Source organism: Pseudarthrobacter polychromogenes, assembly GCF_014644495.1.
In the GTDB taxonomy this organism is placed as follows: domain Bacteria; phylum Actinomycetota; class Actinomycetes; order Actinomycetales; family Micrococcaceae; genus Arthrobacter; species Arthrobacter polychromogenes.
This window is the reverse complement of sequence record NZ_BMKU01000003.1, coordinates 232,722-416,006: the sequence shown is the minus strand read 5'-3', so window position 1 is coordinate 416,006 and position 183,285 is coordinate 232,722. Positions and strand designations below refer to the sequence as shown.

182 protein-coding genes, 1 tRNA gene, 1 pseudogene and 1 riboswitch (1 of these 185 cut by a window edge) are annotated in these 183,285 nt (G+C 65.4%); of the genes and pseudogenes, 76 read left to right on the top strand and 108 right to left on the bottom strand.

Annotated elements, in window-relative coordinates:
• Positions 1-498 (top strand): transposase (locus IEX43_RS07575; RefSeq protein WP_188809735.1); only part of this gene is annotated, 498 nt, incomplete at its 5' end.
• A gap of 114 nt (positions 499-612) precedes the next feature.
• Here the strand turns inward: IEX43_RS07575 and moeB are convergent.
• On the bottom strand, positions 613-1,812 hold the full coding sequence (moeB, locus tag IEX43_RS07570; protein WP_188809734.1) for a molybdopterin-synthase adenylyltransferase MoeB: 1,200 nt from the start codon (positions 1,810-1,812) through the stop codon (positions 613-615).
• Between the two features lie 83 nt (positions 1,813-1,895).
• Between moeB and IEX43_RS07565 the strand changes: the two genes are divergently transcribed.
• The 3 genes from IEX43_RS07565 to IEX43_RS07555 are packed head-to-tail and all read left to right on the top strand — an operon-like array spanning position 1,896 to position 3,174.
• On the top strand, positions 1,896-2,561 hold the full coding sequence (locus IEX43_RS07565; protein ID WP_104185043.1) for a TetR/AcrR family transcriptional regulator: 666 nt from the start codon (positions 1,896-1,898) through the stop codon (positions 2,559-2,561).
• Between the two features lie 48 nt (positions 2,562-2,609).
• Positions 2,610-2,834 carry a DUF3107 domain-containing protein gene (locus IEX43_RS07560; RefSeq protein WP_104185044.1) on the top strand — a complete coding sequence of 75 codons (225 nt, stop codon included), beginning with the start codon at positions 2,610-2,612 and terminating at the stop codon, positions 2,832-2,834.
• Between the two features lie 37 nt (positions 2,835-2,871).
• Complete coding sequence (locus IEX43_RS07555; protein WP_188809733.1) at positions 2,872-3,174, top strand: hypothetical protein; 303 nt, start codon at positions 2,872-2,874, stop codon at positions 3,172-3,174.
• 159 nt (positions 3,175-3,333) lie between these two features.
• On the opposite strand, the gene IEX43_RS07550 is transcribed toward IEX43_RS07555, so the two are convergent.
• The 4 genes from IEX43_RS07550 to IEX43_RS07535 all read right to left on the bottom strand — a co-directional run bounded on the left by IEX43_RS07550 (position 3,334) and on the right by IEX43_RS07535 (position 6,128).
• Entirely contained in the window at positions 3,334-3,687 is a 354-nt protein-coding gene (locus IEX43_RS07550) for a 4a-hydroxytetrahydrobiopterin dehydratase (protein WP_188809732.1), read from the bottom strand.
• Positions 3,688-3,721: 34 nt separating this feature from the next.
• Positions 3,722-4,534, bottom strand: coding sequence for a thiazole synthase (locus IEX43_RS07545; RefSeq protein WP_188809731.1), 813 nt, complete (start codon positions 4,532-4,534; stop codon positions 3,722-3,724).
• A gap of 5 nt (positions 4,535-4,539) precedes the next feature.
• On the bottom strand, positions 4,540-4,776 hold the full coding sequence (gene thiS / locus IEX43_RS07540) for a sulfur carrier protein ThiS (RefSeq protein WP_188809730.1): 237 nt from the start codon (positions 4,774-4,776) through the stop codon (positions 4,540-4,542).
• Positions 4,773-6,128: an FAD-dependent oxidoreductase gene (locus IEX43_RS07535; RefSeq protein ID WP_188809729.1), complete on the bottom strand. Its 1,356-nt coding sequence runs from the start codon at positions 6,126-6,128 to the stop codon at positions 4,773-4,775. Before IEX43_RS07535 ends, thiS begins: the two co-directional genes overlap by 4 nt.
• A riboswitch (TPP riboswitch) is annotated at positions 6,124-6,241 on the bottom strand. Its footprint overlaps the gene before it by 5 nt.
• A 27-nt stretch (positions 6,242-6,268) precedes the next feature.
• On the opposite strand from IEX43_RS07535, the gene thiE reads away from it, so the two are divergent.
• From thiE to IEX43_RS07515, 4 genes are all read left to right on the top strand, one after another.
• The gene (gene thiE / locus IEX43_RS07530; protein ID WP_229666352.1) at positions 6,269-7,018 is read left to right on the top strand and encodes a thiamine phosphate synthase; all 750 of its coding nucleotides are present in this window, start codon (positions 6,269-6,271) and stop codon (positions 7,016-7,018) included.
• 76 nt (positions 7,019-7,094) lie between these two features.
• Positions 7,095-8,585, top strand: coding sequence for an RNB domain-containing ribonuclease (locus tag IEX43_RS07525; protein ID WP_188809728.1), 1,491 nt, complete (start codon positions 7,095-7,097; stop codon positions 8,583-8,585).
• A gap of 303 nt (positions 8,586-8,888) precedes the next feature.
• Complete coding sequence (locus IEX43_RS07520; RefSeq protein WP_188809727.1) at positions 8,889-10,589, top strand: DEAD/DEAH box helicase; 1,701 nt, start codon at positions 8,889-8,891, stop codon at positions 10,587-10,589.
• 8 nt (positions 10,590-10,597) lie between these two features.
• Positions 10,598-11,470 carry a DNA-methyltransferase gene (locus IEX43_RS07515; RefSeq protein ID WP_188809726.1) on the top strand — a complete coding sequence of 291 codons (873 nt, stop codon included), beginning with the start codon at positions 10,598-10,600 and terminating at the stop codon, positions 11,468-11,470.
• A gap of 57 nt (positions 11,471-11,527) precedes the next feature.
• Here IEX43_RS07515 and IEX43_RS07510 read toward each other — a convergent pair whose 3' ends face one another.
• The gene (locus tag IEX43_RS07510) at positions 11,528-12,379 is read right to left on the bottom strand and encodes a PHP domain-containing protein (RefSeq protein WP_188809725.1); all 852 of its coding nucleotides are present in this window, start codon (positions 12,377-12,379) and stop codon (positions 11,528-11,530) included.
• 125 nt (positions 12,380-12,504) lie between these two features.
• Here IEX43_RS07510 and IEX43_RS07505 point away from each other — a divergent pair, with 125 nt between their 5' ends.
• The gene (locus tag IEX43_RS07505; RefSeq protein ID WP_188809724.1) at positions 12,505-14,091 is read left to right on the top strand and encodes an aminopeptidase P family protein; all 1,587 of its coding nucleotides are present in this window, start codon (positions 12,505-12,507) and stop codon (positions 14,089-14,091) included.
• Positions 14,092-14,169: 78 nt separating this feature from the next.
• Here IEX43_RS07505 and IEX43_RS07500 read toward each other — a convergent pair whose 3' ends face one another.
• The gene (locus IEX43_RS07500) at positions 14,170-15,078 is read right to left on the bottom strand and encodes a general stress protein (RefSeq protein WP_188809723.1); all 909 of its coding nucleotides are present in this window, start codon (positions 15,076-15,078) and stop codon (positions 14,170-14,172) included.
• Between the two features lie 77 nt (positions 15,079-15,155).
• On the opposite strand from IEX43_RS07500, the gene IEX43_RS07495 reads away from it, so the two are divergent.
• Genes IEX43_RS07495 through IEX43_RS07485 form a run of 3 tightly spaced genes read left to right on the top strand, consistent with a single transcriptional unit; the run spans position 15,156 to position 18,266 of the window.
• A complete protein-coding gene (locus IEX43_RS07495) occupies positions 15,156-16,439 on the top strand; it encodes a magnesium transporter MgtE N-terminal domain-containing protein (protein WP_066277496.1) in 1,284 nt (427 codons plus the stop codon).
• Positions 16,423-17,124 carry a DUF1003 domain-containing protein gene (locus IEX43_RS07490; protein ID WP_174176464.1) on the top strand — a complete coding sequence of 234 codons (702 nt, stop codon included), beginning with the start codon at positions 16,423-16,425 and terminating at the stop codon, positions 17,122-17,124. The genes IEX43_RS07495 and IEX43_RS07490 overlap by 17 nt, the downstream gene beginning before the upstream one ends.
• The gene (locus tag IEX43_RS07485; protein WP_188809722.1) at positions 17,124-18,266 is read left to right on the top strand and encodes an Mrp/NBP35 family ATP-binding protein; all 1,143 of its coding nucleotides are present in this window, start codon (positions 17,124-17,126) and stop codon (positions 18,264-18,266) included. The genes IEX43_RS07490 and IEX43_RS07485 overlap by 1 nt, the downstream gene beginning before the upstream one ends.
• A 67-nt stretch (positions 18,267-18,333) precedes the next feature.
• Here IEX43_RS07485 and IEX43_RS07480 read toward each other — a convergent pair whose 3' ends face one another.
• The 3 genes from IEX43_RS07480 to sigE form a co-directional block, all read right to left on the bottom strand.
• Positions 18,334-18,741, bottom strand: coding sequence for a Sec-independent protein translocase family protein (locus tag IEX43_RS07480; RefSeq protein ID WP_188809721.1), 408 nt, complete (start codon positions 18,739-18,741; stop codon positions 18,334-18,336).
• A 69-nt stretch (positions 18,742-18,810) separates the two neighbouring features.
• Positions 18,811-19,707: an anti-sigma factor gene (locus IEX43_RS07475; protein WP_229666351.1), complete on the bottom strand. Its 897-nt coding sequence runs from the start codon at positions 19,705-19,707 to the stop codon at positions 18,811-18,813.
• 7 nt (positions 19,708-19,714) lie between these two features.
• Entirely contained in the window at positions 19,715-20,329 is a 615-nt protein-coding gene (gene sigE, locus IEX43_RS07470) for an RNA polymerase sigma factor SigE (protein ID WP_104185060.1), read from the bottom strand.
• Positions 20,330-20,554: 225 nt separating this feature from the next.
• Between sigE and IEX43_RS07465 the strand changes: the two genes are divergently transcribed.
• Entirely contained in the window at positions 20,555-21,187 is a 633-nt protein-coding gene (locus tag IEX43_RS07465; RefSeq protein ID WP_104185061.1) for an O-methyltransferase, read from the top strand.
• A 57-nt stretch (positions 21,188-21,244) separates the two neighbouring features.
• On the opposite strand, the gene IEX43_RS07460 is transcribed toward IEX43_RS07465, so the two are convergent.
• The 4 genes from IEX43_RS07460 to IEX43_RS07445 all read right to left on the bottom strand — a co-directional run bounded on the left by IEX43_RS07460 (position 21,245) and on the right by IEX43_RS07445 (position 24,157).
• Complete coding sequence (locus tag IEX43_RS07460) at positions 21,245-21,412, bottom strand: DUF3117 domain-containing protein (RefSeq protein WP_009357720.1); 168 nt, start codon at positions 21,410-21,412, stop codon at positions 21,245-21,247.
• A gap of 233 nt (positions 21,413-21,645) precedes the next feature.
• Positions 21,646-22,941, bottom strand: coding sequence for a hypothetical protein (locus tag IEX43_RS07455; protein ID WP_188809720.1), 1,296 nt, complete (start codon positions 22,939-22,941; stop codon positions 21,646-21,648).
• A complete protein-coding gene (locus IEX43_RS07450) occupies positions 22,938-23,321 on the bottom strand; it encodes a DivIVA domain-containing protein (RefSeq protein WP_192044118.1) in 384 nt (127 codons plus the stop codon). Before IEX43_RS07450 ends, IEX43_RS07455 begins: the two co-directional genes overlap by 4 nt.
• 53 nt (positions 23,322-23,374) lie before the next feature.
• Positions 23,375-24,157 (bottom strand): LOG family protein, encoded by a 783-nt coding sequence (locus IEX43_RS07445; RefSeq protein ID WP_104185063.1) that lies wholly within the window; start codon positions 24,155-24,157, stop codon positions 23,375-23,377.
• Between the two features lie 104 nt (positions 24,158-24,261).
• Here IEX43_RS07445 and IEX43_RS07440 point away from each other — a divergent pair, with 104 nt between their 5' ends.
• The 4 genes from IEX43_RS07440 (at position 24,262) to IEX43_RS07425 (ending at position 27,543) form a co-directional block, all read left to right on the top strand.
• The gene (locus tag IEX43_RS07440) at positions 24,262-25,017 is read left to right on the top strand and encodes an amino acid ABC transporter ATP-binding protein (RefSeq protein ID WP_188727622.1); all 756 of its coding nucleotides are present in this window, start codon (positions 24,262-24,264) and stop codon (positions 25,015-25,017) included.
• A 66-nt stretch (positions 25,018-25,083) separates the two neighbouring features.
• Complete coding sequence (locus IEX43_RS07435) at positions 25,084-25,971, top strand: glutamate ABC transporter substrate-binding protein (protein WP_188809718.1); 888 nt, start codon at positions 25,084-25,086, stop codon at positions 25,969-25,971.
• Positions 25,972-26,056: 85 nt separating this feature from the next.
• Positions 26,057-26,707 (top strand): amino acid ABC transporter permease, encoded by a 651-nt coding sequence (locus IEX43_RS07430; RefSeq protein ID WP_102974984.1) that lies wholly within the window; start codon positions 26,057-26,059, stop codon positions 26,705-26,707.
• The gene (locus tag IEX43_RS07425) at positions 26,704-27,543 is read left to right on the top strand and encodes an amino acid ABC transporter permease (RefSeq protein WP_188809717.1); all 840 of its coding nucleotides are present in this window, start codon (positions 26,704-26,706) and stop codon (positions 27,541-27,543) included. The genes IEX43_RS07430 and IEX43_RS07425 overlap by 4 nt, the downstream gene beginning before the upstream one ends.
• 58 nt (positions 27,544-27,601) lie before the next feature.
• On the opposite strand, the gene dapE is transcribed toward IEX43_RS07425, so the two are convergent.
• The gene (gene dapE, locus IEX43_RS07420) at positions 27,602-28,738 is read right to left on the bottom strand and encodes a succinyl-diaminopimelate desuccinylase (protein WP_188809716.1); all 1,137 of its coding nucleotides are present in this window, start codon (positions 28,736-28,738) and stop codon (positions 27,602-27,604) included.
• 50 nt (positions 28,739-28,788) lie between these two features.
• Here dapE and dapD point away from each other — a divergent pair, with 50 nt between their 5' ends.
• Positions 28,789-29,811, top strand: a complete 1,023-nt coding sequence (gene dapD, locus IEX43_RS07415; RefSeq protein ID WP_188809715.1) for a 2,3,4,5-tetrahydropyridine-2,6-dicarboxylate N-succinyltransferase — start codon at positions 28,789-28,791, stop codon at positions 29,809-29,811.
• A 7-nt stretch (positions 29,812-29,818) separates the two neighbouring features.
• The gene (locus tag IEX43_RS07410; RefSeq protein WP_188809714.1) at positions 29,819-30,676 is read left to right on the top strand and encodes a hypothetical protein; all 858 of its coding nucleotides are present in this window, start codon (positions 29,819-29,821) and stop codon (positions 30,674-30,676) included.
• Between the two features lie 60 nt (positions 30,677-30,736).
• Here IEX43_RS07410 and IEX43_RS07405 read toward each other — a convergent pair whose 3' ends face one another.
• Together IEX43_RS07405 and IEX43_RS07400 are read right to left on the bottom strand one after the other, a co-directional pair.
• Complete coding sequence (locus tag IEX43_RS07405; protein WP_188809713.1) at positions 30,737-31,348, bottom strand: hypothetical protein; 612 nt, start codon at positions 31,346-31,348, stop codon at positions 30,737-30,739.
• Positions 31,349-31,447: 99 nt separating this feature from the next.
• Entirely contained in the window at positions 31,448-32,050 is a 603-nt protein-coding gene (locus IEX43_RS07400; protein WP_188809712.1) for a TetR/AcrR family transcriptional regulator, read from the bottom strand.
• A gap of 153 nt (positions 32,051-32,203) precedes the next feature.
• On the opposite strand from IEX43_RS07400, the gene galE reads away from it, so the two are divergent.
• Positions 32,204-33,217: a UDP-glucose 4-epimerase GalE gene (galE, locus tag IEX43_RS07395; RefSeq protein WP_188809711.1), complete on the top strand. Its 1,014-nt coding sequence runs from the start codon at positions 32,204-32,206 to the stop codon at positions 33,215-33,217.
• Positions 33,218-33,362: 145 nt separating this feature from the next.
• Here galE and IEX43_RS07390 read toward each other — a convergent pair whose 3' ends face one another.
• The 3 genes from IEX43_RS07390 to fdxA form a co-directional block, all read right to left on the bottom strand.
• Positions 33,363-34,649: a citrate synthase gene (locus IEX43_RS07390; protein ID WP_066277559.1), complete on the bottom strand. Its 1,287-nt coding sequence runs from the start codon at positions 34,647-34,649 to the stop codon at positions 33,363-33,365.
• A 227-nt stretch (positions 34,650-34,876) separates the two neighbouring features.
• Complete coding sequence (gene dapC / locus IEX43_RS07385; RefSeq protein WP_188809710.1) at positions 34,877-36,025, bottom strand: succinyldiaminopimelate transaminase; 1,149 nt, start codon at positions 36,023-36,025, stop codon at positions 34,877-34,879.
• Between the two features lie 14 nt (positions 36,026-36,039).
• Positions 36,040-36,366: a ferredoxin gene (gene fdxA, locus IEX43_RS07380; protein WP_026265673.1), complete on the bottom strand. Its 327-nt coding sequence runs from the start codon at positions 36,364-36,366 to the stop codon at positions 36,040-36,042.
• A 136-nt stretch (positions 36,367-36,502) separates the two neighbouring features.
• Here fdxA and IEX43_RS07375 point away from each other — a divergent pair, with 136 nt between their 5' ends.
• Positions 36,503-36,742, top strand: a complete 240-nt coding sequence (locus tag IEX43_RS07375; protein ID WP_229666350.1) for a putative acetyltransferase — start codon at positions 36,503-36,505, stop codon at positions 36,740-36,742.
• A gap of 49 nt (positions 36,743-36,791) precedes the next feature.
• Here IEX43_RS07375 and IEX43_RS07370 read toward each other — a convergent pair whose 3' ends face one another.
• Both IEX43_RS07370 and typA read right to left on the bottom strand, forming a co-directional pair.
• A complete protein-coding gene (locus IEX43_RS07370) occupies positions 36,792-37,124 on the bottom strand; it encodes a hypothetical protein (protein WP_188809709.1) in 333 nt (110 codons plus the stop codon).
• 705 nt (positions 37,125-37,829) lie between these two features.
• Positions 37,830-39,758 (bottom strand): translational GTPase TypA, encoded by a 1,929-nt coding sequence (gene typA, locus IEX43_RS07365; RefSeq protein WP_188809708.1) that lies wholly within the window; start codon positions 39,756-39,758, stop codon positions 37,830-37,832.
• A gap of 270 nt (positions 39,759-40,028) precedes the next feature.
• Here typA and IEX43_RS07360 point away from each other — a divergent pair, with 270 nt between their 5' ends.
• Complete coding sequence (locus IEX43_RS07360) at positions 40,029-40,913, top strand: SGNH/GDSL hydrolase family protein (RefSeq protein WP_188809707.1); 885 nt, start codon at positions 40,029-40,031, stop codon at positions 40,911-40,913.
• A gap of 69 nt (positions 40,914-40,982) precedes the next feature.
• Here the strand turns inward: IEX43_RS07360 and IEX43_RS07355 are convergent, their stop codons facing one another.
• From IEX43_RS07355 to ychF, 8 genes are all read right to left on the bottom strand, one after another.
• Positions 40,983-42,689: a dipeptide ABC transporter ATP-binding protein gene (locus tag IEX43_RS07355; protein ID WP_188809706.1), complete on the bottom strand. Its 1,707-nt coding sequence runs from the start codon at positions 42,687-42,689 to the stop codon at positions 40,983-40,985.
• Between the two features lie 11 nt (positions 42,690-42,700).
• Entirely contained in the window at positions 42,701-43,651 is a 951-nt protein-coding gene (locus IEX43_RS07350) for an ABC transporter permease (protein WP_188809705.1), read from the bottom strand.
• Complete coding sequence (locus IEX43_RS07345) at positions 43,641-44,570, bottom strand: ABC transporter permease (protein ID WP_188809704.1); 930 nt, start codon at positions 44,568-44,570, stop codon at positions 43,641-43,643. Before IEX43_RS07345 ends, IEX43_RS07350 begins: the two co-directional genes overlap by 11 nt.
• 129 nt (positions 44,571-44,699) lie before the next feature.
• Positions 44,700-46,370, bottom strand: coding sequence for a peptide ABC transporter substrate-binding protein (locus IEX43_RS07340; RefSeq protein ID WP_104185080.1), 1,671 nt, complete (start codon positions 46,368-46,370; stop codon positions 44,700-44,702).
• A gap of 262 nt (positions 46,371-46,632) precedes the next feature.
• A complete protein-coding gene (locus tag IEX43_RS07335) occupies positions 46,633-48,411 on the bottom strand; it encodes an ABC transporter family substrate-binding protein (RefSeq protein ID WP_188809703.1) in 1,779 nt (592 codons plus the stop codon).
• A 63-nt stretch (positions 48,412-48,474) separates the two neighbouring features.
• The gene (locus tag IEX43_RS07330; protein ID WP_188809702.1) at positions 48,475-50,112 is read right to left on the bottom strand and encodes a cryptochrome/photolyase family protein; all 1,638 of its coding nucleotides are present in this window, start codon (positions 50,110-50,112) and stop codon (positions 48,475-48,477) included.
• A 101-nt stretch (positions 50,113-50,213) separates the two neighbouring features.
• Positions 50,214-50,867: an SDR family NAD(P)-dependent oxidoreductase gene (locus IEX43_RS07325; RefSeq protein WP_188809701.1), complete on the bottom strand. Its 654-nt coding sequence runs from the start codon at positions 50,865-50,867 to the stop codon at positions 50,214-50,216.
• A gap of 38 nt (positions 50,868-50,905) precedes the next feature.
• Complete coding sequence (ychF, locus tag IEX43_RS07320) at positions 50,906-51,991, bottom strand: redox-regulated ATPase YchF (protein ID WP_188809700.1); 1,086 nt, start codon at positions 51,989-51,991, stop codon at positions 50,906-50,908.
• A gap of 100 nt (positions 51,992-52,091) precedes the next feature.
• On the opposite strand from ychF, the gene IEX43_RS07315 reads away from it, so the two are divergent.
• On the top strand, positions 52,092-53,339 hold the full coding sequence (locus IEX43_RS07315) for a DNA recombination protein RmuC (RefSeq protein ID WP_188809699.1): 1,248 nt from the start codon (positions 52,092-52,094) through the stop codon (positions 53,337-53,339).
• Positions 53,340-53,459: 120 nt separating this feature from the next.
• Here the strand turns inward: IEX43_RS07315 and IEX43_RS07310 are convergent, their stop codons facing one another.
• On the bottom strand, positions 53,460-54,539 hold the full coding sequence (locus IEX43_RS07310; protein ID WP_188809698.1) for a 4-hydroxy-3-methylbut-2-enyl diphosphate reductase: 1,080 nt from the start codon (positions 54,537-54,539) through the stop codon (positions 53,460-53,462).
• Positions 54,540-54,548: 9 nt separating this feature from the next.
• The gene (locus tag IEX43_RS07305) at positions 54,549-55,400 is read right to left on the bottom strand and encodes a hypothetical protein (protein WP_188809697.1); all 852 of its coding nucleotides are present in this window, start codon (positions 55,398-55,400) and stop codon (positions 54,549-54,551) included.
• A gap of 225 nt (positions 55,401-55,625) precedes the next feature.
• Between IEX43_RS07305 and xseA the strand changes: the two genes are divergently transcribed.
• Positions 55,626-56,966, top strand: a complete 1,341-nt coding sequence (gene xseA, locus IEX43_RS07300) for an exodeoxyribonuclease VII large subunit (protein ID WP_188809696.1) — start codon at positions 55,626-55,628, stop codon at positions 56,964-56,966.
• Positions 56,959-57,177 (top strand): exodeoxyribonuclease VII small subunit, encoded by a 219-nt coding sequence (locus tag IEX43_RS07295; protein ID WP_066277590.1) that lies wholly within the window; start codon positions 56,959-56,961, stop codon positions 57,175-57,177. The genes xseA and IEX43_RS07295 overlap by 8 nt, the downstream gene beginning before the upstream one ends.
• Positions 57,178-57,202: 25 nt before the next feature.
• Here the strand turns inward: IEX43_RS07295 and IEX43_RS07290 are convergent, their stop codons facing one another.
• The 6 genes from IEX43_RS07290 to IEX43_RS07265 all read right to left on the bottom strand — a co-directional run bounded on the left by IEX43_RS07290 (position 57,203) and on the right by IEX43_RS07265 (position 62,960).
• On the bottom strand, positions 57,203-58,057 hold the full coding sequence (locus IEX43_RS07290; RefSeq protein WP_188809695.1) for a polyphosphate kinase 2 family protein: 855 nt from the start codon (positions 58,055-58,057) through the stop codon (positions 57,203-57,205).
• A 51-nt stretch (positions 58,058-58,108) separates the two neighbouring features.
• Positions 58,109-59,329 carry a pyridoxal phosphate-dependent aminotransferase gene (locus IEX43_RS07285; protein WP_066277595.1) on the bottom strand — a complete coding sequence of 407 codons (1,221 nt, stop codon included), beginning with the start codon at positions 59,327-59,329 and terminating at the stop codon, positions 58,109-58,111.
• A 148-nt stretch (positions 59,330-59,477) separates the two neighbouring features.
• Entirely contained in the window at positions 59,478-60,440 is a 963-nt protein-coding gene (locus IEX43_RS07280; RefSeq protein WP_188809694.1) for an ABC transporter substrate-binding protein, read from the bottom strand.
• On the bottom strand, positions 60,437-61,183 hold the full coding sequence (locus tag IEX43_RS07275) for an ABC transporter permease (RefSeq protein ID WP_104185091.1): 747 nt from the start codon (positions 61,181-61,183) through the stop codon (positions 60,437-60,439). The genes IEX43_RS07280 and IEX43_RS07275 overlap by 4 nt, the downstream gene beginning before the upstream one ends.
• The gene (locus tag IEX43_RS07270) at positions 61,180-61,860 is read right to left on the bottom strand and encodes an ABC transporter permease (RefSeq protein ID WP_188809693.1); all 681 of its coding nucleotides are present in this window, start codon (positions 61,858-61,860) and stop codon (positions 61,180-61,182) included. Before IEX43_RS07270 ends, IEX43_RS07275 begins: the two co-directional genes overlap by 4 nt.
• Entirely contained in the window at positions 61,860-62,960 is a 1,101-nt protein-coding gene (locus IEX43_RS07265; protein WP_308422210.1) for an ABC transporter ATP-binding protein, read from the bottom strand. The genes IEX43_RS07270 and IEX43_RS07265 overlap by 1 nt, the downstream gene beginning before the upstream one ends.
• A gap of 248 nt (positions 62,961-63,208) precedes the next feature.
• Here IEX43_RS07265 and IEX43_RS07260 point away from each other — a divergent pair, with 248 nt between their 5' ends.
• Positions 63,209-64,222, top strand: coding sequence for a pirin family protein (locus IEX43_RS07260; protein WP_188809691.1), 1,014 nt, complete (start codon positions 63,209-63,211; stop codon positions 64,220-64,222).
• A 15-nt stretch (positions 64,223-64,237) separates the two neighbouring features.
• Here the strand turns inward: IEX43_RS07260 and IEX43_RS07255 are convergent, their stop codons facing one another.
• Together IEX43_RS07255 and IEX43_RS07250 are read right to left on the bottom strand one after the other, a co-directional pair.
• Entirely contained in the window at positions 64,238-65,185 is a 948-nt protein-coding gene (locus IEX43_RS07255; protein WP_229666349.1) for an N-acetylglucosamine kinase, read from the bottom strand.
• Positions 65,186-65,245: 60 nt separating this feature from the next.
• The gene (locus IEX43_RS07250; RefSeq protein ID WP_188809690.1) at positions 65,246-66,220 is read right to left on the bottom strand and encodes a LysR family transcriptional regulator; all 975 of its coding nucleotides are present in this window, start codon (positions 66,218-66,220) and stop codon (positions 65,246-65,248) included.
• Positions 66,221-66,417: 197 nt separating this feature from the next.
• Here IEX43_RS07250 and IEX43_RS07245 point away from each other — a divergent pair, with 197 nt between their 5' ends.
• Both IEX43_RS07245 and IEX43_RS07240 read left to right on the top strand, forming a co-directional pair.
• A complete protein-coding gene (locus IEX43_RS07245; RefSeq protein WP_188809689.1) occupies positions 66,418-67,656 on the top strand; it encodes an MFS transporter in 1,239 nt (412 codons plus the stop codon).
• Between the two features lie 163 nt (positions 67,657-67,819).
• On the top strand, positions 67,820-68,323 hold the full coding sequence (locus tag IEX43_RS07240) for an Lrp/AsnC family transcriptional regulator (RefSeq protein WP_066277621.1): 504 nt from the start codon (positions 67,820-67,822) through the stop codon (positions 68,321-68,323).
• A gap of 43 nt (positions 68,324-68,366) precedes the next feature.
• On the opposite strand, the gene IEX43_RS07235 is transcribed toward IEX43_RS07240, so the two are convergent.
• Positions 68,367-69,614 (bottom strand): MFS transporter, encoded by a 1,248-nt coding sequence (locus IEX43_RS07235; protein ID WP_188809688.1) that lies wholly within the window; start codon positions 69,612-69,614, stop codon positions 68,367-68,369.
• Between the two features lie 171 nt (positions 69,615-69,785).
• On the opposite strand from IEX43_RS07235, the gene IEX43_RS07230 reads away from it, so the two are divergent.
• The 4 genes from IEX43_RS07230 to IEX43_RS07215 are packed head-to-tail and all read left to right on the top strand — an operon-like array spanning position 69,786 to position 72,279.
• Positions 69,786-70,265 (top strand): Lrp/AsnC family transcriptional regulator, encoded by a 480-nt coding sequence (locus IEX43_RS07230; RefSeq protein WP_188809687.1) that lies wholly within the window; start codon positions 69,786-69,788, stop codon positions 70,263-70,265.
• A 30-nt stretch (positions 70,266-70,295) separates the two neighbouring features.
• The gene (locus IEX43_RS07225) at positions 70,296-70,721 is read left to right on the top strand and encodes a DUF1761 domain-containing protein (RefSeq protein ID WP_188809686.1); all 426 of its coding nucleotides are present in this window, start codon (positions 70,296-70,298) and stop codon (positions 70,719-70,721) included.
• A 34-nt stretch (positions 70,722-70,755) separates the two neighbouring features.
• Positions 70,756-71,751 carry a magnesium/cobalt transporter CorA gene (gene corA / locus IEX43_RS07220; protein WP_188809685.1) on the top strand — a complete coding sequence of 332 codons (996 nt, stop codon included), beginning with the start codon at positions 70,756-70,758 and terminating at the stop codon, positions 71,749-71,751.
• A gap of 3 nt (positions 71,752-71,754) precedes the next feature.
• A complete protein-coding gene (locus IEX43_RS07215) occupies positions 71,755-72,279 on the top strand; it encodes a hypothetical protein (RefSeq protein WP_188809684.1) in 525 nt (174 codons plus the stop codon).
• Here IEX43_RS07215 and IEX43_RS07210 read toward each other — a convergent pair.
• Positions 72,276-73,085 (bottom strand): CPBP family intramembrane glutamic endopeptidase, encoded by an 810-nt coding sequence (locus IEX43_RS07210; protein WP_188809683.1) that lies wholly within the window; start codon positions 73,083-73,085, stop codon positions 72,276-72,278. The genes IEX43_RS07215 and IEX43_RS07210 overlap by 4 nt on opposite strands.
• Positions 73,086-73,374: 289 nt before the next feature.
• Here IEX43_RS07210 and IEX43_RS07205 point away from each other — a divergent pair, with 289 nt between their 5' ends.
• Positions 73,375-73,740: a YciI family protein gene (locus IEX43_RS07205; protein WP_188809682.1), complete on the top strand. Its 366-nt coding sequence runs from the start codon at positions 73,375-73,377 to the stop codon at positions 73,738-73,740.
• A 45-nt stretch (positions 73,741-73,785) separates the two neighbouring features.
• On the opposite strand, the gene IEX43_RS07200 is transcribed toward IEX43_RS07205, so the two are convergent.
• The 4 genes from IEX43_RS07200 to galU all read right to left on the bottom strand — a co-directional run bounded on the left by IEX43_RS07200 (position 73,786) and on the right by galU (position 76,553).
• Positions 73,786-73,858: transfer RNA gene (locus IEX43_RS07200), tRNA-Ala, on the bottom strand.
• A gap of 138 nt (positions 73,859-73,996) precedes the next feature.
• Positions 73,997-74,941, bottom strand: coding sequence for a hypothetical protein (locus tag IEX43_RS07195; protein ID WP_229666348.1), 945 nt, complete (start codon positions 74,939-74,941; stop codon positions 73,997-73,999).
• Positions 74,942-75,022: 81 nt separating this feature from the next.
• Positions 75,023-75,643, bottom strand: a complete 621-nt coding sequence (locus tag IEX43_RS07190) for a GNAT family N-acetyltransferase (RefSeq protein WP_188809681.1) — start codon at positions 75,641-75,643, stop codon at positions 75,023-75,025.
• 4 nt (positions 75,644-75,647) lie between these two features.
• Positions 75,648-76,553, bottom strand: coding sequence for a UTP--glucose-1-phosphate uridylyltransferase GalU (gene galU, locus IEX43_RS07185; protein WP_188809680.1), 906 nt, complete (start codon positions 76,551-76,553; stop codon positions 75,648-75,650).
• 121 nt (positions 76,554-76,674) lie between these two features.
• Here galU and IEX43_RS07180 point away from each other — a divergent pair, with 121 nt between their 5' ends.
• The 3 genes from IEX43_RS07180 (at position 76,675) to cpaB (IEX43_RS07170) (ending at position 78,563) form a co-directional block, all read left to right on the top strand.
• Positions 76,675-77,298 carry a 5-formyltetrahydrofolate cyclo-ligase gene (locus tag IEX43_RS07180; RefSeq protein ID WP_188809679.1) on the top strand — a complete coding sequence of 208 codons (624 nt, stop codon included), beginning with the start codon at positions 76,675-76,677 and terminating at the stop codon, positions 77,296-77,298.
• Positions 77,299-77,425: 127 nt separating this feature from the next.
• Entirely contained in the window at positions 77,426-77,695 is a 270-nt protein-coding gene (locus IEX43_RS07175) for an FmdB family zinc ribbon protein (RefSeq protein ID WP_188809678.1), read from the top strand.
• 103 nt (positions 77,696-77,798) lie between these two features.
• The gene (cpaB, locus tag IEX43_RS07170) at positions 77,799-78,563 is read left to right on the top strand and encodes a Flp pilus assembly protein CpaB (protein WP_188809677.1); all 765 of its coding nucleotides are present in this window, start codon (positions 77,799-77,801) and stop codon (positions 78,561-78,563) included.
• Positions 78,564-78,568: 5 nt separating this feature from the next.
• Here cpaB (IEX43_RS07170) and IEX43_RS07165 read toward each other — a convergent pair whose 3' ends face one another.
• From IEX43_RS07165 to IEX43_RS07135, 7 genes are all read right to left on the bottom strand, one after another.
• Positions 78,569-82,777: a DUF4011 domain-containing protein gene (locus IEX43_RS07165; protein WP_188809676.1), complete on the bottom strand. Its 4,209-nt coding sequence runs from the start codon at positions 82,775-82,777 to the stop codon at positions 78,569-78,571.
• Between the two features lie 130 nt (positions 82,778-82,907).
• Positions 82,908-84,497, bottom strand: a complete 1,590-nt coding sequence (gene guaA, locus IEX43_RS07160) for a glutamine-hydrolyzing GMP synthase (protein WP_188809675.1) — start codon at positions 84,495-84,497, stop codon at positions 82,908-82,910.
• 98 nt (positions 84,498-84,595) lie between these two features.
• A complete protein-coding gene (locus IEX43_RS07155) occupies positions 84,596-85,126 on the bottom strand; it encodes a DUF3817 domain-containing protein (RefSeq protein ID WP_188809674.1) in 531 nt (176 codons plus the stop codon).
• Complete coding sequence (locus IEX43_RS07150) at positions 85,123-85,959, bottom strand: SURF1 family protein (RefSeq protein WP_188809673.1); 837 nt, start codon at positions 85,957-85,959, stop codon at positions 85,123-85,125. The genes IEX43_RS07155 and IEX43_RS07150 overlap by 4 nt, the downstream gene beginning before the upstream one ends.
• A 92-nt stretch (positions 85,960-86,051) precedes the next feature.
• Positions 86,052-86,540: a PTS sugar transporter subunit IIA gene (locus IEX43_RS07145; protein ID WP_188727548.1), complete on the bottom strand. Its 489-nt coding sequence runs from the start codon at positions 86,538-86,540 to the stop codon at positions 86,052-86,054.
• Positions 86,541-86,581: 41 nt separating this feature from the next.
• Positions 86,582-88,321, bottom strand: a complete 1,740-nt coding sequence (locus IEX43_RS07140) for a glycerol-3-phosphate dehydrogenase/oxidase (protein WP_188809672.1) — start codon at positions 88,319-88,321, stop codon at positions 86,582-86,584.
• A gap of 123 nt (positions 88,322-88,444) precedes the next feature.
• Entirely contained in the window at positions 88,445-89,581 is a 1,137-nt protein-coding gene (locus IEX43_RS07135; RefSeq protein ID WP_188809671.1) for a GuaB3 family IMP dehydrogenase-related protein, read from the bottom strand.
• Between the two features lie 172 nt (positions 89,582-89,753).
• Here IEX43_RS07135 and IEX43_RS07130 point away from each other — a divergent pair, with 172 nt between their 5' ends.
• The 4 genes from IEX43_RS07130 (at position 89,754) to IEX43_RS07115 (ending at position 92,668) form a co-directional block, all read left to right on the top strand.
• Positions 89,754-90,656: a hypothetical protein gene (locus IEX43_RS07130; RefSeq protein ID WP_188809670.1), complete on the top strand. Its 903-nt coding sequence runs from the start codon at positions 89,754-89,756 to the stop codon at positions 90,654-90,656.
• Between the two features lie 52 nt (positions 90,657-90,708).
• Positions 90,709-91,341 carry a hypothetical protein gene (locus IEX43_RS07125; protein ID WP_188809669.1) on the top strand — a complete coding sequence of 211 codons (633 nt, stop codon included), beginning with the start codon at positions 90,709-90,711 and terminating at the stop codon, positions 91,339-91,341.
• On the top strand, positions 91,338-91,985 hold the full coding sequence (locus IEX43_RS07120) for a hypothetical protein (RefSeq protein ID WP_188809668.1): 648 nt from the start codon (positions 91,338-91,340) through the stop codon (positions 91,983-91,985). Before IEX43_RS07125 ends, IEX43_RS07120 begins: the two co-directional genes overlap by 4 nt.
• A gap of 77 nt (positions 91,986-92,062) precedes the next feature.
• Positions 92,063-92,668, top strand: a complete 606-nt coding sequence (locus IEX43_RS07115; protein ID WP_188809667.1) for a hypothetical protein — start codon at positions 92,063-92,065, stop codon at positions 92,666-92,668.
• Here IEX43_RS07115 and IEX43_RS07110 read toward each other — a convergent pair.
• The 7 genes from IEX43_RS07110 to IEX43_RS07080 form a co-directional block, all read right to left on the bottom strand.
• Entirely contained in the window at positions 92,607-94,508 is a 1,902-nt protein-coding gene (locus IEX43_RS07110) for an ABC transporter ATP-binding protein (RefSeq protein WP_229666347.1), read from the bottom strand. The genes IEX43_RS07115 and IEX43_RS07110 overlap by 62 nt on opposite strands.
• A 17-nt stretch (positions 94,509-94,525) precedes the next feature.
• On the bottom strand, positions 94,526-96,037 hold the full coding sequence (gene guaB, locus IEX43_RS07105) for an IMP dehydrogenase (protein WP_066277678.1): 1,512 nt from the start codon (positions 96,035-96,037) through the stop codon (positions 94,526-94,528).
• A 234-nt stretch (positions 96,038-96,271) separates the two neighbouring features.
• On the bottom strand, positions 96,272-98,350 hold the full coding sequence (locus IEX43_RS07100) for an acyltransferase family protein (protein WP_188809666.1): 2,079 nt from the start codon (positions 98,348-98,350) through the stop codon (positions 96,272-96,274).
• Positions 98,351-98,482: 132 nt separating this feature from the next.
• On the bottom strand, positions 98,483-99,589 hold the full coding sequence (locus IEX43_RS07095; protein WP_188809665.1) for a flavin-containing monooxygenase: 1,107 nt from the start codon (positions 99,587-99,589) through the stop codon (positions 98,483-98,485).
• Positions 99,586-99,966: a hypothetical protein gene (locus tag IEX43_RS07090; protein ID WP_229666346.1), complete on the bottom strand. Its 381-nt coding sequence runs from the start codon at positions 99,964-99,966 to the stop codon at positions 99,586-99,588. The genes IEX43_RS07095 and IEX43_RS07090 overlap by 4 nt, the downstream gene beginning before the upstream one ends.
• Before the next feature lie 92 nt (positions 99,967-100,058).
• Positions 100,059-101,702: a response regulator transcription factor gene (locus IEX43_RS07085; RefSeq protein WP_308422209.1), complete on the bottom strand. Its 1,644-nt coding sequence runs from the start codon at positions 101,700-101,702 to the stop codon at positions 100,059-100,061.
• A gap of 107 nt (positions 101,703-101,809) precedes the next feature.
• Entirely contained in the window at positions 101,810-103,330 is a 1,521-nt protein-coding gene (locus tag IEX43_RS07080) for an ATP-dependent DNA ligase (protein ID WP_188809663.1), read from the bottom strand.
• Between the two features lie 80 nt (positions 103,331-103,410).
• Between IEX43_RS07080 and IEX43_RS07075 the strand changes: the two genes are divergently transcribed.
• Positions 103,411-104,013 (top strand): dihydrofolate reductase family protein, encoded by a 603-nt coding sequence (locus IEX43_RS07075; RefSeq protein ID WP_188809662.1) that lies wholly within the window; start codon positions 103,411-103,413, stop codon positions 104,011-104,013.
• Between the two features lie 120 nt (positions 104,014-104,133).
• Here the strand turns inward: IEX43_RS07075 and groL are convergent, their stop codons facing one another.
• Together groL and groES are read right to left on the bottom strand one after the other, a co-directional pair.
• Positions 104,134-105,744, bottom strand: coding sequence for a chaperonin GroEL (groL, locus tag IEX43_RS07070; protein ID WP_188727530.1), 1,611 nt, complete (start codon positions 105,742-105,744; stop codon positions 104,134-104,136).
• Positions 105,745-105,821: 77 nt separating this feature from the next.
• Positions 105,822-106,115, bottom strand: a complete 294-nt coding sequence (gene groES, locus IEX43_RS07065; RefSeq protein ID WP_003805290.1) for a co-chaperone GroES — start codon at positions 106,113-106,115, stop codon at positions 105,822-105,824.
• A gap of 227 nt (positions 106,116-106,342) precedes the next feature.
• Here groES and IEX43_RS07060 point away from each other — a divergent pair, with 227 nt between their 5' ends.
• On the top strand, positions 106,343-107,275 hold the full coding sequence (locus IEX43_RS07060) for a DMT family transporter (protein WP_188809661.1): 933 nt from the start codon (positions 106,343-106,345) through the stop codon (positions 107,273-107,275).
• On the opposite strand, the gene IEX43_RS07055 is transcribed toward IEX43_RS07060, so the two are convergent.
• A complete protein-coding gene (locus IEX43_RS07055; RefSeq protein ID WP_188809660.1) occupies positions 107,203-107,574 on the bottom strand; it encodes a hypothetical protein in 372 nt (123 codons plus the stop codon). The genes IEX43_RS07060 and IEX43_RS07055 overlap by 73 nt on opposite strands.
• Before the next feature lie 54 nt (positions 107,575-107,628).
• Here IEX43_RS07055 and IEX43_RS07050 point away from each other — a divergent pair, with 54 nt between their 5' ends.
• Positions 107,629-108,900, top strand: coding sequence for a class I SAM-dependent methyltransferase (locus IEX43_RS07050; RefSeq protein ID WP_188809659.1), 1,272 nt, complete (start codon positions 107,629-107,631; stop codon positions 108,898-108,900).
• Here the strand turns inward: IEX43_RS07050 and IEX43_RS07045 are convergent.
• Positions 108,884-109,693, bottom strand: a complete 810-nt coding sequence (locus IEX43_RS07045) for a shikimate 5-dehydrogenase (protein ID WP_188809769.1) — start codon at positions 109,691-109,693, stop codon at positions 108,884-108,886. The genes IEX43_RS07050 and IEX43_RS07045 overlap by 17 nt on opposite strands.
• Positions 109,694-109,800: 107 nt before the next feature.
• Positions 109,801-111,228, bottom strand: coding sequence for a glycoside hydrolase family 3 N-terminal domain-containing protein (locus tag IEX43_RS07040; RefSeq protein ID WP_188809761.1), 1,428 nt, complete (start codon positions 111,226-111,228; stop codon positions 109,801-109,803).
• Between the two features lie 386 nt (positions 111,229-111,614).
• On the opposite strand from IEX43_RS07040, the gene IEX43_RS07035 reads away from it, so the two are divergent.
• Positions 111,615-112,766, top strand: coding sequence for a glutamate--cysteine ligase (locus IEX43_RS07035; RefSeq protein WP_188809658.1), 1,152 nt, complete (start codon positions 111,615-111,617; stop codon positions 112,764-112,766).
• Between the two features lie 138 nt (positions 112,767-112,904).
• Here IEX43_RS07035 and tsaD read toward each other — a convergent pair whose 3' ends face one another.
• From tsaD to IEX43_RS07005, 6 genes are read right to left on the bottom strand one after another with little or no spacing between them, the layout of a single operon-like run.
• Positions 112,905-114,008: a tRNA (adenosine(37)-N6)-threonylcarbamoyltransferase complex transferase subunit TsaD gene (gene tsaD / locus IEX43_RS07030; RefSeq protein ID WP_188809657.1), complete on the bottom strand. Its 1,104-nt coding sequence runs from the start codon at positions 114,006-114,008 to the stop codon at positions 112,905-112,907.
• Positions 114,005-114,475 carry a ribosomal protein S18-alanine N-acetyltransferase gene (gene rimI / locus IEX43_RS07025; RefSeq protein ID WP_188809760.1) on the bottom strand — a complete coding sequence of 157 codons (471 nt, stop codon included), beginning with the start codon at positions 114,473-114,475 and terminating at the stop codon, positions 114,005-114,007. The genes tsaD and rimI overlap by 4 nt, the downstream gene beginning before the upstream one ends.
• Before the next feature lie 44 nt (positions 114,476-114,519).
• Entirely contained in the window at positions 114,520-115,191 is a 672-nt protein-coding gene (tsaB, locus tag IEX43_RS07020) for a tRNA (adenosine(37)-N6)-threonylcarbamoyltransferase complex dimerization subunit type 1 TsaB (protein WP_188809656.1), read from the bottom strand.
• A complete protein-coding gene (tsaE, locus tag IEX43_RS07015) occupies positions 115,191-115,733 on the bottom strand; it encodes a tRNA (adenosine(37)-N6)-threonylcarbamoyltransferase complex ATPase subunit type 1 TsaE (protein ID WP_188809759.1) in 543 nt (180 codons plus the stop codon). The genes tsaB and tsaE overlap by 1 nt, the downstream gene beginning before the upstream one ends.
• Before the next feature lie 35 nt (positions 115,734-115,768).
• Positions 115,769-116,989: an alanine racemase gene (alr, locus tag IEX43_RS07010; protein WP_188809655.1), complete on the bottom strand. Its 1,221-nt coding sequence runs from the start codon at positions 116,987-116,989 to the stop codon at positions 115,769-115,771.
• A 40-nt stretch (positions 116,990-117,029) separates the two neighbouring features.
• The gene (locus tag IEX43_RS07005) at positions 117,030-118,121 is read right to left on the bottom strand and encodes a carbohydrate kinase family protein (protein ID WP_188809654.1); all 1,092 of its coding nucleotides are present in this window, start codon (positions 118,119-118,121) and stop codon (positions 117,030-117,032) included.
• 69 nt (positions 118,122-118,190) lie between these two features.
• Between IEX43_RS07005 and IEX43_RS07000 the strand changes: the two genes are divergently transcribed.
• The 3 genes from IEX43_RS07000 (at position 118,191) to IEX43_RS06990 (ending at position 122,690) form a co-directional block, all read left to right on the top strand.
• Positions 118,191-119,609, top strand: coding sequence for a family 4 glycosyl hydrolase (locus IEX43_RS07000; RefSeq protein WP_188809653.1), 1,419 nt, complete (start codon positions 118,191-118,193; stop codon positions 119,607-119,609).
• 75 nt (positions 119,610-119,684) lie between these two features.
• Complete coding sequence (gene mshA, locus IEX43_RS06995) at positions 119,685-120,950, top strand: D-inositol-3-phosphate glycosyltransferase (protein ID WP_188809652.1); 1,266 nt, start codon at positions 119,685-119,687, stop codon at positions 120,948-120,950.
• A gap of 63 nt (positions 120,951-121,013) precedes the next feature.
• Positions 121,014-122,690, top strand: a complete 1,677-nt coding sequence (locus IEX43_RS06990; protein WP_188809651.1) for a formate--tetrahydrofolate ligase — start codon at positions 121,014-121,016, stop codon at positions 122,688-122,690.
• 80 nt (positions 122,691-122,770) lie between these two features.
• Here the strand turns inward: IEX43_RS06990 and IEX43_RS06985 are convergent, their stop codons facing one another.
• Positions 122,771-123,328: a DUF2306 domain-containing protein gene (locus IEX43_RS06985; protein ID WP_188809650.1), complete on the bottom strand. Its 558-nt coding sequence runs from the start codon at positions 123,326-123,328 to the stop codon at positions 122,771-122,773.
• Positions 123,329-123,421: 93 nt separating this feature from the next.
• On the opposite strand from IEX43_RS06985, the gene IEX43_RS06980 reads away from it, so the two are divergent.
• Complete coding sequence (locus IEX43_RS06980; protein ID WP_188809649.1) at positions 123,422-124,039, top strand: MerR family transcriptional regulator; 618 nt, start codon at positions 123,422-123,424, stop codon at positions 124,037-124,039.
• 128 nt (positions 124,040-124,167) lie between these two features.
• On the opposite strand, the gene IEX43_RS06975 is transcribed toward IEX43_RS06980, so the two are convergent.
• The 8 genes from IEX43_RS06975 to glmS all read right to left on the bottom strand — a co-directional run bounded on the left by IEX43_RS06975 (position 124,168) and on the right by glmS (position 136,942).
• Positions 124,168-125,253, bottom strand: a complete 1,086-nt coding sequence (locus tag IEX43_RS06975; RefSeq protein ID WP_188809648.1) for an inositol-3-phosphate synthase — start codon at positions 125,251-125,253, stop codon at positions 124,168-124,170.
• A 164-nt stretch (positions 125,254-125,417) separates the two neighbouring features.
• Positions 125,418-126,458, bottom strand: coding sequence for an L-glyceraldehyde 3-phosphate reductase (gene mgrA / locus IEX43_RS06970; RefSeq protein WP_188809647.1), 1,041 nt, complete (start codon positions 126,456-126,458; stop codon positions 125,418-125,420).
• 102 nt (positions 126,459-126,560) lie between these two features.
• Positions 126,561-128,330 carry a malto-oligosyltrehalose trehalohydrolase gene (gene treZ / locus IEX43_RS06965; RefSeq protein ID WP_188809646.1) on the bottom strand — a complete coding sequence of 590 codons (1,770 nt, stop codon included), beginning with the start codon at positions 128,328-128,330 and terminating at the stop codon, positions 126,561-126,563.
• Positions 128,327-130,654, bottom strand: coding sequence for a malto-oligosyltrehalose synthase (treY, locus tag IEX43_RS06960; RefSeq protein ID WP_188809645.1), 2,328 nt, complete (start codon positions 130,652-130,654; stop codon positions 128,327-128,329). The genes treZ and treY overlap by 4 nt, the downstream gene beginning before the upstream one ends.
• Positions 130,651-132,891 (bottom strand): glycogen debranching protein GlgX, encoded by a 2,241-nt coding sequence (gene glgX / locus IEX43_RS06955; RefSeq protein ID WP_188809644.1) that lies wholly within the window; start codon positions 132,889-132,891, stop codon positions 130,651-130,653. Before glgX ends, treY begins: the two co-directional genes overlap by 4 nt.
• A 57-nt stretch (positions 132,892-132,948) precedes the next feature.
• Complete coding sequence (locus IEX43_RS06950; RefSeq protein WP_188809643.1) at positions 132,949-134,550, bottom strand: NAD(P)H-hydrate dehydratase; 1,602 nt, start codon at positions 134,548-134,550, stop codon at positions 132,949-132,951.
• Positions 134,551-134,581: 31 nt separating this feature from the next.
• Positions 134,582-134,929, bottom strand: a complete 348-nt coding sequence (locus IEX43_RS06945; RefSeq protein WP_066277757.1) for a holo-ACP synthase — start codon at positions 134,927-134,929, stop codon at positions 134,582-134,584.
• 120 nt (positions 134,930-135,049) lie between these two features.
• Positions 135,050-136,942: a glutamine--fructose-6-phosphate transaminase (isomerizing) gene (glmS, locus tag IEX43_RS06940; protein WP_188809642.1), complete on the bottom strand. Its 1,893-nt coding sequence runs from the start codon at positions 136,940-136,942 to the stop codon at positions 135,050-135,052.
• Positions 136,943-137,048: 106 nt separating this feature from the next.
• Here glmS and coaA point away from each other — a divergent pair, with 106 nt between their 5' ends.
• From coaA to mscL, 3 genes are all read left to right on the top strand, one after another.
• Positions 137,049-138,044 (top strand): type I pantothenate kinase, encoded by a 996-nt coding sequence (coaA, locus tag IEX43_RS06935; RefSeq protein ID WP_188809758.1) that lies wholly within the window; start codon positions 137,049-137,051, stop codon positions 138,042-138,044.
• A 5-nt stretch (positions 138,045-138,049) separates the two neighbouring features.
• Positions 138,050-138,928 (top strand): M15 family metallopeptidase, encoded by an 879-nt coding sequence (locus IEX43_RS06930; RefSeq protein ID WP_188809641.1) that lies wholly within the window; start codon positions 138,050-138,052, stop codon positions 138,926-138,928.
• Between the two features lie 114 nt (positions 138,929-139,042).
• On the top strand, positions 139,043-139,429 hold the full coding sequence (gene mscL / locus IEX43_RS06925) for a large conductance mechanosensitive channel protein MscL (protein WP_188809640.1): 387 nt from the start codon (positions 139,043-139,045) through the stop codon (positions 139,427-139,429).
• 65 nt (positions 139,430-139,494) lie between these two features.
• Here mscL and glmM read toward each other — a convergent pair whose 3' ends face one another.
• Positions 139,495-140,856 (bottom strand): phosphoglucosamine mutase, encoded by a 1,362-nt coding sequence (glmM, locus tag IEX43_RS06920; protein ID WP_188809639.1) that lies wholly within the window; start codon positions 140,854-140,856, stop codon positions 139,495-139,497.
• Positions 140,857-141,040: 184 nt separating this feature from the next.
• Here glmM and IEX43_RS06915 point away from each other — a divergent pair, with 184 nt between their 5' ends.
• Together IEX43_RS06915 and IEX43_RS06910 are read left to right on the top strand one after the other, a co-directional pair.
• Complete coding sequence (locus IEX43_RS06915; protein ID WP_188809638.1) at positions 141,041-142,285, top strand: bifunctional glycosyltransferase family 2/GtrA family protein; 1,245 nt, start codon at positions 141,041-141,043, stop codon at positions 142,283-142,285.
• 160 nt (positions 142,286-142,445) lie between these two features.
• Positions 142,446-144,389, top strand: a complete 1,944-nt coding sequence (locus IEX43_RS06910; protein WP_188809637.1) for an ArnT family glycosyltransferase — start codon at positions 142,446-142,448, stop codon at positions 144,387-144,389.
• Positions 144,390-144,449: 60 nt separating this feature from the next.
• Here the strand turns inward: IEX43_RS06910 and rpsI are convergent, their stop codons facing one another.
• Positions 144,450-144,956 carry a 30S ribosomal protein S9 gene (gene rpsI / locus IEX43_RS06905; protein ID WP_050684362.1) on the bottom strand — a complete coding sequence of 169 codons (507 nt, stop codon included), beginning with the start codon at positions 144,954-144,956 and terminating at the stop codon, positions 144,450-144,452.
• Positions 144,957-144,994: 38 nt separating this feature from the next.
• Positions 144,995-145,438: a 50S ribosomal protein L13 gene (gene rplM / locus IEX43_RS06900; RefSeq protein ID WP_015937805.1), complete on the bottom strand. Its 444-nt coding sequence runs from the start codon at positions 145,436-145,438 to the stop codon at positions 144,995-144,997.
• Positions 145,439-145,733: 295 nt separating this feature from the next.
• Between rplM and IEX43_RS06895 the strand changes: the two genes are divergently transcribed.
• From IEX43_RS06895 to IEX43_RS06800, 19 genes and pseudogenes are all read left to right on the top strand, one after another.
• Positions 145,734-146,399, top strand: coding sequence for a prepilin peptidase (locus IEX43_RS06895; protein WP_188809636.1), 666 nt, complete (start codon positions 145,734-145,736; stop codon positions 146,397-146,399).
• Positions 146,400-146,676: 277 nt separating this feature from the next.
• On the top strand, positions 146,677-146,877 hold the full coding sequence (locus tag IEX43_RS06890; RefSeq protein WP_188809635.1) for a Flp family type IVb pilin: 201 nt from the start codon (positions 146,677-146,679) through the stop codon (positions 146,875-146,877).
• A 168-nt stretch (positions 146,878-147,045) separates the two neighbouring features.
• A complete protein-coding gene (locus IEX43_RS06885) occupies positions 147,046-147,246 on the top strand; it encodes a Flp family type IVb pilin (RefSeq protein WP_188809634.1) in 201 nt (66 codons plus the stop codon).
• An 81-nt stretch (positions 147,247-147,327) separates the two neighbouring features.
• Positions 147,328-147,720 (top strand): TadE/TadG family type IV pilus assembly protein, encoded by a 393-nt coding sequence (locus IEX43_RS06880; protein ID WP_188809633.1) that lies wholly within the window; start codon positions 147,328-147,330, stop codon positions 147,718-147,720.
• On the top strand, positions 147,708-148,727 hold the full coding sequence (locus IEX43_RS06875) for a TadE/TadG family type IV pilus assembly protein (RefSeq protein WP_188809632.1): 1,020 nt from the start codon (positions 147,708-147,710) through the stop codon (positions 148,725-148,727). The genes IEX43_RS06880 and IEX43_RS06875 overlap by 13 nt, the downstream gene beginning before the upstream one ends.
• Positions 148,728-148,748: 21 nt before the next feature.
• Positions 148,749-149,525 (top strand): Flp pilus assembly protein CpaB, encoded by a 777-nt coding sequence (gene cpaB / locus IEX43_RS06870; RefSeq protein WP_229666345.1) that lies wholly within the window; start codon positions 148,749-148,751, stop codon positions 149,523-149,525.
• Entirely contained in the window at positions 149,522-150,727 is a 1,206-nt protein-coding gene (locus IEX43_RS06865) for an AAA family ATPase (RefSeq protein ID WP_188809631.1), read from the top strand. The genes cpaB (IEX43_RS06870) and IEX43_RS06865 overlap by 4 nt, the downstream gene beginning before the upstream one ends.
• Positions 150,724-152,199 (top strand): CpaF family protein, encoded by a 1,476-nt coding sequence (locus tag IEX43_RS06860; RefSeq protein WP_188809630.1) that lies wholly within the window; start codon positions 150,724-150,726, stop codon positions 152,197-152,199. Before IEX43_RS06865 ends, IEX43_RS06860 begins: the two co-directional genes overlap by 4 nt.
• Positions 152,196-153,152: a type II secretion system F family protein gene (locus IEX43_RS06855; protein ID WP_188809629.1), complete on the top strand. Its 957-nt coding sequence runs from the start codon at positions 152,196-152,198 to the stop codon at positions 153,150-153,152. The genes IEX43_RS06860 and IEX43_RS06855 overlap by 4 nt, the downstream gene beginning before the upstream one ends.
• Before the next feature lie 10 nt (positions 153,153-153,162).
• Complete coding sequence (locus IEX43_RS06850; protein WP_188809628.1) at positions 153,163-154,038, top strand: type II secretion system F family protein; 876 nt, start codon at positions 153,163-153,165, stop codon at positions 154,036-154,038.
• 485 nt (positions 154,039-154,523) lie between these two features.
• Positions 154,524-154,733, top strand: a complete 210-nt coding sequence (locus IEX43_RS06840) for a Flp family type IVb pilin (protein ID WP_188809626.1) — start codon at positions 154,524-154,526, stop codon at positions 154,731-154,733.
• A gap of 90 nt (positions 154,734-154,823) precedes the next feature.
• The gene (locus IEX43_RS06835) at positions 154,824-155,198 is read left to right on the top strand and encodes a TadE/TadG family type IV pilus assembly protein (protein ID WP_188809625.1); all 375 of its coding nucleotides are present in this window, start codon (positions 154,824-154,826) and stop codon (positions 155,196-155,198) included.
• Entirely contained in the window at positions 155,186-156,223 is a 1,038-nt protein-coding gene (locus IEX43_RS06830) for a TadE/TadG family type IV pilus assembly protein (protein ID WP_188809624.1), read from the top strand. The genes IEX43_RS06835 and IEX43_RS06830 overlap by 13 nt, the downstream gene beginning before the upstream one ends.
• 26 nt (positions 156,224-156,249) lie before the next feature.
• Positions 156,250-157,005, top strand: a complete 756-nt coding sequence (gene cpaB, locus IEX43_RS06825; RefSeq protein WP_188809623.1) for a Flp pilus assembly protein CpaB — start codon at positions 156,250-156,252, stop codon at positions 157,003-157,005.
• Positions 157,002-158,198, top strand: a complete 1,197-nt coding sequence (locus tag IEX43_RS06820) for an AAA family ATPase (RefSeq protein ID WP_188809622.1) — start codon at positions 157,002-157,004, stop codon at positions 158,196-158,198. Before cpaB (IEX43_RS06825) ends, IEX43_RS06820 begins: the two co-directional genes overlap by 4 nt.
• A pseudogene (locus IEX43_RS06815) lies at positions 158,198-159,734 on the top strand (CpaF family protein). Before IEX43_RS06820 ends, IEX43_RS06815 begins: the two are co-directional and overlap by 1 nt.
• Positions 159,735-159,742: 8 nt before the next feature.
• The gene (locus IEX43_RS06810; protein WP_188809756.1) at positions 159,743-160,675 is read left to right on the top strand and encodes a type II secretion system F family protein; all 933 of its coding nucleotides are present in this window, start codon (positions 159,743-159,745) and stop codon (positions 160,673-160,675) included.
• A 7-nt stretch (positions 160,676-160,682) separates the two neighbouring features.
• Entirely contained in the window at positions 160,683-161,567 is an 885-nt protein-coding gene (locus tag IEX43_RS06805) for a type II secretion system F family protein (RefSeq protein ID WP_188809621.1), read from the top strand.
• Between the two features lie 94 nt (positions 161,568-161,661).
• The gene (locus IEX43_RS06800) at positions 161,662-162,126 is read left to right on the top strand and encodes an Hpt domain-containing protein (protein WP_188809620.1); all 465 of its coding nucleotides are present in this window, start codon (positions 161,662-161,664) and stop codon (positions 162,124-162,126) included.
• A gap of 6 nt (positions 162,127-162,132) precedes the next feature.
• Here the strand turns inward: IEX43_RS06800 and IEX43_RS06795 are convergent, their stop codons facing one another.
• Positions 162,133-162,921 carry a response regulator transcription factor gene (locus tag IEX43_RS06795; protein ID WP_188809619.1) on the bottom strand — a complete coding sequence of 263 codons (789 nt, stop codon included), beginning with the start codon at positions 162,919-162,921 and terminating at the stop codon, positions 162,133-162,135.
• Positions 162,922-163,175: 254 nt separating this feature from the next.
• Between IEX43_RS06795 and IEX43_RS06790 the strand changes: the two genes are divergently transcribed.
• Positions 163,176-164,843, top strand: coding sequence for a PAS domain-containing sensor histidine kinase (locus IEX43_RS06790; RefSeq protein WP_188809618.1), 1,668 nt, complete (start codon positions 163,176-163,178; stop codon positions 164,841-164,843).
• A 68-nt stretch (positions 164,844-164,911) separates the two neighbouring features.
• On the opposite strand, the gene IEX43_RS06785 is transcribed toward IEX43_RS06790, so the two are convergent.
• The 8 genes from IEX43_RS06785 to IEX43_RS06750 form a co-directional block, all read right to left on the bottom strand.
• A complete protein-coding gene (locus IEX43_RS06785; RefSeq protein ID WP_188809617.1) occupies positions 164,912-165,805 on the bottom strand; it encodes a tRNA pseudouridine synthase A in 894 nt (297 codons plus the stop codon).
• 32 nt (positions 165,806-165,837) lie between these two features.
• Positions 165,838-166,434 (bottom strand): 50S ribosomal protein L17, encoded by a 597-nt coding sequence (gene rplQ, locus IEX43_RS06780; protein ID WP_188809616.1) that lies wholly within the window; start codon positions 166,432-166,434, stop codon positions 165,838-165,840.
• Positions 166,435-166,505: 71 nt separating this feature from the next.
• On the bottom strand, positions 166,506-167,516 hold the full coding sequence (locus IEX43_RS06775; protein WP_013601812.1) for a DNA-directed RNA polymerase subunit alpha: 1,011 nt from the start codon (positions 167,514-167,516) through the stop codon (positions 166,506-166,508).
• A 131-nt stretch (positions 167,517-167,647) separates the two neighbouring features.
• Positions 167,648-168,049, bottom strand: coding sequence for a 30S ribosomal protein S11 (rpsK, locus tag IEX43_RS06770; RefSeq protein ID WP_018769149.1), 402 nt, complete (start codon positions 168,047-168,049; stop codon positions 167,648-167,650).
• 54 nt (positions 168,050-168,103) lie between these two features.
• On the bottom strand, positions 168,104-168,478 hold the full coding sequence (gene rpsM, locus IEX43_RS06765; RefSeq protein ID WP_003803743.1) for a 30S ribosomal protein S13: 375 nt from the start codon (positions 168,476-168,478) through the stop codon (positions 168,104-168,106).
• Positions 168,479-168,661: 183 nt separating this feature from the next.
• Complete coding sequence (gene rpmJ, locus IEX43_RS06760) at positions 168,662-168,775, bottom strand: 50S ribosomal protein L36 (protein WP_009358722.1); 114 nt, start codon at positions 168,773-168,775, stop codon at positions 168,662-168,664.
• A 70-nt stretch (positions 168,776-168,845) separates the two neighbouring features.
• Positions 168,846-169,067: a translation initiation factor IF-1 gene (infA, locus tag IEX43_RS06755; RefSeq protein ID WP_009358723.1), complete on the bottom strand. Its 222-nt coding sequence runs from the start codon at positions 169,065-169,067 to the stop codon at positions 168,846-168,848.
• Between the two features lie 171 nt (positions 169,068-169,238).
• Entirely contained in the window at positions 169,239-170,234 is a 996-nt protein-coding gene (locus IEX43_RS06750; RefSeq protein ID WP_188809615.1) for a P1 family peptidase, read from the bottom strand.
• Positions 170,235-170,473: 239 nt separating this feature from the next.
• Here IEX43_RS06750 and IEX43_RS06745 point away from each other — a divergent pair, with 239 nt between their 5' ends.
• The 3 genes from IEX43_RS06745 to IEX43_RS06735 all read left to right on the top strand — a co-directional run bounded on the left by IEX43_RS06745 (position 170,474) and on the right by IEX43_RS06735 (position 173,764).
• Complete coding sequence (locus IEX43_RS06745; protein ID WP_188809614.1) at positions 170,474-171,430, top strand: carbohydrate ABC transporter permease; 957 nt, start codon at positions 170,474-170,476, stop codon at positions 171,428-171,430.
• The gene (locus IEX43_RS06740; protein WP_229666344.1) at positions 171,427-172,347 is read left to right on the top strand and encodes a carbohydrate ABC transporter permease; all 921 of its coding nucleotides are present in this window, start codon (positions 171,427-171,429) and stop codon (positions 172,345-172,347) included. Before IEX43_RS06745 ends, IEX43_RS06740 begins: the two co-directional genes overlap by 4 nt.
• A 73-nt stretch (positions 172,348-172,420) precedes the next feature.
• Entirely contained in the window at positions 172,421-173,764 is a 1,344-nt protein-coding gene (locus IEX43_RS06735; RefSeq protein WP_188809613.1) for an ABC transporter substrate-binding protein, read from the top strand.
• Between the two features lie 122 nt (positions 173,765-173,886).
• Here the strand turns inward: IEX43_RS06735 and map are convergent, their stop codons facing one another.
• From map to rpsC, 16 genes are all read right to left on the bottom strand, one after another.
• The gene (gene map / locus IEX43_RS06730; RefSeq protein ID WP_188809612.1) at positions 173,887-174,714 is read right to left on the bottom strand and encodes a type I methionyl aminopeptidase; all 828 of its coding nucleotides are present in this window, start codon (positions 174,712-174,714) and stop codon (positions 173,887-173,889) included.
• A gap of 72 nt (positions 174,715-174,786) precedes the next feature.
• Positions 174,787-175,356 (bottom strand): adenylate kinase, encoded by a 570-nt coding sequence (locus IEX43_RS06725; RefSeq protein ID WP_174176874.1) that lies wholly within the window; start codon positions 175,354-175,356, stop codon positions 174,787-174,789.
• A 5-nt stretch (positions 175,357-175,361) separates the two neighbouring features.
• Entirely contained in the window at positions 175,362-176,672 is a 1,311-nt protein-coding gene (secY, locus tag IEX43_RS06720) for a preprotein translocase subunit SecY (RefSeq protein WP_188809611.1), read from the bottom strand.
• Positions 176,673-176,885: 213 nt separating this feature from the next.
• A complete protein-coding gene (gene rplO, locus IEX43_RS06715) occupies positions 176,886-177,371 on the bottom strand; it encodes a 50S ribosomal protein L15 (protein ID WP_066277850.1) in 486 nt (161 codons plus the stop codon).
• Positions 177,372-177,578, bottom strand: coding sequence for a 50S ribosomal protein L30 (gene rpmD / locus IEX43_RS06710; protein WP_066277852.1), 207 nt, complete (start codon positions 177,576-177,578; stop codon positions 177,372-177,374).
• Positions 177,579-177,580: 2 nt separating this feature from the next.
• On the bottom strand, positions 177,581-178,303 hold the full coding sequence (gene rpsE, locus IEX43_RS06705; RefSeq protein ID WP_066277854.1) for a 30S ribosomal protein S5: 723 nt from the start codon (positions 178,301-178,303) through the stop codon (positions 177,581-177,583).
• A complete protein-coding gene (gene rplR / locus IEX43_RS06700; protein WP_079596676.1) occupies positions 178,300-178,683 on the bottom strand; it encodes a 50S ribosomal protein L18 in 384 nt (127 codons plus the stop codon). The genes rpsE and rplR overlap by 4 nt, the downstream gene beginning before the upstream one ends.
• A 2-nt stretch (positions 178,684-178,685) precedes the next feature.
• Positions 178,686-179,222 (bottom strand): 50S ribosomal protein L6, encoded by a 537-nt coding sequence (gene rplF, locus IEX43_RS06695; protein ID WP_066277860.1) that lies wholly within the window; start codon positions 179,220-179,222, stop codon positions 178,686-178,688.
• An 18-nt stretch (positions 179,223-179,240) separates the two neighbouring features.
• Positions 179,241-179,639 carry a 30S ribosomal protein S8 gene (gene rpsH, locus IEX43_RS06690; RefSeq protein ID WP_041652213.1) on the bottom strand — a complete coding sequence of 133 codons (399 nt, stop codon included), beginning with the start codon at positions 179,637-179,639 and terminating at the stop codon, positions 179,241-179,243.
• A 94-nt stretch (positions 179,640-179,733) separates the two neighbouring features.
• Positions 179,734-180,315, bottom strand: coding sequence for a 50S ribosomal protein L5 (gene rplE / locus IEX43_RS06685; RefSeq protein WP_102975105.1), 582 nt, complete (start codon positions 180,313-180,315; stop codon positions 179,734-179,736).
• Positions 180,315-180,677 (bottom strand): 50S ribosomal protein L24, encoded by a 363-nt coding sequence (gene rplX, locus IEX43_RS06680; RefSeq protein ID WP_188809610.1) that lies wholly within the window; start codon positions 180,675-180,677, stop codon positions 180,315-180,317. The genes rplE and rplX overlap by 1 nt, the downstream gene beginning before the upstream one ends.
• A gap of 3 nt (positions 180,678-180,680) precedes the next feature.
• A complete protein-coding gene (gene rplN / locus IEX43_RS06675; protein ID WP_009358299.1) occupies positions 180,681-181,049 on the bottom strand; it encodes a 50S ribosomal protein L14 in 369 nt (122 codons plus the stop codon).
• 727 nt (positions 181,050-181,776) lie between these two features.
• Complete coding sequence (gene rpsQ, locus IEX43_RS06670; RefSeq protein WP_013601827.1) at positions 181,777-182,082, bottom strand: 30S ribosomal protein S17; 306 nt, start codon at positions 182,080-182,082, stop codon at positions 181,777-181,779.
• Positions 182,079-182,423: a 50S ribosomal protein L29 gene (rpmC, locus tag IEX43_RS20500; RefSeq protein WP_066277868.1), complete on the bottom strand. Its 345-nt coding sequence runs from the start codon at positions 182,421-182,423 to the stop codon at positions 182,079-182,081. Before rpmC ends, rpsQ begins: the two co-directional genes overlap by 4 nt.
• Positions 182,424-182,425: 2 nt before the next feature.
• Entirely contained in the window at positions 182,426-182,842 is a 417-nt protein-coding gene (rplP, locus tag IEX43_RS06660; protein ID WP_013601829.1) for a 50S ribosomal protein L16, read from the bottom strand.
• A protein-coding gene (gene rpsC / locus IEX43_RS06655; protein WP_104184333.1) for a 30S ribosomal protein S3 crosses the window boundary here: on the bottom strand, positions 182,843-183,285 show its 3' portion. Its footprint extends 394 nt past the window's final position; the window shows 443 of its 837 coding nt (coding positions 395-837); its start codon lies beyond the right edge, outside the window; the stop codon is at positions 182,843-182,845.

Genomic DNA, 183,285 nt, shown 5'->3' with positions numbered 1-183,285 from the left:
ACGAACGCCGCGACCATCGTCCTGCCCGAACTGGCGGGCATGCTCGCCAGGATCCATGAGGGGCGCGCCACCGTCTATGCCCAGGTCGGAGCCCTCGTGGAGGCCCACCCTCTTCACCAGGTCCTGATGTCTTTGCCGGCGGTCGGCATCAGGACCGCAGCACGGATCCTCACCGAAGTCGCCGGCAAAGACTTCCCCACCGCCGGGCACCTGGCCTCCTACGCAGGCCTGACCCCGGTCACCTGGCGCTCCGGATCCTCCATCCGCGGCGACCGCGCCTCCCGAAGAGGCAACAAAGTCCTCAAACGCACCCTTTACCTCTCGGCGTTCGCGGCCCTCAAAGACCCGCTCTCACGCGCCTACTACGATCGGAAACGCGCCGAAGGCAAACACCACAACCAAGCACTCCTCGCCCTCGCCCGACGCCGCTGCGACACCCTCTACGCCATGCTCCGCGACGGCAGCCTCTACCAAGCCCAAACACCAACAGCAGCTTGACGAAAAACATAGGGACACTCTCACCCTCTGCTGGCAGGTGAGAGAGGGTTTCGGGTTTTCCTGCGCTAGGTGAGAGAACGTTTCGATTTAACCCACTTCACATGAGAGAGCGTCCTAGTAGACGGGTTTGTTGGGTTCCACCTCACGCACCCAGGCGAGGATCCCGCCGTCGAGATGGCTGACCCGCTGGTAGCCCGCTTTCCTGGCCGCGGCGAGGACGTTGGCCGACCGCGTGCCGGCCTTGCAGTGGAACACGATGTCCCGGTCCTGCGGGAGCTCCTCCCAGGCCTCCCCCGCGAGGATCCTGCCCTGCGGGATCAGCACAGCGCCGTCGATGCGGACAATATCGTGCTCGCCCGGTTCCCGCACGTCCACCAGGTCAAAGTCCTTGAGTCCTGCCTTCCGCGAGGCCAGCATGGTGGCGAGCTGCGCGGCCGTGACGGAATGTTCCGTGTCCGCCTGTTCGGCCGGCGCAATCCCGCAAAAGGCCTCATAGTCCGTCAGCTCCGTGATCGGTTCCGCGGCCGGGTCCTTGGATACGCGGATCTCCCGCCAGCTTCCGCCCAGCGCATCAAACAGGGCCACCCGCCCCAGCAGGGAACGTCCGACGCCGGTAATCAGCTTGACCGCTTCGGTCACCATCAGCGACCCCACGGCCGCGCACAGCATGCCGAACACGCCGCCCTCACCGCAGGAGGGCACAGAGCCCGCGGGGGGCGCCTCAGGGTAGAGGTCCCGGTAGGTGGGCCCGTGCTTTTCCCAGAACACGCTGACCTGTCCGTCAAAACGGAAGATGGAGCCCCAGACGTAGGGTTTGCCCAGGATGGCCGCTGCGTCATTTACCAGGTAGCGGGTGGCGAAATTGTCAGCGCCGTCGAGGATGAGGTCGTAGCCCGCGAACAGTTCCAGTGCGTTGGTGGCATCAAGGCGGATATTGTGCAGCCGGACGTCCACCAGGGGGTTCAACGCGGCGATGGCATCGCGTGCCGACTCGATCTTGGGGCGGCCAACGTCCGCCACCCCATGAATGACCTGGCGCTGCAGGTTGCTAAGGTCAACGTGGTCGTCGTCGATGATTCCCAGCGTGCCTACGCCGGCGGCGGCAAGGTACAGGAGCGCAGGGGACCCGAGTCCGCCGGCACCGATCACCAGCACCTTTGCGTTCTTGAGCCGCCGCTGCCCGAGGGCGCCGATCTCGGGGATGATGAGATGCCTCGAGTAGCGTTCCACCTCTGCGGCGGTGAGGTCGGCTGCCGGTTCCACCAGCGGATCCAGGGACACAGGTGAAACATTTGCGCTGATTGTCGAAGCCATACTTCAATGTATGCCCCGGGATACCGCCCGGTCATATTACCCCGCAGTAAAGTGGAGGTAACTGCAACGAAAGAAGGACAACCGTGGTCCATGAAGCACGGGCTAACCGCCCGCCGGCCGCCGAACCGCAAGCTCCCTCGCGTCCTGCAGGCCAACGGTCAGCCAGGCTTCCCCGGGACGAGCGGCGCGCCCAGCTCCTCATGGCAGCCCAGGAAGTCTTCGTGGCCAACGGTTACCACGGTGCAGCCATGGATGAAATCGCCGAGACGGCCCACGTCAGCAAGCCGGTGCTCTACCAGCACTTTCCCTCAAAACGGGAGCTGTACCTGGCCCTGCTGGAGAGCCACCTTGCGTCCCTGACGGACCTCATGCTGGGGGCCCTGAACTCCACGACGGACAATGACGAGCGCGTGCAGGCCGTCATGCGGGCCTACTTCCAGTTCATCGCCAACGATGACCAGGCGCACCGGCTGGTGTTTGAGTCGGACCTGGTCAATGATCCGGACGTCAGCGCACGCCTGGAAACCTTCAACAGGACGTTTGCCGACGCCATCGCACGCGTTATCGCCGAGGACACCAAGCTCCCCCATCTCGAGGCGCAGCTCCTGGGCCGGGGGCTCGCCGGAATGGCGCAGGTCAGTGCCCGCTACTGGCTTGAAACGGACGGCAACCTGGACCTCGATGTAGCCAGCGACCTCATCTACCGTTTAGCTTGGCGCGGAATCTCTCGCTTCCCCAAAGAGTCCTAGACTACAAATAAGACATAACCAACGAACGTGAATGGCTGGGAGGCCCCTGTGGAAATTAAGATCGGCGTTCAGAATATCGGCCGCGAAATTGTCCTGGAATCAAACGAGGATGCGGATTCGGTAGCCAAGATTGTTGAGGATGCCATCACCAAGGGCAGCGAACTCCGCCTGAAGGATGACAAGGGACGCCTGATCATTGTTCCCGGAAACGCCCTGGGCTACGTGGAGATCGGAGCCGAAGAGGCACGGCGCGTAGGTTTCGGCCAGTTCTAGGGCCTGCCGACGAACCACCCGTAGCCCAAGGAGGACCATGCTTTCGCTGACCATAGTTGTACTGGCCGCCGCCGCAGCAGGCTTTATTGTCTGGGCAAACGACAAGCGGCATGCCAAGTACGGGGCCGGCGTGCCTGCCGGGGTTTCCGTGGCCGTGGCAGCCTTGGCATGGATCATCCTGATGGCCGCCGGATTCGGATACCTGCCGGGACGCACCTGGATTCCCTGGGTCCTGCCGATCGTGCTCGGAGCCGCGTCCGCAACGGCGGCCGCCATCTACCTCGGCCGTTCACGTGCGCGTCAGGATACCCAACGGCTGACTACAATCCTTCGGGCCTGAGGCCTGCGGAGCACCTCGTGCAGCGCACTCCAAGCCAGCCGGCAGTGGCCGCCACCCCTATGGGTGGCGGCCACTGCCCGTTAAGAACACAGGGGCTGTTGGCGCGGGCGCTCAGCGACCCGCCTGTTCTGCTGGGGGCAACTAACGCTGTGCCGGCAGCTATTGCCCCTGCACATACTTCGCCGGCTCTGCCTTGGCGCCCGCAGCTGCCGCTGCTTCACTTGCTCCTGCGGCTGCCGCGAGGTCCCGGCCGGTCACCTGTCCCCCGGCGTCGTGGGACGTGTAGCGGATAAAGACGCGGTTGTAACGCCAGTCAAGGTCCGGGTGGTGGTTCTGTTCCTCGGCCAGGCGTCCGACGGCGGCAATCAGCTCAAGTGCGGCAGCCGCCGTCGGCATCTTGAAGACGGTGACCAGCCCGCCGTTGCCGGCCCGCCAGTCAGGCAGTTCAGCCAGGGCTTCGTCGATGCGTTCCGGGGAAAGGGCGTCGTTGCCGGCCACTGCTGCTCCTTGCATCAGGGCGCCAGCGCCACCCGGCAGAATGCGGGCCCTACAGGAACTCGGCCCGGCCTTCCATTGCCGACGACGCCAGCGCGTGTTCACGGCGGGGTATGCGACCAGCCGCTTTCGCCAGCCTACCGGCGATGACGGCGTGCTTGAAGGCCTCCCCCATCAGGGCGGGGTTCTGCGCCCGGGTCACCGCCGTGGCCAGGAGCACGGCGTCGCAGCCCAGTTCCATGGCGAGGGCGGCGTCGGAGGCCGTGCCGATGCCCGCGTCCAGCACCACTGGTACCGAGGCCCGGGACACGATGAGCTCGATGTTGTGCGGATTAAGGATGCCCAGGCCCGTCCCGATGGGCGAGCCGAGCGGCATCACAGCGGTAGCTCCGAGGTTTTCGAGCCGCAGGGCCAGGACGGGATCGTCATTGGTGTACGCGAAAACCTTGAATCCCCTGTTGACCAGCTGCTCCGTGGCGTCCACAAGCTCAACGGCGTCCGGCAGGAGGGTGTGTTCATCCGCGATGACCTCGAGCTTCACCCAATCGGTCTCCAGGGCTTCCCGGGCCAGTTCAGCCGTGAGGACCGCGTCCCGCGCCGTAAAACACCCTGCGGTGTTGGGCAGGACCCGGATGCCGTGGTCCACCAGCAGCTGGAAGAGCGAGCCCGCCTCGTTTGGCGAATAGCGGCGCATGGCCACGGTGGTCAGTGAAGTCCCGGACGCCAGGAGTGCGGCGCCCAGGCCGTCCAGGCTGGGCGCGCCGCCGGTGCCCATGATGAGCCGGGATGCCAGTGGGACGCCCTCGATCACCAGGGGGTCCTGGACGCCGGAGAGCTGGCTGTTGGTGATGGTGGTTCCGGTCATGGTGGTCAGCCTCCCTGTACTGCCGTGACAAGTTCGACGTCGTCGCCTTCGGCGAGCGCCGTGGCGGACCACAGACTGCGGGGCACCACCTGGGCGTTGCGGGCTACGGCCACGCCCAGCTTCCGCCCGTCCGTGGCCCGGCCGTCCGCGGCCAGTGGACGGCCCGTGACCTCGCTGACGAGCGCGGTGATGGAAGCGTCGTCGGCCACGCTGCGGCCGGTTCCGTTCAGGGTGATGTTCATGCTGTCTCCTGGGTGTTGGGTGGGGTTGCAGCCGCTTCAACCAGGTGGGAGGGAGCAGCGGAAAACCGGCCGGGGTTGAACGGGGCCCAGCGGGGGTCCTCGATGCCGTCCATGAGTTCGCGGCAGATTGCGGCCGCAGCCGGGGTGAGCAGGATGCCGTGGCGGAAGAATCCGGTGGCAATGATGAGCCCCCGTACGTGGCGGGACCCTTGAGCGCCGGGCCTTCCGGGGGCGGGCTGCCTGCCCGCGGGTTCTTCTAGTAGCGGCACCCTTCCGAGCAGCGGGGCGTTGTCCGGTGTACCGGGCCGGGCGCGGGCCGTGCACTCGAGCAGCTCAAGCTCAGCGACGGCGGGCACCAGCACCTGGGCATCGCGGAGAAGCTGGTACACGCCCCCTGCCGACACCGCACCGGCGCTGGAGACGGCGCCCCTGCCCAGTGCGTCCTCACGCTGGGTTGCCCCGATCACCACGGTTCCGTCCTGCCTCGGAACGATATATACGGGGACCCCGCGCACCAGTCCGCGGACTGTCGAGGTCACCAGGGGCCTGAGATGCACCGGTACCGCGAGCCGCAGGATGTCCCCATGGACCGGCCGCAGCGGCAGGTGAAGGTCCACCGGCAGTCCGGTGAGTTCCGGGGCGTGCAGTCCGTTGGCCATCACGGTCTCCCCGGCCAGTACGGTCCCTCCGCCTTCCAGGGCTACTCCGGCTACGGCACCGTCCCGCCAGAGCAGGCCTGATGCCTTGTCCGGCACGGCGAATCCGTCGGCGGCGCCGGCTACGCCGCTTCCGGCCACGCCGGCATCCCCGGCGAGGGCCCGGCGGAGGCAGGCCACCAGCAGCCGGGGGTCCACTTGGTGGTCCGCCGGCGTATCAAGCGCACAGGCAATGCCCGGGCTCAACAGCGGCTCCCGGCGGCGGGCCTCGCGGATGGTGAGCGGTTCAACCGCGAGCCCGTTGGCCAGCTGGACGGCACGCAGGTCCAGCAGCGACTGCCGGTCCGCGGCGTCGGCACCCACGGCGAGGGTCGGCGTCGTAAGATATCCGGGATCCGAGCCCGCGGCCGCAGCGAGGTCAGCAGCGAAACCGGGCCAGCGTACGGAGGCTTCGAGCATGAGTTCCAGGAGGTCCTCCTCCTGGTAATGCAGTTCGTTCACCGGCGCAAGCATCCCTGCGGCCGCCCGGCTGGCTCCGGAGCCGGGGGCATCGTCGATCACCACCACCGAACGGCCCGAACGCGTCGCCTCCCAGGCGATGCCGTGGCCTATGGCTCCTCCGCCGATCACCGCCACATCGGCTCTGATTGTTGAGCCGAAAGAAGGGGTGCCGGTTACGCCATGCACATCTGGCATCGATTGTCTCCTTCCCTACGCCGGTATTAACCGGATCAGGTCAAGCGGTCGGCTCTGACGCCCTCTCAGCCCGGCGCTTTGTGACAGCTGCCGCGGCTCCCGCAGTACGAGCCCAGTGTAAAGGAATTAGGCTGGCTCCCATGAATGTGTCCCACCCCCCTGCCGCCGCTTCCCGTCCGTCCGGTACCGACGCCTTTATCAACGCGGAAGGGAGTGCCGGGCTGCACGATGCGCGCCTGTACCTCTGCACGGACGCGCGCCGCAGCAGGGGCGACTTCGAGCAGTTCGTGGATGCCGCGTTCGCGGGCGGCGTGGACATCATCCAGCTCCGGGACAAGTCCATAGAGGCAGCCGAGGAGCTGGAACTTCTGGCCATCCTGAAGGAGGCGGCGGTCCGCCACGGCAGGCTGTGGGCAGTAAACGACCGCGCCGACATTGCCGTGCTGTCCGGAGCGCCGGTGTTCCACATCGGGCAGAAAGACCTTCCCCTTGAGGCAGCCCGGACGCTGCTGGACGGGAACGCCGCCATCGGCCTGTCCAGCCACAGCCCTGAACAGGTGGATGCCGCCCTGGCCGCGGCCGCCGGCCCGGCGGCGCTCGACTACTTCTGCGTGGGGCCGCTGTGGGCAACACCCACCAAGCCCGGCCGCGCCGCCGTCGGGCTGGGCCTGGTGAAATATGCGGCCGCGGCAGCAGCGGCGCAAGGGCAGGGACAGTCCGACGGCGGCGTGCCCTGGTTCGCGATCGGCGGGATTGACCACGGCAACGTGGAACAGGTGGTGGAAGCCGGGGCCAGCAGGATCGTGGTGGTCCGGGCCATTACGGAAGCCGATGACCCGGCAGCCGCAGCCGCATCGCTGCTCGACGCGCTGGACGCCGCCCGCCCGTGACGCGGCGCCGGATCTGCGGCGCATCCCGCGGGCGGTTCCCTGCACTATTCGCGGAATTCGGGCTACGCTGATTTTCGTGTCACATCATCGGCTGGCCCCCAGTGTCCACGAGCACACCAACGCCCTCGAGGCTGCCCTCAGCGCCCTGCGGACGGAGCTTGAGCTGCCGGGCAACTACCCGGAAGATGCCGTGGAGGACGCCGAGGCCGCGGTGTCGGCACTGCGGCTGCCGTCCCATGACCTGACGGGCATCGACTTCATCACCATCGATCCGGCGTCGTCCACGGACCTTGACCAGGCGCTCCACATTGAACGGGACGGCAGCAGCTACCGCGTGCTCTACGCCATCGCCGACGTGCCCTCATTCGTGGCTCCCGGCGGTCCGCTGGATGCCGAGACGCGGCGCCGCGGCCAGACCTTCTACACCCCGGACGGCCGCATTCCGCTGCACCCGGAGGTCATCAGCGAGGGCGCCGGAAGCCTCCTGCCGGGGCAGGACTGTTCCGCGTTTGTGTGGGACTTCCGCCTTGATGCCCGCGCCGAGGTCACAACCGTGACGGTCAGGCGGGCCCGGATGCGCAGCCGCGCCAAGCTCAGCTACAAGGGCGCCCAGGCGGAACTGGACGGCGGCAGCCCTTCAGACGTCCTGGTCCTCCTCAAAGAGGTGGGGCTCAAGCGCGTGGAGCTGGAGCGTGCCAGGGAGGGTGCCAGCCTGAACATGCCGGACCAGGAGATTGTCCAGCTTCCTGACGGCGGCTACCGGATTGCCGCGGCCCCGCAGCTTCCGGTGGAGGACTGGAACGCCCAGATCTCGCTCATGACGGGAATGGCGGCGGCGCAGCTCATGCTGGCCGGCAAAGTGGGCATCCTCCGCACCATGCCTTCACCGGACGAGCGTTCCCTGCACCATTTCCGGCTCCAGACGGAGGCACTTGGGAAGCCCTGGGACGGTGAGGTCAGCTACGGCGAATACCTCCGCAGCCTGGATCCCACCGATCCCCGCCAGCTGGCCATTATGCATTCGGCGGGAATGCTCTTCCGGGGTGCGGCGTATACGGCGTTCGACGGCACGGTCCCCGAGGACGCCGTGCAGTCCGCCATCGGGGCCGCCTACGCCCACACCACCGCACCGCTGCGCCGCCTGGTGGACCGCTTTGTCCTGGTGACCTGCGAGGCCCTGTGCAACGGCGGCGAGGTGCCCGGCTGGGTCCGTGAGGCGCTGCCGTCGCTTCCCGAGATCATGGCCGGCTCGGACCAGTTGGCGTCCCGGATGGAACGATTGGCCCTGGACACAGTGGAGGCAGCGCTCCTGGTGAACCACATCGGACAGGAGTTCGACGCGATCGTGATCTCCGGATCCAAGCCCCAGAAGGAAAACGGGAACGGCGGCAACGGAAGGAACGGCAACGGCAACGGCGGCTCCGGCATCATCCAGATTGCCGAACCCGCCGTCACGGCCCGTTGTGCCGGCGAACTGGTGGCCGGAACCAAGGTCCGGGTGCGCCTCGTGTCCTCTGACATTGCCACCCGGGAAGTGCATTTCGAGCTGGTCCCCTCCCTGTCCTGAGAGGGGCGGTTTCTCCTGCGGGTTGGCAGGCACACCGGGCCAAAGCCGGGTTTCCGTTCCCGTGCGGCTAGACTGAAGAGGTAGAAATGGATGCCCGGTCGTTGATTTCCTTGATTTGAAACCAACAAGCCCGCCCCTACGCGATCTTGAGATACACCCGCTGGTCACCAGTGCCAGCATTTTAGATAGCCCGCGATCGGCTTCCACTGGAATTGCTTGCGCGCCTGAGCGTGCTCCGGAACGGCCTTGGGCCGGCCCGTTGAGCAGGCAGCGCCAATGCCCAAATGAATAAGGAAACTCCACGTGAGTGAATTGCATACCCACCAGCTTCTGACGGACGACTCCGGCACCGAAACGATCGAGCCGGAAGAGACCATCATCTCCGACGAGAAGCCGCATGAGATTGAGGAGAAGTCCTTCGCGGACTTCAACGTCCGCGCCGACATCGTGGAATCCCTGGCGGACGCCGGAATCACCCATCCCTTCCCCATCCAGGCCATGACCCTGCCGGTGGCCCTCTCTGGCCACGACATCATCGGCCAGGCGAAGACCGGCACCGGCAAGACCCTGGGCTTCGGCATTCCCGCCCTGCAGCGGGTGGTGGGCCGGGACGACGCCGGCTACGAAAAGCTCGCTGTTCCCGGCGCGCCGCAGGCCCTGGTCATCGTCCCCACCCGTGAACTGGCGGTGCAGGTGGCCAACGACCTGCAGACGGCCTCCCGCAAGAGGAACGCACGCATCGCCACCATCTACGGCGGCCGGGCCTACGAGCCCCAGGTGGAAGCCCTGAAGAATGGCGTGGAGGTTGTGGTGGGAACCCCCGGGCGCCTCATCGACCTCTACAAGCAGAAGCACCTGAGCCTGAAAAACGTCAAGGTCGTCATCCTGGACGAGGCTGACGAAATGCTTGACCTCGGCTTCCTGCCCGACGTCGAAACCCTGATCGCAGCCACGCCGGCGGTCCGCCAGACCCTGCTGTTCTCCGCCACCATGCCGGGCCCCGTCATTGCCATGGCCCGCCGCTACATGACCCAGCCCACCCACATCCGTGCTGCTGATCCGGATGACGAAGGCCTCACCAAGCGGGATATCCGCCAGCTGATCTACCGTGCGCACAGCATGGACAAGATCGAGGTGGTGGCCCGCATCCTCCAGGCCAAGGGCCGCGGCCGGACCATTATCTTCACCAAGACCAAGCGCACCGCGGCCAAGGTCGCGGAGGAACTGGTGGACCGCGGTTTTGCCGCCGCCGCGATCCACGGCGACCTCGGGCAGGGAGCACGCGAGCAGGCGCTCCGGGCCTTCCGCAACAACAAGGTGGATGTCCTGGTGGCAACCGACGTCGCCGCCCGCGGCATCGACGTGGACGACGTCACCCACGTCATCAACTACCAGTGCGTGGAAGACGAAAAGATCTACCTGCACCGGGTGGGCCGCACCGGCCGTGCCGGCAACAAGGGCACCGCCGTGACCTTCGTGGACTGGGACGACATGCCGCGCTGGGGACTGATCAACAAAGCCCTGGGCCTGAGCGTGCCGGAGCCCATTGAAACCTACTCCTCTTCTCCGCATCTTTTTGAGGACCTGGACATTCCCGCAGGCACCAAGGGCCGGCTTCCGCGCGACAAGCGCACCCTCGCCGGTGTTGACGCCGAGGTGCTGGAGGACCTGGGCGAAACAGGCAAGAAGAACGCCCGCGGAGGCCGCGACGCCGGCGGTTCCCGCGACCGCGGGGGCCGCGAAGCCGGCAGTTCCCGCGACAGCCGTGACCGCGGGGCCAAGCGGGAAGGCGGCCGCAGCGGCGACTCCGCTGCCCGCTCCGGCGAGCGCCGCCGTCGCACGCCCGAGGCAGCCGCAGCACCCGTTGCTGCCGGTGACGCTCCGGCAGCAACCGAGGCCGAGCAGCCCTCACGCACCCGGCGCCCCCGCACCCGCACCCGGCGCCGCAACGGTGAAGTGGTGGGCGGCGGGAACGCCGCACAGTCCGGCAGCACCGAGGCCTAACACCCTTCATGACTGACACTGTCTGGGCGCCGGACGGCAGCAGCCTGGTGGTCCACGCGGACAACGCGGACTTCCTCCCCTCGCTGCCGGACGGCGCCTTCACACTTATCTACGTGGACCCCCCGTTCAACACGGGCCGGACCCAGCGGCGGCAGCAGACCACCATGGTGGCCAACGCAGACGGCACCGGCGACCGCGTCGGCTTCAAGGGGCGCTCCTACGACACCATCAAAGGCGCGCTCCACCGCTACGACGATGCCTTCAGCGACTACTGGTCCTTCCTGGAGCCGCGGCTCGTGGAGGCGTGGCGGCTGCTGGCGGAGGACGGCACCCTGTACCTGCACCTCGATTACCGCGAGGTGCACTACGCCAAAGTGATGCTGGATGCGATCTTCGGCCGTGAATGCTTCCTGAACGAGATTATCTGGGCCTACGACTACGGCGCCCGGGCCAAGAACCGCTGGCCCACCAAGCACGACAACATCCTGGTGTACGTCAAGAATCCCGCGAAGTACCACTTCAACAGCGCCGAGGTGGACCGTGAACCGTACATGGCACCGGGCCTTGTCACGCCTGCCAAACGCGAACTTGGCAAACTGCCCACGGACGTCTGGTGGCATACCATCGTCTCGCCCACCGGCAAGGAAAAGACCGGGTACCCGACGCAAAAGCCGGAGGGCCTCATCCGCCGGGTTGTGGCGGCGTCCAGCCGGCCCGGTGACTGGTGCCTGGACTTCTTCGCCGGTTCCGGAACCCTGGGTGCGGTGGCCGCAAAGATGAACCGCAGGTTTGTGTGTGTGGACCAGAACCAGCCGGCCATCGACATCATGGCCCAGCGCCTGGGTGCCCACGCCCAATTCACGTCGTTCCCGCCCAAGTAGGTAGCGCTAAGTGTCGTTTTGAGCCCTGAAAACGACACTTAGCGCTACTTAGTTGGGTCAGAACGGACGGATGACGGAGGTCCCTGACCCCAGTTCCTCGATCCGCGCCAGGACGTCCGGCTCGGTGAGGTTCTCCCCCAGCAGGTTCGGTTTGCCGGTGCCGTGGTAGTCCGATGATCCGGTAACCAGGAGGTCGTGCTTGCCGGCGAGCCGCCGCAGGAACCGGCGCCCTTCTTCCGGATTGTCACGATGGTTGATCTCCAGGCCCGCCAGGCCGGCGTCGATCATCTCCTGGTACACCCGCTCACCTACGATCCTGCCGCGGGAGGACGCCACGGGGTGGGCGAAGACAGGGACCCCGCCAGCGGCACGGACCAGTTCGACGGCGATGGCCGGCGCGGGTGCGTAGTGCTGGATGAAGTAGCGCGAGCGTGAGGTGAGGATAGAGGCAAAGGCCTCGGAGCGGTCCTCCACCACCCCGGCGGCTACGAGGGCGTCCGCGATGTGGGGCCGGCCGAGGGTCGCGCCGGGGGCGACATGGTGGATGACGTCGTCCCAGGTGAGGGGGTAGTCCTCCGCAAGCAGGGTGACCATGCGCTCGGCACGGGTATGCCGCGCGTCCTTGGCCTTGGTGATTTCCTCCAGTAGTCCCGGATGCTTCGGGTCGTGCAGGTAGCTCAGGAGGTGGACGCTGATGCCCTCCTCCGTCCGGCAGGAAACCTCCATCCCGGGGACCAGGGCTACTCCGTGCTCAACGGCCGCAGCAGAGGCCGCATCCCAGCCTGCCGTGGAATCGTGGTCCGTCAGCGCTATGACGTCCAGGCCCGCGCGGGCGGCGGAAGCCATGACGTCTGCGGGATTCTCGGTGCCGTCCGAGACATTGGAGTGGGCATGCAGGTCGATCCTCACCTGTCCAGACTAGTTGACCCGGCGTTCACCCTGCGTATGCCCGGCCGCAACTCCCCGGTACCGGCCGCGCCCACACGGGGCTCCGCCTATTCGCGCAGCCGCGGAGCTGGTGAGACGATGGTGCGGTGAAAGATGCCGAAAACACCCCCACCTCTGCTTCCCAGCCGTTGGAGGAGCGCGTCAACAACCGCTCGCAGCGGCCCAGTTCCGACGCTTTCAGGGCCTTCATGGCCGGCAACTGGGCGCCCGCGAGCCAGGAGCTCCCGGCACGTGACGACGTAGCCGGCTACGCCTCGGCCCGGCGCAGGGCAATCTCCGGACAGTTCAAGGGCGAACGCCTGGTGATCCCCGCCGGCCCGCTGAAAGTCCGCTCCAACGATTGCGACTACCGTTTCCGCCCCCACTCCGGATTCGCGCACCTCACCGGGCTCGGCCTCGACCACGAGCCTGATGCCGTCCTCATCCTTGAACCGGTCGGGGAAGGAAAGGGCGACGACGGCGGCCACCACCGGGCGACGCTCTACTTCCGGCCGCTGGCAGGGCGGGACACGGAACAGTTCTACGCAGACTCCCGGGCCGGCGAGTTCTGGATCGGCGCGCGTCCCACCCTGGCCGAGTTCGAGGCACGCCTTGGCCTGGCAACGGCACACATCGACCAGCTGGAGACAGCCATCACCAAGGACGTGGGCGCCCCGGAAATTGGCGGCATCTCCATCCGCCTGGTCCGCAAGGTGGATGAGAACATCGACGCGCTGGTGGACACCGCCCGCTACAACACGGCCAAGGACCCGGACAACCTGGACCTCGCCGTCCTCGATGCCCTGGACGAAAAGCTGAGCGAAGCCCTCTCCGAACTGCGCCTGCTCAAGGACGACTGGGAGATCGAGCAAATGAAGCTCGCCGTGGCTGCCACCGTTGAAGGCTTCGAGGAGGTGGTGAAAGTCCTGCCGCGCGCCCTCACGCATTCCCGCGGCGAACGCGTGGTGGAAGGCGCCTTCTTCGCCCGGGCACGCGAGGTGGGGAACGAGCTGGGATACGACACCATCGCGGCCTCCGGCAACAACGCCACGGTGCTGCACTGGACCCGCAATACGGGGAAGATCCACGCCGGAGAGCTCCTCCTGCTGGACGCCGGCGTGGAAGCGGATTCCCTCTACACGGCGGACATTACCCGCACCCTTCCCGCCGGCGGCGTGTTCACCGACATCCAGCGCAAAGTGTACGAAGCGGTGCTTGACGCGGCCGACGCCGGGTTCGCCGCCGCGCAGCCCGGGGCGAAGTTCCGCGACATCCACACCGCAGCTACCACCGTCCTGGCCGAGCGGCTTGCGGAGTGGGGGCTCCTCCCGGTGACGGTGGAGGAGGCCATCAGTCCCGAGGGCCAGCAGCACCGCCGGTGGATGCCGCACGGCACCAGCCACCACCTGGGTCTGGACGTCCACGACTGTGCCCAGGCCAAACGGGAACTTTACCTGGACGGCATCCTCACCGAAGGAATGGTCTTCACCATCGAACCCGGCCTGTACTTCAAGGCCGAGGACCTGGCGATCCCGGAGGAATACCGCGGAATCGGCGTCAGGATTGAGGACGACGTCCTGATGACCGCCGACGGCCCGGTCAACCTGAGCGCTGCCCTGCCGCGCAAGGCCGAGGACGTGCAGGACTGGATGGCGGGCATCTACCGCGAAGCCGACGGAGCCCCGGAAGCGTAAGCAAAGACGAAAAAGCGGGGCTGCCGGAACACATGTTCCGGCAGCCCCGCTTTTGTTTGCCCGTCAGGCCGCTGCGGGCTATTGCCGCGGCTCGCCCGGGTGCTGCTCAGGAGCGTGCCCAGGTGCATCCGGCTGGCCGTCAACCCGCTGCCCCTGCGTGGCCTGCTGGCCGGCGTCCGGGTGGCCTGCGTCAGCGGTGGGCTCCTGGGGCAGCCGGACTCCGTACTGCGGCCGGCCGTCCGGCAGGTCCGGGTACCGTACGGCCCGGGCCGGGGCGGGCTGCTCCGGCTGCTGCGCAGCAGCCGGGCCCTGGTCCTCCTGGACAGGATGTGCCTGGGCGGAGGACCCGGAAGACTGCTGGCCGTAAGGATCGTTCCAGCCCGAGGGACGGGCCGGACCCTGGCCGGGCTGGTTCTGCTGGTAGGGCTGGCTCTGGTAGTCGCGCTGGGTGTAGGGACCACCGCCGGCGGCCGCATCCGAGCGGGTCATCGGCAGCTGCTGGAGCAGGCGCCGTGCCTCGTGGGCGGCCTCGGGCGACACCACGACGTCGTAGCTGGTGGCCACCACCTGGTTGGTGGAGGTGAAGTCGCGCTTGCCGCGCTGCATGGCGTAGGTGACGATGCCGAAGAGCATAAAGAACGCTGCGCCCATCAGCACCGAGGTAAGGATGGAGAAGTACCCTGGCGACGGTGCGAAGAAGGACAGCATGACACCCACGAACAGGCCGAACCACATGCCGCTCAGCGCTCCGGAGAGTGCCACCCTGGGGTAGCTCAAACGGCCGGTCACCCGCTCCACCATCTTCAGCTCGTTGCCTACGATGGACACCATGTGGACGGGGAACTGCTGGTCCGCAAGGTAGTCCACGGCCTTCTGGGCATCCAGGTAGGACGTGTAGGAACCCACGGTATCGCCGGTGGGAACGGCCCGGGCTTCATCCATCCCGCCGGGCCCGCCGGCCTTGGGAGCACCAAATATGTTTGCCATACCCCCATTCTTGCCCATGAGCATGTGTGCTGCCTGTAAATTCAGCTAAAAGAGAGCAGACTCGGTAGCCTGTAGGAGTGAGCACAACTCCTACCCGCGTCTTCGTGGCGCGCCTTTTGGGCCTCGACGTCTTCGACCCGCTGGGCGACCGGCTGGGCCGGCTGCGCGATGTTGTTGTGCTGTCCCGGGGAACGCAGGGCGCACCGCACGTGGTGGGTATCGTCGTCGAAGTCCCCGGCAAGAAGCGCGTCTTCGTGCCCATGACGCGCATTACCTCCATCGACCAGACCCAGATCATCTGCACCGGGCTGGTGAACCTGCGCCGCTTCGAGCAGCGCGGCGCCGAAACACTGGTTGTGGCCGAGATGTTCGACCGCCGTGTCACCCTGCGGGACGGCAGCGGCGACGCCACCATCGAGGACATCGCCATGGACCAGCACCGCTCCCGCGACTGGTTCGTCAGCAAGCTCTTTGTCCGGCGCGGCCATTCCCTCTCCCCGCTCAGCCGGCTCCGCCGCAACGAAACCCTGATCATCGACTGGGCCGACGCCCTCCAGGGTCCGCGCACGGAGCCGCAGGCCGCCACCCAGTTCGTGGCCAACCATGAGGACCTCAAACCAGCAGACTTCGCAGAAGCACTGCAGGAGATGAGCGACAAACGCCGTTTCGAGGTGGCCAGCGAGCTGCAGGACGAACGGCTGGCCGACGTCCTCCAGGAGCTCCCGGAGGACGACCAGGTGGAGATCCTCTCCGCCCTTGACGTGCAGCGCGCAGCCGACGTGCTGGAGGAGATGGATCCCGACGACGCCGCCGACCTCCTCGGCGAGCTGCCCTCCGCCCAGGCGGAGGAGCTGCTTCAGCTGATGGAGCCGGAGGGCGCAGAGGATGTCCGGCGCCTGCTGGAGTACGACGAGGACACCGCCGGTGGTCTCATGACCCCGGTGCCGGTGATCCTTCCTCCCGAGGCCACGGTTGCCGAGGCCCTGGCCCACGTGCGCAGGGAGGAACTGTCCCCGGCGCTTGCCTCCTCCATCTTCATCGCCAGGCCGCCGCTGGAAACGCCCACCGGCCGTTTCCTGGGTGTTGTCCACATCCAGCAGCTGCTCCGGTTCCCGCCGTTCGAGCCGCTCGGCAACCTGGTGGACAAGAACCTGGAACCCCTGTCGGACCAGGCACACATCAGCGAAGTGGCGCGGACGCTGGCTACCTACAATTTGAACTCCCTCCCCGTGGTCAATGACGCCGGCCGGCTTGTGGGGGCGGTGACTGTTGATGACGTTTTGGATCATCTGTTGCCGGATGATTGGCGCGCCCATGATGGCGAAGCCCCGATAAGAAGGCTTGGTGGCCGTATTGGCTGAGAGCAGCGCACCAAAAAATCCGAACCAGCGGACTCCCGCCAGGAAGACGGCGGACAAGGGCAGCCTGGACACGCCGCTGAGCGGCCGCCAGCGGATCCTGCCCAAGTTCTCGCCGGATCCCGATGCCTTCGGCCACGCCACGGAGGGCTTTGCGCGGTTCATGGGCACGCCGCAGTTCCTGGTCTACATGACGGTCTTCGTGGTCATCTGGCTGGCGTGGAATACTTGGGCACCGCTCGAGTGGCAGTTCGATTCCCGCGCGCTCGGTTTTACCCTGCTGACGCTGATGCTGTCCCTGCAGGCCTCCTACGCCGCGCCGCTGCTGCTGCTGGCCCAGAACCGGCAGGACGACCGCGACCGCGTGTCGCTCCAGCAGGACCGCCAGCGCGCCGAGCGCAACCTGTCCGACACTGAGTACCTCACGCGGGAACTCGCCTCCCTGCGGATTGCGCTGCGCGAGGTTGCCACACGTGACTACGTCCGTGCCGAGCTCCGTTCGCTGCTTGAGGACATGCTGGAGGCCCAGGAGGAGCTCCGGACCCATGATCCCTCCGGCCAGGGGCAGCATGAATCCCCCCGCGACAAGGTCAAGGAAAAACTCAAGGAACAGCGCGACCGGCAACGGAACCCCCGCACCCAGCAGATCCCCCGGGTCAAGCCCGGCCATTCCACCCAGGACCGTTAATGAGCGAACCCATTGCCAACACTGCGTTGGCTGAGGCAGTCAACGCTGCCCTGGCCACGGTCATCGACCCCGAGCTCCGCCGCCCCATCACCGAACTGGGCATGGTGGAGTCTGTCGCCGTGGACGACGCCGGCCGGGCCAGCCTGGTTGTCCTGCTCACCATCTCCGGCTGCCCCCTGCGGGAGACCATTACGGCAGATGCCACGAACGCGCTGCTGGCAGTTCCGGGAGTGGCCGCCGTCGACGTTGAACTCAAGGTGATGACCCAGGAACAGCGCGATGCCCTCAAGGAGCTGCTCCGCGGCCAAGGAGGCCAGCGCGGCATCCCCTTCAACGAGCCTGGTTCCCTGACCAGGGTCTACGCGGTGGCAAGCGGCAAGGGTGGGGTCGGGAAGTCCTCGGTGACCGTCAACCTGGCCTGTGCCCTTGCAGCGCAGGGCCTGCGCGTCGGCATCGTGGACGCGGACGTCTACGGCTTCTCCGTCCCGGGACTGATGGGCATCACGCAGCAGCCCACGCGGGTGGACGACATGATCCTCCCCCCGGTCGCCTACGGGGTGAAGGTGATCTCCATCGGGATGTTCGTCAGCGGAAACCAGCCTGTGGCCTGGCGCGGACCCATGCTGCACCGCGCCCTTGAACAGTTCCTCACCGACGTCTATTTTGGCGATCTGGATGCCCTGTTCCTCGACCTGCCGCCCGGCACCGGTGACATTGCTATCTCCGTGGCCCAGCTGCTTCCGAAGGCGGAAATCCTGGTGGTCACTACGCCGCAGGCTGCTGCCGCGGACGTCGCCGAGCGCGCGGGAGCCATCGCCACGCAAACGGGCCAGAAGGTGGCGGGCGTCATCGAGAACATGTCTTACCTGGAAATGCCCGACGGCGGCAGGATGGAATTGTTCGGCAGCGGCGGCGGGCAGGTCCTCGCCGAGCGGCTGACGGCAACGGTGGGGGCAGAGGTGCCGCTCCTGGGCCAGATTCCGCTGGACATCCAGCTGCGTGAAGGCGGGGACACCGGCGTGCCAATCGTCCTCGGCCAGGCCGGCACACCGGCCGCGGCGGCGCTGTCAGGTATCGCCGGACAACTGGCGGCAAAACCCCGTGGACTGGCCGGGATGAAACTGGGCCTTCAGCCGCGCTGAGCCGGCGGCAGCCGGGAAGGGTGCAGAAAGAGCAACTGTCGGGGAGCTGCTGTGCGCGCAGCCGCTGCTAGGTGGCTTCGGTGTCGAAAGGTGCAGCCTCGCCCGGCGGCAGTGACTGGAGCACCCGTTCCGGCCGCCTCGGCGCGGCATCCGCTGCCACGGCGGCGGCCCCGGATACTGCCGCCACAGCGGCCGGCGCGCCGGCGCTGACGGGTTTGGAGTCGTCGTCGAGGAGCGCCTCTTTGATGATGCGGCGGGGGTCGTACTGCCGGGGGTCGTATTTCTTCCAGTCGACATCATCGATGTCGATGCCGACTTCTTCCTTGATCTGCTCGCGGGCACCGGACGCCATGCGCCGGACTTCCTTGACCAGGTTCGCAAGCTTCTGGGTGTATTCGGGCAGCCGCTGGGGGCCGATCACCAGAACGCCAATGATCAGCAGAAGAAAGAACTCCGGGCCGTTGATTCCAAACACTTTAGGAAGATTACCCTCTCCGGGCTGCCAGTGACGATTTCAACCCGGGGCCCGGGAGAACTGCCTGCGCTAGGGGACGAAAAAGGCCACGATCCGGTTGGCCCCGCGCTGCAGCCGCGTCGTGAGCGGTTCCCCGCCCGCTTCGGCAGAAGGCGGGATTCCGGCGGCAACGCCTTCTTCAGCCCTGGTGCCCATGCGCTGCAGGATGGGAACGGCGTCATCGGCCCGTTCCGCCGGCAGGTCGGACTCGTAAGTAAAGCTGTGCCCTGGCGTCAGGTAGGTTGCAGACCACGGCGAAGACTGCCACACGCGCAGGTTGTTCCCGGCCGCACCGGCTTCCCCGTCCGCAGCACCCTTCTGTCCGCCGGTATCCTGACCGTCACCGACCTGTTTGGGGAGCCGCTGTTCAGTCACAGTGGCGTAGTGGGCCCCGTCGGTCAGCCTCAGCTCAACCGCCGGATGCCCGTTGAGCACCGTGGCCTTTGCCGATTCAAGGTGGAAGCCCATCGCTTCAAGTTCCGGGCAGGCCCAGCCTTCGGAACGCAGCCGGGTGAGCTGTTCAGCGTTCAGCAGCCTGCCGTCCGCCGGCGTCTGGGATGACACCTGCGAGAAGGCGGCGGGGTTTCCGGTGGCATCCCCGGGCAGGGGGTCCCCTGCAGCCGCAAAGGCACCTGCAGCCAGGACCGCCGCAGCGGCCGTGCTGCCCCCGGCGGCCAGCGCCAGGACCCGGACAGCCGTGCGCGGCGATGCAGGCCGCTGGGCGGGACGGTGCGGGACGGCAGCCAGTTCCTGCGTCCGTGCCAGCAGACGGGCCGTCAGGTCATCGCTGGCGGGAGGGATGGGGGCATCGCGGAGCCGCTCCAAATACTGGCGTTCCCGCCGCAACGCTGCAGAGCATTCGTGGCAGGACTGGAGATGGCTGCGCGTGCGCTGGTGCCTGCGTCCGAATGGAGTCCGGGACCTCATGCGCCGTTCAGAGGATACCGGCGATACGCGGCATGGACAGTTTGCGGCGCGACTGCTGGGGACGCGGATCCCGGTGTGCCAGCTTCTCCCGAAGCATGGTCCGTCCGCGGTGGATCCGGGAGCGGACAGTGCCCAGCTTGACGCCGAGCGCTTCCGCCACTTCGTCGTAGGACAGGCCTTCGAGGTCGCAGAGGACGACGGCGGCGCGGAAGTCCGGCGGTAGTTCCTCCAGCGCAGCCTGGACATCCACGTCGAGGTTGTTGAGCTCGAAGCTCTGTTCCGGACCCGGTTCACGTCCGGGAAGCCGGGATTCGGCATCCTCGGCGAGGGCATCGAACCTGATCCGGGTTTTCCGCCGTGCCTGGTCCAGGAAGAGGTTGGTGGTGATCCGGTGCAGCCAGCCGTCCAGCGTGCCCGGCTTGAAGTTCTCCAGCGAGCGGAAGACGCGGACAAACACCTCCTGGGTGAGGTCCTCGGCGTCGTACTTGTTGCCCGTCAGGCGGTAGGCCAGCCGGTAAACCTTCGCCGAGTGGTTGGTGACCACTTCTTCCCAGGTGGGACGCACCCACTCGGCCTCAGGATGGTTTGTTGCAGGGACAGGTGCCACAACTGAAGATGACATCGTCCACTCCCCTCGTGGAATACTAACGCCCGGATACTGTTGACATCTCTGATTCGGCGCCGGTCACCTTTTGGATGAGCGGATATTAATCATTTCAAACTTGTCTGGGAATTTCCTGATTGTGGAAAAGTTCAGCCATAGGCGCAACCGCCTGCCTCCCCTGCCGTTGCCATCGGACACAGTAGGCTGTAGAGGACATTCCCTGCCGCCCAGAAAGCGAAACCCATGAGCGCCGACAAGTCCACCAGCTGGTCCTATGCAGAAGATCTTCCTGCTGAGGATGAGGTCATGCTTCGGGCCAGGGAGCGCTCCTTCGAGCTCGGTGTGACGCCCATTGGCCCGGGAGTGGGAGCAGTCCTCACCGTGCTGGCTGCCGCGTCCAAGGCCCAGACCGCCGTCGAGATCGGGACCGGGGCTGGAGTGTCAGGTGTGTGCCTGCTCCGCGGCCTTGGCCCACAGTCCGTGCTCACCACCATTGACGTGGACGTAGAACACCTTCGGGCGGCGCGGGAGGCATTCTCCGAGGCGGGCAGCCCGGCCAACCGCACCAGGACCATTTCCGGGCGGGCGGGCGACGTCCTCCCCCGGCTGACGGACCGCGCCTACGACCTCGTCTTCATTGACGCCGACAAGCCCGGACTTCCCGGATATGTGGAACAGGCAATCCGGCTCCTGAAGCCCGCAGGGCTGCTGATCGTGAATGACGCGCTGGACAAGGACAAGGTGGCCAACCCGGCAAGCCGCGAAGCCACCACCGTGGTCCTGCGCCAGGTGGGCAAGGCCATACGCGACGACGACAGGCTTGCTTCAGCCATGCTTCCCACCGGCGATGGCCTGCTGGTGGCCGTGAAGAAGTAGCGATTCGAAAAAGGCAGGGCCCGCAGCCTGGTGGCTGCGGGCCCTGCCTTGTCACGATTATTCGGTAACGCCGACCAGGCATTCCTTGAGGTTGGCTGCCTCAGCAGCGTTCAGCTCGACCACCAGTCGCCCGCCGCCTTCGAGCGGGACGCGCATGATCAGGCTGCGGCCCTCCTTGGTGACTTCCATTGGGCCGTCGCCGGTGCGTGGTTTCATAGCCGCCATGAGGAATTCCCCTCCATTTAGTCCCAGGACTGATCAGCCCGGGCGGGCTGTGTCCGCATGTAGATCAAGCTGCCACGGCGGAGTGGTTGGTCACCGCCCGGGCTGCGCGTATTCTGAATGCTTTTTGTCCTTGCTTACTTACTATTATCGCGGAATTACCCGCACGTAGCTAATCGATGGACATTTCCGGCGTCGTGGTATTTCAGCCCTGACCTGCGCGAAAGCCCCAAAGGCTAGGGTGGATAATCCCCACCGCCGGGCAATTGCGCCCATGCCCACAGCCACACGATCCAGACGATCTGCAGCAGCAGGAACATGAGGACCACCGTCCCCCGGTAAGCCCGCGACCTGGAAACCAGGGCAGCTCCCAGTGCCAGCGGAAACAGCGGCAGCAGCATGCGGAAAGTACTGGTCTGCGGGTGCAGGAACACCACCAGGTACCCCATGTAGCAGGCACACCACAGGCGGAGTTCGACGCCGATCTGCCGTACGGGGGGAAGGAAAAGCATGGCGGCGAAGAGTGCCACGAAAATGAAGGGCGCCAGCACCCCCAGTACCGGTCCGAAAAGGTTGATGCCCGTGTCGAACCAGGGCTTGAACGGCACCAGGTCGTGGCCGCGCCAGGCTGTTTCGGTTCTTGTGTAGGCCTGGATGTCTCCGGTGGCCGCCCACGCCGCCGCGGGCCAGGCGAGCGCCATCGCGCCTCCGACGCAGGTCAGGACAGCAAGGGCCGCGAGGTCACGGGCTGAATGGGCTCCTTCCCGCGTCCCGGCATCCGATATGGCGGCACCGAATGCGGCATTACCGAACCGACCTTTGCCGAAGCGCACCCAGAGACGGTGCAGGAGAAGCAGCCCCAGCATGGCCGCAAAGGGAACGCCTACTGGACGGGACAGGCACAGGAGCACCACCACCGGAACGGCCCAGAGGTACTGTCTCCGGACCACCAGCAGCAACGCTGCCGCGAGGAGCAGCAAGGACAGCGGTTCAGCATACGGCACCTGCAGGACGGCAGCGACAGGGAAGGTAGCGAAGAAAACCACGCCCCAAAGCGCCGGTGCGTGGGAAGCCTCGTGCCGGAACAGGACGTAGACAACCAGCGCCGCTCCCCAGCCCGCAAGCATGGCGATGAGGGTCAGGGCCGCCGTGGGGGCCATGCCGGTGAGGCCGCTGAGTCCTCCGGCCAACGCTGGAAACAAGGGATAGAAGGCCCACGTGTTTTCCTGGACATTGCCTGCCGCATCAGTCGGCAGCACGGAGGGGTAGCCCCCGGCAATCACCTGGGCGTACCAGCGCGCGTCCCAGATGTTGATGAAATTCCAGTAATCAGGCTTTGCCGGAAACCAGGGATTGGGACCCTGGTGGAGGGCAGCGGCCATGAAAATGCAGGCGCTGACAAGGCGGGCAGCCATATAGACGGCGGTGGCCTGTAGCCACCACGGCCAGCCCCGAAGAGCCGTTCCCGCCCGCCCGGCCACCCCTTGAAGCGACGGGAGCAGGCCTGGGCGGCGACGAGCCACTGTGCTCACAGCGTGTTCTTTCCAGCGGACGCGGTCCCGCCGGGTTCAGCAGTGCCGGCTTCCCGCAGGGCCCGCAGCTCAGCCCGCAAGGCGTCAATCTCCTCCTGTTTGGAGGCGAACTGGTCCCGCAGCTCATCCAAAACCTGGTCCACCTGGTCCATCCTGTAGCCACGGAGGCCAAGGGAGAAGCGCACACGGTCCACATCCTCCGGCGCGGCCTGGGCGGGCAGCAGGACAGGGGGAAGGTTGGCAGGCGGCTGCTCGAAGCCGCCGTCCAGCAGGACAGGCAACGGACCATTGCCTGTCCTGCCGGAACGCAGGCCAAGGCCCACCCAGAAAACCGCCCCGACCAGCCCTATGGCCAGGAAAACCAGAAAGAAACTCACCATTCCATCGTGCCAGACCGGGTGGCTGCTGCCAGTCCGGACACCCGCGCGGCCGGTTACTCCGGCCGCTGCTCTCCCTTGAAGGAGGGAGTAACGGCCCCGTGGAGCACGCGGTCCACGGCCTCGGCGGGATCGTCAACCACCTGGATCAGGTCCAGGTCCTTCTCGGAGACCATGCCCTCAGCCACGAGGGTGCCCCTGATCCACTCGATCATGGGACCCCAGAAGTCAACGCCGAGGAGGACAATCGGGAACGATGTCACCTTCCGCGTCTGGACCAGCACCATGGCCTCGAACAGCTCATCGAGTGTTCCCAGCCCGCCGGGCAGGACGATGAACCCCTGGGCGTATTTGACGAACATGGTCTTGCGGGCGAAAAAGTACCGGAAGTTGATGCCCAGGTCCACCCACTGGTTCAGGCCCTGCTCGAACGGCAGCTCGATCCCCAGGCCCACGGACACGCCGTTGCCTTCCACGGTGCCGCGGTTGGCAGCCTCCATGGATCCGGGACCGCCGCCGGTGATGACGGCAACACCGGCCTCCGCCAGTTTCCGCCCCACCTCCACGCCCATCTCGTAGTAGGGGCTGCCGGGCTTGGTGCGTGCTGAACCGAAGACGCTCACGGCCTTGCCGATGTCCGCCAGGGCACCAAACCCTTCCACGAACTCGCTCTGGATGCGCAGGACCCGCCAGGGATCGGTGTGGACGAACTGCCCGGGGCCCTTGGTGTCGAGCAGATGCTGGTCCGACATCTCCACGGCCGCCTGTTTGCGGCGCAGCTCAAGGGGCCCCTTGCGGCGTGGCTGGGAATTTCTTGCCGGATCTGCACTGATGCTCATTCCCCTAGGCTAACCTGCCGGCGGGAGGTATCTCTTGAATCACGATCCGCAGGAACATGGGGTGATTCGCGTCATAAGCCGGTGTTGTTCGCTAGATTCTTCCTATGACTACTCATGTGCCCGGCGATGCCCTCGTCTCCCTGAACGCCGTAAACAAGCATTACGGCCAGCTGCACGTACTGAAAGACATCAACCTCCAGGTCCGCAAGGGCGAGGTTGTTGTGGTCATCGGACCTTCAGGCTCCGGTAAGTCCACCCTTTGCCGCGCCATCAACCGCCTGGAAACCATCGAGGGCGGGACCATCAGCATCGATGGAAAGGTCCTCCCCGAGGAAGGCAAGGAGCTGGCGCAGCTGCGTGCCGACGTCGGAATGGTCTTCCAGTCTTTCAACCTCTTCGCCCACAAAACCATCCTCGAAAACGTGACCCTCGGGCCCATCAAGGTCAAGAACGTCCCGAAGGCAACCGCGGACAAGGACGCAATGGCGCTCCTCGAACGCGTTGGCGTGGGGCACCAGGCCCCAAAGCTTCCGGCACAGCTGTCCGGCGGCCAGCAGCAGCGCGTCGCGATCGCCCGGGCGCTGGCCATGAAGCCCAAGGTCATGCTCTTTGACGAGCCCACCTCGGCGCTCGACCCGGAAATGATCAATGAGGTCCTGGACGTCATGATCCAGCTGGCCAAGGAGGGCATGACCATGATCGTGGTCACCCACGAGATGGGCTTCGCCCGCAAGGCTGCGGACCGCGTCGTCTTCATGGCGGACGGCCAGATCGTTGAGGACGCCACCCCGGAGGAGTTCTTCACCAATCCGAAGAGCGACCGCGCCAAGGACTTCCTGTCCAAGCTCCTCACCCACTGATCCACCCGGACAAACATCCAAGTTCGCACCCAGGCCGTGACCCACGGCCGCAATGAAAGGAATGTCATGAAGGCATTTATGACCCGGCGGAAGTCATTCTTCGTGGCGGCTACCGCCGCCCTCGCCCTGTCCCTGAGCGCCTGCGGCGGAGGCGGCACCGATGCCGGAGGCGATCCCTCGGTTGCTGCAGAGCCCACCTTCGCTGCCGGCACCACCATGGAAAAGCTCGCCTCGGCCGGCACCATCAAGATCGGCACCAAGTACGACCAGCCCCTCTTCGGCCAGGTGGGCCTGGACGGCAAGCCCATCGGCTTCGACGTGGAGATCGGCAAGCTCATCGCGGCCAAGCTGGGCATCCCGGCTGACAAGATCGAATGGTCCGAGACCGTTTCCGCCAACCGCGAGCCGTTCATCGAACAGGGCAAGGTCGACCTGGTCATCGCCACCTACACCATCAACGACAAGCGCAAGCAGGTTGTCAGCTTCGCAGGGCCGTACTACGAGGCCGGCCAGGCGCTGATGGTCAACGCAGACAATGACACCATCAAGACCCCCGAGGACGTCCGCGGCAAGAAGGTCTGCTCAGTAACCGGCTCCACCCCCGCAGCCACCATCGTGGACCAGTACGGAGCGGAACTCGTTCCGGCTGCAACCTACTCCGCCTGCCTTGAGCCGCTGCGCAACAAGCAGGTAGAGGCCGTTACCACGGACAACGTGATCCTGGCCGGCTTCGTGGACAAGGAACCGGAAGCCTTCAAGCTCGCCTCCGATGAGACCTTCACCAAGGAGCCCTACGGCATCGGCCTGAAGAAGGACGACACCGAGTTCCGCAACTGGATCAACGACCAGCTGGAATCCTTCGAAGAGGACGGGTCGTACAAGAAGGCATGGGAAGACACTGCGGGCTCCGTCATCAAGACTGCCCCCGAGCTGCCCGAGATTGACCGTTACTAAGTAACCCCAGTGGTTGCCGGGGCTGCTCCGCGGCCCCGGCAACCGCCGTCTCCGCTTCCGTCCACGCCCACATCCAAAGGATCCTATGGACGTCATTCTTGAGAACCTTCCCCTCTACTGGAACGGTTTTCTTCGCACGCTTTTCCTCTCCGCCGTTTCCGGCGTCATCGCACTGGTACTCGGCACCCTCCTCGCGGCAGCCAGGGTTTCCCCCGTGGCAGCGCTCCGCGGATTCAGCACGGTTTACGTGGAGGTCCTCCGGAACACTCCCCTGACCATTGCCTTCTTCTTCGCGGCGATTGTCCTTCCCCGGCTCGGAGTGAAGTTCGAGCAGTTCGAAATTGCCGCCATCATTGCACTCAGCACCTACACCGCAGCGTTCATCGCCGAAGCTGTCCGCTCCGGTGTCAACAGCGTCCCGGTGGGCCAGGCCGAAGCGGCCCGCAGCATTGGCATGAACTTCGGGCAAGTCCTGAACCTCATCATCCTGCCGCAGGCCCTGCGGACGGTGGTCCCGCCGCTCATCAACATCCTGATCGCCCTGGTCAAGAACTCCTCGGTTGCCGGCGCATTCTTCGTCCTGGAGCTGTTCGGCTACGGCCGGCAGCTGGCAAACGCCAACGGTGACGCCGTCATCCCCGTCCTGCTGGGCGTTGCATTCTTCTATCTGCTCCTCACCGTTCCGCTGGGCATCCTGGCCAGCACGGTGGAACGAAAGGTGGCGATTGCCCGATGAGCTCAGTCCTCTACGACGTGCCAGGCCCCAAAGCCCGGCGCATCTCCCTGATCGGATCCATCGTGGGTTCGCTGCTGATCCTGGGCCTGCTGGCCTGGATCATCATGACGTTCGCGCAGCAGGGCATCTTTGAAGGGCGCCGCTGGCAGATCTTCACCCGGGCCGATGTGTGGATGCTCCTGGGCAATGGCCTGGGCGCAACCCTCAGCGCTGCAGCCCTCGCGGCTGTCATCGCCTTCCCCCTGGGTCTGCTGCTCTGCCTGCTGCGCATCTCGGATGCAGCCTTCATCCGGATCCCCACCCGGGTGGTGCTGGAATTCCTCCGCGGCATGCCGGTTGTCCTGATGATGCTGTTCGTCCTGCTGGGCTTTGGCACGTCGCCCTTCATTGCTGTTGTTACCGGCCTGGTGCTGTACAACTCGGCAGTGTTTGCCGAAATCATCCGTGCCGGTATCCAGTCGCTGCCCAAGGGGCAGCGCGAGGCCGGGCTTGCCATCGGCCTCACCAGCTTCAAGTCACGCATGCTGATCGAGCTTCCGCAGGCGGTCCGGCGCATGATGCCGTCCCTGGTGGCGCAGATGGTGGTGCTCCTCAAGGACACCTCGCTCGGCTACATCGTGGCGTACGGCGAGCTCCTTCGCGCCGTGCAGGTCATGGCAGACTTCCTGGGAACGCAGTTCCTGTTCCCGATCTTCTTCGTGGCGGCAGCCATCTACATCGCCATCAACATCCTCGTTTCGAGGATCGCGGTGTGGATCGAGAGGCGCGGATCCAAGAAGGCAGCCGGCGGTGTGGCCAAGGCCGAACCCGAAGCTGCCGAAGCACCCGTTCCCTGATAGTCCTCCCTAAATGACGATGGCCCGGACCAACTGGTCCGGGCCGTCGTTCTTAAGTTCAGGTTGCCAACCACTTCCGCAGCGCCGCCAGGCACGTGCGGATGGCGTCTGCGTGCACGTGTTCGTTGTCCTTGTGTGCCAGCAAGGGATCACCCGGACCGAAGTTCACCGCCGGGATGCCCAGTTCGCTGAAACGGGCGACGTCGGTCCAGCCGTATTTGGGCTTCGGCTCGGCTCCCACGGCGGAAACGAAGGACGCGGCGGCCGGATGGTGCAGACCGGGCCGGGCGCCGGCGGCAGCATCGGTGCGGACAACGTTGAAATCTGACAGCAGGTCCCGAACGACGGCCTCGGCCTGGTCGGGGGTTTTATCCGGGGCGAACCGGTAGTTGATTTCCACCACGCACCGGTCCGGGATCACGTTCCCGGCCGTCCCGCCATTGATCTTCACGGCATTGAGGCTCTCGCGGTACTCGAGTCCGTCCACGGTGATGGTCTGCGGTTCGTAGCTGGCCAGCCTGGCCAGGATCGGTGCCGCGGCGTGGATGGCGTTGCTGCCCATCCACGCACGGGCGGAGTGGGCTGCCTCCCCCACCGTGGTCACCTCAAACCTGCTGGTGCCGTTGCAGCCGCCCTCCACCGTGCCGTGCGTCGGTTCCAGCAGGATGGCGAAGTCACCGCGGAGCAGGTGGCCGTGGTTGCGGACCAGGCGGCCCAGACCGCTCTTGACGGCTTCCACTTCCTCGTGGTCGTAGAACACAAAGGTGACGTCCCGCTTTGGCGAGGCGCCGTCGTCGAACATTGTGGCCGCCAGGGCAAGCTGCACCGCAACGCCGCCCTTCATGTCGGTAGCGCCACGGCCGTACAGGATGCCCTCCCCCGGAACGCCCGACTCCCAGCTGGAGGGAACGGTCCCTTTCGCATCACCTGCCAGGGGCAGCGGCACGGTGTCGAGGTGTCCTGCCAGGATGACGCGTTCGGGAAGGCCCAGATCGGTGCGGGCGATGATCGAATCGCCGTCCCGGAGAACGCTCAGCTGGGGAACTGCCAACAGGGCCGCTTCAACGGCGTCCGCAAGTTCCTTTTCGTGGCCGGACACGCTGTTGATGTCCATAATGGCGGCGGTGAGGCACGCAACATCCTGGCGGAGGTCGAGCTGCAGGGTGGAAGGCTGGGGTGTGGTTTCGGCAGTCACGAAGCCAGTCTAGTTCGGACCCTGTCCCCGCCCGTCGATAGACTGGGGCCATGACTGAGACTGCTTCTTCTGCCGTGCCCGAAACCTCGCATGCATCCACCGACCACCGCTCCGCCTACGGCTTCGGCGTGGCCACCGTTTCCACCGCTGATGCCAGCGTCCTGGATGTATGGTTTCCCGCTCCGGCGCTTGGTGTCGCCGCCGAAAACCTTCGTTCCGTCGAGAACGCGGATGCATCGCTGACCAGCATCGCCGAGAATGGTGCGGACCAGGACCGCGGCACCGAGCAGAAGGTGGTTTTTGCCCAGATCCACCTCGATGAAGCCCCGGCCGACACCGCCGATGCCTACCTGCGCCTGCACCTCCTCTCGCATCGCCTGGTCCGGCCCAATACCATCAACCTTGACGGCATCTTCGGCAAGCTGCCCAACGTTGTGTGGACAAACTTCGGCCCCGCCGCAGTGGAAGGCTTTGAGCTCACCCGTGCGCGGCTGCGGCGCCGCGGTGCCGTCACCGTCTACGGCATCGACAAGTTCCCGCGCATGGTGGACTACGTTGTGCCTTCCGGAGTGAGGATTGCCGACGCCGACCGGGTGCGGCTGGGTGCGCACCTGGCCGAAGGAACCACCGTGATGCACGAAGGGTTCGTGAACTTCAACGCCGGCACCCTGGGTACGTCGATGGTGGAAGGCCGCATCTCTGCGGGCGTGGTCACCGGCGACGGCAGCGACGTGGGCGGCGGCGCCTCCATCATGGGCACGCTGTCCGGCGGCGGCAAGGAAAAGATCACCATCGGCGAGCGGGTGCTGCTGGGGGCGAACTCCGGCGTGGGCATCAGCATCGGCGACGACTCCGTGGTGGAGGCAGGCCTGTACGTCACGGCCGGAACCCGGGTCCGCGTGCCCGGGCCCAAGGACGAGGTGGGCGAGGACACCACAAAGATCGTTAAGGCTGCCGAACTGTCCGGTGTGCCCAACCTGCTGTTCCGCCGCAATTCCACCACGGGCGCGGTGGAGGTCCTCCCCCGCCAGGGCCAGACCGTGGAGCTGAACGACGCCCTCCACGCCAACTGATCATTCCATGGCACGAAGACGCGGACTGCGCCGCCTCACAGTACTGGTGCTGGCCTTGGCACTGGTGGCAGGCGGCGTTTACTCGGCCGTCTTTTTCCTGCAGCGCTCCGAAACACTCGTTTCGGAGCGCTGCAGGGCCGTTATTGGCGAGCGAACCTCGGAACTCGCCCCGGACCAGGCCGTCAACGCTTCCCTGATCACCGCCGTGGCGGTGCAGCGCGGGCTTCCACCGCGGGCTGCCAGCATCGCCCTCGCCACCGCCATGCAGGAGTCCAAACTCCGGAACATTGATCACGGGGACAAGGCCGGCCCGGACTCCCGCGGGCTGTTCCAGCAGCGCCCCTCCCAGGGATGGGGAACCGAAGCACAGATCATGGATCCCTACTACGCCGCGAACGCCTTCTACGACGCCTTGGTCAAAGTTCCAGGCTACGAGTCACTTGAGATCACGGACGCAGCCCAGCGCGTCCAGCGCTCCGCCTACCCCACCGCCTATGCCCAGCACGAGGAGATGGGGCGAACCTTTGCTTCCGGGCTGACCGGCCAGACGCCCGAAGCCGTCCGGTGCACCCTCCGCGCGCCCGGCACCGGCGGGGATACCGCCGCGTTGTCAGCGGAACTCAGCCAGGCCTACGGGCCGCTGGGGACGGCTGTTGAGGGTGAAACGCTGGTGGTGGACGCTGCCGGCAGCCAGGCCTGGTCCGTGGCGCAATGGGCGGTTGCCAACGCCAAAGGCTTCGAGGTCACGCAGGTGGACGTCGCCGGCCGGAGCTGGAACCGGGAGGCCCGGGACGGGTGGCAGGCCTCTGCGGCCACGGACGGACAGGTTCGGATCACGGTGGCGGCGGACGGGACCGGCAGCTGAACGGCTGCCGCAGGAATACTGCCCCGTGGCTGCCGGCGGCCTGCTGCCGGATGGAGGTCCCTAGACGAGGATCTCAACCACCGGCTGCACGTAACTGCGGAAGAGCTCAGGCTCGGCCATCAGCCGGTTGCTCATAATGATCTTGTCCGGCTCCAGGTACCAGGCCCGCTGCTCGTTCAGCGGAAGCTCGATGATGGTCAGCTTGAAGTCACGGGAATCGCGGCCAACCTCCATCAGCCTGTCGTCCACCAAGTCCTCCAGCAGCTGGTCCGCGCCGCTGGCAGCACGCTCCGCCTCAATTTCCGCGTATTCGCTCCTGCGCTCCCGGGCCCAGGTGAGGGCGGACCCGAAGTGGGCCTGGAGCACGCGCTGCAGGGCAGGAGAATTGCCAAAGGCGTCGAAGTCCGGCGGCGACAGCTCGGGAGACGTCTGGGGATGTGCCTTGAGCAGTTGCTCCCACCATGCCTCCCACTCTGTCTTGAGGGCACTCAGGCCGCCGACGTCCGCGGTCAAGTGTGAATGATCGGCGCTGCGTACCTTGGGCGCTGCGTGGGACAGCGCGGGGTGCCCTGCGCCGTCGAGCCCCGCAGTATCCCGGACGAACAGGGCTATCATCATTGGCCCCGACGTGTCCGCGGTGATTTGCCACCTGGTACCGCTTGTCTGATACATCCGACGTCCTTCCGTCGCGTGCCCTTGCCGGGAGGGGCGATCCGGTAGCGCCCCCGGCTCCCAGTCTATTCCCCCTGACGCCCACGTTAGTGGCAGTCATCACATCCCGTCGAGGTGCTGTTCCAGGACGTCCACGCACATTTCCCGGGTCATCCATCCGGGCTGCAGCAGGGCGTGCATGCACAGCCCGTCCAGGGTCGCGAGCAGCCGCTCGGCTTCCACCACCAGGCTTTCCTTCGGCTCGTACTCGGGCCTCAGGGCGCTGATGACCCTGCCCACGATGACGGCCACCTCCCGGTGGCTACGGTCTGCCTCAGCGGCAAGGAACGGGCGGACCCTCGCGGCATTCCGGAACGCCATCCAGGCGCACACCTCAAGCGCCCGGGGCCCGTCCAGGGGCAGCAGCCCGCACAGGAGGGTTAATATGGCCGCGCGATGCTCAGGGGTACCGGGTTCCGCCGCGTGCACGTCAGGCATGGATGCCTCCAGGCGGCGCACGATGCGGTCCACCACAGAGGCGAAGGCGAATGCCAGCAATTCCTCACTACCCGCGAAATAGTGGCGGACAGAACCCACAGCCAGCCCGGCTTCGTCCGCCGTTTCCCTGAGGGAAGCCCGTTCCAGCCCGTCACCGGCGATGATGCGTAGGACTGCTTCAACAACGTCCTGGCGCCGGGCTTCGGCATCTACGATTTTTGGCACTCCTCCTATTTAGCACGGATGTGCTCCATTGGACGGTCCGGCATGCCGCGCCGCCGCCGTGACCTGCTGCGCCTCACCGTGGTTCAGGTGGGCCCTGCCCGGCATCCGGAACACGGCGGCGGCAGCCGGTGTCCTTGGGATAGCGTTAGAGGCATGAAAATTCTGGTCACCGGGGGCACCGGCTACATTGGTTCCCACACTGTTCTATCCCTGCAGGAAGCCGGCCATGATGTGGTGGTTATCGACAACCTGGTCAACTCCAGCGAGGAATCGCTCCGCCGGGTTGCCGAACTCAGCTGCAAGACCGCGGACTTCCACCACGTGGACCTGGTGGATGAGGCCGCCGTCGAGCGTGTCTTCGCCGCCAGCCCCATTGACGCGGTGATCCACTTTGCCGGGCTGAAAGCCGTTGGCGAATCCGTCCGTGAGCCGCTCAAGTACTACCACAACAACCTGGTGGGGACCCTGAACCTCATCCGGGTCATGGACCGCCACGACGTCCGGTCCATCGTCTTCAGTTCCTCGGCCACCGTCTACGGCGAGCACAACCCCATTCCCTATGTGGAGAAGATGGAGATCGGGGCCAACAACCCGTACGGCCGCACCAAGGAGCAGATCGAGGACATCCTCTCGGACCTGGGTGCCGCTGACACTCGCTGGCACATAGCCCTGCTGCGCTATTTCAACCCGGTCGGCGCCCACCCCTCCGGCCGGATCGGCGAGGACCCCCAGGGCATTCCCAACAACCTGGTTCCCTTCATCGCCCAGGTGGCAGTCGGCCGCCGCGAGAAGCTGATGGTCTTCGGCGGCGACTACGACACCCCGGACGGCACCTGCCTGCGCGACTACATCCACGTTGTGGACCTTGCCGAGGGGCATGTGGCCGCGCTGAACTACGTTGCGGACCGCACCGGCGTCTTCCGCTGGAACCTGGGCTCGGGCAAGGGCTCCTCCGTCCTGGAGGTGCTCCGGTCCTTCGAGAAGGCCGTCGGGCAGCCGATCCCCTACGAGATCACCGGCCGCCGCGCCGGCGACCTACCCGCCTTCTGGGCTGACGCCACCTCCGCGCTGGCGGACCTCAGCTGGTCCACCACCAAAACCGTTGACCAGATGTGCGAGGACCACTGGCGCTGGCAGAAGAACAACCCGCAGGGCTACACCTCCTGATCTCCCCCATCGATTGCTCCGTAGGTGTCGTTTTGACGACCCAAAACGACACCTACGGAGCAATCGATGGTGATTAACGACGTCGGCCGCCCATCTTTGGAAGGTGGGCGGCCGCCGTCGTAATTGCAGGGATTGATCCGGGGAGTTAGCGGACCGGGTAGTCCCGTTCCGGCTCGCCGATGTAGAGCTGGCGCGGGCGGCCGATCTTGGTGTTCGGGTCGCTGATCATTTCGCGCCACTGGGCGATCCAGCCGGGGAGGCGGCCGATGGCGAACAGTACCGTGAACATCTTCTCGGGGAAGCCCATGGCCTTGTAGATCAGGCCGGTGTAGAAGTCCACGTTCGGGTAGAGCTTGCGCTGGATGAAGTAGTCATCGTTGAGCGCCTTCTCTTCCAGGCGCAGGGCGATGTCCAGTAGTTCGTCGTTGCCGCCAAGCTTGCTGAGGATCTCGTGGGCCGTGGCCTTGACGATCTTCGCGCGCGGATCGTAGTTCTTGTAGACGCGGTGCCCGAAGCCCATGAGGCGGACGCCGTCTTCCTTGTTCTTCACCTTCTCCATGTAGTCCTCGGGCTTCGTGCCGTCGGCCTGGATCTGGCGGAGCATCTTGAGCACAGCCTCGTTGGCGCCACCGTGGGCGGGACCGAAGAGCGCGTTAATGCCGGCGGACACCGATGCGAACAGGTTGGCGTTGGACGAGCCCACCAGGCGCACGGTGGACGTTGAACAGTTCTGTTCGTGGTCCGCGTGCAGGATCAGCAGCAGGTCCAGCGCCTTGGCAATGACCGGGTCGACTTCGTACTGCTCGGCCGGCAGGCCGAAGCTCAGGCGCATGAAGTTTTCCACGAGGTTGTGGGAGTTGTCCGGGTACAGCATGGGCTGGCCGATGGACTTCTTGTGCGCGTACGCCGCGATCACCGGCATCTTGGCCATCAGGCGGATCGTGGAAACCTCCACCTGCTCGGCGTTGAACGGGTCCAGCGAGTCCTGGTAGAACGTGGACAGCGCGGACACCGCCGAGGACAGCACGGGCATGGGGTGCGCGTCGCGCGGGAAGCCGCTGAAGAAGCCCTTGAGCTCTTCATGCAGCAGGGTGTGGCGGCGGATCTTCTGGTCGAACTCTTCCAGCTCCGTGGGGCTGGGCAGGTTGCCGTAGATCAAAAGGTAGGACACCTCGAGGAAGCTGGAGTGCTGGGCCAGCTGCTCGATGGGGTACCCGCGGTAGCGCAGGATGCCAGCATCGCCGTCGATGTAGGTGATGGCCGAAGTCGTGGCTGCCGTGTTCATGAAGCCGGGGTCAAAGGTGACTGCGCCCGTCTGCTTCAGCAGTTTGGAAACGTCGTAGCCCTCGTTTCCTTCAACAACCTGGATGCGCGGCAGCTTGAGCTCGCCTCCTGCGTGGTGCAGGGTGGCCGCATTGTTGGTCTCAGTCATGGAGTCCCCTTCATGAGGCTTCTGGGCCTCTGTCGAAAGCTTGATCCAACATCAGGTGAGCCGCGCACGAAGCCTGAGAACACAGGTTCCAACACCCGGGCTGCCTTCTTGTAGAAAGCCACCATTGATAGTCACTTAAAAAGTACCGCCCCTTGGCGGGTGCCACTAATCCGAGACGGTCCGGAAGCCCCTAAAACCGGGCCGTTGTGGCGCGAGTCACAGTATTGTTACGGTGCCGCAACGAGCCGGGACACTGCTGCGTCGACACGCTCGTCCGTTCCGGTCAGCGCCACGCGGATATACCCGTTGCCCGCCTCGCCATAGAAAACCCCGGGGCCCACCACAATCCCGCGGTCCGCCAGCCGGGCCACCGTGTCCCAGGTGCTTTCCCCGGCGGTGGACCACAGGTACAGTCCGGCGTCGGAATCCTTGATCTCGAGGCCGAAGTCCAGCAGCGCCGGAACCAGCCGCTCGCGCCGCCCCCGGTACAGGTCCTTCTGCGCCTCCACGTGGGCGTCGTCGCCGAGCGCCACGCGCATGGCCTCCTGCACCGGATAGGGCACGATCATGCCCGCGTGCTTGCGGCTGTTCACCAGGTTGGGCATGAGGCCGGGGTCGCCCGCCACGAATGCTGCCCGGTAGCCCGCCACGTTGGACTGCTTGCTCAGGGAGTAGACAGCCAGCAGGCCCTGATGGGATCCGCCGGCTACGCGCGGATCGAGGATGCTGGGAACGGCTTGGCCGCCTCGCTGGACATCCCAGTCGCCCCAGCCAAGTTCTGCGTAGCACTCGTCGGAGGCCACCACGGCGCCCAGTTCCCTTGCCTGCTGCACCAGCGCCTTCAGGGATTCGACACCCCGGACGCTGCCGGTCGGGTTCCCCGGGGAATTAACCCAGATCAGCCGGACGCGAGCACGGGTGGCGTCATCCAGTTCGTCCAGATTGTCCGTTGCCACGGACGTCACGCCAGCGAGGGTGGCGCCGATGTCGTACGTGGGGTACGCAACCTTGGGGCGGACGACGACGTCTCCCGGCTTGAGTCCCAAGAGGAGCGGCAGCCAGGCCACCAGTTCCTTGGAGCCCACGGTGGGCATGACGTTGCGGGGATCGAGCCCTGCCACGCCGCGGCGCCTTTCGAACCACCCTGCGATGGCTTCACGCAAGGCCGCTGTGCCGTGCACGGTGGGGTACCCGGGGGCGTCCGCCGCGGCCTTGAGCGCGTCCTGGATCAGGGCCGGCGTAGGATCCACCGGGGTCCCGATGGACAGATTAACGGCCCCGCCCGGGTGCTGCGCCGCCTTGGCGGCATACGGCGCCATGGCTTCCCACGGGTAGTCGGGCAGGTCCAGGCCAAACGTCCTCGCTGCTGCGGTCACGGTATCTTCCCGCGTCAGTGGTCTTGGTTCTGCGGCGGCAGTGCGGCGATCATCGGGTGGTCCTTGCCGGTGTTGCCGACCTTCGCTGCTCCGCCGGGCGAACCGAGGTCGTCGAAGAACTCAACGTTGGCCTTGTAGTAGTCCGCCCATTCCTCCGGGGTGTCATCCTCGTAGTAAATGGCTTCAACAGGGCACACCGGTTCACAGGCACCGCAGTCCACGCACTCGTCCGGATGGATGTACAGCGAACGCTCACCCTCATAGATGCAGTCGACGGGGCATTCCTCGATACATGCCTTGTCCTTGACATCTACACACGGCTGCGCGATTACGTACGTCACGTCCCTGGCCTCTCCACGTTGGTTCCGGCAACCCGCCGGCACTTGCATCCGGCGCTGCGGCCGGACCCTTGACATCTGAGCCTATTATCTCCCAGCCCGTTCCCGCGAACCTAGCCGGACACCCTAGTATGAACTGGTGAGTCAGCCTGTTCCTACCCCCGCCGGGTTCCTCTCCGGCGCAACACCCGGAATGCGGGTGGTGGTGCGCTACCGCATCGAGGGCGGCCTGACGGATGCCTTGGGCCATCTGGTGGAATGCGACGCCGGTGCGTGCACCATCCGGACGCGGAAGGCCGACGTCGTTATCCAGCTGTCAGCGGTAGTGGCCGCCAAGGAAGTCCCGCCGGCACCCGAGCGGCGCCGGCCCGCGCAGTAGGCGCGGCCCACACTGCGCAGGAACTGCCGCAGCGGATCGAACCCGCGGGTCACTGCGCAGACCGGTACGTTGCGAGGGCCTGGCGCACCAGGCGCACGAACTCCTGGGGCTCGCTGAGCAGCATTTCGTAGGTCACGCGAAGGGTGGGAACACCCCGGATAACGGTCACGTTCCATCGCCGCCTGTCCTCCCGGTACGCTTCCCTGCTGGCGTGATGGGCGTACCCATCTGCCTCAACGCCCAGCAGACCGTCAACCAGCAGATCCAGGTGACCCATGCCGGGAATCTGGACCTGCAACTCGACGGTCAGCCCTGCCTCTTCCAGCAGGTACCGGGCCATCGTCTCGATGATGGACCCGGATTGCGGGCGGATTCTGGCCACCAAGCGAACAATCGCCTTTTCCCGTGCCGCCGGAAACCGGTCCCGCAGCGCCGGGAGCTGAACCAGCCCCTTTTTGACTGCAGATTCCGCAATTGTCAGTCCTTCAAGGGGCGGCAGGCAGCGCAGGGCCTGACACACAATGTCCAGATGCGTCGGTGGGACGGGGCCCCGGTGCACCACGCAACCACTGACCGGCCTGCCATGCCGCGCAGTCAGATGCGGTTTACCGGGCGTTCTGATGACCCATAGCCCCGCTGCGGAGGCAGCCGTGACGCAGCCCGGAACCGCATGATGGCGGCCGGCGTGGACCAGCAAGGGATCTGAGTTCGGCAGCGCATACACGCCCCGCGCCACTCTTTGGACAGCGGCGTCAAGCACACCGGCTTCAATACTTCGCCGGGATACTCCGGCCCGCTGCAGTGAAGTGGTGCTGGCAACTCCCCCAAGTGCGGCCAGCGCCGCAGTAACAGTCCGCATGAGAGCATGCTGCCTGCCCTCGGGCTCAGACACAGCGGTGAAGATCGGCTATGTGGAAAAGGCCCGGGCGCGTTGAAGGGGCCGTTCCTTGCGCAGGGAGCGTTCCGGCGCAACGAACCCGGGTATTACTGCGCAGACCGCGCCGCCCCGTAGGACAAAGAAAAAGCCGGTACGACGGCGGGAATTACCCACCGCCGTACCGGCAGTTTCAGTTACGGGCCTGGGTGACTAGACCTTGGCGCGGGCGCGGTTGGCCTTGGCGCGCTCGTTGGTGTCCAGGATGACCTTGCGGATGCGGATGGCTTCCGGGGTCACTTCCACACACTCGTCCTCGCGGGCGAATTCGAGGGACTCTTCGAGGGTCAGATCGCGCGGGGGCGTCAGGTTCTCGAAGGTGTCGGAGGAGGCTGCACGCATGTTGGTGAGCTTCTTTTCCTTGGTGATGTTGACGTCCATGTCGTCGGCGCGGGAGTTCTCGCCCACGATCATGCCTTCGTAGACCTCGGAGGTGGGCTTGACGAAGAACGAGCCGCGCTCCTGCAGGTTGATCATGGCGAACGGCGTGACAACACCGGCGCGGTCAGCGATCATCGAGCCGTTGGTGCGGTACTCGATGGGGCCGGCCCACGGCTCGTAGCCCTCGGAGATGGACGCTGCGATGCCGGCGCCGCGGGTGTCCGTGAGGAACTTGGTGCGGAAGCCGATCAGGCCACGGGCGGGAACGATGAATTCCATCCGGCACCAGCCGGTGCCGTGGTTGGCCATGTTGGTCATGCGGCCCTTGCGGGCTGCCATCAGCTGGGTCACGGCGCCGAGGTACTCCTCGGGGACGTCGATGGTCATGTGCTCCATCGGCTCGTGGATCTTGCCGTCGATGGTCCTGGTGACAACCTGCGGCTTGCCCACGGTCAGTTCGAAGCCTTCACGGCGCATCTGCTCCACCAGGATGGCCAGCGCCAGCTCGCCACGGCCCTGGACTTCCCAGGCGTCGGGACGCTCGGTGGGGAGAACCTTGATGGAGACGTTACCGATCAGTTCCTTGTCCAGGCGATCCTTCACCTGGCGCGCGGTGACCTTGGCGCCCTTGACCTTGCCGGCCAGCGGCGAGGTGTTGATACCGATGGTCATGGAGATCGCGGGATCGTCCACGGTGATCAGCGGCAGCGGCTGCGGGTTCTCGGCGTCGGTCAGGGTCTCACCGATGGTGATGTCCTCGATGCCGGCGACGGCGACAATCTCACCCGGGCCTGCGGACTCTGCGGGAACGCGGTCCAGGGCCTTGGTGGCCAGCAGTTCGGTGATCTTGACGTTCTTGAGCTCACCGTTGGCGCGGGCCCAGGCAACGGTCTGGCCCTTGCGCAGGGTGCCGTTGTAGATGCGCAGCAGGGCGAGACGGCCCAGGAACGGGGATGCGTCCAGGTTGGTGACGTGCGCCTGCAGCACACCCTCCGGGTTGTAAGTGGGTGCCGGGATGTGCTCGATGATGGTCTTGAACAGCGGCTCCAGGTCTTCGTTCTCCGGAGCGGTGCCGTCAGCGGGCTGGTCGAGGGAAGCGCGGCCAACCTTGGCGGCTGCGTAGACAACGGGAACTTCGAGGATCTTGTCCAGGTCCAGGTCCGGAACTTCGTCCGCCAAGTCCGAGGCAAGGCCCAGGAGGAGGTCCATGGACTCGTGGACGACTTCCTCGATGCGGGCGTCGGGACGGTCGGTCTTGTTGACCAGCAGGATGACGGGCAGGTGTGCGGCAAGGGCCTTGCGCAGCACGAAGCGGGTCTGGGGCAGCGGGCCCTCGGAAGCGTCAACGAGGAGAACGACGCCGTCGACCATGGACAGGCCGCGCTCCACCTCGCCGCCGAAGTCGGCGTGGCCGGGGGTGTCGATGACGTTGATGGTGATGGTCTCGCCGTTGGAGGACGGTCCGTTGTAGGCCACGGTGGTGTTCTTGGCCAGGATGGTGATGCCTTTTTCGCGCTCCAGGTCACCGGAGTCCATCACGCGGTCTTCAAGGTGGTTGTGCTCGGCAAAGGAGTTGGTCTGCTTGAGCATGGCGTCGACCAGGGTGGTCTTGCCGTGGTCAACGTGGGCCACAATCGCGACGTTGCGGAGGTCACTGCGTGATGCAGTGGCTACCGCGGTGTTGGTGGTGGTTTCAGACATGCGTAATGGCTCGATTCAGTGGTGAAAGTCAGCTGTTGTATCGCGACATTTCCAACCGGAACGCACGACGGATCAGGCCCTTAGCACAGGGCGCCTTCCTCCATTCTAGCGCCAGTGCCATTTATTGGCCTAAATTCTCCGGCGGCGTGCGGGCACTCCGTGGCCCCGGCCCTGAGACGCGACGGAAAATTGTGGGCAATATCACTGGCCATAAGGATCGGCATGCCACATGATTGCTCTGACAGACCGTGCAAGCCCGAAAGACACCAGATGCGAAAATCCCCGGCCGCCAAGGCCTGGACCCGTTGTGCCGCGTCCGGCGTCGCTGCCGTTATTGCCTTGTTTGCCGGCCTCTCCGGCTGCAGCCTGCCCGCCCCGTCCCCCGAAAAATCCGCCCGTCCAGTTGCGGCGGCGGCAGTGGCGGCGGGATCCCAAGGGGCACCCGGGAATCCTGTTGGAGTAGCTGCCGGTGCCCGCGTCCTGAACCCGGCCAACGGGCGGCTCGAGGCCGTTGTCCCCGAGATCAGCAGGACTGTCCTGCTGATTGGTGATTCACAGTCGGAACCCCTGGACGGCTGGCCACGGCTGGGCCTGGCTGCGGCGGGGTACAAGGTGTACTTCTGCGGCCGGGGCGGGACCGGCTTTGTCTCGTCGAACGGTGCAACGGGCAACTACATCGATGCCCTGCTGCGCGGCGACTGGCTGCTCCCGTCCGGCACGCCGGCGCTCATTGTCATTCAGGGCGGCGGCAATGACGCCGCCGGTGCAGCTAGTGACAGCCAGATAGCCGCCAATGCCGAACGCCTCATCGCCGAGCTCCGGGAGCGCTACCCCGGCACGCGCATGGCGATGATCGGAACGCTTGCCCGTGGGGAAGCCCACGGCGGCGGGCGGCGAACCGAAGTCGATGCCCTGTTGGGGTCGGTGGCAGCGTCCCATGACCTCCCCTTCGTATCCGTGGGTGACTGGTTGACACGGTACGGCCTGGTCAAGGACCTCGCGGACACAGTGCACATGAACCCCGCTGGCCGCCAGAAATTGGGAACCCTCCTCGAGGACCGCCTCCATGACCTGGGCCTGGACCGCAAGCCGACGGCGGACCAGCAGCCGCTGCGGGCCTCAGGCACCATGGACGACGGCCCGGGCCAGGACTGAAATGCAGACGGCTGGAGCCGAGGCCCGAAGGCCCCGGCTCCAGCCGTTCTTGTTGTGCGGGCAGCCCGCTTATGCAACTTCCGGCGGAAGCATTAGCTTGGCCCCCGGGATGGCGTTGAGCAGCGCCTGCGTGTACTCCTGCTGCGGTGCGTCGAAGACGTCGTCTGTGGAACCTGTCTCCACCAGGCGCCCCTTCTCCATCACGCAGACATGGTCGGCGATCTGGCGGACCACCGCAAGGTCGTGGGTGATAAAGAGGTAGGTCAGGCCGAGGTTGGACTGCAGGTCCGCCAGGAGGTTCAGCACCTGGGCCTGGACCAGCACGTCCAGGGCGGACACCGCCTCGTCACAGATGATGACTTCGGGATCCAACGCCAGCGCACGGGCAATGGCAACGCGCTGCCGCTGCCCGCCCGAGAGCTCGTTCGGGTACCGCTGCATGGTGGATTGCGGCAGCGCCACCTGGTCCAGCAGCTCCCGGACCTTCTTCTCGCGGCTGGCCTTGTTCCCGATCTTGTGGACCCGCAAGGGCTCCTCAATGGTCCGGTAGATGTTGTACATCGGGTCCAGGGATCCATAGGGGTCCTGGAAGATGGGCTGCACCCGGCGCCGGAACTTGAACAGTTCCGAGGGCTTCAGCAGTGAGGTGTCCACGCTGTCGAAAAGTATCTTGCCGTCGGTCGGCTTCTCCAGCTGGAGCACCATCTTGGCCACTGTGGACTTGCCGGAACCCGACTCCCCCACGATCGCCGTCGTGGTTCCCCGAAGGACCTCGAAGCTTACGCCGTCCACCGCCGCAAAGTCCGACGATTTCCCCAGGCCCTGCCGAAGCTTGTACACCTTCCTCAGGTCCTGGATCTGCAGGACGTTGTCAGCGGCACGCGCCTCAGCGGCCGGGGCGAGGAGGTCCGCCGCCTCCACGCCCTGTTCCTTGGCAACCTGGATCCTGCGGCTGGCCAGGGACGGCGCCGACTCCACGAGCCGCCTGGTGTAGGGATGCTGCGGGTTCTGCAGCAGCTCAAGCGACGGCCCCGATTCGACCACCTGACCCCGGTACATGACCACCACCTTGTCTGCCCGTTCGGCGGCAAGGCCAAGGTCGTGGGTGATCAGCAGGACAGCCGTGCCGAGCTCGGACGTCATGCCTTCAAGGTGGTCCAGGATCTGCCGCTGCACCGTGACATCCAGCGCTGACGTGGGCTCATCCGCGATCAGCAGCCGGGGCTGGCAGGACAGGCCGATGGCGATCAGGGCCCGCTGGCGCATACCGCCGGAGAACTCGTGCGGGTACTGCTTCGCGCGCCGGTGGGCGTCCGGAAGGCCAGCCTCGGCCAAAACCTTCGCGATGTCGTCCGGTCCGCTGGGCCTGCCGTTGGCGCGCAGGGTCTCCTTGACCTGGTACCCGATCTTCCAGACCGGGTTGAGGTTGGACATGGGGTCCTGGGGCACCATGCCGATGGTGTTGCCGCGCAGCTCGATCATCCGCTTTTCCGGCGCATCCGAGATGTCTTCGCCGTCCAGCAGGATCTGTCCGCCGGAGACCCGGCCGTTTGCCGGCAGCAACCCAATGGCTGCGAGGGCGGTTGTTGATTTGCCCGAGCCGGATTCTCCCACGATCGCCACGGTCTCACCCGGCATGATGGTCAGGTGGGCATTCCGGACAGCGTTCACCTCGCCGTTGCTGGTGTTGAACGTGATGGCGAGGTCCCGGATTTCCAGGAGCGGCCGGTTTGCGGGTGTTCCGGCTTCAGTAATGGTGACATCTGATGCAGTCACGTGTGCCTCCTTCATCGCTGGCGGCTCTTCGGGTCAAGAGCATCGCGCAGGGCGTCGCCCAGCATGATGAAGCTCAGGACGGTGATGGACAGTGCGGCAGCCGGGTAGAGGAGCACGGCGGGGTTGGTGCGGATGGACGACTGCGCCGCGGAAATGTCATTCCCCCAGGACATGATGCTTCCTGGAAGGCCGATGCCAAGGAACGACAACGTCGCCTCCAGCACGATGAACACACCCAGCTCCATCGTGGCCAGCACGATGATGGGGGCGAGGGCGTTGGGCAGCACATGCTTGATGAGGCTCTGGATCCTGGACACCCCCAGCGACCGGGCCGCCGTGATGAAATCGGCGTTGCGGACCTCTATCACCGCGCCGCGGGTCAACCTTGCCATCTGCGGCCACGCAAGCAGCACGATGATCATGATGACCGTCCACACACTCTTGTTCTCGCGGAAGAACGGCAGCTGGGTGACCACCAGCGCACCGAGCACCAGCGGCAGGGCAAAGAAGATGTCGCCGAGGCGGGCGATCACGGCATCGATCCAGCCGCCGTAGAAGCCGGCCAGCGCGCCCAGGGTCACGCCGATGATGAGCACGCCGATGACGGCGAACACGCCAACCATGACGGAGGCCTGTGTGCCGTAAATGACGCGGGCGTACACGTCGCAGCCCTGGAAGGTGAACCCGAACGGATGGCCGGCCGAAGGGGCGCCGTCCGAATTTGCCAGCTGGCAGTTGTCGTTCGGTGGAGTCTGGGTGAACAGGCCCGGGAAGAACGCGACAATCAGGATGACCAGGATCATCACTGCCGAGACGATGAACAGCGGACGACGGCGGAGCTTCCGCCAGGCGTCAGCCCACAGGCTCAGCGGGGCCTGGTCAGTCTTCACCGCATCCGTTGCCAGCAGAGGGGTCTCCTCGATGGGGGCAACGAAGTGCGTGGTGTCTTGGTTACTTTTCATAGCGAATCCTCGGATCAAGCCAGGCGTACAGCAAATCAACCAGCAGGTTGGCGATAACGAAGACCAGCACCAGCACACTCACGATCGCGACGACGGTGGGTCCTTCGCTGCGGAGAATCGCCTGGTAGAGCTTCTGCCCCACACCGGGGACGTTGAAGATGCCTTCAGTGACGATGGCGCCACCCATCAATCCGCCGAGGCTGGCGCCCAGGTAGGTGACAACGGGAATCATCGAGTTGCGGAGGATATGCGCCATGACCACGCGGGGCCGGGACAGTCCCTTCGCAGTGGCGGTACGGACGTAATCGGCCGTTGAGTTTTCAATCACGGACGCGCGGGTGAGGCGAAGCACGTAGGCGAACGAGACCAGCGCAAGCGCGAACGCCGGAAGCAGCAGCGTGCTCCAGCTGACGTCCGTGCCCACGGTGGGTTTGGCCCAGCCCAGGTACACACCGAAAACCAACTGCAGGACGAAGCCGAGGACAAAGATGGGGATGGCGATGACGACGAGCGAGGCGAGCAGGACCGTCGAGTCGAAGATCTTTCCCTTGCGGAGGCCGGCGATGAGTCCGAAACCGATGCCGAACACTGCCTGGATGACGAGCGCTTCGACGGCCAGCATTACGGTGACGGGGAAGACGCGGCCGAGCGTGGCGGCGATGGGCTGGCCGGTGAAATCGACACCCAGGTTGAACGTAAAGAGATTCTTGAGGAACAAGCCGTACTGGACCCAGAACGGCTGGTCCAGGTTGTACTGCTGGCGAAGGGCCGCGATGACGGCTTCGCTGGGCGGACGGTCTCCGAAGAGCGCCCTGATGGGGTCCCCGGGGAGGGCAAACACCATGAAGTAGACCAGCAGGGTGGTGCCCAGGAACACGGGGATGACTTGGAGCAGGCGCCGGAAAATGAACTGGATCACAGCTGACCCTCCGGGGCTTGTGGAGATGGGGGGAATTTCATGTAGGACAGCTTCCTGCCGGTATCAAGGCTATGGGGGCCCGGCTGGTGCCGGACCCCCACTAGCTATTTGAGTTGGACGGTCTCAGGACTACTTTGCGGTGATGTTGTAGTACTGGATGACACCGTTCCAGCCGCTGTCCACGTTGGTGACGTTCTGGCTCCACACGACCTGGCGTGCGGAGTACCACAGCGGGAGGTTGGGCAGGTCCTGGAACAGGATTTCCTGGGCCTCGGTGAACTTCGCGTTGGCGTCGTCGGTGGACTTGGAGCCCAGGCCTTCGTCGAGGAGCTTGTCGAACTCGGGGTTCGAGTAGCCCTCGTAGTTGGCGCTGGCACCGGTCCGCAGCAGCGGGCCGAGGAAGTTGTAGAGCGACGGGTAGTCTGCCTGCCAGCCGGCCCGGGCGAAGCCGGGAAGCGTCTGGGACTTGCGCAGGTCCAGAAGTTCAGCAAACTTGGCGAAGGGCTGGCCTTCAGCCTGGATGCCGAGGTTGTTCTTCAGGTTGTTGGCAACAGCGTCGATCCATTCCTTGTTGCCGCCATCGGTGTTGTAGCCGAGCTGGAGGGTCTTGTCTGCCGGCCACGGGCTGATGGCATTGGCCTTTTCCCAGGTTTCCTTGGCCTTGGCGGCATCGAACTTCAGGACGTCGGATCCCTCGACGTTCTCGTTGTAGCCGTCCACGGCCGGGGAGGTGAAGTCCTTGGCCGGGATGCGGGTGCCGCTGAAGATGACCTTGGTGATCTCGTCACGGTTGATGGCCATGGAGATGGCCTGGCGGCGCAGCTTGCCTGCTTCGCCCTGGAACTCGGGCAGGTAGCCCGGGATGTTCAGGGTGGAGTTGCCTGCGTACGGCTTGTTGAGGTGGTTGTCCGGGAAGTCCATGGTGTAGGTCTTCAGGGCGTTGGTGGGAAGGACATCCGTGACGTCCAGGTTGTTGGCCTGGATGTCGGTGTAGGCGGGAGCCGGGTCCGTGTAGAACTTGAAGGTCACGCCGCCGTTCTTGGCTTCGCGGGTGCCGGCGTAGTCCTCGTTCTTGACGAGTTCAATCTGGCTGTCGTGCTGCCAGGCGCCTTCCTTGGCCATCTTGTACGGGCCGTTGCCCACCGGGTTCTCGCCGTAAGCCTTGGGATCAGCGATGGCCTCGGAGGGAAGCGGCATAAAGGCCGTGTAGCCAAGGCGCAGCGGCCAGTCGGCCTCCGGCTGAGTCAGCTTGACCTCGATGGTGGAGTCATCCTTGAGGACCAGGCCGGAGAGGGTCTCTGCCGTTGGGGCGGGGACTTCCGTTTCGCCTTCCTTCTTGGTGGCGCTGACGGCGTCGTAGCCCTCGATGGATTCGAAGAAGCTGCTGTTCGCCTGGGCGTTGGTGCTCAGCGCGGCGAAGTTCCATGCGTCAACGAAGCTCTTGGCGGTGACTTCCTCGCCGTTGGTGAACTTGGTGCCGCTCTTGACCTTGATGGTGTAGTTCTGGCCATCCGGGGATTCGATGGACTCAGCCAGCGCGTTGACCGACTCACCACTGGGGCTGTAGCTGGTCAAGCCCTCAAAGAGAAGCTCAACAACGCGGCCGCCATAGACCTCGTTGGTGTTTGCCGGCAGCAACGGGTTCTGGGGTTCGTTGCTGTAAGCCGTGATGATCTTGGCCGGATCGCCTGCGGCGTCGCTTGCCCCTTCATTGCTGCCGCCTCCAGCGCCGCAGCCGGTCAGGGCGAGGGCGGCGATTGCCACCATGCCCAGTGCTTTGGAAGTGCGCGTAAAACGCATTCCGCCTCCTATGAGTTGTGGGAGATAACGAGGGGGGAATCTGGTGGTTCCCCGCAGGCGAGACGCAGCTTTCGACTGTGACGCAACCTACATATACGAGTAGCCTAACCGCACGAAGTCCAGATACTGGTACTCCGTTGCCAAACCGTGACCGGCTTCAACTGAACGCCTAGTCGGTCAACGGAAGTTGTGCAAGTCACATGCTACTCGCCGGTAGCCCCTACGGCGAATCGGGCAGGAGGGAAGGTTTTGCCCAGAAATTTCAGGACGACGCCGGCTGCGCCAGGCGCCAGTCCCACACGTTCCACCAGACACCCAAGGGGCCGGCGCTCGTCTTGACCCCGGCCACCCGGGCGCTGAAGGCTGTGGCGCCAATGGTCTGGTACAGCGGTAGGCCATAGGCGTTTTCCCAGATCTGTTTGTCGATCTCGGCCAGGAGCTCATCCTGCTTGCCCAGGTCCGTGGTGCCGGCAAGCTGTTCCATCAGCCTGTCGGCGTCGCCGTCGGAAAAGCCGTTGAAGTTGCTGCCGGCTCCGGTGCGGAAAATCTGGGGGACGCGGCTGACCCCAGCGGCGGTGCCAATCCATCCCAGCAGCGCGGCGTCGTAGCCTCCGCCACCGAGTGCCCGGGCCCAGTCAGCACTCCCCTGCCCTGCATCGACCACGTCGAACCCTGCGAGCGCGGCGGAATCCCGAATCAGGGAAAACGCTATGGCGCGGTTGGGGTTGTCCCGGTTGTAGAGGATCCGGATGGTGGGGGTGTCACCATCCAGGAGCGCCTTTGCCCCGTCGATGTCCACCTCCGCGTAGTCCGACGAGCCGTTGTTCTTGGCGGTGTCGTTATATTTCGGCTGGGCGGGAAGGAAGACGTGCGAATCCAGCGGCGCCGCATCGGGCTGCCTGTCGCCCACCACGGCGTCCATGATGGCCTGGCGGGGTACCGCCTTGAGGAATGCCTGGCGGACGTCCTCGTCGGCGAACGGCCCGGAGAAGTTGAGGTCCAGGTGGTCGTAGCCTGACTGGTTGTACCACTCGACGGTGTTGCCCTGGTCCGCGAGTTCTGCCAGGAGTTCCCCGGTCTCGGCGGAGGGCTGTGGCGAGATGATGTCCGCTTGGCCGTTGCGGAGCGCTTCGACTGCCGTGGGCACGGAACCTGTGAAGCGGACGGTTATTTCATCCAGCCAGGGCTCCTGGCCCCACACGTAGTCGCGGTTCCGGACGAGGGTCATGGAGACTTCGGGGACGATGTCGCGGACGATGTACGGGCCGCTGGAGAGGAACACGGACGGGTCATCGGGCAGGCTTTTGGAGTCAAACCCGGAGTTCCAGAAGTCGCTGACCTGCTTGAGGGGTTCGTTGACTGCAGGCTCCTCCTCATTGCCGCGGGGCGAGTCCCGGATCAGGTCGATCAGGTCCTCTTCGTCGTTCAGGCCGCCTTTCGCTGCCACCACGTGTGCCGGCAGGCCGACGTCGAACGCCACTTCCCAGTCAGCGTAGGGCACAGCGTATTCCAGGGTGATGGAACGGCCGTCTGCCCCGATTTCCGGCAGCACGGTGCCGGCAAGGCCGCTGGTGTCGGAGGCTACCGCAAAGTATTTGCTGCCTGTCCCCGCCAGGGCGTCGGCGTCGTCAAAATACCCTGACCCGGCCGCCCAGCTCAGGAGGAGGTCGCCGGCGTCGACCGCCTCGCCGTCGGACCATTTGACGCCCTCGTTGACGGTGTATCTGACCTTCAGCGGCTGGTCCGAGACCTTCTCATAGCGCCCGAATTTTTCGTTCCGCACCACTTTTGCGGCGTCATCCAGGTAGTAGAAACCCGAGTGGGTGATGTAACCGATCTTGGAGTTGATATCGGTGTTGCCGTCCGCGCTGTACGGGTTGAAGGACGAGAACGCGTTGACCTCCGCGACGCTCACGCTGCCGCCGCGCTCGGCCTCCCCCACCACCACAGGGGTGGTGCCGCCGTTGCCCGAGCACCCCGACAGGACCAGGGCGGAAGCCACCGCCGCGGTGATGTAGCGCACCAGACGCCTGAACGGCATGCCGCCTCCTTGTTTTCCTTCTGCGGGAGGGGCTCCTGGAATCGCCAGGATCACGCCCTGTACTCAGGATAAGGCGTCCGGGCCCTCGATTGGCGGTGCCGTCCGCAGCAGCCGTGTTGCTTCCCGTCCTACGCCGAGCAGGGCTTTAGCACGACGGCGGTGCTCCCGCCGCTTGTCCGGGTCCATGTTGTCCAACAGGGAGACCGCCATCCGCGAGCGGGGATTCCTTTCGAAGACCTCCCGATGGTCATCGACGAAGGTCCAGTACAGCCCGTCCCAGTCAGTCATCCATTCCCCGGCAGGCAGGTCCGACATCCTGCGGAGGTAGTTGCTGCCCGAAACGTACGGTTTCGTGGTGATCTCCTCCCCCGCCGCGAACTGGCTCATGGCGTACACGTTGGGGACCATCACCCAGTCGTACGCGTCGACGAAGAGTTCCATAAACCATTCGTAGACGTCGTCGGGATGGATCCGCAGCAGGGACATGGCGTTGCCCAGGACCATCAACCGCTCAATGTGGTGGGCATACCCCGTAGCAAGTACCCGCGAGATCACCATGTCCACCGGAGCCAGCCCGGTGCCCGCGTCCCACCACCCGTCCCCCAGCCCATTGCTGTGGTTCAACCGGTTGGCAGTGCGCATCTGCCGGCCGCGGGTCCGGTAGGTGGCGCGCACGTATTCACGCCAGCCAATCACCTGCCGGACGAAACCCTCCAGGGAGGCAAGGGGAGTATTTGGGCCTGCATTCTCTAGCACGGCCTCCAGGATCTCCCGCGGGTCCAGCAGCCCGATGTTCAACGCCGGCGTGAGCAGGCCATGGGCGATAAACGGATGCGTGGTGGAAATTGCATCCTCGTAGGGGCCGAAGTCCTCCAGCCGCTCGCGGACGAACTCGTGCAGGTGCCTGCGTGCCTCGTCCGCGCTCGTGGGCCAGGCAAAGAGGGCGGGATCGCCCGGAGCATCCGGAAACTCCTCCGCCACCCAGGCAATCGCCTGGTCGACGTCGTCGGGCGGTTCGTCGTCGGGCGGTTCGTCTCCGGCAGCGGCTTCTTGTCCGGTGAGGGCTTCAAAATCGAAGGTCCCCTCCAGCTGATGGATGGGGTGGCGCGCAAACCTGCCCACCGTGCGGGGTGAGTACCCCCGGGGAAGTTTCTTCCGGTTGTCTGCGTCAAAGGACCATTTCCCGCCGGCCGGCTTCCCGCCGCCGTCGACAAGGACGCCGAGCCGGCGCCGCTGCCACACGTAGAAGTCGTGCATGCGGGCAGCGTTGGCGGCAAACCAAGCGTCAATCTGGCCGCGGTCGGTGAGGAAGTTCGGCGTCTCCAGCACGTCTTCGCCGCGCATCCGGTAGCCGCCGTCGGCCAGGCCGGAATACAGGTCCTGTTCAAGCCAGTCGTCCACCACGTCGAACCACGTCACCTGGGCCGGGCGGCGGTGGCGCAACAGGTCTGCGAGCTGCTGGCGGGAGCTGCGGCCGGCGTCACTGCGGAGGACGACGACCTCGTGGCCCGTCCCGCCGAGGCGGCGGGCGAAACGGTTCATGGACGCCCGGTGCAGGACCAGCTTGTGGGAGTGGAACGAGTACTGGCGAAAGAGCAGGTCATGCTCGATCAGCACAAACACGGTACCGTCTGCCGCATCGAAGTGCTCCCTGAACAACTGATGCGGCAGAACCAGGCGCAGAGGCGGGCCGGACGTCATTCCCCCACCCTAGATGGATTGGACGCCTCCGCCGCCACCAATGAACCCGCTTCGGGGTCCATTAGCTTCTTTGGCGCTCAGTTGCAGGGCCTCGGCCGAACCTAGAAGGCGGTGCTGGGCAGATCCTTCTCGCCATCGACGATCGCAGTGACAATCCGCGATGCAACCAGGTCTGGATCCAGCCCCGCGCCGAATCTCGGCGCTGACCCGGCGATCGGATGTTCGGACAGCGCCGTGCCAGTGTGGCCCGGGCGGGCGTCCACGATTCGGATGCCCGCGCGGCGATATTCGCGCGCCGCTGCGACAACGAAGGCCGCAAGCCCAGCCTTCGACGCCGAGTATGCTGCCAGACCAGCGACAGGCGCCTCGGCGACAACGCCGCTCAGTGTGACAACGAAGGGCTCCCGGCCCTCACGTGCCGAGGCCGCGAGGTAGGGCTGGCTCTGGGTAATGAGCTGGATCGGACTGGTCGTATTCACAGCGAAAAGTTCGTCCACCGTGGCGGGTTCAAGGTCTGATGCGGCGCCGAAGGCGACGACCCCGGACGCAACCACTAGCCCGTCGAGGCGTCCGTACTGCGCATTCGTCTCATCCAAGACCTCCTGGATCACGGAGGGTGCGCGCAGATCGTGCCCAGCAGACTTAGACGACCGGGCGACGATGGCGCCCTTACTTTCCAGCTGGGCGGCGATGCGCGAACCGAGTCCGCCAGTGGCGCCGACTACCAAAACAACCGCACCCTGAAGAGTCGTCATGGGTAGATCCTAGGTCACGTGCCCGAAAATCCTGTGGGCTAGACGTTGAAGCGGAACTCCACCACGTCGCCGTCGGCCATCACGTATTCCTTGCCCTCAATACGGACCTTGCCGCGTGATTTGGCCTCCGCCATGGAACCGGCTTCCACCAGGTCGTTGAAGGACACCACCTCGGCCTTGATGAAGCCGCGCTGGAAGTCGGAGTGGATTACCCCGGCGGCCTGCGGTGCAGTATCACCTTGGCGGATGGTCCAGGCGCGGGTTTCCTTGGGGCCGGCGGTCAGGTAGGTCTGCAGCCCCAGCGTGTGGAAGCCGACGCGCGCCAGCTGGTCCAGCCCGGATTCGTCCTGGCCGTTCATTTCCAGCATCTCGCGGGCTTCTTCCTCGTCCAGTTCCACGAGGTCGGCTTCGAGCTTGGCATCAAGGAAAACGGCGTCCGCCGGGGCAACCATGGCCCGCAGTTCCTCCTGCTTTTCGGGACTGCCCAGGATGCCTTCATCGGCGTTGAAGACGTAGATGAAGGGCTTGGCCGTCAGGAGGCCAAGCTCCTTGAGGTGTTCCATTTCGAGCTTGTCGCTCTTGATGGAAGAGAAGATGGTGTCGCCGCGCTCCAGGACCACCTGGGCTGCCTTGATGGCGGCAAGCTCCGCAGCTTCCCGCTTCTTGATCTTGACTTCCTTTTCGATCCGCGGAATGGCGTTCTCGATAGTCTGCAGGTCGGCCAGGATGAGCTCGGTGTTGATGGTTTCCATGTCGGACTGGGGGTCCACCTTGCCGTCGACGTGGATGACATCGGGGTCATCGAACACCCGCACCACCTGGGCAATGGCTTCGGCTTCGCGGATGTTGGCCAGGAACTTGTTGCCCAGGCCTTCTCCTTCAGAGGCGCCCTTGACGATGCCGGCGATGTCCACGAACGACACCGGCGCGGGCAGGAGGCGCTGCGATCCGAAGATCTCAGCCAGCTTCTGAAGCCGGGGGTCGGGCAGGTTCACGACGCCGACGTTGGGTTCGATGGTGGCGAACGGGTAGTTCGCGGCCAGGACCTGGTTGCGGGTGAGTGCGTTGAAGAGAGTTGATTTGCCGACGTTGGGCAGTCCGACGATGCCAATAGTAAGAGCCACGAGGATTTATTCTACCCGCAGCCGGCGGCCCGGGGTCCGGCGCCGGTCCGGGAAAATGTCGCTTCGGCAAAATGTCACAGCCCCATGCGACAGTGAGGGCATGGATGGTTTCGCGTTGATTCTTGCTTTGTTCATGCTGCTGCTGGGTGCCTTTGCGGGTGCTGCCGCCGTGTTCTTCGTGCTGCGGAAAAACACCCGCGGCCTGGAAGAGGACTTCGACGCCGTGTCGTCACGGCTTTCAGAGGTCAGCGCGCAGTTTGCCGCGGCCGACGCCGAGCGAAGGCTTTTGGCGGCACAGAACCGCGAGCTGGGTGAGGCCAGGACGCAGGACGGCAGCGTGCTGCGCGCACTTGCCCCGGTGGCGGAAAAACTGACGGCTGTCCAGCAGCAGGTGGCGCTGCTGGAACGGGACCGGGTGGAGCAGTACGGCCAGCTCGCCCAGCAACTGCAGGAAGCTCGGCTCTCCGATGAACAGCTCATCCGTTCCACCCACGCCCTGGAGTCTGCCCTGAGGTCCAACAGTGCCCGGGGCCAGTGGGGCGAAGTCCAGCTCCGCCGGGTGGTGGAAGCATCGGGCATGCTGCGGCACGTCGATTTCGTGGAGCAGGTCCACAGCGCCGGTCATGATACGGGCATAAGGCCGGACCTGGTGGTACAGCTGCCGGGCGAAAAGCAGCTGGTGGTGGACGCAAAAGTACCGCTTTCCTCCTACTTGGAAGCCCAGGAACTGGGTGCGTCGCAGGACCTCCGCCCGGCCGAGGATTCCAGCGCCCGGCACACCGGACCGCTGTCCGGGAGCGACCGCCGAAACCAGCAGGCGCTGCTGGCCGCCCATGCCAAGGCACTGAGGGCACACGTTGATTCCCTGAGCAGCAAGAAGTACTGGGACATTCCGGGCAACTCCCCCGAACTCGTGATCTGCTTCATTCCTGCCGAGTCCATCCTGGCCGCCGCGCTCATGGCCGACGCCGGGCTCCTCGACCACGCACTGTCGAAGAACGTGGTCCTGGCGTCACCCAGCACGCTGCTGGCCGTTCTGAAGTCTGTGGCCTTCACCTGGCGGCAGGACGTCCTCACGGACAGCGCCAGGGAGTTGTTCGAACTGGCGCGGCAGCTGTACGACCGGATGGGGACCCTGGGCGAGAACGTCACCAAGCTGGGCTCGTCCCTGAAATCGTCAGTGGACCGCTACAACGCCATGGTGGGGACCCTGGAAGCCCGCGTCCTTCCCACGGCGCGGAAGCTGAACTCGCTTGAGGAGTCCGGACTTGCTGCCCCTCCGGTCGTCGAGGTCACGCCGCGGGCCCTGGCGGCACCTGAGCTGCAAAGCGACCACGAAGCAGCCTGACAGAAACGCCAAGAGGCAAAAAAGTGGGCCCGGCAGTTGCCGGGCCCACTTCCACAAAGATCAGATGCGTGGTCACTGGCTGCGCGCACTGCGGGCTGCGCAGTCCCGGCCGTGCGCTGGTCAGTCCCGCGAGCGGCGTCCGCCCAGGGCACGGCTGACGTCGCCGGCCTGCTTGAGTGTTGCCCGGAGTTCCTTGGGCAGTGAGAAGAGCAGGTCTTCCTCTGCCGTAACAACTTCCTCCACGGTGCCGTAGCCGTAATCGGCCAGCAGGCGCAGGACGTCCTGGACCAGGACTTCCGGGACTGATGCCCCGGAAGTCACGCCGACAGTGGCGACGCCTTCAAACCAGGCTTCATCAACCTCGTTCGCGAAATCTACGCGGTAGGACGCCTTCGCCCCGTACTCCAGAGCCACTTCCACCAGGCGGACAGAGTTGGAGGAGTTCGCTGAGCCCACCACGATCACCAGGTCTGCCTGCGGCGAGATCTTCTTGATGGCCACCTGGCGGTTGGTGGTGGCGTAGCAGATGTCGTCGCTGGGCGGATCCTGCAGGGTGGGGAACCGCTGCTTGAGCAGGCGGACCGTTTCCATGGTTTCGTCGACGCTGAGGGTGGTCTGGGAAAGCCAGATCACCTTCTCCGGGTCCCGGACGGTTACCTTGTCCACCTCGTGCGGGCCGTTGATGATCTGGATGTGTTCCGGCGCTTCCCCCGCCGTGCCCTCGACTTCCTCATGGCCGTCGTGGCCGATCAGCAGGATGTCGAAATCGTCCTTGGCAAACCGGACGGCCTCCTTGTGGACCTTGGTCACCAGGGGGCAGGTGGCATCGATGGTGCGCAGGCCGCGGTCCTCGGCGGACTGGACCACTGCAGGCGATACGCCGTGGGCCGAGAAGATGACCAGGGCACCTTCGGGCACTTCGTCCGTTTCGTCGACGAAGATGGCACCCTGTTCCTCCAGGGAGCTGACCACGTGCACGTTGTGGACGATCTGCTTCCGCACGTACACCGGAGGACCGTAGTGTTCCAGGGCCTTCTCGACGGCGATGACCGCACGGTCAACGCCGGCACAGTAACCGCGGGGAGCAGCGAGCAGCACCTTCTTGGTTCCGGAGACGGGGGCTGCGGCAGCTACTTCCTCAGGTGAGCGGCGCCTACGCGGGATGGTGGGCATCGAAAGGGAAACAGCTGAGGGGGTCATTACTCCATGCTACCGGCTTGCCCGGGCCCGCTTTCGCGTGGCGAACCCGGCCACCAGGCCCATCAGCAACAGCACACCGCCTCCAGCGGCCGCTGCCATGGTCCAGCCCTGGAAATCTGCTGCAGCGGCAGGCACGAATTCATCCCTGAACATGTTGGCAACCTCATTTCCGCTGTCCGCGGACACAGCAGCAGCGGAGGCAATCCCGGCACCGACGGTCCACGCAGCCGCCAGCAGAAGCGCGCCTGCTCCTGCTCCGGCAACCACTGTCCAGCGCCGGTTCGCAGCCACCAGGGCCAGGAGCAGTGCAATGGCTGCACCTCCGGCCAGCAGGTAGCCGGCGGGGGCATACGTGGTGAGCCTCTCAGTCCATTCCTTGTGCTCAGGCTGGCCCACGTTGATGAGGGTCTGGTCCGGCGGGTCCAGGGGCAACCCGGTGGTGCGTGAAATTTCCCCGGCACCCAGCGACACCAAGGGAGCGACGTCCAGGGTGAGGGACGACGCAGGGGCTGATCCGCCGTCGTCCGTTGCCGGGCCGGCAAAGCTGAGACGGTGGCTCTTGCGCAGCGTTTCCTCCCACGCGGCCGGATACTCCGGCAGGGCGGTCAGTGCGGACGCGGCGTCCTCCAGCACCGGTTGGACCAGATCCGAGAGGAAACCTGGAACGGCGCTGGTGTCGATGGTTGCCACCGCTGCCACGGCCAGCTGCTGCTGGAACCCGGGGTTCCTTCCGAGCGGAGCGGCCAGCTCAACGAAGCCCTGCTCCTGGACGATGTTGCGGTCAAGCCAGATGGCGGGGATTGCGACGGCGGCCAGCAGCACAGCCAGTACGGCGGCGGCAGCGGAAACAAAACTTCGCACGGAGGATCCTTCATGTTGGCAGGGGTCACCCCATCCTAGGCGGGCCCCGGGCGGCACCCTTGTCAGTCCGTGGTGGTAGAGCTTATGGATAAGGTTGAATGACCGCCGGACACCGCCAGCTTTTATTTCAACCAGCTTTTATTGCAACGAGCGCTCCGAAACAACCAGCCGACCAACGGACGAAGGACCCCATGCCCGCAGCTCCAGCCCGCCACGAGCGTCCGCATGTCTGAACAGGCGTCGCTTCCGGTCCCCGGCCAGCAGCTCGAGCCGCCCACCACCCTGCCTGCCACTGCTGCCGAGACCAGCCCGGACAATCCGTGGCCGCTCCAGCTGCTGTCACAGAAGCTCAAAGCCCATATCGACCGTACGCCGTCTGCTTGGGTTGAAGGGCAGGTTATTGAGCTGAACCGCCGGGGCACCAACGCCTACCTCACCCTGCGGGATGTCGACGCCGAGGTGTCGCTGCCTGCGTCCGTGTGGACCAAGGTGCTGGAGCGCCAGAACCTGCCGCTGGAGCGGGGCTCCCGCGTGGTTGCCTTGCTGAAGCCGGAATTCTGGCTCAAGACCGGCCGGCTGAACATGTTGGTCAGGGACATCAGGCCGGTGGGCCTGGGCGATCTCCTGGCCCGGATCGAGCGGCTGCGCCAGGCGCTCTCCGCCGAAGGGCTCTTCGCGGACTCCCGCAAGAAGCCCCTGCCCCTGCTGCCGCACCGCATCGGCCTCATTACCGGCCGCGATTCCGACGCCAAGAAGGACATCCTGCGCAACGCAGCCCTGCGCTGGCCGGCAGTCGAGTTCGAAATCCGGGAGGTGGCAGTGCAGGGGAACACCGCGGTGGCCCAGGTGGTCCGCGCCCTCCGCGACCTGGACGCCCTGCCCGAAGTGGATGTCATCGTGATCGCCCGCGGCGGCGGAGCCCTGGAAGACCTCCTGCCCTTCAACAGCGAAGAACTGATCCGTGCCGTGGCCGCCGCCGCCACCCCGGTGGTCAGCGCCATCGGCCACGAGGCGGACCGTCCGCTGCTGGACGACGTCGCTGACCTAAGGGCTTCCACGCCCACGGACGCCGCCAAGCGGATAGTCCCGGAAGTATCCGAGGAACTGGCAGGGGTCCGCCAGGCAAGGGTGCAGCTGCGCCGGTGCATGGAACGCCTGGTGGACAGGGAATCGGACCGCCTGGCGTCCCTCCACTCACGGCCCGTGCTGGCAGCGCCGGAAGGACTCGTGACCATCCGGTCCGAGGAAATTGAGCGGCTGCTCCGGAGGTCCTCCGCCGCCGTCAGCTCCTCCGTGGTCCGCGCGGCCGACCAGCTGGAGCACCTGAAAGCCCAGGTGCGGGCGCTGTCGCCGCAGAAGACGCTGGACCGGGGGTACGCCGTCGTCGAACTCGCCGGAAAGCGGGCGGAAGAAGCCGGCACCGCCGGCCATGCCGTGGTGCGCCGCCCGGCCGAAGCTCCGCCCGGCTCGCCCCTGTCCATCCGCGTGGCTGAAGGCCGATTCGGCGCAACCTCCACCGGGACACTTGAACAGCCCATTACCGAAACCGGAGAACTGAATGACTGAGCAGAAACCAGCGGCCGACATCCAGGCACTGAGCTATGAGGAGGCCCGTGAGCAGCTCATCGCTGTGGTGGGAAAACTTGAGGCCGGCGGCGCCAGTCTTGAAGAATCCCTGGCCCTGTGGGAACGCGGCGAGGCCCTGGCCGCACGGTGCGAGGAATGGCTGGAAGGCGCCCGGAAGCGGCTGGCAGCTGCCCGCGACCAGCCGCTCTAGGCCCGCCGCGGGCTGAAAGGAAGCGTCAGGACCGCACTACCAGCTCGCGTTCCAGGGCGACGTCGAACTCGGCCTTGGGCCATTGAAGGTCCATGCCGTTGAGGGCACCGAGCAGCAGCTGCTGCACGGCGATCCGGGCGAACCACTTCTTGTTGGCAGGGACCACGTGCCAGGGCGCATTCGGGGTGTTGGTTTCATCGATGGCAGCCTGGTAGGCGCTCATGTAGTCCTCCCAGAAAGCCCGCTCGTCAAGGTCGCCGCGGCTGTACTTCCAGTGCTTGGCCGGGTTGTCCAGCCGGGCCAGCAGCCGCTCCTTCTGCTCGTCTCCACTGATGTGGAGCATCACCTTGACCACCGTGGTTCCGGAACTGCTGAGCCTGGCCTCGAACTCGTTGATGGCCACGTACCGGCGCTTGATCTCCTCCGGGCTGGCCCAGCGGTGGACGCGGTGGATCAGGACGTCCTCGTAGTGGGAACGGTCGAACACCCCCACCATCCCGGCGGCGGGTACTTCCTTTTCGATCCGCCACAGGAAATCGTAGGATTTTTCTTCATCCGTGGGAGCCTTGAAGGCCTTGAACTGCACACCTTGGGGATCCATAGCGGCCATCACATGGTTGACGATGCCGCCCTTGCCCGCGGTGTCCATGGCCTGGAGGATCAGCAGGAGACGCTTGCGGCCGCCGAACCGGGACTCGGCGAACAGCTTTTCCTGCAGTTCCGCCAGCCCGTCGTCGAGTTCCGCCAGCAGGGCCTGGCCGTCCTCCTTGGTGCCCTTGAAGCCCGGCGTGGAATCAGGGTCCACGCCGGCCAGCGAAAAACCCTTTCCTGCCCGCAGGGTCTCAGAGGGGTGCTGATCAAAGCCTGTGGCGGCGGACATGGGAAATCCTTTCGCGAAGTTCCACGGGATCGAAGCGCCCGTGAGCACAGGCTAGTTGCCCTGGTACCTGCTGAGGAAGTCCCCCATCCGGCCCACCGCTTCTTCGATGTCCTTGACGTTGGGCAGGGTGACCATGCGGAAGTGGTCCGGGCGGACCCAGTTGAAGGCCCTGCCGTGGGACACCAGGATCTTTTGTTCCCTGAGCAGGTCCAGGACGAACTTCTCGTCGTCGCGGATGTGGTAGACCTCGGGGTCCAGCTTCGGGAAGAGGTAGAGTGCGCCCCGCGCCTGCTGGGTGCTCACGCCGGGGATGGCGTTGAGCATGTCGTAGGCCTTGTTGCGCTGCTCCAGCAGGCGCCCGCCGGGCAGGATCAGGTCGTTGATGCTCTGGTACCCGCCCAGCGCCGTCTGGATGGCATGCTGGGCCGGAACGTTGGCGCACAGGCGCATGTTGGCCAGGAGGCTGATGCCTTCGAGGTAGTCCGCCGCGTCCTTCTTGGGGCCTGAGATGGCCATCCAGCCGGCCCGGTAGCCGCATACCCGGTACGCCTTGGACAGGCCGCTGAACGTCAGGCACAGGACGTCGTCGCCGGTCAGTTTGGCCAGATTGATGTGGACTGCGTCCTCGTACAGGATCTTTTCGTAGATCTCGTCGGCGAAGACCACCAGGCCGTGCTTCTCAGCGAGGGCAACGATCTTCTTCAGCGTCTCTTCCGGGTAGACCGCGCCGGTGGGGTTGTTCGGATTGATGACCACGAGTCCCTTGGTGCGCGGCGTGATCTTGGCTTCCATGTCCTCAAGGTCCGGCTGCCAGCCCGTTTCCTCGTCGCAGAGGTAGTGGACGGGCCTGCCGCCGGCGAGCGCCACGGACGCGGTCCACAGCGGGTAGTCCGGAGTGGGGATCAGGACTTCGTCACCGTCATTGAGCAGGGCCATCAGGGACATGGTGATGAGTTCGCTGACGCCGTTGCCCAGGTAGATGTCATCCACGTGGATGTTCTGGATGTCCCGGGTCTGGTAGTACTGCGAGACGGCGGTCCGTGCGGAGAAGATGCCCCGGGAATCGCTGTAGCCCTGGGCGTGCGGCAGGTGGCGGATCATGTCCACGAGGATGGCGTCCGGCGCTTCAAAGCCAAACGGCGCGGGATTTCCGATGTTCAGCTTGAGGATCCGGTGCCCCTCCGCTTCCATCTGCTGGGCAGCCTGGAGGATCGGCCCACGAATGTCATAAAGGACGTTGTTGAGCTTGGTGGACTGCCTGAATTCTGCCATTCCTCAAATATGCCACAGGAAGGATGGACGGCCGTTGAGACTTAGCCACAGGGTGCGCGCGCCGCCACCCGGAGCGGACGACGGCGGCTGCCGGACTTCTGGAAGTCCGGCAGCCGCCGTCGTACTGCTTGTGGTCAGGAAGGAAGCCCTACTTGATGATGCCCTTTTCCTTGAGCCAGGCGTCCGCCGCTTCCTTGGCACCCTGCTTCTGGCTGCCGCTGACGGCACGGTTCAGGTTAATGAGGTCCTCGGTGGTCAGGATGCGGGACACCGAGTTGAGGGCCTCCCTGGCCGTGTCGGTCATCTTCGCCTCGTTGTACAGCGGAACCACCTGCTGGGCGATGAAGTTGTTCTTGGGGTCTTCAAGGACCACAAGATCGTTGTCGGCGATGGACGGGGTTGTGGTGTAGATGTCCGCCACCTGCACCTGGTCCTCCAGGAGCGCCTTGAGCGTCACGGGACCGCCGCCGTCACTGAAGGGCTCCAGTTTCTTCGGCTCGCAGTTGTAGTTCTCCTTCAGGCCGGGCAGCCCGTAGGCCCGCTCGGCGAAGGTGGCGGGGGCGCCCACCACGATCTCGCTGCACACCTTGGCCAGGTCCTCGAGGGACTTCAGCTGGTACTTCTCGGCCGTGGCCTTGGTGACCACCATGGCATCCTTGTTCTCGGCCTTGGAGGGTTCCAGCACCGCCAGTCCGTCCGGCAGCTTCTCCGGCAGGGCCGCCGCGATGTCCTCCGCCGACTCCTCGGACGCTTCCTTGTCCACGTGCAGCAGGAGGTTGCCCGTGTAGTCCGGAACCACATCCACCGATCCGTCCTGGACGGCCTTGATGTACACCTCGCGGGAGCCGATGTTCGGCTTGGTGGTGGCGGTGATGCCGGCGGCGGTCAGGGCTCCTGCGTAGAGTTCCGCCACGATCTGGCTTTCCGGGAAGTCAGCCGAGCCGACGACGAGGGACGTTGCTTCCCCGGAGGCTGCTCCGGTGGTGGCCGGCGCGTTGCTCAGCGGATCGGAGGACCCTCCGCACGCGGACAATGCCATGGCCAGGCCGAGCCCGGCGGCGAGCCCGCTGAATGCCCGCCTGCCGAGGTGGTGTGGACGGCTTTCCTTCATGATTTACCTCCTTGTACCACAGCCTCCGTGAGGACGGGGTCTGTGAGATCGGCCGCAGCCTGCTGGCTGCGGCGGGACTGGCCGGAGGCGCCTGTTGCCAGGAACAGCCTCTGGAAAAGGGACAGGACGAGGTCGACGGCGATGGCCAGCGCTGCGATGAGCAGGGACCCACCGAGCATCTGGGGGAAGTCGCTGAGGACCAGGCCGTCGAAAAGGTAGCGGCCCAAACCGCCAAGGTTGATGTAGGCCACCACGGAGACCGTGGCGATGACCTGCAGCACGCCGGTCCGGAAGCCGCCAAACATGACGGTGAGGGCGTTGGGCAGTTCAGCCCGGAACAGGACCTGCAGTTCGGTCATGCCCATGGCGCGGGCGGCATCCACCACGTTGCGGTCCACGCTGGAAATACCGGCATAGGTGCCGGCCAGCAGCGGGGGAACCGTGAGGATAACGAGCGCCCAGATGGGCGGCATCAGCCCGATCCCGGCGAGCAGCACGAAGAGTGTCAGCAGGCCCAGGGTGGGCAAGGCGCGCAGCGCACCGGCGAGCGCCACCACGGCAACCCTTCCCCTGCCCGTGTGGCCCACGTACATGCCAACGGGGACGGCAATGGCAACAGCGATCAGCATGACCAGGCCGGTGTACTGGAGGTGCTCTCCCAGCCGGGCGGGTATTCCTGCGGCGCCGGTCCAGTGCAGCGGATCGGCCAGCCAGGCGAAGGTGTCGGTGAAAACGTTGCTCATGCCCGGTCCCCCTCAGCGGCCGGCACCAGTCCCGGGCGGATCTTTCCGGCCCGCTCCCACGGCGTGAGGAGCCGTTCCAGCAGGACAAGCAAAGCGTCCATCAGCAGGGCGAGGACAAGGATGGCAATAATCCCCACCACGATTTCCGTTATGAAGCCCCGCTGCAGTCCTGATGTGAACAGCATGCCCAGGTTTCCGATGCCAAGCAGCGCTGCCACGCTGACCAGGGAGATGTTGCTGACGGACACCACCCGGAGCCCTGCGAACATGACCGGCAGGGACAGCGGCAGGTCCACCCGCAGGAACCGGGCCAGCGGTTTGTATCCCATGGCCACAGCGGCCTGTCCCACGTCCTCGCTCACCGAGTCGAAAGCGTCCAGTGCGGCACGGACCAGGAGCGCAACCGCGTAGATGGTCAGGGCCACCACCACGTTGAGCGGGTCCAGGATCCTGGTGCCCAGGATGGTGGGAAGGATGATGAAGAGTGCGAGTGACGGAATGGTGTACAGAAGCGAGGAGGCGGTCAGCACCACCGAGCGGAGGGCCCGGTTCTGCCGGGCCAGCTGCGCCAGAGGAAGGGAGATGACCAGTCCCAGGACCATGGGGACCAGGGCAAGCACCAGGTGCTGGCCGGACCGTTCCAGGACCATGTCGATGTTGGCCAGGAACCACTCCATCAGAGTGCAGCCTGACGGAGCTGGCGTGCTTCCTCGATGAGGGCCAGTACTTCGCCGCCCCGGATGACACCCTGCACCCGGCCCTCCGTATCCACTGCGACGCCGAGGCCCGACGGCGAGGACAGCGCAGCGTCCAGTGCGCGGCGGAGGCTTTCCCCGGGGCGGAACAACGAACCTCCCGGAATGAGGCCGGTGGAAGTGCCGGGCGTGGACCAGCCCAGCGGGCGCATCCCTTCGTCCACCACCAGCTGCCAGCCGCTTGTTGCGTCCGGATCGGTTCCGGAGCCGCTGCGGCCGCGGACGATTGTCGGCACCGAGTGGAGGGTCACGCCGTCGGAAGCGGTAAAGCCAAGGTGCCGGAACCCCCGGTCCCGTCCCACGAAGGAGGCCACGAAGTCGTTCGCGGGGGCACGGAGGATTTCCTCCGGCGTGGCGTACTGCGCCAGTTTTCCGCCCACCGCGAAGACGGCCACCCTGTCGCCCAGCACGGTGGCTTCATCGATGTCGTGCGTGACGAAGACGATGGTCTTGGCCAGGTCCTTCTGGAGCCGCAGCAGCTCCTGCTGGAGCTCGTCCCGGACCACGGGATCCACGGCGCTGAACGGCTCATCCATGAGCAAAATGGGTGGATCGGCGGCGAGCGCGCGGGCTACCCCTACGCGCTGCTGCTGGCCGCCGGAGAGTTGGGACGGGTAACGCTTGGCGAGCGGCCGGGCCAGGCCCACAACGTCCAGGAGCTCCTCCGCGCGGCGGCGGGCATCCGCCTTGGACACGCCGTTCAGCCGGGGAACGGTGGCAATGTTGTCCAGCACGGAGCGGTGGGGCAGCAGCCCGGCCGACTGCATCACGTACCCCATGGAGCGGCGGAGTTCGGGCGCCGGCACGGAGGTGACATCCTTGCCGTCCACCGTGATGGTCCCGGAGGTAGGTTCCACCATCCGGTTGATCATCCGCAGCGAGGTTGTCTTGCCGCAGCCTGACGGGCCCACGAAGACGGTAATGGAGCCCTTGGCGATGGACATGGAAAGGTTGTCCACGGCCGGCTGCCCGCCCTGGAACTGCTTGGTAACGCTCTGAAACTCGATCATGGCCTGGTCCATGGCGCGGACTCACCTGTTCTCTGGGACGGCCTCTGGAAGCACCGCGACATTGTCATCAGCACGCTGATAGTTACGGTAACCCAAACCGGGGCCGGCAACACCTGCAGCGCCCCGAATCCGGGCAAAGGAATCCCTACTGTAACCATTCGGAGCCGCGGGCGTGCCGGATGGGAACCGTCCTTCCGGCCGGGAACCATCATGGCTCTGGGCGCTGTTCCGCCGCGGGAAGACCGGCCTAAAGTGGTGGGGTGACCAATTTGGAAATAGCACCGCAGCAGGAACTCTGTCCGCCGGCGGCCCCTGAAAGCAGTTCCGGACCCTGCCTGCAGCTGTGGCCGCAACGCGAAGTGCCGCTCGGCGGAGTCCGCGCCATGAACGTCCAGCGGACGCTTCCGCAGCGTGGCCTCCCCACCATCGGGGCATGGTGTTTCCTGGACAGCTTCGGCCCGGACCGGACTGCCATGTCCGTGCTTCCCCACCCCCACACCGGCCTGCAGACAGTGACCTGGCCGCTGGCCGGCCGCATCCGCCACCGGGACAGCGTGGGCAGCGATGTTGTGGTCCGGCCGGGTGAACTGAACATCATGACGGCGGGCCACGGCGTCTCCCATTCCGAGTTCGCCGTGCTTCCGCCAGCCGGGGAAGCCCTGCCGGTGCAGCGCGGGCTGCAGCTCTGGGTTGCCCTGCCCGGCGGTGAACGGCACCGGGAGCCGGCCTTCGAACAGCACCGCGAACTTCCCCAGGTCAGCGGTAAGGGTTTCACCGCCACGGTGATGGTGGGCGAATTTGCCGGCGCAACTTCCGCCGCCACCATGTACTCACCAATCGTGGGTGCGGACATTTTGTGTGAAGGCGCCGCCGTGCTGCCGCTGAACGCGGGGTTTGAGCACGGCATCCTGGTGCTCGACGGCGGCCTCGCGGTGGACGGGCAGGAGGTTCCACCGGGCCCGCTGGGCTACCTGGGCACCGGCCGTGCGGAGCTGCAGGTGCAGGCGCTCCCCGGGACGCGCTTCCTCCTCATCGGCGGCGAGCCCTTCCAGGAAGAGCTGCTGATGTGGTGGAACTTTGTGGGCCGCACCCACGACGAAGTGGAGCAGGCCAGAAGCGACTGGGAGGCGCAGGCCGGCCTCCCGGACACGGAAACGGCGGCGGCACGGTATGGCCTGGTTCCCGGCCACGGTCCGGACGCGGGGCCAGAGGCTGGACGCATTCCCGCCCCTCCCCTGCCCGGCGTGCGGCTGACGCCCCGGAAGCGGCTCTAAAAAGGCCAGCGCGGGTCAGGCCTGCTCTGCCACCAACTGCAGCACACCGAACACGGGTTCCTGGTCCAGCACGCGGATATCGGTCACGCCGGCGTCCGTCAGATGGCGGCGGAACGAGTGCTGCAGCGGTGCCACGTTCATACCCAGGCCGCCGCCCAGGATCACGGGGCCGGTAATACCCAGCTGCTGCAGCACCTGCAGCGCCAGGCCGGCAAGGTCCTTCCCGGCCTGGTCCAGCAGCGCCTGGCTTTCAGGGTGGCCGCCCGCCGCGGCCTCCACCACATACCGGGCCTGCTGGGCCCAGAAGCGCCGGCCGGTCTTCGGTGAATGGAACAGCGCGATGAGGCGGTTGGGGTCGCCCACTCCGCAGGACTGCAGCAGGGCCGTGGTGAGTTCGTCGGCGGGCAGTCCCCGGTTCATCCGGCCCAGGCTGTGCCGGACCGCTTCGCGGCCAAGCCAGTAACCGCTGCCTTCGTCGCCCAGGAGGTAGCCCCAGCCGCCTGCCCTGGCCTCGCCGCCGTCGGCATTCCTGCCCCAGGCGGCCGAGCCGGTGCCCGCAATCACCGCGACTCCCGTGCTCGCGTGCCCGGCGGCCAGCAGCAGGCGTGAATCATGCACCACCGTCACCCGTGCACCGGGCACGTGCGGCTGGATCAGGGACGCCAGGGCTGCGGCGTCGTCTTCGGTGTCGATGCCGCCCGAGCCCGCGTAAACCTGGGACACCTGCCCTCCGCCAATGCGCGAGAAGAGGTGGGCAAGGTTGGCGGCCGCCTCGTCGCGGCTCACGTTCTGCACGTTGGAGCTACCGGCGGACTCATCCGCAACCGGCACCCCGTCCTCGAAGCGGACCCCGTGGGTCTTGGTGCCACCGATGTCCAGCCCGATGATGACACCGCCGGGCGGAGTTGATTCGGGAACCTGGGGGGCGGCGGGGAGCGCGGAGGAATTTTCGGTGTTGGTCACGTCACAAGGGTAATGGTGCGGGGGCGGCGGAAGGCCCATCCCCGCATTTCCCGGCATCAGTCAACGGGACCGCCGCCGCACCAGCCCGGCCAGCAGCCCGGGCCCCTCCGTCACCACCATGTCCCGGAACAGCCGTACCGGCACCGGCTCCGCGCCAGGTTTCCGCCGCCGCCAGGACAGGCCCACCTCGCGGAACGCCAGGCCGGAGTCCAGGGGAACTTCGACCCAGCCCAGGTTCCCGGTTTCGGGGCTGACGGTACGGCCCGGGGCATCACCTCCCGGCGGCAGGATGCTGACGCCCAGGCCCGCGGAGACCAGTCCCCGGACCGTGTGCGAGTCCTGGCTTTCGAACGCGATGCGCGGCCGGTAGCCGGCCTCGCGGAACAACGCATCGGTGAGCGAACGCATGCCGTACCCGGGCCCGAGCGCCACGAAGGGGTCTGCCCTGATGTCGGCGAGCCGGGCGGAGGGCTGTGCGGCGAGGGGATGGCTGTGGTGCACCACCAGGCGGAGCGGCTCACGGTACAGCGGCGCCGAGGACAGGTTCCGGCCGGGCGGCGCCACGGGAGCCGTCAGTGCCAGGTCCGACCCACCCGAGGCCAGTTCGTCAAGGCAGGCGTTCCGGGCGCCCTGGCTCAGTGTGAAGGCAGCGCCGGGATGACGGGTCCGGAAGGCACTGATCAGGAGCGGCAGGACTGCCTCGCCGAACGTGTGCTGGAAAGAGAGGGAAATCCTTCCCCGCACCACGTCCGACTCGTCGCGGACGAGGTCCAATCCCGCCTGGAACGCCGTGAGGGCCTGCTCGATGTACGGCAGCAGGGTGCGGGCGGCGGGTGTCAGCCGGACTCCCCTGCCGTCCCGGACCAGGAGTTCGGTACCGACGACGGCGCTCGCCCGGGCCAAAGCGCGGCTCACCGTGGACTGGGGTACTCCGAGCAGTTCCGCGGTTTCCGTGACGTGCTCGGTGCGCCCCAGCTCAGCGAGCACGGGCAGGAGCGGCAGCAGCTGCACCAGCTGTTTGTGGTCTGGCTCCATGTGCTTGTTCTCCCACTTTCCTGCTCCCCACCGGCCCAACTAGGTAGCGCTAAGTGTCGTTTTGACGGCTCATAATGACACTTAGCGCTACCTAGTTGGGAAAAAGCCGCCGAGTTTGGAGACGCATGCGAAATTGCTATCAGTTTTACACGATGCATGCATTGGATGCATCTATGCGGAAAAGCTACGCTGGCGGCATGGCACACATCGTCCGCCCCACCAGCGCTCCGTTCCCGCGCTGGAACGGACATGCAAAGGGCTCGACGGCGTACGTCAGGATCCTCGCCGGCCTGTCCTTCGCCGGTGTGGCCACCTTCGCCCAGCTTTACTCCACCCAGGCCGTACTGCCGATCCTGGCCTCAGACCTCCAGGTCAGTGCGGCGGAGGCCGCCCTGACCATCTCCCTGGCCACGGTGGGCCTTGCGGTGACTGTGATTCCGTGGTCTTTCCTGGCGGACCGGATCGGCCGGGTCCGGGCCATGGCATGGGGCATTTCGATAGCCACAGTCCTTGGCCTGCTGGTTCCGCTGTCCACCAGCTTTGGCATGCTGCTTACCCTGCGGCTCCTGGAAGGAATGGCGCTGGGCGGCATCCCGGCCATCGCCATTGCCTACCTCAACGAGGAAGTCACCAAAGCCCACGCAGCCCTGGCGGCCGGAAGCTACGTCGCCGGCACCACACTGGGCGGGCTCGCCGGACGGCTGGTGGCCGGTCCGGCCGGCGAACTGTGGGGCTGGCGCGCGGCGGCACTGGCGGTCTCCATCCTGGCCACCCTCGCCGCCGTCGCCTTCCTCATCCTGGTGCCGAAGGCCCAGGGTTTTGTCACCGCCCCTGCCGCCGGGCTGCGCGGGGCTTTCCGGACCCTCGGCGGCCACTTGCGGAATGTCCGGCTGCTGGTCCTTTATGGCCAGGCCTTCCTGATGATGGGCGGGTTCGTGGCGGTGTACAACTACCTGGGATTCCGGCTTTCCGGCGAACCCTTCGGCCTTCCGGGAACACTGATCAGCCTGATCTTCCTGGCCTACCTGTCGGGGACCGTCACGTCGCGTTGGTCGGCGGGGCTGACCCTTCGCTTTGGCCGCCGGGCTGTCCTGCTCGCAGGCCTGGCGTTGTCCACGGCCGGCCTTGCCCTGACGCTGACGCAGTCCCTTGCCCTGATCCTGGCCGGCCTGGTGGTGTTCACCGGCGGTTTCTTCGCCGCCCACAGCATCGGGGCGGGCTGGACCGGTGCCCTTGCCAGCACCGGCCGGGCCCAGGCCGCCTCGCTGTACAACCTGGCCTACTACCTCGGGTCCAGCATCATCGGCTGGGCCGGCGGCCTGGTGTTCCAGTCCCTTGGCTGGAATGCCCTGGCCGCGGCAGTCATGGTCCTTGCCTGCCTCACGGCGGCGGCTGTCGCCGTCGTCCATCCCGGTAAGGAACGCGCCGCGGCCTAGAACCCGGCGGCACTGTGGTTCCGCCAACCAGGGTGCTCCCGTGAAGATCCTGCTCTGCCCGCGGAAAGCGGCAACGCGAAATTCGGCGGCCTGCCCGCAAAGTACCTGGTACCGCAGCCGGGCGCGGCTAGGATGAAACCCAGGACCGTCACGAGGAGCTGCAGTGAGCACGAATGCCAGGAACGCCAGGCCGGGAGCGCATCTGGAACCGTTGGACGCGATTGACGAGCGGCTCCTGGCGGCCCTGGTGGCCGATGCCCGGATCTCCAACAAGCAGCTCGCGGAACTGGTGGGAATCGCCCCTTCCACCGCCCTGATGCGCACCCGCGCCCTGTCAGAGCGGGGAATCGTCCAGGGCTACGAGGCTAAGCTCAACCTGTCCGCGATCGGCCGGTCCGTACAGGCGCTGGTTGCCGTGCGGCTCCGGGCCCATGACCGCGACCAGATTGACCGTTTCACGGGCAGGGTGCCGCACCTGCCTGCCGTGCTGTCCACCTTCCACACCTCGGGCTCGGTGGACTACCTGCTGCATATTGCCGTCGCTACCACCGAGGACCTGCGGGACTGGGTTCTGGACAACCTGGCGACGGACCCCGTGGTGGGGCACACCGAAACAACGCTGGTGTTCGAACACATCCAGGGGAACCACGGTCCGCTGCCGGATTAGCAGGGCTGCTCTAAGCAGCTGCCCAGGAACGTGCCTGGGCAGGCTACCGGCGCTGGCCGATGAGCGCGAGCCGGAGCGTCACGGCCGACAGGATCAGTGCCGCACCGCCGCACAGCCCCACGAACCCGGCCACGGCAGCGGGCAGGCCGAATACGCCGGCGGCCCAGCCGAGGCCGAGGACCGGCACCGCGCTGCCCAGGTAGGTGATGACGTAGACGGTGCTGACAATCTGCGCGTGCCGCGATGCCTCCACCCTGGCCGCAACGTCGTTGAAGACGGTGCGGAACGCGATTCCCTGGCCCACACCGGCGGCAAGGGCGGCGGCCACCAGCAGCACGGGACTGTGCCACGCTCCCGCCGCCCCCAGGAGCAGGACGGACACGCCCAGGACCGCCAGTCCGGCCGGAACCGTGTAGCGGCCGCGGAGGGTCAGCAGCTGGCTCAGCGCGGAGGACGCCAGGGCGAGGCCGGCCAGGACGCCCACCAGGGGGCGGGAATCGGTGTGCAGCACCTGCGCAAAGTAGCCGGGAGCAAGCGACAGGCAGAACCCGAAGACCGCAAAGCTGAGGAATCCGACGCCGGCGGCGAGCCAGAAGGCGCCCCTCGCCTCTCGGGACACGGAAGGGAGGCGCGGCGCGAGGGCCTTCAGCGGCCGGGAAGGCTCGGGGAGGCTGATCGCGGGGCGGGCACGCAGCAGGAACAGCGGCACAAGGAGCCCGGCCAGGATCAGTGAATGGACATAGTACGGGGCTGTGGTGGCGCCCGGGAGGAGTGACAGCAGTCCCCCAATGACCGGCCCCGCCGCCACTCCCCCGGATGAGGCCAGCAACGTGAAGCGGGAGGCCCACTCCGGGCGGGACGGAAGGAGTTCGCGCAGGGCTGCGGCACTGGCACCCGTGGCCAGCGCAACCGCTGTCCCCTGCAGTGCCCTGCCGGCACACAGCGCGGCGAGCGTCTCTGCTTCGGAGAAGAGCCACCCGCCGGCCAGTCCTGCAAGGACGGCCAGGATGAGCGCCGCCCGCCGGCCGATGTGGTCAGACCAGTGTCCGGCCAGCATCAGCGTGGCAACCAGGGACAGGACGTAGCTGGCGAACGCGGCGGTGACTCCCAGCGTGGACAGCCCAAGTTCGGCCTGCAGGAGGGGATACAACGGTGTCGCCAGGTTGGCGCCCACCAGGAGGCTGAAAATTACGGTTCCCGCCATTACCAGCCGGGTTGTGGTGGACGCATCCCACCCGGCGGACGCAGCAGCCGGGGCCGGGCGCATGCGGAGTTCACTGAAGACCGTCATCGTGTGCCGCCTCTGGTTCATACCGCGGTGGAGATCCTTGTGGGAGTCCGGCGCGGGGTGGATATCCGATGCCTCAAGAGTGCGCTACTTCTGCCCCTTTGACCGGATTTCCATGGAAGAATTACGCAGGATCATCAATATTGCCGTCCGTATGTGACTGAGAGTGACTATATGAACCAGTTGGACCCCACCGACCTCAAAATTCTCCTGGCAATGATCCGCGATCCCCGGATCCAGATCGGCGAACTGGCCGAATCGCTGGGCATCGCCAGGAACACGGCCCAGACCCGGGTCCGGCGCCTCCTCCGGGCGGGCGTGCTGCGGCCCGGCGGCCGCGAGGTGGACCTGGAAGCGGTGGGCTATGACGTGGTGGCCTTTGTGACCATCGAGGTCTCCCACCGCGAACTGGACGGCGTGGTCGCTGCGCTCCGGCTGATTCCCCAGGTCCTGGAGGTCCACGAGATCTCGGGCCGTGGGGATGTCTGGTGCCGGGTGGTTGCCACAGACACCCACAACCTCCAGTCCTCCCTCCGGCAGGTCCTGAGGATCAAGGGCGTGATCCGGACCGAAACGGTCCTGGCACTGCACACCCATATCCCCTACCGCACCGAGCCCCTCATCAGCGGCCTCGCCAAGGCGTCCAACAGCTGACGCCATGGCCGGGCGGCTAGGATTTCCAGAATGGATTGGCTCTCATACGTTTCACAGATCAACTGGCTCGCCGTGCTGCTCGCCTTCGTCGCAAGCATGGCCATCGGCTTTGTCTGGTACATGCCTGCAGTGCTCGGCAAGCGCTGGATGGCCGCGATCGGCAAGACGGAGGACGACCTGAAGAACATGAGCGGCGGCGCCGGCATCTGGCTGCCCATGATGGTGGCTGCGGCACTGACGGCGATCCTGCTGGCTGTCCTGATCGCCAGGCTTGGGCTGGACAACGCCCTGGCCGGCGGCCTGTTCGCCCTGGTTATGGGCCTGGTCTTCCGCGCAGGCGGCCACGTCATCCACAACGGCTTTGCAGGACGCCCCGCAGCCGTCACCCTCATCGATTCCGGCCACGACCTGGTGGCGATGGCGGTCTCCGGTGCGATCATCGGAGGAATGTCCTGATGGCCGCACGCCCCTCGCCCGGGGCCCGGCGCCCATGACCATCATCGACAATGCCGTCTATGTGGACGGCGTGCGCCACGTGGAACCCGAGAGCCTCGAGCAGACCTTTGACATGCTTGCGCACCACGGCGGAATGGCCTGGATCGGGCTGTACCGGCCCACGCCGGAGGAAATGGCGGCGGTGGCAAGCGAGTTTGGCCTCCACGATCTTGCGGTGGAAGACGCCATCTCCGCGCACCAGCGCCCCAAACTGGAGCGCTACGACGACAGCCTGTTCACCGTCCTCCGGCCCGCCCGGTACGTTGACGACTCCGAAAGCGTGGAGTTCGGCGAACTCCACATCTTCACCGGCAAAAACTATGTGGTCACGGTCCGCCATGCAGAGATGGCCGGCGTGGCCCGGGTGCGGCGCCGCATGGAGGCCCGGCCCGACCTTTTGCGCCACGGGCCCGAAGCTGTCCTGTACGCCCTGCTGGACCGCGTGGTGGATGACTACGCGCCTGTGGTGGCCGGACTCGAAAACGACATCGACGAGATCGAGGACCAGCTTTTCAGCGGCGACACCACGGTGTCCCGCAGGATCTACGAACTGGCCCGGGAAGTCATCCAGTTCCAGCGGGCAATCCATCCACTGCCGGACATGTTGCACCAACTTGAGCGTGGATTCGAGAAGTACGGCGTGGAAACGGACCTGCGGCACAGCCTCCGCGACGTCGAAGACCACGTAGAGCGCGTGATCTCCCGGGCGGACTCCTTCCGGGACCTGCTGCAGAACGCGCTCACCCTGGACGGCACCCTCACCGCGAACCGGCAGAACGAGGCCAGCGCCGAACAGAACGAGCAGGTGAAGAAGATCTCTTCCTGGGCCGCGATCTTCTTCGCGCCGTCTTTCGTTGCCGGCGTGTACGGGATGAACTTTGACCACATGCCTGAGCTCCACTGGGAACTGGGCTACCCGTTGTCTATCGGTCTCATGATCGCGATGGCGGCCCTCATGTACGGAATCTTCAAGAAGAAGGGCTGGCTGTAGGCCATGGCCGCCGAGCCGGGGCCTCCGGCCCTCCCCGGGGGCCGCATCCTGGTGCCCGGCAGCAGCCGGCAACTGGCGGTATACGGCCTCTTCCCGCCGCCACCCGGCCGGCACCGGGCGGCACATGCCGGGTCCCACGTTTTTGCCGCCAAGGCCTGCGAACCGGAACTGCTGTGGATCAGCTTTGACGAGCTGTGCGCGCCGGGTGGGTCCAGGGAGGACTACTCCTTCCTCGCAGCAGGGGCGGAGCTGTGGGTCATTGATGGTGTTCCGCCGCCTGAGCCATCGGACGCCGGTCCACGGGCGGAAGCATGGGAGCTCTTTGCTGCCGCACTTGCGGCAGCGGCGGCCCGCGGAACAACCCTGTTCGTGGTTGGTACCGCCCCCATGGACTGGGGTGCCGCGTCCGTGTCTGCGGATGACGCGCGGCTTCGTTCCGCACTGGCGGAGACCGCCCGGCTACTTGCGAAGCTGAAGCGGGTGGAGTCCGACGAAACTGTTGCCGTGGAGGGCGTGTCAGGGAGTTAGTGCGCGGGCCTGAGCCCACCCTTCACCAGGTCGCGGCTGCCGGCGTAAACGACCGCTGCCACGGCGAGGACGGCAACCACTCCGGCCAAAACACACCACGCCACGAGGTAGGGGTAGGGACTGCCCTGCAGGTCGGCGAGGAAAAACTTCGTGAAGCTGTTGAAGGCGGCATGGAAAAGGACCACAACCGGCAGGCACGCCTGCGTGCTGTTGTACAGCCAGGCGAGCAGCACCGACTGCGCAAGGATATACACCGCAAAGGGCGTCAATGGACGCTGGCCCGGGTCCGACACCAGTTCCGGAAGGTGCCAGGGAAACCACGCCAGACCAATGATCAAGGCGGCCCGCAACGCGCTGTAATCCCGTTGCAGCCGCGGCAGCAGAAACCCGCGCCAGCCGAGCTCCTCAAAGATGCCGACCATAAAGACCGTGACCACGATCGAACCGGCAACCTGCAGCAAGTCAGCCGGCTCCCAGCGTGGGACCGGTGCCCCTGCGGCCACCGCAGCCCACAGGGCAAGGCCGGGGGCAACCAGCGGCATACCCAGTGCCACGCCGTACCACGCAGGGTTGGCCCGCCAGCGTCCAAACTGGCGAAGAAGGCCCAGCAACTCAGGGCGGCCTCCCACCAGGAAAGCAACCAGGACCGCCGCCAGCCCCGGCCCGAAGGGCACCAGTGGACTGCTCTCCGGGTTCAGGAGCACCAGCGGCCAGATGGACCAGGAAATGACGTACGCCAGCCCAAGGTAAAGCGCAATGTCGTGCCGGGCCGCCCAATCCCGCAGCCGGTGGCCGTGAACCGCCATCACAGACCTTCTTGGAGTCGTGCATGAGTGGGTGTTAAGTCTGGCATTCTCTGCTGCCGCCAGAAAGCCAACCATGCCCCCGATAAGACGTTAGGTAGGTCATTGGGTTCTGGGGTGGACCGCGTGGACAACGGGCCGTTCGGCGCGTCCGCGCACGCCGGCCGCCGGATAAGATGAAGTAGTTCCCTGGAGGGCGTGTCAGGAATGAGTGCGCCGGCCTGCCTGCCGTTGTGAGCCGCGCGAGGACTGCGCCACCGACGGGGCCCATCCACAGTGGAGGCATCACACTATGAAGCACTTTCTGCTCAGTATCCAACAGCCCGACGGCGGTGCTGCGCCGCCGGAGATCCTTGAACCCGTCATGCGTAAGGTGGACGCCTTCAACAGCGAACTGAAGTCCGCCGGGGCGTGGGTCTTCGCAGGAGGTCTGGATCAACCAGCCGGGGCCGTGGTGGCACGCAGCAGGGCCGGCCAAGTGACCATCACACAGGGCCCCTACTTCCAGGGGAACGAGCACCTCGGCGGGCTCTCCATCATCCTGGCCCGTGATCTGGCTTCCGCGCTCGAGTGGGGGAAGAAACTGGCGGATGCCACCATGCTGCCGGTGGAGGTGCGGGAGTTCCAGGGCGGCCCCAGTGATCATTTGGCCACTTGACGAACCGGGTTTCAGGCCGCCCCCTGCTGGGGGCAGGGTATTTTGTGGAGCTAAGGAGATTCGAACTCCTGACCTCTTCGATGCGAACGAAGCGCTCTACCAACTGAGCTATAGCCCCGGAGGGATCCGCCCCTGCAGGAGCGGCACCGGTGACCCTAGGCTACAAATTTTCCCGGCTTAATGCCAAACTGCAGCCTCGAACCCCGCACCAGCGTTCCGTAGGAGACGCATGGAATAGCCTCACGGCACTAACCTGTCAGGCGCGGCGGCGCTGCAGGACGTCGTCGAGGTTACTGAGCGCACTCTGCGCCTTGGACAGTTCCTGGCCCTCGGCGGCTGCCGGCGCAGCAGGCGGCGCGGCGGAAACGCCCTGCTTCAGGGACGGCTTGCCCGTGGCTTTCGGTGCCTCCGGGAGCTCCAGCGGCTCAGGTGCCGGGCGCTCGGCCTTGGCTGCCTCAACATAGACGGGTTTGGGAACCTCCACCGGTTCCCACGTGGACGGAGCAGCTGCACTGGCTGCGGAGCCGGCAGCTTCCGCGCTTGAATCGCCTGCGGCAACCGCCACAGCAAGGGCGGCCTCACGCAGTTCCATGGCAGTCAGCGGCCTGATCCTGGGCTCGTGTGCCTCGGCGTCGAAAAGGGGGTTGTCCTGCTTCGCCGGAGCTGCTTCCGGCCGTGGCGGGACGCTGGCAGCGGGTTTGGGCTGCCGGGCCGGTGCGGTCATGGCGGCCCGAAAGGCTGCGTTGACCTTTGCCCTCCTGTCCCGAACGGCCAGCCAGCGCAGGAGGACAACGGATCCGGCGGTGAGCGCCAGGCACGTCAGGGGAAGGGCAGGAGCGCCCAGCCCGAAGAGCGAAAGCACACCTGAAACGAACGCGGTGACCAGCGACAGCAGCCCAACCAGGGCAATGCCGCTGCGTCCGTAGCGAATCCGGAACGTACCCCCGGTTGGGGAGCCGGCAGTGGCGGTCGCGGGTCCGGCACTCTTCCTGGTGTCCATGGCTTTCTCCTGCTGGGCGGCGACGTTCAATACCAAAGCGGCTGGCGGTTCCGGTGTTTCATCTGCTGCGGGCTCCGCCAGGAAATCGCCGGCTGGCTGGAACTGGTGCCTGCGGTACCGGAGGACGTAGGGCGCAACCCACACAATCCAGAGCACGACGGCAACCACAAGGATCACTGAGCTGCTAAGGGGGAAGTCCACACTCAAAACCGTATGAGTATCCTGTCCGCTGCGGCAGCATTAGCTGCGGTGTGTCGTGGCGCAGCCGGCAAATCAATGGATTTATGACGGCCGCAAGGCGAGCCAGGGCCGGAGCAGCCCGTCCGGGACCTCTTCCGCGGTCAACGCGAACGACCGGTGGTCAGCCCACTCCCCGTTGATGTGCAGGTAGCGGGGCCGGTATCCCTCGTCCCGGAAGCCCAGCTTTTCCACCACGCGGAGGCTTGGTCCGTTCTCCGGCCGGATGTTAATTTCCATCCGGTGCAGGCCAAGTGTCCGGAAGCAGTGGTCCGTAACCATGGCCACGGCAGTGGGTGCAATGCCATGGCCCGCACGGCCCCGGTCCACCCAGTAGCCGAGGGTCGCCATCATCGCTGATCCCCACACGATCGATGAAACGGTCAACTGGCCAATAATGGCGGGGCTCCCGGCGGTGGCAATCCGCTCGGTGATAACGAAGGGCAATGCAGTAGCCTGCGCTGCCTGCGACTTCAATGACCGGACCATTTGCCGGTAGTCCGGGAGGCCTCCGGCAGGATCCGGGTTGGAAGCTTCCCACGGAGCAAGCCACTCACTGTTGCGGGACCTGACCTCGGTCCACTCCTTCTTGTCCCGGTACCGGATGGGCCGCAGGACCAGATCCCCGCACTCCAGGGTTACGGGCCAAATGGGACCAGCGCGCACGGCGCTACTTGGACAGGCCGGCGGTGAACCCCGGCAGCCACTCCCGCAAGCCCGGCCCCAGGTCCTCGCTGTCAATGGCGAGCTGGACGCAGGCCTTGAGATAGCTGAGCTTGTCCCCGGTGTCGTAGCGGCGCCCGCGGAACACAACGCCGTACACTCCGTACCCCTCGCCTTCGCCGGTCGCCAGCTCCTGGAGGGCGTCCGTCAGCTGGATTTCGTCTCCGCGCCCGGGGGCGGTGCGTTCCAGGACCTCAAAGACGGCAGGGTGGAGGACGTAGCGGCCGATCAGCGCAAGGTTGGAGGGCGCCTCTTCCGTGCTTGGCTTCTCCACCAGGCGGTTGACGCGAACGTAAGATTCGCCGTCGATCGGCTGGACGTCAGCGCAGCCGTAGGCGCTGATCTCGGACGGTTCCACTTCGATGAGCGCGATGACGGACCCTCCCGTTTTCGCCTGCACGTCGATCATGGTGCCCAGCAGTTCGTCCCGGGCATCGATGAGGTCATCGCCCAGCAGCACGGCAAAGGCTTCATCACCAACGTGCTGCTTCGCGCGCAGCACGGCGTGGCCCAGACCGTGCGGGTCTCCCTGCCGGACGTAGTGGATATCGCCCAGCTTGCTGGCGGCCTGGACTGATGCGAGTTTCTCGGTGTCCCCCTTGCCCTCAAGGGTGGACTCGAGGGACGGCACCCGGTCGAAGTGGTCTTCCAGTGCCCGTTTGTTGCGCCCGGTGATCATAAGGAGGTCGTGGAGGCCGACGTTCACGGCTTCCTCAACCACGTACTGGATGGCAGGCTTGTCCACGACGGGAAGCATTTCCTTGGGCATCGCCTTGGTTGCCGGCAGGAACCTGGTACCGAGTCCGGCGGCAGGAATGACGGCTTTGCGAACTCTCGGGTTACTGGTAGTCACCGGACTAATCTAACGTCAGCGTCAAGCATTCAGTAAACAACGGAGCCAGTGATACATGATGGCGCCGGACAGATGGACAACACTGGTAACCGGCCGCGCGCGGCAGTTATGGAGGAAACACATGACGCTCGAGGAAACGAAAGCAGCCAAGGACCTGATCCGTGCTGCCCACCGCCGCCGAAGGGCTGCGATGACATCCCTGGAACGCGGGGAGGCCGGAACCGCCCTGGCCAAGCACGGCGCGGCGTGGGCGGCTTCGGTGATGCCGGCAGAGGAGGCCACGGTGTGCGTCTACCTGGGCGTCGGCGCGGAACCGCCCACGCTGCCACTGATCGCAGCGCTTCACGACGACGGCCACAGGGTTCTGCTCCCCGTCTGCGAACCGGGGCGTGAACTGGGATGGGTTTTTTGGACCCCGGGTATTGAACTCGCGCGCAGCAGGTTCGCCCCCATCCTTGAACCGGTCGGGACCCGGCATGAGATTGAGGTTGCCGGGGAAGCCGCTGCGCTGTTCATCCCTGCCACGGCCGTCGACCTCGCAGGCAGCAGGATCGGCCAGGGCGGCGGCTACTATGACAAGTTCCTGGGCCATCTTGCGTCTGCCGGGAAGCACATTCCCCTTGCCGCAGTTCTTTATGACGGGGAATTACTGCCCGCCGGCGCGATTCCGGTGGAGGAATTCGACCGTCCCGTGCCTGGCGTCGTGCTTCCTTCCGGATTCAGGGACCTGGCGAACGCCGCCTGACCGCAAAGTGATGGCGCAGGGGAATGCTAGGATTAGCACTCAGGCCCTGTGACTGCTAATGGGACATCCAGTTGGATCACCAAGCGGCAGTCCGGGACCTCTCGTTTGCCCAAGAGGAGGAGCACCAGTGCCAACGTATGCGTACGCCTGCAAGGATTGCGGCCATGCCTTTGACATCGTCCAGTCGTTCTCGGACAGCTCTCTGACGTCCTGCCCCGAGTGCCAGGGTGCCCTGCGCAAGAAGTTCAACAGCGTGGGCGTCGTCTTCAAGGGTTCCGGCTTCTACCGCACGGACTCCCGGGACGCCAAGGGCAGCACGGTTTCGGCTGCTCCCGCCGCTCCTGCCGCAGCGCCGGCATCCGCGCCGGCCGCTTCGGCCCCCGCCGCTGCCAGCTGACGGACGGTCCTCGACTCAAAGCCCGCCTGGCGGTTGGGCAAGGTTGTCCACATACCGCTAAGGGCACTGCCAGATCTCTTTGCGCCGCCCCTAGCGTAGGCACATGCCTGCATACCGCCAGTCCAGCCGGAACACCTCAAGCGCGCCACATCCCGGACACTTCCGGAAACCACGAGTGCTGCGCCGCCCCGGCAGGGTCCGCGGCTCCGGCCGCGTTACAGGCAGGCGTCCTCCCGCGCGATTCGCGGGCTGGCTGAACCGCAACAGGCGCCTCGCTGTGGCGCTGCTGCTCTGCGCCGCGGCCGCCATCACGGTGCACCAGCTCACCCCCGCCCCCGTCTACACGGTGACGGCGCTGGCCGCCGCGAGGGATATCCCCGCCGGCGCCGCACTATCGGAGGCAGACCTCGCCGCTGCACAGGTTCCACCCGGCATGATGGCCAGCGGATTCCTCAAGGAACCTGGTGAAGCGGCAGGCAAGCAGCTCGCGGCGCCCCTGCGCAAGGGGCAGCTGCTCACGGATGCCCAGCTTGTCGGTCCAGGCCTCCTGGCCGGCACTCCCCCGGGATCTGCTGCCGTCCCCCTTCGGATGGCAGATCCGTCGTCCATCCAGCTTGTCTCCCCGGGGCAGCTGGTGAACGTGGTCCTCACCTCGGCCAACGGCTTCGACCAGCAGGACCCGCCCCAGATCCTGGCCTCCGGCGTGCCCGTGCTGTGGACCTCAGGCCACGGTGGCCAGACTGGACAGTGGCTGGGTACCGCCGAGACAGACGGCCTGATAGTTGTGGCCGCAACCGCGGAACAGGCAGCCCGGCTCGCAGGCGCCTCCACCCAGGGCAAGCTGTTCTTCGTGCTGGTGGGGCCGTGAGGACCTCAGCCCCAGTGCGGCGGTTTCTGCTCCTTCAGCCAGGCGTCGTGGTCGTCGTCTTCCCGGTCACCCCACGCACGGGGGTCGTCCTCGGAGGCCTTGTTGGGCACGGCCGGCCCCGCAGGCATCGCAGAACTGTTGGGCCCGGTGCCGGGTGTACCGTCCTGGTCCTGCCCGGCTTCAGCTTCGGCGGGCTGCCCGGCGTCCGGAGCGTTGTCTTCTTCGTGGTCCTGGGGCATGGTGCCCGCCTCCTTGCTGTCCTGGTCTCCGGCCGGTGCGGGATCGTCGCTCTGCGCAGTTGGCAGGCCTTCGCGGGCTGGCACGGAGTCGCCCTGGCCGGCATCAGCCATGGCCAGCCGTTCCCGCTCGCCCTGGCTTTCGGCGTCGATCCCGTTGAGCGCCTGGTCCACGTCGTCGTCGAGGAAGGCGACGGACGCGGCGGCACGGCCGGAAAGGGCCATTTTCTCGAGTCCCAGGTACCCGGCAATCCTGTCGGCGCAGGCGGAGGGATCGGTGAACACCTCGATGGTCCACAGCGGCATGTAGCGCCATCCCAGGCGCTCCAGCAGCTGCGGGCGCAGCCGGCTGCGCTCCCGCACGCTCATGGTCCGGTACTGCTCCGTGCCGTCCGATTCAATCGCAACCGGCCACGGCAGGTCCGCGTGCTCCTGACCCATGGTGCTGAGGGGATCAGCGGCGGCAACCACGTCGATGGCGCCGTCATACTGGTGCCACACCCGTGCGCCGCGGGCACGCAGGCGGTCCCCGAGGTCGGCAACCAGGGGATCCGCCCCCAGCGCCTGCTCGCTGGCCGCAGCCCGTGATGCAGGAGTTCCAAGATCAGTATTTCCCGCAATTTCGCGGTCCAGCAGCGAGTACAGGTCCACGGCTCCGTGGCTCAGCCTGGTGTGGTCCAGGTCCTCGGGCCGGAAACAGGTGAGGACGTGCATGGACCGGCGTGCCCGTGTCATGGCCAAGGCAAACTTCTCCCGGCCGCCCTCGGCGGAAAGCGGCCCGAAATTGTGCAGGGCGCGGCCGTGCGGGGTGCGGCCAAAACCGGGCGAGAAGATGACGTGATCGCGCACCAGTCCCTGCGCCCGTTCCAGGTCAACCACCCGGAAGGACTCGGGACCGGCGCCAAAGAACCCGGCCAGGCCAGGGTAGTTGGGCAGCTGCAGCCGGATGGACTCCCCGATCCTGGCCGCATGGCGGAGGCTCGCCGTGACCACGGCCAGGGACGTACGCGGGCGGAGTCTTGCGTGCTCGAAGACCAACTGGACAACGCGGTTGACTTCCGCCACCACGGATTCGACGCCTTCGTGGTCGGCGCTCGGCAACCCGGTTCCGTCGGGAAGGTATTCAACCAGGAGGGAACGGTCCAGCCCGGTGGCGGACTGGCCTTCCGGCAGCCGCCGCAGGCCGCCGTCGTAAAAATTCTTGCTGAGCTGCAGCACAAGGTCTTCGTCCACCGCACGGTACACGAAGTTGAGCCGCCACACAGGAAGCACCTGCGACAGTGCGCTGAAAGCACTGTCCACGCGGTGGTGCGCTGATTCTCCGGGTGCGAGCCTTTCCACTCCCACCGTGAAAGTCCGGGGGCTGGCGATCCGCGCATCACCGAACGCGATGACTTGTTTGGCCCGGGCCACGGACGGCAGCACAGCCTGGAGGGACGTCGCTTCTGCGTCCAGGATGACGACGGCGTCGAAGCGCTGTTCCGCCGGCAGCAGGCCGGTCATCAGGTAGGGGCTGACGGACCAGACCGGGACCAGCGTGCCGATCAGTTCCGGTGCCTGGGCCGTCAGCGACGGCAGGGATACCCGGCCGTCCTTGAGCAGGCTCCGGAGGAGATCCGCCTGGCGGGGGTGGGCGGCGAGGGCGCTGCGCCAGCGCTCTGCGAGGTCCCAGCGAAGGCGCGCGGCACCGCTGGCGATATGGGCGTTGTCAGCCAGGCGGTACTCGGCCTCCAGCCTGCGGAGGGCGTCGCCGTCGGACATTGCCAGGTAGTCGTCGCCGCTGATCATTGCCTCGAGCGCCGACTGCCACCACGCGAGTTCAAGCTCGGCGGCAACCGAGCCGGCCGGAACTTCCCGCTCCGCGAGGTCGGCGAGGAGCTCGCCCAGGCCGTGCTCACGCATGTTCTCCACCAGAAGCGTGCGCTCCGGAAGTGTCTTCAGGGTGTCGGTGTCCGCCACCAGCCGTTCAAGGCGCTCCATCAGCTCCTCGTACCGGACCGTGGCGAGCGAGCCGCCCGCCGCCGTGTGCCGAAGGGCCTCCCCCAGGCGGGACAGGTCGCTGTCCAGGGACCTGTACATCGCATTCATTTCGGCGAGCCCCGACGGAACGGCGGGATGCCGCTGCGTGGTGGCATAGCCTGCCCACAGCGCCCGCTGCTCCTGGACCAGGAGCAGCGACGTGTGAAGGTCGGCGATGTGGACTCCGGGCCTGACGTACTCCTTCGCCACCCTGCGCAGCCTTGAGCGCTGCATGGACGTCATGTCGATGCCGCGTTCCTTGCGCCAGGATGAGGGCGCGGTAGCCGAAATGAGGTCGGTGACCGGACGGTCGAAGATGTCCGGGGTGAACTTGTCCAGGCTTCCGCGTACCGCCACCAGGAGCTCGAGCTGCTCGCCCCACTCGGCGAAGGAGGTACCGAGCCGGATCTCCGCGTGCTCGGCTACTGCCTTCATGCGGTCGCGGAGGACGGGCAGGCTCTTCTCCACGGAGCGGACCAGCTCCTGGGCTTCCTCGGTCTCCTTCCGCGTCAGCAGCCGGGCGCCGTGCCACGGGCTGGCGGTTGATGCCTTGCTGAAGCTGCCCAGCTCCGCCGCACGCTTGAGCCGGCTGGCAAGCTCCTCACGGTCCCGGATGTTGTCCAGGACGCTCCGCTTCAGCCGCACCGTGGTGGCCGGCGCCGGGTGGATTGACGTCAGCTCCGCCAGCGACTGCATGGCCTGGTACGGCGAGCATCCCCACCGCTGGCGGACGTTGTGGAGCGAGGCCACATGGTCCATCAGGGCGTGGCGGTGCTCGGTCAACGTGGTGTGGAGGTTTCCGAGCTGGGGTTCCAGCGACTTTTCGTTGCGGACAATCGCACGGACCAGCTGGGCCTTGAGCTGCTGGGCGGTGACGTTCCCTGACAGCTGGAACAGGATGGACTCCAGGCCCAGGCCTTCCAGCTGGCCGGACACTTCGTTGAGGCTGGCACGGCGGTCCCCGACCACCAGGACAGTCTTTCCGGCATCCACCAGCGCACCGATGGTGTTGATGGCAGTCTGCGTCTGGCCGGTACCCGGCGGGCTGCTGACAACCAGCGAGTCGCCGGCACGGGCAGCATCAATGACGTACTGCTGGTCGGTGTCCGCGTCCAGCAGAAGCAGCTCGTCCTTGGGGTGCCTGGTGTCCAGGGAAGGGAAGCGGGAGGGGTCCGGCTGCTCCACGTCCACCATTTCGCCGCCGCCCGCAGTGGCCAGGGCGGAAATAAGCGGGTTGGAGTCGTTGATCCAGGGGTCGTCCAGGTTGCCGGAGAGGTCGGCGAAGGTGGAGACCAGCAGGTTGTGCTGGGCCTCGGCGCCATGGATGGGCCTGATCAGGGTGCCCAGCCGGTCCAGGACGGGCTGCGGATCGAAACGGGCAGTGCTGTAGGCCAGCCGGGTGACGGCGTTGACGTCGAAGACGATGCCGTGGATGTTCTTCAGGTGCCGCACCAGCGCGGGGTTGATATGCGCCTGCTCCGTCAGCTGGAGTTCGTAGTCGTCCTCCCCGGGCCGGACGGTCAGCGAAATGGCGGTGAGCATGACCGGCGCCGAGATGCGCTGCGGTTTGCCGCCCACGGCGGACGTCCACACAACGGTGCCGGCAGAGAGGTAGCCGGCGTCGATGCCGCGGTCGTTGGCCAGCTCGAAAATCTTCGAGCGGATGTTCCGGGAAGCCCGGGCTGCCACCACGTACTGCTGCCGGTCCCGGATCAGGGTGGAGAGGCGCGTCTTGCGCCCGGCCATCAGCTGGGCCAGGCCGGACGGGTGCGCGTGCGTCAGGTCGATGGAGCCTTCAGGCGTTTTGGTGAAGCGCAGCATCGTGTCTGCCCCGGTAACGGGCTTGAGCCCGGACAGCCATTTGCGGAGCTCCTCGGAGCCCTCCGGGTGGCCTTGACCAACTGACACTTCTGCCTTCTTTTCTGCGTTTGCACGTGACGTCCTGGACCATACCGGCATACGTTCGAGCGTAGCCGCTAAGACGGCGGGACTGAGAGACCGCAACACGTGATGGGCCTAATTTGCGGAGGTTTTTGCCCCGGGAACACCAGTGGCCGGCTCCCTTGGCGGAAGCCGGCCACTCAGGATGCTATTCCCACTCGATGGTTCCCGGCGGCTTGCTGGTGACGTCCAGCACCACACGGTTCACGCCCTCCACCTCGTTGGTGATCCGATTGGAGATCCGGGCCAGCAGCTCGTACGGGAGCCGTGACCAGTCCGCCGTCATGGCGTCCTCGGAGGAGACCGGACGGAGCACGATCGGGTGGCCGTAGGTGCGGCCGTCACCCATGACGCCCACGCTGCGGACATCCGCCAGCAGGACGACCGGCATCTGCCAGACTTCGCTGTCCAGGCCGGCTGCGGTGAGCTCGGCGCGGGCGATTGCGTCGGCCTTGCGCAGCAGGTCGAGCCGTTCCTTGGTGACCTCGCCGACGATGCGGATGCCGAGGCCGGGGCCGGGGAAGGGCTGGCGGCCAACGATCTCCTGCGGCAGGCCAAGCTGGGCTCCGACGGCGCGGACCTCGTCCTTGAAGAGTGCACGCAGGGGTTCAACGAGTTCGAACTGCAGGTCCTCGGGAAGGCCGCCCACGTTGTGGTGGCTCTTGATGTTCGCCGCACCTTCGCCGCCCCCGGATTCGACGACGTCCGGGTAGAGGGTGCCCTGGACCAGGAACTTGATCTTCTCACCGTGGGCTGCAGCCTCGGCGATGATGGCAAGTTCAGCTTCTTCGAAGGCGCGGATGAATTCGCGGCCGATGATCTTGCGCTTGGTTTCGGGATCGCTCACGCCGGCCAGGGCGGACAGGAAGCGTTCCTGTTCGTTGGCGACATACAGCTTCACGCCGGTGGCCGCCACGAAGTCGCGCTCCACCTGTTCGGCTTCGCCCTCGCGCAGCAGGCCGTGGTCCACGAACACACAGGTGAGCTGGTCCCCGACGGCGCGCTGGACAAGTGCGGCGGCGACAGCGGAGTCCACTCCCCCGGAGAGGCCGCAGATGACCCGGGCGTCGCCGACCTGCTTCCGGATCCGCTCCACCTGCTCGTCGAGGATGTTGCCCGTGGTCCAGTTGGGTTCCAGCTTGGCGCCCTTGAAGAGGAAGTTCTCCAGGACCTGCTGACCGTAAGCGGAGTGCTTCACTTCGGGGTGCCACTGCACTCCGAACAGGCCTTTTTCCTCGTTGGCGAAGGCAGCCACTTCGGCGCCCGCCGTCGTCGCAAGGACCTCGAAGCCCTCCGGCGCCTCGTGGACGGAATCGCCGTGGCTCATCCAGGTGTTCTGGTGCTGGGGCATGCCCTCCAGCACGGAACGGCCCTCGCCAAGGATGGTGGTTTCAGTGGAGCCGTACTCCCGCAGCCCGGTCCTGTCCACCTTGCCCCCGAGGGCGTTGGCCATTGCCTGGAAGCCGTAGCAGATGCCGAAGACGGGGACGCCGGCTTCGAAGAGGTCGGCACCGACGCGGGGGGCGCCGTCGGCGTAGACACTCGAGGGGCCGCCCGAAAGGATGATGGCGGCGGGGTTCTTGGCCAGGAGCTGCTCGGTTGTGTAGGTATGCGGAACCACTTCCGAATACACATTCGCTTCCCGGACGCGGCGGGCAATAAGCTGCGCGTACTGGGCACCGTAGTCAACAACCAGCACCGGCTTCTGGGAAGTCTGGGATGCAGTGGGAGTAGTCACCGTACTAGCCTACTGGGCGCCGTTGCACCGGCGCATCTTGAGAAGCCGGGCTGTGACGGAGCGAACTGTCAGCGCCCGCATTCCCGCCTGACAACCGGTCAGTAGCGCTGGGGTGCCTGGGGGTTCGCCGCGAGCTCGGCTTCCACCTCGGCGTGGAACTTCTTTTCAACGATGAAGGAGAGGAAAGGGACCACGCCGCCGAGGGCCAGCAGGATCAGCTTGAGGAACGGCCAGCGCATCAGCGCCCAGAGCCGGAAGTTGGACATCAGGTACACCACGTACATCCAGCCGTGAACAATCAGGACAGCTACGGACAGGTTGACGCCGCCCAGGACTCCCGGAGGTTCGGCATCTGCGAAGCCGAACCCGAAGGGCTGGCCAGTGACGGCATTGGTTCCCCCGGCGAAGAGGTACTGCCCGAACCCGTAGCGGGCAACCAGTTCGGCGCACAGCAGCAGCAGCATGCCACCGGTGAGGTAGGCCAGCACCTTGTAGAACTTCAGGGCCGAGCGGATCTGGGCCTCGGTTCCGCCAAAACGGCGCTTCTTGCCGCCCGCTTTAGGGCCTGCATTTATGCCTGCGTCAGTGCCTGCGGCGGCTGCTGGGTTTGCCGGTTTAGGGTCAATCATGGCTGTACCTTTTGCTCGTTGTGTTCTGGGTGCTGGTTGTCTTCATCGCTGTCCTCGAGGCTTTCCTCAAGGTCGCGGTGGTAGTCGTCCTTCACGAGCCGCCACCAGATGAAGAGGGCGAAGCCGGCGAAGACCACCCACTCGAGCGAGTAGAAGAGGTTGAGCCAGTTGATCTGCTGGGCGGGCGGCTGCGGGCCGATGTCCAGGGGAAGGAGTTCGCCCGGCACCGCGGCGGCGCTGAGGTCCACGCCGTCGGCTACTTCGGCGGTGGCGGCCACGAATCCGGGGTAGCTGCTGACCTCCCAGTAGTTGATCAGCTCTGCCACGGACACCGCCGTCGCCTCACCTGGATTGGGTGCCGTTCCCGGGACGGGCGCCTCGGACGGCAGCAGCCGCCCGATCAGTTCAAGGGTGCCCGACGGCGGTGCTGGGGCATCGCCGGGTTCCGCCACCCAGCCGCGGGCCACCGGGATCCAGGTCTGCGGTGAGGCTGCGGCGCCGGTCAGGGCCGGTGCCCCGTCGACGGCGAACGCGGACACCACCCAGTAGCCTGTCTTGCCGTCATGCAGCCGCCCCGGTACCAGGAGCTGTTTTGCGGGGTCATAGGATCCCTGCGCCGAGACCATCTGGTCCGCGTCGGTTCCGTGGAAGAACTCGCCCGGCTGGAGGGTGTCCGTTAGCGGCTGGACCTGCTCGGTGGCCGGGTTCGTGGGCACTTCAGGCTGGGTGGAGCGCCCGAACTGCCACTGGCTCAGCAACACGAAGACCCCGGAAACAGCGATCGCGAAGACAAAACCGGCGATCCATCGGGGCTTAAGGGCTGTTTTCCACACGTCTTAACCGTACTTCGTAGCGCTGTAGAACAACTAAACGCGAGGCCAGAGCCGGGGTCCTGGCTCCTCGCCGGACCGGTGCCGCAGTCGGGTCAGTGATCGAAGAACACCAGGCTCGAGTTGATGAGTTCGGCGATCATGTCGGGATCGTAGGCCCGGCGCAGCGACTCCCGGAACGATTCCTTGGAGAGGGACCGGGCCAGCGTTGCCAGGACCTCAAGGTGGTCGGAGAACGAACTCGCCGGGGTGGCAATCAGCAGGATCACCGTTGCCGGACCGTCCGCGGCACCGAAATCGAGGGCGTGCCCGTATTTGGTGATTCCTACCGCGATCGAGGTGCGGGAGACGAACTCGCTGCGGGCGTGCGGCAGGCCGATGCCGCCCGGCAGTCCCGTAGCCAGCTGGTGTTCCCGGGCGTTCACATGCTTGAGGAACCCGTCCAGGTCCGAGATACGCCCGGCGGCATGCAGCCGCTTGGCGAGCTGGGTAGCGGCGTCGACCTTGTCCTTAGCCTCCAATTCCAAAATCACCATATCGGGCGTGGTGAGCTCGGCATCGTACCGGTCAAGTGGTTCCGCCAAGGCGTATCCCTTCAGTCAGCGTTGCTGGTGCCGTGAATCCCTCAGCGCAGGGGCACGATGTCTTCCACGCCCAGGCGGGCGGCGTCTGCGGATTCGTCGTCCGGCTGTTGTTGGCTGAGGCGTTCGGCCTCCACCCGTGCAATGTAGTGCCGCACTTCGTTTTCACGCTGGGCGTCACTCCAGCCAAGGACGTCACCCATTAGTTTAGCGACAACAGGAACAGCGGACACTCCGCGGTCCCAGGCTTCGATGGAAATCCGTGTCCTTCGGGTCAGCACATCATGGACGTGGCGGGCGCCCTCATGGGTTGCGGCGTAGACGGCCTCGGCCTGGAGGTAGTCGTCGGCGCCCGGAAGGGGCTCCGCGAGGGCCGGATTCTCCTCGATGATGGACAGGACCTCGGAGGTCATGGATCCATAGCGGTTCAGCAAGTGCTCAACCCGCGCAACATGCACGCCGGACTCCTCGGCGGTCCGGTTGCGGCGGTTCCAGGCTGCCCTGAAACCGCTGGCGCCCAGCAGCGGAATGGTTTCCGTGCAGCTGGGCGGGACCCGCTCGTCCATGGTGCGGGTGGCCTCGTCCACCGCGTCCTTGGCCATGACCCGGTAGGTGGTCCACTTTCCGCCGGCCACCACCACCAGGCCGGGAACGGGATGGGCCACCACGTGTTCACGGGACAGCTTGGCAGTGGAGTCGTTTTCCCCGGCGAGCAGCGGGCGCAGGCCGGCGTAGACGCCCTCAACATCTTCGCGGGTCAGCGGCCGCTTAAGGACCTTGTTGACGTGGTCCAGGATGTAGTCGATGTCCTTGCTGGAGGCAGCCGGATGGGCTTTGTCCAGGTTCCAGTCGGTGTCCGTGGTGCCGATGATCCAGTGCCGGCCCCATGGAATGACGAACAGCACGGACTTTTCGGTGCGCAGGATCAGGCCGACAGTGGACTGGAAACGGTCCCGCGGTACCACCAGGTGGATGCCCTTGGAGGCACGGACCTTCAACTGGCCGCGGTCGGTCACCATGGCCTGGGTTTCGTCCGTCCACACCCCGGTGGCGTTGATGACCTGCTTGGCGCGGATGTTGAACTCGGTCCCGTCCTCATGGTTGACGACCTTTGCGCCCACCACCCGTTCGCCTTCGCGGAGGAAATCCACCACCTTCATCTGGTTGACGGCATGGGCGCCATAGTAGGCGGCGGTCCGGACCAGGTTGGCGCAGTACTTCGCGTCATCCACCTGGCCGTCGTAGTAGCGGATGGAGCCCACGAAGGCGTCGTTCTTGAGGCTGGGGGCAGCACGCAGGGTGCCCCGTTTGCTGAGGTGCTTGTGGAACGGCACTCCCCGGCTGTGGCCGCCGGACACCGACAGGACGTCGTAGAGCGCGATTCCGGCGCCGACGTAGGGCCGTTCGAGGAAGGGCTTGGTCAGCGGATACAGGAAGGGCACGGGCCGGGCCAGGTGCGGCGCCAGTTCGGAGAGCAGCAGTCCCCGCTCCTGCAGCGCTTCCTTTACGAGGCCGAAATCGAGCATCTCCAGGTAGCGGAGGCCGCCGTGGATGAGTTTCGATGACCGGGAGGACGTACCGGCAGCCCAGTCGTTCGCTTCAACGATGCCGACGCTGAGGCCGCGGGTGACGGCGTCCAGTGCTGCCCCGGTGCCAACGATGCCGCCGCCGACGATGAGGATGTCCAGTTCCTGGCCGGGGTCCGCCGTGGCGCGCAGCCGTTGGATGGATGCTTCCCTGGCTTCCGGGCCAAGGGCCCCGCCGTTAACAGGAAAATTCTTCATTGAACGCCTCCAGTGCCTCAAGTGCCGGTAGTAAAACCACCCTACTTGCTTGCGGCACGCTTGGGCAGGAGGGCAGCGGCTGGATGCCGCCGCAGCCGCCCTCCTGGTTCCAAGGGGAGAGCGTCAGTTTCCGGAGTACGGGGAAACCACGACGTCGACCCGCTGGAATTCCTTCAGGTCCGAGTAGCCGGTGGTCGCCATGGAGCGGCGCAGGGCGCCAATGAGGTTGGAGGTTCCGTTGGTGTGGTGGCCCGGCCCGAAGAGCACTTCCTCCAGCGGTCCCACGGTGCCCACGTTGGCGCGGTCGCCACGGGGAAGTTCGAGGTGGTGGGCTTCCTGGCCCCAGTGCCATCCCTTGCCCGGCGCCTCTTCGGCCCGCGCCAGGGCGCTGCCCAACATCACGGCGTCGGCTCCCATGGCAATCGCCTTGACGATGTCTCCCGAGGAGCCCATGCCGCCGTCGGCGATGACATGGACGTAACGCCCACCGGACTCGTCCATGTAGTCGCGGCGGGCGGCAGCGACGTCGGAAATGGCGGATGCCATGGGCGAATGGATGCCCAGCGCCCGGCGGGTGGTGGTGGTGGCGCCCCCGCCGAAGCCCACCAGCACACCGGCGGCACCGGTGCGCATGAGGTGCAGCGCGGGCGTGTAGCCGGCCGCACCGCCCACGATCACGGGAACATCCAGCTCGTAGATGAACTGCTTGAGGTTCAGGGGTTCGTCGTCCTTGGAGACATGCTCGGCGGACACGGTGGTGCCACGGATGACAAAAATGTCGACGCCGGCGGCCACCACGGTCTTGTAGTGCTCCTGGGTGCGCTGCGGGGTCAGGGATCCCGCCACCGTCACGCCGGCCTCGCGGATCTCCGCCAGGCGGGACGTGATCAGCTCAGGCTGGATGGGCGCCTTGTACAGCTCCTGCATGCGGCCGGTCACAGCCGGGCTGTTGGTTTCATCCTCCAGCGCGCCGATCTCGTCCAGGATGGGCTGCGGGTCCTCGTACCGGGTCCACAGGCCTTCAAGGTCCAGGACGCCGAGGCCGCCGAGCCTGCCCAGTGCAATGGCAGTCTGCGGGGACATGGCCGAGTCCATGGGCGCCGCAATGACGGGCATGTCGAACTTGTAGGCGTCAATCTGCCAGGAGACGGAGACGTCCTTGGGGTCGCGGGTACGACGGTTAGGGACGATTGCTATGTCATCCAGGGAGTAGGCACGACGCCCACGCTTGCCACGGCCGATCTCGATCTCGTAAGTCACTGCTCTAGGTTATCCCAGCGGCCGTGTTGTCCTTGTCTGGGACGGACGTGAGGGGTTAGGCACCGGCCGGGATGGGCAGCGGTGCCCATGGCGGGGAACCGAAGAAGTCCGTAGCCTAGGGCCCGGGGGCTTCGGTGAACGCTCCCGTGCCCATCTCCAAGGAGAACCAACCATGGCCCCTGGCCTCTACGGTGCCGACATTGAGCAGTTGCGGTCCTTGTCCAAATCCATGGACCGTTCGGGGTTGCGCCTGATGGAAACCGAGCGCCAAATTACGAGCCTGGTAGCGGGCATTGACTGGAGGGGCAACGACGGCGGTCGCTTCCGCCGCGAATGGAGCGACACGTGGCGCCCCATGATGAAGCAGTCTTCGCAGTCACTGCTCGACGCCTCAAAGTTGCTCCTCACGCAGGCTGACGAGCAGGAAACAGCCAGCACCACCAGCGGCGCAGGCCCGGGCTCCGGGGGGCCGGCCACCCCCACAGCGCCTGGAGGACCGGGTGACACCGCGCCCGGCCCGCTCGACGCTGTCCTTGCCGTTGCCGGCAGCCCCGGCTGGTGGGGCGCCAATGCCGCAGTGACCGCGGCAGGTCTTTACACGGATAACCTCCTGGCCACCATGGCCAATGGCGGGCTCCTCACAAAGCTCACAAAATGGCCCTGGCTGAGCGCGCAGTACGCCCAGGTTCCGGGGGTTGGGTATGTACGCGGAACACAGCTCCTCAACGGCACGTCCATGCTGGGACGCCTGTCCGGCGGCCTGGGAATCATCACCGGCGGATTGCAAATCGCCCATAGCGTCCATACAGGCAATACCGGGATGGCGATCGACGGCGGCGTCTCCGCCGTCCTTGCGGCCGGAAGCTTCATCCCCGGGGCCGGCCCATTTTTTGCAGTAGCCGGGATTGCCTGGGGCGGAATGGGCCTGCTGGCCTCGAACCTCGGTTACGGTTCGGCCTCCGAAATGGTCGCAGATGCGGCCAAGAAAACCGCCGACGCCGTGGCCGACGGTGCTCAAAAGACCGTGGATGCCGTAGCCGACGGCGCCAAGAAGGTCTGGGGCTGGCTCACCTGACACCCCGGCTTCCCTAGAATCATTCCTGAGACCTGTCGACCCAAAGGCTGCCGTGACCATTCAAGAAGACGCACCACTGCTCATCACCGAACACGAACTCATTGCCCTGATCGCCCTGGCGGGAACCACGGGGGCGCTCAAATGCCAGAGTTTGTTCCGGCTGGACCACGCCGCCGGCGCCCCCCTCGAGCAGGCAGGTGTGGCCACCCTCCTGGAACGCGGGCTCATGACGGTCGAGGGGGAGAGCCTCGTGCCGGCCGGGCCTGCCACCGGCGTTGCAGGTGTCCTGGCGGACTCGGATGCCTGGCTGGAGGTCGCCCTGGTCACTCCCAAAGCCGAACACGTCTACTTCCTGTTCGGCTCAGGCACCGGCGCGTTGGTCCTCAGCCTCAGCAAATACGGCGTCCACGAGCTGCGTCCCCTGACCGATGCCGACGGCATGTTCACCACCGCCGTCGAGATGGTCACCTTCTACCTCGGAACCGCACCGGACGGACGCCCGGCGGCGGGGACGGTCCGCCGGCATCTTCCCGACGGCACCTTCCACTCCGTCCATATCAAGGTGGCGCCGGACGGGTCCCTGGAGATTGTCACCGGCGACGACGCACAGCCCGCCCCTGCAGCGCTGCGGCCGGAAGACCTCGAAGACCGGCTGCGCCAGGGACTGGGCCTGCTGCCGGCATGACTCATCACATTCCTTTCCCCGCCGGCGCGCCTGCGCATTCCCTGGACCACTGGCTCTCCCCTGAACTGGCCAGGGTCAGCCCGCCGAACGCTCCGTCCCGGCTGCGGCAGCTGGCCGATACTCAAGGAACCCTGGCGGCCGGCTGGAGCAGCGCGATCGCCGGCGGACCCGTCCTCGCCCTGGCAGGGGCGTTCTTTTCGGCCATGTCAGGAAATCCGGCCGCCGTGCTGGTCCTCGCCCCTCTGGGGGCCGTCCTGATGCTGCTGGGAATCTCCTCGTGGAAGCGGGTCCGTGCCCGGCTGCCCAATACCAGCCGGATTCTGATCAGCCGCGGCCCGGGCTCCGCCCGTGGCGGCATCACCATGGTGTCGGTACTGGCGGTTGCCCTGGGCGGCATCCTGTCCCTGTACCTGCCCTCTGCCCTCGCAAAAGACGACGGCACGGCCGCAACACTGGTGGGGTCCTTCGTGCTCCTCCTGGCTCTCCTGGTGGCCTGCATTGTGGTCCCGTCGGCAGTGATGGGCCGCTCCCGGCAGTCGTTCCGGCAGCGGGTCCAGGCGAACCCGGAACTCCGCAGCGCTGTGGAACAGGACCTGGCCGTCTGGCGCGATCCCCACGGCAACGCAGGCTACGGCCCACTCTGAGCGCCCGGGGGCGGGCTGCAATTCCGCCACCCCGGCCTGCAGGCACCGGCCGGAGCCCGGTTGGCTACAGTTGCCTTATGGGTTCACGGTGGGTATTCGACGGCCACATTGCCGGCATAGGCACGGCCTCAGGCCTTCGCGCCGTGGTGGGCATCTGGCAGGAGTCGCCCTTCGGGCCCTTTGCCGACGTCATGGTCCAGCAGCCCTCCGGCCACCGGCAGCTCCTGGCCCCCGGCCCGGACGTGGCGGACTTCATCGCCGCCACGTACACGTTCGACGACGTCACGGAGGTTGATCTGTCGGCGCAGCTTGGCCACGGGACGCTGGAGGTCGACGCCGGTCCCCTGGCGATCAGCGCACGCCTGGGCGGGCGGGCCCTCCTGGGCAGGGTGCTGCGGGCAGTCCCCCGGCGCCTTGCCGTGCACCCCGGCTGGCTGCACGCCATCAGTCCTGTCGCCGGGATCCTCAGCAACGGCTCCCGGACCTCCGGCACCGCGGGCAGCGGCCGGCGGGAGTATTACGGGGTGAGCGACCTGCACTCCATCACAGCCGCCGTCGTGAGCTGGAACGGCGTTGACGCCGGCGCGCTGGCGCCGGTCCGCCCCGCCGTGACGTTCGGGTTCAGCAGCGTCCCGCCGCGTCCGGGCATTGCGCGGGTCCGCACAACGGTGGCGGAGTTTTAGACTCCGCCTGTTCCGGGCTTGCTCCTGTGAGCTGGGATTCGAACATCCTGAAGTAGCGGCCGCGAAGCGCGACGAGTTCCTTGTGCGTCCCCTGCTCAACGATCCTGCCGTCCTCCAGCATGAACACGGTGTCCGCCTTCTCGATGGTGGCGAGCCGGTGGCTGATGGCGATGATGGTGCTGCTGCGGTCCGCGAAGAGGCGGCTGAAGATCCGGTGCTCGGCCAGGGCGTCGATGGCCGAGGTTGGCTCGTCCATCACCATGAACGAGGCGTCCCGGTAGAAGTTCCGGGCCATGGCCAGTCGCTGCCACTGCCCGCCCGAGAGTCCGCTGCCCTTACGCCCGCGCGGGTCCTCCATCCAGTTGCTGACGTGGTTGTCCAGGCCGTTGGGCAGTTTGTTGATGAAGTCCAGCGCCTCCGCGTCCGCGGCAGCCTTGCGGATGCGGGCGTCGTCGCGGGGCGAGTCGACGTCCCCGAAGTAGATGTTTTCCGCGGCCGTGGCGAACTCGTACTTGAGGAATTCCTGGCTCAGCACCGCGAGGTGCCGGTGCCACGAGGTGACGTCGACGGCGGCGAGGTCCACGCCGTCCAGCAGCACCTGCCCGGAATCCGGGCGGTAGAGCCCTGCCAGGATCCTGATCAGCGTGGACTTTCCGGCGCCGTTTTCCCCCACGATGGCGATGTGCTGGCCCTCTCGGATGGTCAGGCTGATCCCGCGGATCACCTCGATGTCGCTGCCCGTGTAGGTGAAGCGGATGTCCTTCAGCTCGACGGTCTTCGGTGCCTGCAGCAGCGGCGGGGCGTGCTCCGAATGCACGGGCATGGCCATGAAGAGCTCGTAGTCCTTGAGGTTGGCCAGGTCCTCGTCGATGGAGCTGAGGGAGGACACCAGGTTGTTCGCCGTGGACAGCGCCCGGCTGACGATCTGCTGCACGTAGAGGAACTGGCCCACGGGCTGCGCGCGGGCGATGATCTGCCCCACCACCCAGACCAGGGACACCACTTCAGCGCCGTATTGGAGCGCATCGGCGGCGAGCTGCTTGGGGATGTACCGCTTCTGGAAGTCCAGCCGCCGGCGCTCGTCCGCGTCCCGCAGCCGGGACCTGAATTCCATCAGGTAGCCCACGATCCCGTACAGCCGCATCTCGGCGATGTGCTGCGGCCGGAGGAGGTTGGTCTCGATCATGCGGCGCTGGCGGCGTGAGTCCACCTGGGTGTTCCAGTGGGCGATCTGCTCCCGCGAAAGTTTGAACTGGAGGTAGACGCTGGGGACGATGGCCACCAGGACGATCACGGCAATCCACCAGCTCACCAGCAGCAGCGCCCCGACGGCGAGGATCACCGACACGAGCTGGGTGAAGATGGCGGCGATGCGGTCCAGGACGCGGGCGTAGGAGTCGGAGAACCGCTTCGCGCGGTCGTAAAGGTCTACGGTTTCTTTGTCGTCGTACCGCCAGAATTCCAGGGCCAGGAACCGCTCGTACATCTGGTCCCCCACGATGGCCCCCACCTTGAAGCTCATCAGCTGCTGGATGTAGCGGTCCACGCTGCTGAACGCGCCCCAGAAGAGCCCCAGGGCGGCGGTGATGATGACGTAGACGATCGCCCGCTGGCCGGCGTCGGCGTCACCGGCATAGGCGGCGGCCAGCGCCGTGGTGGTCAGGGCGGCGAAGTAGGTGGTGACCAGCGGAAGCACGGCCGAGATCAGCGAGCCGAGCACCTTCATGACCACGGCGCCCGGCGAGGCCCGGAAACTGACCCTCAGCACCTGGGCTACGGCCCGGGCATACGGACGAAGGGCCAGCCGCCGTGGCGGCTGGCCCTTCGCAGGGGTGTTCACCCGTTCAGGAGGCGTTGTCAGCGGGAACCGTAGTTCGGCGCTTCGACGGTCATCTGGATATCGTGCGGGTGCGATTCCTTCAGGCCGGCCGGGGTGATCCGGACGAACTTGCCGCGGGCCTTCAGCTCGGCCACGGTGGGCGCGCCGGTGTAGAACATGGTCTGGCGCAGGCCGCCCACCAGCTGGTAGGCCACCGAGGACAGCGGACCGCGGTAGGCCACACGTCCCTCGATGCCTTCGGGAATGAGCTTGTCATCGCCGGAGACGTCGGCCTGGAAGTACCGGTCCTTCGAGTAGGACGTGTTCTTGCCGCGGGACTGCATGGCGCCCAGGGAGCCCATCCCACGGTAGGACTTGAACTGCTTGCCGTTGACGAAGATCAGCTCGCCCGGCGATTCGTCGCAGCCGGCCAGCAGGGAGCCAAGCATCACGGTGTCGGCACCGGCCACGAGGGCCTTGCCGATGTCGCCGGAGTACTGCAGGCCGCCGTCGGCAATGAGCGGCACGCCGGCGGGAATGGCTGCCTTGGCGGATTCATAGATGGCAGTGATCTGCGGGACGCCCACACCGGCCACCACGCGGGTGGTGCAGATGGAGCCCGGTCCCACGCCCACCTTGATGCCGTCGGCGCCGGCGTCGATCAGGGCCTGGGCGCCTTCCCGGGTTGCTGCCTGGCCGCCGATGACGTCCACGTGCGCCGCCACGGGATCGGACTTGAGGCGGCGGATCATGTCCAGCACGCCCTGCGAGTGGCCGTTGGCGGTGTCCACGAACAGCGCATCGACGCCGGCGTCCACCAGTGCCATGGCGCGCTCCCAGCCGTCCCCGAAGAAGCCGATGGCTGCACCCACGCGGAGCCGGCCTTCGTCGTCCTTGGTGGCCAGCGGGTACTGCTCGGCCTTGGTGAAGTCCTTGGTGGTGATCAGGCCCTTGAGCCGGCCCTGCTCATCCACCAGGGGGAGCTTCTCGATCTTGTTGGTGGCCAGCTTGTGCGAGGCTTCCTCGCGGCTGATCCCCACGTGTCCGGTGACGAGCGGCATTTTGGTCATGACGTCGCTGACCAGCCGCAGCGGGAAGTCGGACTCGGGGACAAAGCGGGTGTCGCGGTTGGTGACGATGCCGAGCAGGCGCATGTCCTCGTCGACCACCGGCAGGCCGGAGACGCGGTACTGCGAGCAGATCTCATCCAGCTCAGCAAGCGTGGCCTGCGGGCCGATGGTCAGCGGGTTGGTAATCATCCCTGACTCGCTGCGCTTTACCCGGTCCACCTGGTCCGCCTGGTCCTGGATGGACAGGTTGCGGTGGATGACGCCCAGGCCGCCCTGGCGTGCCATGGCGATGGCCATCCGTGATTCGGTGACAGTGTCCATGGCCGCGGACAGCAGCGGCGTGTGAACCGAAATCCGCTTGGAAATCCGCGAGGACGTGTCAGCCTCCGACGGGATGACCTCGGTGTGTCCAGGCAGGAGCAGGACGTCGTCGTAGGTCAGGCCAATGAAGCCAAAGGGGTTGTGTTCGGGCTCGGTCATGAGTGCGCCTCTTACCTTGGTTGCTGGACGGGTAGGGGTTGCAGCCGATGACCAGCCCGTCATTACGGGACTGGCCTGTGCAGGAAATGTTCCAGGACCGCCGCGGCAGGCGGGGACCCGGAGGCCGGAAAGTATTGAGTAAATATTAGAACCTCAGCGCCGATCCCCCTATTCCACGCGTGGAATGTGAGCAACCGCACGCTCCTTGCCACAAGCTGCTGCTGTTGGCTGCGTTCAGCTCCAGCCCGTAGCGGCCAGCAGCCGCTGTTCGAACATGGGGATCATGCTTTCCACGTAGGTCCGCGTGAGGTGGTTGTCGTCCTTGTAGACGTAGACGTTGCCCACCACACCGGGACAGATGCCCCGCGCGCAGATGAAGTCGCTGAGATCCATCAGGTGCAGTCCGTCCAGTTTTCCCCGGTAGCTTTCCAGCGGGGAGGGTTCCACCAGGGATTCCTCCAGGGACACACTGCACTCCGGTGCGTCCGGGCCGTTGCGCTGGATGCATTCAGGCATGTTGAACGTAAAACGCGGGTTGTCCCGGATGCCGATGATCTCGATCCCGGCCTCCGCGAACGGCCGGACCCCCTCCAGGTAACTCGGGACCTCGGTCTCGAACGGGGCTTCCTCATGCGTCAGCGATGCCACGGTGAACACTGCGTCCGGCTGATGTTCCAGGACGTAGGCGGCGCTGGCCTGATTGTAGGCGTTGCACTCCGCATTCCGTTCCAGGGACTCCGCCCCGAAGCGGCACGCCGGCATCAGCAGCGTCACCAGTTCCCAGCCCCGCGCGGCGGCAATCGGCGCCAGTGCCCCCAGGTACTGCTGGGAGTGGGAGTCGCCCAGGACCACGATGCGCTTGGTTACCTCACCGTCCGGAACTTCCTGCCGGCATCCTTCGAGGATGGGGTTGCTGGTGGCGTTGGCCCCGGTGCAGGGGGCGTGGATTCCGGCCCAGTCGTTGTCCAGCGCCGAGGGGCCGGGGATGATCCTGGCCTCCGGGGCGGGGACGGCGGCGTTCTCCGGGTTGAGCGCGGCGGCCCCCGGCGTGAGCTCCCGCGGCTGGGCCGCCGTCGCGCTTTCCTCTGCGGTGAGCGTGGTCTGCCAGACGGCCACGGGTCCGGCCAGCAGCGCGCCGCAGGCAGCAATAACGACGGCGGTGCGCCAGGCCCGGCGCTGCGGCCAGTGCCAGTCGCGCAGCGGCTTTTCAACGAAGCGCGTGGTGAGGACGGCAAGCACGATGGAAGCGCCCACAATGCCCAGGCCCTGGGCCAGGTTGGGTGCCTCCACGCCGGTGGCGGCAAGCGCGAGTACCAGGACCGGCCAGTGCCAGAGGTACAGGGCGTAGGAATTGTCTCCCAGCCCGACCAGGGGCTTGCTGCTGAGGAACCTGTCCACGCCGAAGCGGCTGCCGGACTGTCCCGCGACGATGATGGCGGCGGCCGCCAGGGTGGGCCACAGCGCCACGAAGCCGGGGAACGAGCGGTCCACCGTGAGCAGCAGGCCGCAGGAGACCATGGCCGCGAGGCCTGCCCAGCCCAGGACCACACGGAGCCCCCGGGCCGGTTTGAGGTAGGGCAGGGCCAGCGCCAGGAGCGAGCCCAGCGCGAATTCCCAGAGCCGGGTCCGGGTGTCGAAGTAGGCGTACGCCTGGTTGCCGGCGGTCTGCTCCACGGAGTAGGCGAGGGACACGGCGAAGACTGTGCCGAAGACCAGGGCCAGCAGCCCGCGGTAGGTGACCCGGGTGAGCGCGGGAACCCGGCGCAACAGCACCAGCAGCGCCGCGGTGCCGGCGAAGATGAGGGGCCAGAGGATGAACACCTGGCCTTGGATGGACAACGACCAGAAGTGCTGGAGCGGGCTGGCTCCGGCGTGGTCCTGGGCATAGTAGTCAACGGCGGTGTCCGCGAGCAGCCAGTTCTGGCTGTACAGCAGGGACGCCCACGCCTGGTCCAGCACCTGAGGCCAGCGGCTCTGGGGCAGGATCAGCCACGTTCCGGCGAGGACTCCCAGGATGACCACGACGGCGGCGGGCAGCAGCCGCTTGAACAGGTGCAGCCAGTGGGCCAGCAGGCCGAAGGGCCGCCCTGCCTCTGCTTTCCGGACGAAGGACAGGGTCAGCAGGAACGCGGAGATGAGCAGGAAGATGTCCACTCCCCCGGACACCCTGCCCAGCCACACGTGGTAGGCCACCACCATCAGCACGGCGAGCGCACGGAGCCCCTGGACCTCCGGCCGGAAGGTCGGCTTCCGGCTTTTGGCGGCTGCTTCGGGCACCGGGCGGGAGGCAGCCACGGTTCTCGCTATCGACACAAAAGACCTTCCAGCGGCGGACAAAACATCAATTCTACCGAGGCATGGCGGATGTTCCGGGAAAGGTAACGGGGATCACGGCCGGGTACGGGCGACGAGAGAGGCGGCGCACGAACGGGGAGGCGGCTTGGCTCAGGCGGCGGCCACCGCGGATCCGTGAGTGGCGGGGGCCGGAATCCTGGCCGCCAGGTAACGCGCGTCGCGGCCGAGGCCGGGAAGGGTGTCCGATACTTCCGCGTACAGGAACCGCTGCCCCAGGAAGAACAGGCCTGGCGAATCCAGAGCCACACCGCGCCACTGCCGGGGCATTGCGCCGGCGTCGAGCAGGGCCGGGTCGATCCAGCTGAAGTCCTCCCGGAATCCGGTGCACCAGACCACGTTGGAGACCTCCAGGCGGGTCCCGTCCGCCAGCACAGGCATCCCTTCAGCCACCCCGGTGACCCTCGGCACGACCTGCACCCCGGCGGCCGCGAGGTCCTTCGTCTTCGTCCTGATCAGTGGTTCGGCGTGCGCTTTCATTGCCGGCGCCACTTTGCGGCCAATCGGTGAACCAAGCGTCAACACGTGCAGGCCAAGGAAGCGCACCACAGGGAACGCGTAACGTGCCGCGGCTTTGCCGTGCTTCACCGGGATCTCGCCTGTGGGCTTGCCGGCCACCAGCGCCGGCCGGGTCCCGGAAACTTCGAGGCCGATCTCCGCCCCGGAGTTCCCCAGCCCCACAACCAGGACCGGACCTTCCTGGAGCTGCTGCGGGTTCCGGTACTGGCTGGAATGCACTTGCCTGATGGAAGGGGCCAGTTCAGCTGCAAAGCCTGGCACCTCGGGCGTCTGGGTGGAGCCTGTGGCCACCACAACGTTGCGCGCTTCCCACCGGTGGCCGTTGGCGGTGGCCACGTAGTGGTCCCCCTCCCGCCAGAGGCGCTCCACGCGGATGCCGTGGCTGACCGGCAGTTCAAATTCCGCTGCATACCATTCGAGGTAATCCGCCACTTCATCCTTGGTGGGGAAGGACAGCCGGTCCGCCGGGAACGGTGCGCCGGGCAGTCCGTCGTACTTGGCGGGCGTGAACACCCGGAGCGAATCCCACCGCTGCCGCCAGGAATCGCCGGTTCTTTGGCACGCATCCAGAATCAGGAACTTCCGTTTCTGGCCTTTCATGAAATAGCCCATGGCAAGTCCGGCCTGCCCGCCGCCGATGATGATGGTGTCCAGCATGCCGGCCCGATTGTCGTTGCTCATGGCCGCGCTCCTTTTATAGCAAGTGGATTCTTAAGGCTGAACCCTCCCGCTGGGCTGCCGGCCGACGCACTTTCTGCTGTGATGCCGGCAGCTGCGGTGCTGGCTGCTGTTTCGTGCCCCGTTTCCCTGTAGCGCAGCCACCATGCCAGCATCAGGGCGGATGCCAGGACGTAGGCCAGGTGGAGGACCCAGATGGGACCTGCAGGAAGGTTGAAAACGTAGATCGAGTGCACTGCGTTGGCCACGTTGCTCAGCACCAAATTGCCCAGGCTGTATGACGCAAGGTCCTTGGTGCGGGCAGCCTTCAAAAGCATCGGCAGCATACCGACGGCAAAGAGCACCGTCGAGACGGTTCCGGCGAGCACGGGAAGGTTCATGTTTCGAGGCTACGGGCGCAGCCTTCCCCTCCGCGTCGGCCGAAGTATGTAACCCGCTCCGGACGGGTCGTGGGTATTTATCTGCAGGCAGCCTACCCGGCCAGCCCGTGCTCATAGGCGTAGCTGGTTGCGGCTGCCCTGGAGGACAGGCCCAGCTTGAGGAAGATATTGCTGATGTGGCGCGCCACGGTCTTTTCACTGAGGTAGAGCTCCGCGGCTATGGCGCGGTTCCCTTTTCCTGACGCCACCAGCCGGAGCACTTCATTTTCCCTCGGGGTCAACGGCCCGGCGGTGCCTGCCCCTTCGTCGGTGCCTGCCCGCATCAGGGAGGCCGCCCAGGCGGCGGCGGGCGCTGCCCCCAGCTCCAGGAATTCCGCATGTGCAGCTTCGAAGTCCATCAGCGCCGAAGGCTCATCTCCCAGGTCGCGGCACGTACGCCCGATCAGTGCCCGGCAGCGGGCTGCCTCGTAGGGAACGCCCAGGTGCTGCCACACCCTCCAGGCTTTCCGCAGGGATTGCGAGGCGCCGGCGGCATCACCTTCGGTGAGCCGGACCGCCCCGTCAGCCTGGTCGGCGACGGCCTGGAGCATGGGTTTGGGGTGGTCCCTGGCAATGCTTTCCAGCTCGTCCGCACTCCGCCGCGCCGCCTCGGGATCGCCCGCGGCCAGCTCGATTTCCACCAGCGCCGGCAGCAGGTGGCAGCGGGTGGCCGCATCCGCAATCTTCTCCGCCCGTCGGATCATCGACTGCGCCTGCCGCGCCTCTCCGCGGGCCAGCAGGAGGAGTGCCAGGCCTGGCTGCGGTTCCCACCCGCTTCGGGCAGCCTGCCGGTAGCATTCCTCCGCAGCGTCCAGCTTCCCGGCGAGGCGCTCCACTTCGCCCTGCTGGTAGAAACCGCCGAAAAGTGCTTGGGGATCACCCGTGGCGGCAAGTCCCTGAGCCGCGGCAGCTGCCTTGAGCGCTTCGGCCCATGCCCCGTGCAGCCGGAAGAGCTCGGCGCGGTGGGACTGGCACTGGCCGCTGAACGCCACCATGTCGGGCCGTGCCCTGCACCAGCGGTCCAGCGCCACCGTCCACTGAAGCGCCCTCTCCAGGTCAAAGGCCAGGTGGCAATTGCCAATCACCGCACAATAGATGATTCCTGAAGGTACCGGGGACAGCTCCCCCGCGGTAACGGCCACCATGACTTCATCGAACATCCCCAGGCCCTCCTCCGCACGTCCCAGCATCAGCGTTGCCTGTCCGGTTCCGAGAAGGGCCAGCGCGGCCAGGTCCCTGTCCTGGAACTGCCGGGCGAAAGAGCCCGCTTCGGTGAAAAGCTGCAGCGCGCCTGCGGCGTCACCGCCGTAGAGTTTTCCCAGCGCGACGGGAAACAGCAGCAAGCCCGCCACCGGACCCGGTTCATCAAGCTCATCCACCAGCGTCTTACCCCGCGCAAACCAGCCCGCGCTCCTGGCCGTTTCGCCAAGGTTCAGCAGGTGCATACCCAACCACACCGCGCACCGCATCGCACCGGTGACATCGCCGACAATCAGGTATTCCTCGTGCGCGCGGGTGAGGGTGTCCAGGCCCGTGGTGGTGTTGCCGGTCAGGATTTCGGCCGTTGCCAGCCGCTCAAGGTCGGCTGCGGGGAGTCCGCCGCGCCTGTCCGCGTCGGCGTAGCTCCTGGAAGCGTCAGTCCAGCGATGTTCCCGGAACGCGGACCGCCCTTCGTCAATGCCCGTTTCAGTTGACACTCCGGCCTCCTCGGACACCATCCGTCCAGCCGTCCGTATACGGCCGCGCGCTGGACGCTGAGGTACTTAAGCGTCACGGTACGCCCGCAGACGAACCGGCACAACTGCTAACGAAGCAGTCCGCGCAGCGTCTGTATGGTGTCCGCTTCCGCGGCCGTTTTGTCCTCGCGGTACCGCTTGACGCGGGCGAACCGGAGCGCTATCCCGCCGGGATAGCGCGGGGACTGCTGCACACCGTCGATGGCGATCTCCACCACGGTGACGGGTTCCATCCAGACCGTACCGGCCGTGCGCCGGACCTCAAGCTCCTGGAACCTCTCCGTCTGCCAGTGCAGCAGCGCATCGGTGAGGCCTTTGAAGGTCTTGCCCACCATGACGCAGCCGCCGGGTTCACCGAACTCGCCGGCCGGATCGAGGGCTCCGAGATGCAGGTTGGAGAGCAGTCCTGTGCGGCGGCCCGACCCCCACTCGCAGGCAAGGACCACGAGATCGTAGGTCAGCACCGGCTTCACCTTGATCCAGTTGGAACCGCGCCTGCCGGCGGTGTAGGCCGATCCCACCGCCTTCACCACCACGCCCTCGTGGCCCGCGGCGAGCGCATCGCGCGAGACCCTTTCCGCAACACCCGGGTCCGCCGTGATCTCCCCCGGAATCCGGTGCTCCGGGGCGATCCGCTCCAGCACGCCGATGCGCGTGGACAGCGGTTCGTCCAGGAGGTCGCGCCCGTCGATGTGCAGCACGTCGAAGAACCAGGGATGCAGCACCGTGGTCCGTGCCGCGTCCGCCCCGAACCGGGACATGGTCTCCTGGAACGGCCGGGGGCCGCCGTCCTCGTCGAGGGCCAGGGTCTCGCCGTCCAGGATCACGTTGCGCACCGGCAGCGCGCGCACCACCTCCACCACCTCGGGCAGCCGGTGGGTCACGTCGGCCAAGGTGCGTGTGTAGATGCCCACGTCGTCGCCGGAGCGGTGCACCTGGATGCGGGCGCCGTCGAGCTTGTACTCCACGGACGCTTCGCCCGTCGCCTCAAGCGCGGCGCCGGCGTTGGCCGCGGTGGAGGCAAGCATCGGCTGGACGGGCCGGCCCACCACGAGGCCGACGGCGTCGAGCTGGGCTGCCGTGCCCGTGATGGCCAGCAGGGCTGTTTCGCCGAGGTCACCGGAGAGCATCGCTGCGCGGCGCACGGAGTCGACAGGCCGGTCAGAGGCCCGGGCAACGGCATCCGTCAGCACCCCCTCAAGCGCACCCGTGCGCAGCTCCCCGAGCATGACGCCGGCGATGAAAGCCTGCTCGCGTTCGGTGGCTGCCGCCGTGAGCGTCCGGAGGGTGGCGGCGCGCTCCGCCGCAGACCCGGCGCCGCCGGTGGCAAGCAGCCGGTCCAAAGCCGCGTCAAGGTCGGCGACGGTAAGGCGGGGTTCCGCGGCGGGCTCCCCCATGGCCGCGGACATCCCGCGCCAGCCCACCCCCACCCGGCCCTGGCGCGGCCTGGCGGTGAGCAAGCCGACGGCGGTGGCGATCTCCCCGGGCTCCAGCCGGCGCAACAGGTCTGCCAGCGCGTCCACCTTCGCGAGCCGGGAGCGCGTGGATGCGACCTTATCCGTGGTTTTCACAAGCTCGTCGAGCAGCATGGCATCAGTCTGCCACGCCCGCCTGCCCGGGCAGTTCCGGATTGCTGGACAGCGCTGGAGCACTGTCCCAGACTGGACGGATGGGACTCATCGTTGCGAACCTGTTCCTTACCCTGGACGGCGTCTACCAGGGGCCCGGCGGCAGCGAAGAAGACACGGAGGGCGGCTTCGCCTTTGGTGGCTGGCAGGCGCCGGTCTCCGACGAGGAGGCTGAGGCGGCCATCGAGTCCGAAGTCAGCCACATGGACGCCCTGCTGCTCGGCCGGAAAACCTACGACATCTTCGCGGGCTACTGGCCACACCAGTCCGGGGACATCGGCGGGATACTCAACCGGGTGCCCAAGTTCGTCGTCTCGAGCAGCCTGGCGGATCCCGCCTGGGCAGGCACGTCGGTGCTGCCGGATGCCACGGCCGCGGGCAGGCTCCGCGACGGGTACGGGCAGGTGCACATGTTCGGCAGCGGCGTTCTCATCCGTTCGCTGCTCGCAGCAAACATGCTCGACCGCCTCCATCTCTGGCTCTATCCGGTGGTCCTCGGCCAGGGCAAGCGCCTCTTCGACGCAGGGACCGTCCCCGCCTCCTACCGCCTGGCGGAGCCGGCCCGCAGCTTCCCGAAGGGGGCGGTGTCGCTGGTCTACGAGCGCGCGGGCGACGTGGAGACGCAGAACATGCCGGGAACCTAGTCTGCAAGGCGCAAAAAACCGGTCCAGCGGATGCTGGACCGGTTTCTTGTGGTGACAGGCTTGGCCCACGCCGGCGAGGGACCCAAGTCGAGCGAAGCGAGACTTGGGAGCCGGTGGGGATTAGTGGCTGTGGCCTGCGTGCTCGTCCTCTTCGGCCGGCTTCTCCACCACGAGGGTCTCGGTGGTGAGAACCAGGGCAGCGATGGAGGCCGCGTTGCGGAGGGCCGCACGGGTGACCTTGACGGGGTCGATGACACCGGCAGCGATCAGATCCTCGTACTCGCCTGACTTGGCGTTGAAGCCGTTGTTGGTTTCCAGGTCGGCAACCTTGGACGTCACAACGTAGCCGTCGAAGCCCGCGTTCTGGGCGATCCAGCGCAGCGGCTGGACCAGGGCGCGGCGGACGATGCCCACGGCAGCGGCGGCGTCGCCTTCGAGTGCCTTGACGGAGGGGTCCTCATCCAGTGCCTTCAGGGCGTGGATCAGGGCGGAACCGCCGCCGGCAACGATGCCTTCTTCAAGGGCAGCGCGGGTGGAGGACACAGCGTCCTCGATGCGGTGCTTCTTTTCCTTCAGCTCAACCTCGGTGGCGGCGCCAACCTTGATGACACCAATGCCGCCGGCCAGCTTGGCCAGGCGCTCCTGGAGCTTTTCACGGTCCCAGTCGGAATCGGTGCGGGTCAGCTCGGCGCGGAGCTGGGCTACGCGTGCTGCCACGTCTTCGGCCGAACCTGCGCCGTCAACGATGGTGGTGTTGTCCTTGGTGACCGTGATGCGGCGGGCGGTGCCCAGCACCTCAAGGCCAACAGTGTCCAGGCTCAGGCCCAGTTCCGGGGAAACAACCTGTGCACCGGTGAGGGTGGCAATGTCCTGCAGCATGGCCTTGCGGCGGTCGCCGAAGCCCGGAGCCTTGACGGCAACAACGTTCAGGGTGCCGCGGATGCGGTTGACGATCAGCGTGGACAAAGCCTCGCCGTCAACGTCTTCGGCGATGATGAAGAGCGGCTTGGAGCTCTGCAGCGCCTTCTCCAGCAGCGGCAGGAATTCCTGGATGTTGGAGATCTTGCCCTGGTTGATCAGGATGAGGGCGTCCTCAAGGACTGCTTCCTGGCGTTCCGCGTCGGTGACGAAGTACGGGGACAGGTAGCCCTTGTCGAACTGCATGCCCTCGGTCAGGACCAGTTCGGTCTGCGTGGTGGAGGATTCCTCGATGGTGATCACACCATCCTTGCCAACCTTGCCGAAGGCCTCGGCGAGAAGTTCGCCAACCTCGTCGCTCTGGGCGGAAATCGCTGCAACGTTGGCCACCTGGGTGCCTTCAACGGGGCGGGCGTTCTCGAGCAGGCGGGCGGCGACGGCTTCAACGGAAACCTCGATGCCGCGCTTGATCTGGCCGGGGGCGGCGCCTGCCGCTACGTTGCGCAGGCCTTCCTTGACCAGCGCCTGCGCCAGGACGGTTGCGGTGGTGGTGCCGTCACCGGCAACATCGTTGGTCTTGGTGGCTACTTCCTTGGCCAGCTGCGCGCCAAGGTTCTCGTAGGGGTCGTCAAGTTCCACTTCGCGGGCGATGGTGACGCCGTCGTTCGTGATAGTGGGAGCGCCCCACTTCTTGTCCAGGACGACGTTGCGGCCGCGGGGGCCGAGCGTCACCTTGACGGTGTTGGCGAGCTTATCGATGCCGGCTTCAAGAGACCGGCGGGCAGCGTCGTTAAACGCAAGCTGCTTTGCCATGGTTTTGTCCTTTCAAGACAGAACCCCGCGCAGCTGACCAGCAGAGAGCATGACCAGCGGCACGGGGATCCGGAGAGTTACTTTACGACGATCGCCAGGACGTCGCGGGCGGAGAGCACGAGGTACTCGGTGCCGCCGGTCTTGACTTCGGTTCCGCCGTACTTGGAGTAGATGACGACGTCGCCAACGGCTACGTCGACGGGAACGCGGTTGCCGTCTTCGAAGCGGCCGGGGCCTACTGCAACAACTTCGCCTTCCTGCGGCTTCTCCTGTGCGGAGTCCGGGATCACCAGGCCGGAAGCCGTGGTCTGCTCGGCTTCGAGCGGGCGGACAACAATACGATCCTCAAGAGGCTTAATAGAGACCGACACTCGGACCTCTCCTTCTTCGTCAGCAAATTCGTGGACTGGAAAGCTTTCCGCCGTGGCTGGCAAACCGTCGTCGCGGTGCCGGCAGCAGCCTGGCTGGCAGCTCTTCATGTATTAGCACCCTCCTAGGGAGAGTGCTAATACAGACTGTATGCAAGGGTTAGCACTCGGTCAAGGCGAGTGCCAGAGTTTCGTCGTGGGCGGAACATGGGGACGTGTAGATTTGCCGGGTGCGAGCCGCCGTTTACCTGATTCTTGCCACCCTCTTCTGGGCGGGCAACTTTGTTGTAGGACAGGCTGCCATGGAGACCATGCAGCCGCTGCAGCTGACGTTCTGGCGGTGGGCCCTGGCCGCTGTGCCGCTGCTGGTCCTGGCGCAGCTGGTGGAAAAACCGGACTGGCGCGCCGTGCTGAGCCATTGGCCGGTGCTCCTGCTTCTGAGCTGCCTGGGCATGAGCGCCTACACCCTGCTGCTGTACAGCGCGCTGGGGCACACCTCGGCCCTGAACGCTTCGCTGGTGACCGCAGCGAACCCCGCCCTAATCACGGTCCTGGCCGTGGTCCTGCTCCGGGACAGGCCGCGCCCGCTGGGTTGGGCAGGGATTGCCCTGGGCCTCTGCGGAGTCCTGCTGGTGCTCACCGGAGGCGACCTACAGCGGCTGCTGACCTTCTCGATCAATGCCGGTGAGCTGCTGATCGTCGCGGCCATCACCGTGTGGGGCTTCTACACGATCACGGCCCGCAGGCTGTCCGTCCCGGCGATCACGTCCACCGCGGTTCAGGTGGCCATGGCGGCTGTTGTCCTGGTCCCCTTTGCAATGGCCACGGGGGCCGGGCTTCCAGCCACGGCCTCCGAAAGCTGGTCGCTGGCCTACATCGTCCTCTTCCCCTCGCTGGGTTCCTACCTGCTGTGGAACCTGGCGCTCAAACGCACCACCGCTGCAAACGCCGGGAACTACCTCAACCTCATCGCCGTGTTTACCGCCATCATCACGGTCGTCCTGGGCCAGCCCATCACGGTCCCCCAGGTCATGGGCGGCATCTTGGTTATTTCAGGGGTCCTGCTGACCAGTACCGGCGGCACAGCACCTCAGCGGCCCAGGTCCTCAAAGTCGACGTCCTCTCCGCCGTCGCCCTCTCCGGCCGAGTTCCGCCCGCGGTAAAGCAGCACCGCGGCAGCCGCGGCCACCATGAGCGATACAACCAGGAAGAAGATGCTGCCCGCGCGGGCTCCGGCGTACAGCCCGCGGATGTCCTGGGCCTCCTGCGTGTCGTCCTGGATGCTGCTGCCGCCCACCGAATAGACGGTGGCGTTGAAGGCATCCAGGAAGAAGATGATCACCAGAAGCGCGATACACACCACGGCAACCACGGCGCTGGCAATCAGTGCCGGGCGGGCGAACCGCGCCAGGCCCCCGGGGTGGTGCTGGCGGGACTGCGGGGTACCTGCACTGTCTTTCATGGCTTCAACACTATCGGCCCGCCGGCATGCCGCTCCTCCACTAGGCTGGAACCCATGGCTCAAGCTCCCCAGGACCAGATTGCACCACTGCTCACCCCGGAAGGCTGGGAGCTTCTGGCGTCCCTGGGCCCTTACCAGGAGGAGAAATCCTTCGAGCTGAACTCGGCCCTCCGCAAGGCCGGCCACTCCCCTGAACTGGTCTCCGCCGTCCTGACCCAGTCCAGGCTCCGCACCAGGGCGGCCGCAAAGTTCGGCGAGTTTGCCCGGAGCATGCTGTTCACCCAGGCCGGACTGGAACAGGCAACCCGGCTCAACGTTGCCGCACGCCACGCGCAGCGGTTCGCGGAGGCCGGAATCAGCCACGTTGCAGACCTGGGCTGCGGGCTGGCCGCGGACTCCCTGGCGCTGGCTTCCATGGACATCAACGTCACCGCCGTGGAGATGGACGAGACCACGGCAGCCTGCGCCACCGTCAACCTGATCCCGTTCCCCAACGCCACCGTGGTCCATGCGGACGCCACGGCCGTGCCGCTGGACGGGGTCGACGGCGTCTGGCTGGACCCGGCGCGACGTGTCACTTCCACGTCGGGCACCAAGCGGATCTGGGACCCCGAGGCTTTTTCCCCGCCCTTGTCCTTCGTTGAGGACCTGGCGGCCTCCGGCCTGGCCGTGGGGGTCAAGATGGGGCCGGGCATGCCGCACGATTCCGTTCCGGCAAGCTGCGAAGCGCAGTGGGTCTCCGTGGCCGGGGATGTGACGGAGGTGGCCCTGTGGTTCAACGCAGTGCGCCGGCCGGGAGTCCGCCGGGCAGCGCTGGTGCTCGGCGCCCAGGGTGCCGCTGAGCTGACCAGCGGAGAAGAGTTCGGCGCCGGTCCCACGGCTCCGGTGGGCCCGGTGGAAGGCTACCTCTACGAACCGGACGGTGCGGTGATCCGTGCAGGGCTGGTGGCGGACGTGGCGCTGCAGCTGGGCGGACACCTGGTGGATGAGCACATCGCTTATGTGTGCGCGCCGGAACTGGTGGATACGCCGTTTGCGCGCGCCTACAAGGTCCTGGAGGTGATGCCCTACAACGTCAAGGCGCTCAAGGCCTGGGTGAAGGACAACGGCATCGGCGTGCTGGACATCAAGAAGCGCGGTACCGCCGTCACGCCCGAGGAACTCCGCAAGCAGCTCCTCCCAAGCGGAAAGAACACTGGCGGGAAAAAAGCCGGAACCAAAACAGCCACCCTGGTCCTGACCCGCATCGGGGAGGACCGGGTGGCCATTGTGGTGGAGCCGGCGCAGGGCACTGCTCGCGAAGAAACTGCTACTGGGCCCGCATGAACTCCTCGGCAGCGCGCACCTGCTCAGCGGTGGGCCGCACGCCGGTGTAGAGGACAAACTGTTCCAGGGCCTGGATGGTGGCAACCTCCGCACCGGTGATGACCGGCTTTCCCGCGGCCCGTGCGGCCTTGATCAGCGGGGTTTCGGCCGGCAGCGCCACGACGTCGAAAACCACCCGGGCGGCGTCGATGGCCTCCTGCGGGAAGGCGAGCGCGTCGGCTTCCGCCCCGCCTGCCATCCCTCCTGCCATACCGATGGGGGTGACGTTAATGATCAAGTCCGCCGTCCCGCCGTCGAGCGCTTCCTGCCACCTGAAGCCGTACTGGTCCGCCAGCGCCCGCCCGGCAACCTCGTTCCGGGCGATGACCGTGACGTCCGTGAAGCCGGCGTCGCGGAGCGCCGCGACGGTGGCCTTGGCCATGCCGCCCGCTCCCTGGACCAAGACCGAATAGCTGGTGGGCACCTTGTTGGTGGACAGGAGCTGCTCGATGGCGGTGTAGTCGGTGTTGTAGGCCTTCAACTGCCCGTCCGTGTTCACAATGGTGTTGACGGAGTCGATGGCCTTGGCTGAGGGATCCATCTCGTCCACCAGCGCAATCACATCCTCCTTGTACGGCATGGAGATGGCACAGCCGCGGATGCCCAGGCCGCGGACGCCCGCGATGGCCTGTTCGAGGTTCGTGGGGGCGAACGCCTTGTAAATCCAGTTGAGGTTCAGCTGCTCGTACAGGTGGTTGTGGAAGCGGGTCCCGTTGTTGCTGGGCCGCGCCGAGAGCGAGATGCAGAGGGTCATGTCTTTATTGAGAATGGGCACCTGACCATTAAACGGGATTCCCAACTAGGTAGCGCTAAGTGTCGTTTTGAGGGTTCAAAACGACACTTCGCGCTACCTACTTGGGATCAGGGGCAGCCGGTTCCCGCCGGGTAGTTTCCGACGGCGGCCGGCAGCTTACCCGGTGCGCCCGCCTTCCCTGCCAGGACAGCGGCGAGGGCATCGAAGGCACCATCGCTCCGGCCGTAGAGGGCCACCTTCACCGGCGCCGTCGAGTCCCGCAGCGGCCAGGGGGCATCCAGTGCCACGGCAATGTCCCCTCCCGCGCCCCGGCCGCCGTAGCCGATGAGGCTGACCAGGGGTCCGGAGCCCAGGGCCAGCCCGGCCCTGGCTGCGGCTGCCTCGAAGCGTGCCCTGTCCGCCGGCGAGCCGCCGTCCACCCGTACCGCGCCAGGAACCAGCGGGCCGGTGCAGGGTCCGGAGAGCATGGTGACCGCTGAGGCGGAGACGTGGGCTGACAGGGCTCCGCCGCCGCCTGCCGGGGCGCCGGCTGCCGCGGCTGTCCGGCCGTGCCAAACCATCATGGTGGCCACCCGGCGGGCTGCCTCGTCCAGCCGCTCCGGGGGCAGGGCGCCGGAGGCCACGGCCTGGACGATCGCGGCGTGGGCCTGGGCTACGTCGGCGGGCATCAGCAGGAGGTCCGCGCCGGCGGCGAGGGCCATCACCGCGGCGGTGCCGCCGGGGTACTGCTTGGTCACGGCGCCCATGTTCAGGGCATCCGTCACCGCCACCCCCTTGAACCCGAGCCCCCGCAGTGCCGCGTAGGCAGGGCCGGAGAGCGACGCCGGGACGCCGGGTTCCAGTGCCGGGACGGCAATGTGCCCGGCCATCACCATCGGAGTTCCGGCGTCGATGGCGGCCCGGAACGGCTTCCAGTCGCGGGCGCCGAGCTCCGCCACCGTGGAGGGCTGCGCCGGGAGGTTGTGGTGGGAGTCGACCGTCACGGAGCCGTGCCCCGGAAAGTGCTTCACGGCCGGCAGCACTCCCGCGGCGAGCATTCCCTGCGAGAACGCCACGCCCAGCGCGGCGGCAGCGTCGGGGTCCGCGGACATGGACCTGGCGCCAATGGTGGGATCGGCGGGCCCGATGGTGACGTCGGTGCCGGGAGCGAAATCCAGGTTGAACCCGAGGGGCACCAGTTCCGCGGCCAGGCCCTGCCCCGCTTCCCGGGCCAGCGGCACGCTGCCGGCTGCGCCGTAGCTCATGGGAGTGGGCCATTCGGTCAGGGGCAGTCCCAGGCGTGCAACCTGGCCGCCTTCCTGGTCCACCGCAATGATCCCGGGCCACGGCCGTCCCCCGGCGGCGGCAGACAACCGCTGGTTGATGGCAGCCATTCCGTGCACGTCCATCCTGCCCTGCGGATCCAGGGGAACGTTGTCGCCCATGATGATGGACCCGGCAAGGTGCAGCCGCTCGATGGCGGCTGCGTGGGCCTCCACCTCCTTGCCCTTGAAGAACGGAAGGAGGACCTGCCCGGCCTTCTCCTCGGTGTTCATCGCCGCCACCGCCGCAGCTGCCGCGTCCTGGTCGCGCTGTTGGGGCCCCCACCCCAGTGGCCGGGTACCCGGATCGGGTGATGGGGAGGGCGTGGCGGGCGCCGTCGTCGTGCTTGGCGTGGCAGTAACAGAAGGGGCGGGCAGGGCAGATGGGGCCAACGACGACGGGGCAGGGCCCGGCGCTGCCGTGCAGGAAGCCAGGGCTACTGCGGCGGAGGCTGCCGCGATGAAGGGGAGGAATGTGTGAAGACTGTCACGCAGGGGTCGGAACAAGGCCATCAATACGATGCTACCCCTGCACTAGACTTGAACCACCCGTTCGCCTGCCGGCAGCAGACTGTCAGTGACGGCGTGAGCCAGCGGCAAACAGGACAGTTAGGAAATGCGTGAAGATCGATTTCGCTACATCAAGGCAGTCAACCCTTGGTGTTGAATGGGAACTCGCGCTGGTGGACGGCCGGACGGGCGAACTCGCATCCGTGGCCAATGAGGTGCTCCGCGGCGTCGCGTCCCGCCACCCCGAGCTGAACGAGGACGACGAGCACCCGCACATCAAGCAGGAACTCCTGCTGAACACGGTGGAACTGGTCACGGGTATCTGCGAAACCGCGGCCGAAGCCAAGGAAGACCTCAGCCGTTCGCTGGCCGCCGTGCGCGAGATCACCGATCCCATGGGCGTGGAACTGTTCTGCGCCGGAAGCCACCCGTTCAGCCCGCCGCAGCTGCAGCCGGTCACGGACAAGGCGCGCTACGCAAAACTCATTGACCGTACGCAGTGGTGGGGCCGGCAGATGGTCATCTATGGCGTGCACGTCCACGTGGGGCTGGACCGCCGGGACAAGGTGCTGCCCGTGCTGGACGGGCTGGTCAACTACTTCCCGCACTTCCAGGCGCTCTCCGCGTCCAGCCCGTTCTGGGGCGGCGAGGACACCGGCTACGCGTCCCAGCGTGCCCTGATGTTCCAGCAGCTCCCCACCGCCGGCTTGCCTTTCCAGTTCCACTCCTGGGAGGAATACGAGTCCTATGTGCAGGACATGTTCACCACCGGGGTGATCGACATGCTCTCGGAGATCCGCTGGGACATCCGGCCGGTCCCAAACCTGGGCACCATCGAGATGCGGATCTGCGACGGCCTGGCCACCCTGGAGGAGGTGGGCGCCATCGCAGCCCTCACCCAGTGCCTGGTGGACGAGTTCTCCACCACCCTGGACAACGGCGGGACCATCCCCACCATGCCGCCATGGCATGTCCAGGAAAACAAGTGGCGCGCTGCCCGCTACGGGATGGACGCCATCATCATCCTGGACGCCGCGGGCAAGGAGCAGCTGGTCACCGAGCACCTGCTGGAAACCCTTAACCGGCTCGAGCCCGTGGCCGCCAAGCTGCGCTGCACGGACGAGCTTGCCGACGTCGAGAAGATCATCCGCCGCGGTGCCGGCTACCAGCGCCAGCGCCGCGTCGCGGCTGAACACGGCGGGGACCTGCAGGCCGTGGTGCTGGACCTGGTCAAGCAGATGCGCAACGGCCCCACCGCCTGACCTGGCCGGCCCGGGCCAGTTACCGCCCGAAACGGGGCACTTCGGCACGGACTCGCCCGCCGCCGTCGTGATGTACGACGACGGGGCCCCCAAAGTGCGCCGCGACGGTTCGCGGGGTGTTCGAGAGTCCGGCCGGCCTCAGGCGGGGAGCGAGACCGACGTGACCGGCATCGAGGAATCAGGGGCGAAGCGGATGCCGCTGGGTTCCACTCCGGCCATTACCAGCTGCGCGCCCAGGGCGGCCACCATGGCGCCGTTGTCCGTGCACAGATCCAGCGGCGGCACGTGCAGCCTGATCCCGGCCGAGGCACACCGCTGTCCGGTCAGCTCGCGAAGCCGTGAGTTGGCCGCCACTCCGCCGCCCAGGAGCACGTCCTTGATGCCGTGTTCCCGGCAGGCCAGCACAGCCTTCGAGGAAATGATGTCCACCACGGCTTCCTGGAACGCCGCCGCAATGTCAGCCACCGGAATCTCCTCCCCTCGCGCCTCGAACTGCTCCACGCACCGGGCCACCGCGGTCTTGAGGCCGCTGAAGGACCAGTCGTACCGGTGCCTGCCCGGTTCCTCGGCGGTCCCCATGTACTTGGGCTGGCTCAGGCCGCGGGGGAAGCGAATGGACTTCGGGTTGCCGGTGCGGGCCACCATGTCGATGGCCGGCCCGCCCGGGTAGCCGAGGCCCAGGATGCGGGCCACCTTGTCGTAGGCTTCGCCGGCGGCGTCGTCGATGGTGGAGCCCAGGAGCTGCACGTCGTCGGTGATGCTGTTGATCCGCAGGATCTCGGTGTGGCCGCCGGAGACCAGCAGCGCGCCGAGGTTCTCCGGGAGCTGCGGGGCTGTGCCGTTGTGCTGGCCGCCGCCTGCCCCGTCCAGCAGCCCCACGCCGACGTGGGCCACAAGGTGGTTGATGGCGTACAGCGGCTTGCCGGTGGCCACGGCCAGTGCTTTGGCGGCGCAGACGCCCACCATGAGGGCGCCGGCCAGGCCCGGTCCCGAGGTGACCGCGATGGCGTCAACGTCATCGAGGACCACGCCGGCGTCGGACAATGCCTGCTCCAGCGTGGGGACGAAGGCGTCCAGGTGCGCGCGGGAGGCGATCTCGGGGATGACGCCGCCGAACCGGACGTGCTCGTCCATGGAGGATGACACGGTGTTGGTCAGCAGCGTGGTTCCGCGCACGATTCCCACTCCGGTCTCGTCGCAGGACGACTCGATGCCCAGCACCAGTGGTTGCGTGCGGTTCATGGCTGGGGTCCTTCCGTTGATTTGCCGCCGCCCGTGCCTTCACCCGCGAGCTGGAGGCGCATGATGAGGGCGTCGACGCCGTCGCGGTAATAGCGGGGGCGGACGTGGATCTGCTCGAAGCCAAACCGGACGTACAGCTGCTGCGCCCGCGGGTTGTCCGCCCGGACCTCCAGCAGGACGTCCGCAGCCCGCCTGCGCCGGGCCTCGTCAATGAGGGCGGTGAGCAGCGTGGTGCCGATGCCCCGGCCCTCATATTCGGGGACGACGGCGATGGTTTGGACATCCGCGATGGGCTCGATGCACATCAGGCCCGCATAGCCCACGATGCCGTCGCTGCCCTGCGCCACGAGGTAGCGGCGGGTTTCCGGCTGGGAGAGTTCGTCGAGGAACATCTGGAGGGGCCAGGCGTCCACCGGGAAAAGCCGCTGTTCCAGGGCGCTGACCGCGGGGACATCGTCCAGCGTCATATCGCGGAGGGTCACGCCAGCACCGGGGTGGCCGGGTGTGCGGTTCACAGGGCCCTCTTCCGCGGTCCGGGGACCTGGGCGTCGGACTCCCGCAGGTACAACGGCGTGGAGTCGAGGAGGCCGTTGCCCGCCTCGAGCCGTGCCAGCGCGAACTTGCCCAGGTACAGGGCATCCGGCTGTTCCTGCGCAAAGTCGGGGTGGGCCTTCAGCGCATCAGCGTAAAGACCGGCACCGGCACCGAAGGCGGGCAGGTCCGGGAGGTCGGCGGCGAAGCTGACGTGCGGGCCGTCCTCCAGGACGGGAAGCCGGCCGTCGGCGAGGCTGTAGCGCGCCCAGTAGACCTCTTTGCGGCGCGCGTCCGTCGCCACCAGGAACTCGGGGACGGCCGCGGCGGACTCCGCCACTTCCAGGGCCATGGCGTCCAGGCTGACCAGCCCGTGGAGGGGTTTGCCCCAGACAAAAGCCAGGGTCCGCGCGGTGGCGATTCCGGACCGCAATCCGGTGAACGGTCCGGGACCCACACCCACCACCAGGGCGTCGATGTCCTTCCCGGTCACGCCGGCGCCTGCGAGCATCTCCTCGATCCCCGGGGCAAGCACCTCGGCATGGCTCCGGGTGTCCTCGGTGGAGAAGCTGGCCACCACGGAGCCCGGCGCCTCAGAGGACACCAGGGCGGCGCTGGCAACGGCGGAGGTGTCAATGGCCAGGATCAGCATCAGCGGACCCCTTCCGTGGCCGCACCGAGTTCCGGGGCTTCGGGCCACCGCGGGCCGTAGCCGCGCATCACGATGGTGCGGGGCTCGTCCGCATCCCCGGTGTCGAAGTCCAGGCCGGCGGAGGGCAGCCCGTCGTCAAGTCCAACTGCGCGGTGCAAATCGATCTCGAGCCTGCTCTCGCTGAGGTGCTCCACCCGGTCCCGGCCCCACTCCACCACCGTCACGGAGGAGTCCATGGTGTTTTCCAGGTCGATGTCGTCAATCTCCGCGGCCGAGTCCAACCGGTAGGCATCCACGTGCACCAGGTCCGGGCCGCCGGGCCGCGGCCCCGCAGGCAGGTTGGGGTGGATGCGGACCAGGACGAACGTGGGGGAAATAATGCCTTCCCGGACACCCAGCCCCTCCCCCAGGCCCTGCGTGAACGTGGTCTTCCCGGCACCCAGCTCGCCGCTGAGCACCAGCAGATCCCCGGCCTGCAGGACCGCCGCGAGACAGAGGGCCAGCGCATGGGTCTGCTCCGCCGTCGTCGCTGTTAATGTCATTTCCCAGTTGGGCCGGGGAGCCTGGCCGTTGGTGGTCACGAGAGCTTCTCCTGACTGGACGCGGAGCTCCGGTCCTCTTCGTTGATGAAGCGCCGCGGCACCCTGGGGCTGATCCTGGTGACGATCTCGTAGTTGATGGTTCCGGCGGCGCGCGCCCAGTCATCGGCCGTGGGGCCGCCGTCGGCTCCGTCCCCGAACAGCTCCGCCTCGGCACCCAGCAGGTCCGCACCCGCTCCGCCGATGCCGCCGAGGTCGATGACCATCTGGTCCATGGCAATCCGGCCCACCACCGGGTAGGTCCGGCCGCCCAACCGCACGGGACCGCCGGTGGCGGACCGCGGCACCCCGTCCGCGTAACCCACCGGGATCAGGCCCAGCGTGCTGTCCCCCCGGGTGCGGTAGTGGAGGCCGTAGGAGACGCCCTGCCCGTGCGGCACCTCCTTGCACTGTGACACCAGGGTCCGCAGGGCCATGGCCGGGCGGAGCCCCAGTTCCGCGGAACTCTGCCCGGCGAACGGGGACAGCCCGTAGATGCCCAGGCCAACGCGGACCAGGTCGAAGTGGGTATCGGGCCGGGACAGCGTGGCGGGGGTGTTGGCCAGGTGGCGGACCTCCGGGTCCACGCCGGCGTCCTCCGCCACGGCCAGGACTTCCCGGAACGTGGCCAGCTGCTGGTCGGTTTCGGGACGCTCCGGCTCGTCGGCGACGGCGAGGTGGGAGAAGATGCCCACCACGCGCAGCAGGCCCTGGTCCTGGTAGTCCATCGCCTCGCCCACCAGCTGGTCCCAGCTGTCCAGGGCCGCGCCGTTGCGTCCCAGTCCGGTGTCCACTTTCAGGTGGACGCGGGCCGGGCGCTCCTGTTCCCGGGCTGCGGCCACAATGCGGTCCAGTTCCCAGCCGGAGCAGCCAATGTCCACGCCGGCAGCCACGGCAGCGCCGAAGTTGCTTTCCGTGGTGTGCAGCCAGGCCAGCAGCGGCGCGTCAATGCCGGCAGCCCGGAGCGCCAGGGCCTCCGAGATGTGGGCCACGCCCAGCCAGGACGCTCCGGCCTCCAGGGCCGCCCGCGCCACCGGCACGGCGCCGTGCCCGTAGGCGTCTGCCTTGACCACGGCCATGACTTTCGCGGGGGATGCGGCAGCGGCGAGGCGGCGGACGTTGTGCCGGATGGCGTCCAGGTCGATCACGGCGGACCGTTCATAGCGGGAGCCGTGTCCCGGGGCAGCACTGAATTCGCCGGTTGTTGCGGGGTAAGTCACCTTAGTGATTCTAGTGCTGGCGCTTCCGGCCGAATAATCGTCAGGCGTCCGAGAGGTGGGCGATGGTGGCTGCGGCCCTGCGCTGCGCGGCGAGCGGGACGTCCTGGATGATATCGGCCAGGAAACCGAAGCGCCGCAGCCACTGGCTAGTCTGCCGCTCCGGCCGTGCGTTGGCGCGCTTCCACCAGTCCGCAATGTCCCCCCACCCGGGGGCCGCCAGGGAACCGCCTACCTCCTGCACCGCCAGCGAGGCGCAAAGGTTCGCAAAGCGGAGCCTGTCCCCCAGCGGCCAGCCGGCCAGGCTGCCAACGATGAACGCGGCGTCGAAACAGTCACCTGCGCCCGTGGGGTCGTAGGCCTTCACCGGAAGCGAGGGCACCCACTCCTCCTCCCCCGTCTCGGAATCCACCGCCATGGCCCCCTGCGCGCCGAGCGTCACCACGGCCACCGGAACGCGGTCTGCCAGCGCGTACAGGGCAGTCCAGGGATCGTCCTTCCCGGTGAAGGCCATGGCCTCGCGCTGGTTGGGGAGGAAGGCATGGAAGTACTGCAGGTTGTCCAGCCGGGCAGGCGCCCATTCTCCGCTGGGGTCCCAGCCGACATCGCCGAACAGCTTGACCCCCGCGTGGTGCGCTGCCTTTGCCCACGGCTCGATCTCCCTGCCCACTTCCGCGATGCCTGCGAGCGCGGGCGGCGGGTCTCCTATGAGTTCGGACGACGTGATGGGGGCGGCGTGGCCATGGGTCACCATGGACCGGTCCTTCTCCACGCAGAGGGAGACGGTGACCGGCGAGTGCCAACCGGGGACTTTCTGCGACAGCGAGAGATCCACGTGCTCCTGGCCGGACAGGATCTTCCAGTTGAAGTCCCCGTAGCCGTCGTCGCCGAACGCGGCAGCCAGTCCTGTCTTCAGCCCCAGCCGCGCCGCGGCGATGGCCTGGTTGGCAACCCCGCCGGGGCAGCTGCCCATGCCGTCGCTCCAGATTTCGGTGCCGGGCTCCGGCGCGTGCGGAAGCCCTGTGAAAATGATGTCCTGGAAAACCGTCCCGGCCAGCAGCAGGTCGAATCCGGGAGTGGAGGGCGGGCGGACGGCTGCCAGGGGGTCGTAGGGGCGGGCTGGGATCGCGTCCATGTCCGCACACTACGCCCTGCCACGGACATCCGGTAGGGGCCTGCCGGGCGCGGGCCTAGACTGCTGGTTATGCGGCTTCTCATTGCCGGCGGCGGGGGTTTCCGGGTGCCGCTGATATACCGGGCGCTGGCCTCCGGCCGCTTTGCGGGGGTGGTCAGCGAGCTGGTGCTGTACGACGTCGACCCCGCCCGACTCCAGGCAGTCACCGCCATCCTGCACAGCATGCCGGGCGGTCCTGATGGCCGGGTTCCGGTGCACGCCACCACCAACCTGCCGCAGGCGCTGGCGGGTGCCGGGATGGTGTTCGCGGCCATCCGGCCCGGCGGAACGGCAGGACGGGTGGCGGACGAAAAAGTGGCGCAGGACCTCGGCCTGCTGGGTCAGGAAACAACCGGCGCGGGCGGGATCTCCTACGCCCTGCGGACCATCCCGCACATGCTCAACCTGGCACAGCTCATGAAGGAGCACTGTCCGGAGGCCTGGCTGGTCAACTTCACCAACCCCGCAGGCATGGTCACAGAGGCCCTGCTGCCCGTGCTGGGCAGGAAAGTGATCGGCATCTGCGACTCCGCGGGGGGCCTGGTGCAGCGGGCCGCACGGGCGGCAGGCGTGCCGCTGCCGGAGGGAAGGCTCGACGGCGTGGGCTACTACGGCCTGAACCATCTGGGCTGGCTCTACCGGCTGGAGTCCGGAGGGCAGGACGTGCTGCCGCGGCTGCTCACGGACCCGGATGCCCTGGCCACGTTCGAGGAGGGCCGGCTCTTCCCCCAGAAATTCCTGGCCCGCCTCGGCGCACTGCCGAACGAATACCTTTATTACTACTACCGGCAGGACGCCGCCCGTGAGGCTATGCGCGCCATGGCCCGAACCCGCGGCGAAACCATCCACAGCCAGCAGGAAGAGCTGTACCCGCGGCTGGCCGCCGCCGGTGCCGGTGCGTTCCGGCTCTGGGAGGAGGCGCGCCGGTCCCGCGAGGAGGGCTACCTGGCCGAGGCACGCACCCAGGGCGCCCAGCGGGACGAGGCCGACCTGGCCGGCGGCGGCTACGAGCGGGTGGCCCTCGCCGCCATGCGTGCCCTGTCCGGAACCGGTGACACACAGCTGATCCTGAACACCCGCAACTCCCGCGCGGCCGTACCGGACGCCGCTCCCAGCCCAGCCACGGCCCTGCCGGCCGCCGCTGAACCGGCCATTCCGGGGCTGCCGGCGGATGCCGTCGTCGAAGTTCCCTGCACGGTGACGGCCGACGGCGCGCTGCCGCTGCCCCAACTGGCCCCACCGGAACCTCAGCTGGGACTGCTCCGGCAGGTCAAGGAGGTGGAGCGGCTCACCGTGCGGGCCGCCGTCGAGGGTGACCGCGAAGCCGCGCTCGCGGCGTTCGCCCGGCATCCGCTGGTGGACCCGGAGGACCTGGCCCAGGCCCTGCTGGACGGCTACGAGCGCGAGTTCCCCGCCCTCCTGGACCTGTGGCGCCCAGGTGTCCGGTGAGGGAGGAGTAGTGTTTTATCGGATGCGCACTCTACCGGCGCTGCCCGTACACGCCGGTGGCCGGAAGGAGGTCCCGTGGCACTGATCCGCAGGGTTGCTTTGCTCTCCCTCCACACCTCCCCCATGGAGCAGCCCGGTTCCGGGGACGCGGGCGGGATGAACGTGTACATCCGCGAACTGGCATCGGCCCTGGCGGAAGCGGGCGTCGAGGTGGAGATCTTCACCCGGTCCACCTCGGCCCACCAGCCCGCCGTCGAACACCCCGATCCCGGCGTCTGCGTGCACAACGTCCTGGCCGGGCCGCTGAAGAAGATCCCCAAGGAAGAGCTGCCGGGCCTGCTGCACAGCATGGTGGCGGAAATCGAGCAGATCCGCCGCCGGCAGCCGCACGGCCGCTACGACGTGATCCATTCCCACTACTGGGTGTCCGGGATCGCGGGGCTGGAGCTGTCCGAGCTCTGGGGCGTGCCGCTGGTCCACACGATGCACACCATGGCCAAGGTCAAGAACCTGCTGCTGGAATCCGGTGAGCAGCCGGAGCCGCGGCGGCGTGAACTGGGCGAGCACCACATTGTGGACGGCGCCGCCCGGCTGATCGCCAATACCAGCGCGGAGGCCGCCGAACTTGTCTCGCACTACGGCGCCACCTACGACCGGATCGACATTGCCCCGCCCGGAGTGGACCTGGGCACCTTCACGCCTGCCTTCCGGGCACGGTCCAGGGCAGAGCGGGGCATCAACCCCGGGACGTTCCACCTGGTCTTCGCCGGGCGCATCCAGCGGCTGAAGGGGCCGCAGGTCCTGGTCAAGGCCGCGGCCCTGCTGCGGAAACGGCGGCCGGACATCGACCTCCGTGTCACCATCCTGGGCTCGCTGAGCGGCAACAAGGAATTCAACCTCCGGCGGCTAATTTCGGAAGCGGAGATGGACGACGTCGTCACGCAGCTTCCCCCAGTCAAAGCGCCTGAGCTTGCGGCCTGGTTCCGCGCGGCGGACGTGGTGGTGATGCCCTCCTTCAGCGAGTCCTTTGGGCTGGTGGCGCTCGAAGCCCAGGCCTGCGGCACACCGGTGGTGGCCACGCGTGTTGGCGGGCTGTCGCGGGCCATCTTCCACGGCAGGACCGGTTTGCTGGTGGACGGCCACCATGCCGCCGACTGGGCCGACGCGCTTGAGGCCCTGTACGACGATCCCGCCACCCGCGAGAACATGGGACGGGCCGCCGCCATCAGGGCCCAGAACTCGGGATGGGCCCGCACTGCTGCGATCACGCTCGAAAGCTACCATGCCGCCGTCGACAACCACGTGGGGACCCGTCTCGTGCAGGCCTTTCCCGCGTCCTGACGGCCGGCGTGCCTGAAACCGCCAATCTGACCTGCCAGCCATTCCGCCGATCGAAGGACAACGATGTCTCCCACCCCCAGTGACCTTGAGATTGCCAGAGCGGCACGGATCCGGCCCATCGAGGAGATTGCGGCGGCCGCGGGGATCAACGCGGACGCGCTCGAGCAGTACGGGCGGTACAAAGCCAAGATCGATCCCGCCCGGCTGCAGGCTCCCGCCCCTGCCGGGAAGGTGGTGCTGGTCTCGGCGATGTCCCCCACGCCGGCCGGCGAGGGGAAGTCCACCACCACCGTGGGGCTCGCCGATTCCCTGGCGCGGGCGGGCCACAAGGTGATGATCGCCCTGCGTGAGCCCTCGCTGGGCCCGGTGCTGGGCATGAAGGGCGGCGCCACCGGCGGCGGCTACTCCCAGGTGCTGCCCATGGACGAAATCAACCTCCACTTCACCGGCGACTTCCACGCCGTCACAGCGGCGAACAACGCGCTGATGGCCCTGGTGGACAACCACATCTACCAGGGCAACCAGCTCAACATCGACCCCCGGCGCCTGACGTTCAAGCGGGTGCTGGACATGAACGACCGCGCCCTGCGGGAGGTGGTCATCGGTTTGGGCGGGCCCACCCAGGGCGTCCCGCGCCAGGACGGCTTCGACATCACCGTGGCGTCCGAGATCATGGCGGTCTTCTGCCTGGCCACGGACCTGGCCGACCTCCGCTCTCGGCTCGGCCGGATCACGTTCGGCTACACCTTTGACCGGGCGCCGGTGACCGTGGCGGACCTCGGCGTGCAGGGGGCGCTGACGCTGCTGCTGAAGGAGGCCGTCAAGCCCAACCTGGTGCAGACCATCGCCGGCACCCCGGCCCTGGTCCATGGCGGCCCGTTCGCCAACATCGCCCACGGCTGCAATTCGCTGATTGCAACCCAGACGGCCCGTCGGCTGGCGGACATCGTGGTCACGGAGGCGGGTTTCGGCGCCGACCTGGGTGCTGAAAAGTTTATGGACATCAAGGCACGGACCGGCGGCCTGGCACCCTCGGCGGTGGTGGTGGTGGCAACGGTGCGGGCCCTCAAGATGCAGGGCGGAGTGGCAAAGAATCAGCTCACCGAACCGAACATCGCCGCCCTGGAGGCGGGGGTGGCCAACCTGCACCGGCACGTCCGGAACGTGGAGAAATTCGGTGTGCCGCCTGTCGTGGCCATCAACAGGTTCTCCTCCGATTCCGCGGAGGAACTCGACTGGCTGCTGGCGTGGTGTGCGGCGGAGGGAGTGCCGGCCGCCGTCGCCGATGTGTGGGGACGCGGCGGCGGTGGTGACGGCGGGGATGAACTTGCGGCCCTCGTGGCCAAGACGGTGGCGGGTCCAAACAATTTCCGGCACCTGTACGCGCTGGGGCTGCCGGTGGAGGACAAGATCCGGACCATCGCCCAGGAAATCTACGGGGCGGACGGCGTGGACTTCTCCGTGCCGGCCCTGAAGCGGCTGGCCGATATCGAGCGGAACGGCTGGGGCGGCCTCCCTGTCTGCATGGCCAAGACCCAGTACTCCTTCACGGACGACGCCTCGCGCCTGGGCGCCCCGAAGGGATTCACCATTCACGTCCGCGACCTCCTGCCCAAGACCGGTGCCGGCTTCATCGTTGCCCTGACCGGAGCGGTGATGACCATGCCAGGGCTGCCCGTTGCCCCGGCCGCGATGCGCATGGACGTGGACGGCGACGGCAACCCGGTGGGCCTCGCCTGACCCCTGCGACCCCCTCTCACTTGATGCGGGCTTTCTACGGACGCTCTCTCACCTGATGTCGGCTTTCCGGCGACGCTCTCTCACCTGATGTCGGCTTTCCGGCGACGCTCTCTCACTTCCCGCGATTCAGGGACCCGTGCGGACGCCGCTTTTACGGTCACAACGGTCCGCGACGTCCCGCCCACGCGGCCTCCCCGCTTCACTGAAACGAAGATCACCGCCGTGCTCAGCACCACGAGTCCGCAGACGAACGCCACGGAGGAGCGGTCGGTGGCGAGCAGATCAGGAATGGCACGGCCCGGCACAGTCGCTGCGAAGATGAAGGCCACGGCGATGCCGATGTAGCTGCCAATCATGTTTCCCCTATGCGAGGCGATGTTGCCGAGAACGGCACTGACCAGGCCCAGGGTAACGGTCACGATAGTGAAGGCCGAGAGCCCGTGCAGCCAGCTGAAATGCCCGTCGGACACAATCCAGAAACTGCTGAAGCAGACGTAGTACATGGCAGTCACCCAGAAATAGCCCATGGTGCGGTGGATACGGTCTCGCCGTCGGCGCAGTATCTGCAAGGGCCCGATGGCCAGCACAAAAAGGGCGGCAACCACGTGGCTGGCAAGTAGAACATTCCAAGGCTCCATAGCCTTAGGATAGAGCCACTATCCATGCGTGTACATCAGGATAGCCGGGCCTGGATTCACTATCCATAGAGACGGGCAGGTAAGGAGATCGGGATGCAACTCAATGAACTGAGTCAGCGGTCAGGAGTCACACCCGCAAGCATCAAGTACTACCTGCGCGAAGGCCTGCTGCCGCCGGGTGAGGCCGTTCACGCAACCCGTGCCGAGTATTCAGCCGGGCATCTCGAGCGGCTCGAATTGATCCAGGCGCTCCGGCAGGTCGTGGGCCTGAACATCGGGCAGATCCGCGGCCTCGTGAAAATGGCCGACGACGGCGTGCCCCGCCTCGATCTCCTTGCTGCGGTCCAGCGGGTGGTTCTGGATCTTGGAAACTACACCACGTCGGTCGGCGGGGAAGCGGCAGAGGCGACTGACGCCGTCGTACGATTTCGCGGTTGGCCGGATTCCGCAAGTGACGCCCGGAACGCCCTCACTGCCCACCTGGAGCTGATGGCGGGCCTCAAGATTCCTGTATCTGAGACAGTGCTGGAGGCGTACAGCAAGGCGATGGACGACGTGGCCGGACTCGACATTGCCGCAACGACCGCCCCGGAGAGCACCGACAGGCTCATCCTCACTGCCGCCGTCGGCATGCATATGCACAGCCAGCTTCTCCTTAAACTCCTGGCACTCGCCCAGGCCAGCCACGCCATCCGCCGCTATCACGGTTAAAGGGCCGGCGCTCCCCCACCGATGTGAGAGAGCGCCGCGTGAAAACCCGCATCATGTGAGAGAGGATCGCCCGGAAACCGACGTTATGTGAGAGAGCGTCCCAGGGGGTGGGGAACCGGACTTAAGGCCTAACGCTCGAGGTCGCCGCGGATGAAGGCTTCCACCTTTTCGCGGGCGAGGTCGTCGTTGAACTGCTCCGGCGGGGACTTCATGAAGTAGCTCGATGCGGAGAGCAGCGGGCCGCCGATGCCGCGGTCCAGGCCGATCTTGGCGGCACGGATGGCATCGATGATCACGCCGGCGGAGTTCGGGGAGTCCCAGACTTCCAGCTTGTACTCGAGCGAGACGGGGGCGTCGCCGAAGTTGCGGCCCTCGAGGCGGACGAAGGCCCACTTGCGGTCGTCGAGCCACTGGACGTAATCGGACGGGCCGATGTGGACGTCCTTGGCAGCCAGTTCGGCCTCGACGTTGGAGGTGACGGCCTGGGTCTTGGAGATCTTCTTGGACTCCAGGCGGTCGCGCTCCAGCATGTTCTTGAAGTCCATGTTGCCGCCGACGTTCAGCTGGTACGTGCGGTCCAGGGTGACGCCGCGGTCCTCGAAGAGCTTGGCCATGACGCGGTGCGTGATGGTGGCGCCGATCTGGCTCTTGATGTCGTCGCCCACGATCGGGACGCCGGCGGCGGTGAACTTGTCAGCCCACTCCTTGGTGCCGGCGATGAAGACGGGCAGGGCGTTCACGAAGCCCACGCCGGCGTCAATTGCTGCCTGGGCGTAGAACTCGGCTGCTGCCTGGGATCCAACGGGCAGGTAGCAGACCATCACGTCAACCTTGGCGTCCTTGAGCGCCTGCACAACGTCCACGGGCTCTTCGGTGGACTGCTCGATGGTCTCGAGGTAGTACTTGCCGAGGCCGTCGAGGGTGTGGCCGCGCTGGACGGTGACGCCGGTGGGCGGCACGTCGGCGATCTTGATGGTGTTGTTTTCGCTCGCCAGGATGGCATCTGCAAGGTCAACGCCGACCTTCTTGCCATCAACGTCAAACGCGGCAACGAACTCAACGTCACCCACGTGGTACTGGCCGAACTCAACGTGCATCAGGCCCGGGATCGTGGCCTTGGGGTCTGCATCCTTGTAGTAGTGGACGCCCTGGACCAGCGAAGCGGCACAGTTTCCTACGCCGACGATTGCAACACGAATCGGATGTGAAGACACGGAACTCCTTTGAGGACAAACGTCAGCCCGCCGGTGCCGCGTCCGGGAGGGGACGACGGCGGTGCGGCAGGCTCTGCGCCAAAACGGCGCCTTTTCATAGTAACCAACAGAGTGGGACCCGGGGTTGTTCCCTTGTCCCACTCTGCGGAATCACCGTAACGGAATCAGGCCGGCTGCTTCCACAGGTTGATGTCCGACTCCACCGCGAATTCGTCGATGGCGTTCAGTTCGTCGGCGGTGAACGCGAGGTTGTTGATGGCGGACAGCGTATCCTCCAACTGGCGCACACTGGAGGCGCCCACCAGGGCCGAGGTGACGGGCAAACCCTTGGGCTGGTCGCGCAGGATCCAGGCGACGGCCATCTGGGCGAGGGACTGTCCGCGTCCTTCGGCGATCCTGTTGAGCCCCCGGATCCGGTCCAGCTTCTCCTCGGTGATGGCGTTCTCGGAGAGGAATCGGTCCTTGGCGGCCCGGGAGTCTGCGGGGATGCCGTTGAGGTACCGGTCGGTGAGCATGCCCTGGGCGAGCGGGGAGAAGGCGATGGAGCCTGCGCCCACCTGGTCCAGCGCTTCATAGAGGTTGGGCGAACCGTTCTCGGTCCACCGGTTGAGCATCGAGTAGCTGGGCTGGTGGATGAGCAGCGGCGTCCCCAGGTCCTTCAGGATCCGCGCGGCCTCAAGGGTCTGCTCCGGGGTGTAGGAGGAGATGCCCGCGTACAGTGCCTTGCCTGAACGGACGGCGTAGTCCAGGGCGCCCATGGTTTCTTCCATTGGCGTTTCCGGGTCCGGCCGGTGGCTGTAGAAGATGTCCACGTAGTCCAGGCCCATACGCTGCAGCGACTGGTCCAGGCTGGAGATGAGGTACTTGCGGGAGCCCCACTCGCCGTACGGGCCGGGCCACATGTAGTAGCCGGCCTTCGTGGAGATGACGAGTTCGTCCCGGTAGGGCTTGAAGTCGTCCTGGAGGTGCCGGCCGAAGTTCGTTTCAGCGGACCCGTCCGGCGGGCCGTAGTTGTTGGCGAGGTCGAAGTGGTTGACGCCGAGATCAAACGCGCGGCGCAGGATGGCCCGCTGTTCGTCGAAGCGCTTGTCATCGCCGAAGTTGTGCCACAGGCCAAGCGAGATGGCGGGGAGCTTGAGCCCGCTGCGGCCGACGCGGCGGTAGGGCATGGATTCGTAGCGGTCTTCCGCCGCGGAATAAGTCATGTGTTCCATCCTGCCAGCTGTGATCCGCGCAACAGGCCAGGGCGGGAAAGTTACGCCGCGGGCTGACATCAGCCCGCGGCGCAACACTGCCCGAATGGAGCGTCAGGACTTGACGATTGCCGCACTCCAGGGCGCCAGGGCGAGGGCCTCGCCGTCAAGGCCGGTCCCCTCGTCCGTTGCCAGCAGGACAGTCCCGGCAACGTCCTCCAGCCGCACCTTGGCGTCCGAGAGGTTCAGCAGTACCTCAACACTTCCGCGGCGGAACCGCAGCCAGCCGGCGTCGTCGTCGAACGTCACATCCGTCTCGGTAAAGCCGAGCCCGGCAAGCTCCGGGTGTTCGCGGCGCAGCGCCGTGAGGGCACGGTAGAGTTCCAGGAGCCGGGCGTGGTCCCCACTCGAGGCTTCGTCCCAGTTCAGCTTGGACCGGCGGAAGGTTTCCGGGTCCTGGGGGTCGGGCACGACGGCGGGATCCCACCCCATGCGCTCGAACTCCTTGATCCGGCCTTCCGCGGTGGCCTTGCCCAGCTCCGGCTCCGGGTGGGAGGTGAAGAACTGCCAGGGGGTGCTCGCCGCAAACTCCTCGCCCATGAACAGCATGGGCGTGAACGGGGACGTCAGCGTGAGCACGGCGGCCATCGCCAGCTGTCCGTGGGACAGCGACTGGGAGAGCCTGTCCCCCGTGGCGCGGTTGCCGATCTGGTCGTGGTTCTGGTTGCAGACCACCAGCGCCGCCGGGTGCACCAGCGAAGCATTGATGGGCCGGCCGTGGTGCCGTCCGCGGAAGCTGGAGTAGCTGCCGTCGTGCAGGAAGCCGTCCTTCAGGACCTTCGCCAGGACCGCCAGGGACTGGAAGTCCTCGTAGTATCCGGTGGTCTCGCCGCTGACGCTGACGTGGACCGCGTGGTGGAAGTCGTCGCTCCACTGCCCGGCCAGCCCGTACCCGTTGGCGTCCCGCGGGTACAGCAGGCGCGGGTTGTTCAGGTCCGATTCGGCGATCAGGGTCTTCGGCAGCCCGGTCTCCGCTGAGACGGCATCGCCCAGGGCACCGAACTCCTCGAGGATGTGCACGGCGCGCTCGTCCTTCAGCGCGTGCACGGCATCCAGGCGGAGGCCGTCCACGTGGTAGTCCCGGAGCCAGAGGGCAAGGTTGTCCAGGATGTATTCCCGCACCACGTCGGAGCCGGGACCGTCCAGGTTCACCGAGTCTCCCCAGGTGTTGGCATCCCCCTGCTTCAGGTAGGGCCCGAACTTGGACAGGTAGTTCCCGCTTGGGCCGAGGTGGTTGTACACCACGTCCTGGATGACGCCCAGGCCGGCGGCGTGGGCAGCGTCCACAAAGCGTTGGTAGGCCGCGGGCCCGCCGTAGCCTTCATGGACCGCGTACCACTGGACGCCGTCGTAGCCCCAGTTGTGGGTCCCGTTGAAGCCATTGACCGGGAGCAGCTCCACGAAGTCGATGCCCAGGTCCGCCAGGTACCCGAGCTTCCCAACCGCCGCGTCCAGGGTTCCCTCAGGGGTGAAGGTGCCGATGTGGAGTTCGTAGATTACCGAACCCTTCAGGTCCTTGCCTTTCCACCCGGAGTCCTGCCAGGCATGGGCTGCGGGGTCGAACGTACGGGAGAGCTCATGGACGCCGGCGGGCAGGCGGCGGGAGCGCGGATCGGGAATGGGGTGGCTGTCTCCGTCCAGCAGGTAGCCGTAGTCCATCTCGCCGTCCGCCGGAGCGTCGGGGGCTGTCCACCAGCCCTCAGAGCCCGGCGCCGTGTCCTTTGCGGCCATGGGGTACTGCCGGCCGCCGGCCAGCAGGACCACGGATGCGGCCTCCGGAGCCCAGACGTCGAAGCGCCCGGGGCCGTCATTGACGAGGGTCATGCCTTTTCTCCATCCGCCGGTACGAGCAAAGCCACGGGGTAGGTGCCCAGGACGTCGGCCACCGGAACGGACCCGGGTCCGTGACCGTTGCCGGTGAGTTCGTCGCGCACCGCAACGGGAAGTTCGACGGCGGTGTCCCGCCATCCGCCGTCTGCCGCCAGTCCGGCGGGAAGCCGGGTGGCAAGGGTCAGGGCGCCCAGGGCGCCGTCACCTCCGCGGTGGAACGCCAGCACGTGATCCGCCGCAGGACCTGTGGCCGTTACGGGGCTGTAGCCCTGGAACAGTTCGGGCCGGTCGCGGCGGAGCCGGAGCGCGCGGGAGGTGACCAGGAGCTTGCTGGTTTCCGTGTCCGCGGCGGGCAGGGTGCCGGCGTCGAGCTTTGCAAGCTCCTGCCGGCGGACCTCAAAGTCCACCGGCCGCCGGTTGTCGGGGTCGGTCAGGGACCGTTCCCAGAACTCGCTGCCCTGGTAGACGTCCGGCACTCCGGGCATGGTCAGCTGGACCAGCTTGGCGGACACCGAGTTGGACGCGGCGTACGAATCGATCCGTGCCACGAAGTCCTCCACCGCTTTGGTGACCCGGCCGTCGTCGAACGCGGCGTCCACCGCGGCCTTGACGGCGGATTCGAAGTCCTCGTCGGGGCTGGTCCAGGTGGTGGAGTTGCCGGCTTCCCGGGCAGCCTTCTCGGCGTATCCCTGCAGCCGTTCCCTGCTCGCGGGCCACGCTCCCACCACAGCCTGCCACAGCAGGTTCTCGTAGGGGCCGTCCGGAATCGGGGCGAGTCCGCGGAGCGTGGCCAGGGTGTCCGCCCACTCCTCCGGCAGCTCGGCGATGACCGAGATCCGGGCCCGGGCGTCCTCGCTGCGTTTGGTGTCATGCGTGGACATGGTGGTCATGGACAGGGGCAGTTCCTGCTGGCGCCGGGCTATCCGCTGGTGGAACTCGGCCGCGGAAACAGAAAATTCCGTCGGTTCGGCGCCCACCTCTGTCAGGGTACCCAGCCGGGTGTAGCGGTAGAACGCGGTGTCTTCCACGCCCTTGGCCATCACCATGCCGGATGTCTGCTGGAACCGCACGGAAATCGCATTGGCGGGGTCAAGTAGCAGCGGCAGCAGGGTGCCCACGGCTACCTCGAGGTCGGGCCGGTGTGCCGCCGCTGATTCGCACGCTTCCTTGAGGATCTCGGCGCCGGTGGGCAGGTACGTCCGGTAGACCGGGAAAGCAGCGATGATCTCGGCAATGGCATCTGCTGCCTGCTCCATCGGCAGCCCATAAGACTCCGGAACCAGGCGGGCCAGGCGAAGGACCTCGGACCGCAGGATGCCGTCCGCGATCATCCGCTTGGTGCCCCGGATCATCTCTGCATAGTCCGCAGGGGTGCTGGAGCCGCGAAGCTTCGCGTCCAGCTCGTCCAGCGCCTGCTGGCCTGCGGGGTCCACGAACACCCGGTCCACGTCCGCGAGGGCGTCGTATCCGGTGGTTCCCTCGGTGGCGAAGTCCTGCGGCAGGGTTTCACCCGGCTCCAGGATCTTTTCCACCAGGACGTAGGCTCCGCCGCTGAGGTCCTTCAGCCAGCGCAGGTAACCGGCGGGGTCGGCCAGGCCGTCCGGGTGGTCCACCCGCAGGCCGTCCACCAGGCCTTCCTTGAACCATCGGCCAACCTCGGCATGTGCCTCTTCGAACACCCTGGGGGTTTCAACCCGGATCCCGGCCAGCGTGGTCACAGCGAAGAAGCGCCGGTAGTTCAGTTCCGCGTCCGCCCGGCGCCAGTCCATCAGCTCATAGTGCTGGCGGCTGTGCACCTCCTGGGGGGTGTCGCCCTCAGAGTAGCTTCCGGAAGCCAGCGGGAACCGGTGGTCGTAGTAGCGGAGCTCGCCGTCCGTGATTTCCAGCTTGTCCAGGTCCTCGTCGGAGCCAAGCATGGGCAGCCGGACCTTCCCGCCTGCCAGGTCCCAGTCGACGTCGAAGGCTTCGGCGTAGGGCGAACCCTGCCCTTCCTTCAGCAGGGACCACCACCAGGGGTTCTGCGAGGGCGTGGCGACGCCCACGTGGTTGGGGACGATGTCCACCAGGACACCCATGCCGTGCTCGCGGGCAGCCTTGGACAGGGCCAGCAGGCCCTCGGGGCCGCCCCGCTCCGGGTCCACAGCGGAGGGGTCGGTCACGTCATAGCCGTGGTCCGAGCCCTGCTCCGCGGTGAGGATGGGCGAGAGGTAGACCCAGTCAACACCGAGCTCCTTGAGGTACGGGACCTTTTCGGCGGCATCGAACAGGGTGAAGCTGCTGCGGATCTGCAGGCGGTAGGTGGAGGCCGGAGTCCTCATGCCTTCGTTGCCCTTTCCTCGCTTGCTTCCGCAGCCTTGGTCTGGGCTTCCACCATCTCCTCTTGGGCTTCCTCATGCTCTGCCATGGAGGCCAGCGAAGCGGCTGCGGAGGTGTCCACCTCAGCCTCTGGGCCCGAGTAGGCACGCAGTACCACCATGGACTTGGCGTCCAGCGTCAGCGTCGCTTTCGCCTTGAGTGGGTCGTACGCGTCGGCCTGGGCCGCCGTGTCAATCATGACCTCCCAGTACTGCGAGTACTCCTCAGAGGGAAGGCAGAAGTCCACGGCGTCGTCGTGCGCGTTGAAAGCCATGATGAAGCTGTCATCGGTGATGCGCCGGCCGCGTGAATCCTGTTCCTGGATGCCGTCGCCGTTGTAGAAGACGCCGATGGTCCGGCCGAAGCCGCTCCCCCAGTCCTCCGGCAGCATCTCGGTGCCGTCGGTCTTCAGCCAGACGATATCCGGCAGCTTTTCACCTTCACCGCGGCGCACGGGGCGGCCGTCGAAGAAGCGGCTGCGCCGGAACGTGGGGTGGTCGCGGCGGAGCTTGTTCACGAAAGCGGTGAACTCCACCAGGGGCTGGTCCATGGCGTCCCAGTGAATCCAGCTGAGCTCGGAGTCCTGGCAGTAGGTGTTGTTGTTTCCCTGCTGGGTGCGTCCCAGCTCGTCGCCGTGCAGGACCATCGGCACGCCCTGGGAAAGCAGCAGGGTGGCGATGAAGTTCCGCTGCTGGCGGGCACGGAGAGTCAGCACCTTCTCGTCGTCGGTGTCGCCTTCTTCGCCGCAGTTCCAGGACCGGTTGTGCGATTCGCCGTCGTTGTTGCCTTCACCGTTGGCTTCGTTGTGCTTTTCGTTGTAGGAGACCAGGTCCCGCATGGTGAAGCCGTCGTGGGCGGTGACGAAGTTGATTGAGGCCACGGGGCGGCGCGCGGAGCTCTCGTAAAGGTCAGCGGAGCCGGTCAGGCGTGAAGCGAATTCGCCCAGGGTGGCGGGCTCGCCGCGCCAGAAGTCGCGGACGGTGTCACGGTACTTGCCGTTCCATTCCGTCCACTGCGGCGGAAAATTGCCCACCTGGTAACCGCCGGGGCCGACATCCCACGGCTCTGCGATCAGCTTGACCTGGGAAACAACCGGGTCCTGCTGGATGAGTTCGAAGAAGGTGGAGAGCTTGTCCACGTCGTAGAACTCACGGGCCAGGGTGGAGGCGAGATCGAAACGGAAGCCATCCACGTGCATCTCGGTGACCCAGTAGCGGAGGGAGTCCATGAGCAGTTGCAGGGAGTGGGGGTGGCGTACATTGAGCGAGTTGCCGGTGCCGGTGTAGTCCATGTAGTGCTTGAGGTCGTTATCCACCAGGCGGTAGTAGGCCTGGTTGTCGATCCCCTTGAAGGACAGCGTGGGGCCCAGGTGGTTGCCTTCGGCGGTGTGGTTGTAGACGACGTCGAGGATCACCTCGATGCCTGCGCGGTGGAGGTCGCGCACCATGGCCTTGAATTCCTGCACCTGGTGCCCCACGTCCCCCGTGGAGCTGTAGGTGTTCTGCGGCGCGAAGAAGCCAATGGTGTTGTAGCCCCAGTAGTTACTGAGGCCCTTCTCCACCAGGGTGCCATCGTTGACGAACTGGTGCACCGGCATGAGCTCAATGGCCGTGACACCAAGCTTCTTGAGGTGGTCGATGACGGCTGGGTGGGCCACACCGGCGTATGTGCCGCGCTGCTCTTCGGGAATCTCCGGGTGCAGCTCGGTCAGGCCCTTGACGTGTGCTTCGTAGATGACCGACTCGTGGTAGGGGATCCGCAGCTGGCGGTCGCCGTCCCATTCGAAGAACGGGTTGATGACGACGCCGTGCATGGTGTGCGGCGCCGAATCGGCATCGTTGCGGGAATCGGGATCGCCAAATTCGTAGGAGAAGAGCGCCGGGTCCCAGTCGATTTGTCCTTGGACAGCCTTGGCGTAGGGGTCCATCAGTAGCTTGTTCGGATTAAAGCGGCTCCCGTTCGCAGGATCGTACGGCCCGTAGACCCGGTAACCGTACTTCTGGCCAGGCTGGATGTGCGGCAGGTAGCAGTGCCAGACGTAGCCGTCCACTTCGGTCAGCTCGATCCGGGTCTCGGCCAGGTCGTCGTCCAGGAGGCAAAGCTCCACCCGTTCCGCCTGTTCGCTGAACAGGGCGAAGTTAGTGCCGGTTCCGTTGTACGTGGCTCCCAGCGGGTAGGCAGTTCCAGGCCAGACTTCCATAATGCTCCTTTGTGATTCAGCAGCGGGAAGCAAAATGCCCCCCATTGCCGGTGCGAACTAATGCCTACCGTAACTGCTGGGTGTGACTGTTACGTTTCCCAACCCATCGTTACTAAGCGTGCTTACTTTACCCCAGGTATACGGTATGGAGTCTGCAATTCTGCCAGCAGCGATCGGGCCGCCGCTGAGAACCTCCGACGCCGCCCGTCCGGCTTTGCCGTGCACGGCGGCTCCCAGGGCGGCAATGGCGGCCCAGCGCACGTCCGGTTCCACACCCTCGTTGCTGAAGCGGCCGACGTCGTTCCCCGCCTGGGCGAGCAGCGCACCGATGACGCCGGCCAGGACGTCCCCGCTGCCGGCAGTCGCCAGCCAGGGGGTCCCGTCTGCCTGGCTGAACACGTCACCGGAGGGTGCGGCGACCAGGGTGGTGGCGCCCTTGAGGAGCACGGTGGCACCGGTCAGTTCCGAGGCACGGCGCACCGCGGCCAGGGTTCCGGCTTCCACCGCGTCCCGGTCCTCTGATCCGCCCAGGCGTTGCAGCAGCGAGGCCAGCTCCCCGGCGTGGGGGGTGAGGACAATATGCGGGCCAAGGGTTTCGGGAAGAGCGGGGAGGGCGCCGGCGTCTGCCACAACGGGCAGCCCGGATCCGACGGCGTCGCGGGCCCGCTGGAGCTGCTCGTGGTGCTCCGGGCCCATGCCGGAGCCCACCAGCCAGGCCTGCACGCGGTTGTCCGCTACAGAGCCGGTACTGCAGACCACCTCAGGGCACGCCTGCCTCACAAGGTCCGCGACTTGTGGCGGGCCAAGGTACCGGACCATCCCTACGCCCGCTGCCAGGGCGCCCCGGCAGGCCAGGACAGCGGCACCGGGATAGTCCACGGAGCCGGCGACCACGCCCAGGACGCCGCGGGAGTACTTGTGCGCACGCCGGGCAGGGTGCGGCAGCAGCCGGGCCAGGTCCGCCTCGTCGAGCCGGCGGAGCGAAGGCTGCGGCAGGTGCTCCTCGATACCGATGGGCACCACCAGCACCCGGCCGGCGTAATCGGCGCCGGGGTCCGCGAGCAGGCCGCTCTTGGCACCGCCGAAGGTGACGGTCAGGTCCGCCGGCAGCACCGGCTGGAAAACGTCGCCGGTATCAGCGTCAACACCGCTGGGCAGGTCGCAGGCCACCACGAGCGCCTGTCCGCCACCACTTCTCAGAAGCTCGGAGACGGCGGAAACCAGGTCTGCAGCACTCCCCCGCAGCCCGCCGTTGGCGCCTGTGCCCAGCACAGCATCGATGACGACGTCGGCCCGCGCCGCTTCTGCGGCAAGTGCGGCGGGTGCCGTCCCGTCGAGACGGTGCACCCGGCCGCCGGCGCGCTCGAAAGCAGCCAGCGCCTGCGGGTGGGCGCTGGCTCCGGTGAGCACCGCCGTCGTTCGCATGCCGCGTGCCGCCAGGAAGGAAGCGGCGTACAGGCCGTCGCCGCCGTTGTTGCCCTTGCCGGTGAGGACGGAAACGCTGGCGCCGTAGATGCCCATGCCACGGGAACGGCGTTCCCTGATGACGGCGTTGGCCAGGCCGTGGGCTGCGCGCTGCATGAGGACGTCCCCCAGCCCGGAGGCGAGGAGCGGCTCCTCAGCCTGCCGGACCTGGGTTCCGGTGTAGGCGCTGATCACGGCGTCAGTTCCCGTGGGTGCCGGAGCAGGTTCAGCCTTCGGCCAGGACGGTGGCGGTGGCGATCCCGCCGTCGTGGCTCATGGAGAGATGCCAGCGCTTGACGCCCTTGGCCTCGGCCACAGCCAGCACGGTGCCCTTGACCTGCACGGTGGGTCCGTTCTGGTCCAGGCCGATCCAGCAGTCCTGCCAGTTCATGCCGGCGGGCGCACCGAGGACCTTGGCAACAGCTTCCTTGGCGGCAAACCGCGCAGCCAGTGACCGGGTGTTCAGCTCACGCTCAGCGGGAACGAACAGCCGGTCCCGGAGGCCGGGGGTGCGTTCAAGCTGGCGGCCGAACCGCTCGATGTCTACAACGTCTACGCCAATGCCAACAATCATGGCACTACTCTACGTCGACGGCCCCGGCCCGCTGTGCGCAGCACGCGCGTGGCAGCCGGCGGAGACGAAGGAAGCCCTGGGCGCCGGGCCCAAGGCTTCCTGAATCAGTACCGGAGTCCGCTACTCGACCGTGACGCTCTTGGCGAGGTTGCGGGGCTGGTCCACGTCGTAGCCCTTGGCCTGGGCCAATTCCGCGGCGAAGATCTGCAGCGGGACGGTGGTCAGCAGGGGCATGAGCAGCGTGGGGGTTTCGGGGACGTAGAAGACGTACTCGGCGTAGGCCTTCACGGCTTCGTCGCCTTCCTCGGCGATGACCAGGGTCCGGGCGCCGCGGGCGCGGACTTCCTGGATGTTGGAGACCACCTTGGCGTGCAGGGAATCGCGGCCGCGCGGGGACGGGACCACCACGAACACCGGCTGGCCGTCATCGATCAGGGCGATGGGGCCGTGCTTGAGCTCGCCGGCAGCGAAACCCTCGGCGTGGATGTACGCGATTTCCTTCAGCTTCAGCGCGCCCTCCAGCGCCACCGGGAATCCCACGTGGCGGCCCAGGAACAGCACCGACTTCTCATTCGCCATGCTGCGGGCCAGTTCCCGCAAGGGTCCGGCGTTGTCCAGGATTTTCTGGATCTTCGCCGGGATCTTGTTCAGGTCCGCGAGGACGTCCTTGATCTGGCCCGAGAAGATGTTTCCGCGCAGCTGTGCCAAATACAGGCCCAGCAGGTACGCGGCGGTGATCTGCGCCAGGAACGCCTTGGTGGAGGCCACCGCGATCTCCGGGCCCGCGTGGGTGTACAGCACGGCGTCGGACTCGCGCGGGATGGTGGAGCCGTTGGTGTTGCAGATGGAGATGGTCTTGGCGCCCTGTTCCCGGGCGTAGCGGACAGCCATCAGGGTGTCCATGGTCTCCCCGGACTGGCTGATGGACACCACCAGGGTGTTCGCATCCAGGATCGGGTCCCGGTAGCGGAACTCGTGCGCGAGCTCCACCTCGGTGGGGATCCGGCACCAGTTCTCGATCGCGTACTTCGCCACCATGCCCGCATACGCGGCGGTGCCGCAGGCCAGCACAATAATCTTGTTGACCTGCTTCAACAGCTCAGGATCGATCCGGAGCTCGTCCAGAGTCAGTTTGCCGTTGATGTCGGAGCGGCCCAGCAGGGTCTGCGCCACGGCATCAGGCTGGTCATGGATTTCCTTCTCCATGAACGAGCTGAAGCCGCCCTTTTCCGCCGAGGCCGGGTCCCAGTCCACGTGGTATTCCTTGCCCGCGGCCGGGTTGCCGAAGAAGTCGGTGATCTCCACGGTGTCCGCGGTGATGGTGACGATCTGGTCCTGCCCCAGCTCCACAGCACGGCGGGTGTAGTCGATGAACCCGGACACGTCCGAGCCCAGGAAGTTCTCGCCCTCGCCCAGGCCCACCACCAGGGGTGAGTTGCGGCGGGCGGCCACCACAACGTCGGGCTGGTCGGCGTGGACGGCCAGGAGCGTGAAGGCGCCCTCCAGCCGCTGGCAGGCCAGTTCCATCGCCCGGGTCAGGCGGCCGCCGGAGGTGTCCCCGGCGAGCTTGTTCCGGTAAATGTCCGCCAGCAGCGCCGCGGCCACCTCGGTGTCCGTCTCGGACAGGAAGGTCACGCCCTTGTCCAGCAGCTCAAGCTTGAGCTCGGCAAAGTTTTCAATGATGCCGTTGTGGATCACCGCGAGCTTGCCGCCGTCGGCCAGGTGCGGGTGCGCGTTACGGTCCGTCGGCCCGCCATGCGTTGCCCACCGGGTATGGCCGATCCCCGTCACCGTCTCCGGCAAAGGATGCGCCTCCAGCTCGGCAATCAGGTTGCTCAGCTTCCCCGACTTCTTCCGCGACTCGATCGCACCCTTGGACACCACGGCGACCCCGGCGGAGTCGTAGCCCCGGTACTCCAGGCGGCGCAGTCCCTCAAGAACAACATCCAGCGCGCTGTGACCGGCAATTCCGCCGTCGACTGAACGGCCCACATATCCCACGATTCCACACATAGCCTCAAGACTATCGGCAGGGGCACCCCAGATCTAAACCGGCAGGGCCCCCGCAGGAGCAGAATATTGCGGCTGCCGCCGCGCGCAGGCCGTGCTCCATTTCGCTATGTGCCGGCCGCGGGGCAGAATCTCTAGAGTGACTTTGCAACGCAACGAGGCGAACGGGGAGGGTGTCTCCCCGTTCGTTGAGCTGGACCGGCAGACCTGGTCCAGGCTCGCAGATGAGATGGAGCAGCCTCTCAACCAAGAGGACATCATCCGTCTCCGTGGCCTCGGGGACCCCCTGGACATGAGGGAGATCCGCGAGGTCTACCTTCCGCTCTCCAGGCTCCTGCACCTGTATGTGGAGGCCGCCGGGCAGCTGCACGCCGCCACCACCACGTTCCTGGGTGAACACACCCAGCGCACGCCGTTCGTGATCGGCGTGGCGGGGTCTGTAGCCGTGGGCAAGTCCACCATTGCCCGCGTGCTCCGTGAAATGCTGCGGCGCTGGCCCGGCACCCCCAATGTGGAACTCATCACCACGGACGGCTTCCTCTATCCCCTGGCTGAGCTCAAGCGGCGCCAGCTGCTGGAGCGCAAGGGCTTTCCGGAGTCCTATGACCGCCGGGCGCTGCTCCGTTTCGTGAGCGAGATCAAGAGCGGCGCCGAGGAAGTGCGCGCCCCCTGGTACTCGCATGTGACGTATGACATCGTTCCAGGCAAGGAAGTGGTGGTCCGCCGGCCTGACGTTTTGATCGTGGAGGGCCTGAACGTCCTGGCTCCGGCGCGTCCGCGGCACGACGGGCGGCAGGGCCTGGCGCTGAGCGACTTCTTCGACTTCTCCATCTACGTGGATGCCAAGACCTCCTACATCGAGGAATGGTACGTGGACCGGTTCCGCAAGCTGCGGAGCACCGCGTTCGCGCAGCCGGAGTCCTACTTTCACCGCTACGCCACCCTGTCCGATGACGAGGCGGAGACTACGGCGCGGGACATCTGGAAGCGCATCAACGAGCCCAACCTTGAGGAGAACGTCCTTCCCACCCGGGGACGTGCGCAGCTGGTGCTCACCAAGGAGGCGGACCATTCGATCCGCCGCATGCTCCTCCGGAAGGTTTAACACAGGTGTGCCAGGACAGCTCCCCTGTTTCCGGGCAGGCGGCGAGCCGGCGCAGCTTCACGCGATTCCTCGCGGCGGGCGCCGGACTCACTGTCCTGGCAGCCTGCACACCGGAGGCACCCAGCGCCGTGCCGCCGTCGTCGGCTCCTACCCCCGCTTCCTCACCGGCTGCGGTAACCGCCACGCCCACCCTGGAAATTACGACGGCGGCGCCCACCACTGAGGCTGCGGCACCGGCCGCGCCGTCCCCCACGCCGTCGCCCTCGGCTGCGCTTCCGCGGCAGTTCTCCCTCACTGATCCGGCCAGCCCCTGGCTGATCGTGAACAAGCACCGCCCCCTGGTGCCGGCGGACTACGTCCCGGCCGACCTGGTACGTCCCGCCGTCGCCATGACCGCATCCGGTGAGGCGTCGCTGTTGAACAGCACGACGGCGGCTGCTGCGGAGGCGATGTTCGGTGCGGCCGCGCAGGACGGCGTCTCGATGGTCCTGGCCAGCGGGTACCGCTCGTACGCCACCCAGGTGGCGACGTACAACGGCTATGTGGCCTCCCGCGGCCAGGCCGATGCGGACACAGCAAGCGCCAGGCCCGGCTACTCGGAGCACCAGACCGGCTGGGCGTTCGACATCGCCGACGGCAACGGCGTCTGCGGCTTCCAGCCGTGCTTCGCGGACCAGCCCGCGGCCGTCTGGGCCAAGGCGAATGGGCACCGGTTCGGGTTTGTGGTGCGGTACCCGTGGATGTTCCACCCCATCACGGGGTACTACTACGAGCCATGGCACCTGCGGTACATCGGAGTGGAGGCGGCCACGGACATGATGAACCGCGGGATATTCACCTTGGAGGAGTACTTCGGCGTGGCGGCGGCTCCGGGGTATCCGTAGGGATGTGCGGACGCCCCGGCGGTACGATCGGCAGACCGGCTTAGTTCCCGACACGGGCAAGTAATTTACTTTGCTTTCATGTGCGGCTCACATGGGTGCGCTAGATTGGTCCGTATGTTGACAGGATTCAAGAATTTCATCATGAAGGGCAACGTCGTAGACCTTGCCGTCGCCGTCGTGATGGGTGCCGCTTTCGGCGCCGTCGTGACCTCCATCGTCGAGGGCCTGCTCACACCACTGATCGGGCTCCTTTTCCAGGCCAAGGGCATCGAGGAGATGCAGTGGGAGGGGTTCCTGTATGGGCAGGTCATCTCGTCCATCATCTCGTTTGTGCTGATCGCCGCCGCGATCTACTTCGTGGTCATCATGCCCATGAACCACATGATCGAACGCCGCAACCGCAGGCTGGGGATCGGCCAGGACGTAAAGGAAGAGGCGGACGAAGATCCGCAGATCGCCCTGCTCACCGAGATCCGGGATGCGCTGAAGAGCCGTTCCTAAGCTCTTATTGCCGAAAGTGGCCCGTTTCCTTCCCGGAAACGGGCCGCTTCTGTTTTGCCTGCCTGTTACTCGCTGACCAGTTCCAGGGCGAGTTCGGCGCGGACCACCTGGGCCAGGTGCTCAGCGATGGAGTGGGCGGTTTCTTCGTCCGCGGCCTCCACCATCACGCGCACTACGGGTTCCGTACCGGAGGGGCGGAGCAGGACACGGCCGGTATCGCCAAGCGCGGCTTCCGCTGCCGCCACAGCCTGGGCGAGGACCTCGTTGCTGCCCACCCTGGTGCGGTCCACGCCCTTGACGTTGATGAGGACCTGGGGAAGCTTGGTCATCACCGTGGCGAGTTCCTTCAGCGGTTTCCCGGTCAGTGCGATCTGGGCAGCGAGCTGCAGCCCGGTGAGGACGCCGTCGCCGGTGGTGGCATAGTCAGCGAAGATCACGTGGCCGGACTGCTCGCCGCCAAGGTTGAAGCCGCCGTCGCGCATTTCTTCCAGGACGTAGCGGTCCCCCACTGCCGTTTCGCGGATGCTGATGCCGGCCTGGCGGAGGGCGATCTTGAGGCCGAGGTTGCTCATGACGGTGGCCACCAGGACGTCGTCCTTGAGCTTTCCGGACTCTTTGAGCGCCACGGCGAGGATGGCCATGATCTGGTCGCCGTCCACTACGTTGCCCTCGTGGTCGACGGCAAGGCAACGGTCGGCGTCGCCGTCGTGGGCGATTCCCAGGTTGGCGCCGTACTTAAGCACAGCTTCCTTGAGCGGGCCAAGGTGGGTGGAGCCGACGCCGTCGTTGATGTTGTGGCCGTCCGGTTCAGCCCCGATGAGGACCACCTGCGCGCCGGCGTCCTTGAACACCTGGGGTGAGCAGCCGCTGGCGGCGCCGTGGGCGCAGTCCAGGACCACTTTGATGCCCTCCAGGTTGTGCGGGAGGGTGCCCAGAAGGTGGACGATGTAGCGGTCCTCGGCGTCGGAGAAGCGCTGGATGCGGCCCACGTCCGCGCCGACCGGGCGCACCGCCTCCTTGGACATCTGGGCCTCGATGGCGTCCTCGACGTCGTCAGGAAGTTTCTGGCCGCCGCGGGCGAAGAACTTGATGCCGTTGTCCGGTGCAGGGTTGTGGGAGGCGGAGATCATCACGCCGAAGTCCGCGTCCAGGTCAGCAACCAGGTAGGCCGCCGCGGGCGTGGGGAGGACGCCGGCGTCGTACACGTCAATGCCTGAGCTGGAGAGCCCGGCCTCCACCGCGGCAGCGATGAACTCGCCGCTGGCACGCGGGTCGCGGGCCACCACGGCGCGCGGCCGCGTTCCATTGGAGTTGCGGTCGTGGCCAAGCACGACGGCGGCCGCCTGGGCCAGTTGCATCGCCAGCTCTGCAGTCAACAGACCGTTCGCCAGGCCCCGGACACCATCAGTTCCAAATAATCTAGACACCGGTCAAGTCTAGAGGATGGGCAGCGCAGCACCTGCGTAGCCCGGCAGTCCAGACTGCTTCTACTTGGTGAGTACCTGCGTTCCAGCAAGGGCAATTACTGGGACTACTTGGTTCTTTTCGTTGTTACCTGTCTTTCCCCAAAAGCCTCGCCATGGCTATTTCGGCACCCCTACGATCCAATGCATGACACCTAGCTATGGGGGCTTGGCGCTCGAAATTGTTGTACCGGTCTTTAACGAGGAAGCGGTACTCGAAAACAGCATCACAAGGCTCGCCGAATACTTGACGCACGAAATGCCGTCGACGTGGAAAATAACCATCGCCGATAATGCAAGCACCGATCGGACTCCGGTGATTGCCGCTCGACTCAGCGAGCACATGCCGAATGTTGAGTATCGCCGCCTTGACGTCAAAGGGCGCGGATACGCCCTGAGGGATGCCTGGGGCGCTTCCGACGCGAAGGTCCTCGCTTATCTGGACGTGGACCTTTCCACAGATCTGGCCGCGCTGCTGCCCTTGGTCGCTCCGTTGTTGTCCGGGCATTCCGACATTTCTATTGGCACTCGTCTGGGCCAAAGTTCCCGTGTAAGCAGGGGTCCCAAACGCGAATTCATTTCAAGGTCCTACAACTTCCTTCTCCGGCGGACCATGCAGGTGCGTTTCTCGGATGCCCAGTGCGGCTTCAAAGCGATCCGCGCAGACGTTGCGAAGCGCCTCCTCCCCCATGTGGAGGACAACGGGTGGTTCTTCGACACTGAGCTCCTGATCATCGCCGAGCGCTCTGGACTGCGCATACATGAAATTCCTGTCGATTGGGTGGATGACCCGGACAGCCGTGTTGACATTAAGCAGACCGCTCTCGACGATTTGCGGGGCATGGTGCGTGTCGCCGGTTCCCTGGTGAAAGGGGTAATTCCGGTAGCGGCGATATACGCCGAATTGGGTCGCCGTCCAATAGTGCCGTCGGGCCGACCCAGCTTCTTTGGCCAGGTTCTTCGTTTTGGACTGGTGGGGGCTGTCTCCACGCTTACTTTCGCCTTGCTTTACCTCGTTCTCCAGGGTCCTTTCGGGGCGCAGGAGGCAAACTTCCTGGCCCTCCTTCTGACGGCTGTCGGCAATACTGCCGCTAACCGCAGGTTCACCTTCGGGATCAGTGGTCCCGCGAAGTTGTTCACACAACAGTTTCAGGGCTTTATTGTTTTTCTACTCGCTTGGACCATAACGTCCTCGTCGTTGCTGATTCTCCATGCAGCGAGCCCTGACGCGGCCCCAAATCTGGAACTTTTGACGCTGACAGCCGCCAATATCTTTGCCACTCTGATGCGGTTTGTCCTCCTCCGGCTCTGGGTGTTCCGGGTGAGGCGTAGCGACGAGCGCCTCAAGGTCTCCGTTGCTTCAACCTTGGCACCAAGCGGTCGCATTCTCTGAACTGACTGCTTGGCCTAGGCCCTGGTTCCAACGGTGGCGTTCAGGTGCAGCCGTAAGGCGACCTTTCCAAATACCCGCAACTGGTGAAGCACAAGACTTCCGTTCGTTTATATACGGCTCCCCCACCAGCTCGATCAACTGAGGAAGAAGGCAATCGACGTTGTCCATTTCAACGATTTCCGGACCAAAGCCGGGAGATATTACGCCGCGTTGGAAGAGCCGTTGGGGTTTCCGGTTGACCGCTGAACTCCAACGATTCTGGCGCGGCCCCGCCCAGGACCCCTCATGGGAGCGCCCCGCCCTAGTTTTTCTCCTGGCGTTCAATGCAGTTCTATACAGCTGGAATTTGAGCATTAATGGATGGGCCAACTACTTCTACAGCGCCGCCGTGCAAGCCGGCGCGATTGACGCCAAAGCGTTCTTCTTCGGTTCTTCAGACTGGGGCAACTCGATTACGGTGGACAAGCCGCCCCTCAGCCTTTGGATCATGGGACTTTCTGTCCGCTTGCTGGGTTTCAATCCCACAGCCATGCTGATTCCTCAGGTGTTTATGGGGGTCCTAACGACTCTACTCGTCTACCTAATCTTGAAACGCTGTGTCTCCAGCATGGCTGCACTCTTCGGCGCAGTGGTCTACTTCACCACTCCAATCGTCACGCTGATGTCCCGGTACAACAACCCCGACCCGCTACTGTTGCTGCTAATGGTGGCCGCTGCGTGGTGCGTGCTCCGCAGCATTGAAACCGGACGTGGGCGCTTCTTCATTATGGCGGGCGCCTTATTAGGTTTAGCCTTCATGACCAAGCAGTTGCAGGGACTACTAAATGTACCGGCCCTTGGCCTGGCCTTCGTCCTGTTCAGCCCACAAGCGTGGCCGAAACGGCTAGCAACGACAGTCGGCGGTATCACCGCACTGCTGGTCACTGGGGGTCTTTGGATGACGACGGTGGACCTGATTCCCGGTGATCACAGACCGTATGTGGGAGGTTCGCCCTCCAACAGTGTTCTACAACTTACGTTTGCCTACAACGGTGTTGATCGAATTATCAGCAACGGCGCGATGCCCGAAGCCATGCAGGTCCCGGCCCGCTTCCGCACCGTCGACAGCGATGCAGGACTCTTGAGACTGCTGAACGCAAATTACAATCAGGAGGCATCCTGGCTATTGATTAGCGCGCTGCTCGGTATCGGTTTATTGGCAATTCACTGGAGGAGTCTCTCCCGGTCCGGGACTATTCGCCCTCTGGCCTTACTGTCAGGAGCTTGGCTTTTCACAGCATTTTTTCTGCTGAGCTTTATGGGAGAGCAGATCCACACCTATTACACCGCGGCCTTGGGACCGCCATTGGCCTTGGTACTGGGGCTTACGCTAAACACCCTAATCGCCAAGCGGAATTCGTTGCTTACTCGTCTTGGTGGGGCTGTCATAGCTATCGTTGCCCTGCTAACAGCCTGGCTGGTGCTTGGAAGCGCCGAGTGGCCAAATTGGATACCACCAATTGTCCTTGGCGTTGGACTCGCTGCAGTTGCGGTACTCGTCGTCAAACCCCCGGCAATCAGAATCGAGCGCGGCGCCGCGGCGCTTCTTGCTATAGCGATGTTGATTGGCCCCGTCATCACGTCTGTTACCAACGTGACTGTTGGTTTCAATGGGTCAAATCCGCTTTCGGGAGTGCTCTCCAAGAATCCCGCGAGCATCAGCCACCTAATGGCTTCGCTACGAAAAGGAGAACTCGCCTGGGGACATGACATTGCTTTCGGTCGCACCCCTGACCCCAAGGTCGTTGAGACTTTAGCCAGCACCAGTGACTGCACTTGGGCAGCGGCTACTTACGCCAGTCAAACGGCAGCTAGACTCCAGCTGGAATCTAGTCGCGCCGTCATGCCGCTGGGAGGCTTTTCTGGGAGCGACCCCACCCCCACTTTGGAGAGCTTCAAAGAGAAAGTAGGGGCTGGAGAGATCTGTTTCTTCATTCAGCAGGAGGCCTTCCTCGAAGTACAGGCAACCGACAGCGAGTCAACGGCAATCTCAAGCTGGGTTGAGGAGAATTTCTCCTCAGAAGTGCTCGACAACACGACGGTGTACCGGCTGACGACAAACTAAACAACCGAAAACAGAAGCCCGCCCCACCATGCGGCGGGACGGGCTTCTGTGTAAGCGGATTTAGCGCTTGGAGTACTGCTGAGCCTTGCGGGCCTTCTTGAGGCCGGCCTTCTTGCGCTCGATAACGCGGGCGTCGCGAGACAGGTAACCGGCCTTCTTCAGGGTGGCGCGGTTGTTCTCGACGTCGATCTCGTTCAGCGAACGGGCGATGCCGAGGCGCAGTGCACCGGCCTGGCCGGAGATGCCGCCGCCGTGGATGCGGGCGATGACGTCGTAGGCGCCTTCGAGATCAAGGATCTTGAAGGGCTCGTTGACGTCCTGCTGGTGCAGCTTGTTCGGGAAGTAGTTGTCCAGCGCACGGCCGTTGATGGTCCATTTGCCGGAGCCGGGCACAACGCGGACGCGTGCAACGGCTTCCTTGCGGCGGCCAACAGCTGCGCCGGCAACGGTCAGGGCCGGGCGCTCCTTCTTCGGCGCAGCGGCGTCAGCAGCTGAGCTTTCAGAGGTGTAGCTGGTCAGGGTTTCCTCAGCCTCAACGGCTTCGGTGGTCTCTTCGTTCTGAGCCACGGTTCTCCTTGTATAGATAAGTTGTTTGGTGGCCAGGACTACTGGGCGACCTGGGTGATTTCGAAAGTCTTGGGCTGCTGGGCGGCGTGCGGGTGCTCAGCACCGCGGTAAACCTTCAGCTTGCCCAGCTGCTGTGCAGCGAGGGAGTTCTTGGGGAGCATGCCCTTGATGGCCTTCTCAACGGCGCGGACCGGGTTGGATTCCAGGAGTTCCGCGTAGTTGACGGAGGTCAGGCCGCCCGGGTAGCCGGAGTGGCGGTATGCGCGCTTCTGCTCCAGCTTGGCGCCGGTGAGGGCAACCTTTTCAGCGTTGATGATGATGACGAAGTCGCCCATGTCCATGTGGGACGCAAAGGTGGCCTTGTGCTTGCCGCGCAGCAGGATTGCGGTCTGGCTCGCGAGACGACCAAGGACAACGTCTGTGGCGTCAATGACGTGCCACTGGCGGTTGATATCGCCGGGCTTCGGGGTGTACGTACGCACGGTGTTTGCCTCGTTCTTGTTCTGGCGTTCTTTTTTAGGTGTCACTAGCTCGTGCACCTACTATCTGCGCGCTACCGGAACAGAGGTGAGGGCTCTATGTAACCAGTCATCCTGTGGTTCCGAATGTGCACGTTGAGTAGTTATCCTGCAACCGGATTCTCAAGCGGGCACGCACCATCGGAATAGGACACGCACAACGACTCCCAAGATTAGCGCGTTAAGGGGTTCAGGGTCAAAATGGGGTAGCCGGAGGTTGCCCAAGCGCTCCTGGCCTGACAGACGCAGGGGGGGTCGCGTGGTTGCATCGGGTATAGACGGTTCCATCGCGTGGCTGCTGGTCGCCGCAGCCGCCCTCTTAGGGCTAGTTCTCTCCCCCCTTGCCGAGAGCCTCATCGCCAAGCGACTTCCCCGGCTGGGCGGCCTTCCTACTGTCCCTGTCAGAATTTCGACGGCGGCAATTACGGCCGTTCTTTGCGTCGCCTTTAGTTTGCGGTTCGGCTTGGGGTTTGCCCTGCCGGCTTTCCTGTTCCTGGCAATTCTCGGCGTGCAGCTGTCGCGGATCGACATCGCCCTGCATTTGCTGCCCAACCCGCTCGTACTAATACTGCTTGCCGGCGGCTTCTTTCTCTTGCTGATGCCAGGGCTGCTTAATATGCAGGCCGATGACCTGCTTCGTGGGGCGCTCGGAGCCCTGATTCTGTTCGTTGGCTACCTCATTTTGGGCCTTATTTCCCCGGGCGCCATCGGAATGGGCGACGTAAAGCTCGCCGCTCCTGTCGGCCTGTACCTCGGGTACCTAGGGTGGAGCCAGTTGCTATATGGGGGCTTGCTCGGCTTTCTTCTCAACGGAGTGGTCACCTTGTTCTACTTGGGTCGAAAAGGGCGAAAACAAGCCGCAGAAGTACCTCATGGGCCTTCAATGATCGCTGCCACAGCAGCAATGGCGCTACTTTCCGCCTAGCCGCACTTGGCAAAACCCGGCACCACCTATTTGGGCTCGTGACAGGCCAACCAAGTAGTACGCCGCGTACTCGCCTGACCCCCTGAGTACTACCCGGTGTTTTCAAGTACGTACTTTTCACGTCTCCTCGAAAATTCGAGTACAACTACGCATTGTTGCCCATGCCCCTCACTGACAATCTTTTCTTAGCGAAGTCCAGCCGCTAAGGAATTATGGGGGCAGCTGGAAATTCGTTGAAATTAACTAAATCCATTTCACCGAATTAAAGGAAATTACAATGACTGCACTTATGGTCTCGATGATGGCTCTCGTCGCCGGCATCAAGGATCGGTTCGAATCCGAAAAGGGCGCAACGGCCACGGAGTACTCGCTGCTGGTCGCATTCATCGCCTTGCTCATCATCGTCGGCGTTACTGCCTTCGGCGGCGCGCTGAACACCTGGTTCACCAACCTCGGCACTCGGGTCGGCGGTTGGTAGACCCTGCCCCGATGCAGGTGCGCCACGACCAGCGGGTTCCTGTGACGTGGCGCACCTGCATCCACCGGCGGTTTACACGGGTCATCCGTCTAAGGCTTCAACCAACAAATCGATTGGGGAGATCAGTCGCCGCTACTGCGACGGCAGATCGCTGACAAAGGAACAGAAATGACTCCATCTATGGTCTCAATACTCGCCTATGTTGCTGGTATCAGAGAACGATTCGCTACAGAAAAGGGCGCCACCGCCACCGAGTACTCGCTCTTGGTTGCGTTTATCGCTCTGCTCATCATTGTCGGCGTTACCGCGTTTGGCGGTGCACTCAATACCTGGTTCACCAATCTCGGCACCACTGTCGGCGGCTGGTAACCCGCATCCGAGGAGTGTGCCGCCCCACCTGCAGTGGAAGCGGCACACTCCTGTCGATCCGATAAATCCTCGGGGGATCCGTTGAAGAAGACCCGCAAAGAAAATAGGGAGCACAAGAGTCGTGGTGCCATTGCCGTGGAGTTCGCACTGGTGGCCCCCGTGTTGCTGGCCCTCGTCACCGGCATCGTCGAGTTTGCCAATGCCTACAACGCTCAAATCTCAGTTACCCAAGCAGCGCGTGAGGCTGCCCGCACGATGGCCATTAAGAACAGTCAATCCGATGCCAAAGCGGCAGCCGCTGATGGGGCGCCGGGAATCAACTCCTCAGCGTTCGCGTACTCCTTCAGTCCCGCAACCTGCACTCCCAATGCCACAGCCAAGGTGACTATCAGTTACCCGGCTGCCACCTTAACGGGACTCTTTGGCAGCTCAGTAACCCTCACCGGAGTAGGAGCGATGCGATGCAATGGATAGCTAAAGATTCCGATCACAAAGAGCGTGGAGCTGCCGGAGTCATGGTGGCGGCGATGATGGTGGTACTCATCGGCGCCGGCGCCCTGGCTGTCGACACGGGGCAGATATACGCCGAACGGGCGCAGTTGCAGAACGCAGCGGACGCGGGGGCCCTTGCAGGCGTGGATATCTGCTCTGTAGCCGGTGGCTGCACGCAAGCTGACGCCAATGCAGTTGCGGAGGCCTTGGCCGACAGCAACTCTAACGACAACAAGACCACGGTTCAGTCCGTTGACCTTTCAGTTGCCGGCCAGGTTACCGTAACTACTTCGACGAAGAACGGAAACACAGGCGCCGGCTTCCTCAGCAAGATGTTTGCCAGCGCGTTGAACGCACCTCCCGTTACAGTCGGTGCGACCGCAACGGCCAAGTGGCTCTACCCCACAAAGGGTGTCACCGTCCTACCCATAACGTTCGCCCCATGCGAGTTCAAGGAGGACGGACTCCCCCACAAAATTCTCACCCAAGGCGGCGGCAGCGGAGCCCAGGACTGCAATGGGCTCAACCCGTCGAACCAGATCATTCCCGGCGGTTTCGCATGGCTCAAACCTGACGGCTCCACGGGATGCAATGTCACTGCGGAAGTCGGCGAGTGGAGCGAGACGAGCGCTGGAGCTGCTGTTCCCAACGGCTGCATAGATCTCTTCAACCCGTCCCTGAATCCCTCTCTGGCAAATTCGACCGTGGCACTACCCGTTTACAAGTACACCTGCGATGGAATGCCCGCAGCGCAGTTCGGCACCTGCAACGGAAGCTCCGTTCAGTACTTCATTGAGAAGTGGGCGGGATTCAAAATCCAGGCCTGGAACTTTTCTGGTCAAGCGAAATACGACCCGACCAACGTATTCGGTGGAAGCGAGAAAGGTCTCTATGGGACTTTCGTCGGCTACTCCGCCGATCCGGCCCTCTTCACCGGAGGCACCACCACCCCCACGGGCAACGTCGTTGTCCTTGGGCTGATCAAGTAAGAATCATCAAAGGGGAAGACAGTGAAAGCACGCCTACTGGGAGGCATCGCCGCGCTAGTTATCGCAATAACCGGCACAGTCCTTCTTATTACCTACGTACAATCCGCGGACGCCCGTGCCATGGCTGGCACCGAGACCCAAGAAGTCTTCGTCGTTCAAGCCGACATAGCTGCAGGAACTCCGGCAAGTGAAATAGGCGGGGCGGTCGTAAAGAAGCCGCTGCCTAAGTCAGCAGTTACTGGAGACAGCGTTACCGATCTTGCGGAACTGGGCTCGAAAGTAACAGGTGTGTCCCTGGTCCCCGGAGAGCAGCTGTTGTCCAGCCGGTTGGTAGAGCCGGAATCTTTCCTGGGACCGTCCAGGGTTGCCGTACCCGAAGGTATGCAGGAGATCTCGCTCAAACTGCCGATTGAACGGGTAGTGGGCGGAAAGATAACGGCCGGCGACACCGTCGGTGTCTTCATTTCCCTGACGGACTCAACCGGAGACGGCGAGAGTGCCACTGAGTCAGCTGGTACCCAGCTGACTTTCCATAAAGTGCTCGTCACCGCCGCCCAGTTCAGCAACGGGAGCCCAGCTCAGCCTGATGCAGCAAAAGAAGGGGAATCTGACGGCGCCCTCAGCTCCAGCGAGAATCAGAGTGACGGCACGTACCTCATCACTGTTGCCCGCAACTCCGTAGAAGCCGAGCGCCTCGTATACGCTGCCGAATTCGGCAGGATCTACCTTTCCAAGGAACCAGCCGAAGCCACCGAGGGTAACACCGGTGTCGTGGACAAGACGAAGGTATTCCGATGAGCCGCTTTGTACTCATAACCGCAAATACGGATTTTGAACGCCGGGTTCGGATGGCAACAGTCGGCATGCCTGGCTCGCTCCAGTACTTCCAAGCCGACTACCTCCCGCAGGGCCCTGAAGAAGTTCTCAGGCAGCTGCTGGGGGAACCTCCCGAGGTATTCATCCTCGGTCCGGGCCTACCGGCGGACGACGCCCTGAAGTTCGCCGCTGTCATGGACTTGCAGTATCCGGAGATCAGCATGATCCTGGTCGCTGGAGAGTCATCAGAAGTCGCGATTCAGGCCATGCGGGCGGGCGTTCGCGACCTTCTGGATCCGACGGCCGAAGTGGACCACATCCGGGTCATCGTGGAACGAGCCAGTCTGGCCTCAGCCGGCCGCAGGCGGGGCCTGGCACCAAGCAGCTCCGAGCACCACGAACACTCCGCCGGCGGGCGCATTATCGCCGTCATCTCTCCCAAAGGAGGCGTTGGCAAAACAACCGTGGCAACGAACATTGCGATAGGACTGGGGAAGGTTGCACCAATGGGTGTAGTCATCGTCGACCTCGACCTCCAGTTTGGCGACGTTGCGAGCGGGCTCATGCTGGAGCCTGAGCACACCATTACGGATGCTGTTGTGGGCGCTGCCAGCCAGGATTCCATGGTTCTAAAGACCTACCTGACAGTTCATCCAGGGGGAATCTACGCGCTGTGCGCGCCAAAGAACCCGGTCGAAATGGACAGGATCAGCGGAGAAAATGTCAGTCATCTACTGTCCCAGCTGCGCCAGGAATTCCAGTACGTGGTCGTTGACACTGCACCTGGACTCGGGGAGCACGTTCTGGCCACGCTGGACATGGCCTCCGACGCCGTATGGATTTGCGGCATGGACGTTCCCAGTATTCGCGGACTCCGCACTGGCAACCAGATTCTTGCGGAGCTGAACCTGCTGCCTGAACGGCGGCACGTGGTGCTCAACATGGCTGACCGCAGAAGCGGACTGACCCTTCAGGATGTCGAAGCAACCATCGGCGCGCCGGTGGATGTCGTACTCCCCCGTTCGAGGACCTTGCCATTCTCAACCAACAAGGGTGTACCGCTGCTTCAGGACGGCACCAGGGATCCTGCCATTAAGGGCCTTCGGCAGCTCGTTGAGCGCTTTAAGCCCAATTGGGAAGAACGACCACACAAGAAGTTGCACAGAAGGGCGGTTGTCCAGTGAACCTCTCACGCAGGCTGGAAAAGGTGCGCGGTACTGAGTCAACCGCACCAGCAGCTGAAGCTGAGCTGCAAAACGCGTTCATGTCCGCAACGGGCACTCTTGAACCGGCCACTCTTGGGCGGATACATGAGGCGAAATCCGCGGAAATAGCCGAAGTTGTTGAGCTAACCCCGACGGCTGCTGTGGCCAGCGGCGCCCTCAGCGCATTGAAGGAACGTGCTAGTCAGGCGCTTTACGAGCGACTCGGAGCGCGCATCACTGACTCATCGCTTGAGGAGGCAGAGCTCCATCAATATGTAAAAGACGAGCTGAAAATCGTAGTCGACGAAGAGCAGGTCCCCCTCACATCCACCGAACGGCAGCGGCTGATCCGGGAGATCATTGACGACGTTCTTGGCCACGGCCCCATCCAGCGCTTCCTGGATGATCCGTCTATTTCCGAAGTCATGGTGAACCGTTTTGACCAGGTCTACGTGGAGCGCGCTGGCAAGCTGACACTCACCGACACGAAGTTTGCATCCGACGACGCACTGCGTCGGGTGATCGAACGTATTGTCTCCAAGGTTGGACGCCGTATTGACGAGTCTTCTCCCTTGGTGGATGCGCGTTTGGCTGATGGCTCCCGCGTCAACGCAATCATCCCGCCGCTTGCGGTCAACGGACCGGCATTGACCATCCGAAAGTTCGGAGGCGATGCGCTCACAGTACAAAAGCTGATTGGGTTTGGCAGCCTGTCTCCTGAAATGGCAGAACTTCTCCAGGCCTGCGTGCTGGCGCGGATGAACATCATCGTTTCTGGCGGCACGGGCACCGGCAAAACTACTTTGCTTAATGCACTTTCGTCCTTTATCCCGGCTTCGGACAGGATCGTCACCATCGAGGACGCGGTGGAGCTCCAGCTCCAGCAGGACCATGTGGTCAGGTTGGAGAGCCGGCCGGCAAACATTGAGGGCAAGGGGGAGGTTGCAATCCGCGACCTCGTCAGGAACTCACTACGCATGCGGCCTGACCGAATCGTAGTAGGCGAAGTCCGTGGCGGTGAATGTCTCGATATGTTGCAGGCCATGAACACCGGGCACGACGGTTCCCTGTCGACCGTCCATGCCAACTCACCCCGGGACGCGATCGCCCGCCTGGAGACTCTGGTTCTGATGGCCGGTATGGACCTGCCGCTTCGGGCAGTAAGGGAGCAAGTGGCTTCAGCCGTGAACCTCATCGTCCACATTTCCAGGCTTCGTGATGGAACCCGGCGAGTCACTCACATCACGGAGGTTCAAGGCATGGAGGGCGAGATCGTAACCCTCCAGGACGCTTTCGTCTTTGACTACTCAGCCGGCGTAGATGCAAGCGGACGTTTCCTGGGGAAGCCCATTCCGACAGGCGTTCGCCCACGGTTCACAGACCGGTTTATTGAGCTAGGGATCCACGTCTCACCCCACATTTTTGGGGCCGACCAGATTAGGGGTCGATGACAGTGGCAGTCGACACTCCTGTTGCAATGTTCATGGCTGGCCTGTTCCTGGTCTACGTTTCACTGGCCCTGGTATTCGTAGTTGTGTGGAGAGGGAGGTCCGGCGTCCCCCTCTCGCGGAGACGCCCGGACGTTGTCCAGCACTCTTCCAGCCTGTCCCGCTTGACCAACCAGGCCGTAGGGGTCCTGAACCGGGGTCTCAAGAAGCGGCCTACCGGTATCTTCAACAGGGAAAAGCTGGAGCAGGCCGGTCTGAACAAGGATCCGGGAGATTATTTATTGATGGCGGGGGCCATCACATTGGTGGCGACGGTGCTGGGCTTCTTCCTTGGCGGCCTTGGAATAAGCATCCTCGCGTTTATCATGGCTCCGATCCTCCTTTACGTTGTCCTCAACTTCCTCATCTCCAGGCGCCGAAAGACGTTCGACTCGCAAGTACCGGACACGCTGCAAATGTTCTCCGGCGGTCTTCGTGCAGGCCACAGCTTGCTACGTGCCATCGATGCAGCCGCGCAGGAAAACGATGGACCAATGGCCGAAGAGCTTAGCCGTATCGTCAACGAAACCAGGATCGGCCGCGATCTGGGTGAGTCCATGGCAGATGTTTCGCGGAGGACGGCCAGCGAGGACTTCTATTGGATTGCTCAAGCCATAGAAATTCACCGCGAAGTGGGTGGCGATCTGGCGGAGGTACTGGACCACGTCGGAGAGACGATCCGCGACCGAAACCAGGTAAAAGGCCAGGTTAGGGCCCTGAGCGCGGAAGGAAGAATCTCCGCCATGGTTCTCATGGCATTGCCTATCCTGATGTTCATTGGACTGGTGACGTTCAACCCGACGTACGCGCGGGTGTTCACGACGACCTTCATCGGATTTGTCATGCTGGCCGCCGCTATCGCACTTCTCTCTACCGGCGGGCTTTGGCTCAGCCGCATCATCAAGCCAAAGTACTAGGGGACACGACATGCAACCCATCGCTTTAGCAGCAATCTTGGCAATTATCGTTCCTATCTCCGGCATGGTCTGGCTGTCTTTCACGGGAGATCGCGCAGGAATGCGTCGAATAAGAGCCAACCTCGGCGGCCGCCCCAGCCAAGCCGTGCAATCCGTCAACATCAGCCAGCAGTTAACGGATCTGTCAAAGCGCATCACGCCCAGGAGCTACGAGGCCTGGCTGGACAAGCAGTTGGCGGGTGCGGGTCGGCCAAAGCAGTGGCCGCTTGCCCGGATTCTCATGGTCAAGCCCCTACTCGCTTTTGGTGGCGCAATTCTTGGCCTCCTGGTCTTCATGGGCGCACCCTCCGCCGGCAGGTTCGCGATCGCGGTAGTCATCGTGGCACTGGCATACTTCATTCCCGACCTTCTTATCCGCAACCGGGCCCAAAAGCGGCGGGAAGAAATCCGGCTTGAACTCCCCAATGCCTTGGATCAGATGCTCATATCCGTCCAGGCCGGCCTCGGGTTTGAGTCAGCAATGGGCCGGGCTGGCGAGAACGGGCGAGGGCCATTGGCGGATGAACTCATCAGGACGCTGCAGGATATTCAGGTCGGACGCTCGCGCAAGGAGGCATATCTGGCTCTTGCTGAACGAGTGGATGTGCCGTCAGTCCGCACATTCGTTCGGGCTGTGGTCCAGGCCGACACCTACGGCATTGCCATCGCCGGTGTCCTCAAGACACAAGCGAAGGATATGAGGATCAAACGCCGGCAGCTTGCGGAAGAACACGCGATGAAGATGCCAGTCAAAATGCTGTTCCCGCTCATCTTCTTCATTCTTCCCACTCTGTTCATCGTTCTGCTGGGGCCAGCCGTGCTTCAGATCATGTCGGTGTTCTCGTAGGTGCAGCATGAATCTACATAACATTCTGAGCCAGGATCGTCTTCGCAGGGCGGTCACGAAGGTCATTACGGAACAACGCGGGTCCACGGCAACGGAATACGGAATGCTTGTTTCATTCCTGGCACTGGCCTTGGTCATCGGCGTCACGGCTTTCGGTCAAGCGCTCAACCTTCACTACCAAAGCCTTGCCACGGCACTACGAGCAGCTTTAGGCATCCCTTAGCCTCTCCATGAAATCGCGCCGCCAGGCGCCCCACATACCGGACCCCCTCGGCACCCAGAACCGAGGGGGTCCGCTTGTGTGCTAGGGCCCCGCGAAATCCAGCGTTAGCGCAGCGAGGACCCATCAATAGCGCAGGAGAAATACACCCTGTAAAGCCTTTACGCAGGATGCTCCAAGATCCGGGATTAGTGGCAAAACGGGTTGCTAACTTCGTTTCAGTGCTGGTGCAGGGCCAGCCATCCGTCTCGCTCAGGAGTACAAAATGCTTTCTCTTTACACCAACCTCATGATCCGCCTCCGCAGCGAAGAGAAGGGCGCAACCGCTGTTGAATACGGCATCATGGTCGCCCTCATCGCCGTCGTCATTATTGTTGCCGTCAGCACCCTCGGTGGGCAGCTCGGAACTATGTTCAGCGGCGTCTCAACCGACATCGCCAACCCGCAGACCACTACCGTTCCCACCGTCCCTTAGGACCGTCCGGTTCCGGCCCCCCATATTGGAACCGCACCGCCTCAAAGAAGCAGGCACAGAACACGAGTCATTCAAGAGGAGGTGCAGCAGGTGTCAAACGATTCGGAACGCGGTGCAGCCGCCGTCGAATTCGCGATCCTGCTGCCCCTCCTCTTGATGCTTGTCCTGGGCACCATCGAATTCGGCCGCGCCTACAACGCCCAGATCACCCTCACCAACGCCGCCCGCGACGGCGTCCGAGTGATGGCCATCGGCAACGATCCGGCCGGAGCCAAGACCGCCGCCAAGAACGCCGCGGCATCCGTCAGCACCAGCATCCTCGCCACGGACATCACGCTCAGCACCAACGCGTGCAGCACGGGCGCCCAAGTGACCCTCACCATCAAGTACAACCTCTCCACCATCACGGGCATTGCCGGCCCCTTCCCGATGACCGGCAAGGGGGTCATGCTGTGCGGAGGCTGACCGAGGACAAAGCAAACGAAAATGGCGCCATCAGCGTCATCGTCGCCATCCTCATGGTGACCCTCCTCGGCTTCGTGGCCATCGCCGTGGACGTCGGGATGATCTACTCGGAGCGCGCACAGCTGCAGAACGGCGCCGACGCCTCGGCCATTGCCCTCGCGCAGAAGTGCGCACGCAATGCAGCGGATCCGGTGTGTTCCACAACATCCACCCTCGCCACCAGCCTGGCCAACCAGAACGCGCTGGACGGCATGAGCAAAGTGCACACCATCGAGCTCGACACCACCGCCCGGAAAGTCAGCGTCACCACCTCCGCCAAGGAACCAGGCGGCACCGACAACTCCGTCTCCCTCTTTTTCGCGGACGTCCTCGGCGTTCCCACCAAAGAAGTGGGCGCCCGGGCATCGGCCATCTGGGGAAGCCCCAAGGCCGGCCGCACCGCATTCCCCCTGGCATTCTCCGTCTGCCAGGTCAAGGACAACATCGGCGCCAGCCTCCAGCGCCTCCAGGAACACGGAAAGAACGTCAACGCTGACTGCAACTACGGCCCGTCCGGCGCCGCAGTGGAGGGCGGCTTCGGCTGGCTGGTCCAGGACGCCGGAAAGTGCGGCGGCACCATCGACCTCGCCGTCAGCGAAGGCGGCAGCGACCCCGGCAACAACGCTCCCGGCAACTGCACCACCGAACTCAACCGCTGGGCCAGCGACATCACCGCCGGCCGTGAAGTCATCGTCCTCCTTCCGGTGTTCAACAAGGTCACCGGAACAGGAAACGGTGCCGTCTACGGGCTCGTCTCCTTCGCAGCTTTCAAAGTCACCGGCTGGAAATTCAGCGGCGAATCATCCCTCCCCTACACCTTCCAAAACAGGGCTTCTACGACGACGGGCGTCACCACCGCCACGGAATGCCGGGGTGAGTGCCGCGGCGTCATCGGCAGCTTCGTCAAGTACGTCTCCCTCGCCGACGGCTACACCCTTGGACCCGTGGACGAATACGGCGCCACCATCGCCCGCCCCACCCTCTAGCCACACCAAATATTCAGGAGCTGAAAGTGAAGTCTCGCCTGCTCGCCGGAACGGCCGCGGTTGCCCTGGCGCTCGTGGGAGCCCTCCTCATCCTCTTCTACGCGAACGGCGCCGATCAGCGCGCCCTCGCATCCACCGAACCCGTGGACGTCCTGGTGGTCAAGACCGCCATCCCGGCAGGCACCCCGGTCAACGACATGGCCGCCTCTTTGGTCGTCGAGAAGGTCCCGGCAGCAGGAAAGTCCGACAGTGCCCTCAGCACCCTGGAGGGCAAGGCCAACACCGTCAGCGCAGTGGACCTTGTCCCGGGCGAACAGCTCCTGAACGAGCGGCTTGTCGCTCCCGCAGACGTCAAGGCACAGGGCGCCGTAGAGGTCCCCGCCGGACTTCAGGAAGTCTCCTTTGAAGTCGAGCCCAAGCGGGTAGTGGGCGGCAGGATCGACGTCGGGGACCACGTAGGCATCTTCCTCACCTTCGACGCTGGCGCCTACAAGGCCAAGACCGACGACCCCACCACCCAGATGACAGTCCGCAAAGTCCTCGTTACCGCTGTCCAGCGCGCGCCCCAGGCCGCGAGCGCGGAGAAACCGGCTGACGGCTCGGATCCTGCGGACACCACCCTCCCGGAGGGCTCGCTCATGCTCACCGTCGCAGTCAACGATGTCGACGCCGGCAAGATCGTTTTCGCCTCCGAGTTCGGCAGGCTGTGGCTCACCAAGGAACCCCTAGACGCCCAGGACAACGGACCCCGGATCGAACGCAAGGAAGTGGTCTACAAGTGAGCCGGTTCGTCCTCCTCTCCCCCAGCGCCGAGTTTGACCAGAAACTGCGCGCCGCCGTCGCCCACGGCCTCCGCGGCTCCGTCCAGACCATCGCCTCGGACATCCTCCCCGCGGGCCCCGCCGAACTGTTCGCCCTCCTCAACCAGGAGCAGCCCGAAGTCCTGATCATCGGCCCGGACGTCCCCTACGAGGAGGCGCTGCGGTTCGCCAAGGTCTTCGACGTCCAGCTCCCGGGCCTCAGCCTGGTGCTGGTCAGCGACATCGACCCGTCCTTCCTGGTCCACGCCATGCGCGCCGGCATCCGGGACATCCTCAGCCCGCAGGCGGACGCCGCCGAGATCCGCGTGCTGCTGGAGCGGGCCTGCCAGTCCTTCGCCACCCGGCACCGGAGCCCCGAAACACAGGCGGCGGACAACGGCGGCAAGGGCCTGGTGATCGGTGTCTTCTCGCCCAAGGGCGGCGTCGGCAAAACCACCCTCGCCACGAACATCGCTATCGGCCTGGGCCAGATCGCCCCCATGAGCGTGGTCATCGTGGACCTTGACCTGCAGTTCGGCGACGTCGCCTCCGGCCTGTACCTCAACCCCGAGCACACGGTCACGGACGCCGTCACCCCCGCGGCCGCCCAGGACTCCCTGGTCCTCAAGGCCTTCCTCACCGTGCACCCCGCCGGGATCTATGCACTGTGCGCCCCGCCGAACCCGGTGGACGCGGACCACATCACGCCGGAGCAGATCACCCGCCTGCTGGAACAGCTTGCCCAGGAATTCCAGTACGTGGTCCTGGACACCGCCCCCGGCATGCCCGAAATCGGCCTGGCCGCCATGGAACAGTGCACCGACGTTGTGTGGGTCAGCGCCATGGACATCCCCAGCCTCCGCGGCCTGCGCTCGGGCCTTGAGGTGCTCCGCCAGCTGGAGATCATGCCCGAGTCCCGGCACGTGGTCCTGAACATGGCGGACGCCAAAGCCGGCCTCAACGTCCGGGACGTCGAGTCCACCATCGGCGCCCCGGTGGACGTCAGCGTTCCCCGGTCCCGCGCCGTGGCCCTGTCCACCAACCGCGGCATCCCCGTCCTCCAGGAATCCAAAAAGGACCCCGCCGTCAAAAGTCTCCGCCAGCTGGTGGAACGCTTCAACCCGGCGTGGCGCACCCAGACCCAGCGGAAGCTGCACCGAAGGGTGGTCATCTGATGAAACTCTCCGAACGGATCAGCGCGGTCCAGGACCGGAACCAGTCCGCCGGCAGCAATGTAGCCGTGCTCGAACCACCGCGGCCCGCGGCTGCCCCGGCCAGGACCGGGGAGAGCGAGCCGCGGCACCTTACCGCCGCTCCCGCCGTCGTCATTCCAACGTCCGACGCCGGTGCCTCCCCAGTGCCTTCAGCTCCTGCAGTGCCCAAGGCACAGTCCGTGGACGTCTTCGCCGCCATGAAGCACCGCGCGGCCACCGCGCTTTTCGAGCGGATGGGCGCGCGCTTCAACGACGCGACGGCCACCGAGCACGAGCTGCGGAGCACGGCCAAGGAGGAGCTGACGCGGATCATCGACGCCGAACAGGTTCCGCTGACGCCCGAGGAACGCACCCGGCTGGTCCAGGATATTTCCGACGACGTCCTGGGCTTCGGCCCCCTCCAGCGCCTGCTGGACGATCCCGCCGTCACCGAGATCATGGTCAACCGGATGGACCAGATCTACGTTGAACGCAAGGGCAAGCTGACCCTGACGGAGTCCCGCTTCAGCTCGGAGGACCACCTGCGCAAGGTCATCGAGCGGATCGTCTCCAAGGTGGGTCGCCGCATCGACGAGTCCTCCCCGCTGGTGGACGCCCGCCTCGAGGACGGCTCACGCGTCAACGCAGTCATCCCTCCGCTGGCCGTGGGCGGCTCCTCACTGACCATCCGTAAATTCAGCAAGGTCCCCCTCACTGTCCGCAACCTGATCGACTTCGGCACCCTCACCCCCGAGATGGCCGAGCTGCTCAACGCCTGCGTCAAAGCCAAGCTCAACATCATCGTCTCCGGCGGTACCGGCACCGGCAAAACCACCCTTCTCAACGTGCTGTCCTCCTTCCTGCCCGCGGACGAGCGGATCGTGACCATCGAGGACGCCGTGGAACTGCAGATCCAGCAGCAGCACGTGGTCCGGCTCGAAAGCCGCCCGCCGAACACCGAGGGCAAGGGCGAGGTCACCATCCGCGAACTGCTGCGGAACTCGCTGCGCATGCGCCCGGACCGGATCGTGGTGGGCGAGGTCCGTGGCGGGGAATCGCTGGACATGCTCCAGGCCATGAACACCGGCCACGACGGCTCCCTCTCAACGGTCCACTCCAACTCCCCCCCGGGACGCGGTGGCCAGGCTCGAAACCCTGGTGCTCATGGCCGGCATGGACCTGCCGCTGCGCGCCATCCGCGAACAGATCGCCTCCGCCGTCAACCTCATCGTCCAGATCTCCCGGCTCCGGGACGGCTCCCGCCGCATCACCCACGTCACCGAAGTCCAGGGCATGGAAGGGGACATCGTCACCCTCCAGGACGCCTTCGTCTTCGACTACTCCGCCGGCGTGGACGCCCACGGCCGCTTCCTCGGCAAGCCCGTGGCCACCGGCATCCGGCCACGCTTCATCGACCGGTTCGAGGACCTGGGCATCCACGTCTCCCCCGGCGTGTTCGCCGGACCGCAGACGGCGGTAAGCCAGCCCACGGCCGGCCAGAACCACGGCGGACGGTGACGGCCGCCATGATCCTTGCTGCCGGAACCGCCATCCTCCTCACAGCCGTGACCCTGTTCGGCGCCGCGGTGCTGCTGCCCAGCGCGCCGGACGTGCCGCTGGACCGCCGTCGTCCTTTTGATCCCGAACCTTCCTCTTCCCTGACGCGTTTGGCGCTCTCCGCCGTCCGGTCCTTCGAGCGGCTCCTCGCCGGCCGGAACATCTCCCTCTTTGCCCGGCCCGAGCTTGAGAACGCCGGGCTCCGGCTCAGCCAGGCCGAATTCTTCCTGCTGGTGGGAATCGGCGCCGGCGTGGGGATGCTGGTGGGCACCGTCACCGTGGGACCCCTGGTGGGGCTCCTCCTGGCGCTGCTGGCGCCCTTCATCGGAAAACTCGTCCTGGGATTCCTGGCCGGAAAACGGCGGGCCACCTTCGACAGCCAACTGGGCGACACGCTCCAGCTCCTGTCCGGCGGCCTCCGCGCCGGGCACAGCATCCTGCGCGCCATCGATGCTGCGGCGGCAGAATCCCAAAAGCCGACGTCGGAGGAAATGCGGCGCGTGATCACGGAAACCAGCCTGGGCCGGGACCTGCTCGCCGCCCTCAACGACACCGCGGACCGGATGAAGAACGAAGATTTCGTCTGGATCTCCCAAGCCATCCAGATCAACCGCGAGGTGGGCGGCAACCTGGCCGACGTCCTGGACCAGGTCAACGAAACCATCCGCGAGCGCGCCGAAATCAAGGGCCATATCAAGGCCCTGGCGGCCGAGGGCAAGTTCTCCGCCTACATCCTCATCGCCATGCCGTTCGGCATCGTGGCCATGCTGTTGGCGGTGAGTCCGAACTACATGAACTCCATGTTCACCCACCCCCTGGGCTGGGCCATGATCGGGGCCTCGTTTGTCCTCATGACCATCGGTGCGCTGTGGATGCGCAAGATCATCGACCTGAAGTTCTGAGGAAGCCATGAACCTGACCGTTCTCCTCTCCGTCCTGCTGGTCTGCGTCCCCCTGGCCGGACTGGCATGGTCTGTCCTGACGGTGGACAAGCAGGGCCGCGTCGCCGTCAACGATCTCCTGTCCCGCGGTGCCGCACCCGTGGCTGTTGCCGCCTCCGGCAAACCCGGGATGTTCGAAGGCATCGGCCGGCGCCTCACTCCCCCCGCCTATGTCGCCTTCCTTGACCGGCTGCTGGCCCTCGCCGGCCGGCCCGCCTCGATGCCGCTGGGCAAGGTCCTCGGTTCCAAGCTGGGGATAGGCCTTGCGGGCATCACGGTAGGCATCTACCTGACTGCCATCGGAAGCACCCCGCTGATGAAGCTTTCAGGCCTTTTTGTCCTGTTCCTGGGCTACTTCATCCCGGACCTCCTGCTCTACAGCAAGGGGCAGGAACGCCAGAAGGTCATGCAGCTGGAACTGGCCAACACCCTGGACCAGATGCTGATTTCCGTGGAGGCGGGCCTCGGCTTCGAAGGCGCCATGGCCCGCGCAGGGGAAAACGGCAAGGGCCCGCTGGCTGAAGAACTGGTGCGGACCCTGCAGGACATGCAGGTGGGCCGCAGCCGGCGTGAGTCCTATACCTCCCTGGCCGAACGGACCAGCATTCCGGAGCTGCGCAGCTTTGTGCAGGCCGTGGTCCAGGCGGACACCTACGGCATCGCCATCAGCCGGGTGCTGCGGGTGCAGGCCAAGGTCATGCGGGTAAAGCGGCGCCAGCGGGCTGAGGAGAAGGCGATGAAACTCCCGGTGATGATTCTGTTTCCGCTGCTTTTCTTCATATTTCCGGTTCTCTTTATCGCCATTCTTGGGCCGGCCGTCATCAATACCGTGGTGACTTTCAGCGGACAGTAAAGCCAACGCACTACCGCCTGAAAGATCGCTCAAGGTTTCCACAGGATCCCCCGAAATAGGACAACGGAAGAATTTCAGGAAGTAGCCTTGAACAATGCACAGTCAAGATCCCGGCACCAGCCGCGAGGCCGCCGCTGCGGGCTCCCTGCCGCCAGGGATCGCTTCAGCTGCCGGGACCGCGCTGCCACAGGAACCGGCCGGTCACTTGCCGCTCGTTGACGCAGCCGTCCTTGAAGAGCTGGAAGACGAGCTGGCCGGCTCCGGCCTCGCCCAGCGGTTCGCCCGCGACTATGCCGCCATGTGGGACCAGCGCTACGCCCGGCTGGCTGCGGCGGTGGACGAGCAGGACAGCGCCTCCGCCCTGGACGCCGTCATCAGCCTCAAGATCACTTCCGCCATGGTGGGCGGCCTGCGGCTGGCGAAACTGGCGGAACTGCTTGAGTCCGTGATCCGCCTGGGCGACTTCGGCCAGGGCCAGGCGCTCATGGAACGCGTGGCCCAGGACGGCGGGCAGACGGTCACCGAGCTCCAGGCCACCTACATCCTGGAAAACGACTGAGCCCGCCTACTCTTCAAACGGCCTGCTGGGGGCCAGCCGGTAGCCCACGCCGCGGACCGTCTGCAGCCAGCGCGGGGACAGCTGGTCCTCCTTGAGCTTGCGCCGCAGGTTGCCCACATGGACTTCGACGGCGCGTTCGTCTGCTTCGCTGATGTACGTGTCGTCGTCGTAGAACTCGCCGCGCACTGCCCGCACAAGGTCAGCCCGCGTGCACACCGCACCGCCGCCCCGGAGCAGCACGTGGAGCAGGTCGAATTCGCTCCGGGTCAGCCCAAGCGGTTCGCCTTTGATCTCCACTGTCCGGGTTCGGTGGTTCAGGGTCAGGCCGTTATGCTGCAGGACAGCCGAATCGTGGCTGACCGGCGCTGCGGCCGCCGTGGCAGGTGTTCCCCATGCCGGCGCGGGCCTTTGCCCATTAATTTCATGCCGCGGCCGGCGCATCATGGCGGCCACCCGTGCCCGGAGCTCCCTGGGCCGGAAAGGTTTGGCGATGTAGTCGTCCGCTCCCGCGTTGAGGGCAGACAACAGGTCCGGCTCCTCTGTCCGGCCGGTCAGCATCACCACGTAGGCGTTGCTGAAATGGCGGATCCGCCGCAACACTTCAAACCCGTCGATGTCCGGAAGGCCGATATCCAGCGTGACAACATTGGCCTGTTTGCTGCGGACCACTTCCACGCCGGCACGTCCGTCCACCGCTGTATGCACTTCGAATCCCGCCTGGGTCAGCACTCCCTCAAGGAGGTTGCGGACATCGGCATCGTCTTCAATTACTACAGCCACACCAAGTTCATCCATTGATATCCCTGTGCCAGGCGGACATGGCCCCCCATCAGCCCAGCGCCAATGCCATACCCGCTCCAACCATTTATACGCTACTAGTAAGCCCTGCTGATCACATCCTTTTCAGCAGTCATTTTGGAAAGTCAATTACTATGACAAGACATGTGGATTATGAGACGAAAGGATGTGCCTGGGAGTGGCCAGCAGGAATTCGAGCGCACGCGCGGACCGGCTGTCCGGTCCAGACCGCGGGGAACTGAATCCCGCTAATGGCTGAGCACCTGTTCCAGCGCGGACCTGCCCGCTTCTTCCGTGGCCTCGGACCACGGGCTCAGGTGGCCCTGTGCCAGCTGCCGCTGACGTTGATCGTGGCGGCGCTGGCCGTGGCCACTCCCTTCGCCTGGCCAACCCTGCTGCACAGCTTCGTCTACCTCTCCGGCATCCTCCTTCACGGCGCCCTGTTCCTCGGCTGCCTCCTGGTGCCCTGGGAGCGCCTGGCCCACCGGCCCTACCTACTGGTCCCCATCCTGGATTTCCTGGCTATCGGGCTGCTCAGGAACGGCGCCGCACCCCTGCTCCCGGGACTGGCAGTCCTGGCGGTCTTCCCGGTGATCTGGCTCTCGGCCTCGGGCATGCTGGCCCGCAGCAGCCTGGTCCTGAGTTTCTTCGGCACCATGCTCATTATGGTCCCGTCCCTGGCCGGCCGTTTCCCCGCCCTGACCGCCTCGGACATCACCACCGTGCTCCTCTTTCCCCTCATGATGCTCTCCGTCTCCCTCGCCATCCGCTTCGCCAGCGTGCACCTCCGGCTCCAGCAGCAGGAACTGGCCAAGAAGGACGGGGAGCTCCGGAAGCTGCTGCACGAAAGCCGGGAACGGGAAAAGCTGCTCCAGACGGTCCTTGACGCAACAGACGTCGGCATTGCCGCCGTCGACCGTTACGGGCATTTCCTGGTGTCCAACAGCCGGCAGCGGCATTTTCGCGAGGCCACCGGCGCGGAGGGCGCCGTCCCCGGCCAGGGGCACCAACTGATTTTCGGGCAGGACCGGCGGACCCTGCTGCCGCCCGAGAAACGCCCCATCAGCCGGGCCATCGCCGGGGAATCCTTCGCGGACTACCTGGTGTGGGCAGGCGAGGGAGCGGACCAGCGGGCCGTATCGACGGCGGCCCGGCCACTGGTGGGCGAGGACGGCAGCTTCAGCGGCGCCGTTGTGGTGTACAACGACGTCACAGGCTGGGTGGAGGCACTGGCCGCGAACCAGGAGCTCGTCTCGAACGTGTCCCACGAGTTCAAGACGCCCCTGAATTCCATCATCGGCAACATCGACCTGGTGCTGGACGACGCCGGCGCCCTGCCGCCGCAGGTGGCCCACCGTTTGCTGGTGGTCCAGCGGAACGCGGAACGGCTGCTGGCCTTGGTTGCGGACCTGACGGCGTCGGCGTCGGCTGCCCTGAATGTGCACCCGAAGAGGACTGACCTCGCCAGCCTGGTGGAGACGAGCCTGGGGTCGGCGCAGGCACAGGCCGAGCGGGCCCACATCCGGCTCAGCGCGGACGTGCCCTCGCCCCTGTGGGCCTACGCGGATCCGCTCCGGATCGGGCAGGCGCTGGACAACTTGGTGTCCAACGCCATCAAATACTCCCCCGACGGCGGCACGGTGAGCATCAGCGCCCGTGCGGGCAAGGACTGGGTCCAGCTCAGCGTCAGCGACACCGGAATGGGAATGTCCCGGGAGGACAGCGCCAGGGTCTTCAAACGCTTCTTCCGTACGGAATCCGCCCAGCGGGCCTCAATCTCGGGGGCCGGGCTGGGGCTCTCCATCACCAAAATGATCGTGGAAGGCCACGGCGGCACCATCAGCTGTGAGAGCGGACAGGGAAAGGGCAGCACGTTCACGGTGACCTTGCCCGCGGACGGCCCTCCGCCGTCGTTCTAGCGAATCGATTGCTGTGTACTTGTCGTTTTCGGGCTTGAAAACGACAAGTACGGAACAATCGATGGGGACTAGTGCTCCCGCCGCGCCCGGGTCAGCTCCGCCCGGGCCAGCAGCTCGTCGTCGGACGGGTAAGCGACCTCTTCCAGAACCAGCGGATGCGGCGCGGCAAGGACCGACTTCGCGTCCCGTTTCTTCGCCAGGAGCCGCTCGTGCAGCCAGCCGGGTTCCTCAACGCCCTCCCCCACGTACAGGGCAGACCCGATCAGGGCCCGGACCATGTTGTGGCAGAACGCGTCGGCCTGCACCGTAGCAACAATGACGCCGTCCTCCCCCCGCGCGAACTCAAAGCGCTGCAGCTCACGGATGGTGGTGGCGCCCTCGCGGGGCTTGCAGAAGGACAGGAAGTTCTGGAGCCCCAGCAGCTTGGACGAGCCCTCGTTGAGCAACACAACGTCCAGCGGGTTCTTGTGCCAGAGGGTGAAGTAGCGTTCCAGCGGGTCCCACAGGGCGGGCCCGTCCGCGATCCGGTAACTGTACCGCCGCCAGAGGGCTGAGAAGCGGGCGTCGAAGCCCTCCGGCGCCAGCGAAATGCGGTGCACCTCCACTGCGCCTGTCAGGTCACCAAGGATCCGGCTCAGTGCGCCCCGGATGCGGCGCAGCATGGCGACGGCGGGATCGAGTTCGTGCCCCCGCGGCAGTCCCTGCCACTCGGCTTCCGTCAGGTCCAGGTGGACCACCTGGCCGCGGGCGTGCACCCCCGCGTCGGTGCGGCCGGCGACCGTCACGCGGATAGGCCGGCGGACCAGCAGGTGCAGGGCTTCCTCCAGGACCCCCTGGACGGTCCTCCGGCCCGGCTGCAGCGCCCACCCGCTGAACGGGCCGCCGTCGTAGGACACATCAAGCCGGACACGCAAAAACCCGCCGCCCCCCAATACGGGGGCCGCGGGTTTTTGGTCGTTCATAGACTCAAGTCTATGCGAAGAACATCAGCGAATTACTTCGCGTCCTTTTCCTCGGCTACGGGAGCCTCAGGTGCTTCCTCAGCGGCCGGGGCCTCTTCGGTTGCAGCTTCTTCAGCAGCAGGTGCCTCAGCAGCTTCGTCAGCAGCGGGGGCCTCGGCGGCCTCAGCCTCGGGAGCCTCTTCTGCGACCGGAGCAGCAGCGGCTTCCTTCTTGTCGGCGTCGCGCTTGGCAGCGGAGGTAGCCTCGGCTACAACGGCCTGCTTGGCGGAAACGGGCTCAAGAACGAGTTCGATGACAGCCATGGGAGCGTTGTCGCCCTTGCGGTTGCCGATCTTGGTGATGCGGGTGTAGCCGCCGTCGCGGTTCTCCACAGCCTGGGCGATGTCGGTGAACAGCTCGTGGACGACGCCCTTGTTGCTGATCAGGCCGAGGACCCGGCGGCGGGAAGCGAGGTCACCACGCTTGGCGAAGGTCACCAGGCGCTCTGCGTACGGCTTCAGGCGCTTGGCCTTGGTCACCGTGGTGGTGATCCGCTTGTGCTCGAACAGGGATGCTGCCAGGTTCGCGAGCATGAGGCGCTCGTGAGCCGGGCCGCCTCCGAGGCGCGGACCCTTAGTGGGGGTAGGCATAATTGTTTCTCCTCAAATGGAAGCCGTGGGCGGTGCACACCATGGTGCCTGCCCGCCGGCCAAGGTCTGGTTTAGAGTTCGTCGTCGCCGAAGGCGGCGTCGTCCTCTTCGATTGCTGCGGCGCGTGCTGCGAGGTCAAAACCGGGAGGCGAGTCCTTGAGGGACAGGCCCAGTTCAACCAGCTTTGCCTTGACCTCGTCAATGGACTTTGCACCGAAGTTGCGGATGTCCATCAGGTCAGCCTCGGAGCGGGCAACGAGTTCACCCACGGTGTGGATGCCCTCACGCTTGAGGCAGTTGTAGGAACGGACGGTGAGGTCCAGATCCTCGATCGGCAGTGCCATGTCGGCTGCCAGGGCAGCGTCGGTGGGCGACGGGCCGATCTCGATACCTTCAGCTGCGGTGTTCAGCTCACGGGCCAGACCGAACAGTTCCACCAGGGTGGTGCCTGCGGAAGCGACGGCATCGCGCGGGGCGATGGCCTGCTTGGTCTCGACGTCGACAATCAGCTTGTCGAAGTCGGTGCGCTGCTCAACACGGGTTGCTTCCACGCGGAAAGTAACCTTCAGCACCGGCGAGTAGATGGAGTCGACCGGGATACGGCCGATCTCTGCGTCGCCGGACTTGTTCTGAGCTGCCGAAACGTAGCCGCGGCCGCGCTCGATGGTCAGTTCGAGTTCGAACTTGCCCTTCGAGTTCAGCGTGGCGATGTGCAGATCCGGGTTGTGGAATTCGACGCCGGCCGGCGGAGCGATGTCCGCGGCGGTGACGACTCCGGGGCCCTGCTTGCGCAGGTAGGCAACAACCGGCTCATCGTGCTCGGAGGAAACCGAGAGGCTCTTGATGTTCAGGATGATCTCAGTGACATCTTCCTTGACACCCGGAACCGTGGTGAACTCGTGCAGCACGCCATCGATCCGGATGCTGGTTACGGCAGCACCGGGGATGGAGGAGAGCAGGGTACGGCGGAGGGAGTTTCCGAGGGTGTAGCCGAAGCCCGGTTCCAGCGGTTCAATGATGAAACGCGAACGGTTTTCGGAGACTACCTCTTCGGAGAGGGTGGGGCGCTGTGCAATGAGCACTTAGGTTTCCTTTCGGCGAGCATCCGCTATATGACGCAACACAGGTGGTGGAAATTCGGTCTGAAGACTTAACGCGCTGGGCTTGCCCGGACCATCAACGGTCCGGGCAAGCTCATGCGGCGTGGAAAGCCTTAGACGCGGCGGCGCTTCGGCGGGCGGCAGCCGTTGTGCGCAGCGGGGGTGACGTCCTGGATGGAGCCAACCTCGAGGCCTGCGGCCTGCAGCGAACGGATCGCGGTCTCGCGTCCGGAACCCGGGCCCTTGACGAAAACGTCAACCTTGCGCATGCCGTGCTCCTGGGCACGCTTGGCAGCAGCTTCGGCAGCCATCTGGGCTGCGAACGGGGTGGACTTACGCGAGCCCTTGAAGCCAACCTCACCTGAGGAAGCCCAGGAGATAACAGCGCCGTTCGGATCCGTGATGGAAACGATGGTGTTGTTGAACGTGCTCTTGATGTGCGCCTGGCCAAGCGCGATATTCTTCTTGTCCTTCTTACGCGGCTTGCGAACCGCGCCACGAGTCTTCGGGGGCATTATTTCTCCTACAGAAAGTTATTGGGGAAAAGTCCGTTAATCCCGGCGGGGATTTTAACGGGCCTTCTTCTTGCCGGCGACGGTGCGCTTCGGGCCCTTGCGGGTACGGGCGTTGGTCTTCGTACGCTGTCCGCGTACGGGCAGGCCCTTGCGGTGGCGCAGGCCTTCGTAGCTGCCGATTTCAACCTTGCGGCGGATATCCGCTGCTACTTCGCGGCGAAGGTCACCCTCAACCTTGTAGTTGCCTTCAATGTAGTCACGCAGCTCAACCAGCTGTGCATCAGTCAGGTCCTTGACGCGAACGTCGGCGCTGATGCCAGTGGCAGCCAGGGTTTCGTGTGCACGGGTCTTGCCCACGCCGTAGATGTAAGTAAGCGCAATTTCCAGCCGCTTTTCGCGGGGAATGTCTACGCCAGCGAGACGAGCCATAGTGGCAGTACTCCTTGAATAAACCGGAGGTCGTAGGCAGTACACCCGCACGTTCTGTGCGGCCCCAGCCTCCGACCGGGGGTTAGCTGTCCGGACTCTTTCGAGCTAAATGTTCCAGATCAGCTTGTGCTGCCTTTATTTACTTGCGTGGGTTAGCAACCCAGGATTTCCCGATGAGGGGAATTAGCCCTGGCGCTGCTTGTGGCGCGGGTTCTCGCAGATCACCATGACCCGGCCATTACGGCGGATCACTTTGCACTTTTCGCAGATCTGCTTGACGCTCGGCTTGACCTTCATGGCATTCCTTTGCGTGTAACAGTTGGTCAACTGGAGCGGCAGCCAGCTCGCACTGGAGCCGCCCAGCAATTTACTTGTAGCGGTAGACGATACGACCACGGGTGAGGTCGTACGGGCTCAGCTCCACCACTACGCGGTCCTCAGGGAGGATTCGGATGTAGTGCTGACGCATCTTTCCAGAGATGTGTGCCAGAACGATGTGCTTGTTGGTGAGCTCAACGCGAAACATCGCGTTAGGCAGCGCCTCGGTCACAACGCCTTCGATCTCAATGACCCCGTCCTTCTTGGCCATACCCTCCGCTAACTGTTGTTGCCGCAGCCCTGCCGGATTGCACCGGGCATGGCCACGAACGTTTTGGTTGGATCGATTGCCGGCTCCAGACCCAAAAGGGCGTGGCAGTCCAGACAACCAACAAGCAACACTACTCCGTATCACCGGAAAAGTTAAATCGGCAATGGTAACCTACCGGGCGCCGTACACACCATAATCGCCGGCGGGAGTGCTTACGGCCTCCGCGCCGGCCACGCCGTCAAGGATGGCCAACCGTACGACGTCGGCTGCCGCGCTTTGCAAGGTGATCAGGCTGAACTGGCGGGCAGCTTCGTCCGAGCGGTCGAGTGCCACGGCCTGGGTAGACAGGCAGAAAACAGTGTCCCCGTCAGCCAACGTGTGCGAAGGATTCAGAGCTCTCGCGATACCAGCATGTGATGCAGCTGCAGTCCGCTTACACTCGGCCACATCAAGGACAGCATTGGTCGCCACGACAACAAGGGTGGTGTTGAGGGGTGTCCCTTGGCTGGCTTCCGCCCCATCAGCCGAAGCCCTCGGCGTGCTCGCTCGTTCCTCGCTTAGACGCACGCTGCCGGGCTCCGTCAGCTGGGTCGTTGTGCCAAACGGAAGTCCCAGCGCGTTCACTACTACAAGTGCACCGACCACGACGCCGTTGTCGAGCGTCGCCGAAGCTGTGCCTATCCCGCCTTTGTACGTCCGGGCCATGACGGCGCCGGTGCCGGCACCCACGTTGCCGCGTCCGACGTCGTGCCCTTCCAGTTGCGCCGCAGCGGCGGCGGTTGCCGTGTAGCCCATGTCCGCCGTCGGACGTGCCGAAAAGTCCCCGCCCCTGCCCAGGTCGAAGATCGCGGCTGCCGGCACGATCGGGACTACTCCCCCGGGCACCGCAAACCCGCGGCCGTTCTCCTCGCACCAGCGCTGGGCGCCGGCGGCGGAGGCAAGGCCGTAGGCGCTGCCGCCGGTGAGGACAACGGCGTCGACGGTGCTGACGAGCGTGGTGGGATCCAAGGCGTCGGTTTCATGGGTGGCCGGTCCGCCGCCCTGCACATCGACCGACCCGCAGGTCCCGGGCGGCGGCAGGACCACCGTGACACCAGTCAGCCAGCCCTCGCCGGACTTTTGCTGGTGCCCCACCCGCATTCCCGGCACGTCAGTGATTGCTCCCATGGCACCCATTCTGCCCTTTTGGCCATCAAACGGATGAATACGGGCGGGTCCCTGCCTTTCAAACAAACTTTGTGCAAGACTGCAGGCAACACAGCGTTAACGGGCAACGAAGCCTCGGATAACAGTCCTTTGACGAGGACACTTGCGGCTTTCTGCCTACTGACCATGTGGTGAAGTAATGGCTAGACTCCCCCGACCACGGCCAGCCACGAGCAGGCACGAATCCCGTGAGAGACCGCATGACCCGTCAACTCGCACCCCATCCGTCCACCAAGCCCACGAAGCCCGGACCGGCCGCCGCCCCGCGACGCCGGCGCTGGACGCAGAGAACCCGACGGGACTTCTTCGTGTTCCTTGCCCTCGCTTTGCCCAACCTGGTACTGATCGCCGTCTTCACCTACCGGCCGCTGGTCAGCAACATCTACTACTCAACGCTGGACTGGACCCTGGGGTCACCGTCTGCCACCGTGGTGGGCATCAACAACTACGTCACCTTCTTCACCAGCGACGACGCCTCCAAGGTACTGGGCACCACCGCGATCTTCACGGTGGTCACTGTGGGCGGATCCATGATCCTGGGACTGCTCATCGCGCTGGCGCTGAACGCGAAAGTCCGGGGAACCACGTTCGCCCGCTCGGCGGTGTTCGCCCCCTACGTCCTGTCCGGCGTCGGCGTGGGCCTTGTGTGGCTCTTCATTTTCGATCCCGGCTACGGCGTCCTGGCCTGGCTGCTCCGGGGCATCGGCCAGCAGAGTCCGCAGTGGATCAACGACCCCCAGCTTTCCCTGGTCATGGTGATCCTCGTGTACGTCTGGAAAAACCTGGGGTACTGCGCGGTGGTGTACCTGGCAGGGCTCCAGTCCCTGCCGCAGGACGTCATGGAGGCTGCCTCGCTGGACGGCGCCAACGGGTTCCGGCGGTTCATCACCATGTCGCTTCCGCTCCTGTCCCCCACCACGTTCTTCCTGCTGATCACCAGCTTGCTGAGTTCGCTGCAGGCCTTTGACCTCATCCGGATCATGACGCCGCTGGGAACCGGCACCAGCACCCTCATCTACGAGGCCTACCTCCAGGCCTTCGGCGCCTTCAACCGGGCCGGCTATTCCGCGGCCATCTCGGTGATCCTGTTCGCAATCCTCCTGGTGATCACCGTGTTCCAACTGCGGTTCGTGGAACGGAAGGTGCACTACTCGTGAGCTCAATGTCACCGGTCAACCCGGACCCCACAGCCCCGCCCACGCAGGCCGCGGACCCAGTGATTCCCCGGGACCGGCCCTTCTCCCGGCAGAACCTGGCGCAGGCCGTCCTGGGCGGGTACGTCCCACTGATCCTGGCAACAATGGTGGTTTTCCTGCCGCTGCTGTGGATGGTGCTCAGCTCGTTCAAGCAGCCCGGTGAAATCATCACCATGGATCTGGAGATCCTGCCGGAAGGCCTCAACCTGCAGAACTACCAGATCGCCATGACCACCGTGCCGTTCGGCCAGTTCTTCCTTAACAGTGCCATCGTCACGGCGGCCGGCGCCAGCGTCAAGGTGGTCCTGGCCATCCTCACGGCCTATGCCCTGGTGTTCGTGCGCTTCCCGTTCAAGAACGCCATCTTCATGCTCATCCTGGTGGCACTGATGGTGCCGCCCCAGGTGTCCATCCTGCCCAACTACATCCTGATTTCGGGGATGGGCGGGAAGAACACCCTGTGGGGCATCATCCTGCCGGGCCTCGGAACCGCCTTCGGCACCTTCCTCCTGCGGCAGCATTTCCTCACCCTGCCCAACTCCATCCTCGAGTCGGCTGAAATCGACGGGGCCGGCCACTGGCGCCGGCTGTGGCGCATCGTGGTTCCCATCTCCGTTCCCTCCATCGCAACGGTGGCGCTGGTGACCATCGTCAGCGAGTGGAACGAGTACATCTGGCCGCTGATCATCACGGACCGTCCGGACACCATGACCCTGCCGGTGGGGCTGACGCTGCTCCAGAACTCAGAGAGCAACGCCTCCGGATGGGGCATCCTCATGGCCGGGGCCGTCCTGGTGATCGTCCCCATCCTTATTGTCTTTGCGGCCCTCCAGCGTTACATCGTCGCCGGGCTCACCCAGGGCAGCGTCACCGGGTAAGCCCGTGCCGCCGTCGTCCATCACAGAAGAAGCACCCAACTCCTCAATGTGGCACCCAACGAAAGGACCTGCAATGACTCAGCACCTCGATCGGAGGCACTTCCTGGGACTCGCCGGAGTCACGGCGTCGGCCGCTGCCCTGGCAGCCTGCGGCGGCCCGTCCACGAGCGGCACCCCCGTGGCCAGCGAAGCCGCGGAACTCGACTTCAGCGGGGTGAAGCCGGCCGCGCAAATCGACTTCTGGTCCAACCACCCCGGCAAGTCGCAGGACGTCGAAAAGGCCATCATTGAGAAGTTCCACGCCCAGTTCCCGGACATCCGGGTCAACCTGGTCACGGCCGGAGCGAACTACGAGGAAATCGCGCAGAAGTTCCAGACCTCGCAGGCGGCAAAATCCGGCCTCCCGGGCGTCGTGGTCCTCTCCGATGTGTGGTGGTTCCGCTACTTCACCAACGGCAGCATCATCCCGGTGGACGCCCTCGTCAAGCAGCTGGACATCAAGCTGGACGATTTCCGGAAGTCACTCGTGGACGACTACAAGTACAACGACAAGCAATGGGCCCTCCCCTACGGGCGCTCCACTCCCCTGTTCTACTACAACAAGGACCACTTCCAGGCCGCCGGGCTGCCGGACCGGGCACCCAAAACCTGGCAGGAGTTCGGCGAGTGGGCGCCCAAGCTGAAGGCCAGCTCAGGCGCGCAGTACGCCTACATCTACCCGGCGTTGGCGGGCTACGCGGGCTGGACCCTGCAAAACAACCTGTGGGGCTGGGGCGGTTCCTGGTCCAAGGAATGGGAAATCACCTGCGATTCGCCCGAAGCAATCGAAGCGCTGCAGTGGGCCCAGGACTCCATCTACAAGAACGGCTGGGCCGGCGTCTCCTCCAAGGAAGCCGCAGATGACTTCTCCGCAGGGCTGACCTCGTCCACGATCTCCTCCACCGGCTCCCTCCTCGGCGTGCTGAAGTCCGCGCCGTTCAACGTGGGCGTGGGCTTCCTTCCCGGCGGACCGAAGGCCGAGACCAACGTCTGCCCCACCGGCGGCGCCGGCCTGGGCATCCCCAGCGGCATCACCAAGGAGGAGCAGCTGGCCGCCGGCACGTTCCTGAAGTTCATGACCGAGCCGGAAAACAGCGCAGCCTTCTCGGCCGCCACCGGCTACATGCCCACACGCGAGTCGGCGGACATGGAGGCGGTCCTGGCCCAGACCCCGCAGATCCAGACCGCCGTGGACCAGCTGGCCGTGACGCGTGTCCAGGACAACGCCCGGGTGTTCCTCCCGGGCGCTGACCAGGAACTGGCCAAGGCGGCCGCGGCGATCCTCACCCAGCAGGCGGACGTGAAGGCCACCATGACCAGCCTGAAGAAGACGCTGGAGGGCATCTACGAAAAGGACGTCAAGCCGAAGCTCGGCTGAGTTTCCCTGTACGCAAGAAGCGCCAGGTGTTGTTGTGGGATCACAACGACACCTGGCGCTTCTGTCTAGGCTGCTGGGCCGGGCCCGTCGGTCCGCAAGCCTGCCGTCCTGCTGGCTTTGGACTACGGGATGGGCACCGGGGTCACGCCGAGCGGGACAAGGTGCTCCGCACCGCCGTCGGGCGCTGACAGCACCCAGATGCCCTTCTCATGGACCGCCACGGAGTGCTCCCACTGGCAGGACCGCTTGCCGTCCGTGGTGACAACTGTCCAGTCGTCCTCCAGGACCGCGGTTTCGATGCCACCGCGCACCAGCATGGGTTCGATCGCCAGGCACAGCCCGGGTTTGATCTTGGGGCCGCGGTGGGTGGTGCGGTAGTTCAGCACGTCGGGGGCCATGTGCATTTCGGAACCGATGCCGTGGCCCACGTAGTCCTCGAGGATCCCCAGCGGTTTGCCGGGAACGGACGAGACAAAATCGTCGATCGCGGCCCCGATGTCGCCGACGTGCTTTCCGGTGGCCAGCGCAGCAATACCATGCCACATCGCTGCCCGGGTCACATCCGAGAGGCGCTGGTCCTCCGGGTCAGCGGTGCCCACGATGACGGTCCTTGCCGAGTCGGAGTGCCAGCCGTCCACGATCGCGCCGCCGTCGATCGAGATGATGTCCCCGTCGTTGAGGACCCGGCTGCCCGGGATGCCGTGGACCACTTCCTCGTTGACCGAGGTGCAGATGGTGGCCGGAAAGCCGTGGTAGCCAAGGAAGTTGGACTTTGCGCCCGCTTCGTTCAGGACAGCGGCGAAGACGTCGTCGAGGTGCTTGGTGGTGGTTCCGGGCACTGCTGCGGCGACGGCTGCGTCCAGTGCACGGCTCAGGACAAGGCCTGCCTCGTGCATGGTACGCATCTGGGCGTTGGTCTTGTATTCGATGCGGGGCTGGCCAAAGGCCATGGTGTTCCTTCTTTCAAATGGCTGAGGCTCCTCCCGGTTGCCGGGAGGAGCCTCGGAATACGTTCGCCTGGATCAGGCTGCCTGTGCCGCCTTGATGGCCTGCATGACGCGGTCGGTGACTTCGTCGATGCCGCCGATGCCGTCAACCTGGGTCAGGATGCCGCGCTCGGCGTACTTCGCCACCACGGCTTCGGTCTGCTCGTGGTAGAGGTCAAGGCGGTGGCGGATGACGGCTTCGTTGTCGTCGCTCCGGCCCGTTTCCTTGGCCCGGCCGAGCAGCCGGTGGACCAGTTCCTCATCGTCGGCAGTCAGCTGCAGGACGACGTCGAGCTTTTCCTCACCCTTGGCGAGAATCTCGTCCAGGTAGTCCACCTGGGCGGTGGTGCGGGGGTAGCCGTCCAGCAGGAAGCCGGTTTCGACGTCGGACTCGCTGAGCCGGTCCCGCACCATCTTGTTGGTGACGCTGTCCGGAACGAAGTCGCCGTTGTCCATGTACTTCTTGGCTTCAATGCCAAGCGGCGTCTCGCCCTTCACGTTGGCGCGGAAGATGTCGCCGGTGGAGATCGCCACAACGCCGAGGCGCTCTGAAATCCGCTCCGCCTGCGTTCCTTTTCCGGAACCGGGAGGTCCAATAATCAGCATTCTCGTCATCGCAAAAGCCCTTCGTAGTGACGTTGTTGTAGCTGCGCATCAATCTGCTTGACGGTCTCCAGGCCAACGCCCACCATGATCAGGATCGAGGTGCCACCGAACGGGAAGTTCTGGTTGGCGTTGATCAGCACCAGTGCAACCAGCGGGATCAGCGCCACGAAGCCCAAGTACAGGGCTCCGGGGAGGGTAATCCTGGAGAGCACGTACTGCAGATAGTCAGCGGTCGGCTTACCCGCGCGGATACCCGGGATGAAGCCGCCGTACTTCTTCATGTTGTCCGAGACCTCTTCAGGGTTGAAGGTGATCGCGACATAGAAGTAGGTAAAGAACACGATCATGGCAAAGTACAGCACCATATAGATCGGCTGGTCACCGCGGACCAGGTTGTTGTTGATCCATTCAACCCACGGCTGGATCGGTTCACCTGCCCGGGGCTGGTTGAACTGCGAGATCAGGCCCGGCAGGTAGAGCATTGAGGAGGCGAAGATCACCGGGATAACGCCGGCCATGTTCACCTTGATGGGGATGTAGGTGCTGGTGCCGCCCACGGTGCGGCGGCCAATCATCCGCTTCGCGTACTGCACCGGGACCCTGCGCTGCGACTGCTCAACGAAGACAACCAGTGCCACTGTGAGCAGGCCGACTGCCAGGACGATGAAGAACGTCCCGGGACCCTGCGCGCTCCAGATGGCGCCGAGGGAGGTGGGGAACGTAGCGGCGATGGACGTGAAGATGAGCAGGGACATGCCGTTGCCCACGCCCTTTTCGGTCACGAGCTCGCCCATCCACATGATCAGGCCGGTGCCGGCCGTCAGGGTGATGATGAGCAGGATGGTGGTTATGACGCTGCTGTCAGGAATGATCGGCAGGTTACAGCCCGGAAGCAGCTGCCCGGAGCGCGCAAGGGATACCAGCGTGGTGGCATTGAGCAGGCCCAGCGCGATGGTGAGGTACCGGGTGTACTGGGTCAGTTTGGACTGGCCCGACGCGCCCTCTTCGTAGAGCTGCTGGAACCGGGGAATGACCACCCGGAGCAGCTGGACGATGATGCTGGCCGTGATGTACGGCATGATGCCCAGCGCGAAGATGGACACCTGGAGCAACGCGCCGCCGCTGAACAGGTTAACGAGCTGGTACAGCCCCTCTGCCGTCTGACCGTTCTGCAAGCATTGCTGGACATTCTGGTAGTTCACACCAGGCGAGGGAATGAAAGCACCCAAGCGGAAAATGGTGATGATTCCCAGCGTGAACAACAACTTGCGTCGCAGATCAGGCGTGCGAAAGGCCCGGCCAAATGCGCTAAGCAAGCGTCCTCCTGTGGTGTGAAGAGTGGTGTGATGGGGATCTATGAATCCCGACAACCGAGTCTAACGGGTGTATGCGCCCTGCGAACAATCCGCGATGGCACCGCTGCGCCGGATGGCGGCGAAAAAACGGCGGGCGGATGGAAAAAAACTCCCGGCCCCGGGGCGGTAGCCCCAGGACCGGGAGTTCAACAACGGACTTGGCGCCCACCGGCTCTAGAGAGCGGTGGTGCTTCCGCCTGCTGCGGCAATCTTTTCAGCGGCGCTGGCCGAGAATGCGTGGGCGGTGACGTCAACCTTGACGGTGATGTCGCCGGTGCCCAGCACCTTGACGGGCTGGTTCTTGCGAACGGCACCTTTTTCGACCAGGTTCTCCACGGTAACTGCGCCACCTTCGGGGAACAGCTCGTTGAGCTTGTCCAGGTTTACAACCTGGAACTCAACGCGGAACGGGTTCTTGAAGCCGCGCAGCTTCGGCAGGCGCATGTGCAGCGGCAGCTGGCCGCCGGCAAAGCCAGCCTTGATCTGGTAACGGGCTGCAGTACCCTTCGTGCCACGGCCAGCGGTCTTACCCTTGGAACCTTCACCACGACCAACACGGGTCTTGGCGGTCTTGGCACCCGGGGCGGGACGCAGGTGGTGAACCTTCAGGGCGTTCTGCTTCTCAGCAGCCTGTGCCTTATCAGCAGTGTTCTCTGCCATTTACTTCGCCTCCTCTACCTTTACCAGGTGCGGAACCGTGTTGAGCATCCCAACGGTCACGGCATCGGCGGTGCGGACAACAGTCTGTCCGATACGCTTCAGGCCGAGGGACCGCAGGGTGTCGCGCTGGTTCTGCTTGCCGCCAATGGCGGACTTGATCTGAGTGATCTCCAACTGGGCGTCGGAGGGAACCAGGTTCTTAGCCATAACTAGGCACCTGCCTTCGTGTTCAGAAGGGCCTTCACCAGTGCCGGCGGAGCAATCTCGTCGAGGGGCAGGCCGCGGCGTGCTGCCACTGCTGCCGGCTCTTCGAGGCGCTTCAGGGCATCAACGGTCGCGTGAACGATGTTGATGGCGTTTGAGGAACCGAGCGACTTGGAGAGGATGTCGTGGATACCCACGCACTCCAGTACTGCACGGACCGGGCCACCGGCGATAACACCGGTACCGGCGGAAGCCGGACGCAGCATTACGACGCCGGCAGCAGCCTCACCCTGAACGCGGTGCGGGATGGTGCTGCCAACGCGGGGAACGCGGAAGAAGGACTTCTTAGCTTCTTCAACGCCCTTCGCGATTGCGGCAGGAACTTCCTTAGCCTTGCCGTAGCCAACGCCGACCATGCCGTTACCGTCACCGACGACGACCAGGGCGGTGAAGCTGAAGCGACGACCACCCTTGACCACCTTGGAAACGCGGTTGATGGTGACGACGCGCTCTACGAACTGGCTCTTCTCGGCTTCACGGCCGCCGTCGCGGCCGCCACGGCCACCACGGTCGCCGCGGCCCTGGCCACGGTCGCCACGCTCGCCGCGACGAGCGCCGCCACGGCGGTCGTCGGCAGCTGCGGGGGCAGTGGTCTCAGCGGCAGCTGTGGCTTCAGTAGCCTTCTGATCTGCAGACACAGTGTCCTTTTCCTTGTTTGCTTCCGTCACAGTGACAGCCCACCTTCACGTGCACCGTCAGCGACGGCGGCGATCCGGCCGTGGTACTTGTTACCACCGCGGTCGAAGACAACAGCTTCGATACCGGCAGCCTTGGCACGCTCGGCAACCAGTTCGCCAACGCGCTTGGCCTTGGCGGTCTTGTCGCCGTCGAATGCACGAAGGTCGGCTTCCAGAGTGGAGGCGCTCGCTACGGTCAGGCCCTTGGTGTCATCGACAACCTGGACGAATACGTGGCGTGCTGAACGGTTGACGACCAGACGCGGACGTACAGCCGTACCGGAGATGCGCTTACGGATACGAAGCTGGCGGCGGCTGCGCGAAGCAGACTTGCTCTTGTTCGTACGCTTCTTGTTAATTGAGATGGCCATGGTTACTTACCAGCCTTTCCGACCTTGCGGCGGATGACTTCGCCGGCGTAACGGATGCCCTTGCCCTTATAGGGGTCCGGCTTCCGCAGCTTGCGAATGTTGGCAGCAACCTCGCCGACCTGCTGCTTGTTGATACCTGAAACAGAGAGCTTGGTCGGGGTCTCAACTGCAAAGGTGATGCCGTCCGGGGCGGTGACGCTGACCGGGTGGCTGTAACCAAGAGCGAACTCCAGGTCGGATCCCTTGGCCTGAACGCGGTAACCGGTACCAACGATTTCAAGCTTCTTCTCGTAGCCCTTGGTAACGCCCTCGATCATGTTGGAGATCAGGGTGCGGGTCAGGCCGTGGAGTGAACGGGAGGCGCGCTCGTCGTTCGGGCGGGCGACGGTCAGGGTATCTGCATCCAGGCTTACCTCGATCGGGCTGGCCACAGTGTGGTTCAGCTCGCCCTTGGTGCCCTTGACGCTGACGACAGAGCCGTCAACCTTGACCTCAACGCCGGCAGGAACGGTGATGGGGAGACGTCCAATACGTGACATTATTCTCTTCCTTTCCCGTTACCAGACGTACGCGAGGACTTCGCCGCCCACGCCCTTCTTGCCGGCCTGCTTGTCAGTCAGGAGGCCGGAAGAGGTGGACAGGATTGCGACACCCAGGCCACCGAGCACGTGCGGCAGGTTGGTGGACTTTGCGTAAACACGCAGGCCCGGCTTGGAGATACGGCGAACACCAGCGATGGAACGCTCGCGGTTCGGTCCGAACTTGAGCTCGATGGTCAGCTTCTTGCCAACCTCAGCGTCCTCTTCCTTCCAGCCGGCAATGAAGCCTTCAGCCTTGAGGATGTCGGCAACGCGTGCCTTGAGCTTGCTGTACGGCATGGTCACGGTGTCGTGGTATGCCGAGTTTGCATTGCGCAGACGCGTAAGCATGTCTGCGACAGGATCTGTCATTGTCATGGTGGGCTCGTGCCCTTCCTCGTAACGGTTTCCGCGGTGCTGCTTTCCTGACCGGAGTCAGAAGCCATGCCGCCGGACCTTTTACGTAGTTAGATTAGTCTTCGGCCTTGAACGGGAAACCAAGCGCCTTGAGCAGCGCACGGCCTTCGTCATCGGTCTTGGCAGTGGTAACAACCGTGATGTCCATACCGCGGACGCGGTCGATCTTGTCCTGGTCGATTTCGTGGAACATAACCTGCTCGGTCAGACCGAAGGTGTAGTTGCCGTTGCCATCGAACTGCTTGCCGGAGAGTCCACGGAAGTCGCGGATACGGGGCAGTGCCAGGGTGACAAGGCGATCCAGGAATTCCCACATGCGGTCGCCACGCAGGGTAGCGTGTGCACCGATGGGCATGCCTTCGCGCAGCTTGAACTGTGCGATCGACTTGCGGGCCTTGGTTACCTGCGGCTTCTGGCCGGTGATCTGGGTGAGGTCGCGGACAGCGCCGTCGATCAGCTTGGAGTCCTTGGCGGCATCTCCAACACCCATGTTCACAACGACCTTCACGAGGCGGGGAACCTGGTTGACGTTCTGGTACTTGAATTCCTCAATGAGCGTGCTCTTGATGGATTCGGCGTACTTGGTCTTCAGACGAGGAACGATCTTCGTTGCCGGAGTCTCGAGAGTCTCAGTCATTAGATGTCCTTCCCTGAGCTCTTGGCCACGCGGATGCGGACTTCGCGCTTCTTGCCGTTACGCTCAACGGTTTCAGTGCGGAAGCCAACGCGGGTGGGCTTCTTGGTGGACGGGTCAACCAGAGCCACGTTGGAGATGTGGATCGGGGCTTCAACAACCTCGATGCCACCGGTCTTGGTGCCGCGCTGCGACTGACCGACCTTGGTGTGCTTGGTTACGCGGTTGATGCCTTCAACCAACACGCGGTTGGTGTCAGTGAAGACGCGCAGAACCTTGCCCTGCTTGCCGCGGTCGCCGCCGCGCTCAGCCTTGGCGCCAGTGATGACCTGAACGAGGTCACCCTTCTTGATCTTTGCAGCCATGGACTAGAGCACCTCCGGAGCCAGAGAAACGATCTTCATGAACTTCTTGTCACGGAGTTCACGACCAACCGGTCCGAAGATACGGGTACCGCGGGGGTCACCGTCGCCCTTCAGGATCACAGCTGCGTTCTCGTCAAACTTGATGTAGGAACCATCCGCACGGCGGCGTTCCTTCTTGGTACGGACGATGACTGCCTTGACAACATCGCCCTTCTTTACGTTGCCGCCCGGGATTGCATCCTTGACGGTGGCGACAATGACGTCACCGATGCCTGCGTAGCGACGGCCAGATCCACCGAGAACGCGAATGGTAAGGATTTCCTTAGCACCCGTGTTGTCGGCGACCTTGAGTCGCGACTCCTGCTGAATCACTATTTACTCCTTGCGTCGCGCCGGTTCTCAGACCGAAAATCTTCCTACGGAATGAGCCTTGCGGAACGGTTGATCGGGGTGTCTCTTGACCTGCCTGGATTTTGCCAGACCAGGCCTAAACTCCCGTGCCAGAAGCAGTTGCTCCCATCCGGTCCAGGACTGCTCCTGGGCGCAAGGGGGCACTATGCCGTGGCACGCTTGTTTACGAGGTTGATGACGGCGCACGAAAGGCGCCATACAAACTCAATATCCTAGCACAGTTCGGGCCAGTCCCCATATCACCGGCAGCCCTCCCCCGCAACAACCCCAAGCCTCGTTACCTCCCCTGCAGCACCCCCGATGGCGTCAGGCACGCTGCGTCCTGGCCCACCCGGGTTCCGTGGCCCGCGGACCCGCCCCGCCGCCGTCGGACGCTCTCTCACTTAAAGGCCCTTTTCCGCCGACGCTCTATCACTTTTGTACGAAAGGTGAGAGAGCGATCGGGAAAAGCCGACGTCAGGTGAGAGAGCGTCCGGGGAGGGAACGACGGCGTCACGCACGGCAGCCTTTCGGCGCGCCACAGGCGACGCTCGCCCGCAAAGAAGCGGCGCCGCCGTCGTGCCTTCAGCAAGAGCCTGCCCGGCGTGACGGACCCTGGACGACATCCCGACTACGCACTCCCCCGGTTAACGCGGAAACCCCCGCTCCCAAAGGGAGCAGGGGTTTCCGGTTACCGAAGCAGCAGGTGCTACTTGGCCTTCTCGAGGATTTCCACGAGCCGCCAGTTCTTGGTGGCGGACAGCGGACGGGTCTCGGCGATGACAACCAGGTCGCCGATGCCGGCGGTGTTGTTCTCATCGTGTGCCTTGACCTTGGAGGTACGGCGGATGACCTTGCCATACAGTGCGTGCTTCACGCGGTCCTCAACCTGGACAACGATGGTCTTTTCCATCTTGTCAGAGACCACGTAGCCGCGACGCGTCTTGCGGTAACCGCGCTGCTCAGCCGTGGCTGCGGTAGCAGTTTCCGTCACGTTCTCGTCCTTTTCACTCACTTGGCATCCTCCTCGGTCTCAACCGTTTCAGCCTTGGGGGCTTCAGCCTTGGGGGCCTTCTTGGTTGCTGCCTTCTTGGACTTCTTTTCTTCCTTGGCTTCCACAACCGGTGCGGCAACCTCGGCACGAATGCCCAGCTCGCGCTCACGGAGAACGGTGTAGATGCGGGCGATGTCCTTCTTTACCGCGCGCAGACGACCGTGGTTCTCCAGCTGTCCGGTGGCGGACTGGAAACGCAGGTTGAACAGCTCTTCCTTGGCCTTGCGGAGTTCTTCAACGAGACGCTCGTTGTCGAAACCGTCCAGCTGTGCGGGAGCCAGATCCTTGGATCCTACTGCCATTTCTATTCACCACCTTCGCGACGCAGAATGCGTGCCTTCAACGGGAGCTTGTGGATTGCCAGGCGCAGTGCCTCGCGGGCTACCGATTCCTCGACACCGGAGATCTCGAAGAGAACCCGGCCCGGCTTGACGTTTGCGACCCACCATTCCGGTGAACCCTTACCGGAACCCATGCGGGTTTCGGCAGGCTTCTTGGTCAGGGGACGGTCCGGGTAAATGTTGATCCAGACCTTACCGCCACGCTTGATGTGGCGGGTCATCGCGATACGGGCAGACTCGATCTGACGGTTGGTGACGTATGCCGGGCTCAGGGCCTGGATGCCGTACTCACCGAAGGAGACCTTGGTGCCGCCCGTAGCAGCGCCGGAACGACCCGGGTGGTGCTGCTTACGGTGCTTGACTCGACGTGGGATAAGCATTTAAGCCTGTCCTCCTTCTACAGCTGCAGCAGGTGCAGCCTCAGCTGCCGGCGCCTCGGCAGCAGGAGCTGCGTCAGCGGCCGGGCGGTCGTTGCGACGGCGGCGGTCACCACGGTCAGCGCCACCCGGGCGGCCCGGACGGTCGCTGGGACCGCGGCCACGGGACGGGGCGGAAGCGGCCTGCTGGGCCAGTTCCTTGGCGGTGACGTCACCCTTGTAGATCCAGACCTTCACACCGATGCGGCCGAAGGTGGTCTTGGCTTCGTAGAAGCCGTAGTCGATGTTCGCACGGAGGGTGTGCAGGGGCACACGGCCTTCGCGGTAGAACTCCGAGCGGGACATTTCAGCGCCACCCAGTCGACCCGAGCAGGCGATACGGATGCCCTTGGCACCTGCACGCTGCGCGGACTGCATGGCCTTCTTCATGGCGCGGCGGAATGCCA

Coding starts and splice junctions, on each gene's coding strand:
- moeB (WP_188809734.1), bottom strand. CDS start 1,812: ATGGCTTCGACAATCAGCGCAAATGTTTCACCTGTGTCCCTGGATCCG.
- IEX43_RS07555 (WP_188809733.1), top strand. CDS start 2,872: ATGCTTTCGCTGACCATAGTTGTACTGGCCGCCGCCGCAGCAGGCTTT.
- IEX43_RS07550 (WP_188809732.1), bottom strand. CDS start 3,687: ATGCAAGGAGCAGCAGTGGCCGGCAACGACGCCCTTTCCCCGGAACGC.
- IEX43_RS07545 (WP_188809731.1), bottom strand. CDS start 4,534: ATGACCGGAACCACCATCACCAACAGCCAGCTCTCCGGCGTCCAGGAC.
- thiS (WP_188809730.1), bottom strand. CDS start 4,776: ATGAACATCACCCTGAACGGAACCGGCCGCAGCGTGGCCGACGACGCT.
- IEX43_RS07535 (WP_188809729.1), bottom strand. CDS start 6,128: ATGCCAGATGTGCATGGCGTAACCGGCACCCCTTCTTTCGGCTCAACA.
- thiE (WP_229666352.1), top strand. CDS start 6,269: ATGAATGTGTCCCACCCCCCTGCCGCCGCTTCCCGTCCGTCCGGTACC.
- IEX43_RS07515 (WP_188809726.1), top strand. CDS start 10,598: ATGACTGACACTGTCTGGGCGCCGGACGGCAGCAGCCTGGTGGTCCAC.
- IEX43_RS07500 (WP_188809723.1), bottom strand. CDS start 15,078: ATGGCAAACATATTTGGTGCTCCCAAGGCCGGCGGGCCCGGCGGGATG.
- IEX43_RS07485 (WP_188809722.1), top strand. CDS start 17,124: ATGAGCGAACCCATTGCCAACACTGCGTTGGCTGAGGCAGTCAACGCT.
- IEX43_RS07475 (WP_229666351.1), bottom strand. CDS start 19,707: ATGAGGTCCCGGACTCCATTCGGACGCAGGCACCAGCGCACGCGCAGC.
- sigE (WP_104185060.1), bottom strand. CDS start 20,329: ATGTCATCTTCAGTTGTGGCACCTGTCCCTGCAACAAACCATCCTGAG.
- IEX43_RS07465 (WP_104185061.1), top strand. CDS start 20,555: ATGAGCGCCGACAAGTCCACCAGCTGGTCCTATGCAGAAGATCTTCCT.
- IEX43_RS07460 (WP_009357720.1), bottom strand. CDS start 21,412: ATGGCGGCTATGAAACCACGCACCGGCGACGGCCCAATGGAAGTCACC.
- IEX43_RS07450 (WP_192044118.1), bottom strand. CDS start 23,321: ATGGTGAGTTTCTTTCTGGTTTTCCTGGCCATAGGGCTGGTCGGGGCG.
- IEX43_RS07445 (WP_104185063.1), bottom strand. CDS start 24,157: ATGAGCATCAGTGCAGATCCGGCAAGAAATTCCCAGCCACGCCGCAAG.
- IEX43_RS07440 (WP_188727622.1), top strand. CDS start 24,262: ATGACTACTCATGTGCCCGGCGATGCCCTCGTCTCCCTGAACGCCGTA.
- IEX43_RS07435 (WP_188809718.1), top strand. CDS start 25,084: ATGAAGGCATTTATGACCCGGCGGAAGTCATTCTTCGTGGCGGCTACC.
- IEX43_RS07430 (WP_102974984.1), top strand. CDS start 26,057: ATGGACGTCATTCTTGAGAACCTTCCCCTCTACTGGAACGGTTTTCTT.
- IEX43_RS07425 (WP_188809717.1), top strand. CDS start 26,704: ATGAGCTCAGTCCTCTACGACGTGCCAGGCCCCAAAGCCCGGCGCATC.
- dapD (WP_188809715.1), top strand. CDS start 28,789: ATGACTGAGACTGCTTCTTCTGCCGTGCCCGAAACCTCGCATGCATCC.
- IEX43_RS07410 (WP_188809714.1), top strand. CDS start 29,819: ATGGCACGAAGACGCGGACTGCGCCGCCTCACAGTACTGGTGCTGGCC.
- IEX43_RS07405 (WP_188809713.1), bottom strand. CDS start 31,348: ATGTATCAGACAAGCGGTACCAGGTGGCAAATCACCGCGGACACGTCG.
- galE (WP_188809711.1), top strand. CDS start 32,204: ATGAAAATTCTGGTCACCGGGGGCACCGGCTACATTGGTTCCCACACT.
- IEX43_RS07390 (WP_066277559.1), bottom strand. CDS start 34,649: ATGACTGAGACCAACAATGCGGCCACCCTGCACCACGCAGGAGGCGAG.
- typA (WP_188809708.1), bottom strand. CDS start 39,758: ATGTCTGAAACCACCACCAACACCGCGGTAGCCACTGCATCACGCAGT.
- IEX43_RS07360 (WP_188809707.1), top strand. CDS start 40,029: ATGCGAAAATCCCCGGCCGCCAAGGCCTGGACCCGTTGTGCCGCGTCC.
- IEX43_RS07350 (WP_188809705.1), bottom strand. CDS start 43,651: ATGAAAAGTAACCAAGACACCACGCACTTCGTTGCCCCCATCGAGGAG.
- IEX43_RS07340 (WP_104185080.1), bottom strand. CDS start 46,370: ATGCGTTTTACGCGCACTTCCAAAGCACTGGGCATGGTGGCAATCGCC.
- IEX43_RS07335 (WP_188809703.1), bottom strand. CDS start 48,411: ATGCCGTTCAGGCGTCTGGTGCGCTACATCACCGCGGCGGTGGCTTCC.
- IEX43_RS07330 (WP_188809702.1), bottom strand. CDS start 50,112: ATGACGTCCGGCCCGCCTCTGCGCCTGGTTCTGCCGCATCAGTTGTTC.
- IEX43_RS07325 (WP_188809701.1), bottom strand. CDS start 50,867: ATGACGACTCTTCAGGGTGCGGTTGTTTTGGTAGTCGGCGCCACTGGC.
- IEX43_RS07315 (WP_188809699.1), top strand. CDS start 52,092: ATGGATGGTTTCGCGTTGATTCTTGCTTTGTTCATGCTGCTGCTGGGT.
- IEX43_RS07310 (WP_188809698.1), bottom strand. CDS start 54,539: ATGACCCCCTCAGCTGTTTCCCTTTCGATGCCCACCATCCCGCGTAGG.
- xseA (WP_188809696.1), top strand. CDS start 55,626: ATGTCTGAACAGGCGTCGCTTCCGGTCCCCGGCCAGCAGCTCGAGCCG.
- IEX43_RS07295 (WP_066277590.1), top strand. CDS start 56,959: ATGACTGAGCAGAAACCAGCGGCCGACATCCAGGCACTGAGCTATGAG.
- IEX43_RS07290 (WP_188809695.1), bottom strand. CDS start 58,057: ATGTCCGCCGCCACAGGCTTTGATCAGCACCCCTCTGAGACCCTGCGG.
- IEX43_RS07285 (WP_066277595.1), bottom strand. CDS start 59,329: ATGGCAGAATTCAGGCAGTCCACCAAGCTCAACAACGTCCTTTATGAC.
- IEX43_RS07280 (WP_188809694.1), bottom strand. CDS start 60,440: ATGAAGGAAAGCCGTCCACACCACCTCGGCAGGCGGGCATTCAGCGGG.
- IEX43_RS07275 (WP_104185091.1), bottom strand. CDS start 61,183: ATGAGCAACGTTTTCACCGACACCTTCGCCTGGCTGGCCGATCCGCTG.
- IEX43_RS07270 (WP_188809693.1), bottom strand. CDS start 61,860: ATGGAGTGGTTCCTGGCCAACATCGACATGGTCCTGGAACGGTCCGGC.
- IEX43_RS07265 (WP_308422210.1), bottom strand. CDS start 62,960: ATGGACCAGGCCATGATCGAGTTTCAGAGCGTTACCAAGCAGTTCCAG.
- IEX43_RS07250 (WP_188809690.1), bottom strand. CDS start 66,220: ATGGAGCCAGACCACAAACAGCTGGTGCAGCTGCTGCCGCTCCTGCCC.
- IEX43_RS07245 (WP_188809689.1), top strand. CDS start 66,418: ATGGCACACATCGTCCGCCCCACCAGCGCTCCGTTCCCGCGCTGGAAC.
- IEX43_RS07235 (WP_188809688.1), bottom strand. CDS start 69,614: ATGACGGTCTTCAGTGAACTCCGCATGCGCCCGGCCCCGGCTGCTGCG.
- IEX43_RS07230 (WP_188809687.1), top strand. CDS start 69,786: ATGAACCAGTTGGACCCCACCGACCTCAAAATTCTCCTGGCAATGATC.
- IEX43_RS07225 (WP_188809686.1), top strand. CDS start 70,296: ATGGATTGGCTCTCATACGTTTCACAGATCAACTGGCTCGCCGTGCTG.
- corA (WP_188809685.1), top strand. CDS start 70,756: ATGACCATCATCGACAATGCCGTCTATGTGGACGGCGTGCGCCACGTG.
- IEX43_RS07215 (WP_188809684.1), top strand. CDS start 71,755: ATGGCCGCCGAGCCGGGGCCTCCGGCCCTCCCCGGGGGCCGCATCCTG.
- IEX43_RS07210 (WP_188809683.1), bottom strand. CDS start 73,085: ATGGCGGTTCACGGCCACCGGCTGCGGGATTGGGCGGCCCGGCACGAC.
- IEX43_RS07205 (WP_188809682.1), top strand. CDS start 73,375: ATGAAGCACTTTCTGCTCAGTATCCAACAGCCCGACGGCGGTGCTGCG.
- IEX43_RS07180 (WP_188809679.1), top strand. CDS start 76,675: ATGACGCTCGAGGAAACGAAAGCAGCCAAGGACCTGATCCGTGCTGCC.
- cpaB (WP_188809677.1), top strand. CDS start 77,799: ATGCCTGCATACCGCCAGTCCAGCCGGAACACCTCAAGCGCGCCACAT.
- IEX43_RS07165 (WP_188809676.1), bottom strand. CDS start 82,777: ATGCCGGTATGGTCCAGGACGTCACGTGCAAACGCAGAAAAGAAGGCA.
- IEX43_RS07155 (WP_188809674.1), bottom strand. CDS start 85,126: ATGATTGACCCTAAACCGGCAAACCCAGCAGCCGCCGCAGGCACTGAC.
- IEX43_RS07140 (WP_188809672.1), bottom strand. CDS start 88,321: ATGAAGAATTTTCCTGTTAACGGCGGGGCCCTTGGCCCGGAAGCCAGG.
- IEX43_RS07130 (WP_188809670.1), top strand. CDS start 89,754: ATGGCCCCTGGCCTCTACGGTGCCGACATTGAGCAGTTGCGGTCCTTG.
- IEX43_RS07120 (WP_188809668.1), top strand. CDS start 91,338: ATGACTCATCACATTCCTTTCCCCGCCGGCGCGCCTGCGCATTCCCTG.
- IEX43_RS07115 (WP_188809667.1), top strand. CDS start 92,063: ATGGGTTCACGGTGGGTATTCGACGGCCACATTGCCGGCATAGGCACG.
- guaB (WP_066277678.1), bottom strand. CDS start 96,037: ATGACCGAGCCCGAACACAACCCCTTTGGCTTCATTGGCCTGACCTAC.
- IEX43_RS07095 (WP_188809665.1), bottom strand. CDS start 99,589: ATGAGCAACGACAATCGGGCCGGCATGCTGGACACCATCATCATCGGC.
- IEX43_RS07090 (WP_229666346.1), bottom strand. CDS start 99,966: ATGAACCTTCCCGTGCTCGCCGGAACCGTCTCGACGGTGCTCTTTGCC.
- IEX43_RS07080 (WP_188809663.1), bottom strand. CDS start 103,330: ATGCTGCTCGACGAGCTTGTGAAAACCACGGATAAGGTCGCATCCACG.
- IEX43_RS07075 (WP_188809662.1), top strand. CDS start 103,411: ATGGGACTCATCGTTGCGAACCTGTTCCTTACCCTGGACGGCGTCTAC.
- groL (WP_188727530.1), bottom strand. CDS start 105,744: ATGGCAAAGCAGCTTGCGTTTAACGACGCTGCCCGCCGGTCTCTTGAA.
- IEX43_RS07055 (WP_188809660.1), bottom strand. CDS start 107,574: ATGAAAGACAGTGCAGGTACCCCGCAGTCCCGCCAGCACCACCCCGGG.
- IEX43_RS07050 (WP_188809659.1), top strand. CDS start 107,629: ATGGCTCAAGCTCCCCAGGACCAGATTGCACCACTGCTCACCCCGGAA.
- IEX43_RS07045 (WP_188809769.1), bottom strand. CDS start 109,693: ATGACCCTCTGCATCTCGCTCTCGGCGCGGCCCAGCAACAACGGGACC.
- IEX43_RS07040 (WP_188809761.1), bottom strand. CDS start 111,228: ATGAACACCGAGGAGAAGGCCGGGCAGGTCCTCCTTCCGTTCTTCAAG.
- tsaD (WP_188809657.1), bottom strand. CDS start 114,008: ATGAACCGCACGCAACCACTGGTGCTGGGCATCGAGTCGTCCTGCGAC.
- rimI (WP_188809760.1), bottom strand. CDS start 114,475: ATGACGCTGGACGATGTCCCCGCGGTCAGCGCCCTGGAACAGCGGCTT.
- tsaB (WP_188809656.1), bottom strand. CDS start 115,191: ATGCTGATCCTGGCCATTGACACCTCCGCCGTTGCCAGCGCCGCCCTG.
- tsaE (WP_188809759.1), bottom strand. CDS start 115,733: ATGACATTAACAGCGACGACGGCGGAGCAGACCCATGCGCTGGCCCTC.
- IEX43_RS07005 (WP_188809654.1), bottom strand. CDS start 118,121: ATGGACGCGATCCCAGCCCGCCCCTACGACCCCCTGGCAGCCGTCCGC.
- IEX43_RS07000 (WP_188809653.1), top strand. CDS start 118,191: ATGCGGCTTCTCATTGCCGGCGGCGGGGGTTTCCGGGTGCCGCTGATA.
- IEX43_RS06990 (WP_188809651.1), top strand. CDS start 121,014: ATGTCTCCCACCCCCAGTGACCTTGAGATTGCCAGAGCGGCACGGATC.
- IEX43_RS06985 (WP_188809650.1), bottom strand. CDS start 123,328: ATGGAGCCTTGGAATGTTCTACTTGCCAGCCACGTGGTTGCCGCCCTT.
- IEX43_RS06980 (WP_188809649.1), top strand. CDS start 123,422: ATGCAACTCAATGAACTGAGTCAGCGGTCAGGAGTCACACCCGCAAGC.
- mgrA (WP_188809647.1), bottom strand. CDS start 126,458: ATGACTTATTCCGCGGCGGAAGACCGCTACGAATCCATGCCCTACCGC.
- treZ (WP_188809646.1), bottom strand. CDS start 128,330: ATGACCCTCGTCAATGACGGCCCCGGGCGCTTCGACGTCTGGGCTCCG.
- treY (WP_188809645.1), bottom strand. CDS start 130,654: ATGAGGACTCCGGCCTCCACCTACCGCCTGCAGATCCGCAGCAGCTTC.
- glgX (WP_188809644.1), bottom strand. CDS start 132,891: ATGGAAGTCTGGCCTGGAACTGCCTACCCGCTGGGAGCCACGTACAAC.
- IEX43_RS06945 (WP_066277757.1), bottom strand. CDS start 134,929: ATGATTGTTGGCATTGGCGTAGACGTTGTAGACATCGAGCGGTTCGGC.
- glmS (WP_188809642.1), bottom strand. CDS start 136,942: ATGTGTGGAATCGTGGGATATGTGGGCCGTTCAGTCGACGGCGGAATT.
- coaA (WP_188809758.1), top strand. CDS start 137,049: ATGTGCCGGCCGCGGGGCAGAATCTCTAGAGTGACTTTGCAACGCAAC.
- mscL (WP_188809640.1), top strand. CDS start 139,043: ATGTTGACAGGATTCAAGAATTTCATCATGAAGGGCAACGTCGTAGAC.
- IEX43_RS06915 (WP_188809638.1), top strand. CDS start 141,041: ATGACACCTAGCTATGGGGGCTTGGCGCTCGAAATTGTTGTACCGGTC.
- IEX43_RS06890 (WP_188809635.1), top strand. CDS start 146,677: ATGACTGCACTTATGGTCTCGATGATGGCTCTCGTCGCCGGCATCAAG.
- IEX43_RS06885 (WP_188809634.1), top strand. CDS start 147,046: ATGACTCCATCTATGGTCTCAATACTCGCCTATGTTGCTGGTATCAGA.
- IEX43_RS06875 (WP_188809632.1), top strand. CDS start 147,708: ATGCAATGGATAGCTAAAGATTCCGATCACAAAGAGCGTGGAGCTGCC.
- IEX43_RS06865 (WP_188809631.1), top strand. CDS start 149,522: ATGAGCCGCTTTGTACTCATAACCGCAAATACGGATTTTGAACGCCGG.
- IEX43_RS06855 (WP_188809629.1), top strand. CDS start 152,196: ATGACAGTGGCAGTCGACACTCCTGTTGCAATGTTCATGGCTGGCCTG.
- IEX43_RS06850 (WP_188809628.1), top strand. CDS start 153,163: ATGCAACCCATCGCTTTAGCAGCAATCTTGGCAATTATCGTTCCTATC.
- IEX43_RS06840 (WP_188809626.1), top strand. CDS start 154,524: ATGCTTTCTCTTTACACCAACCTCATGATCCGCCTCCGCAGCGAAGAG.
- IEX43_RS06810 (WP_188809756.1), top strand. CDS start 159,743: ATGATCCTTGCTGCCGGAACCGCCATCCTCCTCACAGCCGTGACCCTG.
- IEX43_RS06805 (WP_188809621.1), top strand. CDS start 160,683: ATGAACCTGACCGTTCTCCTCTCCGTCCTGCTGGTCTGCGTCCCCCTG.
- IEX43_RS06800 (WP_188809620.1), top strand. CDS start 161,662: ATGCACAGTCAAGATCCCGGCACCAGCCGCGAGGCCGCCGCTGCGGGC.
- IEX43_RS06795 (WP_188809619.1), bottom strand. CDS start 162,921: ATGGATGAACTTGGTGTGGCTGTAGTAATTGAAGACGATGCCGATGTC.
- IEX43_RS06790 (WP_188809618.1), top strand. CDS start 163,176: ATGGCTGAGCACCTGTTCCAGCGCGGACCTGCCCGCTTCTTCCGTGGC.
- IEX43_RS06785 (WP_188809617.1), bottom strand. CDS start 165,805: ATGAACGACCAAAAACCCGCGGCCCCCGTATTGGGGGGCGGCGGGTTT.
- rplQ (WP_188809616.1), bottom strand. CDS start 166,434: ATGCCTACCCCCACTAAGGGTCCGCGCCTCGGAGGCGGCCCGGCTCAC.
- rpsK (WP_018769149.1), bottom strand. CDS start 168,049: ATGCCCCCGAAGACTCGTGGCGCGGTTCGCAAGCCGCGTAAGAAGGAC.
- rpsM (WP_003803743.1), bottom strand. CDS start 168,478: ATGGCTCGTCTCGCTGGCGTAGACATTCCCCGCGAAAAGCGGCTGGAA.
- rpmJ (WP_009358722.1), bottom strand. CDS start 168,775: ATGAAGGTCAAGCCGAGCGTCAAGCAGATCTGCGAAAAGTGCAAAGTG.
- infA (WP_009358723.1), bottom strand. CDS start 169,067: ATGGCCAAGAAGGACGGGGTCATTGAGATCGAAGGCGTTGTGACCGAG.
- IEX43_RS06750 (WP_188809615.1), bottom strand. CDS start 170,234: ATGGGAGCAATCACTGACGTGCCGGGAATGCGGGTGGGGCACCAGCAA.
- IEX43_RS06745 (WP_188809614.1), top strand. CDS start 170,474: ATGACCCGTCAACTCGCACCCCATCCGTCCACCAAGCCCACGAAGCCC.
- IEX43_RS06735 (WP_188809613.1), top strand. CDS start 172,421: ATGACTCAGCACCTCGATCGGAGGCACTTCCTGGGACTCGCCGGAGTC.
- map (WP_188809612.1), bottom strand. CDS start 174,714: ATGGCCTTTGGCCAGCCCCGCATCGAATACAAGACCAACGCCCAGATG.
- IEX43_RS06725 (WP_174176874.1), bottom strand. CDS start 175,356: ATGCTGATTATTGGACCTCCCGGTTCCGGAAAAGGAACGCAGGCGGAG.
- rplO (WP_066277850.1), bottom strand. CDS start 177,371: ATGGCAGAGAACACTGCTGATAAGGCACAGGCTGCTGAGAAGCAGAAC.
- rpmD (WP_066277852.1), bottom strand. CDS start 177,578: ATGGCTAAGAACCTGGTTCCCTCCGACGCCCAGTTGGAGATCACTCAG.
- rplR (WP_079596676.1), bottom strand. CDS start 178,683: ATGGCCATCTCAATTAACAAGAAGCGTACGAACAAGAGCAAGTCTGCT.
- rplF (WP_066277860.1), bottom strand. CDS start 179,222: ATGTCACGTATTGGACGTCTCCCCATCACCGTTCCTGCCGGCGTTGAG.
- rpsH (WP_041652213.1), bottom strand. CDS start 179,639: ATGACAATGACAGATCCTGTCGCAGACATGCTTACGCGTCTGCGCAAT.
- rplE (WP_102975105.1), bottom strand. CDS start 180,315: ATGACTGAGACTCTCGAGACTCCGGCAACGAAGATCGTTCCTCGTCTG.
- rplX (WP_188809610.1), bottom strand. CDS start 180,677: ATGGCTGCAAAGATCAAGAAGGGTGACCTCGTTCAGGTCATCACTGGC.
- rpmC (WP_066277868.1), bottom strand. CDS start 182,423: ATGGCAGTAGGATCCAAGGATCTGGCTCCCGCACAGCTGGACGGTTTC.
- rplP (WP_013601829.1), bottom strand. CDS start 182,842: ATGCTTATCCCACGTCGAGTCAAGCACCGTAAGCAGCACCACCCGGGT.